The sequence below is a fragment of the Ancylobacter koreensis genome (assembly GCF_023016525.1).
GTDB lineage: Bacteria > Pseudomonadota > Alphaproteobacteria > Rhizobiales > Xanthobacteraceae > Ancylobacter > Ancylobacter koreensis.
On record NZ_JALKCG010000002.1, the window covers coordinates 303380 to 527629 of the forward strand.

The following is a 224250-nucleotide window of genomic DNA, read 5'->3' on the forward strand; positions in this document are numbered from 1 at the left end:
GCCGTGGGCTACAAGGACGGCACGCTGTGGTCGACCGAGGGCTGGTGGAACATCGGGCCGAACAGCTGCGAGACGCTGCTGCGCGGTGATCTGGTGGCGCGGTTCTATTACGTCTACGCCATCGACTACGATCTCGGCGGGGAGTGGGCCGGCAAGGCCTTCATGTGCACCCGCGAGAAGGAGTTCACCATTCGCGGCATCGAGGATTGCCTGGCGCGCGGCTATGACCGCACGGGCTTCTTCGAGGTGGATACGCAGGAACAGAAGAGCTGGACCGTGCAGCTCACCGAGAGCAAGCCGCAGGCGCAGGCGGGTGCTCCCGCCGTGGCGCCGCTGCCGCCCAAGAAGCCTTGAACCAAGGCCTGAAACCCAAGGCCTGAGCCATTCAGGAATAAACCGTCATCCCGGTCCCAAGGGTCCTGCCTTCGGCAAGCCCGAGGACTGGCTCCGGCGAAGCCGCAGAGCCCGGATTGTTTTCACGTCTGACGCTGCCCGCGATCCCGGATACGGTCTGACGACCGTTCCGGGATGACGTTGTCGGGACGACGCGGGTTCGCCGGCCCTCCTATTCGATCGGCAGCGCGGTGAAGCGCACCTGGCCCTGCGGGTCGGAGACCATCAGCAGCGCCGAACGGCGGCCTTCCTTCTTCAGCGCCGCGATGCGGTCCTGCACCTGCTTGGGCGTCTGCGTCGCTTCCTGGTTGACCTCGGCGATGACGCTGCCGGCCGCGATGCCGCGCTCGGCGGCGACCGAGCCGGGCTCCACCGACAGCACGACGACGCCGTTCAACTCGTCCTTGATCTTGAAGCGGGTGCGCAACTCCGGGGTGAGTTCGGTGATCTCGACGCCCAGCAGCTTGACGCCGGCGGTGGGGGCCGGGGCGTCGGGCTTCTTCTCGCCGGCTTCGGCGGCGCGCGGGGCGTCGCCCTCGTCGAGACGGCCGACCGTGAGCTTCAGCTTCTGCTCCTCGCCCTTGCGGACGACGACGACCTCGACCTCCTTGTCGACCGGCGTGTCGGCGACGATGATCGGCAGGGCGCGCATGTCCTTCACTTCCTTGCCGTCGAAGGACACGACGACGTCGCCCGCCTTCAGCCCGCCCTTGGCGGCCGGGCCGTCATCGGTGACGGAGCCGATCAGCGCGCCGCGCGGGCGGCCGAGGGAGAGGCTTTCGGCAATCTCCGGCGTCACCTGCTGGATGCGCACGCCGATCCAGCCGCGCCGCGTTTCGCCGAATTCCTTGAGCTGGGCGATGATCGGCACGGCGGTGTTGGAGGGCACGGCGAAGCCGATGCCGATGGAGCCGCCCGAGGGCGAGATGATGGCGGTATTGATGCCGATCACGTCGCCGTCCATGTTGAACAGCGGGCCGCCGGAATTGCCGCGGTTGATGGCGGCGTCGGTCTGCAGGAAATTGTCGTAGGGCCCGGAATTGATGTCGCGGTTGCGCGCCGAGATGACGCCGACCGTGAGCGTGCCGCCGAGGCCGAACGGGTTGCCGATCGCCATCACCCAGTCGCCGACGCGCAGCATGTCGGAATTGCCGAACTTCACCGAGGTGAGCGTCTTGCCCGCCTCCGGCGTCACCTTGAGCAGGGCGAGGTCGATCTTGGTGTCGCGGCCGATCACCTCGGCCTTGAGCTTCGAGCCGTCGGCGAAATTGGCGAAGATCTCGTCGGCGTCGGCGATGACGTGGTTATTGGTCACGATGAATCCGGCGGGGTCGATGACGAAGCCCGAGCCCAGCGAGGAGACGCGGCGCGGGCCCTGATCGTCGCCCTGCTGCTGGCGGCGCTTGAAGAATTCTTCGAAGAACTCCTCGAAAGGCGAGCCGGGCGGCAGGTCGGGCGTCGGCACGCTGCGCGAGGGCGCCACCGTCTGCGAGGTGGAGATGTTGACCACCGCGTCCATCACCAGCGCGGCGGTGTCGGCCACCGTGTCGGGACCCTTGGTCGCGGCGGCGAGCGCGGCGTGCGGCGCGGCGAGGGCGAGGATGAGCCCGGCGGCGGCAAGGCCGTGCCTGAGGGCTGCGCCGATTCGGAAACGCACGGGGCGCTGATTCATGGAACCTCCTTGGCGACGCCGCGCCGAAACGGACGATGCCTCGCATGCGCCGTCCTTACCTGACCGCCCGACGCTACCCGGCGGAAGGCGCGATGCAAGCCAAAAGCGCGCGAGGAGAATAGCCCCATGGACGCAGCCGCGCGTGCCGGCCCATCCATGGACTCGCTCATGGACGGGAAACGAAAAACCCGCGCGCCGGGGAGCGGCGCGCGGGCTTGAGGCGGCGGGCGGGGCGTCAGCCCCGGATCAGCCAGATCACGATGAGGCCGAGGATCGCGCCGCCGAGGCCGGCGAGGCGCAGCGGGGCGTCGGGCAACTGCCCGATCGACTCGGCGGCGTTGCGCACCGCCCCCGGCAGGGCGGCGAGCATCAGCCCCTCGATCACCAGTACCAGGCCGAGCGCGACGATGAGATCGGACATCGTCGCGCTGCGTCAGTTGGCCGGCGCGGGCGCAGCCGGGGCCGGAGCCACCGGCGCGGCAGCGGGCGCCGCAGCGGGCTCGCCCGCCATCGGCGCGACTGCGGCCGGATTGTTGAAGAAGCGGAAGAACTCCGAATCCGGCGACAGCAGCATCCGCGTATCCGCGCCCTTCAGCGAGGCCTCATAGGCCTGCATGGAGCGGTAGAAGTCGAAGAAGCCCTTATCGCGCCCATAGGCCTGCGCGAAGATCTCGTTGCGCTGGGCCTCGCCTTCGCCGCGCAGCTTGTCGGCGGTGGCGTTGGCCTCGGCGACGATGATCGTCGAGTCGCGGTCGGCGCGCGAGCGGATGGTCTGCGCCGCCTCGCCGCCCTGGGCGCGGATCTCCGACGCCTCGCGCTGGCGTTCGGTCTGCATGCGCTGGAACACCGCCTGGCTGTTCGCCTCCGGCAGGTCGGCGCGGCGGATGCGCACGTCGAGCACGTTGATGCCGAAACCGCCCGCCTCGCGGTTCACCTGATCGCGGATGCGCGCCATCAGGTTCTCGCGCTGGTCGCGCACCACCTCGGTGAAGCTCGATTCGCCGAGCACGCGGCGCAGCGACGAGTTGAGGATGGTGGCAAGGCGCGAATTCGCGCCTTCTACCGAGCCCACCGACTGGTAGAAGCGCAGCGGGTTGGTGATGCGGTAGCGGGCGAAGGCGTCGACGACGAGGCGCTTCTGGTCGGCGGCGATCACTTCCTGCGAGGGGTTCTCGAGGTCGAGGATGCGCTTGTCGACGAAGATCACGCTGTCGACCAGCGGAATCTTCACGTGAAGGCCCGGCTCCTCGATGACGCGCACCGGCTCGCCGAAGCGCAGCACGAGGGCCTGCTGGGTCTGGTAGACGGTGAACAGCGCCGAATAGAGGCCGATGAGAACGGCGGCGGCGACGACCGCGAGGACGAGACCGATGCTGTTCTTCATTTCACGGCTCCCTGGCCGGCCGCCGCGGCGGGCGTGCGTCCGCTGAGCGGGGCGAGCGGCAGGTAGGGCACGACGCCGGAATTCCCGCTCGCCGCCTGATCGATGATCACCTTGTCCATGCCGTCGAACACGCGCTCCATGGTTTCGAGATAGAGGCGCTGGCGCGTGACTTCCGGGGCCTTCTGGTATTCGGCGAGAACGCTGAGGAAGCGGGCCGCCTGACCGCGCGCCTCGATGATGGCGCGCTCCTTGTAGCCTTCGGCGCCCTGGGTGATGCGGGCGGAGTCGCCGCGCGCCTCGGGAACCACGCGGTTGGCATAGGACTGCGCCTCGTTCTGCAGACGCTCGGCGTCGGCGCGGGCGGCCTGCACGTCGCGGAAGGCGTCGATCACCTGCTGCGGCGGGTCGACCTTCTGGAGCTGCACCTGGGTGACGAGAATGCCGGCCTTGTAGCTGTCGAGCGTGCGCTGCATCAGCTCCTGCACCGCCGTCTCGATGTTCTGGCGGGCGCCGGTGAGGATCGGCTGGATGTTGGTGCGGCCCACCACCTCGCGCATGGCGCTCTCGGCCACCGCCTTGATGGTGCCCTCGGGGTTCTGCACGTTGAACAGAAAGTTGGCGGCGCCGACATCCTCGGACGAGCCGGGGGCGGCGGGCTTGACCATCCAGAACACCGCGAAGTCGACGTCGACGATGTTCTCGTCGCCGGTGAGCATCAGGCTCTCCTCGGCGACGTCGCGCGCGGCGGCGCCGCGGCGCGGGTCGTCGCCGGTGCGGATGCCGATATCGATACGGTTGACGCGCGTGACCTGCGGGGTCAGCACGGTCTCGATCGGGTAGGGCATGTGGTAGTTCAAGCCGGGATTGGTGGTGCCGACGAACTTGCCGAAGCGCAGCACGACACCCTGCTCATCGGGCTCAACCCGGTAGAAGCCGGAGAGCAGCCAGGCGAGGATGGCGAGCACCAGCACGATGATGATGCCCTTGCCGGTGCCGAAGCCCCCGGGCATCGCCGTGCGGAGCCGTTCCTGGCCGCGGCGGATGAGTTCCTCGAGATCAGGAGAATTGGGACCCGACGATTGCGGACCAGTGCCCCAGGGGCCGCGTGGACCACCACCCCATGGTCCACCGCTCTGGTTCTTCCACGACATTCCGCGCCCACTCCGTTTGCACGCCCGGCAGAGTCCGGGCCCGCATGCGCAGAACAGCCAGACGCCACCGTGCAGAAAGACCCGCGCCTCTCCGTGCGAAAGACGGGACGAGGCGGTTATAGGTGACGAGGCATCCGGTTACAACGCGCCGCCATTTCCCGATATGGGCGACGCGGGTCGCTTACGCAACGGTAGAGCGCGCGGAAGTGGGGCGGTCCACGACGTCCATAGTGTCGCGCGAGGATGCCTGGCCACGGTAATGGGCCAGCACATAGAGGCGGATGGCGGAAGAGAGATTGCCCTGATTGCGCCCGGAATCGATCGAGGCAACGATTTCAGAGAGGGTGCTGCGCCGGTTGGCGGCGATCTCCTTCAGAGCGTCCCAGAACTGGTCTTCCAGGCTGACGCTCGTCTTGTGCCCAGCAATCACGATGGACCGCTTAACCACGGGGCTCTTCATGTGTCGTCCTCTCGTATGCGCCTATGCCCGTCGAGCGATTTTTCCAACAGCCGCTCGCTTGAGGCTTGCAGCTCGCGCTGAGGCTTCGAACGGCCGAATTCCAAACGTCGTGCGGCGGCGATTTGTTCCGCCTCCTCACGTCGTCTCCGCTTGCGGTAGCGGTTCAAATTAATGATGTCGGGCATCAGCATTCGCTCCCGCAGGCTCCAGCACATCCGGCAATATCGCCGGCTCGCTTAGGCCAAGAAATATGGGTGAGGGGCAATATCGGCAAAAATTTGGAATTCAGGACAAAGGCTTATAGTCAAACTGCTCAGTTCAATATTGGCGACGCCGGCATTTTGAGAAAAGGAATCCAATTTCGATAAAGATGGAGCATGTTACCGGAGCCCGCAAGCCCTTCCCGCAGGTGACGGACGGGCGTATCACGTCCCTGTTGATCACGCGTTCGTGACCGGGGCGGGGGCGCGGATCGGGAACCTTCTCTCCGGGGAGGGCGGATTTTCCCTCCCGCACGCGCGTGCTAAGACCGCCCCGCACGAGCGGCGTCCCGCCTCGTCGGCCCGTGTCGCGGCACGGTTTCCTGGGCGCCCGATCCCGAAAGGTTCTGACGATGAGCAAGACCCGCATCGAAACCGACACGTTCGGTCCAATCGAGGTGGAGGACGACAAGTACTGGGGCGCGCAGGCGCAGCGCTCGCTCGGCAATTTCAAGATCGGCTGGGAGAAGCAGCCCCTCCCGGTGATCCGCGCGCTCGGCGTCATCAAGCGCGCCGCGGCGGAGACCAACCGCGAGCTCGGCCATCTCGACCCCGCCATCGCGGACGCCATCGTCAAGGCGGCGCAGGAGGTGATCGACGGCAAGCTCGACGCGCATTTCCCGCTCGCGGTCTGGCAGACCGGCTCGGGCACGCAGTCGAACATGAACGCCAACGAGGTGATCTCGAACCGCGCCATCGAGATGCTGGGCGGCACCAAGGGCTCCAAGAAGCCGGTGCACCCGAACGACCACGTCAATATGAGCCAGTCGTCCAACGACACCTACCCGACGGCCATGCACATCGCGGCCGCCGAGGAACTGGTGAACGAGCTGATCCCCGCGCTGACAAAGCTGCGCGACGCGCTCGACGCCAAGGCGACGGCGTGGGCGGGCATCATCAAGATCGGCCGCACCCACACGCAGGACGCCACCCCGCTGACCCTCGGCCAGGAATTCTCCGGCTACACCCAGCAGGTGACGAACGGCATCGCCCGCATCGAGCAGACGCTGCCGGCGCTGATGGAGCTGGCGCAGGGCGGCACCGCCGTCGGCACCGGGCTCAACGCGCCGGTCGGCTTTGCCGAGAAGGTGGCCGAGAAGATCGCCGCCATCACCGGCTTGCCCTTCACCTCGGCGCCCAACAAGTTCGAGGCGCTGGCCGCCCATGACGCCATGGTGTTCTCGCACGGCGCGATCAACACGGTGGCGGTGTCGCTGTTCAAGATCGCCAACGACATCCGCCTGCTCGGCTCGGGCCCGCGCTCGGGCCTCGGCGAGCTCTCGCTGCCGGAGAACGAACCAGGCTCGTCCATCATGCCGGGCAAGGTGAATCCGACCCAGTGCGAGGCGCTCACCCAGGTCTGCGTGCAGGTGTTCGGCAACAATGCCGCGCTCAGCTTCGCCGGCAGCCAGGGCCATTTCGAGCTGAACGTCTACAATCCCGTCATGGCCTACAATTTCATCCAGTCGGTGCGCCTGCTCTCCGACGCGGCGGTGAGCTTCACCGACAATTGCGTCGTCGGCATCGAGCCGCGCGAGGACAACATCAAGGGCGCGCTGGAGCGCTCGCTGATGCTGGTGACGGCTCTGGCGCCCAAGATCGGCTACGACAACGCGGCCAAGATCGCCAAGACCGCGCACAAGAACGGCACCACGCTGCGCGAGGAAGCGGTCGGCGGCGGCTATGTCACGAACGAGGAATTCGATGCCGCCGTTCGTCCCGAGAAGATGATCTCGCCCGGTTAATAGCTATTCATCAACCTGAATGACCGTTCATCTTCGTTTCTGAAAGTTGTTCGGATTCATTACCGAAGTTTCATTTGAGTTTCTTCGGTTCGCGCACCACCATCGGCCTCACTTCCAACGGAGATGAGGCCGATGAAGCGTACCATTATCGCCGCCACTGCCGCCGCGCTGCTCGCCAGCGTGACTTTCGGCATCGCCGCGCCGGAACTGCGGTCCAGCGAGCGCCCCCGTCCCACCCCTGAGCAGATCGCCGAATTCGCCGGCGCCATGAGCGACGCGCGCATCGCGGCGCTGAAGGCGGGGCTGCGGCTCGATGCCGAGCAGGAGAAGCTTTGGCCGGCGCTGGAAAGCGCGCTGCGCGAGAGTGCGCAGGAGCGCATCGACCAGCGCGCCGAGCGCCGCGCCGAGAAGGCCGAGCGCAGTAAGGGCGAGCGCCCGGATGTCGTCCAGCGCCTGCAGGCGCGCGCCGACGATCTGCTGGAAAAGGGCGGCAGCCTGAAGAAGCTCGCCGAGGCGGCGGGCCCGCTCTATGTCAGCCTCGACGAGGGGCAGAAGCGCCGCTTCGCCATCCTGTTCAAGCAGGCGGAGCGCCCGCACATGGCGTTCGCCGGCGACCGGCACGAGCGCGGCCCGCACCGCTTCGGCCCGCAGGGCGGCCCGGGCCGTCCCGGTCCGGACGGCCCGATGCATCACCGCCTGCCGCCTCCCGGCGGTCCCGACATGCCCGGCCCGCAGGGCGAGCCGCTCTGATCCCGACCGACCTTGCGCGCCCGGTTCGCCGGGCCCGTTCTCCCGGACCCCTCGGGCGTTTGCCCGCACCTTGCGCCGCCGGCCCGCGCCGGCGGCTTTCCTTCGCGGTGGAGTCGGATCAGCCGGCGGCGAGCCGTTCCAGCGCCTCGCCGTCGACGCGCTGGGTGGTCCAGGCGTCGAGCGGGATGGCGCCGACGGAGCGGTAGAAGCGGATCGCCGGCGCGTTCCAGTCGAGCACGTTCCACTCGAAACGCCCGAGCTTTTCCGTCACGCAGCGCTGCGCCAGAGCACGCATCAGCGCAGTGGCGATGCCGCGGCTGCGGAAGGCCGGGCGCACGAAGATGTCCTCCAGGAAGATCCCGTGCCGGCCTCGGAAGGTCGAGTAATTGTAGAACCACAGGGCGAAGCCGGCCGGCGCGCCGTCCCATTCCGCGATGTCGCAGAACACGCGCGGGTTCGACCCGAACAGGTCGCGCTCGATGTCGGCGAGCTCCGCCTCCACCTCGTGCCGCAGCTTCTCGTAGTCGGCGAGCTCGCGCACGAAGGCGAGGATCAGCGCGGCGTCGTCGCGCCGCGCGGGGCGGAGGGAAAGGGACATGGGCGTTCCGTGGACGTCGGGATCTGTGGCCTAAACCGCCACCGGCGCCTTGATGGCGGGGTGGGGATCGTAGCCTTCCACCGCGATATCCTCGAAGCGGAAGGCGAAGAGGTCGTCCACCTCGGGGTTGAGTTTCAGGGTCGGCAGCGGGCGCGGGGCGCGCGAGAGCTGCTCGTGCACCTGCTCGACATGGTTGGAGTAGATGTGGGCGTCGCCGAGCGTGTGTACGAAATCGCCGGGCTTCAGACCGCTCACCTGCGCCACCATGTGGGTGAGCAGCGCATAGGAGGCGATGTTGAACGGCACGCCGAGGAAGATGTCGGCGGAGCGCTGGTAGAGCTGGCAGGAGAGCTTGCCGTCCAGCACATAGAACTGGAACAGGCAGTGGCAGGGCGGCAGCGCCATCTCCGGCACGTCGGCCGGATTCCACGCCGAGACGATCAGCCGGCGCGAATCCGGGTTGCGGCGGATGTCGGCGAGCACCTGCGCGATCTGGTCGATCACGCCGCCGCGCCCATCCGGCCAGGAGCGCCACTGGTGGCCATAGACCGGGCCGAGATCGCCGTTTGCGTCCGCCCATTCATCCCAGATCGAGACGCCGTTCGCCTTGAGATAGGCGATGTTGGTGTCGCCGGCGAGGAACCACAGCAACTCGTGGATGATCGAGCGCAGGTGCAGCTTCTTCGTGGTGACGAGCGGGAAGCCCTCGGCAAGGTCGAAGCGCATCTGGTGGCCGAAGAGGGAAAGCGTGCCCGTGCCCGTGCGATCGCTCTTGGCGACGCCCTCGCGCAGCACCCGTTCCAGAAGCTCGTGATATTGCCGCATCTCTCGTCCCGCCGGCCTTCCGACCCACTACATATAGCATCGCCCGGTGGGCGGCGCATCCTCCGCGCCGCCCGCCGGGCAGGGGCTATCTACATGAAATGCGGCTGCGGGCGTCAGTCGCAGACCGTGCTCACCGTCACGAGGCCGCTGCGGGTCTGGCGCTCCAAGGTGCGGCAGCCGCCGTCATAGGCGTCGTCATAATAGCCGCCGGGCAGCGGCTCGGGCGGAGCGGGCCGGCGCACATAGACCTCGCGCGCATAGGGGCCGCCCATGGGATCGGTGACGATGACGCGTTGGGGCGCCTCGCGCACCACCACGGGAGGCGTTGCCTCGCGGACGATGACATGGCCGCCCGGCGCCAGATAGCCCGGACCGTAGCCGGGGCCATAGCCGGGCTCCTCGACGATCACCGTTCCCGGCGGCAGCGGAGCGGGGCCGCGCACATAGACCTCCTGCGCCGAGGCGGGGGAGGCGGCGAGCACGGCGGTGCCGAGCAGGGCGGCCGCGCCGAGGCCGAGGAGCCGTTTCGTCCTCGCGGCAGGCATAGTGGCAGCGTTCATGGCGTGTCTCCTTCCAACCTGCGCCCCGCAGCCGGCGGCGGAAGGCCGGACCGGCTGCACCCCTTGCCGCCGGAGCATCAGCGGCCTGACCGAGCCAACGGCGGGCGGCCTCCCGCGTTCCCGTATGGGCAGAGGCAATTCCGGGGTCATTTCGCGGCGGGGCGACGGCAGCGCGCGACGGCTTTCGAAAAGCCCCGGCGCGGCGGTATCATGGGAACCTCGGCGGCGCGGGCCCGTTGTCCCGCGAGGCACGAGGGAGGACATCATGACCGACAGCACCGACGCCCTGCACACCGAGCACCACCGCCTGCGGATGCATCTCAACCTGCTGGAGAAGGACGCGACGCATCCGCTCGACTTCACGGTCGAGCACGCGCACACCGTTCCTTCGCTGGTCCTGCGTTCCGGGCAGGCGCTGAAGAGCGCGCATTCCTCGGTACGGCTCGACTACGAGACGGTGCGCGAACTGATGCTGGAGGCGCTGCGCGCGCGGATCGCCGAGATCGACGAGAAGCTGCACGGCACGGTCGGCGGCAACAAGCCGATCGAGCAGCTCCAGTACGGCGACCAGACGGAGGCCTGACGGAGACCCGGCACAACACGCGCAGCAGATGGGGAAGAGGGAGGCTGCCCCCTTCCAACCGGCGGGCATAACACCTATATTCATCGGTGCCGGCGCAAGCCGGCTATGGCGATAAACGGTTTCCGTAATAAACTCTTCGGACCCGGGGGCAGTACCCGGCGCCTCCACCTGAGCCCATCGGCCTGCCGCGTGCGGTGGTTTCGGGCGGGGGCGAAACAGGATCGACGAGAGCGTAAAGGGTTGTCTTTCGCCCGGCATGGTACCGCCGTCATCGGACCAAACTTATAGTTGCCAACGACAACTATGCTCCGGTTGCTCAGGCCGCGTGAGCGGTTTGATCTACGGAAAATAAGTCCTAGCGGGTAGCACCGTCGGGCGGGGTTCGCAGGCACCTGGCAACAGAAGCCTGCACTTTCCTCTCACGACCGGCTGGCGGCCGGGACCGGAATCGGGTTCATTGCCGGCATGAGCGTCGACCTTATCCGCTATGACCTGCTTGTTCAGGACGCGCTGCGCAGCGTCGTGCGCCGCGTGCTGACCGATGTCGCCCGCGACGGTCTGCCGGGCGATCACCACCTCTATATCTCCTTCGACACCTGCGCGGCCGGCGTGCGGCTCTCGCCGCGCCTGAAGGAGCGCTATCCCGAAGAGATGACCATCGTCCTCCAGCACCAGTTCTGGGACCTGCTGGTCACCGAGCCGTTCTTCGAGGTCGGCCTGTCCTTCAACGGCATTCCCGAGCGGCTGCACATCCCGTTCTCCGCGCTGAAGGGTTTCTTCGACCCCTCGGTGAAGTTCGGCCTGCAGTTCGAGCCGATGCCCGAGGAGGACGAGGAGACGGCGGAGGAGGCGGCGCCGACCCTCTCCGAGGTGCCGCCTACGCCCGCGCCGGTGACGCCCTTCGGCGAGGCACGTCCCACCTCCGTGCCCTCGACCCGCGCCCCGGCGCGGTCGGCCGATCCGAAGCCCGCGCCCGAGGCGAAGCCTGCGCCCACTCCCCGCGCCGTCCGGCCCGAACCTGCCGGCGACGGCAAGCCGGCGCTGAAGGAGGCCGCTCCGAAGGCGGCGCCGGCCAAGGGCGTGCCCGCCAAAGATGTTTCCGCCAAGGATGCGGCGCCGAAGGAGGCGGGCAAGGACGAGGCGGCCAAGGATGGCGGCGCGCAGGTCGTACGCCTCGACGCCTTCCGCAAGAAGTGACACTCCAGAAAAGAAGCGATCCGTGAGCGCCAATCCCGAGGTCATCGTCGTCGGCGCCGGCGCGGCGGGCCTTGCGGCCGGCGCGCGGCTGCGCCGGTCCGGCATCGACGTGCTGGTGGTGGAAGCCGCCGCGCGTACCGGCGGGCGGGCATGGACGGACACCCATACGTTCGGCATCGCCTGGGACCGGGGCTGCCACTGGCTGCATTCGGCCTCTATGAACCCGTTGCGCGCCGCCGCCGACGAGCTGGGCCTCACCTATCTCGTGCGCGGCAACCGGCAGGCGCGGGCGACGCATCTGGGCGACCGCTGGGCCGATGAGGCCGAGCGCGAGGCGATCTGGCAGGCGATACAGGCGGGCTACGGCGTCGTGCACAGGGCGGGCGAGGAAGGCCGCGACGTCGCCGCCAGCGCCGTGCTCGATCCGGCCGCGCCGTGGAGCCGGCTGGTTCGGCACTGGCTGACCCTTATGTCGGCCGCCGAGCCGGAGCGGCTCTCGGCGCTCGACTATGCCGCCTACACCGACACCGGCGAGAACTGCCCGGTGGAGAAGGGCTATGGCGCGCTGATCCAGGCGCTGGCCGCCCGCCGGGCGCCGGACCTGCCGGTCGTCACCGATTGCACGGTCTCGCGCATCGACTGGTCCGGCGAGGGTGTGTCGCTGGAGACCCCACGCGGCACGCTGAAGGCGCAGCTCGCCATCGTGGCGGTGCCGACCACCGTCATCGCGCGCGGCGGCCTCGCCTTCGCGCCGCTGCTGCCCGCCGAACTCGCGGAGGCCTTCGCGACGCTGCCGCTCGGCGCGGCGGAGAAGGTCGCATTCCTGTTTGATCGCGACGTGTTCGGCGTGGCGCCGACGACCTATGTCGACACGATCGACGTGGCGCACCTCGACCGGCGGCCGATCAATTTCGTGGTCAGCCCCTTCGGCGCGCCGATGGCGATCGGCCAGCTCGGCGGCGACAATGCCGCGCGGCTGGTGGCGGCCGGGCCGGAGGCGATGCGCGATTTCGGCCTCGCCGCGCTGAAGGACGCCTTCGGCGCCGACGTCGAGAAGCATGTAGTGGGCCTTGCCACCACCGGCTGGGTGAGCGACCCGCTGATCGGCGGCGCCTATAGCTGCGCGCTGCCCGGCTTCGCGCATGTACGTGCGCGGCTCTCCGCCACCCATGCCGAGCCGCTCGGAGGGCGTATCCTGTTCGCGGGCGAGGCGGTGTCGCCGCACGCCTATTCGACCGCCCATGGCGCGCACGAGACGGGCCTCGCCGCCGCCGAGGCGGCCATCGCGCAGCTGCGAGGGCGGGCGGCGTGAGCGCGGCGGCGCCTCCGGCGCTCGCCCTCGTGGCGGCGGTCGGCGAGAACGGGGTGATCGGGCGCGGCGACGAGCTGCCCTGGCACATCTCCGGCGATCTCAAGCGCTTCCGCGCCATCACCTGGGGCAAGCCGATCCTGATGGGGCGGCGCACCTTCCAGTCCATCGGCCGGCCGCTGCCGGGTCGCACCAGCATCGTCATCAGCCGCGACACCGGCTTCGCTGTCCCCGAGGGCGTGCTGACCGCGCCTTCGCTGGAAGCGGCGCTGGTGCTGGGTGCGCAAGAGGCGGAACGGCTCGGCGTCGACGAGATGGCGGTCATCGGCGGCGCTCAGATTTACGCGCAGGCCTTCCCCCATGCGAGCCGGCTGCGGCTGACCGAGGTGCATGCCCGGCCCGAGGGCGACGTGCATTTCCCGGCCTTCGAACGCTGGGCGTGGCGGGAAGTCGGGCGCGAGGGGCCGATCAAGGGCGAGAAGGACGAATACGCCTTCAGCTTCGTGGATTACGAGCTGGCGTGAGCCCCCGGCGTCATGCCGGCCGTGACGGGAGTCTCGTCAGATCGGCCGGCCCTCGACGCTGATCGACAGCGTCTTCTCCATGTCGTCCATCTCGTCGAGATAGGGATAGATGGCGCGAGCCTGCCGCACCGCCTCCAGCGCCCGCTTCTCGTCGCCGATCTCCTTGCAGATGATGGCGATGCCGGCCCAGGCGCCGTAATGGCGCGGCTCGCGCGCCACCACCTGGCGCAGATCGACCAGCGCGTCGGCGAAGTCCTGCTTGAGATAGAAGACGGTCGCGCGCTTGTTCCAGGCTTCCAGATGGTCGGGCGAGACCTTCAGCACGCCGTCGAGAAGCTGGACGGCGAGATCGAAATCCTTCGCCTCGGTGGCGAGGGCGGCGCGGCTCATCAACAGGTCGGCGGTGTCGCTGCCCGAGGGGGTGAGCGCGATGTCGATGCGCTCGGCGATGCCCTTGGCCGATTCCTTGTCCGGCGCCGCCTTCAGCGCGGCGAACAGCGCGTCGAGCCGCTTGGCGCGGTCGGGCTCGGAGGAGGGTTTGTCGGCCGCACCGGCCGCCTTGGCCTCGGGCGCGGCATCAGGTCTGGCGTCGTCCGCCGCTGCCGGTGGCTGGGCCAGGGGCGGCCCGGCATTCTGGGCAAGGGCAGCCGAAGGCATCCCGGCAAACGGGGCCCCGAGCGAGCCGGCGAGGATGAGAACAGCAAAAAGGGCGCGCATTACTCCAGTCTAGGAGCGATGGCGCCCTCGTCAATGCTGCAGGGCAGCGAGCCGCGAAATCGTGAACGCGGCCGGGCCGGCGAACCGGCCGGAGGCTCAGCCCTGGCGGGCCTTGAAGCGCTTCTGGGTCTTGTTGATGATGTAGACACGGCCCTTGCGGCGCACCAGACGGTTGTCGCGGTGACGGCCGAGCAGCGACTTGAGCGAGTTACGGATCTTCATGACACTTAACCTTCGGATCGACAGCGCCTGCGCATGAGACGGCGCCTCCATGGCCGCGCCCCGATCCGCCAGCTTTAATTCGAGGCCCGGCTGATAGCGGAGGGCAGGGCCGTTTGTCAATCCGCGTGGCGCTTCGCGGCGCCGTCATCCTCATTTCGTCCGATACGGCCGAGATGGGTGTGGGCGAATCCCCGCGCCGATTTGAGGCCGTAGCCCAGCGCCCGGTCGAGCCCGATATGCGCGACCCAGATGACGGCGATGGCACCGGCGAGCGGCGCACCAAGCGCGTAGGCGAGGCCGCCCAACAGGGCCGGCCCGAGATAGGTGTGGGCGACATTGTAGAAGAAGGCGCCCGTTCGCGGCCCTGCCAGATAGCCCAGCATGGACAGGTCCGGCACCAGGATCAGCGCCGCGAACAGCCACCAGCTCGCGCCCAACGCGTGATAGGCGAAAAGGGCGGCGCCGAAGCCGGCGAGCCCCTCGATGCGCAGCAGGATCGTCGGCCCATCAGGTGCGGGGCGCAGGGTGGCGCCGATCTCGTTCGCCATTGCCGGTTCCTTCCAGCGCCGCCCGTCTAGCCCATGCCGCGCGCGGCCTTGTAAGGCGCCATGCCCGCGCGGGCCAGTTCGTCGGCGCGCTCGTTCATCTCGTCGCCGGCGTGGCCCTTGACCCAGTGCCAGCGTATTTCGTGGCGGGCGATGGCCGCTTCCAGCCGCTCCCACAGGTCGACATTCTTCACCGGCTTCTTGTCGGCTGTGCGCCAGCCATTGCGCTTCCAGCCGGCGATCCATTTGGTGATGCCGTTGCGCATATATTCACTGTCGGTGTGCAGGTCGACGGTGCAGGGGCGCTTCAGCGCCTCCAGCGCCGAGATCGCCGCCATCAGCTCCATGCGGTTGTTGGTGGTGGGGCTCTCGCCGCCGCAGAGTTCCTTCTCGGCGCCGGCATAGCGCAGTATCGCGCCCCAGCCGCCGGGACCGGGATTGCCCGAACAGGCGCCGTCGGTCCACACCGCGACGATGCCTTTCGGCATCTCCTTCGGTGCGTCGTCGGCGAAGACGCGGGCGGTGCCGGGCGCGGTCTTCACGCGTCGACGCCTTCGAGGAGGCCGTAGTCGCGCGGGCTCGTCACCGAGCGGTGGAAACGCAGCTTGCGCAGATATTCCAGCGGATCGTGCGGGCGCACCAGCGCGCCGGGCGGCACGTTCAGCCAGTCGACGAGGCGGGTGAGCAGGAAGCGCAGCGCCGCCCCGCGCGCCAGAAGCGGCAGCGCGGCGATCTCCTCCGCCGTGAGCGGGCGCTTGGCCCGGTAGGCGGCGAGCAGGGCGCGGCCCTTGGTCTGGTTGTAGGCGCCGTCCGGCTCGAAGCACCAGGCGTTCAGGCAGATGGCGACGTCATAGGCGAGCTGGTCGTTGCAGGCGAAGTAGAAGTCGATCAGCCCCGACAACCGCCCATCGGTGAAGAACACATTGTCGGGGAACAGGTCCGCATGGATGACGCCGGCAGGCAGGCCGGCGGGCCAGTGCGCCTCCAGCACCGAGAGCTCGTCGGCAATCAGCGCGGAGAGGCCGGGCGCCACCGTGTCGGCGCGCTCGGCCGCCTGATCGTAGAGCGGGCGCCAGCCGGCCACCGAAAGCGCGTTGAGGCGGCTGAACCCGGCGAAGTCGGCGCCGGCCTTGTGCAGCCCCGCCAGCGCGGCGCCGAGCGCGGCGCAGTTGGCGGCGGTCGGCCGGCGCACCGAGGTGCCGACGAGGAAGGTGGCGATCAGCGCCGGGCGTCCGGCCAGCGTGCCGAGCGCGATGCCCGCGCGGTTGCGCACCGGCTGCGGGCAGTCGATGCCGCGTTTGGCCAGATGCTCCATCAGCGCGACGAAGAAGGGCAGGTCGGCCGGGTTCACCCGTTTCTCGTAGAGGGTGAGGATGAAGCCGCCGGCTTCCGTCTGCAGCAGGTAGTTCGAATTCTCCACGCCCTCCGCGATGCCCTTGAAGGCGCGCAGCCGGCCGATCTCATAGGTGGAGAGGAAGGCTTCGAGCTCTTCCGGCGAAACGTCGGTGTAGACGGCCATGGGATCAGTCGGACCTATTCCGCTGCGTCGGGGCGGAGCTGGCGGGGCAGCGGGAAGAACACGTCCTCATGCGCGGTATGCACCGTCTCCACCTTGAGCGTGTAGCGCTCGGCGAAGGCGTCGAGAATCTCCTCGACGAGGATTTCGGGGGCGGAGGCGCCCGCGCTGACGCCGAGCGAGGCGATGGCGCCGAACACGCTCCAGTCGATCTCGCCGGCCCGCTGCACCAGCGCGGCATGGCGGCAGCCCTCGCGCTCGGCGGCTTCGCGCAGGCGCTGCGAGTTCGACGAATTGGGCGCGCCGACCACGATCATCGCGTCCACCTCGGGGGCGACGCGCTTGACCGCCTCCTGCCGGTTGGTGGTGGCGTAGCAGATGTCCTCCTTGTGCGGCGCCACCATCAGGGGGAAGCGCTCGCGCAGGATCGCCACGATCTCGGCGGTGTCGTCGATGGAGAGAGTGGTCTGTGTGGTGAAGGCGAGATTCGAGGGATCGCGCGGGGTGAAGACGCGCGCCTGCGCGGCGGTCTCGACCAGCGCGACGGCGCCCTCGGGAAGCTGGCCCATGGTGCCGATCACCTCGGGGTGGCCGGCATGGCCGATGAGCACGACCTCGCGCCCCCGCTTGAAGTGAACCGTGGCCTCGCGATGCACCTTCGTCACCAGCGGGCAGGTGGCGTCGATGGCGAAGAAATTGCGCCGCGCCGCGTCCTCCGGCACGGATTTGGCGACGCCATGGGCGGAGAAGATCACCGGCGCGGTGCTGCCGGCGGGGACCTCGTCCAGCTCCTCGACGAAGATCGCGCCCTTCGCCTTCAGCCCCTCGACGACATATTTATTGTGCACGATCTCGTGGCGCACATAGACCGGCGGGCCGTACATCTCCAGCGCCCGCTCCACCGCGTCGATGGCGCGCACCACACCGGCGCAGAAGCCGCGCGGGGCACACAGGAGAACGCGCAGGGACGGTTTTTCGGCGGGCGACATCGTCATGTCCATCGGGGCCGGGCGGTAAGGCCCGAGCAGGGCCACGCCACCGTCATGGGTGGCGCGGCCCGCGCTGTCAAGCCGGGCCGGCCGCCCCTGTCTTTGGGTTTGCAGGACGGCGCGCACAAGCCTATATTACGTGCATCCCGGTCATCGCGAGACGGTCCGAGGCTCTGCCCCCGAGGGTGGGCGGAGCGCGTGAAGACTCGTGCGCGGCCGAATGAACCAATCTGGATGGAGACGCGTCCCATGGCGAACGCCCCCCTGATGCCGAAGGCCACCGCCGTGTGGCTGGTCGAGAACACCGCGCTGACCTTCGACCAGATCGCGGATTTCTGTAAGCTCCACGTGCTGGAGGTGAAGAGCATCGCCGACGGCGAGGTCGCGCAGGGCATCAAGGGGCTCGACCCGGTGTCGAGCGGCCAGCTCGCCCGCGAGGAGATCGAGCGCGCCGAGAAGAACCCGAACCACCGGCTGAAGCTGCTGGAATCGAAGGTGCGTCTGCCGGAGCCCAAGCGCCGCCGCGGCCCGCGCTACACCCCGGTGTCGAAGCGCCAGGACCGCCCGAACGCCATTCTCTGGCTGCTGCGCAACCATCCCGAGCTCAAGGACAGCCAGATCATGCGTCTGGTGGGCACCACCAAGACGACCATCGAGTCGATCAAGGAGCGCACCCACTGGAACGCGCAGAACCTGACGCCGATGGACCCGGTGACGCTGGGCCTGTGCTCGCAGATCGACCTCGACATCGAGGTGCAGCGCTCCTCCAAGGACCGCCCGGCGACTGCCCCGGCCGAGCAGGGTGCGACGCTGCTGCCGGTGGACGTGTCGACCGGCGAGGCGCCCGAGCCGTTCAGCCCCGCCCGCAAGCCGCGCGAGGAGGCCATCGACCTCGAAACCGTGTTCGCCAAGCTCGGCGGCTCGCGCAAGAGCGAGGCCGAGGACGAGGAGTGAGGCTCCCGGCCGCCGCAAGGCGTCGGAGCTGAGACGACAAAAGCCCGGAGCGGCCTCCCGCTCCGGGCTTTTTCATTTTCGGGGCGCTGCCCGGCCGCTCAGGCCGCCGTGGCCTTGGCGAGCCCGCGCGCCTGAAGGGCGACGGCGATCTCGTCCAGCGTCGCGGGGTCGTCGATGGTGGCCGGCATGTTCCACGCCTGCGCGTCGGCGATCTTCTTCATCGTGCCGCGCAGGATCTTGCCCGAGCGCGTCTTGGGCAGCCGGTTCACCGTGATGGCGAGACGGAAGGCCGCCACCGGGCCGATGCGCTCGCGCACCAGCGCGACGATCTCCTTCTCGATATCGGCCGGCGAGCGCGACACCCCGGCCTTGAGCACGAGGAAGCCGCAGGGCACTTCACCTTTCAGCTCGTCATGGATGCCGATGACCGCGCATTCCGCCACATCCGCGTGAGCCGCCAGCACTTCCTCCATGCCGCCGGTGGAGAGGCGGTGGCCGGCGACGTTGATGATGTCGTCGGTGCGGCCCATGATGAAGAGTTGCCCCTCGGCATCCCTGAAGCCGGCATCGGCCGTCTTGTAGTAGCCGGGGAATTCCTGGAGGTAGCTCTCGCGGAAGCGCTCGTCCTGCTGCCACAGCGTCGGCAGGCAGCCGGGCGGCAGCGGCAGCTTGATGGCGATGGAGCCCATGCGGTCGGGGCCGATGGGATGGCCGCCCTCGTCGAGAATGTCGACCTGATAGCCGGGCATCGGCACGCCGGTCGAGCCGACGCGGATCGGCAGGGCGCCGAGGCCCACCGGATTGCCGGCGATGGCCCAGCCGGTCTCGGTCTGCCACCAGTGATCGACCACCGGCACGCCGAGCTTGGCCTGCGCCCATTCCACCGTGTCGGGGTCGGCGCGCTCGCCGGCGAGGAAGAGGGTGCGCAGGGATGAGCGGTCATGGGCGCCCATCATCGCCCCCTCCGGGTCCTCCTTCTTGATGGCGCGCAGCGCGGTCGGCGCGGTGAACAGGGCGGCGACCCTGTAGTCCTCGACGACCCGCCAGAAGGCACCGGCATCGGGCGTGCCGACCGGCTTGCCCTCGTAGAGCACGGTGGTGCAGCCGGCGAGCAGCGGCGCATAGACGATGTAGGAATGGCCGACCACCCAGCCGATGTCGGAGGCGGACCAGAACACCTCGCCGGGGGCGACGTGGTACAGTCCCTCCATCGACCAGCGCAGCGCCACCATGTAGCCGCCGGTGTCGCGCACCACGCCCTTCGGCTTTCCGGTCGTGCCCGAGGTGTAGAGGATGTAGAGCGGCTCGGTCGCCTCGACCGGCACGCATTCGCTGGCCATGCCGGCGGCGCGCGCGGCCGCGCGCAGTGTCTCCCAGTCATGGTCGCGGCCGGGCTGGAGCTTCGCCTCCGCCTGCGGGCGCTGGAAGATCAGGCAGGCATCGGGCTGGTGCTTCGCCATGGTCAGGGCGAGGTCGAGCAGCGGCTTGTAGGGGACGACGCGCGAGGGCTCGATGCCGCAGGAGGCGGAGAGGATGACCTTCGGCTGCGCATCCTCGATGCGGCCGGCCAGTTCCGCCGCCGCGAAGCCGCCGAACACCACGGAATGGATGGCGCCGATGCGCGCGCAGGCGAGCATGGCGAACATCGCTTCGGGGATCATAGGCATGTAGACCACCACGCGGTCGCCCTTGCCGACGCCGAGCTCGCGCAGCATGCCGGCGAGCACGCTCACCTCGACCTGCAGCTCGCCATAGGTGACGGTGCGTTTCGCCCCGGCCACCGGGCTGTCGTAGAAGATCGCCGGCTGCTCGCCGCGCCCGGCGGCGACATGGCGGTCCACCGCGTTATGGCAGACGTTGGTGACACCTCCGGGGAACCAGCGGCCATAGACGCCGAGAGCGGGATCGAAGGCGCGCGGCGGCTCCTCGAACCAGTCGATGGCGCGCGCGGCTTCGCGCCAGAACCCCTCGGGGTCGCGAATCGAGCGCGTGTGAACCTCGGCGTAGCGGCTGACCTCGATGGTCATGGCGGCGTCTCCCGGTCGTCGTTCTTGATTGCTTTTCGTTCTTTATTGCCGGCGACTTTCCGGCGTCTTCCGTCCGCTGGCAAGAACGCTCAACTGCTTACGTCCTTCGTCTGATCATGGCACCGCCGCGTGGCTGGTGGGCCGCATCGGGCCCGAACGGTCGGGTTGACGGCGGTGGACAGGCTTTCTAACGTTGGCAAACAAATGTTTTGGGGGCATGCAAGTGACTGAAAAGCGCGCTTACGTGACGCCGCTTCTGCAGAAGCGGGACAAGCTGGCCGGGGTCGTGGCCCAGGTCGTGGTGTCCGGCTTCGTACCGGTGGTGCCCCCGCCGCCGCCTCCCCCGCCGCCATAGTCGGCGGGGCCGGGCTTCCGGCCGTGCGGCATGCCCGATCCGCCGGGCATGGTGTGCCGGCCTCGCGGTCGGCACCGGAGGCACGGCAGCACCAAGCCCGCCGGCGTTCATGTCGACCGTATCGACCTGCAGCGCGAAGCGTGCCTATGAAACTGGTGGCTTACGCGATAGGCGACGGCGTCGAGATCGTGACGGTGTCGCCCGAACGCGCATGGATGGATGGGGCGCGCGATCGCTCGCCCTATAGCTGCCTGCCGCTGGCGATCGCCGACACCCATGGCTGGGAGCTGCGCAATCCGGTGAACTTCTCCGCCATGTGGGGCGGTGGCGCCGGTATAGACGACATTGTGGTGATGCCGGACGGCGAAGGCATCGCCCGCAGCCATTTCGGCGAGGGGGTGCTGACGTTTCTGGTGCCCTTCGTCTTCCGCACGCCGCCGGAAATGGACCTGATCTTCCAGGGCCGATCAACCGGCCGAAGGACGCCATCGCGGCGCCGACCGGCGTGGTCGAGAGCGACTGGATTCCCTACACCTCACCATGAACTGGAAATTCACCCGGGCGCGCACGGCGGTACGCTTCGGCGCAGGGGAGCCGTTCTGCCACATCTTTCCCGTTCGCCGGGGCGATGCGGAGGCAATGCAGCCGGAAATCCGCCCGCTCGCCGACGATGCCGATCTCGAGCGCCGCTAGCGCGAGTGGAGCACATCGCGCGACCGGTTCCAGGCCGACCTCGCCGTGCCGGACTCGGCGGCGGCAAACGCGGGCTGGCAGAAGCACTATCAGCATGGGCGCGATCTCGACGGCCCGGCAGCGCCCGCCTCCCATCGCACGCGGGGACGGCCAAAGCCCTTCCGCAAAGCGTAACCCTCGCAAGGCATAATCCCCGCAAGGCGTGACCCTCCCGGGCGGCAGGCTGCCCGTGTCGTGCCGCCTTGCGGCAGGCGCCGAGATAAACGGGCCGGCCGGGTCGCCCCGACCCGGCCGGCCAGTATCGCTTCAGGGGATATTGTGGCGGGCGGGGCCCGCGGTTCACGCATCTTGCCGGGAGGAGGAATCCCGGTGGGTGGCCTCAGTGAAGGGTCGTACCCTTCAGACGCGTGATCTCGTCCTTGAGAAGAAGCTTGCGCCGCTTGATGTCGGCGATGCGTACATCGTCGGCAGAGGGGCGAGCCACCTCCTCCCTCAGTTGCCTTTCCAGTGCCTGGTGACGCCGTTCCAACTCCGCAACATGCGCCTGCATGGTCATGGACAGTTTCTCCTGTCTTCCGAAGTGAACGTCATCAGTCTGTCACGACCGCTCCCGGCTGTCGACGAAACGATGCGCTGCGGTGCACCATGGTGCCGGGCGGTGGAGCGGCGCGAGCGGCTGTTGCAGGCGCCCGCGCGGGCGGCGATACTCTCTCAAGCCTCCGCACCGGACGGGGGCGAATCGAGATTGGTTCGGGCGTTTTGGCACACATGACGGCGGATGAGGAACGCGAGCTCCAGGCCCTCCTCGAGCGGCTGCGGCAGGAGCATCGCGATCTGGACGTGGCGATCGAGACGCTGCAGGAAATGCCCGGCAGCGACCAGCTCCAGCTCGCGCGCTTCAAGAAGCGCAAGCTGATGCTGAAGGACCGCATCGGCTATATCGAGGACCAGATCTGCCCCGATATCATCGCGTGAGCGCTCCGCGCGGGCGCCCTCGCGCCCCGTTCCGCGTCGGGGGAGTCGAGGCCGGAACGAAAATGGCCGGGACATGCCCGGCCATCGGATCGTGCGCCCTGGTGACGCTTCGAATCAGAACTGCGTGAGCAGCACGTCGGCGTTGGTCTTGTCGGCCTTGCTCGGCACGTCCTCGACATTGAGGATCAGCACCTCGCCATCGTCGACCAGCATCGAGTAGCGCTTCGAGCGCACGCCGAGGCCCGCCGCCGAAGCGTCGAAGTCGAGGCCGAGCGCCTTGGCGAATTCGGCATTGCCGTCCGACAGGAAGACGATCTTGCCACCGGCATTCGACGCCTTTTCCCAGGCCGCCAGCACGAAGGGATCGTTCACCGCCGTCACGGCGATGGTGGTGATGCCCTTGGCGAAGAACTCGTCGGCGCGGGCGATGAAGCTTGGCAGGTGGTTCTTGTGGCAGGTGGGGGTGAAGGCTCCGGGCACCGCGAAGAGAACGACCTTCTTGTTCTTGAAGATCTCGTCCGTCGACTTCGGCACCGGGCCGTCCTCGGTGGCGACGCGGAAGGTGACGCTCGGCAGCTGGTCGCCGACCTTGATCGTCATGATGCAGTCCTTTCAAGCGGGTGGGGGCAGGGACAGCGCGACCCGCCGAGGTCGCGCGGAAAGGCTCCCGCCCGACCGGCGGGTCCGGTCGCGAGGTAGAATAGACATTTCCCGCGTGTCGGGAAGCGGGTTCAGCGGACGGAAAGGGGGGAGTCCACCTCGATCGCACGCGCACCGTCGATCAGGGTGAAGCGCAGCCGGGCGGAGGCGATATCCGCGCCCTTGGGAACGCCGTCGAGCGGCAGTACGAAGGTCGTGCGCCCGTCCGGCCCGGTCTCCCGACTTGGCAACGGCAGCGCCCAGTCCTCGCTCGGTCCCTCGACGAAGAGATCGGCATTGGCGGCGTCGCCGACCTGCGTCTCGACGCGTATGGAGGTGCCGTCCGCCCCCTTGTGCAACTCGGCGACCGCGATGGCCGGACTGCCGGCGGCGCCGAGGCTGGCGGCGCGGGGAACGCTTGCCAGCGCGGCAAGAAGCGCGGGCGGCGAGGGGGCGGCGCCTTCCGCCGGCACGTCGAGCGTCAGCACGGCGGAGGCGGGTTGGCAGATCTTGCCGCAGATGGCGAAATCAAGGGTGAGGCGCAGCTCGACCGGCTGGCCGGCCTCGCGCGGGGTGACGCGGAAGGGAATCACCAAGTCGTTCTTGTAGCCGATGGAGGCGGAGCCGCCGTCGTCGAAGCGCACGGGCGCGGGCCACAGAACCTCGATGGTGCCGACATTGCGCGAGCCGTTCCAGTCGAAATGCGGAGGTATGCCGCTGTCGCCGGGATAGCGCCAATACGTCTTGGACCCCGGCGCGAGGCGGATCTCGACGCCGCCGGTAAGCGCGCCCGCCTCGGCCGCGCCCGCCACCAGCCGTGCCGAGGTGGCGCCGGCCGACGACCACGGCGAAAGCAGTTCCGCCCGCGCGCCGGCGGAAAGGACCGGGGACGCGGCGAGGGCGCAGAGGGCGGCGATGCGGAGGCTCGAAATCATGGACATTGGCGATAGCCGTTCCCGCCCGGATCGGAAAGCGGCCGGAGCCGCACTTTCATGTGAGGGTGCCCGTCGTGCCGGTGCTGTGCGCCGGGGCGGGCTTGAAAATGCGCCCGCGGGGTTTACGCTTTCCCTCATGTGGATCGGACGAGAACGCGGATCGGGAGCAGCGGCCGGCGAGGGCAGCAGCTTCCTTGACGGCCAGTTGCTGGTGGCCATGCCGGGGATGCGCGACGAACGCTTCGCCCGCGCGGTGATCTATCTGTGCGCGCATTCCCCGGAAGGGGCGATGGGCATCATCGTCAACCAGCCCGCCCATCACATCAAATTCACCGACCTGCTGGTCCAACTCGACGTCATCCCGCAGGACGAGCGCATCCGCCTGCCCACCAGCGCCGGCGAGGTGAAGGTGGTGCGTGGCGGACCGGTGGAGACCGGGCGCGGCTTCGTGCTGCACAGCGCCGATTACGTCATCCAGGATTCGACGCTGCCGATCGACGGCGGCATCTGCCTGACGGCAACGCTCGACATATTGAAGGCGATCGCCACCGGCGACGGGCCGGCCGACGCACTGCTGGCGCTCGGCTATGCCGGCTGGGCGCCGGGGCAGCTGGAGAACGAGATCCAGCAGAATGGCTGGCTGCATTGCCCGGCCGACCGTTCGCTCGTGTTTGATACCGAGGCGGCGGCGAAATACGACCTCGCCCTGCGCCGGATCGGCATCGACCCCGGCATGCTGTCGGCCGAGGCGGGCCACGCCTGAGGGCCGGCGGCTCTCTTGGCGGCCCGTCCGCTTCCGTTACGTTACCCTAACGATCAGCGTGAGGACGCGCCGTCCGAGCCGGGAGCGGGAGCGGCGGCCGGGCGCGGGGCGGGATTCTGCACCGGGGCCTGACGGGCGAATTGCTGCGGCTGGGCGGCGGGCTGCGGGCCAGACTGGCGCGCGACCGGCTGTGCCGGGGCGCTGCCACCCGCCGGAGCGCCCGTGCTCGGCTGGCTGGTCGGCGCGCTCGTATTCGGCGCGACGCCACCGGCGGTCGCACCACCGGTCGGAGGAGGGGCGGCCTGGGCCGGGGAAGCAGCCGGGGAGCCTGCGGCCGGCGCGGCGGCGGGTGCCGGGCGGGCGGGCGCGCCTGCCGGCGGGGCCGCTGCGGGAGCCGCCGGCGCCGCCGGCCGCGTGCCGCGCGAGAGCAGGCGGCCGCGTTCCAGCAGCGAGGTCGGCGGCTGGTCGGGCTGCAGGCGCTTGCGCGCGTCGTCGGCGCTCATCGGCTCGCCAAACAGCCGGCCCTGCCCGTAGCGGCAGCCGAGCTTGGCGAGCGCGGCGGCGACCTGATCGTTCTCGATGCCCTCGGCGATGATGTCCATGCCCAGGTCGTGCGCCATGTTGATGATGGTGCGCAGGATGATCGGACGCTGGGCCTTGTTGCCGCTGCGGCCGAGCGCCTTCATGAAGGTGCGGTCCACCTTGATGCTGTCGAAGGGGAAGCGCTGGAGATAGGCGAGGGCGGAATAGCCGGTGCCGAAATCATCCAGCGTCAGCCCGGCGCCCAGCTCGCGCATGCGCAGCAGGATCTGCGAGGCGTATTCCGGATTCTCCATGGCGAGCGACTCGGCCAGCTCCAGCTTGAGCGTGCCGGGCGCCACCACGTTGCGGGCGAGCACCGCTTTCAGGTCCTGCAGCAGGTCGTGCCGCAGCATGTGGCGCGAGGAGATGTTCACCGAGACGAAGATCGGGTCGCCGCGCAGGTTGCGCTGCCAGACGCCGAGCTGGCGGGCGGCGGTGTCGAGCGCGAACAGGCCGAGGTCGACCGCGAGGCCGGTATCCTCGGCAATGCCCATGAAATCGGCCGGCGGCAGCAGGCCGAGATGGGGATGCTGCCAGCGCACCATCGCCTCGAAACCGGCGACGGCGCGGGTCGTGAGGTCGACCACCGGCTGGTAGACGACGCTGATCTCGCCGCGTTCCAGCGCCTGGCGCAGGTCCGCCTCCAGCGTAAGCCGGTCGAGCTTGTGCGTGCGCATGGAGGGCCGGAACACCTCGATGCGGTCGCCGCCGACGCGCTTGGCGAAATACATCGCCAGCTCGGCGTCCTTAAGCATCTCGGTCGGGGTGCGCTTCTGCCCGTCGGCCAGCAGAAGGCCGATGGAGGCGGTGATGAAGATTTCGCGGTCGCCGAAGGTGATCGGCGCGCGCAGCGTGCGGCGCAGCGTGTCGGCGAAGGCGGTGATGCGCTCGGGATCGCGCTCGGAGAGCAGGATCAGCGCGAAATGGTCGCTGCCGAGACGCGCCAGCGTGTCCTGCTGCTTCACCAGCCGCATCAGCCGGCGGGCGACGGTGAGCAGGATGGAATCGCCGGCCGGCATGCCGAGGCTGGCATTGACCTGCTTGAAGCGGTCGAGGTCGATCAGCATCACCGTCGGGCGGATCTGCTCGTCGCTGCGCGCGAGGCCGCCGGCGGCGGAGAGCCGGTCGAGGAAAAGCTCGCGGTTCGGCAGGCCGGTGAGGTTGTCGTGCACGGCGTCGTGGAGCATGCGCTCCTCGGCGGTTCGGCTGTCGGTGACGTCGGACAGCGTGCCGATGCAGCGCACCACCTCGCCATCGGTGCCGACCACCGGGCGGGCGCGCAGGTTGAACCAGAGGTAGTGGCCGTCATGGGCGCGCAGGCGGAAATCCTGGTCGATGCGCCCGCGCCGCTGGTCGAGCAGCCCGTCCAGCGTGGCGCGGAATCGGTCGCGGTCGCCGGGGTGGATGATGTCGAGCCAGCCGGCGGCCTCGGTCTCCAGCGTCCCCTGCTTGAGGCCCAGCATGTGCTCGGCTTCGGGGCTGACATGGATGCGGTCGGTGTCGACGTCCCAGTCCCACACGATGTCGCCCGAGCCCGCCACGGCGAGCGCCCGGCGCTCCAGCTCCTGCGCGCTGCCGGCCACCGAGCCGATGCCGGCGAAGGCGTGCTGCATGACGGTGAAGCCGATCAGCATGACGATGAGCACGAGGCCGCCGAGCAGGGCCGGGGCCACGAGGTCGTTGCCGATGCGGCCGGACACCGCCATTCCGGCGGTGATGACCCACACCACCAGCAGGAACAGGGTTGGGATGATGAGCACGGCGCGGTCATAGCGGTGCAGCGCCAGCCACATCACCACGCCGAAGCCCATGAAGGAGACCACCAGCAGCGAGGGGCGCGCGATGCCCGCCGCCGCCGAGGGATCGAGCAAGGCAAGGCCGACGATGGCGGCGAGGAAGACCAGCCAGCCGGCGGTGACATGCGCATAGCGCACATGCCAGCGGTTGAGGTTGAGATAAGCGAAGAGGAACACCACCAGCGTCGCGGCGAGGATCGCCTCGCCCGCCGCGCGCCAGAACTGCTGGGCCAGCGGCGAGATGCCGAACACCTTCGACCAGAAGCCGAAATCGAGGCCGATATAGCCGAGCACCGCCCAGGCGAGCGCCGCCGCCGCCGGGAACATGGCGCTGCCCTTCACCACGAACAGGATGGTGAGGAACAGCGCCAGCAGGCCGGCGATGCCGATGACGATGCCGTTGTAGAGGGTGAAGGAGTTGACCTTGTCCTTGTAGGCCTCCGGCTCCCACAGATAGAGCTGCGGCAGCCCGCCGTCGCCCAGCTCCGCCACCAGCGTCACCGTGGTGCCGGGGTCGAGGGTGATGAGGAAGACGTCGGCGTCGGGGGCGCTCTGCCGCTCCGGGCGGAAACCCTGGCTGGCAGTGACGTTGAGCAGGCGCCGGTTGCCGAGATCCGGCCAGAACACGCCCGAACCCACCATGCGGTAATGCGGCGCCACGATCAGCCGGTCGACCTGCTCATCCGTGTTGTTGGCGAGGGCGAAGATCGCCCATTTGCTGCCGTCCGGCCCGGGGGCGACCGAGCGCACCTCGATGCGGCGCACGATGCCGTCGGCGCCCGGCACGGTGGACACCTGGATGCGGTCCGTCTCGCTGGTGCGCCGCTCGACCGCCGGGGCAAGGTCGACGACCAGCGCATCGAGACGGATCGCCACCGCCTCCAGCGCCATCGCCGGCGGGGTTCCCAGCACGAGCATCGCCGGCAGCACCGCGAGCAGCAGAGCCACCATCGCCACGAGCCGGCACAGGGCCGGCCGGCGGGGAAGGCGGCCGGCAAAGCCGCGCGGCGAAGCTGGACGGACGGGGGCCAAACGAATTCCTCGGAATACGGCTTCGGATGCCGCGCCGCCGGCTCCGTGCGGTGACGCGCCACGATGAGTAACGGCGCACGGCGGCCGGGGCAAGGCGCCGCGCGAAAGGCAGACACGGCGACGGCCGGCGGATTTCCGCAACTGCCGCCCGCACGCCAAGCTAATCGGCTGGAATTGGGTCGTTATTTGGACCGACGCACCCGCCCGGCGGCAAGGGGCGCCCGCGCCGCACCGACGCCCCGCAAGCCTGGTAATTCCGCCGCGCCATCAGGCATGTGCGGCCTGACGTTGCGGCGCTGATTCCCGGGTATGCCGGGAGGACCGGTCCTTGAAAGCTAGTAGGGCAGGGTGGTGGGAATGTTCGGTGTCCACGACTTCACCCGGGCCTCGGCCTGCGCGCGCTGCTCCGGCGTCAGCTCGGCCACCATCTTGTCGAGCACAGGGTCGTCGAGCTTCTGCGCCTTGGCGTTGAGATGCCAGGCGGCGGCGGCCACGAGGTCCTTGGGCGCGCCGCGCCCGGCCGAGAGGATGCGCGCATAGCGGTTCTGGGCGATGGCGTTGCCGGCCAGCGCCGCCTCGCGGAACATGCCGGCCGCGCGCGCCTCGTCCTTCGGCAGGCCGTTGCCGTTGAAGACGAGGATGGCGAGTTCGGTGGTGGCGACCGCATTGCCCAAGAGGCTGGCGCGCTGGAGCAGGCGGGCGGATTCGATCGGGTCGCGGGCCACGCCGTTGCCGTCGCGATAGAGCGTCGCCAGCGCGTAGAGCGCGTCCGGCTGGTCGCGGTCGGCGGCGCGCTGGAACCACTCGGCGGCGATGGCCGGTTCCTTCGGCGCGACCTCGCCCTGGAGGTAGATGAGGCCGAGATTATAGGCGGCTCGCATGTTGCCGGCCTCGGCCGAGCGGCGGAAATAGTCCACCGCCTGATCGCGCGAGGTCACCGCCTGGCCGTCCATCAACACCGAGCCGAGGGTGAACAGGGCGTCGCCATTGCCCTTCGCCGCAGCGGCTTCGTACCATTTGTGCGCCGCCGCCGCGTCCTGCCGCACGCCGTAGCCCTGCGAGAGGAGCTCGGCCGCCAGCACCATGGAGACCGGATCGTCCTTGGCGTTGGCGCGCTCGATGGCGAGGTCGAGCGCGGTCTTGTAATGGCCGATCTGGTAGGCGGCATAGGCCGGGTCCGCCACCGTCGCCGGCGTCTTGGCGCCTGGCCTGGCGGCGGCCGGTCGGGCAGTCGCGGGCTTGGCCGCGCCCGGTTTGGCGCCGTTCGCCGGCTGTGCAGAAGCAGGCCCGCTCGCCAGCGCGACGACACCCGCCAGCACGAGGGAGAGGACGGGTACCGGGGCGAGACGCACGGCCGGCATCAGTCGGCCCCGAGAGCGGCGAGCCGCGCGGCGAGTGCCTGCGCGCCCTCGACGGGAGAATCGAGCACCAGACCGTCGACGGCGATGAAGTCGGCACCGGCCTCCGCCAGCGCGTCGACCTCTTCCAGCGCGCGGGCATAGGCGACGCAGGGCGGCTCGAAAAGCTGGGCCCACCATTCGGTGCGCTCCAGCGTCGCCTCGAAGGGCGGACGGCGCCCGCCGGCGTCCGGCTCACCGAACATCACATAATCGGCGCCCGTTTCTGCCGCCGTCATGGCGTCGTGCTTGCTGCGCAGCGCGCCGGCGCCGGCAATGCCATGCGGGCGCAGCGCCGGCAAAGCGCCCTTCAGCGCGGTGGGGCCGTCGAGATGGGCGCCGTCGGCACCGACGCTCTCGGCCAGTGCCACATTGTTCTCGACGAGGCAGGCGGCGCCAATGGCGTGGGTGGCCGCGACGATGGGCTGGAGCGCGGCGGCGGCCCCGGGCCGGACCAGCACGGCGGCGATGTCCAGCGCACGGCCGGCGGCCGTCAGCGCCTCGGCCTGCGCGGCGACTTCTTCCGGTGTCCCGGCCGGGGGCAGCAGCAGATAGAGACGGGGCGCCGCGCGTTCGGGTTCGGGAGCGGGTCGGGCCGGTGTGCGAGCCATGGGGGTCCAGCGTTGTGACGTCGAGCGAAGAAAGCCTGCCGCCGGGTGCCTGCGCAATGGCGGGCGGCCGCTTCGCCAAGCCATTCCGCAGGATGGCGGCGAAAGCACGGCGGGCCGAACCTGTCTAGCGCGCCGGAGCGCCGGCGGTCCAGCGCCGCTCTCCATGGGTCCTTGCCGCAATGCGGTAACATTTTAGGGCAAGGATGCGCTGCTCGCCAATTCGCGAACGGGCCGCGGCTTATCGCGGTCATGTCGCGGTGCTATTGGTTCGCCCGGTGCCGCAGGGCGCGGTTCGTCGACGCCCGCCACCGCCTGTTGGGGGAAACATGCGTCTTCGTCCTCATCGCCTCGCCTTCGCCGCCGCCGTGATCGCCGCTCCCGCGCTCATCCCGCCCGCGCTCATCCCGCCCGCGCTCATCCCGCCCGCGCTCGCCCAGCAGCCGGCGGCGCCCGCCGCCACGGCGGGAACGGCCACCGCCGGCACGTCCACCGCCCTGCCGCCGGCGCTGGCCTGGCCGCGCAGCTTCGACCTCGGCGACAAGCTGCTGCAGGTCTACCAGCCGCTGATCGAGCAGTGGAACGGCGACCAGCTCTCCGGCCGCGCCGCCATCGCCATCGGGCCGAAGCCGGCCGACGGCGCTTCCGGCGGCGCGTCGACCACGCCCGCCGCCGGGCCGACCTATGGCCTCGCCCGCTTCACCGCGCGGGTGGCGGTCGACAAGCCTTCCAAACTCGCCCAGCTCAGCAATATCCGCATCACCTCGGTCGACGTGCCGACCGACCCGACGCAGGACACGCTGCTGCTGAGCACGCTGCAGTCGCGCATCTCGCCGCAGGGCATGACCTTCGCGCTCGACCACCTGATGACGAGCTATGCCGCGACCAGGCAGCTCGACAAGGAAATGACCCAGCCGGTGGAGAACACGCCGCCGCGCATCGTCTTCGCCCAGACGCCGACGCTGCTCGTGCTGGTGGCCGGCAAGCCGGCGCCGCGCCCGATCAACGGCGTGCAGGTCTTCCAGCGCGTCGTCAACACGCAGCCGCTGATGCTGGTCGACGCCGCCGGCCTCTATCATGTGCAGGCCGCCGGCACCTGGTATCAGGCCCCCGCCGTCGAAGGGCCGTGGACCGTCACGGCGCAGCCCGACCCGTCGCTGGAGGCGGCCGGCAGCACCGCGACCTATGAGGAGCCGGCACAGACCATGCTGCCGGCCAACGGCCAGAAGCCGGCGACGCCGCCGGCGCTCATTGTCTCGACGACGCCGACCGAGCTCGTCATCACCGCCGGCGCGCCGCAGATGACGCCGGTGGGCGGCACCGCGCTGCTGCGGGTGAGCAATGCCGATCACGCGATCATCCTCGATCCCGACAGCAACCAGTATTACGTGCTGATCTCCGGCCGCTGGTTCCGCGCGGCGGGCTTCGCCGGGCCGTGGAGCTTCGTGCCGGGCACCAGCCTGCCGGCCGGCTTCGCGAAGATCTCGCCGACCGATCCGGCCTCCAACGCGCTGGTGTCGGTACCCGGCACGCCGCAGGCGAAGGAGGCGGCCATCGCCGCCACCGTGCCGCAGACGGCGAGCATCAAGCGCGATACCCAGCTCACCATCCAGTATGACGGGGGCGCGCCCAAGTTCGAGCCGATCAAGGGCACCATCCTGAGTTCCGCCGTGAACACCCGCACGCCGGTGATCCAGCTCGACGCCACGCGCTACTACGCGCTGTTCCAGGGCGCGTGGTTCGTCTCCGGCACGCCGACCGGCCCGTGGATCGTCGCCGACGTGGTGCCGGACGCGATCTACACCATCCCGGTCTCCTCGCCGCTGCATTACGTGACCTATGTGCGCGTCTACGCCTCGACGGCGGACGTCGTCACGGTCGGCTACACGCCGGGCTATATGGGCGTCGTCATCGCGCCGGGCGGCACGGTGGTCTACGGCACCGGCTACAACTGCGTCGGCTATATCGGCGCCTACTGGTATGGCTGCCCGGCCACCTACGGTTATGACGCCGCCTTCGCCTGGACCACGGGCTTCGCCTTCGGCTACGACGCCGCCTTCGGCTGGGGCGCCATGTATCCCTGGTGGGGTCCCTACTGGCGTCCGGGTCCGTGGTACGGCCCGTGGGCCGGCGTCAACATCAACCAGACCAACATCTACGGCGCCTGGGGCGGCGCGGCGACCTGGGACCATGCCTGGGGCGTCGGCCCGTGGGGCACCGCCTGGGGCGCCAATTCGATCCATGGCGTGACCGGCTGGGGCACCGACTTCGCCGGGCGTTCCGCCGCCGCCTTCAACCCGTGGACCGGCAATTACGCCGCCGGCCGCTCGGCGGCGTTCTTCAACCCCTATACGGGGGCCCATGGCGAGGCCCGCGCCGGCATCGAGGGCAACGCCTATACCGGCAATTACGCGGCGGGCCGCGAATCGGCGGGCTACAACCCGACCACCGGCATCGGCCATGCCTCGCAGACCGGCGTGGTCGATAATGACGGCCATATCAGCGCCGACAGCCGTGGCATCGCCGGCAACGCCAAGACCGGCAATGCGGTGGCGTGGAACAACGGCAACGTCTACACGGACCACGACGGCAGCATCCACCAGTACGACGCCAATAATGGCTGGCAGCACCAGTCGACCGACGGATGGAAGGCCGACACCAATGCCGACCAGATCGGCCGGCTGGACCAGCAGCGCCAGTTCCAGGACTGGGGCAACCAGCGCGCCGACAGCTTCGCCCGCGCGGGGGGCTATGGCGGTTTCGGCGGCTATGGCGGCGGCGATCGCTTCGGTGGCTATGGTGGCGGCTTCGGGGGCGACCATTTCGGTGGCGGCTTCGGCGGCGGTGGCTTCCACGGCTTCGGCGGCGGCGGCTTCGGCCGCCGCTGACCCGGCGCCTTTCACCCGTGAAACACGAGCGCCGCCCTTCGGGGCGGCGTTTTCGTGCCAGCCTTCATCCTCGAAAACAAAGACGCCGCCCTCGCGGGCGGCGTTTTGATCCTTGAAAAGAGGCGGGTCGCGTCACGCGGCCTTTTTGGCCTCGATCTCGGGCGTCCACTGACCCAGGGCGGCGAGATAGTTCATCTTTGCGCGGTGGGTGAACGCCGCCTGGCCGGCCGCGATGTTCTCGGTCTTGCCGGACCACGCCTTCTGCGGCGCCGCCTGAAGCGCGCGGCCGTAGGAGAAGGTGAGGTTCCACGGCAGGCCGCCGAGGCGGATCATGGCGTCGAGATGGGCGGTGGCCTCCTCGTCCGACTGGCCGCCGGAGAGGAAGGCGACGCTCGGGATCGCGGCGGGCGCCGTGTTCTTGAGCAGGCGCACGGTCTTCTCGGCGACCTCAGTGACGGACGCCTGCTTCTGCGACTTCTTGCCGGCGATCACCATGTTGGGCTTGAGCACCGTGCTCTCAAGCTTCACGCGGGCGTAGAAGAGCTGCTGGAAGACCTCCTTCAGCACCCACTCCGTGACCTCGTAGCAGCGGTCGATGTCGTGGTCGCCGTCCATCAGCACTTCCGGCTCGACGATCGGCACGATGTTGGCCGCCTGCGCCAGCGCCGCGTAGCGGGCGAGCGCCTGCGCATTGGCGAGGACCGAGGTGTAGCTGGGGATGTGGCTGCCGATGTCGATGACCGCACGCCACTTCGCGAAGCGGGCGCCGAGGTCGTAATATTCCTTGAAGCGCTCGCCGAGGCCGTCGAGGCCCTCGGTGATCGTCTCGCCGGGGCAGCCGGGCTGCGGGCGCGCGCCGAGGTCCACCTTGATGCCGGGGATGGAGCCAGCATCCTCGATCAGCTTGACCAGCGGGGTGCCGTCCTTGGCGTTCTGGCGGATGGTCTCGTCGAAGAGGATGACGCCGGAGATGTACTGCGACATCGCCTCCGAGCGGAACAGCATCTCGCGATAGTCGCGGCGGTTCTCGAAGGTGGATTCGACGCCGATGGCGTCGAAGCGCCTCTTGATCGTGCTGGAACTCTCGTCCGCGGCCAGAATGCCCTTGCCGCCCGCCGCCAGCTTGTACGCTACCTCTTCGAGGCTTGCCGTCATCTCTCTCTCCCGCGCAAAACGAACCGCGCGGCACCGCGGCCGGATCGAACGCGGGGCCGGACGATCAGATGTTAGCACCCGGACGCCGAAATCCCGAGGGTCGGGACCCGCCATCCGGGCGTTCTTGTTAACGCCGCAGCGCCTCGACGCCCGGCAGCGCCTTGCCCTCTAACCATTCGAGGAAGGCACCGCCCGCCGTCGACACATAGGTGAAGCGGCCGGCCACGCCAGCGTGGTTGAGTGCCGCCACCGTGTCGCCGCCGCCCGCCACGGACAGAAGCCCGCCGGCGTCGGTGAGTTCCGCCGCCGCCACCGCCACCGCGACCGTCGCCGTGTCGAAGGGCGGCAGCTCGAAGGCGCCGAACGGGCCGTTCCACACCACCGTCTTCGCGGTCCGCAACCGGGCGATGACATGGGTGATGGTGGCCGGGCCGGCGTCGAGGATCATCTCGTCCGGCTTCACCTCGTCGACCGGGGCGACGCGATGGGGTGCGTGCGCCTTGAACTCGGTGGCGACCAGCGCGTCGGACGGCAGCACGATCTCGCAGCCGACAGCCTTCGCCTTGTCGAGGATCTCCAGAGCGGTGCCCTTCAGATCATGCTCGCACAGCGACTTGCCGACATCCTTGCCCTGGGCGGCGAGGAAGGTGTTGGCCATGCCGCCGCCGATGACGAGAATGTCGACCTTGGCGACGAGATTGCCGAGCAGTTCCAGCTTGGAGGACACCTTGGCGCCGCCGACGACGGCGAGCACCGGGCGCTGCGGCTTTTCCAGCGCCTTTGCCAGCGCCTCGATCTCCTCCTGCATGCAGCGGCCGGCAAACGCGGGCAGCTTGTGCGCGAGGCCTTCGGTCGAGGCATGGGCGCGGTGGGCGGTGGCGAAGGCGTCATTGACATAGAGGTCGCCGAGGCCGGCCAGCGCCGCAACGAAGTCCGGGTCGTTCTTCTCTTCCCGCGTGTCGAAGCGGGTGTTCTCCAGCAGCAGCACGTCGCCGTCGTTCAGCTTCGCGACGGCCGCTTCGGCCACCGGGCCGATGGTGGCGGGCGCGAAGGCGACGGGCTTGCCGAGCCGGCTCGCAACCTCTCCGGCGATGGGGGCCAGCGACAGCGCCGGGTCCTCGCCCTTGGGGCGGCCGAAATGGGCCAGCAGGACGACGCGGCCCCCCTTGTCGGCGATTTCGCGGATGGTCGGCAGCACGGCCTGGATGCGGGTGTCGTCGGTGACCTTGCCGGCGTCCACCGGCACGTTGAGGTCGACGCGCACGAGCACGCGCTTGCCCGCGACATCGGCGTCGTCGAGCGTGCGGAAGGCGGATTCCTCGCCCATGGGTCTTCTCCCTGGTTTGTTGATCTTGATACGAAACGGCCGGACCTTCTTGGCGGAAGGCCCGGCCGGGCCGGAGGTCAGATCAGCTTGCCGAGGGCGACCGCGGTGTCGGACATGCGGTTCGAGAAGCCCCATTCATTGTCGTACCATGACAGCACGCGGACGAAGTTGCCTTCCAGCACCTTGGTCTGGTCGAGGTGGAAGATCGAGGAATGCGGGTCGTGGTTGAAGTCGGTCGAGACGTTGGGCTGGTCGGTGGTGCCGAGGATGCCCTTGAGCGGCCCGCTCGCGGCGGCCTTGATCGCCTCGTTGATCTCGTCCTTCGTCACCTTCTTCCTGGCGACGAACTTGAAGTCGACGACCGAGACGTTCGGCGTCGGCACGCGGATCGATGTGCCGTCGAGCTTGCCGGCGAGTTCCGGCAGCACGAGGCCGACCGCCTTCGCCGCGCCCGTGGTGGTCGGGATCATCGACAGCGCCGCAGCGCGGGCGCGGTAGAGGTCCTTGTGCATGGTGTCCAGCGTGGGCTGGTCGCCGGTGTAGGAGTGGATCGTCGTCATGAAGCCATGGTCGATGCCGACGGCGTCGTTCAGCACCTTGGCCACCGGCGCGAGGCAGTTGGTGGTGCACGAGGCGTTGGAGACGACGAGGTGGTCCTTCGTCAGCTTGTCATGATTCACGCCGTAAACGACCGTCAGGTCGGCGCCTTCGGCCGGAGCCGAGACCAGCACGCGCTTGGCGCCGGCGGTCAGGTGCGCGGCGGCCTTGTCGCGGGCGGTGAAGATGCCGGTGCACTCAAGCGCGATGTCGACCCCGAGCGCGCCATGCGGCAGCTCGGCCGGGTTGCGCACCGCGGTCACCTTGATCGGGCCGCGACCCACATCGATGGTGTCGCCATCGACGGTCACGGTGCCATTGAAGCGGCCGTGCACGCTGTCGAAGCGGAACAGATGCGCATTGGTTTCGACCGGGCCGAGATCGTTGATGGCGACGACCTCGATGTCCGTGCGACCCGATTCCACGATGGCCCGCAGCACGTTGCGGCCGATGCGACCGAAGCCGTTGATGGCAACCTTGAGCGTCATGCGTTTTTTCCCCAGGTGAGCTATCTCATCACGATCCGCGCGTGGGCCTCATAGCGCGGCGGACGTTGCGACACCAGTCGCACTTTTGACGCTGCGACCTTCGGGCAGGGCTGGCGCATTTTGCATGCGCCAGCCGCATGGCTTGCCCGCGAAACGGCTCAGCGCTGCAGTCGGCTGAGGGCCGTCGCGACCACCGCTTCCGGCGTGATGCCGAAATGCGCGAACACTTCCGGCGCCGGGCCGGAGGCGCCGAAGCCGGTCATGCCCACGAAGGCGGCGTCCGAGCCGACAATGGCGTCCCAACCCTGGCGGATCGCCGCTTCGATGGCGATCTTCACCGGCGCCTTGCCGACCACCTGCCGGCGGCTCTCCTCCGGCTGGTTCAGGAACAGCTCGAAGCAGGGCACGGAGACGATGCGGGTCGGCACGCCCTGGGCTTCCAGCGTCTCGCGCGCCTTCACCGCCAGCGAGACCTCCGAGCCGGAAGCGAAGAGCGAGACCTGCGCCTCGTCGGAGGCCGGCACCAGCTCATAGGCGCCGCGCGCGGTCAGGCAGCGCTGGTCGCCGTCGTCGGTGCGCAGCAGCGGCAGGTTCTGGCGGGTCAGCGCCAGCACGCTCGGGCCGGTCTTGTGCTCCAGCGCCAGCTTCCACGCCTCGGCCGTCTCCACCGTGTCGCAGGGGCGGAAGACGAGCAGGTTCGGGATGGCGCGCAGCGCGGCGATCTGCTCGACCGGCTGGTGCGTCGGCCCGTCCTCGCCCACGCCGATGGAATCGTGGGTGAACACGTAGGTGACGCGCACGCCCATCAGCGCCGCGAGGCGGATCGAGGGGCGGCAATAGTCGGAGAACACCAGGAAGGTGCCGCCATAGGGGATGAAGCCGCCATGCAGGGCGATGCCGTTCATGCCGGCCGCCATGCCGTGTTCGCGGATGCCCCAGTTGATGTAGCGCCCGTCATAGGCCGGCGGCTCGACATAGACCGAGGTGGCCTTGGTCTTGGTGTTGTTGGAGTGGGTGAGGTCGGCCGAGCCGCCCACCATCTCCGGCAGCGCCGCCGTCAGCGCTTCCAGCACGATCTCGGAGGACTTGCGGGTGGCGATCGCGCCGCCGTCCGCGCGCGCCTTGGCGATCACGCCGGCGATGGTCTCGCCGAGCTTGGACGGCAGTTCGCCGCGCACGCGGCGGTCGAACTCGGCGCGCTTCTCCATGTCGGTGGCCTTGAAGCGCTCGTTCCAGCTTTTGTGGGCCTGGCGCGAGCGCAGGCCGGCGAGGCGCCAGGCGTCGAGCGCGTCGCTGGGGATGACGAAGGGATCGTATTCCCAGTTCAGGAAGGCGCGGGCGGCGGCGATCTCGGCGGCGCCGAGCGGGGCGCCGTGCACGCCGTTGGTGCCGCCCTTGTTGGGCGCGCCGTAGCCGATGGTGGTGTGGCAGGCGATCAGCGAGGGCTTGTCGCTGGTCTTGGCGCGCTCCAGCGCGGCGAGGATGGCGTCGGGGTCATGGCCGTCGATGCGGGTGGCGTTCCAGCCCGAGGCCTCGAAGCGGGCGAGCTGGTCGGTGGCGACCGAGAGCGCGGTCGAGCCGTCGATGGTGATGTGGTTGTCGTCCCACAGCACGATCAGCTTGTTGAGCTTCTGGCGGCCGGCGATCTCGATCGCCTCCTCCGAGATGCCTTCCATCAGGCAGCCGTCGCCGCAGATGACATAGGTGTGGTGATCGACCAGATCGGCGCCGAACTGGGCCGCCAGCATGCGCTCGCCGAGCGCGAAGCCGACCGAGTTGGCGAGGCCCTGGCCGAGCGGGCCGGTCGTGGTCTCGATGCCGACCGTGTGGCCATATTCCGGGTGGCCGGGGGTCCGCGAGCCGAGCTGGCGGAAATTCTTGATGTCGTCGAGGGTCATGCCCTCGTAGCCGGTGAGATAGAGCAGCGAATAGATCAGCATCGAGCCGTGGCCGGCCGACAGGATGAAGCGGTCGCGGTCCGGCCAGTGCGGGTCGGTGGGATCGTATTTCAGCACCTTGCCGAACAGCACGGTGGCGACGTCGGCCATGCCCATCGGCATGCCGGGATGGCCGGAATTGGCGGCCTCGACGGCATCCATGGCCAGGGCCCGGATGGCATTGGCCATGCGATCATGCTTCTCGCGGTTCGACATGAGGACGAATGTCTCCGAGGGGAATTGCGTTGGTGGCGGTGCGGTCGCGGTGTGTCGTTCGGGGTCGCGTGTGGTGGTCGCGGCAGCGCTCCGGGCGGCGATGCTCCCGGGGCCGGCCTTCTCAGCCTGCGGACAAAGGGCGCGGGAGTGATAGCACCGCCCGCTGTCGTGTCAAAGACAGCCGAATGCACAGCCTGCGGGGCCGGTCGGGTTCGCCGGTTGACGCTCCGTTGCGGCGCAGGCTCAATATTGCCGGAATCGCGATGCCGGAATCACGTCGCCCGAACGGGTTGGCCGAAACGACGCGGCCAGAGTGAGTTGGCGACGGGGCTGCGGTCCTGTCGCGGGGAACGGAGACGCCATGAACCCGCCGGCTGGGGGCGAAGCGAGCACGTTGGAAGGGGCGCTGCGGCGCTTCGAGGGTGCGGTCGAGGCGCTGGAAGCGGCCATCGAGCGGCGGCTGGAGGTCGAGCGGCAGGAGGCCGCCCTCGCGCAGCAACTCCATGTGCTCGGCGCCGACCGCTCGCGCCTCGCCGACGCGCTGGACGGCGCGCAGGCCCGCGCCGAACGGCTGGAGAGCGCCAATGACGAGGTGGCGCGCCGGCTCGGCAGCGCCATGGAAACCATCCGCGCGGTGCTCGCCGCGCATGAGCGCTGACGCGGGAGGGGAGGGGACATGGCCTATGTGACGATCAGCATCGGCGGGCGCGCCTATCGCATGGCCTGCGACGACGGGCAGGAGGAGCATCTGGCCGGGCTGGGCGAGGAGGTCGACGCGCGCATCGACCAGCTGCGCGAAGCCTTCGGCGAGATCGGCGACCAGCGCCTCGGCATCATGGCCGCCATCACCATCGCCGACGAGCTGAGCGAGGCCCGCCGGCGCCTGCGCGCGGCCGAGCAGGAGGCCGCCAGCGAGCGCGCGGCGCGCGGGGCGGCGGTGCAGCGGCTGGAGGAGACGCAGACGCTGGTAGCCGGCGCGGTGGTCTCCGCCGCCGAGCGGCTGGAGCGCCTCGCCCGCGGCCTCGGCACCAGCCCCTCCGGCGGCGTCGGCATGGGCTGAGGCGGGGGTGCCGCAAGGGACGCCTCCGGTAAGCTGCGGACTTGACGCCGCCGGCCTCACGGCGCACAGGAGCGCTTCGCCCGTAAAGCCCGCCTGACGGGCGGCATGTGCCGGCGGGATACGCCCGGCCTGATCCGCGTCGAATCTGGAAGTTGACATGATCCGTTCTCCCCTGATGACCGTCATGGTCCAGGCCGTCCGCAAGGCCGGTCGCTCCCTGGTGCGCGATTTCGGGGAGGTCGAGAACCTGCAGGTCTCGCTGAAGGGCCCGGCCAACTTCGTCTCCAACGCCGACCGCAAGGCCGAGCGCATCCTCCAGGAGGAACTTGCCAAGGCGCGACCGAGCTTTGGCTTCATCATGGAGGAGAGCGGCGAGATCGACGGGGCCGACGAGAGCCACCGCTGGATCATCGACCCGCTCGACGGCACCACGAACTTTCTGCACGGCATTCCGCTGTTCTGCGTCTCGCTCGCGCTGGCGCGCGACGGCGTGCCGGTGGCCGGCGTCATCTACAATCCCGTCACCGACGAGCTGTTCATCGCCGAGAAGGGCGCCGGCGCCTTCATGAACGACCGGCGCATCCGCGTCGCCGCCCGGCGCAGCCTCGCCGACAGCGTGGTATGCTGCGGCATGCCGCATATGGGGCGCGGCGATTTCGGCCAGTTCGGGCGGGAATATGCCGCCGTGGCGCCGAAGGTGGCGGGCCTGCGCCGCACCGGCTCGGCGGCGCTCGATCTCGCCTGGGTGGCGGCCGGCCGCTTCGACGCTTTCTGGGAGCGCGGGCTGAGCCCGTGGGACATGGCGGCGGGCATCGTGCTGGTGCGCGAGGCGGGCGGCTATGTCTGCGATCTCGACGGCGGCGACAAGATGCTGGCCAAGGGCGACATCATCGTCGGCAACGAGACGGTGCGCCGCGACCTTCTGGCGCTGCTGCCCAAGGCCTGAAGGTACCTCGACAGCGGCCCGGCCGCGGGCCGTGATACGTTCCATTTCCGTCGGTCTGTGGCATAGTCCGGCCCGAAGAGCGGTTCCTTGACCCTATTGCCGCCGCTCGCAGGGACCGCCATCGGCATGAGCGCGACGGATTCGATTCATAAATTGTCATCGCCCCGCATCTTTATCGTGCGGATGTTCGTCTTCGTGCTGCTCTGCGTGGCGCTCGCCTCGGTTCTGCACGAGGCGATCTGGCGGGCCTTCCTGAACAATCCCGGTCTCAACGGCGTCATCTTCGGCGTTCTCTTCGTCGGCGTCGTCTTCGCCTTCCGCCAGGTGGTGCGCCTCGTCCCCGAGGTGGAATGGGTGAACGGCTTCCGCGTCGCCGATCCGGGCATCGAGGTGCCGCGCGCGCCCGTGCTGCTGGCGCCGATGGCCTCGCTGCTCGGCGACCGCGTCGGACGCATGGCGATCTCGCAGGCGACGATGCGCGGCATCCTCGAATCGATCGGCACCCGCCTCGACGAGGCCCGCGACCTGCTGCGTTACCTCACCGGCCTGCTCGTCTTCCTCGGCTTGCTCGGCACCTTCTGGGGCCTGCTCGACACGGTGAGTTCGATCGGCCGGGTGATCGGCTCGCTCGATGTCGGGCCGGAATCGGCCTCGGTGCTCGACGCCATGAAGACCGGCCTCGCCGCGCCGCTGGGCGGCATGGGCATCGCCTTCTCCTCCTCGCTGTTCGGCCTTGCCGGCTCGCTGGTGCTCGGCTTCCTCGACCTCCAGGCCGGGCAGGCGCAGAACCGCTTCTACATCGACCTCGAAGACTGGCTGTCGACCACCGTTGAGGATCTCGGCCACGAGGCGGCGCGCCCTCCGGCCCCTGCCCCGGTCCGGCCGGGGCTCAGCGTGCAGGGCCCCGCCGCGCCCTTTGCGCTGCCCACGCCCGGCGTCGACCTCGCCGACCTGACGCAGGCCATCGCCCGGCTCGACCGCACCATGACCGAGGCGGGTTCGCAGCGGGTGACGACGGCGATGGCGCATCTGGCCGAGAGCCTTCAGGGGCTCGTGCAGCACATGCGCAGCGAGCAGCAGATGGTGCGCGACTGGGTGGAGGCGCAGGCCGAGCAGCAGCGTGACATCAAGAAACTGCTCGAACGCATTGCCGAGCAGTCCGACCGCGAGCGCGCCTGATGGCCCTCGGACGCGCCCGGCGCGGCGAACGCACCATCGACTACTGGCCCGGCTTCGTCGACGCGCTGTCGACCCTGCTGCTGGTTTTCGTCTTCCTGCTGTCGGTCTTCGTGCTCGCCCAGTTCGTGCTGACGCAGGAAATCGGCTCGAAGGACGACGCCATGGCGCGGCTGCAGGCGCAGATCCGCGAGCTTACCGACCTCTTGGCGCTGGAGCGCGCCAACGACGCCGAATCCGAGAGCCAGATGGGCGCGCTGCGCGCCAGCCTTCTCCAGCTCGAACAGGAGCGCGACCTGCTGCGCGAGGCGGCGACCTCGACCGCCACGCCCGAGGACATGGCCGAGGCCAAGCAGCGCGCCACCGCGCTCGCTCGCGAGCTTGGCAACGAGCAGGACGCCGCCGCGCAGGCGGCCGCGCAGATCGCCATCCTCAACCAGCAGATCGCCGCCCTGCGCCGACAGATCGCGGCGTTGGAGGAGGCGCTGTCGATCACCGAGCAGAAGGACAAGGAAAGCCAGGCGCGCCTTGCCGATCTCGGGCGCCGGCTCAACGTCGCGCTGGCGCAGCGCGTGCAGGAGCTGACCCGCTACCGCTCGGAATTCTTCGGCCGGCTGCGCGCCATCCTCGGCGACCGCCCCGACGTGCGGGTGGTCGGCGACCGCTTCGTGTTCCAGTCGGAGATCTTCTTCGATCCCGCCTCGGCGGTGATCCGGCCGGACGCCATGTCGGCGCTCGACAAGCTCGCCAGCGCGCTGGTGCAGCTCGAAAAGGAGATACCGACCGATCTCGCCTGGGTGCTGCGCGTCGACGGGCACACCGACAACCGGCCGATCTCGACGCCGCAATTCCCGTCGAACTGGGAGCTGTCGGCGGCGCGCTCCATCGCCGTCGTGACCTATCTCGCGCAGAAGGGCGTATCGCCGCAGCACCTTGTCGCCGCAGGATTCGGGGAGTACCAGCCGATAGACCCGGGCGAGGGTGACGACGCGCGCGCCCGCAACCGCCGCATCGAGCTCAAGCTCACCGAGAGATGACGCAACGGCGATGACCGACCCCCTGCCTGCCGTGCTCGCGCGCTTCGACTGGAGCCGCATGCCGGCCATGACCGACCTGTGGGTCGAGGCATGGCAGGAGACCATTCCCGAGATCGACTTCGAGGCCCGGCGCGGCTGGCTGTGCCACCGCATAGGCACGCTCATCGACGAGGGCGCGGTGATCGAGGTGGCTCTGCCTGAAGTGAGACCAGACGAGGGGGATGCCGCGCCCCGGCTGCTCGGCTTCGTCTCGGTCGACCCGCGCACCGGCTATATCGACCAGCTCGTCGTGCATCCCGACCATTGGGGGGCGGGCGTGGCGCACCGGCTGATCGCCTCCGCCGCCGCCCATTCGCCGGCGCGGCTGGCGCTCGACGTCAACGAGCAGAACGAACGCGCCGTGCGCTTCTACGAGAAGGCCGGCTTCACCGTCACCGGCCACGGCGTCAACCCCACCTCCGGCCGCCCGACGCTCAGGATGGAACGCGCGGGGGGATGATCCGCCCGCCCGCCCGTCATCCCGGACGGCCCGCAGGGCCGGTCAGGGACCGCCTTCCACGCCCTCCCACAGGCACGCGATCCTAGCCGGCCGCTTCGCTCCGATTCGTTTCCCCGAACTGCAGTGCGGCGAGGCGGGCGTAGAGGCCGCCTTGCGCGACAAGGCTGTCATGGGTGCCTTCCTCCACCACATAGCCGCCGTCCATGACGAGGATGCGGTCGGCCGAAAGCACGGTGGCGAGCCGGTGCGCGATGACCAGCGTCGTGCGCCCCTGCATGGAGAGATCGAGCGCCTGCTGCACCAGCGTCTCGCTCTCGGCGTCGAGCGCCGAGGTCGCCTCGTCGAGCAGCAGGATCGGGGCGCGGCGCAGGATCGCGCGGGCGATGGCGATGCGCTGGCGCTGGCCGCCCGAAAGCGTCACGCCGCGCTCGCCCACCGCCGTCTCCCAGCCCTCCGGCAGGCGGGCGACGAACTCGTCGGCGCGCGCGAGCCGGCCGGCCTCCTCGACCTCCGCATCGGTGGCGTCGGGGCGTCCGAGGCGGATATTCTCGCGGATGGTGGCGGCGAAGATGGCGACGTCCTGCGGCACCAGCGCGATGCGCGCGCGCACCGCCTCCGGGTCGGCGCGGGCGATGTCCACCCCGTCCACCGTGACGCGGCCGGAGGCGGGATCGTAGAAGCGCAGCAGGAGCTGGAACAGCGTGCTCTTGCCCGCGCCCGAAGGGCCGACCACGGCCACGCGCTCGCCCGGCGCGACCCGCAGGCTCACCCCTGCCAGCGCTGCCGTGCCGGGGCGGGTGGGATAGGCGAAGACCACATTCTCGAAGGCGACCTCGCCGCGCGGCGGCTCGGGCAGGGCGTCGGGATCGACGGGACGGCCGACGCCCGGCTTTTCCGCGAGCAGTTCGGCGATGCGCTCGGTGGCGCCGGCGGCCTGAGAGATTTCGCCCCACACCTCGCCGAGCTGGCCGAGCCCGCTCGCCGCCAGCACGGCGTAGAGCACGAACTGGCCGAGCGTGCCGGCGCTCATCGTGCCGGCAAGCACCGCATTGGCGCCCGCCCACAGGATGCCGACCACGCTGGCGAAGACGAGGAAGATGCCGAAGCCGGTGAGCCAGGCGCGCGCCCGCACGGCATCGCTCGCCGCATTGAAGGCGTGCTCGACCTCGCCGCCGAAGCGGGCGGAGGCGGCGGCCTCGGCGGTGTTGGCCTGCAGCGTGCGCACCGCACCGATGGCCTCGGCGGCATAGGCGGAGGCTTCCGCCAGCGTGTCCTGCGCGCCGCGCGAGCGCTTGCGCACGCCGCGCCCGGCACCGATCAGCACGGCGACGATGACCGGGATGACGACAAGGAGGGCGGTGGACAGCCAGGGGCTCGTCACCACCATCATCACCGCCGCGCCGAAGAACAGCACGAGGTTGCGCAGCGCGATGGAGGCGGAGGCGCCCACCGCCGACTTGATCTGTGTGGTGTCGGCGGTCAGCCGCGAGATCAGCTCGCCCGACTTGGCGGTGTCGTAGAAGCCGCCGTCCAGGGTGAGCACATGGGCGAAAACCTGCGCGCGCAGATCCGCCACGATGCGCTCGCCCAGCGTCATCACGAGGTAGTAGCGCGCCGAGGAGGCAATGGCGAGCACCGCCACCACGCCGATCATGACGCCGAAATAGCGGTCGATGAAGCCGGCATGGCTTTCGTCGAAGCCGAAATCGATCATCCGGCGCACCGCGACCGGCACGACCAGCGTGGCGATGGCGGCCACCACCAGCGCGACCAGTGCGGCGGCGGCGCGGGCGCGGTAGCGCCGGATGTGCGGCCACAGCGCCATCAGCGGCGACAGGCGCGGGCGGCGGGACGCGACGGTGGGAAGGCTCTCGGAAGGACGGTAGGCGGCTTGTGTCACGTTCATGTCTCGGTTATAGAGCCGCTCGGATTTCCGGCAGGATCGTTTTGTAGATCGCCGCGTGGCTCCCGAAAGGGGCCGGCCGTGCGGCGGCTGAGGATGCTACCCATGAAGAGCAACATCCATCCCGACTACCACTTCGTGAAGGTGGTGATGACGGACGGCACCGAGTACACGACCCGGACGACCTGGGGCAAGGAGGGCGACGTCCTCCAGCTCGATATCGATCCGACCTCGCACCCGGCCTGGACCGGCGGCTCCGGCCAGCTGCTCGACCGCGCGGGCCGCGTGTCCAAGTTCCAGAAGAAGTTCGCGGGCTTCCTCAAGGCCTGACCGGCGGGCCCTGCCGGGCCTGCGCGTCGCGCCTCACGAGGGCCTTGCGGCCTGACGACATCAACCCTCGCGGCGGTTCGTCCGGCGCGAGGGTTTTCGTTTGCGTGCCATCATGTTGCGGTATCGGGATGGGTGGGCGGTGTGAGCGGTCCGGGACGTCAGGGACTCTGCGTGCGGGACTCTGCGTCAGCGACCCTCGAACGCGCGGCGCAGCTGCCCGAGCTGGCCGGCGACGGCATTCGGTCGCACCGCGTCGGGCGCGGGGGCGGCCAGCGTCGCGTCGATCTGGCGGAGCTGCCGCTGCAGCTCATGGCTGCGCAAGACGAGGTCGAGCAGCGGCTCGGGCAGCAGCGATTCATGGTCCATGTCGCGCGGGGCGCCGATGAGGTCGATCTTCTGCGCCTCGCGGCGCGCGGTCGCCTCGTTCATCTCGCCCTCGGCGACGGCGCGGCGCAGCAGCAGCCAGGAGGCGAGCTGCATCAGCCGGGTGGACAGCCGCATGCTCTGCTGGGCATAGGCGTGCAGCGCGCCGCGCGAGAGCGTGCGGCTGGCGGCGCGGCCCTCGCCGTCGAGATAGGCGGCGGCCTCGTCGACGAGGTCCATGCCCTGCCGGAACAGCGCGGCGAAGGCGGGCGAGGCGAGGCGCCGCCCGGCGAGCGGGATCGCCTCGCCGGCCCCGTCCTGCCCCGCCTCGCACCCTTCCCGCACACTGCCCATCGCTCGACCTGACGCCTTCCCGCGCGACAAAGCCGCGCGATGCGAAACCTGTTGTCCCGAAGTCTATCCTCCCCAAGCCTGTCGCGCAGCGCGGGCGTGCTGTCCAGTGGGCAGGCCGCCGCGCGGCACTGGATAGCGGGGATGAAAAAAGAGCCGCCCGGAGGCGGCTCGAAAAGTGTAGACAGGGATGCGTCAAACAGAGTGGACAGAAGCCACTCGCGGTCAAAACTGGACCGACGCCAGTAATAGTTCGGAAAGCTTAATCGGCGGTAAATTCGCGCCGGTTTCAGCGCTTGAAGAAGTCCTCCGCCGCCGCGCGCGAGGCCCGCTTGCGGCTCAGAGCCACCTTGAGCCGCTCGATCTCGGCGGACAGATGCGCGATGCGCTCCTCGATCTCGGTCTCCGACAGCGCCGAGAGGTCGGCGCCGACCTCATGGGCGGGCGCTTTCTTCACGCCGGCCGAGGGGAAGATGTCGTCGTCGATCGCCATGGCACACTCCGTCACTGCCGCGCGCCAAACGCCTGCGCGCCCTTCCAATCTAATGCCCGGCCGGGCCGGTTGCCAGCCGGGGCGGCTTGACCTAGGACGGGCGGGCATTCGACAGGACGAGGACGACGCCATGACCGAGCTTCCCGCCACCATGACCGCCATCGGCCTGCCGACCCCCGGCGGGCCCGAGGCGCTGGTTCCCGAGCAGCGGCCGGTACCGGTGCCGGGCAAAGGCGAAATCCTCGTCAAGGTCGCGGCGGCAGGCGTGAACCGGCCGGACGTGATGCAGCGCAAGGGCTATTACCCCCCGCCGCCCGGCGCCTCCGACATTCCGGGCCTCGAGATCTCCGGCGAGGTCGTCGCGCTCGGCGAGGACGCGGGCTCATGGAAGATCGGCGACAGGGTGTGTGCGCTGGTCTCCGGTGGTGGCTATGCGCAATATTGTCTCGCGGACGCCGGTGCGGCGCTGCCGGTACCGGCGGGGCTCTCGATGATCGAGGCGGCGGCGCTGCCGGAGACCTTCTTCACCGTCTGGACCAATGTGTTCGACCTCGCCGGGCTGAAGGCGGGCGAGAGCTTTCTCGTGCATGGCGGGACTTCGGGCATCGGCACCACGGCGATCCAGCTCGCCAAGGCGTTCGGCGCCAGCGTGTTCACCACCGCCGGCAGCGCGGAGAAATGCGCGGTGTGCCGCGAGCTCGGGGCGGATGTCGCGGTCGACTACAAGAACGAGGATTTCGTCGCGATCATCAAGGAGAAGACCGGCAAGGGGGTGAACGTCATCCTCGACATGGTCGGCGGCTCCTATATCGCGCGCAATTACGAGGCCGCCGCGCCGCAGGGGCGCATCGTGCAGATCGCCTTCATGGAAGGCTCGAAGGTGCAGATCGACTATATGCGCCTGATGCTGAAGCGCCTCTCGCATATGGGCTCGACGCTGCGCTCGCGCCCCAAGGGCGAGAAGGCCCTCATTGCCGCCGCGCTGCGCGAGAAGGTCTGGCCGCTGATCGAGGCCGGCACGGTGAAGCCGGTCATGGATCAGACCTTCCCGCTGGAGAAGGCGAGCGAGGCGCATGCGCGCATGGAGAGCAGCGCGCATATCGGCAAGATCATGCTCAGCGTGGGGTGAGGGGCTTCAGTCGTCGTTCGCCGGTGGTGGGCAGGCGGCTTGAGAGCGCGTGGAGAAAAGCCGAAGAGTTTTTGCTGGGTCCCGGATCGGCGCCGCGCGTGGCGCAGCTTGTCCGGGACACGGAGCCAGCCTCTCGGGCCGGTGCGGTTTGTGCGGGAAGCGCGCTTTCGGTTTCCCGGCCAAGCGACGGCGCAGCCGAAGCGCAGAGCCGGGATCCAGCGAACGACTCCTGGGCCAGCAGGCCGATCGAGAGGCGATCCCGGCTCTCGCTTCGGCCGGGATGACGTCTGAAACGGGGAGGCCTGCCGATCAATTCGGTGGAACCCGCCGTGCCACGCGCGCCGCCCCTCTTTAATTCCGGCCCGCCTCGTCCTAGATTTGTCACGCGGGGCTGCAAGGTTCGTCAGGAGAACATATTCCCCGGGGCCTTATCGATCTCAAAGGGAGCTGTCCCTGACCTTGCCCCTGGGCTTGGACACACGGCGCCCACCTACGTTGTAGGTTCCCGGGATCGATCCTCCAACGGCCATTGTGGCTCCGCACTCATCATCATGCCCCAGTGTCCTCTTCCCCCCACCGACAAGGCCGGATTGCGCGGCGAGGCGCTCGCCCGGCGCAACGCGCTGACGCCCGAGGCGCGGGCAGCGGCGGCCGAGATTGCCGCCGGCCATGCGATGGAATGGCTCGGCGAGGTGTGCGGCGAGGTGGTCTCCGTCTTCGCGCCGATCGGCTCCGAGATCGCCACCGCGCCGCTGGTGGAGCGTCTGCGGGCGGGCGGCGCGCAGGTGGCGCTTCCCGTGGTGCTGGAGCCCGGCAAGCCGCTGATGTTCCGCCTGTGGGAGCCGGGCGTCGCGCTTGAGCCCTCACGCGGGCCGGGCCGCTTCGCCATTCCCGCCCCGCCGGAGGGCGCGCCCGCCGTGACGCCGGACGTGCTGGTGGTGCCGCTCGCCGGCTTCGACGCGCGCGGCCACCGGCTCGGCTACGGCGCCGGCTTCTACGACCGCACGCTGGCCCTGCTGCGCCGGGTGAAGCGCATCGAGGCCGTTGGCTACGCCTTCGCCGTGCAGGAGCTTCCCGCCGTGCCCGACGAGCCCCATGACGAGCGGCTGGACGCCATCGCGACGGATGGGGGTATCATCCGGCCGGCGGAGGAGTGACGTGCGGAGAGTGATAGATGCGCCTGCTTTTTCTTGGTGACGTGGTGGGCCGGCCCGGCCGGCAGGCGGTGGCCCAGCATCTGCCCCGGCTGCGCGGGGCGTGGGCGCTCGATTTCGTCGTGGTGAACGGCGAGAACGCCGCCGGCGGCTTCGGCATCACCGAGGCCATCTACGAGGAATTCCTGGAGGCCGGCGCCGACGCGGTGACGCTCGGCAACCATTCCTTCGACCAGCGCGAGGCGCTGGTGTTCATCGAGCGCGCGCCGCGCCTCGTGCGTCCCGCCAATTACCCGCCCGGCACGCCGGGGCGCGGCGCGGCGCTGGTGGAGGCGCGCGGCGGCGCGCAGGTGCTGGTCGTGAACATGATGGGCCGCATCTTCATGGACCCGCTGGACGATCCCTTCGCCGCCATCGACCGCGAGTTGGACGCCGCCCCGCTGGGGCAGGTGGCCGATGCCGCCATCGTCGATTTCCACGCCGAGACCACCAGCGAGAAGCAGGCCTTCGGCCACTGGTGCGACGGGCGCGCGAGCCTCGTCGTCGGCACCCATACCCATGTGCCGACCGCCGATCACCGCATCCTGCCGGGCGGCACCGCCTATATGACCGATGTCGGCATGTGCGGCAGCTATGACGGGGTGATCGGCATGGACAAGGAGGAGCCGCTACGCCGCTTCACCCGTCGCATCGGCTCGCAGCGTTTCGAGCCGGCGGCGGGCGAGGGCACGCTGTCGGGCCTCGCGGTGGAGACGGACGCTTCCGGCCATGCGGTACGGGTGGCGCCGGTGCGCCTCGGCGGGGCATTGGAAGAGGCGGTGCCGGCCTTCTGGTAGCGCCCGCTTTACGCGCGTGGGGGCTCTCGCCTATAAGCCGCGCATTCTTTGCTTTTCGAGACCGGGATACGCCGGTGCGGCAGCGGCCGCCGGCGCGACGTGGAGGCGGCGATGGCCGGGCATTCGCAGTTCAAGAACATCATGCACCGCAAGGGCAAGCAGGACGCGGTGCGCTCCAAGCTGTTCTCCAAGCTGGCGCGTGAAATCACCGTCGCCGCCAAGCTTGGCCTGCCCGACCCGAACATGAACCCGCGCCTGCGCGCCGCCATCCTCGCGGCCCGCGCCGAGAACATGCCCAAGGACAATATCGACCGCGCCGTCAAGAAGGCGCTGGGCGGCGACGCGGAGAACTATGACGAGATCCGCTACGAGGGCTACGGCCCCGGCGGCGTCGCCGTCATCGTCGAGGCGCTGACCGACAACCGCAACCGCACGGCTTCCGAAGTGCGCTCCTACTTCACCAAGTCGGGCGGCTCGCTGGCCGAGACCGGCGCGGTGTCCTTCATGTTCGACCGCATCGGCACCGTCGAGTTCGACGCCGCCAAGGCCTCGGCCGACGACATGCTGGAAGCCGCCATCGACGCCGGCGCCGACGACGTGTCTTCCGACGAGAACGGCCATGAGGTGGTGTGCTCGGTGGAGAACCTGCACGAGGTCGCCCGCGCGCTGGAAGCCAAGTTCGGCGAGCCGAGGAAGTCCGGCCTCGTCTGGCGCCCGCAGAACAACGTGGCAGTCGACGACGAGGTGGCGGAGAAGCTGGTGCGCCTCGTCGACAACCTGAACGACAATGACGACGTGCAGAACGTCTACGCCAATTTCGAGCTGTCCGACGCCTTCCTCGCCAAGATGGGCGACTGAGGCGAAGGCCTCGGCCGGCGTCAGCGTCCCAGCAGCGCGTCGAACAGCGGCAGGCTGAACAGCGCGGCGCCGGCGATCACCCAGTAGGCGGCAATGCGGTAGGCCTTGTCCGAAGCGCCCTTGAAGGAGCGCGCGCCGGCATAGAGGCCCAGCGCATAGGCCGGGCCGAGCAGCAGCGACAGCCGGCCGACCTCGGCGTCGATCATGCCGTGCGCGGCATAGGCGGTGCCGCTCGCCAGCGTCACCAGCGCGAAGAAGCCGAACAGGTTGGCGCGCACCAGCGCCGAGGGCTGGCCGGCGCCGAGCCAGTAGACCACCACGGCGGGACCGGACATCTGCGCCGCGCCGCCGCAGAAGCCGGCGATGGCGCCCACCCCGAGCGTCGTCGGCAGGCCGTGCCGGCCGGAATGGCGCCAGCCGGACATCAGCAGCGCCAGCAGGCCGAGGCTCAGCACCGCCAGCGCCCAGCGCAGCACGAGCGGCTCCATGTGCTCCAGCACCCAGACGCCGGCCGGCACCGCCACCACGGCGCCGACGGCGAGCGGGGCCACCTGCCGCCACAGGCAGGCGCGCAGCGCCCGCAGCAGGAAGGGCAAAGTGAGCACGGTGTCGATGACGAGGAGCGTGGGCGCGGCGACCTTCGGCCCGAAGGCGGCCGAGACCAGCGGCACGAAGATGAGCGCCCCGCCGAAGCCGGAAAAGCCGCGGGTGACGCCGGCGATGAGCGCGGTGAGGAAGGCCCAGACGAGGGCCGGATCGTAGGACATGGGAAACCGTGGGCGCAGCGAACGTCGCCGCCCGCGACACCTAGGCCCGTGCCGGCACGGCGTCAACGCCGGCAGGGGAGCGCGACGATCGGGTTTGCTGAACGTGGCTATTCGCAAAACTCATTTGCGCCCAAACATCGTGCACGCCACATTCAGGGTAACTCGCGCCGCCGGCTTTGCCGTGAACGGCGCCTTCCTCGTTCGCCGCCCCGCGCGGCCGGAAACCGTCATGGACAAGCCCGTCTCTCCCGCCGCCGGCAAGGCGCGCATCGCGGCCGCCCCGTTCTTCTCCGACCGGGCGGTCGGGATCGCCTGCGCCCTGCTCGCCGTCTCCATCTGGGGCGGCTGGATCGTCTCCACCCGCCATGCCGTGCACGGCCACCTGCCGCCGCAGACGGTGGGCTGGCTGCGCTTCGTCGTCCCCGCGCTCGTCCTGGCGCCCGCCTGGTGGCGCGTGGGATTCTATCCCAGGCGCGCGCTGGTGCCGTTCCTGTTCTCCTTCCTCGGCGCGGGAGCGATCTTCTTCCTCGTGGTCGGCAACGCCATGCGCTTCGTGCCGGCGGCCGATGTCGGGCCGCTGCTGCCGGGCACCATGCCGCTGATCGTGGCGGCGATCTCGGTGCTGTTCCTGCGCGAACGCCTCGGCTGGCTGCGCGGCGCCGGCTTCGCGTGCATCGCGCTCGGCGTGCTCACGCTCGGCGGCCGGGGCATCCTGTTCCCGGAGGACGGCGCGTGGCGCGGCCACCTCCTGCTGGTCACGGGAGCCGCCATGTGGGCGGGCAACACCATCGCCTTCCGCCGCACCGGGATGAGGCCGACGGAGCTGGTCGGGCTGATCGGCCTGTGGTCGATCATCATCCTCACCCCGACCGGCCTGCCCGGCGTGATCCACGCCGTGTCGGACGGCTATGGCCGCGAGGTGCTGCTGCAACTGGTGATGCAGGGCCTGCTGTCGGGCGTCGTCGCGCTGGTCGCCTTCATCATGGCCATCGAGCGCCTCGGCCCCTCGCGGGCGGCGGCCTTCACCGGGCTGGTGCCGGCGCTGGCGGCGCTGATCGCGGTGCCGGTGCTCGGCGAGCACCCCGACATGCCCGCGCTCATCGGCGTCGCCGCCACCGGCATCGGCGTCGCGCTGGCGAGCGGGGCGTTCTCGCCGGCGTCGAAGGCGGGTTAACTCCCCGTTAACCCTGTTCGCCGTCGGGTGCCGCCGGGCGCGGCGGCGGGTGCCGGCGGCACTAGGCGTTCGTCATTTGTTCGGCTACGCACTGTGCCTATGGCGACGCTTCCGATTCGCATAGTCGGGCTCGATCCGGGCCTGCGCCGCACCGGCTGGGGGGTGATCGAGGCTGTGGGCACGCGGCTGAGCTTCATCGCCTGCGGCACGGTGATGCCGCCGGAGGAGGGCGGGCTCGCCGAGCGCCTCGCCTGCCTGCACACCGAGCTTGCCGCCGTGCTGCGCGCCCATGCGCCCGACGAGGCGGCGGTGGAGGAGACTTTCGTCAACGTGAACCCGGCCTCGACGCTCAAGCTCGGCCAGGCGCGCGGCGTGGTGATGCTCACCCCGGCGCTGCTGGGCCTGCCGGTGGCCGAATATGCGGCGCTGCTGGTGAAGAAGACCGTGGTGGGCGCGGGCCGCGCCGACAAGGCGCAGATCCGCATGATGATCAAGGTGCTGCTGCCGCAGGCCGACTTCACCACCGACGACGCCGCCGACGCGCTTGCGGTGGCCGTCACCCACGCGCAGCATCGCGGCATGGCGGCGCTCAGGGCGCGGATGGCGGCGGCGGGATGAGGACCACAGTGACCGGCGGGTTCACATGATCGGAAAGCTCAAGGGCCTGGTCGACAGCTATGGCGACGAGCACGTGATCCTCGACGTGCAGGGCGTCGGCTATCTCGTGCACTGCTCGGGGCGCACGCTGCAGGCGCTGCCTTCGCCGGGCGAGGCGGCGACGCTCTTCATCGAGACCTTCGTGCGCGAGGACATGATCCGCCTCTACGGCTTCGCCTCGCAGGCCGAGAAGAGCTGGTTCCTGCTGTTGCAGAACGTGCAGGGCGTCGGCGCCAAGGTGGCGCTCTCCGTGCTCTCCGTGCTCTCGCCCTCGGAACTCGCCAATGCGGTGGCGCTGGGCGACCGGGCCATGGTGGCGCGGGCGAACGGCGTCGGCCCGAAGGTCGCCGCGCGCATCGTCGCCGAATTGAAGGACAAGGCGCCGGGCTTTGCCGATGTCGATCCGGGTGTGGCGGGGCTCGCTGCCTCGCTGGATGACAAGCGCGCGCCCGCGCCGGTGGCGGATGCGGTCTCCGCGCTGGTCAATCTCGGCTATGCGCAGCTTCAGGCGAGCGCGGCGGTGGCGGCGGCGCTGCGTGAGGCGGGCGAGGGCGCCGACACCGCCCGGCTGATCCGCCTCGGGCTGAAGGAACTGGCGAAGTGAGCGACAAGCGCCTCGTCGCCCCCGACAAGCGCGAGGAGGACCTCGCGGAAGCCTCGCTGCGCCCGCAGAACCTCGCCGAATTCGTCGGGCAGGAGCAGGCGCGGGCCAATCTCGATATCTTCATCCGGGCGGCGAAGACGCGCGGCGAGGCGCTCGACCACGTGCTGTTCGTCGGCCCGCCGGGGCTGGGCAAGACCACGCTGGCGCAGATCGTGGCGCGCGAACTGGGCGTCGGCTTCCGCGCCACTTCCGGCCCCGTGATCGCCAAGGCGGGTGACCTCGCCGCGCTGCTGACCAATCTCGAAGAGCGCGACGTGCTGTTCATCGACGAGATCCACCGGCTCAACCCGGCGGTGGAGGAAATCCTCTATCCCGCCATGGAGGACTACGAGCTGGACCTGATCATCGGCGAGGGGCCGGCGGCGCGCTCGGTGAAGATCTCGCTGTCGAAATTCACGCTGGTCGGCGCCACCACGCGCTCGGGCCTGCTCACCACACCGCTGCGCGACCGCTTCGGCATCCCGATCCGGCTGAACTTCTACACCGTGGACGAGCTGGAGCTGGTGGTGACGCGCGGCGCGCGGGTGATGGGAATCCCCATCGCGAAGGACGGCGCCCGCGAGATCGCCCGGCGCGCGCGCGGCACGCCGCGCATCGCCGGCCGCCTGCTGCGCCGGGTGCGCGACTTCACGCTGGTGGCGGGCAAGGAGATCATCGACCGCGCGGCGGCCGACCACGCGCTGCGCGCGCTGGAGGTGGACGGCCTCGGCCTCGACCAGATGGACCGGCGCTATCTCTCGGTGATCGCGATGAATTACGGCGGCGGGCCGGTGGGGGTGGAGACCATCGCCGCCGCGCTCTCCGAGCCGCGCGACGCCATCGAGGAGATCATCGAGCCCTATCTGGTGCAGCAGGGATTCCTGCAGCGCACGCCGCGCGGGCGGGTGCTGACGGCGCACGCCTTCAAGCATCTGGGCCTTGCCGCGCCGGCGAGCGTCAACCAGATGCCGCTGTTCGACGAAGGCGGCGAGTGAGGCGGGGAGTGAGGCGGCGGCCATCGACGGCGGCGCGCCCGTGATGTAAGTCCCCTTCACATGAGCTGGTCCCGGAACGGCGGAGAATCGCGCGGCTACCATCACGGCAACCTCCGGGAAGCCCTGATGAAGGCGGCGCTCGAACTGATCGCCGAGAAGGGCACCGCGGGGGCCACCTTCGCCGAGGCGGCGCGCCGGGCCGGCGTCTCCCCCGCCGCGCCCTACCGGCATTTCCGCGACCGCGACGAATTGCTGGCGGCGGTGGCGTCGGACGGCTTCGAGCGCTTCACCCTGGCGCTGGAGGCGGGCTGGAACGGCGGGCGGCCGACGCCGGTGGAAGCCTATGAGCGGCTGGGCCGTGCCTATCTCGCCTTCGCCCGCGAGCACCCGGCCGACTATGTCGCCATGTTCGAATCCGGCCTGCCGAGCGAGACCTATCCGGCGCTGGCGCAGGCGAGCGGGCGCGCCTTCGGGGTGCTGCGCGAGGCGGCCGACGCGCTGGTCGCCAGCATGCCGGCGGCGGCACGCCCGCCGGCGCTTATGGTGGCGCTGCACACATGGGCGCTCGCGCACGGCGTCGCTTCGCTGTTTGGCCGGCAGGACGCCTCGCGGCGAAAACTGCCGATGGAGCCGGACGACCTGCTTGAGGCCGCATTTCTGGTCTATCTCAAGGGCCTCGGCGCGCCCTCGGCGTGAGCGCCGCCGCATTCCGGCAGATTCGATGTAACGATCCTTGACATCGTGCCGCAGCGTTCCTACCTATGTAAATGTGATTAACATTCACCCCTGCGGTATCCGCCGCACGGGCGTTTTCAGGAGCGGAGACCCATGGAGCTCGCACAGAAGCTCGACGGTTACGGCAAGCCCGCCTGGATCGCGCTGACGGTACTCGGCTTCATGGCCTGGTGGCCGCTGGGCCTTGCGGTTCTGGCTTTCACGATAGGGAGTGGACGGATGTTCTGTGGTGGCAGGCGCGGTTTCGGCCGCTGGCAGGAGGAGGGCGCCGACGCCGTCCGCAATTTCGGCAGCCGCTTCGGCCGCGGCTTCCAGTCGAGCGGCAACCGTGCTTTCGACGAATATCGCGAGGAGACGCTGCGCCGGCTTGAGGACGAGCAGAAGGACTTCCGCTCCTTCCTCGACCGGCTGCGCCAGGCCAAGGACAAGGCGGAGTTCGACCAGTTCATGTCCGACCGCCGCAACCGCCCGGCGCCCGCGCCGGAGCCGGGTTCCGAGCCCTTCAACGGCCAGCAGGGCTGAGCCCTTCCGCACCCTTCATGACGACAGCGCCGCGCCCCCGACACCGGGGGCGCGGTTCTTTTATTGGCGCGCGGCCTCGTTTATGAGGGGCGCATGAACGAGCGCCCCGATCCCCTTTCGCCCGATGTCCTCAAGGCCGATCCCTTCCTGCACCTCGCCGGGCGGCTGGTGGCGGGCGGGCATGTGCTGCCCGTTCGGGTCTATTACGAGGACACGGATTTCTCCGGCATCGTCTATCACGCCAACTACCTGAAGTTCATGGAGCGGGCGCGCTCGGACCATCTGCGCCTGATCGGCGTGGTGCAGGGCGAACTGTTCGGCGAGGCGCTGGCCGAGGCGCCGGGCTTCGCCTTCGTCGTGCGCTCCATGGAGCTGCAATTCGTGCGCCCGGCGCGCATCGACGACGTTCTGGAAATCCACACCAGCCCGGTCGAGGTTGCCGGTGCCTCGATCACGCTTCAGCAAAAGGTGATGCGCGGCGGCGAACTCATCGTCGAGGGCCGCGTGAAGGTCGCCTTCGTCGCGCAGGGCCGCGCCCGCCGCATTCCCGACGCGCTGCGCACCGCGATGAAGCTGGCGCTGGGCGAGGCGCAGGGGGCGGGGCCGGCATAGGCCCGCTGCGGTGTTGGCGGCAGTTGCCGCTCTAGGAGTTTTGCCGAAGGGTCTTCGCTGGGTCCCGGCTCGGCGCTTCGGCTTCGCCTCCGCTGGTCCGGGACACGTGTTTCCCGGACAAGCTGCGCAAAGCGCAGCGCCGATCCGGGACCCAGCAGAGCCTCTTCGGCCTGCACCTCTTCCGCGCCGACACTCTCCGGCACGGACTTCTCCGGCGTGCACCTCTTCCGCGTCCACCTCGTCAGCGCCCGGCTTGCCTCCGCGCGTCATGCTGTTGCGATGCGGCAACGCTAACCCGGCATTAACCTTAATCCGGTGTTGTATCGGGTGGCTGCGAAGGCGGTTCGACGACGCTCGCCCAAGTTTGGACAGACTCGGTGGGTTGAAGACGGATGCGTCTCCTCGGCAGCCATGCAGGGCATTCGCTGCTGACCCGCAGCCGATGCGCGCCGGCACGCGACCCTTTTGACCTGGCAGGAATGGCCTAATGACGCTGAAAAAGCTTCTCTTCGCGGTGGTGCTGTTGCTCGCGGCATCGGCGTCGTTCGCCTACGCGCAGACCAGCCCGGCGGCCGCGCCCGCCGCGCCGACCGCGCAGGTCGACGCGACCGCCGCCCCGGCGGTGCCGGGCGCGCAGGTGGCGGCGAACGGCGTTGGCATGGCGAGCGCCGACCTCTCGCTCATCGGCCTGTTCCTTCAGGCCCACCTGATCGTGAAGTTCGTGATGGCCGGCCTCGTGCTGGCCTCCGTCTGGGTGTGGGCGATCATCATCGACAAGACCATCCTGTTCCAGCGGATGAAGCGGCAGATGGACCGCTTCGAATCGACCTTCTGGTCCGGCCAGAGCCTGGAAGAGCTGTATCGCTCGCTGTCCTCGCGCCCGAACCACGCCATGGCCGCGATCTTCGTCGCCGCCATGCGCGAGTGGAAGCGCTCCTATGAGGGCGGGGCGCGCTCCTTCGTCGGCCTGACGCAGCGGCTCGACAAGGTGATGAACGTCACCATCTCGCGCGAGGTGGAGCGGCTGGAGAGCCGGCTGCTGGTGCTGGCGACCGTCGGTTCGGCCGGCCCCTTCATCGGCCTGTTCGGCACGGTGTGGGGCATTATGACCTCGTTCCAGTCGATCGCCGCCTCGAAGAACACCAGCCTCGCCGTGGTGGCGCCCGGCATCGCGGAAGCCCTTTTCGCGACGGCAATCGGCCTCATCGCCGCCATTCCCGCGACGATTTTCTATAACAAGTTCATTTCCCAGGTGAACCGCCAGGCGGCGCGGCTCGAAGGCTTCGCCGACGAGTTCTCGGCCATCCTGTCGCGCCAGATCGACGAACGGGGCTGATCGAATGGGGATGTCCGCAGGAGGCGCCGGCGGCGGCTGGCAGTCGCGGCGCTCGCGCAGGCGGGGCGGCGGCGCCGTCATGTCCGAAATCAACGTCACGCCGATGGTCGACGTGATGCTGGTGCTGCTCATCATCTTTATGGTGGCGGCGCCCATGCTCACCGTCGGCGTTCCGCTCGACCTGCCGCAGTCGCAGGCCAAGGCGATTCCGCAGGACAGCGAGCCGCTGGTGATCAACATCGACAAGCAGGGCAAGATCTTCCTGCAGCAGAGCGAGATCCCGCTCGACGAGCTGGTGCCCAAGCTGCAGGCGATCGGCAAGGCCGGCTATGAGGAGCGCATCTTCGTGCGCGCCGACAAGGGGCTCGACTACGGCTCGGTCATGCGGGTGATGGGCCGCCTGTCGGGCGCCGGCTTCACGCGCGTCGCCCTCGTCTCCGAAGTCGAGCAGGGGGGCTGAGCGTCATGCGCGCGGGCCTCGCCTCCTCGTTCGCCCTCCATGCCGGCATCATCGGCTTCATGGTCGTGTCGTTCTCGGCGCCGAACGCGTTCGAGACCACGCCGACCGAAGCCATGCCCATCGACATCATCTCGGACGCCGAGATGACGCAGATGATGGCCGGCAAGAAGGACGCGCCGAAGGAGAACCCCAAGCCCGTCGCCGAGAAGAAGGGCGAGACGCCCAAGCCGCCCGAGAATCTCGACGCCAAGGTCGACGACAAGAAGCCGGAGATCGAGGCCGCCAAGGAGGCCGCCGCGCCTCCTCCGCCGCCGGCCCCGGAAAAGCCCGCCGAGCCCAAGCCCCCGGCCCAGCAGGCCGAGGCCAAGCCGCCGGAGCCGCCGAAGGACGCCGAGGCACTCGCCGCCAAGCCGCCGGAGCCCAAGCAGGAGCCGAAGCCCGAGCAGCAGCAGGCGCAGACGCCCCCGCCGCCGGCTCCGCCGAAGAAGCCGAAGGACATTCCGCCGAAGGTGGCCAACCAGCCGCCGAAGGATCAGCCGTTCAACCCGAACCAGATCGCCGCCCTGCTCAACAAGCAGGACGCGCGCCGTCAGTCCTCCATCGGCGACACGATCAACAACACCGCCTCGCTCGGCGCGTCGAGCGGCATGGCGGCGACGCTGTCGCAGACCGAGCTCGACGCGCTGCGCGCCTATCTCGCGCGCTTCTGGCACCTGCCGACGGGCGCCGCCGACATCACGCGGGTGAAGATCATGGTGGTGGTACGGCTGAGCCCGAACCGCACGCTGGTCTCGCCGCCGGAGGTAGTGGGCGTCGTCGACCAGGGCAATCCCTACGCGCCGCAGATCAAGGAAAGCGTGGTGCGCGCCATCTTCGCCGCCGCGCAGCAGCCCAATCCCTTCCCGATGCTGTCGGCGGGGAAGTACGACGTGTGGCAGGAGATGCAGCTTACCTTCGATCCCTCGTGGATCGAGTGACGTCCGTTTCGTGAAGCCGCCCGGGCGGCGAGATTGAGAACGATATTATGAGCGAGTATTTCCGTTCCGGCCGTTCCGGCCTTCTCATCGGGCGCCGCAGCCTTCTGGCCGGCGCCGGCGCGCTCGCCGGGGCGGGCCTTGCCGCCGGGCCGGCGAACGCCGTGCTCAAGCTCGACGTCACCGGCGGCACCGTGCAGCCGCTGCCCATCGCCATCACCGATTTCGTCGGCGGCGGCACCCCGCAGGATGTCGAGGCGGGCAAGGGCGTCACCCAGATCATCACGGCGGACCTGCGCCGCTCGGGCCTGTTCGCGCCCATCGACCAGGCTGCCTTCGTCGAGAAGATCACCAACCCGGACGCTTCGCCCCGCTTTCAGGACTGGCGCGTGATCAACGCGCAGGCGCTGGTGACGGGCCGCATGACCCGCCAGCCGGACGGGCGCGTGCGCGCCGAGTTCCGCCTGTGGGACGTGTTCGCCGGCCAGCAGCTCATCGGCCAGCAATATTTCACCCAGCCGGAGAACTGGCGCCGCGTCGCCCACATCATCGCCGACGCGATCTATGAGCGCCTGACCGGCGAGAAGGGCTATTTCGACACGCGCATCGTCTTCGTCGACGAGAGCGGGCCGAAGGAGAAGCGCGTCAAGCGCCTCGCCATCATGGACCAGGACGGCGCCAACGTGACCTATCTGACGCGCGGCGACGACCTCGTGCTGACGCCGCGCTTCTCGCCGACCAGCCAGGAAATCACCTATATGAGCTATGGCCGCGGCGAGCCGCGCGTCTATCTGCTCAACATCGAGAACGGCCAGCGCGAGGTGGTCGGCAACTTCCCGAACATGAGCTTCTCACCGCGCTTCGCCCCCGACGGGCAGCGCGTGATCCTGAGCCTGCAGCAGGGCGCCGATTCCAACATCTTCGTCATGGACCTGCGCTCCAAGGCGACGACCCGGCTCACCGACACCGCCGCCATCGACACCGCGCCGTGCTATTCGCCCGACGCCACGCAGATCTGCTTCGAGAGCGACCGCGGCGGCGGCTCGCAGATCTACGTGATGAACCCGGACGGCTCGAACCAGCACCGCATCTCCTTCGGCGACGGGCGCTACTCGACCCCGGTATGGTCGCCGCGCGGCGACGTCATCGCCTTCACCAAGCAGGCGCAGGGGCGCTTCGCCATCGGCCTGATGCGCCCCGACGGCTCGGGCGAGCGCATCCTTACCGAGGGCTACCACAATGAGGGCCCGACCTTCGCGCCGAACGGCCGGGTGATCATGTTCTTCCGCGACGCGGGCGGGGGCGGCGGGCCGCAGCTCTATACGGTGGACGTCACCGGCTATAACGAGCAGCGCGTGCCCACCCCGAGCTACGCCTCCGACCCGGCCTGGTCGCCGCTGCGCTCGTGAGGCGGGCTTAGGGAACGATTAACCATAAAAGTCGGTTTAAGGCTTGGCCTCGAAATCGACGCATTCAGGCAACGTTCCGTAAAGCATGACGGAACATTGAATACGCGAACACAAGAGATCGGAGCGCCCGGTCGGGAATTTCAGGAGTCAGCGGTCATGATCCGTATGTTGCGCCATCTCGGCGGTGCGCGCGCCGCCTTCATCGTCGGTTTCGCGTTGCTCGCGGCCGCCTGCGCCAAGAACCCGATGGATGGTGCCGCCCTCGGCTCCGCCCCTCCGGGCAGCCCGCAGGAATTCATCGTCTCGGTCGGCGACCGCGTCTTCTTCGAGAGCGACCAGACCGACCTCTCCGCGCAGGCGCAGGCAACGCTCGACAAGCAGGCGCAGTGGCTGAACCACTATGCCAAGTACACCTTCACCATCGAGGGCCATGCCGACGAGCGCGGCACCCGCGAATACAACATCGCGCTGGGTGCCCGTCGCGCCGAGAGCGTGCGCAACTATCTCGTGGGCCGCGGCGTCGCCGCCAGCCGCATGCGCACCATCTCCTACGGCAAGGAACGCCCGGTCGCGGTCTGCAACGACATCTCCTGCTGGTCGCAGAACCGCCGCGCCGTCACGGTGCTGAACGCCGCCGGCTCCTGAGGCCCGCCGGGTCCGCCCCGGCCGCTGCAATTCACCGACGCCCGGTCCGCCTCGCGCGGGCCGGGCGTTGCCTTTGCGGCCCGGCGTCGTGACGCTGGGTCAAACTTTGGACGTGATCGGCCCGGTATGTTCATATGAACCCGGCGCACGCGCCGCGCTTTTCCCCTCAGCCCCGTCGCATCATGATCACCGCACGCCTGTCTCGTCCCGCCGCCTCCCGAATCCGCCTCCGTCTCGCCGCCCTGGGTCTGCTGGCCGCTGCCGCGCTGGCGCCCGTGGGGCCGGCTCTGGCGCAGTCCGACAACAATTTCTTCGGCAACCTGTTCAAGCCTCCGGGCCAGGTGCGCTCGGGCAATCAGCAGGCCGAGGCGGACGACAGCGGCGCAATCACCACCCGCCTCGACCGGCTGGAGAATCAGATCCGTCAGCTCACCGGGCAGATCGAGCAACTCCAGTACCGCAACCAGCAGCTTGAGCAGCAGGTGCGCCAGCTCGGCGGCGCCGGCCTGCCGTCGTCCGCCGGCCCGGCCGGCACGGGGCTGCCCGGTGCGGCCATGCCGGGCGCCGACGCGGCCCCGGGCCGCCGCTCCGACGCCTTCGATCCCAATGCGCAGGCCGGCGCCCCCGGCGCGCCGCGCCCGCTCGGCACGACCGCCCCCTCGGGCGCTCCGCCGGCCGGCCCGACCGGCGCGCCGATGGACCTCGGCACGCTTTCCGGCTCGGTCGCCGGCGGGGGCGTGCAGCCGCCGACCAACAGCCCGAAGGACCTGTACGACCTCGCCTATGGCTACATGCTGCGGCAGGACTACGCCCAGTCGGGCCAGAGCTTCGAGCAGTTCCTGCGGAGCTATCCCAACGACCGCGCGGCGCCGGACGCCTATTACTGGCTCGGCGAGACGCAGTTCCAGCGCAAATCCTACAAGGAGGCGGCGCAGAACTTCCTCAAGGTCTCGACCGACTACCCGAATGCGGTGAAGGCGCCGGACGCGCTGCTGCGGCTCGGCCAGTCGCTCGCCGCGATCGGCGAGAAGGACGCCGCCTGCGCCACGCTGAACGCGGTCAACAACAAGTATCCGCGCGCCTCCGCCACCATCAAGCAAGGGGTGGAGCGGGAGCAGAAACGTGCCGGCTGCTGAGCCCGGAACCGCGCCCGACACATCCGGCCCGCACAGGGCCGACCCTTTCGCGCCTTTCGCCCGGCATGCGCGCGTGCTGCTCGCCGTCTCCGGCGGGCCGGATTCGACCGCGCTGCTGCTGCTGGCCCATCGCTGGCGGCAGGCGGGCGGCGCGGCGACGGAACTCTATGTCGCCACCGTCGACCACGGCCTGCGGCCTACCGCGCGGGCGGAGGCCGAGGCGGTCGGTACGCTGGCGCGGGAGCTGGGCCTGCCGCACGCCATACTGACGCTGCCCGCGCCGCTGCCGAAGGCGCGGCTGCAGGAGGCGGCGCGCCATGCCCGCTACGAGGCGCTGGCCGCCCATGCCCGCGCGATCGGTGCCGGCGCCATCGCCACCGCCCACACGCTCGACGACCAGGCCGAGACCGTGCTGTTCCGCCTGCTGCGCGGCTCGGGGATCGCCGGGCTCGCCGGTATTCCCGACGAGCGGGGGTTGGATGAGGGGGGTCCGGGCGGCATCCGCCTCATCCGCCCGCTGCTCGGCTGGCCGAAGGCGGCGCTGATCGAGGAATGCCGGCGTGCCGGCGCTTCCTTCGCCGAGGACCCTTCCAACCGCGATCCGCGCTTCGCCCGCACCCGGCTGCGCGCGTTGTTGCCGTCGCTCGCCGCTGAGGGGCTGGACGCTGGCGCGCTGGCGCGCCTTGCCGCCCGCATGGCGCGCGCCGAGGCGGCGCTGGAGGCGGCGGTGGACGCGGCGCAGGCGCGGCTTCTCGCGGAAGGGCAGGGAATGGCCGGGCGGCTCCGCTTTCCCCGCGCCGGGCTCACTGCCCTGCCGGCGGAGATCGGCCTGCGGCTTCTCGGCCGGGCCGTCGAATCGGTCGGGGAGGGGCCGGTGGAACTCGGCAAGCTGGAGGCGCTGGCCGGCTGGCTCGCCGCGCTGCGGCCGGAGGACACCGGCGCGCGCACGCTGGCCGGGGCGCTGATGCGGGTAAACCGGCATGCCGTAACGGTAGCGCCGGCGCCGGCCCGGCGGGTTGCGGCGCACGACCGCCAGCCTTCGGCGCGTTCACGCTAACGGCAATTTGCGCCCGCGGGCCCGAACGCCTTGGGGCGGCCATCTTGGCAAGGATCAATACCGCACCTAGATTACGGTGCGATAAGGGAGGACCGCCAGCGCCGGCGGTTCCCGCGCGTCGGTATCGACCGGCGCCGAAAGGAACGAGATGAACGCCAATATTCGGAATTTCGCCCTCTGGGTGATCATCGTTCTGCTGCTTCTGGCGCTTTTCTCGCTGTTCCAGAATCCGGCGCAGCGCCAGGCGACGAACGACATCAGCTTCTCGCAGCTGCTCAACGAGGTCGATCAGGGCCGTGTGCGCGACGTGGTGATCCAGGGTCCGGAAATCACCGGCTCCTTCACCGACGGGCGCGCCTTCCAGACCTATTCGCCCAACGATCCCTCGCTGATCCAGCGCCTGTACGGCAAGGGCGTGTCGATCACGGCCAAGCCGATCCAGGACAATGTGCCGTGGTTCGTCAGCCTGCTGATCTCGTGGCTGCCCTTCATCGCGCTGATCGGCGTGTGGATCTTCCTGTCGCGCCAGATGCAGGGCGGCGCCGGCAAGGCGATGGGCTTCGGCAAGAGCCGCGCCAAGCTGCTGACCGAGGCGCATGGCCGCGTGACCTTCGAGGACGTGGCCGGCATCGACGAGGCGAAGAGCGACCTCACCGAGATCGTCGAGTTCCTGCGCGACCCGCAGAAGTTCCAGCGCCTCGGCGGCCGCATCCCGCGCGGCGTGCTGCTCGTCGGCCCGCCCGGCACCGGCAAGACGCTGCTGGCACGCGCCATCGCCGGCGAGGCCAACGTGCCCTTCTTCACCATTTCGGGTTCGGACTTCGTCGAGATGTTCGTCGGCGTCGGCGCGAGCCGCGTGCGCGACATGTTCGAGCAGGCGAAAAAGAACGCGCCCTGCATCATCTTCATCGACGAGATCGATGCCGTCGGCCGCCATCGCGGCGCGGGCCTCGGCGGTGGCAATGACGAGCGCGAGCAGACGCTGAACCAGCTCCTCGTCGAGATGGACGGCTTCGAGGCCAATGAGGGCATCATCCTCATCGCCGCGACCAACCGCCCCGACGTGCTCGACCCCGCGCTGCTGCGTCCCGGCCGCTTCGACCGCCAGGTCATCGTGCCGAACCCCGACGTCGTCGGCCGCGAGCAGATCCTCAAGGTCCACGCCCGCAAGGTGCCGGTGGCGCCCGACGTGAACCTCAAGGTCATCGCCCGCGGCACGCCCGGCTTCTCCGGCGCGGACCTCGCCAACCTGTGCAACGAAGCCGCCCTGATGGCCGCGCGCCGCAACAAGCGCATGGTCACGATGAGCGACTTCGAGGACGCCAAGGACAAGGTGATGATGGGCGCGGAACGCCGCTCGCTCGTCATGACCGAGGACGAGAAGATGCTGACCGCCTATCACGAGGGCGGCCATGCCATCGTGGCGCTGAAGGTGCCGGCGACCGACCCGGTGCACAAGGCGACCATCATCCCGCGCGGGCGTGCCCTCGGCATGGTCATGCAGCTTCCCGAGCGCGACAAGCTCTCGATGAGCTACGAGCAGATGACGTCGCGCCTCGCCATCATGATGGGCGGGCGCGTGGCGGAAGAGCTGGTCTTCGGCCACGACAAGGTGACGTCCGGCGCCGCCTCCGACATCGAGCAGGCCACCCGCCTCGCCCGCATGATGGTCACGCGCTGGGGCTTCTCCGACAAGCTCGGCCAGGTCGCCTATGGCGAGAACAATGACGAGGTGTTCCTCGGCATGTCGATGCAGCGCCAGCAGAACGTCTCCGAGGCGACGGCGCAGACCATCGACAGCGAGGTGCGCCGACTCGTCGACGAAGGCTATGCCGAGGCGACGCGCATCCTGACCGAGAGCAAGGACCAGCTTGAGACGCTGGCGCGCGGGTTGCTGGAGTACGAGACGCTGTCGGGCGACGAGATCATCGGCCTGCTCGACGGCAACGCGCCGGTGCGCGACACCACCATCGAGCCGGCCAACACCCGCTCCTCCGTGGTGCCGACCGCCGGCAAGAACCGCCCGCCGCGCCCGGATGCCGGCATGGAGCCGCAGCCGCAGGCCTGACGGCCAGCCGCGAACCGCACATGGAAAGGGCCCGCCTCGGCGGGCCCTTTTCTTTTGGCGCGCCGGGGAGGCGGGGCTTTCGCCGAGCGGGGCGGTTCAGCCCGGTTTTGGGGCGTAAGACGCGCTTACATTTTGTGAAGTTCCCGCAGGCAGGCTCATGGTACAGAAGTTGCGCGGCAAAGCATCGTGCCGCCGCCGGCGTGGTCTTGCCCGCCGGCCGTCTCGTCAAGGTGAAGGCATGGCACGCAGGTTTTTCGGCACGGACGGCATTCGCGGCCGCGCCAACGCGACGATCACCCCGGAACTCGCGCTCAAGGTCGGCATGGCGGCCGGCCTCACCTTCCACCGGGGCGACCACCGCCACCGCGTCGTCATCGGCAAGGACACCCGCCTGTCCGGCTACATGATCGAGAACGCGCTGGTCGCCGGCTTCACCTCGGTCGGCATGGACGTGCTGCTGCTCGGGCCGATGCCGACGCCGGCGGTGGCCATGCTCACCCACTCCATGCGCGCCGATCTCGGCGTGATGATCTCCGCCTCGCACAACCCGTTCGACGACAACGGCATCAAGCTGTTCGGGCCGGACGGCTACAAGCTGTCCGACGAGGTGGAGCACCAGATCGAGGCGCTGATCGACGGCGACCTGTCGGCCAAGCTCGCCCAGCCGGCCGCCATGGGCCGCGCCAAGCGCATCGAGAGCGTGCACGCCCGCTACATCGAATTCGCCAAGCGGACCCTGCCGCGCAACCAGTCCTTCGACGGGCTGCGCGTGGTGGTCGACTGCGCCAACGGCGCCGCCTACCGCGTGGCGCCGGAGGCGCTGTGGGAACTCGGCTGCGAGGTCATCACCATCGGCGACAAGCCGGACGGCTTCAACATTAACCGCGACGTCGGCTCGACCGCGCCGGAGGCGCTGGCCGCCAAGGTGCGCGAGGTGCGCGCCGATGTCGGCATCGCGCTCGACGGCGACGCCGACCGGGTGCTGGTGGTCGACGAGAAGGGCCATCTGGTCGACGGCGACCAGCTCATGGCGGTGATCGCCGAGAGCTTCAAGGAAGATGGCCGGCTGTCGCGCGACGGCATCGTGGCCACCGTCATGTCCAATCTCGGGCTGGAGCGCCACCTCGCCTCGCTCGGCCTGACGCTGGAGCGCACCCCGGTCGGCGACCGCTACGTGCTGGAGCAGATGCGCGCCGGCGGCTTCAATGTCGGCGGCGAGCAGTCCGGCCACATCATCCTGTCCGACTATTCCACCACCGGCGACGGGCTGGTGGCGGCGCTGCAGCTCCTCGCCGTGGTGAACCGGCGCCAGCGCCCGGTGTCGGAGGTCTGCCACCGCTTCGACGCGCTGCCGCAGATCCTCAAGAACGTGCGCTACAAGAGCGGCCGGCCGCTGGAGAATGACGGCGTGCTGAAGGCCATCGCCGCCGCCGAGCTGAAGCTCAACAGCCATGGCCGCCTGCTGATCCGCCCCTCCGGCACCGAGCCTGTGATCCGCGTGATGGGCGAGGGCGACGACCGCGATCTCGTCGAGGCCGTGGTGAACGACGTGGTCGAGGCGGTCGGCACTGCGGCGGCGTGAGACGGACCGCTCTATTTTAGACGTCATCCCGGCCCCTCGGGTCTTGCCTCCGACAAGCCCAAGGGCAGGCTCCGGCGAAGCGGAGCGCCGGGATCGCTCGCCATACTGCAGGCGATCCCGGATCGGCCTGCGGCCGTCCGGGACGACAGCGTGAGAGCCGCCCTCAGCCGTCCAGACGGCGCAGCAGGCCGCGATAGATTTCGTCATCGTCGCACAGGCCGGCGAGGCGGCCGAGATTGTCGACCAGCAGGATCGGCAGATCGGTGTGGCGCTTGAGTTCGATCGCCGCCTTCAGCCGCAGGTCGACCGGGGCGACGATGCAGTCGGCATCGTGCGCCAGCGCGTCGTCGATCACCCCGGCCTCGCCGTCCGCCTTGGCCAGCAGTCCGGCGCGCCCGTCGAGGTCGATGCTGAGCGGGCGCCCCTCGGAATCGACCTTCACCTTCACCCGGCCGCTCTTGTCGAGCATCACGGCATCGCCCTCGCGCGCGAGGCTGGCGGCCGGGCGCATCACCGCCGTGCCGCGCAGCACGTTGAGCGGGTTCATGTGCTTCACGAATTCGGCGACATAGGCGTTGGCCGGGCGCAGCAAGATGTCCTCGGCGGTGCCGGCCTGCACGATGCGCCCGCCTTCCATGATGGCGATCTTGTTGCCGAGCTTGAGCGCCTCGTCGAGGTCATGGCTGACGAAGACGATGGTCTTCTGGATGCGCCTCTGCAGGTCGAGCAACTCGTCCTGCAGCTTGTCGCGGATCAGCGGGTCGAGCGCCGAGAAGGGCTCGTCCATCAGCAATATGTCGGCGTCGGTGGCGAAGGCGCGGGCGAGGCCCACGCGCTGCTGCATGCCGCCGGAGAGCTCGTTGGTGTATTTCTCCGACCAGTTGGTGAGGCCGACCATGGCGAGCTTCTCGTCCACGATGCGGTTTCGCTCGGCGGCGGAGAGGTCGCCGCGCAGTTCCAGCCCGAAGCCCACATTGTCGCGCACCGTGCGCCAGGGCAGCAGGCCGAACTGCTGGAACACCATGGAGACGGTGTGCATGCGCAGATCGCGCAGCGTGCCCTCGTCGCAGCGGGCGACGTCGACCTTGCTGCCCTTGTGCTCGACCAGCACCTCGCCGCGCGCCACCTCGTTCAGCCGGTTGATGGCGCGCAATATGGTGGACTTGCCCGAGCCCGACAGGCCCATCAGCACGCAGATCTCGCCGCGCTCGATGGCCAGGCTCACCCCCGCCGCGCCGAGCACGGCGCCGGTGGCGGAGAGGATTTCCTCGCGCGAGCGCCCCTCGTCGATCAGCCTGAGCGCGCCTTTCTGGTCAGCGCCGAACACGATGTCGATGTTGCGGAATTCGACGGCGGCCATGGCTCACCCCTTCCGAGAGCGGCGCTCGGGCCGCTTGCACACGCGATCGAGCACGATGGCGAGCACCACGATGGCGAGCCCGGCCTCGAAGCCCATGGCGATGTTGACCGAGTTGAGCGCGCGCACCACCGGCTTGCCGAGCCCGTCGGCGCCGACCAGCGCCGCGATCACCACCATGGAGAGCGAGAGCATGATGCACTGGGTGATGCCGGCCATGATGGTGGGCAGCGCGTAGGGCAGCTCCACCTTGAAGAGCAGTTGCGTCTTGGTGGCGCCGAAGGCCTTGCCCGCCTCGTAGAGTGCCGGCGGCACCGAGGAGATGCCCAGATGGGTGAGGCGGATCGGCGCGGGAATAGAGAAGATCACCGTCGAGATCAGCCCCGGCACGGCGCCCAGCCCGAACAGAACGAGCGTCGGGATCAGGTACACGAAGGTCGGGATGGTCTGCATCAGGTCGAGGATCGGCCGGATGGCGGTGTAGAGCCAGGGCCGGTGCGCGGCGGCGATGCCGATGGGCACGCCGACGACGACGCAGACCAGCGTGGCGCAGATGACGAGGGAGAGCGTCTCCATCGTCGCCGTCCAGTAGCCCAGATTGGTGACGAGCAGCAGCGCGCCGACGATGAACACCACCAGCCCGACCGAGCGGTGGACCAGCCACGCGGCGAGCCCGAACAGGGCGATGAGCAGCAGCGGCGGCACCCACAGCAGGGCGGCGGTGAAGCCGCCGATGAGCGCCCCGAGCACGAGCGAGACGAAATCGAAGAAGCCCTGTCCGTGCGTGGTGAGCAGGTCGACGAAATCGCGCAGCCAGAGGCCCAGCGGGATCTTGTGCTCGGTCAGCCAGTCATACATGGGGCGCTCCCGGCGGGGGTGGCGGCAGGGGATGGGACGGCGCGGCGTTCAGGCGGGGCGGCACGAACCTTCCGTCATCCCGGACGGCGGGAGGCCGATCCGGGATCGCAGGACACTTGCGAGCGATCCCGGCTCCGCGGCTTCGCCTTCGGCCGGGATGACGACCTGGGGGACGGAGGCTGGCGGGGCGGGAAACACACCCCGCCAGCCCGCTCTCAGAGCTTCAGCGCCTTCTTGACCGCCGGGACGGCGGGCTGGCCGTCGATGGTGGTGACGCCGGCGAGCCAGGGCTCCCACACGGTCGGGTTGGCCTCGAGCCACTTCTCGGCCGCCTTGGCGGGCTCCATGCCGTCGAGCAGGATGTAGCCCATCACCACGTTCTCGGTGTCGAGCGAGAACTTCAGGTTCTTGATGAAGGTGCCGACATTCGGGCACTCGCTCACATAGCCGGCGCGGGTGTTGGTGTAGATGGTGGCGCCGCCATAGTTCGGGCCGAACACGTCGTCGCCGCCCTCGAGGTAGCTCATCTTGTACTTGGAGTTCATCGGGTGCGGCTCCCAGCCGAGGAAGACGATGGCTTCCTTGCGCTTGGAGGCGCGTTCGACCTGCGCCAGCATGCCCTGCTCGCTCGACTCGACCAGATCGAAGCCCTTCAGGCCGAACTTGTCGTCCTTGATCATGTCGAGGATCAGACGGTTGCCGTCATTGCCCGGCTCGATGCCGTAGATCTTGCCGCCGAGCTTGTCCTTGAACTTGGCGATGTCGGCGAAGGACTTCAGGCCCTCGTCGTAGAGATAGGTCGGCACCGCCAGCGTATACTTGGCGCCTTCGAGGTTCACCCCGATGACCTCGACGCTCTTGTCGTCCCGATAGGGCTTCAGGTCGGCTTCCATGGTCGGCATCCAGTTGCCGAGGAAGACGTCGATGTCCTTGGTCTGCATGGACTTGTAGGTCACCGGCACGGAAAGCACCTGCGTCTTCGGCGTGTAGCCGAGGGCTTCGAGGATGCTCGACGCGATGGCGGTGGTTGCGGTGATGTCGGTCCAGCCGACATCGGCGAAACGCACGGACTTGCAGGCGGCCGGCTCGGCGGCCTGCGCCACGTCGCGGGGCATCGGGGCGGCGCTGATCGCCAGCCCGAGGGCGGCGGCCATGAGGCTGGCGGCCGTGAATGTGAAGCTGCGCATCTTTTCTGTTCCCGTTGGCATCCTGGCAGGATCATGGAACCGGCGCCGCCTGACGCCAAGTCTGGCGCGGCCGGAATCTGCAAGTCGGAGCCGATGCATGCCCATCCGCGTGCGACGAGGCGCGGATTCCCGATGCCGGACCCGAGGGCGGGTCGGCGGCAGGCGGACGTGATCGACCCTTGCGGCACCTGCGGCGTTTTACGACACCCGATACCGGATGCGGCCCTGGAAGGCTTCTTTTGAATAGTCATTCAATACTCGGCTGGACACTTTGTCACGCGCAATTTTTGTCCAGATGGCGCGATTTTCGGGTCGGATTCCGGGCAGTTTGGCAAAACGCGCCATCGGCGCAGAAGGCATGCGACGTCGAGCTTTGCGCGCGGTAGGTCCGGCGGGAGGGGCTTCCCGCTACTGGATGGACGATGTATTGTATGGTCATTCAATAACTCGTCTTCGGTAATTCGCCCTCGATGCATGGGAGGTGGTGGTGGCCAGGGCCGACGCGCAGGCGCAACTCCCGTCCGAACGCCCCGCTCCCGAGGAGGAGACCCGCCGCCGCGCGCCGGAGGATGTGCGCCGCCGCCAGCTCATCGAGGCCACCATCGATTCGCTGGCCGAGATCGGCTTCAACGCCTCCACCCTCGCGCAGATCGCCCGCCGCGCCGGCGTGTCCCCCGGCCTCGTGGCGCATTATTTCGGCGACAAGGACGGGCTGCTGGAGGCGACGCTGCGCTTCCTCTCGCTGCGGCTCTATCGGGCCACGGCACAGCGGCTGGGCGCGGCGCGCGGTCCCCGGGCGCGCGTGCAGGCGCTGATCGACGCCAATCTGGCGCCGGAGGAGTTCGACCAGCGCACCTCCAGCGTCTGGCTCGCCTTCTGGGGGCAGGTGCTGCATTCCGAGCGGCTGCGCCGGGTGCAGCGCGTCTATCAGGCCCGCATGCTGGCCAATCTGCGCCACGACCTGCGCGGACTGGTGGCGCCCGCCGACGTCCATCGCGTCGCCATCACCATCGCCGCCGTCATCGACGGGCTGTGGCTGCGCTCCTCGCTCTCCGCCGCCGGCGAGACCGATTCGGTCAGCGCCCGGCAGGTCGCCTCCGTCTTCGTCGACGCCCAGATCGCCGCCGCCGCGCCGGCGCTTCCCACCAACGGAACCTTGCCCATGAGTTCGCGTCCCCCGCTCCATGCCAGCCACATAGGCGGCCGCTACCGCCCGACCGGCGGCGCCACCTTCACCAGCGTCAACCCCGCCACCGGCGAGGTGCTGGCCGAGATCGAGATTGCCGGCGAGCCGGAGGTCGAGGCGGCGGTCGAGGCCGCGCGCAAGGGACAGAAGCTCTGGGCGGCGATGACGGGCGCCGAGCGCGGGCGCGTGCTGCGCCGCGCCGCCGATCTGCTGCGTGCGCGCAATGACGAACTGGCCCGGCTGGAGACGCTCGACACCGGCAAGCCGATCCAGGAGACCAGCGTCGTCGATGTGCTCTCGGGCGCCGACTGCCTCGACTATTACGCCGGCGTCGCGCCGACGCTTGCGGGCGAGCATGTCGACCTGGGACCCAGCGCCTTCGGCTATACGAGGCGCGAGCCGCTCGGCATCGTCGCCGGCATCGGGGCGTGGAACTACCCCCTCCAGATCGCCTGCTGGAAGTCCGCCCCCGCGCTCGCCTGCGGCAATGCGATGATCTTCAAGCCGGCCGAGCTGACCCCGCTCAGCGCGCTGAAGCTCGCGGAGATCTACACCGAGGCCGGGCTGCCGGACGGCGTGTTCAGCGTGGTGCAGGGTTTCGCCGACACCGGGCGGCTGCTCACCCGCCATCCGGCCATCGCCAAGGTCTCGCTCACCGGCGAGGTCGGCACCGGCAGGAAGGTGATGGTCGATGCCGCCGGCACGCTGAAATACGTCACGCTGGAGCTGGGCGGGAAATCGCCGCTCATCGTGTTCGAGGACGCCGATCTCGACGACGCGGTGTCGGGCGCCATGCTGGGCAATTTCTACTCGGCCGGCGAGGTGTGCTCGAACGGCACCCGCGTCTTCGTGCATGAGAGCGTGCGCGCCGCCTTCCTCGGAAAGCTCGTCGCGCGGGTGGAGAGGATGGTGGTCGGCGATCCGCTCGACCCGGCGACGCAGGTCGGCGCGCTGATCTCCGCCGACCACATGCAGAAGGTGCTCGGCTATATCGAGAAGGGCCGCGCCGAGGGCGCGAAGCTCCTCGTGGGCGGCGGGCGGGTGACGACGGGCGCGCTGGACAAGGGCGCTTTCGTCGCCCCGACCGTGTTTGACGGCTGCGACGAGGCCATGAGCATCGTGCGCGAGGAGATCTTCGGCCCGGTCATGGCGGTGCTGTCCTTCGCCGACGAGGACGAGGTGATCGCGCGCGCCAACGACACCGATTTCGGCCTCGCAGCCGGCGTGTTCACCAAGGACCTCGCGCGCGGCCACCGGGTGATCGCGCAGCTCGAGGCCGGCACCTGCTGGATCAACGCCTATAATCTGACGCCCGTCGAGCTGCCCTTCGGCGGCGCCAAGCAGTCCGGCCTCGGGCGCGAGAACGGGCGCGCGGCGATCGAGCACTACACCCAGCTCAAGAGCGTCTACGTCAATCTCGGCCGCGTCGAGGCGCCCTACTGATGCTGAACGGCGTTTCCGAGATCTTCGACTATGTGATCGTCGGCGCCGGCTCGGCCGGCTGCGTGCTGGCCGACCGGCTGAGCGCGGACGGGCTGAACCGCGTCCTCGTGCTGGAATATGGCGGCTCGGACCGCTCGGTGTTCATCCAGATGCCGAGCGCGCTCTCCATCCCGATGAACATGAAGAAGTACAACTGGATGTACGAGAGCGAGCCGGAGCCGGGGCTCGGCGGGCGGCGCATGCACTGTCCGCGCGGCAAGGTGCTGGGCGGCTCCTCCTCCATCAACGGCCTCGTCTACATGCGCGGCGCGCCGGCGGATTTCGACCGCTGGGAAGAGGAGGGTGCGCAGGGCTGGTCCTATTCCGATGTGCTGCCCTATTTCCGCCGGGCGGAAAGCCGGCGCGAGGGGGGCGACGAATATCGCGGTGCGGACGGCCCGCTCGCCACGCGCTACGGCACGCTGGAGAATCCGCTCTATCGCGCCTTCATCGAGGCGGCGCAGCAGGCCGGCTATCCCGCCAGCGACGACGTCAACGGCTATGCCCAGGAAGGCTTCGGCCGGATGGACATGACGGTGAAGGACGGCGTGCGCTGGTCGGCGGCGAATGCCTATCTCAAGCCCGCCATGAAGCGGGCGAACCTCAAGGTCGAAACGCATGCCCGCGTCGAGCGCGTGGTCTTCGAGGGGCGCCGCGCCGTCGGCGTCGTGTGGTCGCGCGACGGGCGACGGCACAGCGTGCGCGCCGCGCGCGAGGTGATCCTCTCCGGCGGGCCGATCAACTCGCCGCAACTGCTCAAGCTCTCCGGCATCGGGCCCGCCGACGAGCTACACGCCCACGGCATCGAGGTGGTGGCGCACCGGCCCGGCGTCGGCGAGAATTTGCAGGACCATCTGGAATTCTATTTCCAGCAGGCCTGCACGCAGCCGATCACGCTCTATTCGCAGATGGGCCTCTTTGCCCGCGGCATGATCGGCGCGCGCTGGCTGCTGACGAAGGAAGGCCTCGGCGCGACCAACCATTTCGAGGCCTGCGGCTTCATCCGCTCGCGCCCGGGCATCGCCTCGCCCGATATCCAGTACCATTTCCTGCCCCTCGCCGTGACCTATGACGGGAAGGGGCTGGCGAGCGAGCACGGCTTCCAGGCCCATGTCGGGCCGATGCGTTCCAAGAGCCGGGGCTGGGTGCGGCTGAAATCGGCCGATCCGTTCGAGGCGCCGCGCATCCGCTTCAACTACCTCTCGCACGAGGACGACATGGTGGAGTTCCGCGCCTGCGTGCGGCTCACCCGCGAGATTTTCGCGCAGAAGGCGTTCGATCCCTATCGCGGGCGGGAGATCCAGCCCGGCGCCGATGTCACCGACGACGACGCCATCGACACCTTCGTGCGGGAGAAGGTGGAGAGCGCCTACCATCCCTCCTGCACCTGCCGGATGGGCTCGCCTTCCGACCCGCTCGCCGTGCTCGACCCGCAGATGCGGGTGATCGGGGTGGAGGGGCTGCGGGTGGTGGATTCCTCGGCAATGCCCTCCATCACCAACGCCAACCTGAATGCGCCGACCATCATGATGGCGGAGAAGGCGGCCGACCATATTCTGGGGCGGCCGCTGCTGGCGCCGTCCAACGCGCCCTATTACACCGCGCCGGACTGGCAGCACGCGCAGCGCTGAGGCGCGAGGCGGCGCTCAGTTCGCCGGGGTGGAGGAGCGGCCGGCGAGGCGGCGGCGCAGCGCCGGCCCGATGCCGGCCAGCGTGTCGCCGAGGCGGGTGAGCCGGTAATCCAGCGCCGCGTCCGAGAACAAGTCGGTGCGGGTGACGAACATCAGCCGGTAGAGCAGCGCCGCGAGCACGAGGACGAGGACGATGGAGATCGTCACGTCGGAGAGGAAATGCGCGCCGAAGGCCATGCGGTTGAGCGACACGGCGGCGACGAACAGCCCGATCAGCACGCCGACCGGCCCGCGCCATTCGCGCGGCGTGAACACCACCAGCGGCAGCAGGCAGGCGACGGTCGCCGCCTCGCCGGAGGTGAAGGAGCGGTTCGACCATTGGCTGCCGATCACCCACGCCTCCTGGAACGGCCAGGCGCCGCCGAAGGCCTCGATATTGATCGGGCGCGGCCGGCCCCACAGCACCTTGAGCATGCCGTTCACCAGCAGTCCCGGCCCGAGCAGGAACAGGGTGACGAAATAGAGCGACAGGCGCGGCGAGACGAGCGGGGGCTTGGCGGGGAAGGCGACCTTCAGCACCAGCGTCAGCAGCAGCAGCACCGGGAAGGTGAGCGTCACCTGCGAGGCGAGGTCGCGGAAATCCTGCAATTTGGCGATGCGCGAGGCCGGGAATCCCTCGCCCTCGACATAGAACAGCCCCGCGACGGCGCGGTCGATGCCGGAAAACAGGTAGAAGAAGGCCGAGACGAAGACTGCGAGGGCAATCGTATAAGTTACCGGGCGCCGCTTGAAGTCGTCGCACACATGCTCGCGAAAGGCGCCGAAATCGATCATGTCGGGAACTGGTTCACTCGTCTCGCGGGCACAATAGCACCGGGGATGAAGGCACGGAGATGGCAAGGCGCCCCCGCCGCCTCGCGCCGCTCCATGTCCGTCATTCGGGTGCCCGCCGTCAACCGTCGCCGGCGTCGCGGCTCAGCGTTTCGCCACCACGCCGATGCCGGCGAGATAGGCGAGGATCTCGCGGGCCGCCTCCTCGGGCGGGGGATCGACCAGCAGCCGGCCGCCGCCGCTGGCCGCCTCGGTCGCCGCTTTCAGCCGCTCCGCCGCCGAGGCGCCGGCCGCCGCCTTGGCGATCAGCTTGGGGCGCGGGCGGTAGGGTCGTTCCTCCAGCCCGGTCGACGCGCGGGGAGCGGCAAGGCCGGGCCGCGTCTCAAGGATGCCGCGCCGGGCGCCCGCGAAGGCGAAGGGGCGGGCGGCGGGTGCCGCGGGATGCACGGTGACGAGCACGGGCAGCCGCACGAGGAGCCGGCGGCGGGCGCCGCGCGGCAACGCCTGCTCGACATTGAGCGTGCCGGGCGTCTCGCCCGGTGCCAGCGCGGCAGCATCCGAGACGATGGGCAGGCCGAGGGCGCGGGCGAGCGCATAGGGCAGCAGGCCGCTATCCTCGCCGCCCTGTGCGACACGGCCGGCGAGAATGAGGTCGAAGGCGCCCTCGCGCAGCGCGGCGGCGAGGCTCGGCAACGGATCGTCGTCCGCTCCGGTGACGAGGTGGACGAGGTTCGGGAGGCCGTGGCCGAGCGCGTCGCGCAGCGGTCCGACATCGGGGCCGGCATGCAGGCCGGTGAGATCAGCGCCATGGCGTTCCACGAAATCGGCGGCGAGGCCGACGGCCTGCAACTCGACCGGCACCGGCGCGGGGCGGCCGGAGACGGCATGACGGCCGGCGGAGAGCAGGACGGCGATCCTCATGCGCTGGCCTCCTCGGCGATCAGACGCAGCAGCGCCGGCATCACCTCCTGCGCGTCGGCGACGATGGCGAGGCCGGCGCGCTCGATCATCGCCGCGTGCAAATCGGTGTTCACCGCCACCACATGCTCGCATTTCGCCACGCCCTGCAGATGCTGCGGCGCGCCCGCAATGCCGAGGGCGAAATAGCAGCGCGCGTCCAGCACCGTGCCGGAGGCGCCGACCTGTGCGGCGCGTGGCATCAGCCCGGCGTCGCACACCATGCGGCTGGCGCCCGGCGTGGCCCCGAGCGCGGCGATGAGGGCGCGGAAGGTCTCGAAATCGCTGACGCCATTGCCGGCCGAGGTGACGAAATCGGCCTCGGCCAGCGACACGCGGGCAGGGTCGGCGGCGACGAATTCGGCGGCGAGGATGGCGCCCCCGGTCGTCGCAGGGAAGGCGAATGCGACGGGGAGCGCCTCGTGCAAGGTGCCGGCATGCGGGGCAACCGCGTCGGGGGCGAGGCTTATAAGGGTCGGCGGGGCGCCGCGCTGCTCGGTGCGCCGGCCATGGGCGGCGCGGGTGACGGCTTTTGCCGTGAGGCTTTCGGCGCCGGCGAACAGCGCCTCGCCCGACAGGGCGGCGACGCGGCGGGCGAGGTCGCCGCCCTCCGCGCTCTCCGGGAACAGGAGGTGGCGCAGGCCGAGCGCGGCGAGCGCGGCATCGAGCGCCAGCGCCTTGCCCTCCGGATCGTAGCCGGAGACAGGAAGCGTGAGCACGCGGTCGGCACCCGCCGCAGCGAGGTCGTCGGCGGCGGGATCGACGAGGGCGACCACCGCGCCGCCGCCGGCGTCGGCCAGCAGCCGGGCCGCCCCGAAGAGCTGGCGGTCGTGCGGGGTGAGGCGCCCGCCCGGCGCATCCGGCACCAGGGCGACGAGAAAGGCGGGCTCGGGGATGCGGCGGAGCGCCGGGGCGTCCGGCGCGGGCGTCGCCAGAGGCTGCGGGGCGGGGATCGCGGCCTCGCCGGCGCGGCGCGTGCGGTCGAGCCGGCGGCGCAGCGTGCCGGGCACAAGGGCCAGCCTTTCCTCGGCGCGCGGGTCGCGGCGCGGGCGGCCGGAGGTCGCGGTCTCGGGCGTCCGCGCGAGGTCGAAGCGCGGGCGGGTGGCACCGGCGACGCGCTGCGCGGCGCGTTCCGCACGGGGGTCCTTGCGCGGGCGGCTCATGCGAGCGTCTCCGCGCGGGCCGCGGCGGGCGCCGCCTCGACCGCCATCAGCACCAGCTCGGCGATATCGGCGACGTCGGGCCGCGCGCCGGTGACGCCTTCCAGCATGGCCGAGCATTGCGGGCAGGCCACCGCGACGATGGCGGCGCCGGTGGCGCTCGCCTGGCCCATGCGGATATCGGGGATGCGGCGCTCGCCCTCGATGTCGGAGACCGGCGCGCCGCCGCCGCCGCCGCAGCACATGGAGCGCCGGCCCGAGCGCTCCATCTCCAGCCGCTCCAGCCCCAGCCGGTCGAGCAGGCGGCGCGGGGCGTCGACCTCGCCATTGTAGCGGCCGAGATAGCAGGGGTCGTGATAGGTCACGCGGGCGCCGCCGAGCGCGCCGACAGGGAGCCGCCCGGCCGCCACCAGCTCGTCGAGGAAGGCGCTGTGGTGCACGACCTCGTAGGCGCCGCCGAAGGCGCGGTATTCGTTGCGCAGCGCGTGCAGCGCGTGCGGATCGGCAGTGAGGATGCGCGAGAAGCGATAGCGCGCCAGCGTGGCGATGTTGTCGCGGGCGAGGCGCTGGAAGGTGGCCTCGTCGCCGAGCCGGCGGGCAAGGTCGCCGCAGTCGCGCTCCTCCGCGCCGAGCACGGCGAAGTCGACGCCGGCCTTCTGGAGAAGGGTTATGAGCGCGCGCAGCGTGCGGCCGTAGCGCAGTTCATAGGCGCCCTCGCCGAGCCAGAGCAGCACGTCCGCCTCGCCCTTCGCCGCCATCAGCGGCAGGGTGAGCCCAGCGGCGAAATCGGTGCGCGCGCCGAGCGGGCGCCCGCCCGGCTCGTCGGCATAGCGTAGTTCCATCAAAGGCGGCGCGGCCTTCACGGGGAGCGCGCCGAGCTCCAGCGTCTGGAAGCGGCGCAGATCGACGATGGCGTCGACATGCTCGATCATCATCGGGCATTCCTCGACGCAGGCGCGGCAGGTGGTGCAGGACCACAGCGTGTCCGGGTGGATCATCGCGCCCGTGCCGACGAGCGGCTTGTCCGGCCCGCCGATGCCGGCGACGGGGCGGGCGTTCGGGTAGGGGCTGCCGGCGTAGGCGGCGTTGGTGGCGTTCGGCTGGATGGCGGCGGCGAGGTCCTGGATCAGCCGCTTGGGGTTCAGCGGCTGGCCGGCGGCGAAGGCGGGGCAGGCGGTCTCGCAGCGCCCGCACTGGATGCAGGCGTCGAAGCCGATCAGCCGGTTGAAGGTGAAGTCGGCCGGCGTCGCCACGCCGAGGCGCGGGGCGTCGAGATCGAGCGGGGCGAGGGCGGTGGCCGGCTTCCCCTCGAAGCGGTCGGGGCGGGGATGGGCGACGAGATGGGCGGCGCCGGCGAAGGCGTGGCGCATCGGCCCGCGATCGAGCTGCCGGGCGAGGCCGATGCCGCCGACCGCCGCCAGCGCGAGGCCAACGAAGGCGAACGGGCGCAGCGCCCCGCCGAGCGAAGCGTCGAGCGCGACGAGGAAGCCGCCGGCGGCATAGGCGGCGAGCAGCAGGGGCAGGCGCTGGAACCGCCCGCCCGACAGCCGCGCCGGCTTCACCGGCAGGCGCCGCCGGCCGACCATGAAGCCGCCGGCCAGCGCCGCCGCGAAGGCGAGCGCCACGATCCACCAGTAGAGCCGGGCATTGCCGAGGAGGGGGACGAGCCCGGCGAGCGCCAGCGCCGAGCCGGCCAACAGCCCGCCGGCGGCGAGCGCGTGCATGCGGGCAGCGTAAGGGTCGCGCCCGACCACGTGATGGACGTCGACGAGGTAGCGCTTCGGCAGGGCGGCGAGGCCGTCCAGCCAGTCGACCCTCGCCGCGCGCCCGGCGCGCCACAGCCGCGCGCGACGGGCCGCGAGGGCACCGGCGACGACGGCCATGGCGAGGACGAGAAGCGCGAGGGCGAGCGCGGTGTCCGTCATGGACCGGCCTCGCGGGGGCGGGGAGCCGGCAGAACGCCGTCATGGCCGGGCTTGCCCCGGTCATCCATGCCTTCGCGTGGGCGGCCAAGTCGTGGATCCCCGGGCCAAGCCCGGGGATGACGTCCCTTTCGCGGATCCATCGAGACGATCATGGCCCGCATCGCCCCCTCACAGGTCCTTGCACAGGCGCAGCGAGTCGTAGAGCGCGGCGTGGATGTTGCGGCCGGTCCAGGCGTCGCCGACGCGGTAGAGCGCGAAGCCGGGCTGGCCAGTCCAGCGCTGCGGGCGGCCGGCGACCAGCGCGTCGAGGTCGGTCTCGCCATCGTTGACGGACGCTCCGCGCAGCGCCTCGAACAGCCCGTCGACGGGGCGCGTGCCGTGCTCGACCACCACGCGGTCGATCACCCGCTCCTCCTCGGCGTCGGTCATGGTGTTGCGCAGCACGGCGATGAGCCGGTTGCCTTCCGGGTAGATCTCGGTCAGCTCGGTGTTCGGCGTCATCACCACGCCGAGCTTGTAGAGCTCGCGCAGATGCACCGGCTTGTTGGTGGTGCCGACCTCCTGCGCGATCTGGAGATCGTGCGTCACCAGTTCGACGAGGCAGCCCTTCTTCGCGAGAAATTCGGCGGTGGAGGCGGCGTTGTGGCCGCCGATCTCGTCATAGAGCAGCACCGAGCCGGTGGGCTCCACCTTGCCGGTGAGGATGTCCCAGGTGGAGACGGCGTGCTCGCGGCCCTTCTCGTGGCCGGGATCGGGCATGCCGCCGGTGGCGACGATCACCACGTCCGGCTTTTCCGCCCGCACATCCGCCTCCGTCGCCTCGCGGCCGAGGCGGAGGTCGACGCCCTTCTTCGCGACCTGGCTGTGGAGCCAGCGCGGAATGCCGGACAGCGCCTCGCGCCAGGTCGCCTTGGCCGCGATGTTGATCTGGCCGCCGACGACCGGCTCCTTCTCGAACAGCACCACGGAGTGCCCGCGCTCGGCGGATACGCGCGCGGCTTCCAGTCCGGCCGGGCCGGCACCGACCACCACCACCTTGCGCGCCACCTCCGCCTTCGGGATGATGTGCGGCATGGTCGCCTCGCGCCCGGTGGCGGCGTTCTGCAGGCACAGCGCGTCGCCGCCGACATAGATGCGGTCGATGCAGTAGCCGGCGCCGACGCACTGGCGGATGTCGTCGTCGCGGCCCTCCATCAGCTTCTTGACGAGATGCGGGTCGGCGATGTGGGCGCGGGTCATGGCGATCATGTCGACATGGCCCTCCGCCACCGCGCGCGCGCCGGTCGCGAGATCGGTGACACGCTGGGCGTGGAAGATCGGCACATCCACCTCGCGCTTGATGGCGCTCGGCAGATAGAGGAAGGGCGCAACGGGGAAGGACATGTTGGGCAGCGACACGGCATGGGCCATCTCGTCCCGCGCCTGCCCGCCCATCACGTTGAGGAAGTCGACCAGGCCGCGCCTGGCATATTCCGAGGCGATGGCGACGCAGTCCTCATGGCTGAGCCCGTCGGCGATCATCTCGTCGCCGGACATGCGCATGCCGATCACGTAGTCGCCGCCGGTGGCCTCGCGCATCGCCTCCAGCACCTCGATGCCGAAGCGCATGCGGTTCTCAAGGCTGCCGCCATACTCGTCCGTGCGCTGGTTGACGGAGGGGCTCCAGAACTGGTCGACGAGATGGCCGTGCGCGGCGGAAATCTCGCAGCCGTCGAGCCCGCCCTCCTTGCAGCGCCGGGCCGCCTCGGCGAAGGCCTTCACCACGCGGCGTATGTCGTTCTTGTCCATCGCGCGCGGGATGGTGCGCGAGGTCGGCTCGCGGCGAATGGAGGCGGAGAGGGTGGGCAGCCAGTGCTCGGTGTCCCATTTGGTGCGCCGGCCCATATGGGTGAGCTGGATCATCACCTTGGCGCCGTGGGCGTGCACACGCTCGGCGAACTGCTGGAAATAGGGGATCACGCTGTCGTCGGCGACGGAGATCTGGTTCCACGGCGCGGCGGGGCTGTCGATGGCGACCGAGGAGGAGCCGCCGAACATGGTCAGCCCGATGCCGCCCTTCGCCTTCTCCATATGGTAGAGCTGGTAGCGCTCCTGCGGCTTGCCGTCTTTGCCGTAGCCCGGCGCGTGCGAGGTCGACATCACGCGGTTGCGGATGGTAAGGCCCTTGATGGTCAAGGGTTTGAGGAGTGCCTCGGCATTGGCGATCATGATGGTCGGCGCGCTCCTTCGACCATGGTCTTTTCCCGTGGCAGGCACGATAGGTCGCATGCGCCCCTGGTGCACAGAAGATTTGCGCCATCGCGCCGGTAGCGTTGCGACCCGCCTCAGCGCAGCAGGATGCGCAGCGCGGAAGGCCCGGCCAGCGCGAAGACAAGCAGCGCCAGCGGCACCGAGAAGACGAAGCCGACGGTGCTGAACCCGACCGCCCCGACGATGCCGCCGACGAAGAAGCTCAGCAGGAAATAGGTCAGCAGCCTCAGCTTCTCGCGGTCGGCCAGCACCAGCGGCATGGCGGTGCCGCGCCGGCGGCGGTTGGAATAGAACAGCTTGCCCAGCTCGATGCCGATGTCGGTGACGATGCCGGTCATGTGGGTGGTGCGGATCTTGGCGCCGGACATCTTGGTCACGGTGGCGTTCTGCAGCCCCATGATGAAGCACAGCACCGCCACTTCCATGCCGAGCGCGATCGTGGAATGGCGGGTGTAGGAGCCGAGCAGGCCGAAGGCGAGCAGCAGCAGCGCCTCCAGCGTCAGCGGCAGGGAGTATTCGCGCCCCGCCACATGCAGCCGGCCCCAATTGACCAGCACCGCCGAGGTCGCCGCGCCGAGCACGAAGGCGAGGAGCGCGCCGCCGCCCCCCAGCACGAGGTCCAGGGCGCCGACCACGGCATGGTCGGCCGCCGAGGAGATGATGCCCGACATGTGCGAGGTGTACTGCCCGACCGCCAACAGGCCGCCGGCATTGGTGGCGCCGGCGACGAAGGTCATCGGCAGGCCGAGCCAGGCATCGGCCAGCGGCGTGCGCTCCGGCGCGAGTATGCCGGCGGCGAGGTCGCTGTAGCGGGCCGCCAGCCGGCGGTAGCCGTGCGGCTTGAGGGGCGCGTTCATCGGCGCATTCACGGAGTTCCGTCCGGACGTTGCCCGGACGCTTGCTTTCGGGCCTGCGCGGCGGTGCCGCGCCTGCGGTGTGTAATTAATACCACGGACCGGCCGCCGCCATAGCCGCGATTACCTAGGCGTCCGTCGGACGGCCGGCGCCGCGGCGCTCGCCGCTGGGCGGGCGGCCGAAATGGCGGGCATAGGCGGTGGAGAAATGCGCCGCCGACTGGAAGCCGCAGGCGAGGCCGACATCGGTGACGGCAAGCGGCGAGAGGCGCAGCAATTCGCGCGCCCGCTCCAGCCGCAGGGCGAGGTGATAGGCCGAGGGGCTCACCCCGAGATGGCGGCGGAACAGCCGCTCCAGATGGCGTGGCGAGACGTCGAGCCGGCGGGCGAGAGCGGCGATGCCCGGCGGGCGCTCGATGGCCGCCTGCATCATCTTCACCGCGCGGGCCAGCGTCGGGTCGGGCAGCGCCGGGCGCGGGCGTGCCTCGACCCGCGCGCCGCCGGTGCGGGCGCGATCGAGGATGAACTGCTCGGCAACCTTGTCCGCCAGCGCCCGGCCGCCCTTCGCCGCGATGAGCGCGCGCATCATCTCCAGCGGCGCGACGCCGCCGGTGCAGGTGAGGCGGTCGCGGTCGACGACGAAGGCTTCCTCCACGAAGTCGATATCGGGGAATTCCTCGCGGATGGCGGAGAGGTTCTCCCAGTGCACGGCGCAGCGATAGAAGTCGAGCAGCCCGGCATCGGCGAGCACGAAGGCGCCGGTGCACAGCGCGCCCAGCGCGACGCCGCGCCGCGAGAGCCGGCGCAGCGCGTCTTCGATCGGCGGGGTGGCGGCGTGGCGCACGTCGATGCCGCCGCACACCAGCAGCAGGTCGAGCGGTCCCGCCTCGGCGAGCGGCACGGTGGGGGAGAGGGTGAGCCCGTTCGAGGCGGCGGCGGGCGCGCCGTCCAGCGTGAGGATGCGCCAGGAATAGATGTCCGCCTCGGCGACGTAGTTCGCCATGCGCAGAGCTTCCAGCGCGTTGGCGCAGGCGATCATCGAATGGTTCGGCAGGGTGAGGAAGCCGATGCGCGTCAGCGAGGCGAGGTCTTGCACGGCAAATCCAAAGCGTTTGGTGTGCGAAAGCGTTGCGTTGCCGAATGTTGCGGCGGCTGCGCCGGGAAACGCGCCGCGCAGAAATACCCCGGCTTGGTCATCGGGAGGCGCGAATGGTGCCGCAAAATTGACTCGGGCGCAGCCGGGAATGGCATCACACAATGGGGAAGCTTGTCATGCCGTTCACGCCGAGCCTGTTCGATGCCGTCCGCGACCGCGTGCCCGGCCGGCTGCTGCTGCCGGTCGGCTTCGCGCTCTTCCTCGCCGTCGGCACCTATGTGATCGCCGAGAACTCCGGATATGAGCGGGGCAAGGCGGCGCAGGCGAGCGCGGAGGAGAGCGTGCGCAACCTCGCCCGCCTCGTCGCCCAGCCCATCGAGCTTGACGAGGAGCCGACCGAGAAGGGCGACCGGCTGCTGCCGACCATGGTGCGCGCCATCGAGCCTTCCGCCGTCTATCGTGCCCCGACCGCCCATGCGGCCAAGCCCGCCAAGGCGAGTGTGGCGGCCGGTTCGGCGGGCGTCGCGTCGGCGGAAGAGAGCGCTGCCGCCGCGCTGCCGGCCGGCGTCGAGCGCTTCGACCATTGCCAGGGCGCGTGCGAGACGCGCGACCCCAAGGTCGTGCGCGCCGCCTATCCCGTGCTCGTGGAATCGCCCGAGGCCACCGCCGCCCGCGCCGCGCGGCGCCCGGACGTCCCCTTCGCCGAGGCGCCGCGGCCGGACGCGCCGCCCGCCCTCGTCACCGCCCGCGCGGAAGCGCCGGAGGAGGGCTTTCTCGGCCTGCCGCCGCTGCCGACCGCCGGCGAGATCGTCGACCGCACCGTGCAGGGCACGAGTCAGGCCTATGACAGCATGAAGCAGGCCGTGAGCGGGGCCATCGACTTCCTGCGCTGACGCGTCTCAGCGGTCGACCACCAGATCGCTGGTCGGCTTCGAGCAGCACAGCAGCGCCATGCCGGCGTCGATCTCGCGCTGGCGGATGCCGCCGCCATGCTTCATGTCGACCGTGCCGGAGACCAGCTTCGACTTGCAGGTGCCGCACAGGCCCTTGGCGCAGGAGGAGGGCAGGCGCACGCCGGCGCGGCGCGCCGCGTCCAGCACGAACATGTCCGAGCGGCACTCGATGGTGCGCTTCTGCTTGGCGAACTCGATGGAATAGGTCGTGACCTCGACCGGCGCGGCGGGCGCTTCCGGCGCGGCGTCGGCCACCGCCTGCGCCACCGTCTCCTCGACGGCTTCCTGCACCGCCTGCACGGCCTCGGCGACCGCCACCTCGGCGGCGACCTCCGGCTCGGCGTCGGCCAGCGCGCCGAAATCGAAGCTTTCCTCATGGTGGCGGGACATGTCGAAGCCGGCCGCCTTCAGCATCTCGCGCACCGCCGCCATGAACGGCGCCGGCCCGCAGACGAAGACCTCGCGCTCGCGGAAATCCGGCGCTACGTGATTGAGCAGGCCGCCGTTCAGCCGGCCGCGCAGCCCGTGCCACGGCGCGAAGCGGGCGTCCGCCTCGCAGACCGGGGCGAAGCGGAAGGAGCCGGGCTGGTTGCGCGCCATCAGCTCCAACTCGTCGCGGAAGATGATGTCGGCGGGCGAGCGCGCGGCGTGGACGAACACGATGTCGCGCGGCTCGCCGAGGTCGTGGAAGGTGCGTGCCATCGACATGAGCGGCGTGATGCCGCTGCCGCCGGACAGGAACAGATATTTCGGCGCCGACGCGGGCCGGCCGAGCGCGAAGCAGGAGAAATCGCCCATCGGGCCGATGGCGTGCAGCACCGAGCCGACCGTCACCGTGTCGTGCAGATAGTTCGACACCGGCCCGCCGGGTACGCGCTTGACCGTGATGGAGATGGTGTGCGGGCGGGTGGGAGCGGAGGCGATGGTGTAGCAGCGGTTCACGCTCTCGCCGGCGAGCGGGATGTCGAGGGTCAGGAACTGGCCGGGCTGGTAGCGGAAGACGCACGGGTCCTTCGGCGCCAGCACGAAGGTCTTCACGTCAGCCGTTTCTTCGCGGATCTCGCGCACGACCAGCGCGTCGTCGGCCTCGGGATTCCAGTCCGGCAGGGAGCCGACAAGGCGCAGGGCGGTGGGATCGGACGAGACGGCGGGGGTGGCGGCCATGTGCTTTGATCTCGATCAAACGAGGTGCGGAAGAAACGTTCGCGCCCCCTCGCCGGTGGGAGAGGGGTGGTTCGGGCAGGGCAGGCGCCTCATTCCTCGTCATCCCGGACGGCCGCAGGCCGATCCGGGATCGCGTGCCGAAGGGAGAGCGATCCCGGCTCCAGGCTGCGCCTTCGGCCGGGATGACGGCAACTGCCGGGAAGGCGGGTGCTTACCGGCCCAGATGCTCGCTCATGCGGCCGATGTACCAGTTGCAGAACTTGTCGACGAGCATCTCGGTGTGCGGCGAGTAGGGGCCGGGCTCGTAGGCGGGGCTGCGGGCGCCGTCCTGGCAATAGCCGACGAGGGTCGAATCCTGGTCGTTGGTGGCGTCCCACACGGCGGTGAGGTTCTCGACCGTGTAGTCGACGCCTTCCACCGCATCCTTGTGGACCAGCCATTTGGTGCGCAGCAGCGAGCGTTCGGCGTCGAGCGGCAACACCGAGAACACCACCGCATGGTCGGACATGAAGTGGTGCCAGCTATTGGGCTGGGTCCAGAAATGCAGCGCGCCGTGCCGGGGATCGTTGATGCGCCCGAGCAGCTTCTTGCAGGCTGCCTGCGTGTCGTTGGTGTGGCTCTCGCCGGCGCCGGCCAGCGGCAGGCGCTCGGTGCGGAAGCCCGTCACCATGTCGTCGAGATGCTCCATCATCGTGGAGGGGAAGCCGCAGCTCTCCCATTCGCGGTGCGAGGAAGTGACGAGCTTCGCATATTCCTCGGCCTCCTGCCGGCCGTGCTCGTCGAGCTCTTCCGGCGCGAAGCCGAAGCCATAGGCGAAGAGCGGCACGGTGAGCTCGGGATGGTTGCCCGCGCAGTGGTAGCACTCGCGGTTGTTCTCCATGGTGAGCTTCCAGTTGCCCGGCTCGATGATGTCCTTCTCGAAGGCGACCTTGGCGTTCTTCAGGTCGTGCGGGGCGAGATAGGGCGCCATCTTCGCGGCCATCACGTCGAAATCGGCCGGCGGGTCGTCGGACAGGCACACGAAGATGAGCCCTTCCAGCGAGCGCACATGCACCGGCTTCAGCCCGTGGCAGGAGGGATCGAAATCCTGGCCCATATGCTCGGCGAAGAGCAGCTTGCCGTCGAGGCCGTAGGTCCAGCTGTGGTAGCGGCAGACGAGGTTGCCGACCGTGGTCTTGTAGTCGTGCACGATCGGCGCGCCGCGATGGCGGCACACATTGTGGAAGGCGCGGACCTCGCCGTCGTCGTCGCGCACGGCGAAGATGGCGTACTTGCCGATGTTGAAGGTCATCGCGTCGCCGGGCTCCGGGATATCCGGATCGACGCCGACGAAGATCCAGTGCCGGCCGAAGATGACCTCCATGTCGGCTTCGTAAATCTCGGGGCTGGTGTAGAACGGAGCCTCCAGGCTGTAGCCCGGCTTGCGGCGGCGCAGCAGCGCCTTGAGCGGCGTCTGGGTGGTGTCCAGCATCGGTCTGTTCTCCCTCGCGGGTTCCCGGCCCGCTTGTCGACTGGAATTGTTCGACGGAAGCGGGCCGGTGACTTTCACGCAAGCGACAGGGAGTTTTCTGAATACGACATTTCCGCTGCCGGAAGGGCCTTCGCCCGGTGCGGCCCGGCGGATCGCCGGGCCCCGGCTTCACTCGGGGAACACGACCGGCGTGCCGGGGACCGGCGGCGGCTCGACCCAGTCGATCTGGGCGCCGCCCTCGAGCACAGCGACCAGCAGCGAGCCGGCCTTCACCCAGGCCTGATGCACATGGTGCGGCGGCAGAAAGAAATAGCCCTGCTCCTCGATCCTGAAGATCTTCCCGGCGTCGCAGTCCTCGAAATAATGCGTGCCGGCGAGCAGGAAGGTGGTCTCCGACTTCAGATGCGTGTGCTTGGGAAAATGGAAGTCGGCCGGGAACTTCAGCACGATGACCGCCCCGCCGGTTTGCGCGTCGACGCGCAGGATCGAGAGCAGCGGCGAGCTATCGCCGAAATCGGGGAAAAGAGGCTCCCACGAGCGCTCTTGCGCGCTCTGGCTGAAGGCTTCGAGGCCCGGCGTACCGGGTGACGGGGGTACCTGCATGGGCGTTCCTCCGGAGGTGGGGCGGGCGGCTTCGTTCGCCGCAGCGGTCTATCGGCCGGCGATCAGCGCCAGCGCGGCCTTGAGCCCGGCCATCGATGAGGTATCGCCGACCCAGCCGAGATAGCCGTCGGGCCGCGCCAGCCAGACCGTGCCGGTCTTCGCCTCGAAGGCTTCGGCGAACCCGCCCTCGCCGTCGCGCAGCACCGGAATGTCCTCGCGGTCGCCGAGCGGGGAATCGCCCGCCACGACGGCGAAGGCCGAGACCGCCGGGCCGAGCGCCGCGTGCGCCGCCTGCGAGAGTTCCACGAGGGCGGTCAGGCCCGCTTCGTCGCCGGCATAGCCGAACAGCACGTGGCGCCCGCGTCCCAGCCGCTCATGCAGCCGGAACGGCAGGCGGACATAGGCGCGGCGCAGCCCGCCGGCGTCGGGGATGCGGTCGCCGGCGGCGAGCGCGGTGCCGGCGGCGTCGGCCCGCTCGTCGCGGACGATGGCGCTGCCGCGATAGGAGATCAGGAGCTGCGTCTCGCGCATGCCCGGCAGCGGCGAGCGCTGGGCGAGCGTCTCGTTGAGGGCGCGGCTGGTGTTCTCCACCAGGTCGAGCCCGACCGCACGGCGCTCGGCCGAATAGCTGTCGAGCAGGCCCGGCGCGTCGCGTCCGTCCAGTGCCAGGGCGAGCTTCCAGGCGAGGTTGTAGGCGTCCTGCAGCCCGGTGTTCAGGCCCTGACCGCCGACCGGGGGATGCAGATGCGCGGCATCGCCCGCCAGGAAGGCGCGGCCCTTGCTGTAGCTGGACACCAGACGGTGGTTGACCCGGTAGACCGACGACCAGTGCATCGATTTCAGTACTGTGCCGGCCGGCAGCATCGGCGTCATCATTGCCCGGATCTCGTCGAAGCCCGGCGGCTGCGGGCGCTCTCCCTCGGCGGCGCGCAGCATGGAATCGGGCAGCACGGCCGAGAGACGGTAGCGTTCGACCGAACCGGCCACCGGCACGGCGGCGAGCGCGTTGGCGGCGTGCTCCGCCGTGGCGCTGACATTGAAACGGTAGAAGCGACCGCGCGGCAGGTCCCAGCCGATCTCCAGATCCGCCAGCACGAAGGTCTGCGGGAACTGGCCGCCCTCGAAGTCGAGGCCGAGGCTGGTGCGCACGGTGCTGCGGCCGCCGTCGCAGCCGACGATGAAGCGGCTCTCCACCACATGGGGGCTTCCGTCCGGCCCGGTCAGCTCGGCGCGCACGCCGTCGCCGGTTTCCGCGAAGCCGGCGAGCGTCCAGCCGTAATGCACCTTGCCGCCGTGGCGGACGAGGCAGGCTTCCAGGATCCGCTCGACCTCGAACTGCGCCAGCGACAGGCTGCCGAACGGCAGCACGTCGGGAATATCCATCGTCGGACCGGCCACGCCGTCGGTGAAGTTGGAGATGCCGTGCAGCCAGGTACCGGCGTCCACCGCGTCCTGTGCGATGCCGAAATCGTCGAACAGTTCGAGCGAGCGCGCGGTGATGCCGAGCGCCTTGGTGAAGAAGGTGCGCTCGGCCATGCGGTCGATCAGCAGCACGTCCAGCCCGTCGCGGGACAGGTCGGCGGCGAGGAACAGGCCCACCGGCCCGGCTCCGACGATCAGGACATCAACGCTGGATTTCATCGCCGCTCGCCGCCTTTTCCTCAGATGCCGCCCGAACTGCCGCGTCCGTGCCGACGCCGGCGCGCGTCACCGCCGCGACGGCCTCCGGGATTGCCGGCGGCGCCGGATGAGGACGCGATGCTGAAAACCACGCCGGAGATGACATCCTGTTGACGAAGGCGGATGCCGCCGGGCGCGGAGAAGACCGGCGCTCAGCGTAACATGGCACCGCTCAGTCGAACAGGCGCTGCGCCGCCACGCTCTGGCCCGCCGGGCCGGGCGCGCGGGCGCGGGCGTCGGAGGGGGTGAAGCCGTGCTGCGCCTTGAACTGGCGGGAGAAATGCGCGCAGTCGGAGAAGCCGGCCTCCAGCGCGATATCCGTCACCGACCGGCCGGTGGTGTCGAGCAGGAAGCGGGCATAGCGCAGCCGCAGCCGGCGGTAGAACTCGGCCGGGCGCTGGCCCATCACGGTCTGGAACAGCCGCTCCAGCTGGCGGGTGGAGAGCTGCAGCCGGCGGGCGATGTCGGCAATGGGCAGCGGATCGGCGAGGTGCTGCTCCATCATCAGCAGCGCGCGGCGCACGCGGTCGTCGGCCACGAGATCGGCGATGGGCGGGTGCGGCTGGGATTCGGTGCCCGGCCGCTGGCGGTCGAGCAGCAGCACGTGGCGGCTCTTCTGGGCGATGGAGCGGCCGAGGAATTTCTCCACCAGCGCGGTGGCGAGGTCCGCCGCGCCGCCGCCGCCGGCGCAGGTGATGCGGTCGCCGTCAATCACGTAGAGCCGGTCGGCGACCGGCGTGTGGTGCGGGAATTCCTCGAGGAAGTCCTGATAGTGGTACCACGAGACGCAGCAGCGCCGCCCGGTCATCAGCCCGGCGCGGGCCAGCACGAAGGAACCGGTGCACACGCCGACCAGCGACACGCCCGCCTTCGCGGCGCGCTTGAGATAGGCGACGCTTTCCTCGTCGAGCTGCTGGCCGCCATGCAGCAGGCCGCCGATGACGATGATGTAGTTGAAGGCCGAGGGGTCGGCGAGCGGGCCGGACGGCGCCACCGTGATGCCGCAGCTCGCCCGGATCGGTTCGGGGCGCGACGACATGACCTGCCAGCGCGCGAAGATCGGCCGCGAACGGTCGCCCTCGTCGGCGGCGAGGCGGAGCTGGTCGACCATCAGCGAGAAGGCCGAGAGGGTGAAATTGTCGGCCAGAATGAAGCCGACATTGAGCACCGGCACGGCCGTGCCGGCACTGGCCGAGGCGACAGGAGGGTGCGGGCGCTGCTGGTTCATGGTCTGCTCCGGCGGACAGCATAGCAAACTTGCTGCCCCAGGTAGCAAGGATGATGCCGTCGCGGCAGGGCGGGCGCCAGGCTTCAGCATTCGGGCAGGTTCACGGCGAGGCCTCCCAGCGAGGTTTCCTTGTATTTGGAGGCCATGTCGCGGCCGGTCTCGCGCATGGTGGCGATCACCTTGTCGAGCGAGACGATGTGCGTGCCGTCGCCATAAAGCGCCAGCGAGGCGGCGTTGACGGCGCTGATCGCGCCGAAGGCGTTGCGCTCGATGCAGGGCACCTGCACCAGCCCGCCAATGGGGTCGCAGGTCATGCCGAGATGGTGCTCCATGCCGATCTCGGCGGCGTTCTCGATCTGCGCATTGCTGGCGCCGAGCGCGGCGGCCAGCCCCCCGGCCGCCATGGAGCAGGCGACGCCGACCTCGCCCTGGCAGCCCACCTCGGCGCCGGAGATGGAGGCGTTCATCTTGAACAGCGCACCGATGGCGGTGGCGGTGAGCAGGAAGACATGCATGCCGGCCGCGTTGGCGCCGGGGCAGTGGTCGCGGTAGTAGCGCAGCGTCGCCGGCACCACGCCGGCGGCGCCGTTGGTCGGGGCGGTGACGACGCGCCCGCCGGCGGCGTTCTCCTCGTTCACCGCGATGGCGTAGAGGCTCACCCAGTCCATCACCTCGTGGGGCGAGGGCGCGTTGCGGGCGAGCAGGCTGTCGCGGATTGCCTTGGCGCGGCGGCGCACCTGCAGCCCGCCGGGCAGCTCGCCGGAGGTGGCGATGCCGCGGTCGACGCAGGCCATCATCGCGTCCGCCACGGCGTCGAGATGGGCGCTCACCTGCGTCGCCGGGCGGCGGGCGTGCTCGTTGGCGCTCACCAGCTCGGCGATGGTGAGGCCGGCGCCGTCCGCCATGGCGAGGAGTTCGCGGGCGTTGCGGAAGGGATGCGGCAGCGGCGCCTCGTCGGCGGGAGCCGGCCGGCCGACCTCCGCCTCGGGCACCACGAAGCCGCCGCCGATGGAGCACCAGCGCTCCTCGGCGATCAGCGCGCCGTCTGCGGCGAAGGCGCGGAAGGCGAGGGTGTTGGGATGCTTGGGCGTCTCGGCCACGCCGTCGAACAGGATGTCGCGGGCGGCCTCGAAGCGGATGGCGTGGGTGCCCGCGAGCGGCAGGCGGCCTTCCTGCGCCACCTCGGCGACGAGGGCGTCGGCGCGGTCGGGGTTCACCGTGGCCGGGCGCTGGCCGGCGAGCCCGAGGATGACCGCCTTGTCGGTGCCGTGGCCCTTGCCGGTCCAGGCGAGCGAGCCGTAGAGCGCGGTCTCGACGCGGGCGACGCGGGCGAGAAGGCCGCGCCCCGCCAGCGCGTCGGCGAAGCTCGCCGCCGCCACCATCGGCCCCACCGTGTGCGAGGAGGACGGGCCGATGCCGACCTTGAAGAGCTCGAACGCGCTGATCATGAAGGCACGCTGTTCCCTCGTCCCGGCCGCGCGCGGCGCGGGGGCGACTTCCTCTGGCAAGGCACGCCCGGTCCTCGCCATATCTCGGCGGGCCGGGTCTCGTTGGTGAGGCACGCGGGGGCCGCCGTCCCGGGCGGGCCGGGAGGCGGCAAATGTCAGGCCAGCTCGCGCCGGCCCTCCTCCAGTAGCTCCCAGACATAGGGCGCGAAGGAGCGCCAGACGTCGATGTGGAACACGTCGGGAGCGTGGCGGACCAGCACGATCTCCGCCTTGTGGAACAGGGTGCGGGTGCAGGCACCGACCGGGAAGGCTTCCGGTGACAGGTCCAGCGCGTTGCCCTGGTTCAGCACGAAGGCCGCCTGCGCGCCGGCAAGCTCGATGCCAACGCTGCGCGCGGACACGTCGACAAGGGAATGCGGCAGGCCGGCGGTCGCCGCCTCGATGGCGACGAAGATCGGCGCCGGATCGGCGCCCGGCGCGATGAGCAGCCATTCGTCCGGGCCGAGCCAGAGGGCGAAGCGGCCATTCGCCTCGGCGCGCCGGCAGGCCTCGCGCGGCAGAGGCACGCCGAAGGCGCCGCCGGCTGCCCCGATGGCGGCCTCGCGGCCACGGAACACAAAGCGGGCGGCCGGGCCGAGTGCGACAAGTCGCGCGGCTGCGACATCGCGGCTGCGCGTCGCAAGGGCCGACAGCGGGTTTGCGGAGGCGAGCTCAGGCATTCAGACGCTCTCCCTTGGGATCGTAGAAGACGGGCTCGACCACCTCGACCTCGATGACGCGATCGGCCATCGGCACGGACAGCTTCTGGCCGATGCGGGCGCGGCCGCCCTTGATCACGGCGAGGGCGATGGAATGGCCGAGCACGGCCGAGGCATAAGAGGAGGTGACGAAGCCGAGCATCGGCACCGGGACCGGCGCCTTCGGATCGGCGACGATCTGCGCGCCTTCCTCCAGTACCAGCTTCGGGTCGGCGGTCCGCAGGCCGACGAGCTGCTTGCGGTCGGGTGCCGACATGGCGGCCCGCGCCAGCGAGCGCTTGCCGACGAAATCCTTCTTCGCCTTGCCGACCGCCCAGCCGAGATTGACGTCGTCGGGCGTCGCGGTGCCGTCCGTCTCCTGCCCGACGATGATGTAGCCCTTCTCGGCGCGCAGCACGTGCATGGTCTCGGTGCCGTAGGGCGTGATGCCGAAGCGCTCGCCCGAGGCGTAGATGGCCTCCCACACCGCGCGGCCATATTCGGCCGGCACGTTGACCTCGAAGCCCAGCTCGCCGGTGAAGGAGACGCTGAACAGGCGGGTCGGCACGCCGAGTATGCTGCCCTCGCGCACGCTCATATGCGGGAAGGCGTCCTTCGAGAGGTCGATGTCGGGAAGTAGCGGCCGGAGCACCTCACGCGCCTTCGGCCCCTGCACGGCGATGACCGACCACTGCTCGGTGGTCGAGGTGAGCCACACGTCGAGGTCCGGCCACTCGGTCTGGAGGTAGTCCTCCATATGCGCCAGCACGCGCGGGGCGCCGCCGGTGGTGGTGGTGACGTGGAAGCGGTCGTGCGAGAGGCGCCCGACCACGCCGTCATCCATCACGAAGCCGTCCTCGCGCAGCATCACGCCGTAGCGCAGCCGACCGGGCTCCAACTTGGCCCAGGCGTTGGTGTAGATGCGGTTCATGAACTCGGCGGCGTCCGGGCCGACAACCTCGATCTTGCCCAGCGTCGAGGCGTCGAAGATGCCGACCGAAGCGCGCACCGCCCTGCACTCGCGGGCGACCGCCGCGTGCATATCCTCCATGCGTCCGCCTTCACCCGCGCGCGGGAAGTAGTGCGCGCGCTTCCACAGCGAGACGTCCTCGAAGGCGGCGCCGTGTTCGGCGGCCCAGTCGTGGATCGCGGTCTTGCGCACGGGGTCGAACAGGTCGCCGCGCGCCTCGCCGGCGAAGATGCCGAAGGTGGTCGGGGTGAAGGGCGGGCGGAAGGTGGTGAGGCCGATCTTCGGCACGCTCTCGCCCAGCGCCTCGGACACGATGCCGAGCGCGTTCATGTTCGAGGTCTTGCCCTGGTCGGTGGCCATGCCCGTGGTGGTATAGCGCTTCACATGCTCGATGGAGCGCATGCCCTCGCGGGTGGCGAGCTGGATGTCCTTGGAGGTGACGTCGTTCTGCCAGTCCACGAAGGCCTTGGCGAGCGCCGGGTTGCGCCCGTGCGGGGTGGCGCCGATGAAGCCGTCGGCGCCGAGATCGTCGGCGACCGCCGGGAAGGCGCGCGAGGAAGCCGCCGGGGCCGGCGTGGTGCCGCGCGCGGGGGAAGCGAAATCGCGGGAGGCGAGCGCTGCCGCCTCGCCCTGCGCATAGCCGTCTTCCAGCACGCGCTGGAGACCATAGACGCCGCGCGCCGCGCCGGCCGAGCGCTCGCGCTCCACCGAGGTGCCCGGCAGATAGGCGCCGCTCGCCACGTCCCATGTGAGCTTGCCGCGCGACTGCGAGAACAGGTGGACGCTCGGCGTGAAGCCGCCGGACATCAGCACCACGTCGCAGGCGATCGTCTCGGCCGGGCCGACCTGCCCGTTCTTCACCTTGGCGAGCTGGGCGGAGGCGACGCGCAGCCGGCCCTTGGTGCCCACCACGACGGTGGAGGGGCGCACGTCGATGCCGGCGGCCAGCGCGCGGGCGGGCAGTTCGCCCGACACCTCGGCACGCAGGTCCGCGATGGCGGCGATGGTGACGCCGCCGGCCTTGAGATCCAGCGCGGCGCGGTAGCCGGCGTCGCAGGCGGTGAACACCACCGCGCGCTCGCCGGGCTTGGCGCCGTAGCGGTTGAGATAGGTGCGGCCGGAATCGGCCAGCAGCACGCCGGGCCGGTCATTGTCGGGGAACACCAGCGGGCGTTCCAGGGCGCCGGCGGCGATGACGACTTCCTTGGCGCGCAGCTTCCACAGCCGCTCGCGCGGGAGGTCCGCGCCGGGGGCGGCGAGATGTTCGGTGACGCGCTCGGCCAGCGCGATGAGGTTGTGCGGGAAATAGCCGAAGGCGGTGGTGCGCGGCAGCAGGGTCACATTGTCCCGCGCAGCCAGCGTCGCCAGCGTGGCTTTGAGCCATTCGGCGGCGGGCATACCCTCGATGGTGGCGGAGGTCTCGGACAGCAGCGAGCCGCCGAGCTCGGCCTGCTCGTCCGCCAGCCACACCTTCGCGCCGTTCTCCGACGCGGCCAGCGCGGCGGCGAGGCCGGCCGGGCCGGCGCCGACGACCAGCACATCGCAATAGGCGTAGTTCTGGGTGTAGCGGTCCGGGTCCGGCACGGTGGGCGCGACGCCAAGGCCCGCCATGGCGCGGATCTTCGGCTCGTAGAAGCGCTTCCACGCGCCGGCCGGCCACATGAAAGTCTTGTAGTAGAAGCCGGACGGCAGGAAGGGCGAGGCGAGGTCGTTCACCGCGCCGGCGTCGAAGGCGAGCGAGGGCCAGCGGTTCTGGCTCGACGCCTTCAGCCCCTGATAGATTTCGACCTGCGTGGCGCGCAGGTTCGGCGCCGAACGGGCGGCGTCGCGGGCGACGTTCACCAGCGCGTTCGGCTCATCCGAGCCGGCCGAGAGGAAGCCGCGCGGGCGGTGATACTTGAAGGAGCGGCCGACGAGATGCACGCCGTTGGCGATCAGCGCCGAGGCGAGCGTGTCGCCCTTGAACCCCGAGAAGGTCTGGCCGTCGAAGCGGAAGGAGACCGGTGCGGCACGGTCGATGCGCCCGCCGGAGGGGGTGCGGAAGCGGTTGGTCACTGAATGCCCCCGTCGGATGCCTTGTTGAAGCGGGCGTCGCCAGAATGAGCGGCGTCATCCCCGGGCTTGACCCGGTGATCCATGCCTTCCGGCCGGGCGCCGGGCGGCGCGGCGTGGATGGCCGGATGACGTCCGGCCATGACGATGCATGGGTGGGAAAGAAGAGGGCTCATGTCCCGCTCCCCTCGACATCCGGGCGAGGATGCTCAGGTCTTGCCTCGCCGGCCTTGTAGGTGGTGACGAAGAAGTCGCTCACCGTGTCGCGCAGGGCGTTGAAATAGCGCCCGCAGCCATGGATGTGCCGCCAGCGCTCGGCGTGCAGGCCCTTGGGGTTGGTGCGGTTGTAGAGGAAGTCCGCCCATTCCTCGTCGGAGAGGGCGGACGGATCGGCCGGGCGGGCGATATGCGCCTCGCCGCCATAGCGAAACTCGATCTCGGGCCGCTTGCCGCACCAGGGACAGTCGATGATGAGCATGTCTCGCCCTCCTCAGTGCGCGACGGCGGCGGCGGCCGCCTCGTCGATCAGGAAGCCGTCGCGGAAGCGCTCCAGCGTGAAGGGCGCGTTGATCGCGTGCGGGGCGTCCTTCGCGATGGTGTGGGCGAAGACATGGCCCGAGCCCGGCGTCGCCTTGAAGCCGCCGGTGCCCCAGCCGCAGTTCACATAGAGGCCCGGCACCGGGGTTTTGGCGATGATCGGCGAGCGGTCCGGCGTCACGTCGACGATGCCGCCCCAGTTGCGCAGCATGCGCAGCCGGCGGAACTGGGGAACCAGCTCGCAGATGGCGTCGAGCGTGTGGGTGGTGATGTGCAGCGCGCCGCGCTGGGAATAGGAGGTGTAGGCATCGGTGCCGGCGCCGATCACCATCTCGCCCTTGTCGGACTGCGAGATATAGGCGTGGATGGTGTTGCTCATCACCACGGTGGGGAAGGCGGGCTTCACCGGCTCCGACACCAGCGCCTGCAGCGGGAAGCTCTCCAGCGGCATGCGCAGCCCGGCCATCGCCATGACGACGCTGGTGTGGCCGGCGGCCGAGACGCCGACCTTCTTCGCCTTGATGAAGCCGCGCGAGGTTTCCACCCCTTCCACAGCGCCCGAGGGGCCGCGCCGGATGCCGGTGACTTCGCAGTTCTGGATGATGTCGACGCCGCGCGAATCCGCCGCGCGGGCGAAGCCCCAGGCCACCGCGTCATGGCGGGCGGTGCCGCCGCGCCGCTGAAGCGCGCCGCCGATAATGGGGTAGCGCATGCTCTTGATGTTGAGCGGCGGGCAGAATTCCTTCACCTGCTCGGCGGTCAGCCATTCATTGTCGACGCCGTTGAGGCGGTTCGAATGGACGTGGCGCTTGAAGCTGATCTCGTCATGATGATTGTGCGCCAGCATGAGCACGCCGCGCGCCGAATACATCACGTTGTAGTTGAGATCGGCGGACAGGCCCTCCCACAGCTTCACCGCGTGCTCGTAGAGCGCGGCGCTCTCGTCGAACAGGTAGTTCGAGCGCACGATGGTGGTGTTGCGGCCGGTATTGCCGCCGCCCAGCCAGCCGCGCTCGATCACCGCGACATTGGCGATGCCGTGCTCCTTGGCGAGGTAATAGGCCGCCGCGAGGCCATGCCCGCCCGCGCCGACGATGACGACATCGTATTCGGGCTTGGGCTCGGGGTTGCGCCATTGCGGCTGCCAGCTCTTGTGGCCGCCCAGAGCCCGGCGGAAAAGTTCGAAGCCGGAGAATTTCTGCACATTCGCCTCCGACGGTGACATCGTCCGATCGCTGGCGAGCATGCTCGCGCGGCCCGGTTTCGCAAGCGAGCATTGTTTCGGCGCTGGCGTTGAACAAATCCGACATTGGATGCGACACCGCGACGGGACGCCGCTGTTTCCGCCGGTGAGCGGATGAGGCAAGGAGTCCCGCATCGTCACATGAGTGGGATAAGCTCACGCGGATGACGGGGTGGGCTGAGCTTTCCTTGCGGAAGCCACGATCGGTGCCTACGTGCGGTGAAGCTCTTTCAACGGGACGCGCCATGTTCAACACCGGAAATTTCGATGCCAAGCGGCTTCTCGACCAGTTCCTGACGCCGCAGGCCGGCGGGCAGGGAAATGTGCCCGCGCAGCAGAATCCGCTGGGCGGCCTGCTCGGCGGGCTGTCGGGCGCGCTTTCCGGCGGCGGAAGTCCCGCTCCGGGCGCCGGCGCGCCGGCCGGCGGCGACGTGGTGGGCCGCGCCAAGGATTATCTCAGCAATAATGGCGGCTCGCTCGCCTCGGGGGCGGCGGCCGGGGCGCTGGTCTCGCTCGTGCTCGGCAGCAAGGGCGGGCGCAAGATGGCCAAGAACGCGGTGGCGCTCGGCGGCCTCGCGCTGGTCGGCACGCTCGCCTACAAGGCCTACCAGAACTACCAGCAGGGCGGGCAGCCCCAGCAGGTTGCGACGCCGCCCGAGCCGGCGCAGCTTCCGCCCGCGCACTCGCCCTTCCACCCCGACCAAGCCGACCACACCCATTTCGAGGTGACGCTGCTGCGCACCATGATCGCCGCCTCGCTGGCGGACGGGCATATCGACGAGGTGGAGCGCGCGGCGATTTCCGCCAAGCTCGGCGAGGAGGGCGCCGGGCTCGACGAGGCCGAGCGCTTCCTCACCGCCGAGCTCGCCCGGCCCGCGAGCCCGGAGAGCCTCGCCGCTGCGGTGACGCGCCCGGAGGAGGCGGCGGAGGTCTACATCACCGCGCTGCTCGCCATCGACGCGGACAACAATGCCGAGCGGGTCTTCCTCGCGCGGCTGGCGGTCGCGCTGAAGCTCGATCCCGAACTGGTGCCGCATCTGCAGGCCGCCGCGCGGGCCGCGCGCGCGGCCTGACGCACGCTCCCGATTCCCGGCGCGCGCCGCCGGGAACAGGGGCCGGCGTGGTTAATCGTTAAGGTTAAGCTTGCCTTAAGTCCTTGCCGGCAGAGTGAGACCGTCGAATCGTGCCGGCCCCGTGCCGGCCTGTCGGGATGGTTTCATGCGTGGCGTCGCGTTCTCAGGTCGCAGATCCTTCCGGGGCGGGGCGATGGCCCTTGCCCTGCTGGGCGCGGGCCTGTTCGCGGCCGAGGCGCGGGCGGCCGACGCTGCCGATGACATGGACGCTTCCGACCTTCTCGCCAGGGCGCCGAAGATCGACGAGCCTTCCGGCTGGTATCTGCGCGGCGATATCGGCTACGTCGTCAACCAGACGCCGGATATCTCGCAGCTCGATTTCCTGCCGGCGGCGTCGGGCGGCGCGCTGGCCGATGCGTGGCTGATCGGCGCGGGCATCGGCCTGCGGCTGAACGATCTCGTGCGCGTCGACGTCACCGCCGATTACCGGACCAGGGCGGATTACACCTCGCCGGGCCTCACCGCCGATTTCAATGCGACGACCCTGCTCGCCAATGTCTATGTCGATCTCGGAACCTGGCACGGCTTCACGCCCTATGTCGGCGCGGGCGCCGGCGCGAGCTACGTCTCGGTGACGGACATCGAGGTGCTGGGCACCGATATCGGCCGTTCCGACGGCTGGAGCGTCGCCTGGGCGCTGATGGCGGGTGTCGCGGTGGCGGTGAACGCCAACTGGCAGATCGACGTCGGCTACCGCTATCTCCAGCTCTCCGACGCGGGCGCCAAGCAGGCCGATTTCGAACAGAGCGCCCACGAGGCACGGCTCGGCGTGCGCTATCTGTTCGACTGAACGGGCGCGGGCTGGCGGCGGATCGACGTAGCGCGCAGGAGGCGCCTGGCCCTGGAAAGCGAGCCGGTGTACCAGGCCAGCGCGGCGGCGTGGGCGAGGCGCGCACGCAGGTGGCGCCCCGCATAGAGCATTATGGCGGCGCCGTGCGCATTGGCGAGGATGGAGCGGCGCGCCGCGAGCAGTTCGGCCGGCGTGCCGGGGCGGGCGAGGGCGCGGCGGGCGACCAGCGGCACCTCCCAGGCGAGCCGCCATCCGCGATGTGCCGTAGAGGCCGCCTCGCCATGCACCCGGTGGGTGGCCAGCACTTCCGGGACATGGGCGAACGGACCGGCCAGCGCCATGCGCGCCCACAGGTCGATGTCGCTGGCATAGCGCAGCCGGGGGTCGCGATAGCCCACGCGCTCGAACGCCGCGCGGCGGATCATCACCCCCGGCCCCAGCGCGATCGAATAGGAGGGGTGGAACAGGCTCGTCAGCGTGTAGTCGGGAAGATTGACCGTTTCCAGCAGCTTGCCGGCATCGTCGATGGATTCCCAGTCGGGATAGGCGAGCAGCGCCTCGGGCTGGGCGACCAGAGCGGCGGCCAGCTTGCCGATGGCGCCGGGACGCAGCGGGTCGTCCGCGTTGACGGTCATGACGAAGGCGCCGCGCGCCATGGCGATGCCTTTGTTCACCGTCCGCGTCTCGCCCATATTGGCGTGGCTGACGATGGTCAGCCGGTCGCGGTAGCTTTCGAGGACGGCGCGCGTCTTGTCCCTTGAGCCATCGTCAAGCACGATGAACTCGATCGGCGCGTAGCCATTGGAGAGAATGCTGTCGATCGTCTCCGGCAGGAACTTCGCCTGATTGTAGGCGGGAGTGATGACCGTCACCAGCGGCGCTGCGGGCGCTTCCATGAAGCTCTCTCCACTCCTCCGGCGCATCGGAGCTTCGTGGCGCCATGCCGCCGGCGAGCGTGCGGGAGCGACGATTCGATCCCGTCTTTGTACGGCCAGCCCCCTCGTCTCGGCAATCGGGGAGGGGAGGTATTGCGCGCTGATTGCCGGCCGCCCTTGACGCCGGCCCGCCGCCTCGCGTACACCCCGTTCCGGGCCACCCCTCCCCACCGAGGGGCTCCCATCTGGAAGGATGGCTATCATGACGACTATCGCTCTGCCGGCGGCGAAGCCGGCGAATCCCAATTTTTCTTCCGGCCCTTGTGCCAAGCGTCCCGGCTGGACGCTTGAAGGCCTGAGCGACGCGCCGCTCGGCCGCTCGCACCGCGCCAAGGTCGGCAAGGCGAAGCTGAAGCTCGCCATCGACCTCACCCGTGAAATCCTCGAAATCCCCGCCGACTACCGCATCGGCATCGTTCCCGCGTCCGATACCGGCGCGGTCGAGATGGCGCTGTGGTCGCTGCTCGGCGCCCGCCCGGTCGACCTGCTGGCCTGGGAAAGCTTCGGCGAGGGCTGGGTGACGGACGTCGTCAAGCAGCTCAAGCTCAAGGACGCCCGCGTCCTCAAGGCCGGCTACGGCGAACTCCCCGATCTGACGCAGGTGAATTTCGACCACGACGTGGTGTTCACCTGGAACGGCACCACCTCCGGCGTGCGCGTGCCGAACGGCGACTGGATCGCCGCCGACCGCAAGGGCCTCACCATCTGCGACGCCACCTCGGCCGCCTTCGCGCAGGACCTCGACTGGGCCAAGCTCGATGTCGTGACCTATAGCTGGCAGAAGGTGCTGGGCGGGGAAGCCGCGCACGGCATGCTCATTCTGAGCCCCCGCGCGGTCGAGCGGCTGGAAAGCTATGTCCCGGCCTGGCCGCTGCCGAAGATCTTCCGCCTCACCAAGGGCGGCAAGCTGATCGAAGGCACCTTCGAGGGCGAGACCATCAACACCCCGTCCATGCTCTGCGTCGAGGACTATCTCGATGCGCTGAACTGGGCCAAGGGGCTCGGCGGGCTCAAGGGTCTGCGGGCGCGGTCGGACGCCAATTTCAAGGTGCTCGCCGACTATGTCGCGAAGACGCCCTGGATCGACTTCCTCGCCACCGACCAGGCCACCCGCTCGAACACCAGCGTGTGCCTCGTGGTCGCCGACCCCGAGGTGAAGGCGCTGGCGCCGGACGCGCAGGCGGCCTTTGCCAAGGCGCTGGCCTCCTCGCTGGAGAAGGCGGGCGTCGCCTACGACATCGGCGCCTATCGCGACGCGCCGGCGGGCCTGCGCATCTGGGCGGGCGCCACCGTCGAGGCCTCCGACCTCGAAGCGCTGCTGCCCTGGCTCGACTGGGCCTTCGCCAGCGCCAAGGCCGGCCTGAAGCAGGCGGCCTGAACCCTTCCGTTCGTACCCCGCCGCTGACGCGAGGGGACGGCGAAGGGGCTGGCGCTCCGGCTCGACGGCGGACGGGACGTCTCCTCCCGCTCCCGCCCGGCGTCGACGCCTTTCCGCGACATGTGCCCGACGAACGCTTCGTCGTCCTCTCCCGCCAGTGGCGGGACGCTCTCAACCCTTTCGAACAGGATGAAGCCGATGGCTCCCCGCGTTCTGATTTCCGACGCCCTTTCCCCCGCCGCCGTGCAGATCTTTAAAGATCGCGGCATCGAGGTCGACTTCCAGCCGGCCCTTGGCAAGGACAAGGACAAGCTGGCCGAGATCATCGGCAACTATGACGGCCTCGCCATCCGCTCGGCCACCAAGGTGACGCCGAAGATCCTGGCGAACGCGACCCGGCTGAAGGTGGTCGGCCGCGCCGGCATCGGCGTCGACAATGTCGACATCCCGGCCGCCACCGCCAAGGGCGTGATCGTGATGAACACGCCGTTCGGCAACTCGATCACCACCGCCGAGCATGCCATTGCGATGATGTTCGCGCTGGCCCGCGAGATCCCCGCCGCCGACGCCTCGACCCAGGCCGGCAAGTGGGAGAAGAACCGCTTCATGGGCGTCGAGCTCACCGCCAAGACGCTCGGCATCATCGGCTGCGGCAATATCGGCTCGATCGTCGCCGACCGCGCGCTGGGCCTGAAGATGAAGGTCATCGCCTTCGACCCGTTCCTCAGCCCCGAGCGCGCGCTCGACATCGGCGTGGAGAAGGTGGAGCTGGACGAGCTGCTGGCCCGCGCCGACATCATCACCCTGCACACGCCGCTGACCGACAAGACCCGCAACGTGCTTTCCGCCGAGGCCATCGCCAAGACGAAGAAGGGCGTGCGCATCATCAACTGCGCGCGCGGCGGGCTGGTCGACGAGGCGGCTCTGGCGGCGGCGCTGGAATCCGGCCAGGTCGCGGGCGCGGCCTTCGACGTGTTCGTAACCGAGCCGGCGACCGAGAACCCGCTCTTCGGCCATCCCAACGTGATCTGCACGCCCCATCTTGGCGCCTCCACCACGGAAGCGCAGGAGAACGTCGCCCTGCAGGTCGCCGAGCAGATGAGTGACTACCTGCTGCGCGGCGCCATCTCCAACGCGGTGAACTTCCCCTCGATCACGGCGGAAGAGGCCCCGAAGCTGAAGCCCTTCATCGAGCTCGCGGAGAAGCTGGGCTCCTTCGCCGGACAGCTCACCGACACCGACATCAAGTCGGTGCGCATCACCTATGACGGCGCGGTGGCGGGGCTGAAGATCAAGGCGCTGACCTCGGCGGCGGTGGCCGGCCTGCTGCGCCCGGCGCTCTCCGACATCAACGTCGTCTCGGCCCCGAGCATCGCCAAGGAGCGCGGCATCGTGGTGGAGGAGACCACCCGCGAGGTGGCCGGCGACTATGAAAGCCTCGTCACCCTGACCGTCGTGACCGACAGGATCGAGCGCTCGATCTCCGGCACGGTCTTCGCCGACGGGCGCCCGCGCATCGTCGACATCAAGGGCATCAAGGTGGACGCCGAGTTCGCGCCCTCGATGATCTACGTGACCAACGAGGACAAGCCCGGCTTCGTCGGCCGCTTCGCCAGCCTGCTCGGCGATGCGGGGCTGAACATCGCCACCTTCGCGCTGGGCCGCGACCGGCAGGGGGGTGACGCCATCGCGCTGGTCGAGGTCGACGGCCGCGTGCCGGCCGAGCTGCTCGCCAAGGTGCAGGGCCTGCCCTCGGTCAAGCAGGCCAAGCCGCTGGTGTTCTGAGCGAACCTTCCGCTCGTTCGCGGCTGAATCAGGCGCCCGCCGGTCCTTCCGGCGGGCGTTTTCATGTGCTGATCACATCGGAAACGCCGCGCGGTGCAGCTTGGCGGCGGCCTTGGACAGCGCGACGATCTGCTCCCAGTCGCCCATGGAGATCGCCTCGTTCGGCGCCACCCAGGAGCCGCCGACCGCCAGGATGTTCGGCTGCGACAGGTACTTGCCGACATTGTCCGGACCGATGCCGCCGGTCGGGCAAAAGCGCAGATCGGGCAGCGGGCCGGCCAGCGACTTGATGAGATTGGCGCCGCCCACCGCCTCGGCGGGGAACAGCTTGAGCACCGGGAAGCCCATGGCGTGCAGCGTCATCGCCTCGGTGGCGGTGGCGCAGCCGGGCATGACCGGCACCGGCGCTTCCGCCAGCGCCTCGGCCAGCGCGGTCGGGCAGCCGGGGCTGACGAGGAAGCGCGCGCCGGCGTCGATCGACTTCTGGATCAGCTCGGGCCGCGTCACCGTGCCGGCGCCGACGATGGCGTCCGGCACTTCGGCGGCGATGGCGGCGATGGCCTCCAGCGCGACGGGGGTGCGCAGCGTCACCTCGATCAGCGGCAGGCCGCCCTCGGCCAGCGCCCGCGCCAGCTTCACGCCGGCCGCGACGCTGGTGACGGTGACGACGGGCACCACCGGGGCGCGGGCGAGCAGGAGGCTGGGATCGGGAAGCGACATCGGGCACCTTTCAGATGAGTGGGCTCATGAAGACCGCCGGGCGCCGGCTTGTCGAGAGGCGATGCAAGATTTGTGCGGCGGCGGGCCGGCAGGCGCGCCGAGGTCACGGCAACGAACGCATTGGCTTGGACGCATTCACTTGGACGCATCAGCTTGGAGGCATTAGCCTGACGGGCGCGTGACAGGTCCCGTCCAGCCCCGTGCCGAGCACCCGCCCATGTTCAATATCGATTCCGCCTATCCCCGCGACATGATCGGCTATGGCCGCAACCCGCCGGACCCGAAATGGCCGGGCGGCGCGCGCATCGCCGTGCAGTTCGTGATCAATTACGAGGAGGGCGGCGAGAACAACATTCTTCACGGCGACGCCGCCTCCGAGGCGTTCCTGTCCGAGATCGTCGGCGCCCAGCCCTGGCCCGGCCAGCGCCACATGAACATGGAATCGATCTACGAATATGGCTCGCGCGCCGGCTTCTGGCGGCTGTGGCGGCTGTTCACCCGGCGCGCCATTCCCGTCACCGTCTACGGCGTCGCCACCGCGCTCGCCCGCAACCCGGAGGCAGTCGCCGCCATGAAGGAAGCGGAGTGGGAGATCGCCAGCCACGGGCTGAAATGGATCGACTACCGCGACCACGGCTACGCGGCGGAGAAGGCGGATTTCGAGGCAGCCATGCGCCTGCACGAGCAGGTCGTCGGCGAGCGCCCGCTCGGCTGGTACACCGGGCGCACCTCCGGGCATACGCGGCGCATCGTGATGGAGGAGGGCGGCTTTCTCTACGATTCGGACATCTATTCCGACGACCTGCCCTTCTGGGTGGAGGGGCCGCGCGGGCCGCACCTCTCCATTCCCTATACGCTCGACGCCAACGACATGCGCTTCGCGATCCCCGCCGGCTTCAATTCGGGCGATCCATTCTTCACCTATCTGCGCGACAGCTTCGACGTGCTGTATGCGGAAGGCGCGGAGGCGCCGAAGATGATGAGCGTCGGCCTGCACTGCCGCCTCGTCGGCCGGCCGGGACGGATTCTCGCCCTGCAACGCTTTCTCGACCACATTGCCGCGCATGATCGCGTCTGGCTGCCGCGCCGCATCGACATCGCGCGGCACTGGCACACGCATCACAGGCCGGGAGAAGCGCCATGAAACATGCCGTAAGGACCGCCGCGCTCGCCGCCCTTCTCGCCCTCGCGCCCGCGATTGCCGGGGCCGGCGAGATCGTCATCCCGCTGCCGGGCGGCGCGAGCCCGCAGACCAGCCGCGTCGCGTATGACTGCGGCGGCTACGGCACGGTGGAAGCGCATTACATCAACGCGCCGCCGGTGGCGCTGGCGACGCTCTCGCTGAAGGGCGAGTTCCTCGTGCTCTCCAATGTGCTGTCCGGCTCGGGCGCCCGCTATGCCGGCGGCAAGTACATCTGGTGGAACAAGGGGAACAAATCCGACCTCTACGACCTGACGATGGGCGAGGATTCCCCGCCTGTGGCCTCCTGCACCGCTTCCTCGTGAGCGGGCGCACGGCGGACGCGTTTGGGCCGGCGCACCTCGGGGAGATGGCGCTGGATGACGTAGAACAGCAGCGCCGTCGTCCAGCCGAACATCATGATGCCGCTGCCCGCCGTCATCGGCCCGATCAGCCGGGTGGAGGTTTCCTGCAGCGAATCGCCGTAGCCGAGCGCGGTGTAGTTGACGAAGGCGGAGTAGTAGGCGTCCTCGTGATGCACCACGAGGCCCTTGGCGGCATAGACCACCGCCCAGATGCCGACCTCGACGAGATGGGCGCCGAGCAGCACGACGTTGGCCAGCACCAGCGCCACCATGAGCCGCAGCCGAGGGTGCTGCGACAGCAGCGTTTCATAGGGGTCGGTGTTGTCGATCAGTATATAGGTGGCCATGAGGTGGACGAGCATCACCACAAGCATCACCGTGATGCCGATGATCGTTTCTCCGAAGTACATGGGCGCGTTCCGGTGCGGGCGAGGCGGGATGAATGAGGGCCGATACAAGCATTCGCGCGCTTAATGCGGCGGAAATCCAGCTTGCCGTCGACTGGGCAGCCGCCGAGGGCTGGAATCCCGGCCTCGCCGACGCCGCCTGCTTCGCCACGGTCGATCCGGGCGGCTTTCTCGTCGCCGAAGTCGACGGCGCGCCGGCGGCGGTGATCTCGGTCGTGAACTACGATGTGCGCTTCGCTTTTCTCGGCTTCTACATCGTGCGCCCGGAGCTGCGCGGGCGCGGCATCGGCTTCGCGCTGTGGCAGGCGGGGCTCGCCCATGCCGGCGGGCGCACCGTCGGGCTCGACGGGGTGCTGGCGCAGCAGGCGAACTATGCCGGCCAGGGCTTCCGCCTCGCCTATCGCAACATCCGCTTTTCCGGCACGCCGCCCGAAGGGGACATGGGGGAGACGGTCGATCTCGCCGCGCTGGCCTTCGCCGACGTCGAGGCGAGCGACGCGGCGGTGTTTCCCGCTCCCCGCACGGCCTTCCTGAAGGCATGGCTCGGCGCGCCGGGTCATGTCGGGCGCGCCTTGCTGCGCGATGGCGCGCTTGCCGGCTGGGGTGTCGTCCGGCCCGCCCGCGAGGGCTGGAAGATCGGCCCGCTGGTCGCGCAGGACGAGGCGGCGGCGGACGGCCTGTTCCGCGCGCTGCGGGCGGCGGCGGGCGCGGCGGCGGTGGTGCTCGACGTGCCCGAGCCCAATGGGGCAGCGCTCGCTCTGGCGCGCCGGCACGGGCTCGCCCCGGTGTTCGAGACCGCCCGCATGTATACCGGGCCCATCCGGCCGGTCGACCTCGCCCGGCTCTACGGCGTCACGAGCTTCGAACTCGGCTGACCTCGCGTGGGCGTCCCGTCTTCGGCGCCCACAGCGTGGCGATGACCACGCCGCCGAGCACCAGCGCGTAGCCGGCCGCGTGGTAGAGATGCGGGCGCTCGCCGAGGAAGAGAATCGCGAGCGCCGAGCCGAACACCGGCATCAGGTGGAAGAACGGCGCGGCCCGGTTCGGCCCGACGAGCTGGACGCCCCGATTGAAGAACAGATAGGCCAGCACCGAGGGGAACACCGCGACATAGGCGATGGCGGCCAGCGCCTGCGCATCGAAGACGAGCGGCGGGCTCACCAGGCGCTCGGCGACGAAGAGCGGGGTGAGCAGCAGCGCGCCGAGGCCGAGGGTAAAGCCGAGGAAGCCGAGCTGCGAGAAGGCGGGCCGCCGCGCCAGCAGCGACGAGTAGATGCCGTAGACGATCATCGCCGCGATCATCCACAGGTCGCCCCGGTTGAACTCGATGTTCACCAGCACGGCCGGGTCGCCCCGGCAGATGATGACGAGCACGCCGAGCAGCGACAGGCAGATGCCGCCCGCCTGCCCGGTGGAGAGCCGCTCGCCGTTCAGCACGAAGGACCAGAAGGCGATCAGCAGCGGGCCGATCGACTGGATCAGCAGCACGTTGAGCGCCGGGGTGAACTCCAGCGCGTGGTACTGCATGGTGTTGAACAGGGTGATGCCGGTGAGCGCCAGCACGGCGATCAGCTTCCAGTGCCGGCGCATCAGCGGCCAGTCCGCCCGCATGGCGCGCAAGGCGAAGGGCAGGAGGATCGCCACCGCCAGCACCCAGCGCAGCCAGGCGAGGGTGGCGGGGGGCACATGGCCGGCAATGTGGCGCCCGAGCACAATGTTGCCGGCCCAGAACAGCGGCACCAGCGTGAGCAGGAGATAGGGGGCGTCGAGCAGTCGGCGGAACATAAGCGGCACCGGGCGCAGCCTGTTGGCGTGCGAATGTCTAGAGCATTCGCGCCGCCGGGGCAGCAGCCCGGGCCATGAAATTAACTGATCGGCTGCCGGCGCTAGCCTTCCGCAAGAACATGCAAGCGTATTCCCCAGGGATCGGCCACCGCAAAGCCGCCTTCCACCGGCACCACGCTCTCGCCGGCCGCCGTGAGGCGCGCGCGCAGCGCTTCCACCGCCGCCGCGTCGGGCAGCAGCAGCTCGAAATGCACCAGCCCGATGGAGTCGGCCGACGCCGCGCCGGCGCCCCGGCTCTGCCAGACATTGAGCCCGAGATGGTGATGATAGCCGTCGGCGCTGACGAACAGGGCGCCGGGATAGCGGTCGGTGGTCACGTCGAGGCCGAGCGTGTCGACATAGAAGCGGCGCGCGATGGCGAGGTCGCCGACCTGGAGATGCACATGGCCGACGCGGGTGCCGGCCGGCATGGGCTGCTCGGCCGGGGCACCGGCCGGCAGGTCGGCGAGCACATCGCGAAGGTCCAGCCCGTTCGTCGCCATCTCGACCGTGCCGCCGGCCCATTTCCAGCTCGCGGCAGGCCGGTCGCGGTAGATCTCGATGCCGTTGCCGTCGGGATCGTCGAGATAGAGCGCCTCGCTGACGATATGGTCGGAGGCGCCGAGCCGTATGCCCTGCGCGATCAGGCGGCGCAGCACCACGGCGAGCGCCGGACGGTCCGGCACCAGAATGGCGACATGGAAAAGGCCGGCCGAGCCGCGCGGGCGCGGGCGGGCCTCGCGCGCTTCTTCCAGCTCGACGATGACCCGCTGGCCGACGCCGAGGCGCACGATGCCGTCCGTGCCGCGCTGGAGAAGGCCGAGGCCGATGGTCTGGGTGTAGAAGGCGACCGAGCGCGCCGCATCGCGCACCCGCAGGCGCACCGCACCCATGCCGAGGCCGGTGGGGCGCGGGGGAGCAGGCTGGAGGTCGGAGGCGGCGGGAGGCGGGGCGCTGACGGGCGTGTTCATGAGAGTTCCTCGCGGCGCCGATTGCGCCGCACCGCCAAAGTCGGGCGGTGGCGCGCCCGATGCAACGGCGAGTGGCTTGCGCGCGTGCAATAGCGTGCTGTCGGCTGTGCCCGCGACCCCCGCGACCCCCGCGACCCCCCGCGACGCGGCCCGCGAACCCCTGCGTCGACGCGCGCCTGTGCGCCCGCGCCCGCGTCCCCGTGCGTTCTTGCCTGTCCCGGTGTCATCCCTTAAGACGATGCAGCCCCGGCCGGATTGTTCGCCGGGGTTTTGTCTGTGCGGCGGGCGCGGCGGTTTTCGTGCTGCCGCCCTGCAATCAGGAGCGTGGCTCGTGGCGAATGTGGTCGTCGTCGGTTCCCAGTGGGGCGACGAGGGTAAGGGCAAGATCGTCGATTGGCTCAGCGAGCAGGCGGACGTCGTCGTCCGCTTCCAGGGCGGGCACAATGCCGGCCATACCCTCGTGGTGGGCAACACCACCTACAAGCTCTCGCTGCTGCCGTCCGGCCTCGTGCGCGGCGCGCGCCTTTCCGTGATTGGCAATGGCGTGGTGCTGGACCCGTGGGCGCTGGTCGACGAGATCGGCCGCATCCGCGCGCAGGGCATCGAGGTGACGCCCGAGCGCCTGCGCGTCGCCGAGAACGTCACCCTCATCCTGCCGCTGCACCGCGAGCTCGACGCCATCCGCGAGAACGCCAGCGCCGGCACCAAGATCGGCACCACCAAGCGCGGCATCGGCCCGGCCTATGAGGACAAGGTCGGCCGGCGCGCCATCCGCCTGATGGACCTCGCCTTTCCCGACACGCTCGACGCCAAGATCGAGCGGCTGCTGGCGCACCACAACGCGCTGCGCCGTGGCCTCGGCATCGACGCGGTCGATGCCGGCCAGCTCCGCGCCGAGCTCTTGGAGATCGCGCCGAGGGTGCTGCCCTATATGGACCGCGTCTGGTCGCTGCTCGACGACGAGCGCCGGCACGGCTCGAAGATCCTGTTCGAGGGCGCGCAGGGCGCGCTGCTCGACGTCGATCACGGCACCTATCCCTTCGTCACCTCGTCCAACACGGTGGCGGCGCAGGCGGCGACCGGTTCCGGCCTCGGCCCGGGCGCGGTCGGCTACGTGCTCGGCATCACCAAGGCCTATACGACGCGCGTGGGCGAGGGGCCGTTCCCGACCGAGCTGCATGACGAGATCGGCCGGCGCATCGGCGAGCGCGGCCATGAATTCGGCACCGTCACCGGCCGTCCGCGCCGCTGCGGCTGGTTCGACGCCACGCTGGTGCGGCAGACCGTGCGCACCTCGGGCATCAACGGCATCGCGCTGACCAAGCTCGATGTGCTGGACGGCTTCGACGAACTGAAAGTGTGCACGCGCTACCGCCTCGGCGACAAGGAAATCGACTATCTTCCCGCCGGGCAGGACGCGCAGGCCCATGTCGAGCCGATCTACGAGACCATCGAGGGGTGGAGCGAATCCACCGCCGGTGCGCGCTCCTGGGCCGATCTGCCGGCCGAGGCGGTGAAATATGTGCGCCGGATCGAGGAACTGATCGGCTGCCCCGTCGCGTTGCTCTCCACCAGCCCCGAGCGCGACGATACGATCCTCGTCCAGAACCCTTTCGAATCGTGATAACCCCCTGAACTCCTTCCGCTGACCGGACCCATGGCCGACTATTTCCCGCTCATCGCCCGTGCCGTTGGCAGCCTTCCCGAGAAGACCGGGGAGGCGCGCAAGGCCGTCTATGAGCGGGCGCGGCGCGCGTTGCTGGCGCAGCTGCGGGCAGTGGATCCGCCGCTGGCCGAATCGGAGGTCCAGCGCGAGCGCCAGGCGCTGGAGGACGCGATCATCCGCGTCGAGGCGGATTTCGCCGCGCCGCTGTCGGCCCCCGTGGTGCCGCCGCCCGCGCCTCCGGCTCCTCCTCCGCCACCTCCCGCGCCTCCCGCCGCGCCGGCCGCCGAGCCGGCCGCGCGGCCCGGCGACTTTTCGCCCAGCGAGAGCGAGGCGGTGGCCGCCGGCCTCGACCCCGCGCAGATCGCCGCCAGCGCGCATGACTGGCGCAGCGAGGCCGCCCGCATGGTGCGCGCCCGCGAGAGCGCGCCCGCCCTCGACGAGGGTGGCGCCGAGGTGGCCGACAGCGAGATCGACGAGACCGTGCCCGATCAGGCACCGCCGCCCGCCCGCAGCGGCCGGGGCCGCCTGATCGGCATCCTGTTTTTCCTGCTGCTGCTGATCGCGGCGGCGGCGGTGGGGTATACGCAGCGCGCGACCATCGTGGCGCTGATCGGCGGTGGCGCCTCGTCGCCCGACCAGCCGGCGGCGCCTGCGCCGGCGGGGCCGGTGCGCGCGGATGCGCCCAAATCCACCGACCGCATCGCGCAGGCGCCCGACACCTCGCGGCCGGCCGCGCCCGCGCCGTCGGGCAGCGCCAATGCGCCCAGCGGCGGCATCAATGTCGCCCAGCGCGCGGCGCTGTTCGAAGAAAGCCCCGGCGGCGGCGAGCAGGGCCTGCAGCAATATGTCGGCACGGTGGTTTGGAGCACCGAGACCACGCCCGCCGGCAACGGCCAGGCGCCGGATGTCGGTATCCGCGCCGATATCTCGATCCCCGCGCGCGACATCGGGGCGACGCTGACCATCCGCCGCAACCAGGACGCCAGCGTGCCGGCCTCGCACATCATCGAGGTGCAGTTCAAGCTGCCGCCCAATTTCGACCTCGGCAACGTCTCCAGCGTGCCGGGCATGCGGGCCAAGGCCTCCGAAGCCGCGCAGGGCGCGCCGCTGGTCGGTCTCGCCGTGCGGGTGGCGCCGAGCTATTTCCTGATCGGCCTTTCCTCGCTCGACGCCGATGTGCAGCGCAATCTCGGCTTCCTGATCACCCGCAACTGGCTCGACCTGCCGGTGGTGTTCGAGAATGGCCGCCGCGCCATCCTGGTGCTGGAGAAGGGCGAGGCGGGCGATCAGGTGTTCCGTCAGGCCTATACCGCCTGGGGCCTGCAGCCTCCGCCGCCGCAGCAGTAGCGGCCGGTGGAGTCGCGCGGCGGGCAGTGCCGGCCGGGGCCGCGCATCTTAGCCGGACGATCTCCATTACCTGACAACTCCGCTTGTGGCGGCTGATCGGCGCCGCACCATCCCGCTAGGTCATCCCGGCATGACGCGGGCGGGGCGCGGCGCACCCTCCTGTTCGTTCCATCGCATCTTTGCATCGTCGGCTCTCCGGTCATCGACCGGCGGCGCGTCGTGGCACGGGCTTGGGGGGAGCCGTTTCGCCGCCGGCACGCGGGGTATGCCCATGCGGAGCAGGGGAGGCATTATCATCGGCAGAAGGCGGCGTCTTTGGCCACACGCCCGGTTGACCGGCAGTACCGATCCGTCGGGCGCCCGCTTGACCTTAGGTACGGCATGCGCGGCGTGCAGGGGTGATGTCTGGCATTAGGTATACCACATACCCGATACATTCATTACGCTGCGATGCAGCAAATGAAGGATCGGAGATCCCCATGTTCCAGTCCGTGTTCCCCCTGCTGCCGGTGCTCATCGTCTGCCACGCGTGGATGACGATCCTGATCGCCGAGACGCTCGGCAATGAGGAGGGCGCGGCGCTGCCGCCCGAGTGCTACCCGGTCTGAGTGCTACCCGGTCTGAGCGCCACCCGTTTGATCGCTACCCCGCCCGAAGCGCGTCCCGGCTGTGGCGGCGTCTGGCTCGGCAATCCGGTTGCCGGAGCACCTGCCTGAAATGAAAAACCCCGCGCCGTCGCCGGCGCGGGGTTCGTTCGTTTCGGGGCGGCCGGAGGACCGCCGGACTGTCGATCAGGCCGCGGCGCGCTTGTTGAGCACGTCGATCAGCGTCTTGCCGAGGCGCGCGGGCGAGGGCGAGACCACGATGCCGGCCTCTTCCATCGCCGCGATCTTGTCCTCGGCGCCGCCCTTGCCGCCGGAGATGATGGCGCCGGCATGGCCCATGCGGCGGCCGGGAGGGGCGGTGCGGCCGGCGATGAAGCCCACCATCGGCTTCTTGCGGCCGCGCTTGGCCTCGTCCTTGAGGAACTGCGCCGCTTCTTCCTCGGCCGAGCCGCCGATCTCGCCGATCATGACGATCGACTCGGTGGCGTCGTCGGCCAGGAACAGCTCCAGCACGTCGATGAACTCGGTGCCCTTGACCGGATCGCCGCCGATGCCGACGGCGGTGGTCTGGCCGAGGCCCTCCTGCGAGGTTTGGAACACCGCCTCATAGGTCAGCGTGCCCGAGCGCGAGACGACGCCGACCGAACCCCTCTTGAAGATGTTGGCCGGCATGATGCCGATCTTCGATTCGCCGGCGGTGACGATGCCGGGGCAGTTCGGGCCGACGAGGCGGGACTTCGAGCCGTCCAGCGCGCGGCGCACCTTCACCATGTCGAGCACCGGGATGCCCTCGGTGATGCAGACGATGAGCGGGATTTCCGCCGCGATCGCCTCGCAGATGGCGTCGGCCGCGCCCGGAGGCGGCACATAGATGACCGAGGCGTCGGCGCCGGTCTTCTCCTTGGCCTCGGCCACGGTGTCGAACACCGGCAGGCCGAGATGGGTGGCGCCGCCCTTGCCCGGCGAGGTGCCGCCGACCACCTTCGAGCCATAGGCCAGCGCCTGCTCGGAGTGGAAGGTGCCGTTCTTGCCGGTGAAGCCCTGGGTGATGATCTTGGTGTTGCTGTCGATGAGGATGGACATCAGGCGGCTCCCTGCACAGCCTTGACGATCTTCTGGGCGGCGTCGTCGAGATCGTCCGCCGGGATGACGTTCAGCCCGGAGTCGCGGATGATCTGCTTGCCTTCCTCGACATTGGTGCCTTCGAGGCGCACCACCAGCGGAACCTTGAGGCCGACCGTCTTCACCGCCGCGATCACGCCGCGCGCGATGACGTCGCACTTCATGATGCCGCCGAAGATGTTGACGAGGATGCCCTTCACGCTCGGGTCGGAGGTGATGATCTTGAACGCCGCCGTCACCTTCTCCTCCGTGGCGCCGCCGCCGACGTCGAGGAAGTTGGCCGGGCTTTCGCCATAGAGCTTGATGATGTCGAGCGTGGCCATGGCCAGGCCCGCGCCGTTCACCATGCAGCCGATGGTGCCGTCGAGCGCGATATAGGCGAGATCGTATTTGGACGCCTCGATCTCCTTGGCGTCCTCCTCGGTCTCGTCGCGCAGCGCCAGCACGTCGGGGTGGCGGTAGAGCGAGTTCGAATCGAAGGAGACCTTGGCGTCGAGGCACTTGAGCTCGCCGCCCTTGGTGATGACGAGGGGGTTCACCTCGAGCATCGCCATGTCCTTGCCGACGAAGGCGGCATAGAGCTTCTCGACGAGCGCGCCCGCCTGCTTGGCGAGGTCGCCGGAGAGGTTCAGCGCCTTGGCGACGGTGCGGCCGTGATGGGGCATCACGCCGGTGGCCGGGTCGACGGAGAAGGTAAGGATCTTCTCAGGGGTGGAATGCGCGACTTCCTCGATGTCCATGCCGCCTTCCGTGGAGACCACGAAGGAGACGCGCGAGGTGGCGCGGTCGATCAGCGCGGAGAGGTAGAACTCCTTGTCGATGTCGGAGCCTTCCTCGATGTAGACGCGGTTGACCTGCTTGCCGGCCGGGCCGGTCTGGATCGTCACCAGCGTCTTGCCGAGAATCTGCCTGGCGTTCGCGGCCGCGTCGGCGGCGGACTTGACGACGCGCACGCCGCCCTTCTCGCCCGCATCGGCTTCCTTGAACTTGCCCTTGCCGCGCCCGCCGGCATGGATCTGGCTCTTCACCACCCAGACCGGGCCCGCGACCTTGGCGGCCGCCGCATCGGCCTCGCTGGCGTCGGTGATCGCAACGCCGTTCGGCACCGGGACCCCGTATTCGCGGAGCACTCCCTTGGCCTGATACTCATGGATATTCATTAGATCGGCTCCTCCACAACCGGCCGGCCGGGAGAGCCCGCACGGCTCCCCCGTCGATTGGCGTATCCTATTTCCCTATAGGCGCTACCGCGCCAAGACGCTACTGCACCAAAACGCAGGCGCGTTATGCCGCTACTGCACGAAAGTGTTGGTGAGCGTCCCGATACCCTCGATCACGATTTCCACCGTGTTGGTCGGGGCCTTCATGGTGCCGACGCCGATCGACGTGCCGCAGCAGATCACGTCGCCCGGATTGAGCGTCATGTCGTGCGAGATGCGGCTGACGAGCTGCGGGGCCGAGAACACCATGTCGCTGATCGGGTAGCGCTGGCGCTCGTCGCCGTTGAGCACGGTGCGCACGACCAGAGTGGCGGGGTCGACGTCGGTCGCCACCACCGGGCCGAACGGGCCGAAGCCGTCGAAGCTCTTGGCCCGCACCCACTGCGCGAAGGTGGCGTCCTTGTTGATGATGTCCGCCGCCGTGATGTCGTTCACGCAGGTGTAGCCGAAGATGTAGCCGCTGGCTTCCTCTTCGGAAACACCGGTCGCTTTCTTCCCGATGACGATGCCGAGCTCGCCCTCATAGACCACCTTGCCGTCATAGGAGGGCGGCCGGCGCACGGTGGCGCCGGGGGTGGTGAGGCAGGAGCCGGCCTTGAGCAGATAGAGCGGATCGGCCGGCACCGGCGAGTTGATCTTCGCGGCGAGGGCGTGGAAGTTGTTCCACAGGGCGATGATCTTGGTCGGCTCGGTCGGGGTGCGCAGCGCGACCTCGGAGAGCGCGATGCGCTCCCCGGTCGGCTGGGCCCCGTCGAACATGTCGCCGGTGTGGACGGTGATGATATCGCCCTCAAGCGTGCCGAAGCCGGCAGCGCCCGAGCGCTGGAAACGAACCCAGTGTGCCATGTGTCGTCGGCTCAGTTGTAGCAGCCGGCGATCTGCGCGCGCTGGCGGACCAGGGCGAGCACGATGTCGATGGTCGGGGTCGGGATGCCGGCGAGGCGGCCCATTTCCTGGACCACGGTGACGAGCGGGTCGATCTCCATGGCGCGCGACCGCTCAAGGTCCTGCAGCATGGAGGTCTTGTGCGCGCCCACCGCGCCGGCGCCATCGATGCGGCGCTCGACGCCGACGCGGAAGTTCACGCCGGACTGCACCGCGATTTCCTGCGCCTCCAGCATCATCGCCTTGGCCACGGCACGGGTGCCGGGATCGGAGGCGATGGTGTCGAGGGTGGCGTGGGTCAGCGCGCTGATCGGGTTGAAGCAGAGGTTGCCCCACAGCTTCAGCCACAGCTCGTCGCGGATGTTCGGCAGCACCGGGGCGCGCAGGCCGCCGGCGGCGAAGGCCTCGGATAGCTTGGTGACGCGCTCGGTGATCTCGCCGGAGGGCTCGCCGATGGGGAACTTGTCGCCATAGACGTGCTGGATGACGCCGGGCGCCACGACTTCGGTCGCCGGGTAGACGATGCAGCCGATGGCGCGCTCGGGGCGCAGGCCCTTCCACTGCTTGCCGCCGGGATCGACGCTCTCCAGCGTGCGGCCTTCGAGCTGGTCGCCGTGCTTGTAGTAGTACCAATAGGGCACGCCGTTCACGGCGGTGACGACGGCGGTGTCGTTGCCGAGCAGCGGCTGCATGGCGTCGACGACGCCCGGCACCGAATGGCCCTTCAGCGCGACGATGACGTAATCCTGCGGGCCGAGATCGGCCGGGTTGTCGGAGCACGGAATGTGCTCGACGCGCTCCTCGCCGTCGATGAGCAGCTTGAGGCCATTCTGCTTCATGGCCTCGAGATGGGCGCCGCGAGCGACCAGGCTCACGTCGACGCCCGCCCGCTTGAGCTGAACGCCGACATAACCGCCGATGGCGCCGGCACCATAGATGCAGACCTTCATGGGATTCCCTCCTGCGTCCGGGCTAACCCCCGCGGTGCCCGGTTTGGTATTTTGTATGCCATGATTAGGGACAGTGCGGCCCCAGTCAAGAGCGAAGGCACGGGCGTGATAAAACGTCGCGCATGTTTTGCCGCTTCGCGTTGCCTTGCGGGGCGTGTTTGCGACGTGTCCGATAGATTACTTCGGCAAATGCCGGCTTGTCCACGGTGTATAGGGCAGAACAATTGTCTGCGTGACTGCTCAAAAGACTGCCCCGGCAGCGGGTTTCCACTACCGGGGCAGCAATGCTTACTTAACTCGCCAGAAACAGTTCGGGGGCGCACTGGCGCCCCCGAAGGTCGTTCTGAATTATGAATTCAGTTAATCTCACGCATCCGGCGCGACGGTGTGATTTGCGAGCATTTCCAGCGCCTTGACGAGGGCCGAGTGGTCCCACGCGGCGCCGCCATTGGCCGCGCAGGCCGAGAAAAGCTGCTGCGCCAGCGCGGTAGCCGGCAGCGCCATCTGGAGCTGGCGGGCGCCGTTGAGCGCCAGGTTCAGGTCCTTCTGGTGCAGCTCGATGCGGAAGCCCGGGTTGAAGGTGCGCTTTACCATGCGCTCGCCATGGACTTCGAGGATGCGCGAATTGGCGAAGCCGCCCATCAGCGCCTGGCGCACCTTGGCCGGGTCCGCGCCCGCCTTGGAGGCGAACAGCAGCGCTTCGCCCACCGCCTGGATGGTCAGCGCCACGATGATCTGGTTCGCCACCTTGGTGGTCTGCCCGTCGCCATTGCCGCCGACGAGGGTGATGTTCTTGCCCATCTTCTCGAAGAGCGGCTTCACCGTCTCGAACGCGCCCTCGGGGCCGCCGACCATGATGGTGAGCGAGGCCGCCTTGGCCCCGACCTCGCCGCCGGAGACCGGCGCGTCGAGATAGTCGCAGCCAAGATCATTGATCTTCTTCGCGAACTCCTTGGTCTCCACCGGCGCGATCGACGACATGTCGACGACGATCTTGCCCGCGGAGAGGCCCGCCGCAATCCCGTTCTCGCCGAACAGCGCGGCGTTCACATGCGGGGTGTCCGGCACCATGGTGATGATGATGTCGGCGTTCTTCGCCACTTCCGTGCCGCTCGCGCAGGCGACGCCGCCCTTGCCCGTCAGCTCGGCCGGAACCGGCTTCACGTCGTACAGATAGAGCGTGTGGCCCGCGTCGATGAGATGACCGGCCATGGGCGCGCCCATGATGCCGAGACCGACAAATCCAACCTTCGCCATCGTCTTTTCCTCGTTTTCCCAGACGGAATTTCGTTTCTTGACCGGAGCCGCCTCACGCCGCGCCGGTGAGCGCCTTCATCCAGCCGAGCCCGGCCGCCGTGTCGCCCTTGGGCTTGTACTCGCACCCGACCCAGCCGGCATAGCCGATGGAGTCGAGGTAGCGGAACAGGAACTCGTAGTTGATCTCGCCGGTGCCGGGCTCGTTGCGGCCGGGATTGTCGGCGAGCTGGACATGCGCGATCTGGGCGAGGTTCGCCTCGATGGTGCGGGCGAGATCGCCCTCCATGATCTGCATGTGGTAGATGTCGTACTGGATGAAGAGGTTGTCGGAGCCGACTTCCTCGATGATCGCCTTGGCCTGCTTCGTGTAGTTCAGGAAGAAGCCGGGGATGTCGCGGGTGTTGATCGGCTCGATCAGCAGCTTGAGCCCGGCGTCCTTGATCTTCGGCGCGGCGAACTTCAGGTTGTTGACGAAGGTGTTGTGCAGCACTTCGCGGTCGGCGCCGGCGGGCACGATGCCGGCGAGGATGTTGACCTGCGGGCAGCCGAGCGCGGTCGCGTACTCAATCGCCTTGTCGACGCCGGCGCGGAACTCGTCCACGCGCTCGGGCAGGATGGCGATGCCGCGCTCGCCGCCGCCCCAGTTGCCGGCGGGCAGATTGTGCAAGACCTGGCTGAGGTTGTTGGCCTTCAGCCTGGCGACCAGCTCTTCGACCGGGAAGTCATAGGGGAAGAGGTATTCCACGCCGGTGAAGCCGGCGGCGGCGGCCTTCTCGAAACGATCGAGGAAGGGCACCTCGTTGAACAGCATGGTGAGATTGGCGGCAAAACGGGGCATGGACCGCTCCTAGGCAGGAAGAGTTTCTGGGGCTCCGGCACGCGCCGGGTGGCGGCGTGCCGTTCGCTTTATGGGCGCATTCGCCGTCGATGGCATGAATGCGCGCACGGCGGAAGCACAAGGCGTCCGTCGAAGGCAAGACAGCGCGGGCGGGGCGTCCGCCCGGCGCTGGGCCGGATCACGCCTTGGCGGCGTCTTCCAGCGGAAGGTCGAGCACTTCTTCGAACTCGTTCACCGCGTCGATCTCGGTGCCCATGGCGATGTTGGTGACGCGCTCCAGGATGAACTCCATCACGACCGGGACCTGATGCTCCTTCATCAGCGCCTTGGCCTTGACGAAGGCGTCCTTGAACTCGTTCGGCGAGGAGACGCGCACCGCCTTGCAGCCCAGGCCCTCGGCGACCGCCACATGGTCGACGCCATAGCCGGCATTCTCGTCGGCATTGATGTTGTCGAAGGCCAGCGAGACCTCGAAGTCCATGTTGAAGCCGCGCTGGGCCTGACGGATCAGGCCGAGATAGGAGTTGTTCACGACCACATGGATGTAGGGCAGCTTGTGCTGGGCGCCGACCGCCAGCTCCTCGATGAGGAACTGGAAGTCGTAGTCGCCCGACAGCGCGACGATCTCCGCATCCGGGTCCGCCGCGCGCACGCCGAGCGCCGCCGGCAGGGTCCAGCCGAGCGGGCCGGCCTGGCCGCAATTGATCCAGTTGCGCGGCTTGTAGACGTGCAGCATCTGCGCGCCGGCGATCTGGCTGAGGCCGATGGTCGAGACGTAGCGGGTGTCGCGCCCGAAGGCCTCGTTCATCTCCTCATAGACGCGCTGCGGCTTGAGCGGCACGTTGTCGAAATGCGTCTTGCGCAGCATGGTCTTCTTGCGGTCGAGGCATTCCTTCGCCCAGGCCGAGCGATCCTTGAGCTTGCCGGCCGCCTTGTATTCCTTCGCCACCTCGATGAAGAGGTCGAGGGCGGCGCCGGCGTCCGAGACGATGCCGAGATCCGGGCCGAAGACGCGGCCGATCTGGGTCGGCTCGATGTCGACGTGAACGAACTTGCGGCCTTTGGTGTAGACCTCGACCGAGCCGGTGTGGCGGTTGGCCCAGCGGTTGCCGATGCCGAACACGAAGTCCGAGGCCAGCATGTTCGCATTGCCGTAGCGGTGCGAGGTCTGCAGGCCGCACATGCCGGCCATCAGGTCGTGGTCGTCGGGAATGGTGCCCCAACCCATCAGGGTCGGGATGACCGGCACGCCGGTCAGCTCGGCGAACTCGACCAGCTTGTCGGAGGCGTCGGCGTTGATGATGCCGCCGCCGGAGACGAGGAGCGGGCGCTCGGCCTCGTTCAGCATGGCGATGGCCTTCTCCGCCTGCTTGCGGGTGGCCTTGGGCTTGTAGACTTCGAGCGGGGCGTAGGTGTCCTCGTCGAACTCGATCTCGGCCAGCTGCACGTCGATCGGCAGGTCGATCAGCACCGGGCCGGGGCGGCCCGAGCGCATGACGTGGAACGCCTGCTGGAACACCATCGGCACCAGCGCGGGCTCGCGCACCATGACGGCCCACTTGGCGACCGGCTTGGCGATCGACTCGATGTCCACCGCCTGGAAGTCTTCCTTGTAGAGGCGCGCGCGCGGCGCCTGGCCGGTGATGCACAGGATCGGGATCGAATCGGCGGCGGCCGAATAGAGGCCGGTGATCATGTCGGTGCCGGCCGGGCCGGAGGTACCGATGCACACGCCGATATTGCCGGCCTTGGCGCGGGTGTAGCCCTCGGCCATGTGCGAGGCGGCCTCGACGTGGCGGGCGAGCACATGGCGCGTCTTGCCGTAGGCGCGCATTGCGGAATAGAGCGGATTGATCGCGGCGCCGGGCACGCCGAAGGCGGTGGTGACGCCTTCCTTTTCGAGAACCCGGATCGCCGCATCGACGGCACGCATCTTGGCCATGGGACTTCCTCCTGGCGTCGTTGCCGGCGGGGGCGCTCCCTGCGGTGGCAGGGTGGCGGCGCCCGGCACCGGCCTTCGAACGTGATTCAAAATCTCCGGTTCCGGTGGCCTCTCGCGCCGGCGGCGCCCCGGCATCGAGGCCGGGCGCCATGCTGCAGAGCGGCAATATTCTTTCCGCGATGCGGAATGAATTTCCGAAATCGCGGAAAACATGCCACGTCGCCCGGATTTCCGCAATATGGGATATATTTCTGATTTGCGAAAAAGTGGCGAATGCGCCTTTATGCTCGAACGGCGCGTGGCCGGATGGTGGCCCAGGATCGGACCGTGCCCGCCGCGCGCCCCGCGCGGGGATCGGGCAGGGCCCCGTTGCCGGACTTTCGGAGGTGTTTGCGGATGAACCAGGCCGTTCCGTCGACCGTGCGCCGCCGCGGCCGCCCGTCCTCCACCAGCGGGACGGAGAGCGGGGGCGAGGTGCAGTCGCTCGACCGCGCCATCGCGCTCTTGGAAGTGCTGGCGCAGTCCGACGGGCTGACGCTGAGCGAGGTGGCGCGCGCAGCCGAGCTGCCGACCTCCACCGTGCACCGCCTGCTGACCACGCTGGAGCGGCGTGGGCTCGTCGGCCACGACGCGGCGACCGGCCAGTGGATGGTCGGCATCGGCCTGTTCCGCGTCGGCTCGGCCTATCTGCGCATCCGCAAGCTGCCGGAGATCGCCCGCTCGCTGCTGCGCGAGCTGTCGCACGGGGTCAACGAGACGGTGAACCTCTCGCTGATCGAGGGGCCGCACCTCATCTGCGTCGCGCAGGTGGAAAGCCACGCGGCGGTGCGCGCCTTCTTCCGCATCGGCGGCGACCTGCCGATCCACGCCTCGGGCGGCGGCAAGGCGATCCTTGCGGCGATGAACCCGGAGGCGCGGCGCGCCTGGCTCGGCGGCGACCAGCTCCAGCGCTTCACCGAGCACACCCATGTGAGCCGGCGCGCCTTGCAGGCCGACCTCGCCCAGATCGCCGAGCGCGGCTTCTCCATCGACGACGAGGAACACACGCCCGGCATGCGCTGCGTGGCGGCGGCGGTGCTGGATGAGTGGCGCGAGCCGGTGGGCGCGATCTCGGTCTCGGCGCCGACCGTGCGCATGCCGCCCGAGCGCATCGCCGATCTCGGTGCGCGCGTGCGCGAGGCGGCGCGGCGGCTGACGACGCAGTATTCGGGGCGGTAGGCAGCGCCGAGCCGCCATTCCGGCCATGCGTAGCGCCGAGCCGGGATCGCGCGCAGATAAGGTCACTTGCCGTCACGCGATCCCGGACAGGGCCTGACGGCCATTTCGGGATGACGCCCTTCATGCAGGCAAAAAATTGCCGGCGTCCCGCTCTCCGGGGCGCCGGCGCCAGTCGCCTAGGAGGAACCGAACGTCGGGAAGACCCTTCGTTCCGCTCCGGGAGGCTCGGGGGCCGTCCAGCCGGCCGGCGCAGGGCGCGCGCGGCGGGTGGAGGCCGATTGGTGCGCTCCCCGTTTCCGGGGAGCTTCGGGGCGGCGCGAGGCCGCCCCGCTCGTGTCGGTGATCAGACGGCCGTGATCAGACGGCCTTGGCGTCGTGCAGGGCCGAGATCTCTTCCTGGGAGTAGCCGAGGTCGGCGAGCACTTCGTTGGTGTGCTGGCCGAGCAGCGGCGAGGCGGTGACTTCCACCTGCACGTCCGAGAACTTGATCGGCGAGCCAACGGTCAGGTACTTGCCGAGCTTGGGGTGATCGACCTCGACCACGGTGCCGCTCTTGCGCAGCGACGGGTCGTTGGCGATTTCCTTCATCGACAGCACCGGGGCGCAGGGGATGTCGAACTTGCGCAGGATGTCGATGGCCTCAAACTTCGTCTTGTCGGCGAGCCAGGACTCGATGAAGGCGAAGATGTCGAAGATCTTGTCCTGACGGGCCTCGGCGGTGTTGTAGGCCGGATCGTCGATCCACTCCGGCTTGCCCAGCGCCTTGCAGATCGGCGCCCAGGCGTGGCCCTGGATGGTGAAGTAGATGTAGGCGTTCGGGTCGGTCTCCCAGCCCTTGCACTTCAGCACCCAGCCCGGCTGGCCGCCGCCGCCTGCGTTGCCGCCGCGCGGCACCACGTCCGAGAACTCGCCGTGCGGGTACTGCGGATACTCTTCGAGGTAGCCGAGAGCGTCGAGGCGCTGCTGGTCGCGCAGCTTGACGCGGCAGAGGTTGAGCACCGAGTCCTGCATGGACACGGCGACCTTCTGGCCCTTGCCGGTCTTGATCTTCTGGTGCAGCGCCGTGAGGATGCCGATGGCGAGGTGCATGCCGGTGTTGGAGTCGCCGAGAGCGGCGGCCGACACGGTCGGCGGGCCATCCCAGAAGCCGGTGGTGGAGGCGGCGCCGCCCGCGCACTGCGCGACGTTCTCGTAGACCTTCAGGTCCTCATAGGCGTGGCCTTCCGAGAAGCCCTTCACCGAGGCGAGGATCATGCCCGGGTTGAGCTCCTGGATGTGCTCCCAGGTGAAGCCCATGCGGTCGAGTGCGCCGGGGCCGAAATTCTCGACCATGACGTCCGACTCCTTGATGAGCTTCGTCAGGACTTCCTTGCCCTGCGGAGTCTTGGTGTCGAGCGTGAGAGAGCGCTTGTTGGAGTTCAGCATGGTGAAGTAGAGCGCGTCCGCGTCCTTCACGTGGCGCAGCTGCGAGCGCGTGACGTCGCCCGCGCCGGGGCGCTCGACCTTGATCACGTCGGCGCCGAACCAGGCGAGGAGCTGCGTGCAGGCGGGACCCGCCTGGACGTGCGTGAAGTCGATGATCTTAATACCTTCGAGCGGCTTAGACATCTCGGTCGGTTTCCTTATCAGCGTTGACATCCCGACGGAGGCTCACCCTGCCGCCGGAAAGAGAACCCTCATCCCTCTTGGATGACGGCCTTACTTCTCCCCATGCCCGGCCCCTGTGGGACAGCAGGCAACTCCCAGGTGGTGACTGATTTCGTGTGATCGACTTCGGAAAGCTTCACGACTTCTTTTCGTCCACCCTGGCTTCACACTCCGCAAGGCGTCGGCGCAGATCGCGCTCTTCGGCCCAGCGGACTGTCTCGTCCCGGATCACCGCGACGATCTCCCGCGCGGCGCCCGTCTCGTCCTTCAGGAGGGCGACCGTGAACGCGATCGACAGCGTCCGCCCTTCCTTGTGCAGCGCCGGCACGCGCAGCAATTGCGTGCCGTACTTCGTCTGCCCGGAGCGCATCGTCTCGTCGTAACCTTCCCAGTGACGCCGGCGCTGGCGTTCGGGGATGATCAGGTCGAGCGACTGGCCCAGGGCCTCGTCCTCGGCGAAGCCGAACATGCGTTCGGCGGCCGCGTTCCACAGCGTGATGCGGCCCTTGGTATCGGAGACGACGACCGCCTCGCCGATGGCCGCGACCAGCTCATTGCAATCGACCGTGCTTCGCATGGTCTCACGCTACTCAAACCGCCTCCCGCCGCCGGGAGGCTGCCACCATGCACGGCCGGCAGGGACGCCGGCCGTGAACCCGTCGCGCCGCCGCAGCGGCGAAGATCGTCACTCGGCCGCGAGACGGACCGGCTCGCCGACGGCGCCGGAGGCCTTGATGCGCTCGATCTCGTCGCCATCGAGCCGCAGCACCTCGGCGAGGATCTCCTCGGTGTGCTCGCCCAGCAGCGGCGAGCGCTCGACCTCGACGTCGTTGTCCGACAGCTTGATCGGGTTGCCGACGGTCAGGTACTTGCCGCGCGTGGGGTGATCGAGCTCGACCAGCGTGCCGGTCGCGTAGAGCGACTGGTCCTCGGCGATCTCCTTCATGGAGAGCACCGGGCCGCAGGGAATGTCGACCTCGTTGAGGATCTCCATCGCCTCGAACTTGGTGTGGGCCATGGTCCACGATTCGATGCGGTGGAAGATCTCGTTGAGGTGCGGCAGGCGCGCGGCCGGCGTGGCGTAGTTCGGATCGGTCTTCCACTCGGGCTCGCCGATCACGTCGCAGATCTTCGCCCAGACCGGGGCCTGGGTGATGAAATAGATGTAGGCGTTGGGATCGGTCTCCCAGCCCTTGCACTTGAGGATGCGGCCCGGCTGGCCGCCGCCGGAATCGTTGCCGGCGCGGGGCACGGTGTCGCCGAAGGGGAAGCCCTCGCCGAACTGGCTGTACTCGCGCAGCGGGCCGCGGTCGAGGCGCTGCTGGTCGCGCATCTTCACGCGGCAGAAATTCAGCACCGCGTCCTGCATGGCGCAGAGCACCTTCTGGCCACGGCCGGTCAGCGTGCGCTGGTAGAGCGCGGTGACGATGCCGAGCGCGAGGTGCAGGCCGGTGCCGGAGTCGCCGATCTGCGCGGCGGTGACGAGAGGAAGCCCGTCGCGAAAGCCCGTGGTCGAGGCCGAGCCGCCGGTGCACTGGGCGACGTTCTCATAGACCTTGCAGTCCTCGAATGGGCCGGGGCCGAAGCCCTTGACCGAGGCGAGGATGATGCGGGGATTAAGCTCCTGGATGCGCTCCCAGGTGAAGCCCATGCGATCCAGCGCGCCGGGAGCGAAGTTCTCCACCATCACGTCGCAGATCTTCACCAGCTCCTCGAGGACCTTCTTGCCCTCGGGGTTCTTGGTGTCCAGCGTGATGGAGCGCTTGTTGGAGTTCAGCATGGTGAAGTAGAGGCTGTCGGCGTTGGGCACGTCGCGCAGCTGCGCGCGCGTGACATCGCCCTCGCCGGGACGCTCTACCTTGATCACGTCGGCCCCGAACCACGCGAGAAGCTGCGTGCAGGTGGGGCCGGACTGAACATGGGTGAAATCGAGGACGCGAACGCCGTCCAATGCCTTGCCCATGGGGTTCCTCTCGAGAAGTTAGTTCGGCGTTTTTACGCCGTTATGTTCGTTGACACGGATTGAGACGGGCGGGATGGGGACCCCCGCCCGTCTCGGCTCGACTTACTTCTTCTTCACGACGCTCTGCGGGTTGAGGCTGCCGATGTTGCCGCTCTCGCTGCCGGCCGCCGGGTCGATGACCGCATTGACGAGGGTCGGCTTGCCGCTCTTCATGCCTTCCTCGACGGCCTTCTTCAGCTCGTCGGGGGTGGTGACGTGGAAGCCCACGCCGCCGAAGGCTTCCATCATCTTGTCGTAGCGGGAATCCGGCACGAAGACGGTGGTGGCGGGATCGCGGCCGGTCGGGTCGACGTCGACGCCGCGATAGATGCCGTTATTGTTGAAGATGACGATGGTGACCGGCAGGTTGTAGCGGCAGATCGTCTCCACCTCCATGCCGGAGAAGCCGAAGGCCGAGTCGCCCTCGACCGCCAGCACCGGCTTGCCGGTCTCCACCGCCGCGCCGACGGCGAAGCCCATGCCGATGCCCATCACGCCCCAGGTGCCGACGTCGAGGCGCTTGCGCGGCTCGTACATGTCGATGATGCCGCGGGCGAGGTCGAGGGTGTTGGCGCCCTCATTGACCAGGATGGCGTCGGGACGGTCCTTGATGACCTGCTTCAGCGCGCCGAGCGCCGAGTGGAAGTCCATCGGGGTGGAGTTCTTCAGGAGGCGCTGGCCCATCTTGGCGATGTTGGCTTCCTTGCGGGCGTTGATGGCGCCCGTCCACTCCGCGGAGGGGGCCTGCCAGCCGGTCTTCACCTCGTCGAGCAGGGCGGACACGACCGAGCCGATGTCGCCGACCAGCGGCGCCACGATCTCGACGTTGGAGTCCATTTCCTTGGGCTCGATGTCGATCTGGATGAACTTCTTCGGGGCGTCGCCCCAGGTCTTGCCCTTGCCGTGCGACAGCAGCCAGTTGAGGCGCGCGCCGATCAGCAGCACGACGTCCGAGTCCTTGAGGACGGTCGAACGGGCGGCGCCGGCCGAGAGCGGATGGGTGTCGGGCAGGATGCCCTTGGCCATCGACATCGGCAGGAAGGGGATGCCGGTGGTCTCGATGAAGGAGCGCAGCTCCTCATCGGCCTGCGAATAGGCGGCGCCCTTGCCGAGGATGATCAGCGGCTTCTTGGCCGACTTCAGCACCTCGATGGCGCGCTTGACGGCGGCCGGCGAGGGGAGCTGCTCGGGAGCGGCGTCGATCACCTTGACCAGCGACTGCTCGCCGGCCTTGGCGTCCATCACCTGCGAGAACAGCTTGGCCGGCAGGTCGAGATAGACGCCGCCCGGACGGCCCGAGACCGCCGCGCGGATCGCGCGGGCGACGCCGATGCCGATATCGGCGGCGTGCAGCACGCGGAAGGCCGCCTTGCAGAGCGGCTTGGCGATGGCGAGCTGGTCCATCTCCTCGTAGTCGCCCTGCTGCAGGTCGACGATCTCGCGCTCGGAGGAGCCCGAGATGAGGATCATCGGGAAGCAGTTGGTGGTCGCGTTGGCGAGCGCGGTCAGGCCGTTGAGGAAGCCCGGCGCCGAAACGGTGAGGCAGATGCCCGGCTTCTTGGTGAGGAAGCCGGCGATGGCGGCGGCGTTGCCCGCGTTCTGCTCGTGGCGGAACGAGATGACGCGAATGCCCTCGGCCTGCGCCATGCGGCCCAGATCCGTGATCGGAATGCCGGGCACCCCGTAGATGGTATCGATACCGTTGAGCTTGAGCGCATCGATGACAAGGTGGAAGCCGTCGGTGAGGTCCTGTTCGGCCTCGGTGGCGGCGTTCACGTCAATAACCTGTGCGACTGCGGACATCCCGTATTCCCTCCCAAACGTCCTTCGGCGGGTTTTTGCCGCCCTAATCTAGGTCTACGTGGCTCTCGACATGCCTTGCGAGGCGGAGCGTATGGTCTCGCACCAGACGCTCGGCACGGTCCGCGTCCCGTGCCTCGAGAGCGATTATGATCTCCAGATGGTCCGACGCCGAACGCTGCGCCCTGTCCATCTCGAAGATCGTGCGGTGGCGGATGGCCCGTACATGGAAGAACAGGTTTTCCGTCATCGCCGCGAGCAGCGCGGAGCCGCTCAGCCCGATCAGCGCCTGGTGGAACGCGATATTCGCCGTCGAATATTCGTCGCACCGGTCGCGCTCGATCCGGGACAGATCGAACTCCTTGAACAAAGTCCTGAGCCCGGCGATCGCCTCGTCGCTCGCGCGCTGCGTCGCGAGGCGTGCCGCCATGCTTTCGAGCGCCGCCCAGGCCTCGATCATCTCGATGATCTCGGGCTTGGAACGGCGTACCACCATTATGCCCCGCCGGGGCACGGCGCGAAGCAGGCCTTCCTGCTCCAGCATCGCGACCGCCTCGCGGATGGGCGTCCGGCTCGCGCCAAGACGCTCCGAAATATCCCGCTCGTCGAGCAGCATCGGCTCGCTAGAGCCGTAGATGTTCATGTTGGTGATGGCTTCCTTGAGAGCGGCATACGCCTTGCTCTTGAAGCTCTCCTTGGCCGGCAGACGCTCGATGGCCAGGCCATTGTCGCCGCTCTGCCAGCGCTTGCTCAGAACCGCCTTGCTGCTCACCGAAGCGTCCTCTGCGGAAAGGCCGCCGGGGATTTTCGGGAAAGTGGCATACCAAATACCAACATGTCAATTCGGTTGTCCCCCAAGTCGGGGACCAACGGCGCTCCTCGTTCCCTGTGGCGGCGGGTCTTTTCGCCCGGTCCACACGCGTTCCGCATGGCCTCGACCACGCTTGCGTATGCAATATACCACGACTCGATGCGCGTGGCGAGGGCGACGGAACAGTTTGCTGCGACCTGTGGTCAAAAGTTCGCGGGCCCGTTCCGTATGGGAAGAATCGCGCGTGCGAGGGCCGGCGGGCGGACGGCGCCCAAGGGCTGGGCGGGCCAAGGCGGGCAGGTAACGCCGGCAAGGCGCGGCGCCCGGGAGAGTGAGATTGCGCGGCGCGCCGGTGCGCGCCGCTTCAAGGAATATCTCAGGCAGAGAGGCGGTCAGGAGGGGAAGCGGCCGTGCTTCTCCACATGGGCGGCGAGGCCCAGAGTGTGCTCGCGCACCAGCCGCTCGGCGAGATCGGCATCGCGCGCCACCAGCGCGGCGATGATGCCGCGATGCTCCTGCAGCGAGCGCTCCGAGCGGTTTTCCTGCCGCATCGACACGGCGCGGATGCCGCGGATGTGGATGAACAGGTTCGCCGTCATCTCGCCGATCATCTCGCAGCCGCCGAGCCGGATGATGGTCTGGTGGAAGCGGATATTGGCGTCGGAATATTCGTTCACATGCTCGCCCGGCGCCTCGTCCTCGAAATCGTGGAAGACGTCACGCAGCTCGGCGAGGTCGCGGTCGCTGGCGCGGCTGGCGGCGAGGCGCGCGGCCATGCTCTCCAGCGCGGCCCAGACGATGATCATGTCGATGATCTCGCGCTTGGACTTGCGCACCACGAAGATGCCCCGGCGCGGCACGGAGCGCACGAAGCCTTCCTGCTCCAGCACGGTGAGCGCTTCGCGGATGGGGGTGCGGCTGACGCCGAGATCGTTGGAGAGCTGACGCTCATCGAGCCGGATCTCGTTGTCCTGCCCGTACATGTCCATTTCGGTAATCGCCTTCTTGATGGCGTCGTAGGCCAGCGTGCGAAGGCTTGTATTCGCGGCGAGCGGCGCGATGTTCAGGCGGGCTTGGGTGTCGGCGCTTTCCACGGGCGGCTTCCTCGTCAGTGCGGAACGGCTGTTGTTCTTGTTTGGTGTCCCGTGCGGGCGGCGCGGATGCGCGCCGACGCCGGGCCGATTACGCGACCGTCCCCACGATCATTGGCGATTCTCTTTCGGGAAACAGTCCGGGGGAGGATCGTATATCGAATACAGAATGTCCATCCGGCCATCCGGCGGGGGGCGCCGACGATTCGCAGGACTGTGCCGGCGCCGGCAAGGTCGGGAAAAGCGCTCCCGCGCCGTCCGGCCGGCGCGGGAACGCCGCGTCTTCATCGGCCGCTTTCACCTTTCATCCCGTCCACCTTTCACCCCGTCATAGGCCGACGGCCGGCGTTGAGGCCGGGCGGGGAGCCGTGCGTCCGGCCTTGCGCGGGCGGGCGGCGGAAGGAGTGCTGCGGCGACCTTCCCTAAGGGATGACGTAGCGTAATAAAGCCGTAGTATATCCTTACGTAAACTGACGCTAGGTAAGTCATCTTACTGTTAAATGCACCATTTTCTGGTATGCAAAATTTTGCATAACCGAAAAACCGTAGTATGGTTGCCCTAATGGCTAGTCCGTCCGTCGGCGTGAACGACGATGGAAGCGCGCATTCAACAACAATAAGACAGGTTAAACGCACTCATTACGTTGGGAAACGTTCGAGGATAAAATGACAACTGCCGCAACGTCATCCGTGAACAAGACGCGCTGGCTGCAGCTCGTGTTCGGCGTCATCTGCATGTGCATGATCGCCAACATGCAGTATGGCTGGACCTTCTTCGTGAATCCGATGCAGGAAGCCCATGGCTGGGATCGCGCCGCGATCCAGGTGGCCTTCTCCATCTTCATCGTCACCGAGACCTGGCTGGTGCCGGTCGAGGGCTGGTTCGTCGACAAGTACGGCCCGCGTGTCGTCGTCCTGATCGGCGGCGTCCTGTGCGGCCTCGCCTGGGTGCTGAACTCCTACGCCACCACGCTGACCACGCTCTATATCGGCGCGGCGCTCGGCGGTATCGGCGCGGGCGCGGTGTATGGCACCTGCGTCGGCAACTCGCTCAAGTGGTTCCCGGATCGTCGCGGCCTCGCCGCCGGCATCACCGCCGCCGGCTTCGGCGCGGGCTCGGCGCTGACCGTGATCCCGATCCAGAACATGATCAAGAACCAGGGCTACGACGCCGCCTTCTTCTATTTCGGCATCGGCCAGGGCGTCGTGATCACCTTCCTCGCGCTCTTCCTGATGGCGCCGAAGAAGGAGCAGATCGCCGCCGTCGCCGCGAAGGTCGCCGCCAGCGTCAAGCAGAGCGCGCGCGACTTCTCGCCGAAGGAGATGCTCACCAGCCCGCTGTTCTGGGTGATGTACGCGATGTTCGTCATGATGGCCGCCGGCGGCCTGATGGCGACCGCGCAGCTCGGCCCGATCGCCAAGGATTTCGGCATCGCCGACATCCCGGTCAGCCTGATCGGCATCACCCTGCCGGCGCTCACCTTCGCCGCCGCCATCGACCGCGTGCTCAACGGCCTGACCCGTCCGTTCTTCGGCTGGGTGTCGGACCAGATCGGCCGCGAGAACACCATGTTCGTGGCCTTCGCCATCGAGGGCGTCGGCATCTACGCGCTCTCGGTGTTCGGCTCCAACCCGGTGCTGTTCGTCATCCTTACCGGCCTCGTCTTCTTCGCCTGGGGCGAGATCTACTCGCTGTTCCCGGCGATGTGCGGCGACGCCTTCGGCTCGAAGTTCGCCACCACCAATGCCGGCCTGCTCTACACCGCCAAGGGCACGGCGGCGCTGATCGTGCCGTTCACCTCGATCCTCACCACGATGACGGGGAGCTGGCATGCGGTGTTCATCTCGGCCGCGGCACTCAACATCATCGCCGCCGTGATGGCGCTGCTGGTGCTCAAGCCGCTCGCCGCCGCCCATGGCAAGCGCGCCAAGCAGGCGTCCGCCAAGGTGGTGGCTGCCGAGTAAGGCGCCGCCGCTCTCCACCACCGCCTGATCGGGGGCGCGTCGCAGGACGCGCCCCTTTTTCTTTGCCCGTCGGACGGTGTTGAGGCACCTCCGTCTTCGTCTGTCGGATCAGGCCTTGGCTATAGCAATTCGAATGTAATCGGTCCGGCAGGGCAGGCTACGCAAGGGCAGAGCGTCCCCGCCCCGTCGCCTCGCTCCGTTGTATCGATGGCAAACCTGCAGTTTCCATTCCTCAGCGTTCCTGATTGACATCTGTCATATGAGTTTCATCTGACGTAAGGGAGAGGCTTTGTGGCGAAACGATAACTATTTGCCACAATCGGTATATCGAGCCGAAAAGGAGCGGAGACTTGCACCTTACCGAGAGATGAAAGAGTCATAAAACCCAATTGGCATACATAATATTGTCGATTATGATCCGGGCTCAGCGGGTCGGTTCCGCAACCCTGCGTCAGTGCCGGATCGAACGACACGGAAGGGGCGGAGGGGGCGGGAACCGCACAACCTATTTGGAAGCAAATTGCCGCCTCAGCGGCCGCCGGGGAGCGTGAGCTTCGCGGCCAACCAAAAGCCGGCGCCCGCCCGCAAGGGCCGGAGCGACCGCAACAAAAAGCCGATCCGCGGCGACAATCGATTTGGGAGAGGAGATCGCCCCTTGAATACGTCCAAGACCCTTGCGGCCGCCGGGCCGGGTCAAGATTTCTCGGAAAGCCGCCGCTGGGTGCAGCTGATCGTCGGCGTGGTCTGCATGGTCGCCACGGCGAACATCCAGTACGCCTGGACGCTGTTCGTGCCCGAAATCCAGAAGACCTTCGGCTGGGAGCGCGCCGCGATCCAGGTCGCCTTCACGCTGTTCGTGCTGGTGCAGACCTGGCTGGCGCCGATTGAAGGCTACTTCATCGACAAGTTCGGCCCGCGCATCATGGTCGCCTTCGGCGCCATCTGCATCGCGCTCGCCTGGGTGCTCAACTCGCAGGCCACCACCCTGACCGGCTTCTATGTCGGCGCGGCGGTCGGCGGCGTGGGCGTCGGCTGCATTTACGCCACCTGCATCAACAACGCGCTGAAGTGGTTCCCGGACCGTCGCGGCCTCGCCGTCGGCCTGACCGCGGGCGGCTACGGCGCCGGCTCGGCCGCCACGATCCTGCCGATCGCCTCGATGATCGAGACCTCGGGCTTCCAGGAGACCTTCTTCTTCTTCGGCCTGCTGCAGGGCGGCCTCGCCTTCATCGCGGCGTGGTTCCTGCGTTCGCCCAAGAAGGGCGAGGTGAAGGCTTCCGAGAAGCTCAACCAGACCCGCCGCGACTACACGCTGAAGGAAGCGCTGAACACCAAGCTGTTCTGGCTGATGCTGCTCATGTTCACCTGCGTGGTGACCGGCGGCATGATGGCGGTCGCCCAGCTCGGCGTCATCGCGCAGGACCTCGGCGTCAAGGAGTTCAAGGTCGACCTGCACTTCTTCGTCATGGCCGCCCTGCCGCTCGCCCTGATGCTGGACCGCATCATGAACGGCATCTCCCGCCCGCTGTTCGGCTGGATCTCCGACCATATCGGCCGTGAGAAGACCATGGTGATCGCCTTCTCGCTGGAAGGCATCGGCATCATCGCGCTCGGCTATTTCGGCCACAATCCGTGGGCGTTCCTCATCCTCTCGGGCGTGGTGTTCCTGGCCTGGGGCGAAGTCTACTCGCTGTTCTCGGCGCTGGCGGGCGATGCCTTCGGCACCAAGCACATCGGCAAGATCTATGGCGTGCTCTACACCGCCAAGGGTATCGGCGCGCTGTTCGTCCCGGTCGGCAACCTGCTGATGGAAGCGACCGGCACCTGGTCGACCGTGCTCTACACCGTCGCCGCCATGGACCTGTTCGCCGCCTTCCTGGCGATCACCCTGCTGCCGCGCACCCTCAAGGCGCATGTCGCGCAGTCGTCCATCGCCGGCTCCGCGCCCGACAAGGGCACCGCCTCGGCGCATGCCTGACCGCTCCGGCGGCCTTGCGCCGCCGGCTCACCTTCTCAAGAGGGCCCTTCGGGGCCCTCTTTTCGTTTGGGAACGCTCGACGGGCTACGCTTCCGGCGGCATGGCGAGGGCGAGGTCGGCGAGATAGGCGACCTTGACGCTGGCGCCGGCGCCGAGCCGGGCGATGCCGGCGCGGTCGAACCACGCCGCCTCCAGCGCATCGTCCGCCGCCACCGCCGCGCCGGAGCGCCAGCGGCAGAGCACGGCGATCATCGCGAAATGATGGGCGAGCGTGCCCTCGGCGTCGTGCTGGATGAAGTCGAGCACGGTAATGAGGCGTGGTGCGTCGGCGGTGAGGCCGGTCTCCTCGTTCAGCTCGCGCAGCGCCGCGTCGAGATAGGCCTCACCCGGCTCCACCCGCCCGCCGGGAAAGCCCCAAAGCCCCTGATCGGGCGGGTTGGCGCGGCGCACCAGCAGCACCGAGCCCCCGCGCCGGACGACGGAGAGGACGGCCGGGACGGGACGTACGGGAGAGGGGGACATGTCGGGCGATTCCTTCGGGGCGGGGAGGGCCGGCCGGGAGAGGCTCCCGGCCGGCACCGGCACCACGCTACTCCGCAGCCGTGACGTCGCGATAGAGCTGGCCGCCGCCTTCGCGGAAGCGGGACGCCATGTCCTCCATGCCGCGTTCGGCGTCGCCCTGCCGGGCGGTGTCGCGGATTTCGTCGCGAATATCCTGGCTGATCTTCATCGAGCAGAATTTCGGCCCGCACATGGAGCAGAAATGCGCCAGCTTGTGCGCCTCCTTCGGCAGCGTCGCGTCGTGGAAGGCCATCGCCGTGTCGGGGTCGAGGGCGAGGTTGAACTGGTCCTGCCAGCGGAACTCGAAGCGCGCGCGCGAGAGCGCGTCGTCCCAGCTTCGCGCGAGCGGGTGGCCCTTGGCGAGGTCGGCGGCATGGGCGGCGATCTTGTAGGTGATGACGCCGGTCTTCACGTCGTCGCGGTCGGGCAGGCCCAGATGCTCTTTCGGCGTGACGTAGCAGAGCATGGCGGTGCCGAACCAGCCGATCATCGCCGCCCCGATGGCCGAGGTGATGTGGTCGTAACCGGGCGCGATGTCGGTTGTCAGCGGGCCGAGCGTATAGAAGGGCGCCTCGCCGCAGGCGGCGAGCTGCTTGTCCATGTTGGCCTTGATCTTGTGCATGGGCACATGGCCGGGGCCCTCGATGATGACCTGACAATCGTTCGCCCAGGCGATCTTCGTCAGTTCGCCCAGCGTTTCCAGCTCGGCGAACTGCGCGGCGTCGTTGGCGTCCGCGATGGAGCCGGGCCGCAGCCCGTCGCCGAGCGAGAAGGTGACGTCATAGGCGCGCATGATCTCGCAGATCTCGGCGAAATGCTCGTAGAGGAAGCTCTCGCGGTGATGAGCGAGGCACCACTTCGCCATGATGGAGCCGCCGCGCGAGACGATGCCCGTCACCCGCTTCGCGGTCAGCGGCACATAGGGCAGGCGCACGCCGGCATGGATGGTGAAATAGTCGACGCCCTGCTCGGCCTGCTCGACCAGCGTGTCGCGGAAGACGCCCCAGGAAAGCTCCTCGGCGACGCCGCCGACCTTCTCCAGCGCCTGATAGATCGGCACCGTGCCGATGGGGACGGGCGAATTGCGCACGATCCATTCGCGGATGTTGTGGATGTTGCGCCCGGTGGAAAGGTCCATCACCGTGTCGGCGCCCCAGCGGATCGCCCACACCATCTTGTCGACCTCCTCCGCCACCGAGGAGGTGACGGCGGAATTGCCGATATTGGCGTTGATCTTGACGAGGAAGTTGCGGCCGATCGCCATCGGCTCCAGTTCGCCATGGTTGACGTTGGCCGGGATCACCGCCCGCCCGCGCGCGACCTCGTCGCGCACGAACTCCGGTGTCACGATGTCAGGGATGCACGCACCGAAATCCTCGCCGTCGCGGACGATCTCGCGGATGCGCTCGCGCAGCCCGTTCTCGCGGATGGCGACATATTCCATTTCCGGCGTGACGATGCCGGCGCGGGCATAGGCCATTTGCGTCACCGCCGCCCCGCCCTTGGCGCGCAGCGGCCGGCGGCGCAGCGGGAAGGGCGCGACCAGTTTCTCCGGCGAGACGTGGCCATTATCCTCCGGCTTCACCTGCCGGCCCTCATAGTCCTCGACATCGCCGCGGGCGCGCACCCATTCCTCGCGCGGGCGGGAGAGGCCCGCCTCGATGTCGATGCTCGCCGCCTCGTCCGTGTAGGGGCCGGACGAATCGTAGACGGCGAGGTTCGGCTCGCCGGCCGAGGGGTGGAGCAGGATCTCGCGGAAGGGCACGCGCAGACCGCGCGCCGGGCATTCGGCATAGATGCGCCGCGAGCCGGGAATGGCGCCGGTGGCGACGCGCATGGCGCCGGGGTCTTTCGGGGTTTCGTTCGTCATGATGGATCTCCAGAACCGATGGTTGGGGAGACCCGGGGCTTTTGACGTTGGGGAAGGATGGCGGTGTGCGCCATGTGGGACATGCCCACGCCACGCGACGCCATTCGGTTCCGATCCCTTCGCCGGCATGACCCGGATCAGGTTCGAAGGGTCATCGCGTTGCCCGCCTTGCGGCGCGCCGGCGCTCTCTCAGCCCCCTAGCGGGGCTCCCCTTGGAACGGCGCGATCTTCGGCGAAAGTCGCGCGCCGGTCAAATCGGCCCGCCGCCGTCACCCCGCCGCCGCCGCATTTCCTGTAGATTACCGATTCACGAGGAAACGAACGCTTCGAGACATCGGGGGACCCATGGCCGGCCTGACGCTTCCGCTCTCCATCGCCACCCGCGCCGCGCTGGCCGCCGGGGCGCTCGCTGCCCTCCTGCTGGCCCCGGCCCCGGCCTCGGCGCAGCAGAACTGCGGCAATAACGGCGCCGGCTTCGACCAGTGGCTGGCCGGTTTCAAGCAGGAGGCGGTGACGCAGGGCGTCTCGCCGCGCACCGTCGCGGCGGCGCTGAACGGCATCGCCTACGCCCCCGACATCGTGGCGACGGATCGCGGGCAGAAGGTGTTCGGCCAGAGCTTCTTCCAGTTCTCCGACCGCATGGTGGCGAACTACCGGATCCAGCAGGGCCGCCAGCAGATCCAGAAGAACCCGCAGCTTTTCGCCCGCATCGAGCAGACTTTCGGCGTGCCGGGCGCGGTGCTTGTCGCCTTCTGGGGGTTGGAGACCGATTTCGGCGCCAATATGGGCGACAAGCCCACCCTGCGCTCGGTGGCAACGCTGGCCTGGGACTGCCGGCGCGCCGACGTGTTCCGCGTGCAGCTTCTCGCCGCGCTGAAGATCATCGACCGTGGCGACCTCACCCCGCAGACCATGCGCGGCCCGTGGGCCGGCGAACTTGGCCAGTTCCAGTTCCTGCCCGACCACTACCTGAACTACGGCGTCGACTTCGACGGCGACGGGCACATCAACTTGATCCGCTCGGCGCCCGACGCGCTGGCCTCGGCGGCCAACTATCTGCGGGCGCTCGGCTGGAAGGCCGGCCAGCCCTGGCTGGAGGAGGTGCGCGTGCCGGCCAACATGGCGTGGGAGCAGGCGGACCTGACGATCCGCCACCCGCGCGCGCAATGGGCGAAGGCCGGCGTGGTGCGGGCCGGCGGCGGGCAGCTTCCCGCCGACCAGCTTCCTGCCTCGCTGCTGCTGCCGATGGGCCGTTTCGGCCCGGCCTTCCTCGCCTATCCGAATTTCGACGCCTTCACCGAGTGGAACAACTCGCTGACCTACGCGACCTCGGCCGCCTATCTCGCCACCCGCGTGACGGGGGCCGGGCCGTTCAACCGCGGGCAGGGCGATGCCATCCCCGTTCTGTCGATGGCGCAGGTGCAGGAACTGCAGCGGCTGCTGAACGCGCGCGGCCACCATGTCGGCCGCATCGACGGCATTGTCGGGGCGGCGACCCGCGAGGCGGTGCGGACCGAGCAGATGCGGCTCGGCCTGCCCGCCGATTCCTACCCGACCGCGGAGCTGGTGGCGGCACTGCGCGCGGGCAAGTGAGGGCGGCACCCCTGTCATCCCGGACGGCCGCAGGCCGATCCGGGATCGCGTGCCGTCATCGGATGACGATCCCGGCTCTCGCTTCGCTCGGCCGGGATGACGTGGCTTCTTCCCATCCACGCCTTCTTCCCATCCACGCCTTCTTCCCATCCACGCCTTCTTCCCCGCGCCGAAGGCGTGGATCCCCGGGTCAAGCCCGGGGATGACGGCGCTCTGTGAGCGGCGGCTCGGCGACGAGCGTCACAGCACCGGCACGCCGTGCTGCTTGGCCTTGGCCTCCGGCTCGACATGGATGTTGACCACGGAGTCGGGCACCTGCGCCTCGATGGCGTCCTCGATCCGGTCGCAGATGGCGTGCGCGGCGCTCACCGGCATATCGCCGGGCACGACGAGGTGGAAGTCGACGAAGGTCATGCGCCCGGCCTGCCGGGTGCGCAGATCGTGCGCCTCGATGGCGCCGACCGCCTCGGCGGCGATCAGCGCACGGATCAGCGCCAGCGTGTCGTCCGGCACGGCATGGTCCAGCAGGCCGCCGACGCTCTCCTTCAGCACCTTCCAGCCCGACCACAGGATGTTGAGCGCCACGAGGCCGGCGAGGATGAGGTCCAGCCGCTCCCAACCCGAGAGGGCCGCGACGGTCACGCCGATCAGCACGCCGGCCGAGGAGGCGACGTCGGTCAGCAGGTGCTGGCCGTCCGCCACCAGCGCCGGCGAGCGTGCCCGCCGGCCGGTGCGGATCAGCACCACGCACCAGATGGCGTTGATGACGGCCGCCGCGCCGTTCATGGCGAGGCCCTGCACCGAGGCGACGATCGGGGTGGGCGCCAACCAGCCGAGATAGACCTCGCGGAAGATCGAGATCGCCGCCACCACGATCAGCACGCCGACGATGACGGCGGAGAAATACTCCGCCTTGGCATAGCCATAGGGATGGGCGGCATCGGCTGGCTTGTGGCTGACGCGCAGCGCCAGCACGGCGGCGATGGAGGTCGCGACGTTGACGATGCTCTCCAGCGCGTCGGAATACAGCGCCACGCTGCCCGTCATCAGATAGGCGACGTATTTCAGCCCCAGCACGAGGAAGCTGATGCCGACGTTCAGCAGGGCGATCCGCGAGGTGTTGGTCATCAGCGCCGTGTCCGTTCGGGCGCTGGGCGCCTGTGGGCCGACCGATTAGTGCCTCGCTATCAAAAAATCAAGACAGGTCAATGACTTGCAAGTCATTCGCAGAAGCGTTAGCAGGCTTGCCCGTTCACGCATTAGCCTGCCGGGGCAGGATGGCGCCGCGATGGCGGATCACCCGGCCGGCGAGCGCATGGCCGGCCTCGGCGGCGGCGGCCGGCTCCTCGCCGCCGAGGCGCGCGGCGATATAGGCGGCGTTGAAGCTGTCGCCGGCGGCCGTGGTGTCGATGGGCTCGACCGGCTGCGGGATGGGCACGAACTGGGCCGCGCCGCCGGCGACGACCAGCGCGCCCTCGGCGCCGTTCTTCACCACCACCTCCTGCACGCCGAAGGTAGCGTGGCGCTCGGCGGTGGCGGCGGGCGAGCCGTCGCCCCAGAGTTGCACCTCGTCCTCGAAGGTGGGCAGGGCGAGCGAGGTGCGCTTGAGCGCCTGGGCATAGACCGCGCGGGCGCGGGCGATGTCGCCCTTCCAGTTGCGGGGGCGGAAATTGCCGTCGAACACCACGCGCACGCCGCGCTCGCGGGCGAATTCCAGCGTCGCGAACAGGCGGCCGAGCCCGACATTCGAGTAGATCGAGAGGGTGATGCCGGAGAGGTAGACCATGCTCGCCTCGATGAGGCCCTCGGCGATGGCTTCCCAGCCGGGCAGCTCGAACAGGTCGCGCGCCGGCGCGGTGTCGCGCCAGTAGGTGAAGGCGCGCTCGCCATTGGGGGCATTGTCGATCATGTACAGCCCCGTCGTCCGGCCGGGCACGCGCAGCATGTAGCGCGGATCGATGCCCTCGGCCTGCGCGGAAACGCGGATCGCCTCCGAATAGCGGTCGTCGCCGAGCGCGGTGGCATAGGCGGTCTCCACCCCGGCGCGGGCGAGATAGACGGCGGTGTTGAAGGTGTCGCCGCCGACCGACAGGCCGTAGCGCCCGTCGGCGCCGCGCGCGAGCTCGATCATCACTTCGCCGATCGAGACGATCCTAGCCATGGCGTTTCTCCCGTCGGTGGTCGATTCGCCGGCCAGACTCGCCTCATTCCCCCGCCGGGGCAAGGCCGGGCGGGGGAATGAGGGTGGAGTGGAAGGCTCCGGGCCGCGCTATGGCGGACCGGAGCGCGGGCTCAGAACTGCACGCCCCGGGTGAGCGCGCCGTCGACCACGAGGTTGGTGCCGTAGACGAAGCTCGCCGCCGGGCTGGCGAGGAAGACGGCGGCGTTGGCGATCTCCTGCGGCGTCGCCATGCGGCCGGTCGGGTTCAGCGCCAGCGCCTCGGCGAACAGCGCCGGGTTGCCGTCCTTGATGGTGTTCCAGATGCCGCCGTCGAAATAGGTGTTGCCGGGCGAGACGGTGTTGGCGCGGATCTTCTTCGGGGCGAGCTGGTAGGCGAGGCCCTGCGTGTAATGGATCAGCGCCGCCTTGAAGGTCCCGTAGGGCCCGGCGGCGAAGTCGATCTCGCGGCCGGATACCGAGGAGATGGTGACGATGGACGCCGCCGCGCTCTTCTCCAGCCAGGGCAGGGCGGCGTTGACGAGGCGCACCGTGCCCATCAGGTCGGTGTCGAAGCCCTTCTTCCAGTGCTCCTCGTCATTGCCGACGGCGAGCGCGCTCACATTGGCGACCACGATGTCGAGCCCGCCGAAGGCGTTCGCCGCCTGTTCGACGAAGGCGGCCAGCGCCGGGCCGTCCGACACGTCGACGCCGGCGCCGAGCGTCTTCACGCCGTTGCCGGCGAGGCGGGCGGCGGTGGCCTCGGCCTCGGCGGCGTTGCGGCTCACGAGGGCGACGTCGGCGCCCTCCGCCGCGAGGGTTTCGGCGATGGACAGGCCGATGCCCTTGGTGCCGCCGGTGACGAGCGCGCGCAGTCCTTTCAGTCCGAGGTCCATGATGTCTTCCTCAAGCGGGGGGTGAGGCGTGCATGATCCACCGCCCGGTGCCGCCGGCACAAGCCATTCCTGCGATGATTCAGAGGCTTGTGAGGCGCCGTGGTCACGGGGCGATGATGCGCACCGAGCCGGTCGGCAGGGCGGGCACGGCCTCGTCGGTTGCCTGCGGCGCGTGATCCGCTCCGGTTGCCGGCTTCGCGCCGCCATCTGAGGCCGCTTCCGGCGCGGGAGAGGCCGGGGTGTGCCAGCCGCCCGGCGGGGCATAGCGCGCGGCGAGGTCCTCCGCGCGGGCTTCGTTGTGCTGGATGAGGCAGGTCATCCGCCCTTCCATGACCCCGGCGCCGCCGAGGCGGCCGCCGATGGTGTGCTGCGCCCCGCCGCCCTCGAAGGGGGCGATGCTCTGGCACTCGAAATTACGCCACTGGGCGAAGCGGCCCTGCGCTTCCTCGAACAGCGCGCGCCAGCGCTTGCGCTGCGCGGGCTGCAAATCCTCACGCGAATCGATGGCGTGCTGGGTGCCGTCCACCGCGCGCTCCAGCGCCGCCTCGCTCGCCTTGAGACGTCTGTTGAGGCAGTCGAGGAAGCCGCGCAGGTCCGTGTCGCCTCGGTCGCACGCCGCGGAAACCTCCTGTGCCCGCGCCGAGGGCGCGGCCAGCAGGAGGATGGCGAGGCTCACAATGCCGGCGAGGCGTGCCATGGGCGGGACGGTTTCCTCATGCGGCGCGCACGTCGCGCAGGAAATTGCCCATGCGCTCGAGCGCCCGCCGGATGTTCTCGGCCGAGTTGGCATAGGAAAGCCGGATATAGCCCTCGCCGTAAAGCCCGAAATCCGGCCCGCCGATGGTGGCGACGCCGGCTTCGTCGAGCAGCGCCGCCGCCAGCTTCTTGGCGGACGTCCATCCGGTGCCGGAAATGTTCGGGAAGGCGTAGAAGGCGCCCTTCGGCACGGCGCAGGAAACGCCGGGCAGCGCGTTCAGCCCTTCGACCACCAGATGGCGGCGGCGGTCGAACTCGGCCACCATCTCGGCGACACACTCCTGCGGGCCGGTGAGCGCGGCGAGCGCGCCATACTGCGCCGGGGCGTTGACGCAGGACCAGGCATTGACCGCCAGCTTGCGCACCGGCTCGAACAGCCCCTCCGGCCACAGCGCCCAGCCGAGCCGCCAGCCGGTCATCGCATAGGTCTTCGACCAGCCGTTGAGCAGGATCAGCCGGTCGCGGATTTCGGGATAGGCGAGCAGCGTGGTGTGCGCCTCGCCGTCGAACAGGAACTGGTCGTAGATCTCGTCCGACAGGATGACGACCTGCGGATGCTTCTCCAGCCCCGCTACGAAGGCGTCGATCTCGGCCTTCGGGGTGACGCCGCCGGTCGGGTTGGCCGGCGAGTTGAGGATGACGAGCCGCGTGCGCTCGGTGATCAGCGACAGCGCCTCCTGCGCGGAGAAGCCGAAGCCGTTCTCCTCGCGGATCGGCACCGGCACCGGGGTGGCGCCGGTGAATTCGATCATCGAGCGGTAGATGGGAAAGCCGGGGTCGGGATAGAGGATTTCCGCGCCCGGCTCGCCGAGCATGAGGATGGCGGCGAACATCGTGACCTTGCCGCCCGGCACGATGACCACCCGGCCGGGGTCGATCTCGGTGTCGAAGCGGCGATGGATGTCGGCGGCGACCGCCACGCGCAGCGGCTCGATGCCGGTGGAGGGGGTGTAGCCGTGGTGCCCGTCGCGCAGCGCCTTGATCGCCGCCTCGACGATATGGGCCGGCGTTGCGAAGTCGGGCTGGCCGATGCCCAGATTGATGATGTCGCGGCCCTGCGCCGACAGCGCGGCGGCGCGGGCGAGCACGGCGAAGGCATTCTCCTCGCCGATACGGTCGAAGGCGGCGACGGGGTGGGGACGGAAATGTGCGGTTGTGGACATGAAGGCTCCTGGCGGCGTTTCCCGACCTGATGCGGGTGGCCTGCAACCGGACACCCGCATCAAGGCTCTTGCGTCTTTCTCATTCCTGTCACACGGGAGAGGGGCGAGGTTCAAGTGGCCGGCCTCCCCAACCGGCCCGTGCAAGAGGCGACGTCCCGCCGATGAGCATTGAGCATGTATTGCCGCCCGTCGGCGCGCCGGTCGATGCGGCGCCGGCGCTGTTCCCCGAGCGCGCGCGCCTGACCGGGCGCCATGTCGACATCGTGCCGTTCGATCCCGCGCTTCACGCGCGCGACCTCTATGAGGCCTCGCACGGGCCGGACCGCGAGGCGCTGTGGGCCTATCTCGGCGCCGGACCCTATGAGGACTTTGCCGCCTTCGACGCCGCCTATCGCGCTGCGGCGCCGCGTGAGGACCCGCTGCTCTTCGCCATTCTCGACAAGGAGGGGCGTGCGGTCGGCCACGCCACCTATATGCGCATCGACCCTGCCAACCGGGTGATCGAGGTCGGCAACATCCTCTACACCCCGGCGCTGATGCGCACGCCCGCCGGCACCGAGGCCATGTATCTGATGGCGCGGCACGCCTTCGAGACGCTGGGCTACCGGCGCTACGAGTGGAAGTGCAACGCGCTCAACGCGCCCTCGCGGCGGGCGGCGGAGCGCTACGGCTTCCGCTTCGAGGGGCTGTTCCGCCACCACATGATCGTCAAGGGCCGCAACCGCGACACGGCGTGGTTCTCCATCCTCGCCGAGGAATGGCCGCAGATCGCGGTGGCGATGGAGAGCTGGCTGGCGCCGGAGAATTTCGACGAGGCGGGCCGGCAGATCGTGCCGCTCACCACCTTCAACGCGCAGGAGCTGGAGAGCGAGGGTCGCGTACTGCGCCGCGCCGGGCTCGACGATCTCGCGGGCGTCGAATCGCTGCAGAAAGCCGCCTATGCCCGCAACCGCATCCTGCTCGGCGTCGAGCCGGTGCCGCTGCTGTGGGATTACACCCGCGTCTTCCGCGAGCGCGAGGTGTGGGTGCTCGACGTGCCGGAGGGGATCGGCGGCGTGCTGATCCTGCAGGCGCGGGCGGACGACCTGCTCATCGACAGCGTGGCGGCCTGCCCGAAGGCGCAGGGCTTCGGCTATGGCAACCTGCTGCTGATGGCGGGCGAGGCGCGGGCCCGCGCGCTCAGCCGGCGCACGGCGCGGCTCTATACGGGCGAGCCGCTGGCGGCCAACATCCACTGGTACCGGCGCAAGGGCTACGCCATCGAGCGGGTGGAGCAACTGCCCGACCGCCGTCTCGTCCACATGGCCAAGGCGGTGGGGTAGGCGGGGCTTTCCTTGCACCTGCGGCGGGATGGCTTACATTCGGGCAGGTTTCCTTGCGGCCGGGTTCGGCCGCGCACTTCTCTTCTGGACGTTCGACGATGAGTTATGTGGAGGCGGCCGGCGCGCCGCTGCGCAAGACCGGCCATATCAAGCTGCACGGCCCGGAGGGCTTTGCCGGCATGCGCAAGGCCGGCCAGCTCGCCGCGCAGGCGCTCGACCTCGTGCACGAGATGGTGGAGCCCGGCGTGACCACCGACGCCATCGACCGGCTGGTATTCGACTTCGCGATGGACCATGGCGCGCTGCCGGCGACGCTGATGTATCGCGGCTACCGCAAGTCCACCTGCACCTCGATCAACCATGTCGTCTGCCACGGCATCCCGAACGACAAGCCGCTTCGCGAGGGCGACATCGTCAATGTCGACGTGACGCTGATCGTCGAGGGCTGGCACGGCGATTCGAGCCGCATGTACCCGGTGGGCGAGATCCCGCGCCGGGCCGAGCGGCTGCTCGACGTGACCTATGAATCGATGATGCGCGGCATCGACGCGATCCGGCCGGGCGGCCATGTCGGCGATATCGGCGCGGCGATCCAGGAATTCGTCGAGCCCTTCCACATGAGCGTGGTGCGCGACTTCTGCGGCCATGGCCTGGGTCAACTCTTCCACGACGAGCCGAACATCGTCCATGTCGGCCGTCGCGGCGAGGGACCGGAGCTGCTGCCGGGCATGATCTTCACCGTCGAGCCGATGATCAATCTCGGCCGCCCGCATGTGAAGGTGCTGTCCGACGGCTGGACGGCGGTGACGCGCGACCGCTCGCTCTCGGCGCAGTTCGAGCACGCCGTCGGCGTCACCGAGACCGGCTGCGAGATCTTCACGCTCTCGCCCAAGGGCTATCACAAGCCGATCTTCGCCAACGCCTGAACGAGCCGGGAGCCCTTATGGCGCGCAAAAGGGCGGAGCGTAACGGGGCGGGCGGCACCGAGCCGGCCGGCGCGGGCCTGCCGCCTTCTCTCCCGGATAGCGCCACGCCCGGCTTCGCCGAGGGCGACGGCCCGCGCCCGCCGGGTCTCGACGAGGCCGGCCCGCATTTTCTCGGCCATCGCGAAAGGCTGCGCGAGCGCTTCCGCCAGTCCGGCGGCGAGGGGCTGCCGGATTACGAACTCCTCGAACTCGTGCTGTTCCGTGCTGTTCCCCGCGCGGATGTGAAGCCGCTCGCCAAGGCGCTGATCGCCCGCTTCGGCTCCTTCGCCGAGACGGTCGGCGCCCCGCCGGGCCGGCTGCGCGAGGTGAAGGGGGTCGGCGAAGCTATCGTCACCGAGCTCAAGCTGATCGGCGCGGCGGTGGAGAGGGTGACCCGCGGCAAGGTGCGCGAGCGCCCGGTGCTTTCCTCCTGGAGCGCGGTGATCGCCCATTGCCGCGCCAGCATGGCCTTCGCCGAGCAGGAGCAGTTCCGCGTGCTGTTCCTCGACAAGCGCAACCAGCTCATCCTCGACGAGGTGCAGCAGCGCGGCACGGTGGACCACACGCCGGTCTATCCGCGCGAAGTGGTCAAGCGGGCGCTGGAGGTGGCGGCGAGCGCGGTCATCCTCGTGCACAACCACCCGAGCGGCGACCCGACGCCCTCCAATGCCGACATCCAGATGACGAAGACCATCATCGAGGTGGCGAAGCCGCTGGGCATCGAGGTGCACGACCACATCATCGTCGGCAAGGACGGCCATGCCTCGCTGCGGGGCCTGCGGCTGATCTAGCTAGGCGCTCACCCGGTCGGCAGCTCGTGGCGGCCGACCGGGGGGCCGAGGAACTCGACGCTCCATTTGACGCCGAAGGCGTTGAGCGCCGCGCGGTCCGGCACGCCGTCATGCATCACGCCGGCGAGTTCGGTGAAGAACGCCGCCGCGTCGAGCGCAGGCGTCATCAGTATGTACTGGCGCGCCGGCGCGTCGGTCACGTTGACGAAGCCGTGCTCCGCCCCACCGGGCACGCAGACCACATCGCCCGCCTCGGCATAGAAGCGCCTACCGTCCACCTCGTAGAGATAGCGGCCCTCGATCACGCGGAAGATCTCCGCCTCCCGGTGGCGGTGGCGCGGCGGGCCGAAGCCGGGGGCGTTGATCGTCTCGATGAAGCAGAACTCGTTTGCGCTGGCCGCCGGCGGCATGCGCACGAACAGGTCGAGGCCGATGGCGGGGATGCGGATCGGCGGTTCGGTACCCCGCGAGTGAAGAAACGTCACGCTCATTGCAGCTCTCCTTATCACAGCCCGGCGAGATAGGCCGCCACGGGACCCCACTCGCCATCGGCGACCGACAGGGCAAGATAGCCGTCCGGGCGGACCAGCTCGATGCCGCCCTCCACCGGGTTTGGACGCGGCGCGGCCTCGACGAGCGGACCTGCGACGCCGGCCGGCGGTGCCTCCACGCCCGCGCCGACGCGCAGGGCGAAGCGCGGCATGTCGCCCGCGCCGTAGGGCGCCTCGCCCTCCACCGGCGCCATGCGCTCGCCCGCGCGGGGGCCGGACTGCCAGGACACGCCGTTGAGCGGGCTGTCGGCGTAATGGGTGGCGGTCTCGGTCAATTCGCCTTCCAGCGCGTGCTGCACCATGGGCAGGCCGAGCACGAACTGCATCACCGTGTTGCGCAGGTGGCGCGCCAGCGGGTTCTTCAGCGTCGCGAGGCGCGTCATCCGGCCGGCGGTGGCGATGACCTCGGCGCCCACGGCCCGGCGCTCGGGGTCGTAGCTGTCGAGCAGCAGCGGCGAGGTCGAAAGCCCGCGCAGCACCAGCGCGAGCTTCCAGGCGAGGTTCATCGCGTCCTGCATGCCGGTGTTCATGCCCTGCCCGCCGGCCGGGCTGTGCACATGGGCGGCGTCGCCGGCGAGGAAGACGCGCCCGGCGCGATAGGCGTTCACCTGCCGCTCATTGATGCGGAAGGAGGTCGTCCACACCGTATCGACCAGCCGGATGCCGCTGGGGCCGCGACGGTCGAGAATCGCCTGAAAGGTCTCGAAGGAGGGCGGGGGCGGCACGGCGCCGCTCGACGGGCCGAGGCCCAGGATCAGCCGGTAGCGCGTGCCGCCGAGCGGGAACAGCACGGCCGGCCCTTCCTCGTGCCACCAGGTGGCGAACTCGCTCGGCGGGAACGGCACGCCCTCGATGTGGAAGTCGCCCTGCGCCCAGTCATTGCCGAGCGTGTTGCCCTCGAAGCTCAGGCCGAGCCGGTGGCGGATCGGGCTGTGGGCGCCGTCGCAGGCGATCAGCGCGCCGTAGCGGCCGGTCTCCTCGCGCCCGTCGGCATGGCGCAGCGTCGCGGTGACGCCGGCCTCGTCCGGTTCGAAGCCGGTGAGCTCGACCCCCAGCTCCGCTGCGACGTCGCGTTCTGCGAGATGGCGCACCAGCACGCGTTCGGTCTCGCTCTGGGGCAGCATCAGCACGAACGGGTAGGGGGTGACGACCTCCTTCAGCTCGATGCGCGCGATTTCACTCGCACCGGCGAAGATGTTGGCCACCGTGACGGGATTGCCCAGGCTCACCAGCTCGGCGGAAAGCCCGCCGCCGGCGCGCTCCAGCAGTTCCAGCGTGCGCGGCCAGACCGCCACCGCGCGCGAGGTCTTCGCCCGCGCGGCCATCCGGTCGACGAGCCGCACCGGCACGCCGTAGCGCGCCAGTTCGAGCGCCATGACGAGGCCGACCGGGCCGGCGCCGGAAATGAGGACGGTGTCGGTCATGTCGCGATCCCCCGGATGCGCGTGTGCAAGCCTTCGTCTCGCGCCCATTGCTCAGGGGCGCGAGAGCAGGAGCGGCGTGCCCTCGTCGGGCGGCACCTTCTCCCAGGTGCCGTCCTCCTGCCGGGCGAAGCGGAAGCCCTCGCCCTGCGCGGTGAGCAGCACCAGATCGGAACCGTCGAGCCGCCAGCGGTCGGGCGCCAGCGCCACGATGGCGGCGGCGCAGCCGGGCGCGAGCCGCGCACGGTACACCTCGCTGCCCGCCGGCGCATCGGTCAGCGCGATGCGGCAGAGCGGCTGGCCGGCGGTCAGCGCGATGTCCCAGTCGCCGACGAGATCGGCGGCCTGCAAGGCGGGCTCGGCGAGGCGCGGATTGACGAGGAAATAGACGCCGTCGCCCTCGCGCAGCGCCTCCCAGGTGCCGCCCACGCCCTCGGTGAACTCGGCCACCAGCCGACCGTCCGGACCGTGCAGGCGGATGGATTCGCCCGGCCCCGGCGCCCAGCTCGCAATGTCGACCGCGAACAGTATGGCCGCGCCGCAGACCGCCTTGTCGAGCGTGACGTCGTACAGGCCGGCCGGCGCGCCCTTGCGTCCATGCGGACGGGCGGTGAGCACCAGCGGGCAGATGCGGTCGCCGTCGGCATTGGTGAGCTGGTAGCTGTCGGCCAGCGGCACGCCGCCCTCTGCGCTCGCGCCCGAACCGGCACCCGCGCTGGTGCCTTCCTGCGCCCGTGCCGGCCCGGCCAGCAGAAGCGCGGCGGCGAGCAGCGTGAGCGGGAGGTGGGGCGCGCGTCTCCGCATCGGTGTGCCTCAGCGGCCTTTCACCGGGGTTTCCGGCACCGGCGTCAGCGGCGCCTTGCCCTCGAACCAGGCAGCGAGATTGTCGACCACCAGCTGGCCCATGGCGTTGCGCGTGACATGGGTGGCCGAGGCGACATGGGGCAGCAGCACGGTGTTGTCGAGCCCGATCAGCGCCTCCGGCACGTTGGGCTCGTCGGCGAAGACGTCGAGGCCGGCGGCGGCGATGGTGCCGTCCGCCAGCGCGCGGATGAGCGCCGGCTCGTCGACCACCGAGCCGCGCGCCACGTTGATCAGCACGCCGGTGGGGCCGAGCGCGGCCAGCACCTCGGCGTCGATCATGCGGTCGGTCTCCGGCCCGCCGGGCACGATGACGATCAGCGCGTCGACGTCGCGAGCCAGCGCCTTGAGGTCGGGGTAATGGGCGTAGGGCACGTCCGCCACCGGGCGGCGGCTGTGATAGGCGATGGGACGGCCGAAGCCCTCCAGCCGGCGGGCGATGGCGCGGCCGATGCGGCCCATGCCGACGATACCGATGGTGCGGTCGCGCAGCGTCGGAGAGAGCGGGAAGCCGCCGGTGGGCCACTTGCCGGCGCGCAGGTAGCGCTCGGCCTGCGGAATGCGGCGGAGCGTGGCGAGCAGCAGGCCGATGGTGAGGTCGGCCACCTCGTCGTCGAGCACGCCGGGCGTGTTGGTGACGACGACGCCGCGCTTTCCGGCGGCCTCGGCATCGACCGAATCATAGCCGACGCCGAAATTGGCGACGATCTCCAGCGCCGGCAGGCGGGCCATCAGCGCATCGGTGACGCGGCGCACGCCGCCGCCGGTCGAGCCGACGCCGGTGGCTACCGCGCGGATGCGGGAGCCGACCTCGGCAAGCATTGCCTCGGCGTCCGGCGCGTCGAGGCGGTGGACGGTGAAGAGCTCGCCGAGCTGCGCCTCGATCATGCCCATCATCGGGCCGGTCTGGAGAAGGTCGGGGCGGGACATGGAAAACTCCTCGGCGTACATGCGGGGGCGTGTCAGGGGGCGGTATTCGTCACCAAAGCAACGCCCGTTTCAAGTCCCGTAACGCCCTCCGCGCGTCTCTCAGGCAGTCTCCTCGTCGGCGCCCTCGGCGTCGTCCTCGGGCTCGGCGGCGGTGACGGCACCGAGCTGGGCGGAGAGGTTGCGCTCGATCTTGCGCAGCAGCTTGCGCAGGCGCTTGCGCTCCTTGCCGTCGAGGCCGGCGGTCATGGTCTGCTCCAGCGATTCCCAGATGGCGTCGATGGCGCCGGCACGCTGGCGGCCCTCGTCGGTGAGGTGCACGCGCACGAGCCGGGCATCACCCTCGGCGGCGCGGCGCTCCAGCAGGTTCTGCGCGGAAAGCCGGCCGACCGTCTTCGAGGCGGTGGGGGGGCGCACCTTCAGCGCCGCCGCCAGCTCGGACATGGTACGCCCGTCCGATTCGGCCAGCAGCTTCAGCACTGTTTCCTGTCCGGGAAACAGCCCGATCTCCTGCAGGCGCCGTGCCGCCAGCGCACGCTGGAGGCGCGCGACGTGATGCAATCTGTGGCCGATCTTCTTGTCGAAGTCGTCCTTCATCGGCGCCCCCGCGGACCAACACGCCAAGGCAACAACTATTTGTCGCGATAGAAGCGGGTTGTCGTGACACGAACATGGCTGCAATCGAGATGTTCGTCAAAGCGCCCGCAAATGGAGGCCGGATTCTATATTTTGGCGAACTGCGCCTCGACGCGGGCGAGAAAAGCGCTGCGCTTGGCGGGGCTGGCCGAATCCATGCTGTGAAGGGCGAGCCACAACCGGCGCGCGCGGCGATGGACGATGCCACCCACGCCCGACAGCAGAATGCGGCGCCCCGGCTGGCCGATCCACAGCCACCAGTACCAGGGCGAGCCGAGCGTCGACACCGCCGCCAGCACCCGGATGTTGGTGAGCCGGCGCTCCAGCGGGCGGAAGGGTTTCGGCATGCCGAAGGTCTCGTGCGGCACCAGCACGCGGTCGAGCCACCCCTTCAGCAGGGCGGGCGGGCCGTACCACCAGGTCGGCGCGACGAAGATCAGCGCGTCCGCCTGCTTCACGCGGGCCAGATGGTCCATGACGGGCAGCACGTTGACGCCGGGCTCGTGATAGGCGAGCCGCTCCTGCCGGCTGAGCGCGGGCTCGAAGCCCTCGGCGTAGAGGTCGAGCAGGTCGACCTCGTGGCCGCCGGCGGTCAGGCCGCGGATCACCGCGTCGCGCACCGCCGCGTTGAAGCTCTCCGCCACCGGGTGGCAATAGACGACCAGCGCGCGCATCAGGTTGGGTCTCCCGGCGCGCCGGCCCGCCCGGCATGACGCTCCAGCCCCAGAAAGAGATAGGTACGGCCGGCGCCGAGGTCAAAATCGGGATGTGCCCAGGCGATCATCTTGCCGGGATTAAGCAGGCCCTGCGGGTCCGCCTCGCGCTTGAAGGCGAGCTGGGCGGCGTCGGTCTGCTTCATGCCGCCTTCCTCCAGCGTGTAGCGGTGCGGGTTGAAGACCGGGATGCCGAGGTCCTCGTGCAGGGCGACGATCTCCTCCAGCCGCGCCTCCGAGGTGAAGCGGATGAGCGGCAGGCCGAAGGAGGTAATTTTGCCGTCGAAGCGCACGAATTCGAGATGCGCGGGCGCCTCGTCGCCGAGCCGGGCATGGACCTGTTCCGCCAACGAAAGCTGGTTCGGGAAGGGGTAGAGCGTCTGCAGATAGGTGATGGCGGGATCGACGCGCAGCGCCCGCAGCGTCGTGTGGTTCCAGGCGAGCTCGTAGAGCGGCGGCAGGCCCTTCGCCTCCTCGGGCCCCACCAGATCGGAGCGGTAGAGCGTGCGCCCGTTCCAGCGCTTCGTGAAGCTCTCGAAGGCAGCGCGGGCGACCGGCGCCAGCATGACGAGCACGATGTGCAGCCCGTCCGGCAGATATTTGCGGTGGCGCAGGAAATAGCTCTGCGGCACCGGCGCGGCGATCACCGAGACCAGCTTCTTGAGGATGGCGTCCTGTTCGCCCAGCGCATTGGCATAGGCGGCGGCCTCGCCGAAATCCTCGAACCCGATGATCGCCTCGGTCCACCCATAGGCCGGGGCGAGCGGCATCTCGACCTCCAGTATGATGCCGTTGGTGCCGTAGGCGTGCGAGACGGTCTGCACCTCCTCGCCGGTCAGCTCAAGGATGCGCGGTGTCGCCTCCATGGTGGCGATGCGCAGCGACACGATGTTGCCGAGGTCGCGCAGCCCGCCCCAGCTGATTGAGCCCACGCCGCCCGAACCGCCGGCGACGAAGCCGCCTATGGAGGCGGTGCGGTAGGTGGAGGGGTGAAGGCGCAGCTCCTGCCCGCTCGCCGCGCAGGCGGCATCGATGTCGGCGATGAGGGCGCCCGCCTGCGCGCGCACCCGGCCGGGGACGATCTCCAGCACCTTGTCGAGGCCGGAGAGATCGAGCACCAGCCCGCCGTCCAGCGGCATGGCCTGCCCGTAATTGCCCGTGCCGGCGCCGCGCGGGGTGACCGGAATGGCGAGTGCGTGGCAGGCAGCGAGAATCGCCAGCACCTCCGCCTCGCTGGCCGGGAAGGCGACGATATCGCCGCTCACCGCGTCGAGCTGGCGCTTGAGCGTGGGCGAGTACCAATAGAAATCGCGGCTCTTTTGGCGCACCAGCGCCGGGTTTTCCTCGGTGCGGATGCCGCCGAGCCGCGCCTTCAGCCCGGCGATGTCGTAGCTCTTCGCAGCGGAGGTCATTGCGGGCGCTCCATCAGATCGTCGAGCTCGCCATAGTCGGGCGGCGCTACCTCGATCGCACGGCCCGCGCGCAGCACGAGGCGGTCCGCCTGCGGGCGGGCGTGAAGTTCGTTGAGGCTGCGGGCTGGGAACAGGGAGAGGTCCGCCGGCCGGCCGGGCGCGAGAAGGCCGGCCTCCACACCCATCCATTGCGCCGGCGCGCGGGCGATGAGCGCCGGCCCCTCGCCGGCGGGATGGTCGAGATGGGCGATGCGGGTGGCCTCGCGATAGACCTCGACGAGATCGAGGTCGCCATAGGCGTAGAAGGGATCGCGCGCATTGTCGCTGGCCACCATGACGGGAATGCCGCGCGCGCGCATCTCGTGCAACAGGGTGACGCCGCGCCAGCGCGGGGTGCGGCCGGGCTGGCGGTCCTGGAGGTAGAGGTTGCACATGGGCAGCGAGACGATGCCGATGCCGGCCTGCGCCACCCTGTCCAGCGCGCGGTCGGCTTCCGCCTCGTCCTTCAGCGCCAGCGCGCAGCAATGGCCGGCGAGGATGGGGCCTTGGAAGCGCCGGCGCAGGGCGATTTCGGCGATGTCGACCAGCGCATGGGCGTTCCGGTCGCGTTCGTCGACATGCAGGTCGAGCGCGAGGCCGTGCCGCTCGGCGGCGTCGAACAGGAGTTCGAGCCCGGCGTGCAGGTTCGGCGTCACATAGGTGTAGCTGCCGAGCAGCCCGCCATGCTCGCGCACGAGCCCGACGAGACGGTCGAACAGGGCCGGGTCGAGCACGCTGTCGACGGGAATGAGGCCGACCGCCTGCAGCTCGATGCGCCCGCGCCAGGCCTCGCGCATCTCGGCGAACACCCTCCAGGCGCCGGCGGCGCGCTCGCCTTCCGAATCGAGATGGGTGCGGATGGCGACGGTGCCGTGCGCGTAAGCACAGCGCAGCGCGAAGTCGAAGCGGCGGCGTATGTCCTCTTCGCTCCAGTTCGGCTTGTCGGCGGCGACCGCCGCCATCGCGCCCTCGAAGCTGCCGTCGCGGTTGGGCGCGCGGTTCCAGATGAAGCCCTTGTCGAGATGGGTGTGGATGTCGGCGAGGCCCGGCAGCGCGAGCGTGCCGGCCCGCTCGATGCGCGGCCCGTCCTCGATGAGCGCGCCGGCCGGGGCAAGCCGGGCGATGTGCCCGCCGGCGACGGCGATGTCGAGCGCCACCAGCCCCTCGGCATCGGCCGGGCCGGGCGGGGCGGCGATGAGGCCGGTGGGCGCGCGGACATGGCCGAGCACATAGGCGGCCGGCAGATCGGCCGGAGGAAGGGCGGGCCTCGTCATGCCGGGCCGCCGATCTCGCTCTCGTGCCAGCGGCGCAGGGCGAGCCAGCTCAAGAGGCTGAGCACGGCGTAGATGAGGATGCCGGCGAGCGAGATGAGCAGCAGCGCCGCGAACAGGCGCGGAATGTTGAGCCGGTAGGCGGATTCGACGATGCGGAAGGCGAGGCCCGAGCCCTGGCCCGCCGAGCCGGCGGCGATCTCGCCGACCACCGCGCCGATCAGCGCGAGGCCGCCGGCGATGCGCAGGCCGCCGAGGAAATAGGGCAGGGCGGTGGGCAGGCGCAGCAGCGCCAGCGTCTGCCAGCGCGAGGCACCGGCGAGGCGGAACAGGTCGCGCAGGTTCGGGTCCACCGAGTTGAGCCCGAGCGTGGTGTTCGACAGCACCGGGAAGAAGGCGACGATCCAGGCGCAGAGCAGCACGGCGGAATCGGTCGACATATAGATCAGCATCAGCGGCGCGACGGCGATGACGGGCGTCACCTGCAGGATCACCGCGATGGGGAACAGCGAGAACTCGACGATGCGTGCGCTGGCAAAGATGAGCGCCAGCCCCACCCCGCCGGCCACGGCGAGCAGCAAGGCGAGCGCCGTGGTCTCCAGCGTCACCAGCATGGAGCCGAACAGCACGGCGCGGTCGCGGATCAGAGTCTCCAGCACCGCGCCGGGGGCCGGCAGCACATAGGGCGGCAGGTTGTTCAGCGTGACGATGAAGTGCCAGGCCGCCACCAGCAGGGCGAGCACGCCGATCGGCAGGAGCCAGCGGAAGGGAGACCGTTCCATGCGGCGCTCCCTCAGCGTGGGTCCATCGCCCGGGCCAGCGCCTGCGAGGTCTCGCGGCACAGGCCCGCATATTCCGGCGAGGTGCGGAAGGCCTCGTCGCGCGGCTGGTTGGGGTCGATGGCAAGCTCGGCCACCACGCGGCCCGGCCGGGCGCGGAACACCAGGATGCGCGAGGAGAGATAGACCGACTCGAAGACCGAATGGGTCACGAAGACGATGGTGCAGCCCAGTCGCCGCCAGACGTCCAGAAGATCGTTGTTGAGCTTGAAGCGGGTGATCTCGTCGAGCGCGGCGAAAGGCTCGTCCATCAAAAGCAGGCGCGGCTTCGTCACCAGCGCGCGGGCGATGGAGACGCGCATCTTCATGCCGCCGGACAGTTCGCGCGGATAGGCGTCGCGAAAACCCGACAGGCCGACCAGCTCCAGCGCCTCCGCGATGGCGGGCTCGGCCTCGCGCCGGCCGATGCCGGCGAGCTTGAGCGGCAGGTGGACATTGCCGAACACGCTGGCCCACGGCATCAGCGTCGGCTCCTGGAAGACGAAGCCGATGGACGGCTGCCCGGCGGCGCGGCGGGCCTGTTCCTCGCCGTGCCAGTCGAGCCGGCCCTCGCTCGGCTCGGAGAGGCCGGCGATGAGGCGCAGCGCGGTGGACTTGCCGCAGCCCGAGGGGCCGAGCAGCGAGAGGAACTCGCCCTGCCGCACCTCCATGTCGAGCCCGTCCAGCGCGGTGACGGCGTTGGCGAAACGCTTGCCGACGCCCCGGAGGGCGAGCAGCGGCGCGTCGGTCTGCGGGGCGGGCGCGTTCACGTCGGCGGTCATCTCATCTGTCTGCGGCCGGGGCCGGATCGCCGGGGCAGGCATATCGCAGGCGGCTATTTCGGCGCCAGCTCCTTGCCGACGCCCTTGTTCACGAACTGGGTGGTGTAGGATCTGGCGATCTCGATGCCGGGCTTGAGCACCTTGGCCTGCACCATCTTGTCGTAGAAGCTCTTGATCCGCGCATCCGTCATGGCGCCGATGCCGAGCGTCGTGGTGTCCCCGGAATCGACGATGCCATACTCCTTCATCTTGGCGATGGAGAAGGCGATCATCGCGTCGGTCATCTCCGGATTGTCCTGCTTGATCAGCGCGTTGGCCTTGGTGTTGTCGCCATAGAGATAGTTGTACCAGCCGATGATCGAGGCATCGACGAAGCGCTGCACGAGATCGGGGTTCTGCTTCACCAGCTCGGTGCGGGTCTCGATGGTGGTGGCGTAGGTGTCGAAGCCGTAATCGGCCAGCAGGAAAAGCTTGGGCACGAAGCCGCCCTGCTGCTCCACCGCATAGGGCTCGGAGGTGACGTAGCCCTGCATGGCGCTGTTCTTGTCGACGAGGAAGGGCGCGGCGTTGAAGGTGTAGGGCTTCACCTGGTTCTCGCTGAAGCCGTAATCGGCGACGAGCCACTGGTAGTAGCTGGCGAGCCCCTCCTTGGAGATGAACAGCGTCCGCGTCTTGAGCTGCTCGAACGTCTCGACGTCGGGATGGGCGATCAGGACCTGCGGGTCCTTCTGGAACAGGGCGGCGACGATTTCGGTGGGGATGCCTTCCACTACCGAGGAGAACGCCTGCAGCATGTTGGCGCCCATGTAGAAGTCGATCTTGCCGACCGGCAGCAGCAGCCGGTTGTTGGCCTGCGGGCCGCCGGGCAGGATGGTGACGTTGAGGCCGTACTTCGCGTAGGTGCCGTCCACCACCGCCTGGTAGAAGCCGCCATGCTCGGCCTGCGCCACCCAGTTGGTGCCGAACGTCACCTTGTCGGCGGCCGCAGCCGGCGCGAGCGGAAGGGCGGCGAGGGCGAGTGCGGTAACAGCCGCGAGGGTCGAGAGAAAACGCAAGCGCGGAAGACGCAGGCGCATCGGTGTCTCCATCCGGGTACGAAGGGCGGTGCGTGGCGGTTCGAATGCCGCCATGATAGGCGAGCTTAATCGGGATGCACATATGCCCGCATGACAAGTCTGTGCATCCCGCCGACAAGATCCGCCCGCGAGCCGCCGAGCCCCGCCATGCTGCGTCATCTGATACCGCCCGCCATTCGCCGCCCCTTCGCCCGCTACAGCCACGCCGTCGAGGTGGCGGCCGGCGCGCGACTGCTGCTCGTTTCCGGCCAGCTCGGCATTTCGCCCGAGGACGCCATTCCCGAGAGCGCGGAAGAGCAGGCCGAGCTGTGCTTCCGCGCCATCGCCGCCTGCCTCGCGGAGGCGGGAATGGGGCCGGGCGATCTGGTGCGGATCAACGCCTATGTCACCGAGCGCGCTCATCTCGCCGGCTACATGGCGGCGCGCGACCGCTTCGTCGCCGATCCCCCGCCGGCCTCGACGCTGATGATCGTCTCCGGCTTCACGCGTCCCGAATTCAAGGTCGAGGTCGAGGTGCTGGCGGCGAAGGCCGATTGAGCCTAGAACGCCCGCGTCGAACCCCCCGGACACGCCGCCAATGCCGTCTGCCATGCCCCCCAAACGCTTCTGGACCGAACTCGCCTGGACCGACTTTGCCGCCGGCGATACCGAAAACTGGATCGCCGTGCTGCCGGTGGCGGCGGTGGAACAGCACGGGCCGCATCTGCCCGTGGGCGTCGATACGTTCATCGGCGAGGGCTATCTCAGGGAAGTGGCGCGGCTGCTGCCGGACGATCTGCCGGCGGTGTTCCTGCCGCTGCAGGCCATCGGCAAGTCCAACGAGCACATCCATTTTCCCGGCACGCTGACGCTTTCCGCCGAGACGGTGATCCGCGCCTGGACCGAGATCGGCGAGAGCGTGCACCGCGCCGGCGTGCGCAAGCTCGTCATCGTCAACTCGCATGGCGGTAACGTGCCGATCCTCGACATTGTGGCGCGCGACCTGCGCGCCCGGCTCGGCATGCTGGCGGTGACGCTTTCCTGGCACCGCTTCGGCTATCCCGAGGGGCTGTTCAGCGCGCAGGAGCGCCAGCACGGCATCCATGCCGGCGGCATCGAGACCTCGCTGATGATGGCCTTCCGCCCCGACACGGTGCGCGAGGCCGATCTGCGCGACTTCCCGCCGGCGACACTCGCCATGGAGCAGGAATTCGCCTTTCTGCGCGCCGGCACGCCGGCCGGCTTCGGCTGGATGGCGCAGGACATCAACCCTGACGGCGGCATGGGCGATGCCACGGAAGCCTCACGCGAGAAGGGCGAGGCCTGCGCGCTCTACGGCGCGCGCGCCTTCCTCGCGCTGCTGGACGACGTCAACCGCTTCGAGCTCGCCCGCCTGCCGGCGGGTCCGCTCGGCGGGAGCGCGGAGTGATGGAAGGCTCGGTGATGGAAGGCTCGGTCGCGCGCGAGGCGTTCCACGACATCACGCTCTCGCTCGACGGGGCGCGGGCCTATGCCGCCCGCGTGCTGGAGCGCTTCGGCACGGCGCCGGGCAATGCGACGATCACCGCCGACGCGCTGGTGCGTGCCGAGGCGGACGGGCTCGGCACGCACGGCCTCGCCCGGCTGCCGAGCTATGGCGCCATGGCGGCGGCCGGCAAGATCGACGGCCACGCCGTGCCCAGCCTGCGCCGCGTCTCGCCCTCGGTACTGGCGGTGGATGCGGGCAACGGCTTCGCCTATCCCGCCATCGAGCTTGCCCTTCCCGAACTCGCCGCGCTCGCCCGCGAGACCGGCATCGCCATGATGGCGGTGCGCCGCTCCAGCCATTTCGGCGTCGCCGGCCAGCCGGTGGAGAAGCTGGCCGAGGGCGGGCTGGTCGGGCTCGCCTTCGCCAACGCGTCGGCCTCCATCGCGCCGTGGGGCGGGCGCAAGCCGGTGTTCGGCACCAACCCGCTCGCCTTCGCCACGCCGCTGAAGGGGCGTCCGCCGGCGGTGGTCGACCTCTCGGTCGCCAAGGTGGCGCGCGGCAACATCCTGGCCGCCGTGCAGCGCGGCGACGCCACCATTCCCGAGGGCTGGGCCTTCGACGCCGACGGCAATCCAACCACGGATGCCAAGGCCGGGCTTGCCGGCACGATGGTGCCGATGGGCGAGGCCAAGGGCACGGCGCTCGCCTTCGTCATCGAGGTGATGGCGGCGGCGCTCACCGCCTCGACCTTCGCCTTCGACACGCCGAGCTTCTTCGACGGCAAGGGGCCGCCGGCGGCGGTGGGGCAGGTGGTCATCGCCATCGACCCCGGCCCGGTGGCGGGCGATGCCTATCTCGACCATCTCGAGCGTCTGGCGCTTGCCATCGAGCACGAGCCCGGCGCGCGGCTTCCCGGCACCCGGCGCCTCGTCAACCGCGAGCGGGCGGCGCGCGAGGGCGTCACGCTCGGCGCGCCGCTGCAGCGCGCGCTGGCCGGGATGGGCTTTACGGGCTGATTTTCAGGCTGAAACGCGAAAGGCCCGGGCACGGCCCGGGCCTTCTGTCTCGTCGGTGCGGGCCCTGCGGCCCGCCCGGCTCACTTCCTGGCGGCTTCGATCGACTTGACGATCAGCGCGCGGGCTTCCGCCGGCCCCTGCCAGTCCGCCACAGAGACCTTCTTGCCCTTCTCCAGATCCTTGTAGTGGGTGAAGAAGTGCGCGACCTGCTCGACGATGAGCTGGGGCAGGTCGGCATAGCTCATGATCTTGGAGTGGTAGGGGTAGACCGAGTCCGCCGGCACCGCGAGCACCTTCTCGTCGCCGCCCTTCTCGTCCGTCATCATCAGCACGCCGATCGGGCGGGCCGCGATCACCGAGCCGGCCAGCAGCGGGATGGGCGAGATGACGATGATGTCGAGCGGGTCGCCGTCATCGCCGAGCGTGTTGGGGATGAAGCCGTAATTGCCGGGATAGAACATCGGCGTGTGCAGGAAGCGGTCGACGAAGAGCGCGCCGGATTCCTTGTCGATCTCGTACTTCACCGGCGCGCCGCCGGCCGGGATCTCGATGATGGCGTGAACCTCGTCGGGCGGGTTCGGGCCGATCGAAATGCGCGAAATATCCATGAGAGGACTCCAAGGGCTCCGGATCGAACAGGCCGGCGGCGCCGGCACGCAAAGGCGCCTTCTCTTATGTCGGCGCGGGCGCGGCGTCGAGACGGGTCGCCCCATCAATTCGGCGGGCCGCGCTTTCGCCGGGCTGGTGCTGCGGTCGCCGACGCGGCGCGAGGGTGGATGTGATACAGTGTATCATTCGGGCTGGACGGATGATTTGATATAGAGTATCAAAACGCCATTGGAGTTTGAGCATGTCCGTCGCCCGCCTGCACAATCACGATCACGATCACCTGCACGAGCACGCCCATCACCACCCCGCCCCGACGCAGGAGGATGCGCAGGCCGGGCATCATGGCCATAGCCACGATCGTCACCATCATTCTCACGGCGCCGGCGAGCGGCACCCGGCGGCGCGGCCGGCCTTCTCGCTGCTGCGGCTTTCCGCGCTCCAGCGCCTCGCCATCGCCCTGCCGCTGGCCGGCCTGATCTGGGCCGCCGCGCTCGCCGTGATCGGGGCCGGCAACTGATGGGAACCGTGCTGTCCTTCCGCAATCTCACGCTCGGCTATGACCGTCACCCCGCCGTGCACCATCTCGACGGCGAGGTGGCGGAGGGCGACCTGCTGGCCGTGTGCGGACCGAACGGGGCGGGCAAGTCGACGCTGCTCAAGGGCATCGCCGGCGTACTCTCGCCGCTGACCGGACGCATCGAGGGCCATGTGCCGGCGCGCGAGATCGCCTATCTCCCGCAGGCAGCCGAGGTCGACCGCTCCTTCCCCATCGACGTCTACGACCTCGTGGCGATGGGTCTGTGGCGGCGGGCCGGCCTGTTCGGCGCCATCTCGCGGGCCGACCGCGCGCGGATCGAGGCCGCCATCGCCGCCGTCGGGCTGGAAGGCTTCGAGACCCGCCCCATCGGCACCCTGTCCGGCGGGCAGATGCAGCGCACGCTCTTTGCCCGCCTGCTGCTGCAGGACGCCCGGCTGATCCTGCTCGACGAGCCCTTCACCGCCCTCGACGCCGGCACCATGGCCGACCTGACGGCACTGGTGACACGCTGGAACGGCGAGGGCCGCACCGTCATCGCCGTGCTGCACGATTTCGACCTGGTGCGCGACCATTTCCCCCGCACGCTGCTGCTGGCGCGCGAGGCGGTGGCCTGGGGCGCCACCGGCGAGGTGCTCACCGCTGACAATCTGGCGGCGGCGCGGCGCATGTGCGAGGCGTGGGACGAGGCCGCCCCGACCTGCCCCCCGGTTGCGGGAGCCGCAGCGTGATCTACGATTTCCTCGTCGGTCCCTTCGCCGAATTCGACTTCATGCGCCGCGCGCTGGTCGGTGTGCTGGCGCTCGGCGTCGGCGCCGGGCCCATCGGCGTGCTGATGATGCTGCGCCGCATGAGCCTTGCCGGCGACGCCATGGCCCATGCGATCCTGCCCGGCGCGGCGGTGGGCTTCCTCGCCGCCGGGCTCAACCTGTTCGCCATGACCATAGGCGGGCTGGTCGCCGGCTTCGCGGTGGCGCTGGGCGCGGGCGCGGTGGCGCGCGCCACGCAGATGAAGGAGGACGCGGCGCTCGCCGCCTTCTACCTCATCTCGCTGGCGCTCGGCGTGCTGCTGGTCTCGCTGCGCGGCTCCAATGTCGACCTGCTGCACGTGCTGTTCGGCACGGTGCTGGCGCTCGACGACGCGACGCTGCTGCTGATCGTCTCGATCTCCAGCCTGACGCTGGTGGTGCTGGCGCTGGCCTGGCGCCCGCTGGTGCTGGAGAGCGTCGATCCCGGCTTCCTGCGCTCGGTGAGCCGGGCGGGGGCGCCCTCGCACCTCGTCTTCCTCGCGCTGGTCGTCACGAACCTCGTCGGCGGCTTCCACGCGCTGGGCACGCTGCTCGCGGTCGGGCTCATGATGCTGCCGGCCGCCGCCGCGCGGTTCTGGACGCGGGAACTGACCGCGCTGGTCGGCGTCTCGGTGCTGGTCGCCTGCGCCTCCGGCGTGATCGGCCTGCTGTTTTCCTATCATTCCGGCGTGCCCTCGGGGCCTGCCATCATCCTCGTCGCCGGCGGCGCCTATGCGCTCTCCGTGCTTTTCGGGCCGGTCGGCGGGCTCTTGCCCCGCTTCCTGCCGCAACGTCATCTCGAAGCCTGATGGAGCCCCCCATGCTCACCCGCCGCCTCGCTCTCGCCGGCGCTCTTGCCCTGGCCGTCGCCGCCGCCCCCTTCATTGCCCCCGCCACCGCACAGGAAGCGACGACGAAGATCCCCGTCGTCGCCTCGTTCTCCATCCTCGGAGATTTCGTCAAACAGGTCGGTGGCGACCGGGTGGCGGTGACCACCCTCGTGGGCCCCAATGGCGATGCCCATGTCTTCCAGCCCGCGCCGGCCGACGCCAAGAAGGTGGCGAGCGCGCAGTTCGTCTTCGTCAATGGCCTCGGCTTCGAGGGCTGGATCGACCGGCTGGTGAAGGCCTCCGGCACCAAGGCGGAGATCGTCGTCGCCACCAAGGGCATCACGCCGCGCGCCATGGCCGGGGAAGAGGAAGGCCACGATGACGCGCATGATCACGACAAGCACGCCGAAGAGGGCCATGACCATGGCGGCATCGACCCGCATGCCTGGCAGTCCATCCCCAATGCGGAAATCTACGTCGCCAATATCCGCGACGCTCTGATCGCCGCCGATCCCGCCGGCAAGGCGACCTACGAGGCGAACGCGGCCGCCTATACCGCCAAGCTCCAGGCGCTCGACGCCGATGTGAAGGCGGCGGTGGCAAAGATTCCGGAGCAGAACCGCCGCATCATCACCTCGCACGACGCCTTCGGCTATTTCGGCGCCGCCTATGGCGTCGATTTCATCGCCCCGCAGGGCGTGTCGACCGAGGCGGAAGCCTCCGCCAAGGACGTCGCCAAGATCATCCGCCAGATCAAGGCGTCGAAGATCCCGGCCGTGTTCATGGAGAACATCTCCGATCCGCGCCTCGTCAAGCGCATCGCCAAGGAGACGAATGCGCGCATCGGCGGCGAGCTCTATTCCGACGCGCTCTCCGATGACAAAGGCCCGGCGAGCACCTACATCGACATGATGAACAACAACATCCGCGAGCTCTCCTCGGCGCTGTCGAGCTGAGTTCGCCGTTCACCACACCGTTATGGCCGGGCTCGTCCCGGCCATCCACGACTTTCCGCCGCAAGGCGTGGATGCCCGGGCCAAGCCCGGGCATGACGTCCTGAAAGATCGAGGTTGCCCATGCCCGAGACCCAGTCGCCCCAGTCAAAGATCCCCGTCACCGTGCTCACCGGCTATCTCGGCGCGGGCAAGACAACGCTGCTGAACCGCATCCTCTCCGAGCCGCACGGCAAGAAGTTCGCCGTCGTCGTCAACGAGTTCGGCGAGATCGGCATCGACAACGACCTCGTGGTCGGCGCCGACGAGGAAGTGTTCGAGATGAACAACGGCTGCATCTGCTGCACCGTGCGCGGCGACCTGATCCGCATCATCGACGGGCTGCTGCGCCGCAAGGGCGACTTCGACGGCATCATCGTCGAGACGACCGGCCTTGCCGATCCCGCCCCGGTCGCGCAGACCTTCTTCGTCGACGAGACGGTGGGCGCCAAGACCACGCTCGACGCGGTGGTGACGGTGGCCGACGCCAAATGGCTGAAGGACCGGCTGAAGGACGCCCCCGAGGCGAAGAACCAGATCGCCTTTGCCGACGTCATCCTGCTCAACAAGACCGACCTCGTGTCGGAGACCGAGCTGAAGGACGTCGAGATGCGCATCCGCGCCATCAACCCCTTCGCCCGCATCCACCGCACGCAGAAATCCGACATCGCCATCGACAAGGTGCTGGGCCAGGGCGCCTTCGACCTCGACCGCATCCAGGCGATCGACCCGGATTTCCTTGAGGGCGGCCACAAGCATTTCCACGACGAGGACATGCAGTCCTTCTCCTTCTCCTCGGAGAAGCCGCTGGACCCGGACAAGTTCTTCCCTTGGATCCAGGAGCTGACCCAGCGCGAGGGGCCGAACATCCTGCGCTCCAAGGGCATTCTCGCCTTCAAGGACGACCCGGACCGCTTCGTGTTCCAGGGCGTGCACATGATCCTCGACGGCGACCACCAGCGCCCGTGGCGGGCGGACGAGGCGAAGACGAGCCGCATCGTCTTCATCGGCCGCAAGCTCGACCGCGCCGCGCTGGAGAAGGGTTTTCTCGCCTGCGTGGCGTGAGGCGGCGTCCGGAGTGCAGCCGAAGGGGTTCCCCTGGGTCCCGGATCGGCGCCGCACGATGCGCGGCTTGTCCGGGACACAGCGTCTTCGTTTCCCGGACAAGCGCCGCCGCAGGCGGAGCGCCGATCCGGGACCCGGCAGGAACACTTCGACCATATGTCATTCCGGCCGAGGCGCAGCGTCGAGCCGGGATCGCTCTCCCACGGGATGCGATCCCGGATACGGCCTGACGGCCGTTCCGGGATGACGGGCAGGGAATGGGCCTCCACCCGTGACGCGGGGCGCGAATTGGGCTAACCCGACATTCCCCTTCAAGAAGCCGTCGAGCCCATGGCCGCCCTGTCCTCCTCTCCCTCGTCCCTCACCTCGAAGCTGCGCCCGCTCGAACTCGGCGGCGGCGCGGTCGGCGTGCGCTTTCTCGGCGCCGTGCCCGCTTTCGCCCTCGGCAATGGCGAGGTGGTGCTGGCGGGCGAGGAGACGATGCGCCTGCGCGCGCATGACGGCGCGATCCTTTCGGTCTCCGGCGACGCGCGTCGGCTCGTCACCGGCGGCGATGACGGGCGCGTGGTCGCCACGCTCGGCGACGGCACCCACGAGACGCTGTTCGAGCAGAAGGGCCGCTGGATCGACCAGGTAGCGGCGGGGCCGGACGGCGCGGTCGCCTTCTCGGCCGGCAAGACGGCACATTTTCAGCCGAAGAAGGGCGAGCGAAAGTCGCTCGACCTGCCCTCGACGGTCGGCGGCCTCGCCTTCGCGCCAAAGGGCACGCGGCTCGCCGTCGCCCATTATGGTGGCGCCAGCCTGTGGTTTCCCAATGCGCAGGCCAAGCCGGAGGTGCTGGAATGGAAGGGCTCGCATCGCGGCGTGCTCTGGCACCCCGAGGCCCGCTTCCTCGTCACCACCATGCAGGAGCCGGCGCTGCACGGCTGGCGCCTGCCGGACGGCGCGCATATGCGCATGTCGGGCTATCCCTCGCGCGTGCGCTCCATGGAGTTCACCGTCGGCGGGCGCTATCTCGCCACCTCCGGCTCCGGCGAGGTGATCCTCTGGCCCTTCGCCAGCAAGGAAGGGCCGATGGGCAAGCAGCCGACCATGCTCGCCCCGCGCGACACCCGCGTCAGCGCGGTCGCCGCCCATCCGAAGGAGGAAGTCATCGCCTGCGGCTACGATGACGGGCTGGCGATGATGGTGCGCCTCTCCGACGGCGCGGAGATTCTGCTGCGCGCGCCGGACGGCCAGCCGGTGAGCGCCATCGCCTGGCGGGCGGATGGCGGAGCGGTCGCCATCGGCGGCGAGGGCGGGGCGGGCGGCGTCACCGTCTTCTGACGGTCCTGTAATACCATTATTCATTTCAATGGGTTGGCGGTGACCTGTGGTCGCCGTGCCACGCCGCGCGGAGGATTGCGCGGGCGCGCGGAGTTGCGTTCGCATACCGACGAATTGTCACCCGGCTGTCACCCGCCCTCGTTAGCGGGGGACCATCAGAATAATCGCCCGGGGACCATTGGTCATGCATCGCTATTTCTCGTCCACCAGCCGTCTGGCGCTGGTCGCTGCCGGCGCCGTCTTTGTGGCGCCCCTCGCCCTCACTTCCGGCGCCCGCGCCGATTCCTTCACCGTGCCGTCGGGCACGACCGAGACCGTGGCGCAGAGCGTTTCCGGAACGGATACCGGCCTGATCGCGCCGGGCGGGCTGCTCGACGTCAGCGGCACCGCCATCACCTGGAGCGCCCCGGCGACCGGCGAGGGCATCGTCCTGCGCAATGACGGCACCATCGAGAGCGGCAACCGCGCGCTCGACAGCGCTTCCAATGTCAGCGGCACGCTGACCCTGACCAACACCGGCACCATCACGTCCAGCGACGACACGGTGCGCCTCAACGGCGCCTTCGCCGACGGCCATCTCTCGGTGACCAACACCGGCACGATGATCTCGACCACCGGCCAGGTCTTCGATCTCAACAAGGCGACGGCCGAGAGCGCCCATGTCGAGATCGACAATCGCGGCACCATCACCGCGCTCGGCAACGACGCCATCCGCTTCGGCGGCGGCACCGTCGTGCTCACCAATTCGGGCACCATCCAGACGCTCGAAGGCGAGAGCCGCGCGCTGAAGTTCGACGATGACGGCATCATCGACACGCTGCAGTCCTTCACCCTGCTGAACAAGGCGGGCGGCAAGATCCTCGGCCAGGACGACGCCTTCAAGTTCGCCGCCGATTCCGACACGTCGGATGCGGTCATCAACATCGAGAATCACGGGCTGATCGACGGCGGCATCGGTCAGGCGCTCGACTTCGCCGACCTGACCTCGCCGAGCAACAGCATATCCATCCTCAATTACGGCACGCTCCAGTCCTCCACCGCCGACGGCATCCGTCCCGGCGCCGGCGCCATCGTGACCAATTACGGCCTCATCCAGTCGACCGACCTCACCAGCGACGGCGACGGCGTCGACTTCCAGGGCGCCGGCGGCACGGTCATCAACATGTCGACGGGCCAGATTCTCGGCGCCAAGCACGGCGTGACCGGCGACGGCGCCATCTCGGTGCTCAACAATGCGGGCGGGCAGATCGTCGGCCGCAACGGCTCGGGCATCAACGTCGACAGCACCGGCGCGACCGTCGTCGAGGTGGTCAACTACGGCACGATCCGCGGCGAGGTGACGGGTCTCCTCGACGATGACGGCACGGCCGACGGCACCCCGGACGGCGACGGCGACGGCGTGGATGTCGACGGGAGGGTGCTGCTGCACAATTACGGGCTGATCCAGGGCACCGGCGCGACCGGCACCAAGGACGGCGAGCCGAACACGGCGGACGGCATCGCCGCCGGCGGCGGCATCATCTACAACCACAAGGGCGGCGTGATCGAAGCCTTCGACAACTACCCCAATATCGATTCCGACGATGTCGGCCGCGCCATACTGATCGACGACAGCGCGCAAGGCCCGGCGCCCTTCGCGGCGCAGATCACCAATGAAGGCATCATCCGCTCCGACGGCACGGCGATCACCCTGATCGGCACGCAGGACGACACCATCGTGAATGCCGGCCTGATCCGCAGCGGCAGCGAGGTCGCGGTCGACATGGGCGGCGGCGACGACCGCTTCGTCTATGTCGCGGGCGGCGAGGTGGTCGGCCTCGTGCTCGGCAATGACGGGAACAACACCTTCGAACTCGCGGGCAAGGGCACGTTCGACCTGTCGCTGCTGGGCGACGGCGCGCAGTACCGCGACTTCAACACGCTGTTCGTCGGCGAGGGGGCCGATTTCACCGGCACGGGCGCGTCGGATTTCGACGGCGAAGTGGACGTTGAGGGCGAATTCGTGCTCAACGGCTCGCTCGAACAGGCCGGCGTCAACATCGGCAGCAGCGCGGCGCTCGGCGGCAACGCAACGGTCGGCGAGCTCACCGTCGGCGACGGCGGCGCGGTGACGCCGGGCAACTCCATCGGCACGGTGACGGTTGTCGGCACCGCGACCTTCGACGCGGGCTCGGTCTACGAGGTCGAACTGAACGGGCGGCGCTCCGACCAGATCGTCACCGACACGCTGACCCTCAATGGCGGCACGGTGGTGGTGACGCCGATCGGCCCGATCTATGACGGTGCGGTCTATGAGATCGTCTCGGCCACGTCGACGACCACGCCGGTGGCGCAGTTCGCGCTTCAGGACCCGAACTTCCTGTTCGCCGATGCCACGCTCGGCCGCGACGATGCCTCGGTGACGCTCTCCATCGCGCGCAACGACGTCGCCTTCGCCAGCCTCGCCCGCACCGCCAACCAGGCGGGCGTCGCCAACGCCATCGACCTTGCCAATGGCAGCCTGCTGGAAGGCAGGGTGCTCAGCGCCACGGCGGGGCAGGCGCAGGCGGTCAGCACCGGCTACGACCTGCTGTCGGGCGAGGTGCATGCCTCCATCGGCACCACGCTGTTCTACCAGTCCTCGCTCATCGCCGACACGCTGGCCGGCCGCCTGCGGCAGGCCTCGGCGGCCGGCGGCTCGACCGCTATGGCGGCGCTCGGCGGTGGCGGGCCGGTGACGGCCTATGCCGCCAAGGCGCCGGAGGCGACCAGCCCGTTCCCGGTCAAGGCCGCCCCGGCCGAGCCGGCGGGCCCGGTCTATGCGGCGTGGGCGCAGGGCTTCGGCCAGTGGAACTCGGCGGATGGCAATGGCAATTCCGCCAGCGTCGATTCCTCGCTCGGCGGCTTCCTCGCCGGCGGCGACTTCACCTCCAACAACGTCACCTTCGGTCTGGCGGCCGGCTACGCCTCCGCCAGCGCGGATGTCGACGACCGGCTGAGCAGCGCCGACGCCGACACGGTGATCATCGCCGCCTATGCCGGCGCCAGCTTCGACGCGCTGCGCCTGCGGGCCGGCGCGAGCTATGGCTGGAGCGACATCGACACCTCGCGCACCGTCTCCATGCTGAGCCTCGCGGAGAACCCGCTCGGCTCCTATGACGGCTCGACGGCGAATATCTTCGTCGAGGCCGGCTACGCGCTGGAGTTCGGCGGCTTCGCCTTCGAGCCCTTCGCGCAGATGGCGTGGAGCTGGATCGACACCGACAGCTTCAGCGAGACGGGCGCCTTCGCCAGCGGGCTCGTTTCCTCCGGCCTGTCCTATGACGTGCCCTATTCGACGCTGGGCGTGCGTCTCGCCACCAGCCTCGCCATGGGGAGCGCGACGGTGACGCCGCATGCCAGCCTCGCCTGGCGCCACGCCTATGGCGACGTCACGCCGGAGATCGGCATGAGCTTCGCCTCCACCGGCACCGCCTTCACCGTGGCGGGCGCTCCGGTTGCCGAGGACAGCTTCCTGCTGGGCGCGGGCATCGACATCGGCGTGAGCGAGAACCTGTCGCTGAACGTCGGTTATGAGGGCCAGTTCGCCAGCGACGTCGACACCAACGCGATCAAGGGCGGCCTGACCTACCGCTTCTGATCGGAGCAACGGCATGGGCCGAATCCGCCGCCTGGCGGGTTCGGCCCATCGGCCATGCACGCCGGCTCTACCGCATTGCGGCAGATAGGCTAGGCTGGCGCATCACAGGAGAAGGCCGCCATGAAGATCGAGGACGTTCGCCGCACCGCCTATTCCATGCCGCTGACGAACCCGTCCTATCCCAAGGGACCGTACAAGTTCTTCAACCGCGAGTTCTTCGTCATCACCTACCGCACCGACCCGGCGGCGCTGGAGAAGGTGGTGCCCGAGCCGCTCAAGGTGGTCGAGCCCATCGTGAAGTACGAGTTCATCCGCATGCCCGACTCTACCGGCTTCGGCGACTACACCGAGACCGGGCAGGTGATCCCGGTCGAGCTGAACGGCGTGAAGGGCGGCTACGTCCATTCCATGTATCTCGACGACGAGGCCCCCATCGCCGGCGGCCGCGAGCTGTGGGGCTTCCCCAAGAAGCTCGCCAAGACCCGCTTCGCGGTGGAGAGCGACACGCTGGTCGGCACGCTGCATTACGGCAGCGTGCTCTGCACCAGCGCCACCATGGGCTACAAGTACCAGGAGCTCGACAAGGACGCCCTGCACAAGTCGCTGCTGGGGCCGAACTGGATGATCAAGATCATCCCCCATGTCGACGGCACGGCGCGGGTGTGCGAGCTGGTCGAGTATTATCTCGAAGACCTCGTGGTGAAGGAGGCGTGGACCGGCCCGGCGGCGCTCGGCCTGTTCCCGCATGCTCTGGCGGACGTCGCCAAGCTGCCGGTGCTGGAGGTGATCTCCGCCGCCCATTTCCGCACCGACCTTACCCTCGGCCTCGGCAAGGTGGTCTACGACTATCTCGAGGACTGAGCTTCTTCAGGCCTCATCCCCAAAACGACGTCATCCCCGGGCCTGACCCGGGGATCCACGGCTTCGACGGAAGCGGCATGGCGGCCAAGGACGTGGATGGCCGGGTCAAGCCCGGCCATGACGGAATGCTGTCGGGGCACATTCACCCCAGCGTCAGCCGCTCGCTGACCATGAAGCCGGTCAGCAGCGCCATCCCGAAGGCGACGAGCGCCAGCGCGGCGAGGAATTCCACGCCGCGCAGCACCACTGCCCCGGTGGAGCCCGGCCGGTTGGCGGCGATCCGCACCGCCGTCCGCTTGGCGAAGACGGCGAGGGCGGCGACGGCGCTCACCGTCAGCGCCGTGCCCACGCCCATCAACAGGGCGGAGGCGGCGCCGACCCAGAAGATGCCCTGCGCTAAGGCGAAGACCAGCACGAGGATGGCGCCCGAGCAGGGACGCAGCCCGACCGACATCACCGCGCCCCACCACTCCCGCCAGCCGCCGCCCCTCGGCAAATCCTCCGGTCCCGGCATGTGGGCGTGGCCGTCGCCGCAGCCGCAATCCGGCCCGTGGACATGGGCCGGCACGCCACGCCACGCCGCGAGCAGCGCGCGGCCCTTCACGAAGGCGAGGCGCAGGCCGATCAGCACGATCAGCCCGTAGGCGGCGAGTTCGATGACGTAGACCGCCCGGCTCATCGCGGCGGCGGTGGCGCCGATCAGCGCGGCGAGCAGGCCTGCAACGAGGATGGCGGTGAGCGCTTGCGCGAAGGCGCTGGCGAAGGCGAGGCCGATGCCGCGCTTCAGCGTCGCCTCGTTGGCGAGCAGGTAGGAGGAGATCACCGCCTTGCCGTGGCCGGGTCCGGCGGCGTGGAACACGCCATAGGCAAAGGAGATGCCGCCGAGCAGGAACACGGCGTGGCCGTCCTGCTTCGAGGCACGCACGGCGGCGGTAAGCAGCCGGTAGAATTCCGCCTGCTTGGCGAGGATGAAGCCGGCAATGCCGCCGGTCTCCGCCGCGGCGGGCGGAGCGCCGACGCCGAACGGGCTCTGCGCGAAGGCAGGGTGGAGCGCCAGCGCTGCGGCCAGCAGCGCCAGCGCGCCGACGGCGAGCCGGCGGTTCACGAGCAGGTCACCGTGACGCGGTTGGCGAATTGCGAGCCGAACTCGCTCGCCGTGGTCAGCGCGTTGAAGAAGCTCTCCGACAGGGTGGAGGTCTGGGTGGCGGCGGGGTCGGGCCGGTGCAGGGTGAGCGCGCAGCCCTGCGCCGCGCCGGCCAGCGTCACCGGCGTCTCATCGGCGAGCTGGAAGGCGACGAAATAGGTGGGATCGTAGACGTCGAGGGTGAGCGCGCCCTTCTTCGCCGGCGGGTCGGCGAAGGGCAGGGTGAAGTGCAGCGTCAGCGCCGTGCCGTCATAGGTGAGCGAATAGTCCTTCGGCGGCAGGAAGGGGGAGCTTTGCTTGCCGCGCTTGGCATAGGTGAAATAGTCGAACTCCTTGAGGGAATCGATGTTCACCTGCGCCAGCTCCTTCAGCGTCGCCGCGCTCGGCTTGCCGTCCGGCGTTGTCTCCAGCCCCTGCAGCGCATAGGTCGAGAAGGCCTCGTCGAACTTCCAGTGGTGGCGCACGCCGGCGAGCTTTCCGTCCGGCGCATAGTCGAGTTCGGAGCGCACCTCGACCCAGACATGGGGATGCGCGAGAGCCGGGCCGGTGAGGGCGGCGAGCATGAAGGCCGCCGCCAGAAGGTGCCGAAGCATGGTCCGCCGCATCCTGTCCCTGTCGCGAGTCGCGCCGCGATGTGCGCACGATACGTGGCGTCGCACTTCGGCGGAAAGGTGACGCGCGCCGCGCAAACGACAACGGCCGCCCGAAGGCGGCCGTTTCTGATCTTCATGAAGGCGTGACGCCGGACGCGGTCCCCGCCCGCCGCCGGCTCACGCCGCCTTGGCGGACTTCGGCTGGATCAGCTTGCGGTTCACCAGCACTTCGGCGATCTGCACCGCGTTCAGCGCCGCGCCCTTGCGCAGATTGTCCGACACGCACCAGAAGGACAGGCCGTTCTCCACCGTCGCGTCCTCGCGGATGCGGGAGATGTAGGTGGCGTCCTCGCCGGCGGCCTCGTAGGGCGTGATGTAGCCGCCCGGCTCGCGCTTATCCACCACCAGCACGCCCGGCGCGTTGCGCAGGACCTCGGTGGCCTCCTCGGCGGTGATCGGGTTCTCGAACTCGACGTTCACCGCCTCGGAATGGGAGATAAACACCGGCACGCGCACGGCGGTGCAGGTGAGCTTGATCTTCGGGTCGAGAATCTTCTTCGTCTCGGCCATCACTTTCCACTCTTCCTTCGTGTAGCCGTCTTCCATGAAGACGTCGATGTGAGGAATGACGTTGAAGGCGATGCGCTTGGGGAACTTCTTGGCTTCCACCGGGTCCGACACGAAGACGGCGCGGGTCTGGGCGAACAGCTCGTCCATGGCGTCCTTGCCGGCGCCCGAGACCGACTGGTAGGTCGCCACCACGACGCGCTTGATCGTCGCCTTGTCGTGCAGCGGCTTGAGGGCCACGACGAGCTGGGCGGTCGAGCAGTTCGGGTTGGCGATGATGTTCTTCTTGGTGAAGCCCTTCACCGCGTCGGCGTTCACTTCCGGCACGATCAGCGGCACGTCGGAATCGTAGCGCCACGCCGAGGAATTATCGATCACCACGCAGCCCTGACGGCCGATCCTGGGCGACCATTCCTTGGAAATCTCGCCGCCGGCCGACATGAGACAGATGTCGGTGTCCGAGAAATCGTAGTTTTCCAGGGCTTTGACCTTGAGCGTGCGGTCGCCGAACGAGACCTCCGTCCCGACCGAACGGCGGGAGGCAAGCGCGACCACCTCGTCGGCGGGAAACCCGCGCTCGGAGAGGATGTCGAGCATTTCGCGGCCCACATTGCCCGTGGCACCGACGATGGCGACCTTGTAGCCCATGATCATTCTCCTGAAAGTCCTGCCATTCACAGGCTCGGACGAGCGCGGGCTTTTACGCGATAAGGCGCGCGAGGGCAATGCGGGGGAACATTGGAACTGCCCTGCGCCCTTGACCCTGCTCCCAGCCGTCCTATGTTACATGTAACAATTGAGATGAGGCATGGCCGCGAAAGGGCAGGGTATGGCGACTTCCGTTCGACAGCGCGTTCAGCGCCGCCGCGACACGCTGCGCGCCGCCGGGCTGCGGCCGGTGCAGATCTGGATTCCCGATACCCGACGGCCAGGTTTTGCGGAGGAGTGCCGTCGTCAGGCCAGCGTCGTTGCGGCCGCCGATGCGTCCGACAGGGATTTGCAGTCCTTTATGGACGCGGCGTGGGACGATCTGTTCGGGCCCGACAATGAGGCGCGGTGATCTTGTCGCGGTGTCCCTGCCGGGAGACTTCGGCAAGCCGCGACCGGGGCTGATCGTTCAGGCCGACGAGTTTGCCGATATCGCCAGCGTGACGGTGCTTCCGCTGTCATCGCTGCTGACAGATGCGCCGCTGGTCCGCCTCACAGTGCAGCCAACCTCGCTGAACGGGCTGCGCGAACCCTCCCAAGTCATGATCGACAAGGCGATGACTGTTCGTTGCGAGAAGGTCGGTCAACCGTTCGGCCGGCTCGAAGACGAGGCGATGCTGGCAGTCAACCGTTCGCTAGCGCTGTTTATCGGCTTCGGCTGATATCAAATCACTCCGCCGCATCCACACCGGCCGCCGGCGCCGGCGCTCCGCCCACCCCGAACCGCCGCGCGACATAGTCCTCGACGATCTTCTTGAAATCGTCGCGCAGACTGGGGCCGCGCAGGGTCATCGCCTTCTTGCCGTCGAGATAGACCGGCGCGGTGGGAAACTCGCCGGTGCCGGGCAGCGAGATGCCGATGTCGGCGTGCTTCGACTCGCCCGGCCCGTTCACGATGCAGCCCATCACAGCGACGTTGAGCGTCTCGACGCCGGGATAGCGCTTCTTCCACTCGGGCATGGAGGTGCGAATGAAGTCCTGCACCTCGAAGGCGAGCTCCTGGAAGGTGGTGGAGGTGGTGCGCCCGCAGCCGGGGCAGGCGGCGACCAGCGGCACGAAGGTGCGCAGGCCCATGGTCTGCAGCATCTCCTGCGCCACCGTGACTTCGCGGGTGCGGTCGCCATTCGGCTCGGGGGTGAGCGAGACGCGGATGGTGTCGCCGATGCCCTGCTGGAGCAGCACGCCCATGGCGGTGGACGAGGCGACGATGCCCTTCGAGCCCATGCCGGCTTCGGTCAGGCCCAGATGCAGCGCGTAGTCGGCGCGGCGGGCCAGCTCGGCATAGACGGTGATCAGGTCCTGCACCGCCGAGACCTTGGCGGAGAGGATGATCTTGTCGCGCGGCAGGCCGATCTCCTCGGCCAGCGCCGCCGAGAGCAGGGCCGAGCGCACCAGCGCCTCGCGCGTCACCGAGCGGGCGTCGGCGGGGCGCGGCAGGGCGGCGTTCTCATCCATCAGCCGGGTGAGCAACTCGTCGTCGAGCGAGCCCCAGTTGGCGCCGATGCGCACCGGCTTGCCGTGGCGGATGGCGGCCTCGACGATGGTGGTGAAATGGCGGTCGCGCTTCTGGCCGAAGCCCACATTGCCGGGATTGATACGGTATTTGTCGAGCGCTGCCGCGCAGTCCGGGTATTTCGTCAGCAGCAGGTGGCCGTTGTAGTGGAAGTCGCCGACGATGGGAGTATCGAGCCCCATCTTCGCCAGCCGCTCCTTGATCGCGGGCACCGCAAGGGCGGATTCCTCGCGATCGACCGTGATGCGCACGATCTCCGAGCCAGCGCGGGCGAGCTGGGCGATCTGCCGCGCGGTCGCCTCGGCGTCGGCAGTGTCGGTGTTGGTCATCGACTGCACGACGACCGGGGTGCCGCCGCCGACGATGACGGAGCCGACCCTGACGGCGACGGTCAGCCGGCGCGGCGCGGGGCCGGCGGCCTCCAGCTCGGGCGCGACGATGGGGGCGGGGGCGGAAACGTCCGGGGCGGAAAGGTCCATGGCGATCACAGTCCGGCGGCGAGGGGAGGCGGGCGGCCGGTCCGGTCCGCGTTCGGCTCGGTGCGGGCTTGAAAGGGGTTAAGCCGGTGCCGGGCCGGCGTCAACGGGCCGGCACCGGAGCGGCGGCTCGCGCGGGCTCCGCCGCCTGCGCCGCCCGGCATTTCGCGCAGGTGCCGGCGATCTCGATCACCGGCGTGCGCGGGGTGAAGCCGGCGGCGCGCGTCGCCCAGGCGAGGTCGCGGCCGATGGCGTGCGAGGCGACTTCGTCGGTCAGTCCGCAGCCCTCGCAGATCAGGAACACGATCACGTCATCGCCGGCATGGTCGCGCCCGCAGGCGATGTAGGCGTTGCGGCTCTCGATGCGGTGGGCGAGGCCTTCCGAGACAAGGAAGTCGAGCGCGCGATAGACCGACATCGGCGGCGGCTTGTCGCCGGAGCTGCCGAGGCGCTCCACCAGCTCATAGGCACCCAGCGGCACGTGGCTGTCGGCAAGCCCTTCCAGCACGCGCCGGCGCAGCGGGGTCAGCCGCGCGCCGCGCTCGCCGCAGGACGCTTCCGCCCGCGCCAGCGCACCCGCGACGCAGGCACTGTGGTCGTGGTCGTGAACCCGACCGTGAGCTTGGTCGCTGTCGTGGCTGTGCCCGGCTGTCATGGCGCCATCTTAACCCGAGGCGTAAGGATGGGGAAACCGCCCGGACGCTTCCGTGTGCGGTGCAGCGATAAGTGCTTTGCACGACATAACGGCGTGCTAGCCTAGCCTATGTGGGAAGTCGAACGGCACGGCGCGAGGCCCGCACGGGGGCGCCGGGCACCATCTCAGTCGCAGGAGCCTCCTCGATGCCTAAGGGAAAGAACGCCGTCATCACCGGTTCGACCAGCGGAATCGGCCTCGCCATCGCGCGCGGCCTGGCGGCCGACGGCACCAATGTCACGCTGAACGGCTTCGGCGACGCCGCCGCCATCGAGAAGGAGCGTGCGGCCATCGAGAGCGAATTCGGCGTGAAGGCGATCTATGTCGCCGCAGACCTCACCAAGGCGGCCGACAATGCCGCGCTGATCAAGACTGCCGAGGAGCAGCTCGGTTCGGTCGACATCCTCGTCAACAATGCCGGCGTGCAGTTCGTCTCGCCGATCGAGGATTTCCCGGACGAGAAATGGGACCTCATCATCGCGTTGAATCTCTCCGCCGCCTTCCACGCCACCAAGGCCGCCGTGCCGGGCATGAAGGCGCGCAAATGGGGCCGCATCATCAACACCGCCTCGGCGCATGCGCTGGTCGCCTCGCCCTTCAAGTCGGCCTATGTCGCCGCCAAGCACGGCATTGCCGGCCTGACCAAGACGGTGGCGCTGGAGACGGCGACCTTCGGCATCACCTGCAACGCCATCTGCCCCGGCTATGTCTGGACGCCGCTCGTCGAGAAGCAGATTCCCGACACCGCCAAGGCGCGCGGCATCTCCGAGGACGAGGTGAAGGATTTCCTGCTGGCGGAGCAGCCGACCAAGCAGTTCGTCACCGTCGAGCAGGTGGCGGCGCTCGCCGTGTTCCTCGCCGGCGAGACGCAGAGCTCGATCACCGGCGCCCTGCACCAGATCGATGGCGGCTGGGTCGCCCAGTAAGCCCGCAGCCCGTGTAGAGTTCCGGAGGCGCCGAGTGGCCGAGACCCCGAAGAAGCCGGCGCGGCGCCCCCGCGCCAAGACGAACGAGACCACGACCAGCGAGACCACGACGCGCGCGACGCCGGCGGCGGAGAGTTCCGCGCTGGCGGCCGACGTCGCGCCGAAGCCCGCGCCGGCCGCCGAACCGGCCGAAACGAGCAAGGCCGCAAAGCCGGCGCCGGCCGGAAAGGCTCCGGCCCGCACGGCGTCGGCGAAAGTTGCGCCGGCCGGGGAAGCGTCCGCCAAGGCAACGTCCGCCAAGGCGGCTTCCACCAAGGCAACGGCTTCCACCAAGGCCGCGTCGGCCAAGCCTTCCGCCGAGCCGGTTTCGGCGTCGGATGAGGCGAAGGCGGAAGCGGCGGCCGGCGCGCTCGCCACGCCCACCGGCACCGCGGAGGTCAAGCGCGAGGTGCATCCCGAGCCGCCGCATGCGGGCGCCAAGGCGTCGGGGCCGGTTCTCAAGCCGCTGAACCTTGCCCTCCAGGGCGGCGGCGCGCATGGCGCCTTCACCTGGGGCGTGCTTGACCGGCTGCTGGAAGACGGCCGCATCGCCATCGAAGGCATTTCCGGCACCAGCGCCGGGGCGATGAACGCGGCGGTGCTGGCCACGGGGCTGGCGCGCGGCGGCAACGAGGGCGGGCGCGAGGCGTTGAACCGCTACTGGCGCGCCGTCTCCAAGGACGGGCGCACCAGCCCGCTCCAGCGCACGCTGCTCGACCGGCTGCTCGGCAACTGGTCGCTCAACGCCAATCCGAGCTACATCGCCTTCGACATGATGAGCCGGTTCCTGTCGCCCTACGACTTCAACCCGCTCAACATCAATCCGCTGATGGAGCTGATCGAGGAGCATGTCGACTTCGAGGCGCTGCAGTCCTGCCGCCACGTCCATGTCTTCATTTCGGCCACCAACGTGCACACCGGCAAGGCGCGCGTCTTCGCCAAGCACGAACTGACCGCGCAGGCGATCATGGCTTCGGCCTGCCTGCCCTTCATGTTCCAGGCGGTGGAGATCGACGGCGTGCCCTACTGGGACGGCGGCTATATGGGCAACCCCGCGCTGTACCCGTTCTACAACGCGGTGAAGACCGACGACATCCTGCTGGTGCAGATCAACCCCATCATCCGTCGCGAGACGCCGAAGACGGCGCGCGACATCAACAACCGGATGAACGAGATCACCTTCAACGCCTCGCTGCTGGCGCAGCTGCGCGCCGCCGAATTCGTCACGCGCCTGCTCAGGCACGGCAGCCTGAAGAAGAAGGGCGACGGGATCGACGGCTATCGCGACCTGCGCCTGCACCGCATCGACGGCGCCGACAAGCTGATCGCGCTCGATTCCTCGACCAAGATGAACGCGGAGTGGGAGTTCCTGCTCTATCTCCACGCCATCGGCCGCGAGGCGGCGCAGAGCTTCCTCGACACGCATTTCGATTCCATCGGCGTGCGCTCGACGCTCGACGTGCACGAGGAACTGAGCCGGGGCTGAGCGCGGTCGGCGCGCGGCCGGCTCCTGTAACGCCGTCATGGCCGGGCTTGACCCGGACATCCACGTCTTCGGCCGGGCGCGGGCGGCACGTCGTGGATCCCCGGATCAAGTCCGGGGATGACGGCGGCGGGTGTCAACTGTCATCCCGGATGGCCGGCACGGCCGATCCGGGATCGCGCCCGGAATGGAGAGCGATCCCGGCTCTGCGCTTCGCTCCGGCCGGGATGACAAGGCGGATGGCGGCCTCTTTCGCGCTCACCCTCGACCTTGCCGCCGCTTTATGCTGTGACGGCGGGCATGGACGCTTCTCCCGCCGCCCCCGCCCCCTTCGACATCGCCGCGCGCGTGCTGCACCGCGACGGCATGATGCTCATCATCGACAAGCCGGCGGGCCTTGCCGTGCACAAGGGGCCGAAGGGCGGCGAGACGCTGGCGGACCATCTCGACGCGCTGCGCTTCGGCCTGCCGGCGGCGCCGGAGCTGGCGCACCGGCTCGACAAGGACACGTCCGGCTGCCTCGTGCTCGGCCGCCATCGCAAGGCGCTCGCCGATCTCGGCCGGGCCTTCGCCGACGGCACGGTCGGCAAGACCTATATCGCGGTGGTGCGCGGCGTGCCGGGCGCGGCGCGCGGGCGCATCGAGCTGAAGCTGTCCAAGCGCTCGCCGACGCGCGGCTGGTGGATGGCGGTCGATCCGCGCGGGCAGGAGGCGATCAGCGAGTGGGAGAAGATCGCCGAGGGCGAGGGCTTCGCCGTGCTGGCGCTCTCCCCGCTCACCGGGCGTACGCATCAGCTCCGCGTGCATCTCGACGCCATCGGCCATCCCATCCTCGGCGACAGCATCTATGGCGGCGCCTCGCGCCTGCCGGGCGGGCCGATCCTGCACCTGCATTCGCGCCGGGTGACGATTCCGCAGAAAAAGGGGCACGCGCCGGTCGATGCGCGCGCACCGCTGCCCCCGCACATGCGCGCCACGCTGGAGCGTGCCGGGCTCGACCCGGCGGCGCTGGAGGCGCGGGCGGACGCCGCGATCTTCACACCACGTGCAGGTTCGGCCTGAGGGTTTTGGCCATCCGCCCGCCGAGCTGGCCGCAGCCGATCAGGCCGGGCGTGGCGTGCATGATGATGTGAACCGGTGTCTCGATCAGCCGCGGCTGGTGCGGCGGGTGCTCCTCGAAGGCCTCGCGGAACGGCGAACCGTTGAAGAACGGCGCCAGCCCGGCCGAGACGCCGCCGCCGAGAAAGACGCCGCCGCGCGCGTTGAAGATCAGCGCGAGGTCGCCGGCGATGCGGCCGAACAGGCGCAGGAACATGTCGCAGCTCGCCCGCGCCGCGCTTTCCCCGCGCGTCGCGGCGGCGATCACGTCCTCGGGCGAGAGCGCCGTGCCGGAGAGGATCGTGTGGATGCGCCCGAGCCCCGAGCCGGAGAGCGCGTGCTCGACCACAACGGGGCCGGTCTCTTCCTGCATGTGGGCGACGACGCGCGCCTCTTCCGCCGTGGTGGCGCCGAGGCGCGCGCGCCCGCCCTCGCCGGTGACGACGAGGCGCTGGCGCCCGGCGCTGATCAGCCCCGCCACGCCGAAGCCCGTGCCCGGCCCGCAGATGAGGAGCGGCGCCCCCGGCATCGCCGTGCCGCCGCCGACCGCGACGAGATCGGGCGCGCCGAGCGCCGGCACGCCATGGGCCAGCGCCTCGAAATCGTTCACAGCGGCGAATTTCTGCCAGCCGAAATGCCGGCGCATGTCGCGCTTGGAGAAGGACCAGTCGCGGTTGGTGAGCTTGACCACCTCGCCATCGGCCGGTCCCGCAACGGCGAGCACCGCGCCGCCCACCGTGGCGCGCGCGGCGTCCCCGCGCTGGTCGAGATCGGCCGCGATCATCTCCTTGAAGCCGGCGAAATCATTGTTGCGGTGGATCTGGATGTCGCGCGGGGCGCCGTCGGTGCCGACGAGCGCGAGGCGGGAGGAGGTTCCGCCGATATCGGCGATGAGAATGAGATGCGGCATGATCCAGTCGCTGCGGGCAAGGGGCAATAGGAGGGCGGCGAAGCACCCGATAGCAGCCGATCCGCCCCGCTTCCACAAGTCCCGCGCGGCCGTTTCGGTTCGATGCCCCGCGCGGCTGGCTGTTGCCTTCGCCCTCCGGCGGGCCTATCGGCTTGGCGATGAACGATGCACCCGACGCCTCCCGCCGCCCGTCCCGCGCCCCTCGTCCCAGCGCCGAGGCGCCCGGCCTCGCCGTCCGCCGTGCCGCCGCCGATGCGGTGGACGCGGTGCTGGAGAAGGGCCAGCCGCTGGAGGAAAGCCTCGACCGGCTGACGCGCGATTTGGAGGATCGCGACCGGGCGCTGGCGCGGATGATCGCGGCGACCACGCTGCGGAAATTCGGAAGCCTGAAGGCGCTGCTGCGCACGCTGCTGGAGCGCGGGGTGCCGGCCAAGGCGAGCCGGGTCGAGACGCTGCTCGCCATCGGCGCCGCGCAGATCCTGTTCATGGACGTGCCCGACCATGCGGCGGTGGGCACCAGCGTGGCGCTGGCCGGCGAGAGCCCGGCGACTGCGGGCTTCAAGGGCCTCGTCAACGCCGTGCTGCGCCGCATCGCCCGCGAGGGAAGAGCGATCCTGCCGGACGCGGCGGACCAGCCGAACTGGATGGTCGAGGGCTGGGCGGGCGCCTATGGCGGGGAGGCGGCGCAGGCGATTTCAAAGGCGCTGGCCGCCGAAGCGCCGCTCGACCTGACGGTGAAGTCCGAACCGGAGAATTGGGCGGAGCGGCTTGGCGGAAGGCTGCTGCCGACCGGCTCGATCCGCGTGCTGGACGCCGGCAATGTCACCGCACTGGCCGGCTTCCCGGAGGGCGCCTGGTGGGTGCAGGACGCGGCGGCCGCGCTGCCGGCGCGGCTTCTGCACCCGGCTCCGGGAATGCACATCGCCGATCTGTGCGCCGCTCCCGGCGGCAAGACCGCCCAGCTCGCGGCGGCCGGCGCGCAGGTGACGGCGCTCGACCGCTCCGCCCCGCGCCTCAAGCGGCTGCGGCAGAATCTCGAACGGCTCGGCCTCACGGCGGAGATCGTCGAGGCGGACGCGGCGCGCTGGAAGGGCGGGCCGTTCGACGGCGTGCTGATCGACGCGCCCTGCTCGGCCACCGGCACCATACGCCGCCACCCCGACGTCGCCTGGACCAAGGGGCCGGCCGACATAGCGAGCCTCGCCGGTCTCCAATCCCGCATCCTCGACAACGCCGCCTCGCTGGTGAAGCCGGGCGGCGTGCTGGTCTATTCCACCTGCTCGCTGGAGCCGGAGGAGGGCGAGCGGCAGATCGCCGAACTGTTGGCGCGCCGTTCCGACCTCGTGCGCGATCCCGTCGTGCCGGGCGAGGCGGGCATCGCGGCGGAATGGATCAACGCGGCCGGCGAGGTGCGCACGCTGCCGACCCACATGCCGGTCGGTGAGGGCGAGGACCCGCGCCTCGGCGGGCTCGACGGCTTCTTCGCCGCCCGCCTGCGCCGTCGCTGAACCCTTGCCGCGTATGGGTTTTCACGAGACGAGCCGTGGGCGCTGCCGCACGGAATCCGGGGCGCGGGTGGACGTGCCGGCCCGCTCGGCTAAGATTCGCCGCCGGGGGATCGGGTGATTCCCGGCGGCTTCGGGAGCATTAAGGCGCTGATGGCCCGCGACATCTTTGCGGACCGCGCCCGTCTGGCGCTGTTCGCAACCGAGTTCGGCTGGAGCAGCCTCGTGGCGCGCGCCATGGCGCACCCGTGGTTTCCCTGGCGCGCTGCCGCCGTGCCGGTCCCCTCGCGCCTGCTCTTCGCGCCGCACGACCTGCGCACCGGTGATCCCGCGCGGGCCGGCGAATTCTATGCCGGGCGCTATTCCTTCGCCGGCAAGCTGGTGCTCACCGACGGCGCCTCGCCCTTCGACATGGAGCCGCCCTCGCCGGAATGGGCGCGCGAGCTGTTCGCCTTCGGGTGGCTGCGCCACCTGCAGGCCGCCGCCTCTCCCATCGCCCGTGCCCATGCCCGCGCGCTGGTGAGCGACTGGATCGGCATGCGCGGCCACCGTCTGCCCTTCGCCTCGACGCCGGAGGTGGCGGCGCGGCGTGTGATGAGCTGGCTCACCCAGTCGCCGCTCATCCTGCAGGACGCCGATCCCGGTTTCCACCGCCGCTTCATCCGCAGCCTCACCGCGCAGGTGCGCTACCTCAAGAGCGTGGGACCGAACGCGCCGGACGGCCGGCCGCGCCTCGCCTGCGCGCTGGCGCTCGGCTTCGCCGGCCTGTGCATGGCCGACCAGACCCGGCTGATGCGCTCGGCGCAGAAGCGGCTGATCGAGGAACTGGACCGGCAGGTGCTGGGCGATGGCGGCCATGCCGGGCGCAATCCGGGCACGCTGATCGAACTGCTGCTCGACCTGCTGCCGCTGCGCCAGTGCTACGAGGCGCGCCACGTGCCGCCGCCCCCGGCGCTGCTCAACGCGCTGGACCGGATGATGCCCATGCTGCGCTTCTTCCGGCACGCGGACGGCGCCTTCGCCCTTTTCAACGGCATGGGGCCGACCCCGGCCGACGGGCTCGCCACCGTGCTCGCCTATGATGACGCGCGCGGGCGTCCGGTCTCCAACGCCCCCTATTCGGGCTACCAGCGTCTGGAGGCTGGCGGCACGGTGGTGATCGCCGATACCGGCCGCCCGCCGCCGATCTCGCTGAGCCTCGACGCGCATGCCGGCTGCCTGTCCTTCGAGCTTTCCGCCGGCCGGCACCGGCTGGTGGTGAATTGCGGCCTGCCCGCCACCGGCCGCGAGGAATGGCGCCCGGCGGCGCGGCAGACGGCGGCGCATTCGACCGCCGTGGTGGAGGACACCTCGTCCTGCCGCTTCGTCACCATCGGCGCGCTGACGCGACTGTGCGGTACGCCGGTGCTCGGCGGGCCGAGCGAACTGCATGTGGACCGCGGCCCGCATGGCGGCTCCGACGTGCTGCGCGCCAGCCATGACGGCTATGCCGGCCGCTTCGGCGTCGTCCACCAGCGCTCCTGGCGGCTGTCGCCGGACGGCATGCGGCTCGATGGCGAGGACCTGTTCCGCGTCGCGCAGGGCGAGGAATTCCCCACCGACCAGCCGGGTCGCTACGCCATCCGCTTCCACCTGCACCCTGCCGTCGAGCCCTCGCGCGCCTCCGACGGGCAGACGGTGATCCTCAAGCTTCCCGACGGCGACGACTGGGCCTTTACCGCGCCGGAGGCGAGCGTGACCATCGAGGAGAGCATCTTCCTCGCCGGCGGCGGCGGACCGCGCCGTACCGAACAGCTCGTCATCTCCGGCGTCGCCCGGCAGACACCGCGCGTGGAATGGACCTTCGTTCGGCTGGCGGCACTGCGCGCCTGAGGCGGCGCAGCCCTGCCGTGCCCGCGCACCGGTTCACGCCGGGGCCGGATCGTGATAGGGCGGCGCGCATTCCCCGCCGCAACCATTGGTCCCGCCATGCCCGCCGATATCCGCCCCATTGCCCGTGCCCTGCTTTCGGTCTCCGACAAGACCGGCCTCGTGGCGTTCGCCGAGCGGCTCGCCGCGAAGGGCGTCGAGCTGGTCTCCACCGGCGGCACCCGCAAGGCGCTCGCCGAGGCCGGGCTGAAGGTGCTGGACGTCTCCGACCTCACCGGCTTTCCCGAGATGATGGACGGCCGGGTGAAGACGCTGCACCCCTCGGTGCATGGCGGCATCCTCGCCATTCGCGACGACGCCGGCCACCGCGCCTCGATGGAGGCGCATTCCATCGTGCCGATCGATCTCGTGGTGGTGAATCTCTATCCCTTCGAGGCGACGGTGGCGCGCGGCGCCGGCTATGACGACTGCGTGGAGAACATCGACATCGGCGGCCCGGCGATGATCCGCGCGGCGGCCAAGAACCACGCCGACGTCGCCGTGGTGGTCGATCCCTCGGGCTACGAGACGGTGCTGGCCGAGCTGGAAGCGAAGGGCGGCACGAGCTTCGCCACCCGCCGCAAGCTGGCCCAGCTCGCCTATGCCCGCACCGCCACCTATGACGGCGCCATTGCGAGCTGGTTCGCCGAAGTCGAGGCGCGCGAGGCTGAGTCTGCGGCGGACGCCGCCCCCGCCAGCCGGGTGTTCGGCGGGAAGCTCGCCGAGGCGCTGCGCTATGGCGAGAACCCGCACCAGGGCGCGGCCTTCTATGTCGGCGGCGCGGCGCGGCCGGGCGTCGCCACGGCCCGCCAGCTTCAGGGCAAGGCGCTTTCCTACAACAACCTCAACGACACCGACGCCGCCTTCGAAGCGGTGGCCGAGTTCGACCCCGCCCGTGCGCCGGCGGTGGTCATCGTCAAGCACGCCAATCCCTGCGGCGTGGCCGAGGGCGCGACCCTCGTCGAGGCCTACCGCAAGGCGCTGGCCTGCGACCCGACCTCCGCCTTCGGCGGCATCGTGGCGCTCAACCGCACGCTGGACGCGGAGGCGGCGCGCGCCATCGTCGATATCTTCACCGAGGTGATCGTGGCGCCGGACGCCACGCCCGAGGCCGCCGCCATCGTCGGCGCCAAGAAGAACCTGCGCCTGCTCGTCACCGGCGCGCTGCCCGACCCGAAGGGCGCCGGTCTGGCGGTGAAGTCGCTGGCCGGGGGCTATCTCGTGCAGTCGCGCGACAATGCCGTGGTCGACGACATGGAGCTGAAGGTGGTGACGAAGCGCGCGCCGACCAATGCCGAGCTCGCCGACCTCGCCTTCGCCTTCCGGGTCGTGAAGCATGTGAAGTCGAACGCCATCGTCTATGCGAAGGACCTTGCGACGGTGGGCATCGGCGCCGGCCAGATGAGCCGGGTGGATTCGGCGCGCATCGCCGCCCACAAGGCGCGCGACGCGGCCGAGGCGGCCGGGCTGGCCGAGCCGCTGACGCGCGGCAGTGTGGTGGCGTCCGACGCCTTCTTCCCCTTCGCGGACGGGCTCGTCACCGCCATCGAGGCGGGCGCGACGGCGGTGATCCAGCCGGGCGGCTCGATCCGCGACAATGAGGTTATCGCGGCGGCGGATGCGGCGGGCATCGCCATGGTGTTCACCGGCGTGCGCCATTTCCGCCACTGAGCGGGGTGCGCGAAGGCACTGAAGGGCGGACATGAAAAAGGGCCGGCTCGCGCCGACCCTTCGCCTGCGCTCTCCGGCTCCCCCCAGAGCCGTCGGGCGCATTGCCGCTGCCGTCTCAGAAGCGGTAGGTGACGCCGACGCCGACCAGCCACGGGTTGAGATTGGCCTTGCCCGAGAGCGTGTCGCCGTCCACCGTGACGTTGAAATCCGGCTCCAGGAAGAGCTTCTTCACGTCGACGTTGAAGCCCCAGTGCTCGTCGAACATGTAGTCGAAGCCGGCCTGCAGCGCCCAGCCGAACGTGTCCTTCACGTCGATCGAGTCGGCCGAATAGGCCTTCTGGTCGTAGAAGAAGGTGTAATTGATGCCCGCGCCGACATAGGGCTTGAACGCGCCGAAATCGGTGAAGTGGTATTGCAGGGTCAGGGTCGGGGGCAGCGCCCACACCTCGGCGATCTTGTTGAGGCTGCCGATGGTGCCCTTGCCGTTGATGTCGTGCGGGGTCACGCCGAGGATGAGTTCGGCCGCCCAGTTCTTCGTGAAATAATAGGTGATGTCGAGCTCGGGCACGATCGAGGTCGAGTATTCCAGCCCTGAGCCGGGGATGGCGTAAACCGAGCCGCTGTCCTCCGGAATGACCGCAAGCGCGCGCAGGCGGATCTGCCACGGGCTCTGCTCGACCACCGGCGCCGGCGCCTTGAAGACCGGCGACGAAACGTCGGCCGCCAGGGCGGGCGCCGCGAAAAGGCCCGCCGCGGCGGCGAGGAGGGTGCCCAGCACCGAAAGTTTATTTAAGGTTAATGCGTATCCAGGCATCCCCGAACCCCTTGAATTCCCGGCCCCGGGAAGCGGGGCGCGGCGCCATTGGTGCGCTGCGGGAGAGAGGCCGAGGTTGATCGAGATCAAGAGACGGATAGTCTCCGGCCTCTGTGACCGCTAAGCAACAGAGGGGGATACCGGAGGATTAGCGGTTCCAGCACGTACGGTTTGGTGGTGAGATAAACACGGACGTTACCGGCTGAAGCAGTGCCGCAGACGCCCATCAGGGGGACGACATGGGGGTCGAAGGGTTCTTTGCCAGCGAGGATGAGCGCATCGCGCGCCAGCTCGTTGAGCAGGCGGACCTTATCTTGCAGGCAACCGACGGCGATGCGCCGGCGCGGTTCGCCAGCCGTTTGTTCGGGCGTGCGGTTGCCGAGGATGTGCGCGTCTACACGCCGCACGAACTCGCCAGCCTCGCGCGGCTTGCCTATGCGCATCTGAAATTCCGCCGGCGCGACAATTTCGACATCCGTATCGAGCAGCCGCAGACCCAGGAGGGCGGGGAGCGCCTCGGGCGCGTCTCGATCATCCAGATCGTCAACGACGACATGCCGTTCCTGCTCGATTCCGTCATGGCGGCGCTCAACGCGCAGGGCGTGACGGCGAGCTTCGTGGTGCACCCCATCCTCGCCGTCGACCGTGACAATAACGGGCAGGTGACGTCGATTGCGGTCAGCGAGGCGCCCTCGGGCGGCCGGCTGCGGCGCGAGAGCCTGATCCACATCCACATCCCGCGCATCGAGGACGAGGCCCGCCGCAACGCGCTCGTCGACGACCTGACGGCGGTGCTGAACCAGGTACGCCTCGCGGTGAACGCCTGGCAGCCCATGATGGCGCAGGTGCGCGCGGCGGTGACCAACCTGACGCTGGCCCCCTCCATGGTGCCGCGCGAGGAGCGCGAGGAGGCGGTTGCCTTCCTCGAATGGCTGCTCGCCGGCCGCTTTACCTTCCTCGGCTGCCGGCAATATCAGGCGACCGGGGCGTCGTCCGGCGGCGCCCGCCCGGTGCAGTTCGAACGGCGGATGGAGGACGCGCTCGGCCTGCTCGCCGACGAGGATTTCCGGCTGTTCCGCCGCAACGGCGATTCCCGCAGCGTGAGCGCGGATCTGGGCGAGGCGCTGGCCGAGCCGAGCCCGCTCATCGTCACCAAGTCGCGCACCGTCTCCACCGTGCACCGGCGCGCCTGGATCGATGTGGTGCTGGTGAAGCGCTACGATTCGCAGGGCCGGGTGGTCGGCGGCCTGTGCATCGCCGGCCTGTTCACCGCGACTGCCTATACGAGCTCGGTGCGTACCATTCCGCTGCTGCGCCGCAAGGCGTCGAGCGTGCTCTCGCGCGCCGGCTTCGCGCCGGAAAGCCATTCCGGCCGCGCGCTGGTGAAGGTGCTGGAGACCTATCCGCGCGACGACCTGTTCCAGATCGACGCCAACTCGCTGTTCCAGTTCGCGCTCGCCATCCTCCAGCTCGACGAGCACCCGCGCGTGCGCCTGCTGGCGCTGAACGAGCGCTTCGACCGCTTCGTCTCCGTGCTCGTCTTCGTGCCGCGCGACCGTTACGGCTCCGAGGTGCGCGAGAAGATCGGCAACCTGCTGGCGGCGAGCTTCGGCGGCCAGATCGCCGCCTTCCGCCCGCTCTTCATGGATGGGCCGCTCACCCGCGTGCACTTCATCATCGAGCGCGGGCCGGGCGAGGTGCCGACGGTGAGCCGCGCCAGCCTCGAAGGCGCCATCACCGACATCATCCGCACCTGGGGTGACGGCGTCTCGGAGGCGCTGGCCGCTTCCTTCCCCGCCGCGCGCATCGGCGAGCTGACCGGGCGCTACGCCAACGCCTTTCCGGCCGGCTACCAGTCGAGCTACCCGCCCGAGGAGACGATCGAGGACATCAAGCTGATCGAGGGGCTCGGCGATTCCGCCCCGGTCGCCGCCGCCTTCCGGCCCTCGCCGCTGCGCGAGCGCGACCGCGTGTCGCTCAAGGTGCTGAGCCTCAAGGTGCCGCGCCTGCTCTCCGAGCGCGTGCCGATGCTGGAGGCGATGGGCTTCGTCGTCATCGACGAGCGCACCTTCACGGTGAAGCCGGCCGGGAGCCCGCCGGTCTATGCGCACGACATGCTGCTCTCGCGCCGGGGCGGCGGGGCGATCCCGGTCGACAAGCTGCAGGGCTGGCTGCACGGCACGCTGATGGCGGTGCTGCGCGGGGGCGAGAGCGACGGCTTCAACGGGCTGGCGCTCACCGCCCAGCTCGGCTGGCGCGACATCGCGCTGCTGCGCACGCTCGGCCGCTATCTCCGGCAGGCGGGCATTCCCTTCAGCCAGGACTACCTCTGGCAGACGCTGAACGCGCATCCCGCCATCGTGCAGAAGCTGGTGGCGCTGTTCCACGCCCGCTTCGATCCCGACCAGCCGGACCGCCGGGCCGAGCGGCAGGCGGCGATCCGCAGCGAGATCGAGACCGCGCTGATCGAGGTCGCCAGCCTCGACGAGGACCGCATCCTGCGCCGCTTCGCCAATCTGATCGAGGCGGCGGTGCGCACCAATTTCTACCAGCGCTCGGCCGACGGTACGCCGCGTCCCGCCATCGCCATCAAGTTCCTCAGCCGCGAGGTGGAGGGGCTGCCGCTGCCGCGCCCCCACTTCGAGATCTTCGTCCATTCGCCGCGCGTCGAGGGCGTGCATCTGCGCTTCGGCCGTGTGGCGCGTGGCGGTTTGCGCTGGTCGGACCGGCCGCAGGACTTCCGCACCGAGGTGCTGGGGCTGGTGAAGGCCCAGCAGGTGAAGAACGCGGTGATCGTGCCGGTGGGCGCCAAGGGCGGATTCGTGCCGAGCCAGCTGCCCTCCGGGCCGCGCGAGGCGATCCAGGCCGAGGGGGTGGACGCCTACAAGCTGTTCATCGGCAGCCTGCTCGACGTCACCGACGACATCGAGAACGGCGAGACGGTGCATCCGCCGCGCACCGTGCGCCACGACGAGGACGACCCCTATCTCGTCGTTGCCGCCGACAAGGGCACGGCGACCTTCTCCGACATCGCCAATACGCTCTCCCAGCTGCGCGGCTACTGGCTGGGTGATGCCTTCGCCTCCGGCGGCTCGGTCGGCTATGACCACAAGGCGATGGGCATCACCGCGCGCGGCGCCTGGGAGGCGGTGCGCCGGCATTTTCGCGAGCTGGACACCGACATCCGCGCCACGCCTTTCACCGTGGTGGGCGTGGGCGACATGTCGGGCGACGTGTTCGGCAACGGCATGATCCTGGAGAAGACGATCCGGCTCGTCGCCGCCTTCGACCATCGCGACATCTTCCTCGATCCCAATCCCGACCCTGAAACGTCCTTCCGCGAGCGGCGGCGGCTGTTCGCGCTGCCGCGCTCGAGCTGGCAGGACTACGACAAGTCGCTGATTTCGGCGGGCGGCGGCGTATTTCCGCGCGCGGCCAAGAGCATTCCGCTCTCCTTCGCCATGCGCGAGGCGCTCGGCTTCGACAAGAGTTCCGCCTCGCCGGCCGAGGTGATCAGCGCCATCCTGCGCGCGCCGGTCGACCTTCTGTGGTTCGGCGGCATCGGTACCTATGTGCGCGCCGCCGGCGAGAGCGATGCGCAGGTCGGCGACCGCGCCAATGACGCGGTGCGCGTGACCGGCGGCGAATTGCGGGCGCGGGTGGTGGGCGAGGGCGCCAATCTCGGCGTCACACAGCGCGGGCGCATCGAGGCGGCGCGGCGCGGCGTGCGGCTCAACACCGATGCCATCGACAATTCGGCCGGCGTGAACACCTCGGACATCGAGGTGAACATCAAGATCGCGCTCGGCCCGGCACTGCGCGAGGGCCGGCTCGACGCGCAGGGGCGCGCCCAGCTCCTCGCCTCGATGACCGGCGACGTCGCCCAGCTCGTGCTCCGTAATAACTACCTGCAGACGCTGGCGCTCTCGCTGGCCGAGCGGCGCGGCATCGAGGATTTCGGCTTCCAGCAGCGCCTCGTCCAGCGGCTGGAGGCGCGCGGCCTGCTCGACCGGGCGGTCGAGTTCCTGCCCTCCGACGCCGAGTTCGCCGACCGGCGGGGACGCCGCGAGGGGCTGACGCGCCCGGAGCTGGCGGTGCTGCTCGCCTATGCCAAGCTGACCGCCCATGCCGACCTGCTGGATGGCGAGGTGCCGGACGATCCCTATCTCGCCCGCGAACTCGCCGCCTATTTCCCCTCCGAGCTGCGCGAGCGGTTCCCGGACGGCATCGAGCATCACCGGCTGCGCCGCGAGATCGTCGCCACCCGCCTGTCCAACGCCATGATCAACCATGGCGGCCCGACCTTCGTCACCCGCCTCGCCGACGAGACCGGCGCCGATATCGGCTCCATCGCCAAGGCCTTCGCCGTGGTGCGCGACGGCTTCGGCCTTGCCGCGCTCAATGCCGAAGTCGACGCGCTGGACGGGCAGGTGCACGGCGGCGTGCAGCTCGACCTCTACGGCGTCGTGCAGGACATGCTGATCGACCGCAGCATCTGGTTCCTGCGCAATGTCGACCTCTCCGGCAGCCTCGACGAGCTGGTCGCCCACTACACCGCCGGCATCGCGCCGGTGGAGAAGGTACTCACCGGCCCGGTGCGCGAGCTTCTGCCCGAGGAGACCCGCACCCTGCACGATGCCCGCGTGATGCAGTGGACGCAGGCTGGCGTGCCCGAGCCGCTGGCGCGCCGCATCGCCCGCCTGCCGGCGGTGGAGAGCGCCACCGACATCGTGCTCATCGCCGAGCGCACCAAATCCTCGCTGGCGGACGTCGCCGTCACCTTCTTCGCGGTGGCGGTGCTGTTCCGGCTCGACCGCATCCTCGGCCCGGCGCGGGCGCTGGCCGTGACCGACCATTACGACCGGCTCGCGCTGGAGCGGGCGCTGACCTCCTTCGAGACGGCCGTGCGCCGGCTGACCGCCGAGGTGATCGCCGAGCACGGCGCGGGGGTCGCCGGCGTCTCCGCCTGGACGCGGGCGCGCGGCGACATCGTGGAGCGCGCGCGCGGCGGCATCTACGAGATCGCCGCTTCCGGGCTCAGCGTCTCCAAGCTGTCGGTGGCGGCGAGCCTGCTCGGCGACCTCGTGCGCGGCTGACGGGACTCCTTTCGCTCGCCGTATAAAAAGGGTGGGGATCGCTAATCCAAATCTTCAAGCGTCACCGTTCGGCTGCGCAAAGCGTCCAGATCTTTCCATTCAGACGAGCCGGGCGTCAGTATTTTCCAATATTTCCAACCATTTAGATTGGTTGCCTTTCCGCTCTTCGTCTTCGCTATGGCACTTATTGCGGCTGATGGAGAAGAAAATTTCGAGCCGTTTAAACTCCATTCCCCATCTATGATTGATCCTTCATATTCTTTATTGTTATATATCGTCTTGAATATGGTGCCATGCGGAAGCGAAATTTCATTATTTTTCCATGGCCTTAGAGATTTTGTATTATTTTTCAATTTTAAATCGTCGCTATCAATGTTCAATAACCTTCGCAATATATCGTTTGGTGTTTCAGAAAAAGATAGTTTTGCAGCGACTATCGCTTTGTAGACGTCGATATCAATTTTAATGCTCTCATATCGTGCCATTGCTCAATCATCTCTTTGGATGAGTAATTTGAGTAAATTGAGATTATGTCAAAAAAGTGTCTGTCGTCGCGCCCGGGCGATGACCCAGATGACGCGATTCAGCGACCCGCGTGGTCCAAGCAGCGATGATCGGGGGGGGGCGACGCCGAACCCTCACCCCATGCAGGCATCTTCGGTCTTGCTGTAGCCGGCCGGTTTCGGCTCGTTCTTCTGCGGCTGGCCGCGGCCGAGCGCGCCGTCCGAGCGGGCGCGCAGATAGACGAAGATGGCGTCGATGTAGCACATCACGTTGGGATTGCTGCCGAGCGCCGGCATCACGAGGTCCTGGCTGGCGCTCACGTTCTTCTTGCCGTTGGTGACGGTGTCGAGGAACTGGCTGTAGCTCAGCGTCTGCAGCGCATCGACCAGCGAGGGGCCGAAGCTGGAGCCCAGCCCGTCCGGGCCGTGGCACTGCATGCAGTTGGCGGTGTAGCGGATGTAACCGACCGAGGTGTACCAGTCGACCGTGCCGTCCGGCTCGATCTTGAAGGTGGGGTTGCCATCCTTGTCGGCGTACTCGCCGTCAGACACGCTGGCGACGGCGGGGTCGCCCGTTCCGTCCGCCCCGGCGGGCGCGGCCGAGACGAGGAAAAGGGCGGCCATGGCCGCCCAGGTCTTTATCCGCATGCGATCCTCCCATGCGCCCCGATTATCGTTGTGGCGTCGTGAAGGATGGGGCGGCGGAGTATGGTCATGCCACGGGAAGGGACGGTCAAGCCGCCCGTTCCCGCGGGCCGATGATGTGTCGGTGGCTCAGGCCGCCGCGTGCTTCTTGTTCTGGCGGTGCGAGATCAGGTCCTCGACCACGGTCGGGTCGGCCAGCGTCGAGGTGTCGCCGAGATTGCCGAACTCGTCCTCGGCGATCTTGCGCAGGATGCGGCGCATGATCTTGCCCGAGCGCGTCTTGGGCAGGCCGGGGGCGAACTGGATGAGGTCCGGCGAGGCGATGGGGCCGATCTCCTGCCGCACCCAGACGACGAGCTCCTTGCGCAGCTCCTCGCTCGGCTCGATGCCCGACATGAGCGTGACATAGGCGTAGATGCCCTGGCCCTTGATGTCGTGGGGATAGCCCACTACGGCGGCTTCGGAGACCTTGGGATGGGCGACGAGGGCGCTCTCCACCTCGGCGGTGCCCATGCGGTGGCCGGAGACGTTGATCACGTCGTCGACGCGGCCGGTGATCCAGTAATAGCCGTCCGCGTCGCGCCGGCAGCCGTCGCCGGTGAAGTACTTGCCGGGATAGGTGGCGAAATAGGTCTGCATGAAGCGCTCATGGTCGCCATAGACCGTGCGCATCTGGCCGGGCCAGCTGTCGGCGATCACGAGATTGCCCTCGCAGGCGCCTTCCAGGACGTTGCCCTCGGCGTCCACCACCTGCGGGATGACGCCGAAGAAGGGCGTCGTCGCCGAACCGGGCTTGAGCCGGGTGGCGCCGGGCAGCGGGGTGATGAGGATGCCGCCGGTCTCGGTCTGCCACCAGGTGTCGACGATGGGGCAGCGCTCGTCGCCGACCACGCGGTGATACCACTCCCAGGCCTCCGGGTTGATCGGCTCGCCGACCGAGCCGAGCAGGCGCAGGGACGCGCGCGAGGTCTTCTTCACCGGCGCGTCGCCGCCCTGCATCAGCGCGCGGATGGCGGTGGGCGCGGTGTAGAAGATGTTCACCTGATGCTTGTCGATCACCTCCCAGAAGCGGGAGTTGCTGGGGTAGTTGGGCACGCCCTCGAACATCAGCGTGGTGGCGCCGTTGGCGAGCGGGCCGTAGACGATGTAGCTGTGCCCGGTCACCCAGCCGATATCGGCGGTGCACCAGTAGACGTCGCCGTCGTGGTAGTCGAACACGTACTGGTGGGTCATCGAGGCGTAGACGAGATAGCCGCCCGTGGTGTGCAGCACGCCCTTGGGCAGGCCGGTCGAGCCCGAGGTGTAGAGGATGAACAGCGGGTCCTCGGCGCCCACGGGTATGGCCGGGCACTCGCTGGTCACGAGGTCGGCGGCCTCGTGGTACCAGACGTCGCGGCCGGGCTCCATGTTCACCGTGCCGCCGGTGCGGCGTACCACGATCACATGGTCGACCTCGACGTCGGCGGCCTTGGCGATGGCGGCGTCGACATTGGCCTTCAGCGGCACCTTGCGCCCGCCGCGCAGGCCTTCGTCGGCGGTGATGACGACCTTGGAGCCGCAGTCGCGGATGCGCCCGGCGAGGCTGTCGGGCGAGAAGCCGCCGAACACCACGGAATGCACGGCACCGAGGCGCGCGCAGGCGAGCATGGCATAGGCCGCCTCCGGGATCATCGGCATGTAGATGGTGACGCGGTCGCCTTTCTCGACGTTGCGGTTGCGCAGCACGTTGGCGAAGCGGCACACTTCGTCGTGCAGCTCGCGATAGGTGATCTTGCGGCTCTCCTCCGGGTTGTCGCCTTCCCAGATGATCGCCACCTGGTCTCCGCGCGTCGGCAGGTGCCGGTCGATGCAGTTCCACGCGACGTTGGTCACGCCGTCCTCGAACCATTTGATCGAGACATTGCCGGGGGCGTAAGAGGTGTTCTTGACGATGGTGTAGGGCTCGAACCACTCGATCCGCTTGCCCTCGTCGGCCCAGAAGCCCTCGGGGTCGCGCACCGACGCCTCGTACTTGGCGCGGTAGCCGCGCTCGTCGAGGAAAGCGCGCTTGGCCCAGTCGCCGGGCACGTCGTAAATCTTGTCGGACATGGCGTTTCTTCCCCTTTGGGCAGGCGCTGACGCGCCTCTCTTGCTGCCCCGGATTATGGGGAGCGGGTTCCGACTGGACAAGCCGGAGGGGCGCTGGACTTTGGTCGGTATGTAGTTGCGCGGACGGGAGCCGGCGTCCGGCGGCGGTATCGCGAGCCTCGTGCCCCTTAGCAGCGTGGACGCCAGACGCTGGTGCGCTTGATCTCGGCGTCCTCCAGCTCGCGCGAGACCGGCACGCCGTATTCGGCGATTTTTTCGAGCCTCTCACGCGGCAGGTAGGAGCGGCCGGGATCGCCGATCCATACAGCGGCGCCGCGGGCCGAAAGCGCCTCCAGCCAGCCGAAGACGCGGGCGGCGAGGTCGTGCTCATAGGCGATGTCGCCGGCGAGGATCACCTCCCAGCCGAAGTCCGTACCGACGACGTCGGCCGCGAGCACCTCGACCGGCGCGCCGTTCTCCCATGCGTTAAGGGCGATGGCCGCATGGGCGAAGGGGTCGATGTCGGCGCAGGCGACCGCCGCCGCACCGGCCTTCATGGCGGCGATGCCGACAAGGCCGGAGCCGGCGGCGAAATCCAGCACGCGCCGCCCGCGCACCGTCTCGGGGTGGTCCAGAACATAGCGCGCCAGCGCCTGCCCGCCGGCCCAGGCGAAGGCCCAGAAGGGCGGCGGCAGGCCGATCTCGCCCAGCTCCTCCTCGGTGCGCTGCCAGATCGGCAGCGATTCGGCGGCGAGGTGGAGGCGAATCTCGGGAACCAGCGGCGGTGCCAGAAGATGCGTCTCGGCGCGGATGAAGGCGGCGGGATCAGCGAGGGGCCGCCGCGTCACCGCGTGCCGCCGGCCATGTCGAGCACGATCTCCCATTCCGCGTCGGTGACGGGTTGCACGGAGAGGCGGGAATATTTCAGTAGCGCCATCTCGGCGAGGCGCGGCTCCGCTTTCACGGCGGCCAGCGTCACCGGGTTCTTCAGCGTGGCGACCGCCTTGAGGTCGACCATGACGAACTTGCCCGAGGGGTCGGACGGGTCTGGATAGGCCTCGCGGATCACCTCGACGATGCCGACGATCTCCTTGCCCTCGTTGGAATGATAGAAGAAGCCGTGCTCGCCGGTCTTCATGGCGAGAAGCTGCTGCTTGGCGAGGTGGTTGCGCACGCCGTCCCAATGGGTGCCCTTGGCGCCGGCGGCGAGCTGCATCTCCCACGACCATTTGAACGGTTCGGACTTGTAGAGCCAGTGGGCCATCTCACGCTTCCGCTTTCTGGGGACGGGCCAGCAGCGACCCGATCGCCTGTTCGATATCGCTGCGCCCGGCCAGCACCGCCTCGACCGCGCGGGCGATGGGCATGTCGACACCGCGCGCGTCGGCCATCGCGACGAGAGCGCTCGCCGTCAGCGCCCCCTCGGCCAGCCTTCCGCTGGGGTGCAGCCCGCCGGCGCGGCCGAGATCGAGCCCGAGCGCGTAGTTGCGCGACTGCGCCGTCGAGCAGGTGAGGATGAGGTCGCCGAGGCCGGAAAGGCCGGTGAGCGTCTCGGCGCGGGCGCCATAGGCCTTGCCGAAGCGCATCAGCTCGGCGAAGCCCCGCGCGATCAGCGCCGCTCCCGCGCTCGCGCCGAGCCCGCGCCCGCCGACGATGCCGGCGGCGATGGCGAGCACGTTCTTGGCCGCGCCGCCGATCTCGACGCCGCGCACGTCGTCGGAATGGTAGAGCCGGAACGAGCCCGAGCCGAGCGCCGCCGCCAGCCCCTCGGCGAGATCGAGGTCGCGCGCGGCGAGGGTGACGGCGGTCGGCAGGCCGGCGGCGACATCCGCCGCGAAGCTGGGGCCGGAGAGGATGGCGGGCGTCGCCTCGGGGCACGCCTCGGCCAGCACCTGCGTCATGAACAGCGAGGTGCCGCGCTCGATGCCCTTGGCGCAGGTGACGAGCGGGATGCCGGCGGAGAGGTGCGGGGCGAGTTCGCCCGCCACCGCGCGGCTCGCCTGCGCGGGCACCACCATGAGCACGGCGTCAACGCCGGCGAGGTCGGCGAGGCGCGCCGTCGGCGTCACCGCGGGCGCGAGCTCGACGCCGGGCAAATGCAGGCGGTTTTCGCGCGAGCGCGCCATCGCCGCGATGGCCTCGGCGTCGCGGCCCCAGAGCACCACCTCCCGCCCCGCGCGGGCGCTCGCATTGGCGAGCGCGGTGCCCCAGGCGCCGGCGCCGACCACGCCGATAGAAGCGAAACCTGCGGGCATCAGCCGGCCGCGCCCGGCAGCGGGGCGCCCGGCGCGGAGGAATTGGCGCCCTCGACTTCGCCGAGCGGCCACCGCGCGCGCGGCGCCGTGCCGAGATCGTCGGTCAGCCCGCGCGCCAGCCGCTCGGCACCGGCCCAGGCGATCATCGCGCCATTGTCGGTGCACAGTTCCGGCGGCGGCACGGCGAGGCGCGTGCCGGCATCGGCCGCCACCTTGTGCAGCACCCGGCGCACCGCCTGGTTGGCGCCGACGCCGCCGGCGAGCACCAGCGCGTTCGGCTTGAGGCCCTTCTGCAGCATCAGCCGCAGCGCGCAGCGCGTCCGGTCGGCGAGGATGTCGACGATGGCGGCCTGGAAGGAGGCGCACAGATCGTTCACGTCCTCGTCCGACAGCGGGGCGATCTTCAGCGCTTCCTGCCGCACGGCGGTCTTCAGGCCGGAGAGCGAGAAATCCGGCACCGGCTTGCCGTGCAGCGGGCGAGGCAGGGCGAAGCGCGAGGCATCGCCCTTCAGCGCCGCGCGCTCCACCTCCGGGCCGCCGGGATAGGGCAGGCCGAGCATCTTCGCCGTCTTGTCGAAGGCCTCGCCGATGGCGTCGTCGATGGTGCCGCCGAGCTTGGTGTACTCGCCGATGCCGGTGACGGCCACGAGCTGGGTGTGCCCGCCCGAGACCAGCAGCAGCAGGAAGGGGAAGGGCACCTTGTCGGTGAGCCGCGCGGTGAGCGCGTGCGCTTCCAGATGGTTGACCGCGATCAGCGGCTTGTTCGCCGCCAGCGCCAGCGCCTTGGCCGTGGTGAGCCCGACGATGACGCCGCCGATCAGCCCCGGCCCGGCGGCGGCGGCGATGCCGTCGACCTGCGCCAGCGTGATGCCGGCCGAGCGCAGCGCCAGCGCGATCAGATGGTCGAGGATCTCCACATGGGCGCGGGAGGCGATCTCGGGCACCACGCCGCCATATTCGGCATGCGCCTCGGTCTGCGAGCGCACGACGTTGGACAGGATGGTGCCCGAGCCGTCGCCGCGCCGGCGCACGATGGCGGCGGCGGTCTCGTCGCAGGTGGTCTCGATCCCGAGGAGGAGAAGATCGCTCATTGACTTTATATGGTTGGACAGTGATCTGAACCGGCATCGAACCGCTAGCACCGCAGGACCGCATGACGCAATCGCTTCCCCGACTCCGGCTCGGCACGCGCGGCAGCCCGCTGGCGCTCTGGCAGGCGCATGCGGTGCGCGACGCCCTCCTGAAGGCGCATGGCTGGCCGGCCGAGGCGGTGGAGATCGAGGTGATCCGCACCACCGGCGACGCCATTACCGACCGCGCGCTGTCGGAAGCGGGCGGCAAGGGGCTTTTCACCAAGGAGCTGGAGGAGGCGCTGCTGGAGCGGCGCATCGACCTCGCGGTGCATTCGGCCAAGGATATGGCGACGCGCCTGCCGGACGGGCTGCACCTCGTCGGCTATCTCCCCCGCGCGGATGTGCGCGACGCGCTCATCCTGCGCGAGGGCGCCTCGCTCGCGGACCTGAAGCCGGGCGCCAAGGTCGGCACCGCCTCGCTGCGCCGCGAGGCGCAGCTGCGCCGGCTGCGGCCGGACCTTCAAGTGTCGCTGCTGCGCGGCAATGTGCACACGCGGCTCGCCAAGGTGGAGAGCGGCGAGTTCGACGCCACGCTGCTGGCGCTGGCCGGACTTGCCCGTCTCGGTCTCACCGAGCGGATCAGCGCGCTGCTCGACGTCGCCGATTTCCTGCCCGCCGTCGGGCAGGGGGCGGTCGCCATCGAGACGCGGTTCGGCGACCTCGCGGTGGATTCGCTCGTCGTGCCTGTCGTGTGCCCGGCGACCGGCCTCGCGCTCCGCGTCGAGCGCGCCTATCTCGGCGAGCTTGACGGCTCCTGCCGCACGCCCATCGGCGGACTGGCGGAAGTGACCGGGGACGAGATCCGCTTCCGCGGCGTCGTGCTGTCTGCCGACGGCACGCGCTATTACGAGATCGTGCGTTTCGGGCCGAGAAACCGCGCGCTGGAGCTGGGCGTGACCTCGGGCCGGGAGATGCGGGCGATGGTGCCGCCCGAATTGCTGCCGCACTGAGATGCGCGTGCTGGTGACACGCCCGCAGCCGGACGCGCAGGCGACCGCCGCGCGGCTGGCGGCTGCCGGCCATCAGTCGATCGTCGATCCGATGCTGGCGGTCGAGGCGATCGCGGACGCGCGCCTGCCGGACGGGCGCTTCGACGCGGTGGTGCTGACCAGCGTGAACGGGGCGCGGCTGCTCGGCCGCCGATCCGAATTCGAGGCCATCGGCGCGCTGCCGCTTTACACCGTCGGCCATCGCACGGCGGCGGCGGCGGATCACTCCGGCCCGATGCATATCGCTGGCGGAAACGGCGCGGCACTGGTCGGGCTGCTGCGCGCGACGCTCCCGCGTGGCGCGCGTCTGCTGCATGTCGCGGGCGAGGAGCGGGCGGTCGATCTCGGTGCGGCACTGGCGGGCGATGGCATCCACACCGAACTTTTCGTGATCTACCGCACCGTGCCGGCGCGGGCGCTGGCGGCGGCGACGCTGGCGGCGGCGGCGGCCGGCGCCATCGACGCGGCTTTCCATTTTTCCCCGCGCACCGCCGCCACGCTGGCGGCGCGGGCCAGCGCAGCCGGGGCCTCGGCGCATTTCCGCCACATCCGCCATCTGTGCTTCTCGGCCAATGTCGCCGCGCCGCTGGCGGCCGAGGGATGGCGGACGGAAGTTGCGGCGGCACCGACCGAGGAGGCGCTGTTCGCCCTCATCGCCCGGTAAACCATCCCAGCCTCCCGAGGTTGCGGCGCGGGGACAGGCGGTCTATCCCGGAACCGGGGCCGGTCCGGCGCTTTATCGAGGTAGAGGTAGGGACGTGGCGAACGACGATTCGAACAAGGGCGCTGAGGACAAGCCGGAAGCGGGCGCGAAGGCGCCCCGCCGGAAGCCGCCGACGCTTGATCTTTCCGCGCGCGACGTAACCCCGCCCGAGGATGCCAAGACGGATGCCGCGCCGGCGCCGGATGGCGTTTCCGATGTGCCGCCCCCTGTCACGCCGGTGCCCGACGACGCGGCGACCGCCGCCACCGCGTCCGACACGCCGCCGCTGGTGGACGAGACCCCGCCCGATGCCGCCGCCCCCGCCACCGAGCCGACCGGCGAGCCGCCGGTGCCGCCGGCGAAGCGCCCGGCGCGCCAGCTCGGCGTGTTCGGCGTCATCGTCGCGGCGCTGGTCTCCGGCGTGCTGGGCGGGGCGGTGGCGCTCGCCGTGGTCTCCACCTTCTACAGCGCCGAGGACAATATCGACGCCATCACCGAGCTGGAGGCGCGCGCGGTGGATCTGCGCCAGCGCGTCGAGACGCTGGAGGCGCGGGGCGAGGCGTCGCCGGCCGGCGAGGCGACGGCCGCCGCGAGCGGCCCCACGGCGCCGGACGAACTCGCCGTGCGGCTCGATGCGCTGGAAAGCGGGCTCGACGCGCTCGGCCGCAAGGTCGACACGCTGCCGGCCCCCGCCGCTCCGGCCTCTGACGGCGCCCCTGCGGCCGAGGTGACGGCGCTGGCCGGCCGCCTCGACGCGCTGGAGCAGAAGGCCGCCTCCGCGCCGGCTCCCGCGCCTGCCGCCTCGCCCGAAGACGTTGCCGCCGTCGCCGCGCGTATCGGCGCGCTGGAACAGCGCGTCGCGTCCATTCCCGCCCCCTCCCCGGCGGCGTCCCCGGCCGATGTCGAGGCGGCGCAGGCGCGCATCGCCGCGCTGGAAGGCAAGCTCGCCGCCATGGCCGAAAGCCAGCGCGCCAGCGGGCAGGGCGCCGCCCAGCTCGTCGCGCTCGCCTCGCTGCGCGATGCCGTGGCTGCCGGCCGGCCTTTCGCCACCGAACTGAAGGCGGCCCGCGTGCTGCTTGGCGAGGAAGCCGCCCCGCTGGCGGCGCTCGATCCGGTCGCCAATGCCGGCTTCGGCGACGGCCCGGCGCTCGCCGCGCGCCTCAAGGCCGCGACCGCCCCGGCCGCTGTCGCCGCGTCGCCCGCTCCCGCTGCCGGTACCTCGACCGTCGAGGGTGTCGTCGAACGGCTGTGGAACAGCGCGCAGAATCTCGTCGTCATCCGCCGCGCCTCCGGCACCTCGGGCGATCCGCGCCTCAGTGAGGCCGAGGCGGCGCTGGCGCGTGGCGACTATGCCGGCGCGCGCACCGCACTCGCCGGCGCGCCGGAAGCCGACCGCGCCGCCGTCCAGCCGGTGATCGCGGCCCTCGATGCGCGGCAGGCGGCGCTCGACGCCATTGCCGGCCTCAATCAGCGCGTGCTCGCCACGCTCGCGGGAGGTGCCCAGTGATCCGCCTCGTCGTCTATCTCCTCGTCCTCTCCCTCGTCGCCTTCGGCATCGCCTGGCTCGCCGACCGGCCCGGCTCGGTGGTGATCGACTGGCAGGGCTGGCAGATCGAGACCAGCATCCTCGTCGCGGCGAGCGCGCTGCTGGCGCTGCTGGCGGCAACCATCCTGCTGTGGACGCTGGTGCGCCTCATCGTCCGCTCGCCGGACATCATCGCCTTCTCCTGGCGGGCGCGCCGGCGCAACCGGGGCTGGAGCGCGGTGACGCGCGGCCTCGTCGCGGTCGGCTCGGGCGACGCCATCGGCGCGCGCCGCGCCGCCAACGATGCCGAACGCTTCCTCGGCCGCGAGCCGCTGGCCCAGCTTCTCGCCGCGCAAGCGGCCCAGCTTTCCGGCGACGCCGCCGGTGCCGAGGCGGCCTTCCGCGAGATGACCCAGACGCCCGCGACGCGCCTGCTCGGCCTGCGCGGGCTGCATGTCGAGGCGCGCAGGCGCGGCGATGCCACCGCGGCCCTGCTCGCCGCCGACGAGGCCGCCCGCCACGAGCCGGGCCTCGCCTGGGCGGCGGATGCGGTGATCGAGGCGCGCTGCCTTGCCGGCGACTTCGCCGGGGCGCTCGCCGTGCTGGAACGCGAGGCGGCCCATGGCGGGCTGGAGCGCGCCACCCACCGCCGCCGCCGCGCCGTGCTGCTGGCGGCGCAGGCGCAGGCGCTGGAACTCTCCGAGCCGGCGACGGCGCGCGAGCGGGCGCTGGAGGCCACCCGCCTCGCGCCGACGCTGGTGCCGGCCGCCGATATCGCCGGGCGCCTGCTCGGCGCGGCGGGCGACGCGCGCAAGGCCGCCAAGATCCTGGAGACCGCCTATGCGAGCACGCCGCACCCCGATCTCGCCGACACCTATCTGCACCTGCGGCCGGGCGATTCCTCGCGCGAGCGGCTCAAGCGCATTCGCACCCTGACCTCGCGCATGCCGGCGCACCCAGAGAGCGCCATGGTGCTGGCGCGCGCGGCCATCGACGCGCAGGAGTTCGATGTCGCCCGCACCGCGCTGGCGCCGCTTCTCGGCGATCCGACGCAGCGGGCCTGCCTGCTGATGGCGGAGCTGGAAGCCGGCGAGAGCGGCGATGTCGGCAAGGCGCGCGAATGGACCGCCCGCGCCGTGCGCGCCCAGCGCGATCCTGCCTGGGTGGCGGACGGCGTAGTGGCCGAGGCGTGGGGGCCGGTGTCGCCGGTCACCGGCAAGCTCGACGCCTTTGAATGGAAGCTGCCGCCGGGCGTCGCTACGACGCCGATGCTGGAGAACGAGGCCGAGCGCGTGAAGGCGGCCATCGCCGCCGCCATCGAGGCGCGGCCGGAGCCCGTGGCGCCGGTGGTGGACCTTACCCCCGACGAGCCATCGCCGAGCCTTGCCCCCGATAGCGAGGCGCGGGACCTTCCGGCGAAGGAGACGCCGGTCGAGATCGAGCCTTCGCGGCCGGTGAGTATTCCGGTGGCGAAGCCCGCGCCGGCAGCACCTGCGGCGGCGCCGGTGGTGGCGATGCCGCATCTGCCGGACGATCCCGGCCCCGAGGGCCCGTTCGCCGACGAGGCCGGCAGCCGGCCGCGTCCGCCCTTCGGGGTGTGATCCGCGCCGGCCTCCGCCCGCGCGGCGGCGGGACAAGCGCAAAAAAAAGCGCGCCATGCGGCGCGCTTTTCGACCCGTTCAGGGGTCCCCGCCAGAGGCCGACCGCTCGTCAGGCGGCCGGAGGGTATGAGACGGCCGGAGTACATCCGTCCTGACCGTCGTCCATCCGGCGAGGCGCTGACGAAGCGCCAGCTTGCCGGAAGCCCTGTTCTGGCTGGGTTGAAACCTATATGGGGGCCGCCCGGCGGGTTTCAAGGGCGAAGACGCGACGATTGCCGGCAACGCTATGTGCCGCCGTCATCCTGGACGGCCGCAGGCCGATCCGGGAACGCGGGCAAGGGTGGGAGCGGGCTGGAGGACGATCCCGGCTCCCGCTTGGCTCGGCCGGGATGACGACCTTTTCAGCCTTCGGCCGGGATGACGTCTTTTCTCAATGCACCTTCATGGTCGGCAGCGCGACGGCGCCCGTGCGCGGCGCCCGCGCTGCGGGGCGTGCGGGCTGCGGCGCCGCGCGCGAGGCGCGCTCGCTGAACAGCTCGGCGAGCTTGTCGGTCATTGCCCCGCCGAGTTCCTCGGCATCGACGATGGTGACGGCGCGCTTGTAGTAGCGCGTCACGTCATGGCCGATGCCGATGGCGATCAGCTCGACCGGGGACTTGTCCTCGATCTGCTGGATCACCCAGCGCAGGTGCCGCTCCAGATAATTGCCCGGGTTCACCGAGAGGGTGGAATCGTCCACCGGCGCGCCGTCCGAGATCATCATCAGGATGCGGCGCGATTCATTGCGCGCCAGCAGGCGGTTATGCGCCCAGTCGAGCGCCTCGCCGTCGATGTTCTCCTTCAGGAGCCCCTCGCGCATCATCAGGCCGAGATTGCGCCGGGCGCGGCGCCAGGGGGCGTCGGCGGACTTGTAGATGATGTGGCGCAGGTCGTTCAGCCGGCCGGGCGCGCCCGGCTTGCCGGCGGAGAGCCAGGCTTCCCGCGCCTGTCCGCCCTTCCACGCCTTGGTGGTGAAGCCGAGGATCTCGACCTTCACGCCGCAGCGCTCCAGCGTACGTGCCAGAATGTCCGCACAGGCGGCGGCGACGGTGATCGGGCGCCCGCGCATCGAGCCGGAATTGTCGAGCAGCAGCGTCACCACCGTGTCGCGGAAGTCGGTGTCGCGCTCGCGCTTGAAGGACAGCGCCTGCATCGGGTCGGTGATGATGCGGTGCAGGCGCGCCGGATCGAGCAGGCCCTCTTCGAGGTCGAACTCCCAGCCCCGGTTCTGCTGCGCCATCAGCTTGCGCTGAAGCCGGTTGGCGAGGCGCGCGACGATGCCGGAGAGGTGCACGAGCTGCTTGTCGAGATAGGCGCGCAGCCGCGCCAGTTCCTCGGGATCGCACAGCTCATCGGCGTTCACCGTCTCGTCGAAGCGCGGCGTGAAGGGGTGGTACTCCGGCGGGCGCGGCTCGGCCGGCGTAGCGTTCTGCGGCCGCCAGGGCTCGGACGAATCGTCGGATTCGCCCAGCTCCGCGTCGTCGGACAGCTCGGAGTTCGGCTGGTCCTGCTGCTCCTCGGATTCTTCCGGATTCTGGTCGGAGGCGAGATCGGTGTCGACCTCGGTCTGGCCCTCGGCGTTCTCGTCCTCCTCGGAATCCGCGCTCTTGCCGGAATCCTCCTCGCGGGTGTCGTCCGCCTCGGTGGAGGGGTCGTTGTTCTCGTCGAAGGGGGCGATGTCCTCGCCCATGCCGAGTGAGGACAGCAGGTCGCGCATCGCCTCGGCGAAGCGGGTCTGGTTGTCGGCCGAGCCGGCCAGTTCGTCGAGCGCGGCGGCGCCGTGCTCCTCGATGAAGCCGCGCCACAGATTGACCATCTCGCGCGCCGCCGCCGGCGGGGCCATGCCGGTCATGCGCTCGCGCAGCATCAGCGAGAGCGCATGCTCCATCGGTGCGTCCGAGCGGTCGGCGAGGTTGGCGAAATTGGCCTTCTGGTAGCGGTCCTCCAGCATGGCCGAGAGGTTCAGCGCCACGCCGTCCATGCGCAGGGCGCCGAGCGATTCGCAGCGGGTCTGCTCGGCCGCCTCGAAGGCGGCGCGCGCCTGCTGGCCCATCGGCACGAGCCGCTGGTGCACCTTGGGGTCGTGGCAGGCCATGCGCAGCGCCATGGAATCGGCATGGCCGCGCATGATGGCGGCGTCCTGCTTCGACATGCGGCGCGCCGGCTCGGGCAGGCGGGCACGGCCATCCGCATAGCCCGGCTTCTCCGAGCCGAAGGTCACGTCGATCTCGCGATTGCCCGCGATGGCGCGCAGGCAGCCGGTGACGGCGCGCTTGAGCGGCTCGGTCGGGGCTTCCTTGGGCGGCGTGCGGGTGGTGCGGTTCGAGGTGGTGGACATGGCAAGCCTTGAATGTTGGGCATCGCCCGCCCCGCAGGGACCGGTGTGTGCCGGTCGGCGGGGCGAGAGGAGACGTCGCTCAGGACATGACGACGTTGACGGCCGACTCGGTCAGTTCCTTGCCGAAGCAGCGCTGGTAGAACTCGGCCACCAGCGGACGCTCCAGCTCGTCGCACTTGTTGAGGAAGGTCACGCGGAACGAGAAGGCGAGGTCCTTGAAGATCTCGGCGTTCTCGGCCCAGGTGATCACCGTGCGCGGGCTCATCACGGTCGACAGGTCGCCATTGATGAAGGCCTGACGGGTGAGGTCGGCGAGGCGCACCATGCGGGCGGCGACGTCGCGGCCTTCCGGCGTTTGCAGGTTCTTGGCCTTGGAGACGACGATGTCGACCTCCTTGTCGTGCGCCAGATAGTTCAGCGTGGTGACGATCGACCAGCGGTCCATCTGCGCCTGGTTGATCTGCTGGGTGCCGTGATAGAGGCCGGTCGTGTCGCCGAGGCCGATCGTGTTGGCGGTGGCGAACAGGCGGAAGGCGCCGTGCGGGCGGATGACGCGGTTCTGGTCGAGCAGGGTCAGGCGGCCGGCGCTTTCCAGCACGCGCTGGATCACGAACATCACGTCCGGGCGCCCGGCGTCGTATTCGTCGAACACCAGCGCGACGTTGTTCTGGTAGGCCCAGGGCAGGATGCCGTCGCGGAACTCCGTGACCTGCAGCCCGTCCTTCACCACGATGGCGTCCTTGCCGATCAGGTCGATGCGGCTGATGTGGCTGTCGAGATTGACGCGCACGCAGGGCCAGTTGAGGCGGGCGGCGACCTGCTCGATATGGCTCGACTTGCCCGTGCCGTGATAGCCGGTGACCATGACGCGGCGGTTATGGGCGAAGCCGGCGAGGATGGCGAGCGTGGTCGGACGGTCGAACAGATAGTCGGGATCGACCTCCGGCACGTAGGCGTCCGGCTCGGCATAGGCCGGAACCTCGAGATCGACGTCGATGCCGAAAACCTGGCGGACCGAGACCTTCATGTCCGGCAACGCGGGCGCTTGCGTGGGGGCAGTCATTCTTCCTCCGTTGCCGCGAAGACGAACCGCGGGCTTGTCTGCGATGCGGGCCTAGCAGAAGCCCGCGCTCTTGAGATGATTATAGGCCTGGATCACGTCGCGCAGGCGGTCCTCGGTCGAATTGTCGCCGCCATTGGCGTCCGGGTGGTATTTCTTCACCAGAAGCTTGAAGCGGGCCTTGATCTCCTCGGCGGTGGCCGAGGCCTCGACGCCGAGGGATTCGAAGGCGCGGCGCTCCGCGTTGCGGATCATCCGGCTCTCGCGCTCGGGCTCCGGCTCGGGGCGCGCGCGCCCGCCCATCTCTCCGAACATGCCGAAGGGATCGCCCATATCCTCGGTCGAATGGCGCCGGGCGTGCTCGGAGGCGCGGCCCGAACCGCCGCGCGAGCCCATCTTCCAGGTTGGGCGATGGCCGGTCAGCGCGTCCCTCTGGTAGGCCGCGACGGCGTCGTCGCCCATGCCGGAGAAGTAGTTGTAGGACTGATTGTACTCGCGCACGTGGTCGAAGCAGAAGCGCCAGAACTGGCCCTCATGCTGCCGGCCCTTCGGCGCGCGATGCGTCGCGGCGTTGGCGCAGCCCGCCCATTCGCAGGACGGGCCTTCCACCTTCACGCGGCGATCACGGTCCGGCTTGACGCGGATGCGATCGAATATGGGGGAGTCGAGCTTCATGACCGGACGATTATGCTGATGCGGGCACAGGTATACAAGAAACCGGTGGGCGTCACCGCCCCGGCCGACGATATTGACGGGCCCGCGCCCGCGGCGTACCGCAACGGGCATGAGCGCAAACCCCATTGCCGAGAACGATGACGCCCCCGACGCCGTGACCGCCGCGCTGGCCCGTATCCGGACCGCGCTCGGCGAATTGTCCCCCTCCCGTCTTGAGCTTGAGGACGAGAGCCACCGGCACGAAGGCCATGGCGGGCACCGTCCCGGTCAGCTCACCCATCTGCGCGTGCGCATCGAGGCCGAGGCGTTCCGCGGCCAGTCGCGCCTCGCCCGCCACCGCGCGGTCAATGCGCTGCTCGCGGGCGAGATCGCGCGCGGCCTGCACGCCCTCGCGATCGAGGCGAAGGCGCCGGGCGAGTAAGCCGTCCGTCAGGACGGGAACGGCAGGTTCAGGAAGACATGTCGCCAATATGGGCGCGGCGGGCGGAAATTCCAGCCGGTCGGCGCATCGCGGCACCGCGCCGCAAGCATGGCGCAGGTCGAGGCCGGCCACTGACGGAGATGCACGCAGAAATAGAAATGTAGATAGACTAAATCTAAAAGGGTATTACTCTGTGCCTGCAATCATGGCTAGCGGGCTCGGACGGGCTGCCGCCCGCCGCCCGCCGAAGGGGGCAGGGCGATGGCACATCACGGCGTGAAGGCGACCTTCACTATTGAAGGCGAGACACAGATCGTTCAGGGCAAGGAACTGGGCACGCCGGAGGCGGGATTTCGCTTCGGGCGGCTGTTTCCCCAGCTTCCGGCGTTCCGCCCGATGGACGGCGCTCTGGCCAAGCTGGGCGAGCGCATCACCTTCGAGCCGGCCGAGGGCGAGCCGCCCCTGCCGCGCGCCAATTCGCAGATTCCGGCCGGCTACACCTATTTCGGCCAGTTCATCGACCATGACATCACCCGCGACGGCACGCAGGGCCGCGTGGAGGACACGCCCGAGCAGCCCGACGACAGCGTGCTGCAGGTCCGCTCGCCGCGCCTGGATCTCGACAGTCTCTACGGCCACCCGGAAGGGCGGCTGGAGGTGCTCTACGATGTCGACGATCCCACCCTGTTCCGCATCGGCACGACGACGCCGCTGCCGGGGTTCGGGCAGACGGCGGCCGGCGACCCGGTGGGCGCCGGGCACCCCAATGACCTGCCGCGCGTCGCCTTCGGCGCGGAGGCCGGCAAGCCGCTGATCGGCGACGACCGCAACGACGAGAATCTCGTCGTCGCACAGCTCCACCTCGCCTTTCTCAAGTTCCACAACAAGACCGTCGCCGCGCTGCGCACCCTGTCGCCGGACGACAGCGCGGAAGAGATTTTCAAAAGGGCGCGCATTCTCGTCACCTGCCACTACCAGTGGCTGGTGCTCGACGACTTCGTGCGCCGCATCGTCGATCCGCGCATCTTCGAGGCGGTGCTCGGCGTGCCGGCGCTGCCGCTGGCCGGCGGCACGCTGAAGCTCGATCCGCTGTTCTTCCGCGTCACCGGCTACGAGACCCCGGCCATGCCGCTGGAATTCTCGGTCGCCGCCTATCGGCTCGGCCATTCCATGGTGCGCGCCGGCTACGCATGGAACCGCTTCTTCCAGGGCCCGGGCGACGGCCAGACCACTTTCGGCGCCGCAACGCTGCGCCAGCTCTTCCACTTCACCAACACGTCCGGCGGGCTGGGCAAACCCGACAATACCGCCGCCGCGCCGGCGAACGGCTTCGTCACGCTGCCCAGCAACTGGATCGTCGACTGGCACCGCTTCTTCGACTTCTCGGACGCCATCGCCGATCCGCCGGCGCCGCGCTTCGCGGTGGCGAACAGCATCGACACCCGCATCGCCGGCGAATTGGGCCGGCTGCAGGGAGGCGGCGGCAATCTCGCCGTGCGCAACCTGATCCGCGGATCGCGGCGCGGATTGCCGGCCGGCCAGGACGTCGCCGCGCTGATGGACCAGGCCGGCGGCCTGGCGGGCGACGCGCCGCTCACGCCGGCGCAGGTCCTCAAGGCCGTGCCGCCGGCCGGCGACCCGGTGCTGCTCGGCGACAACAAGGCGCTGCGCGAGCACGAGTTCGATGTGAAGACGCCGCTCTGGTACTACATTTTGCGCGAGGCCGAGCTGGCCGGCGGCGAACATCTGGGGCCGGTGGGCAGCCGCATCGTGGTGGAGACCTTCGTCGGCTTCATCCGCGCCTCGGTGACCTCGATCTTCAACGCCGACGTGGCGCCCGCCGCGCTCGCCAACCCGCACAAGGCGGGCACGCTGGAGGTGTTCTCACCGGTCACGGGCTCGCCGCTGCGCACGCCGGCCGGCGAGCCGATCACCACGGTGGCGCACCTGCTGGCCTTCGTCGACGACCTCAACCCGCTCGGCTAGGTGCCATCGGCCGGCAGGCTTCGCCGCGCGGGCCGAACGTCTAGCGCGCCTCCGGCGTCTGCCGGGGGCGGGTCGCGCGCAGCGGCACGACGCGCAGCAGGGTGACGCGGTTGCGCTGCTTGCGCATCACCTGAAAGCGGAAGCCGTGGAAGATGAAGGCCTGTCCCGGCTCGGGGATGATGCGCGCCTCGTGGATGACGAGGCCGGCAACGGTGGTCGCCTCCTCGTCCGGCAGGCCCCAGCCCATGGCGCGGTTGAGGTCGCGGATCGGCACCGAGCCCTCGACGCTGACCGAGCCGTCCGGATGCCGGCGGGCGCCGGTGAAGGCCTTGTCGTGCTCGTCGGAGATGTCGCCGACGATCTCCTCGAGGATGTCCTCCAGCGTCACGAGGCCCATCACCTCGCCATACTCGTCGACGACGAGGGCGAAATGCTGCTTGCGGCGGCGGAAGGCCTTGAGCTGGTCGGTGAGCAGGGTGACGTCGGGCACGAACCAGGGCGGCCGGGCGATGGTGCCGACGTCGAGCCGGTCGATCTCGTTGCCGAGCGCCTGAAGCTCGCGCAGCAGGTCCTTGGCGTGCAGCACGCCGACAATGTTGTCCGGCGTGTCGCGCCACAGCGGCAGGCGGGTGTGCGGGGAAGCCAGCACCTCGCGCACGATGTCGGCGGGCGGCTGGCCGGCGTCGAGCGTCGCCATCTTGGTGCGATGGACCATGATGTCGGAGACTTCGAGCTCGCGCAGGTTCAGCAGGCCCTCGATCATGGCGAGGTCGTCGCCCGCGATGCCGGCGGCGCGGCGCAGCGCGTCGAGCGCGAGGCGCAACTCGTCGGCGGGCTCGTCCGCCGGCGCGGGCTGCGGCGGGCGTGCCGGCGGACGCGGCTTCAGCCAGCGGCCGAGGCCATGGAGCGCCGGCGCCCGGCTCATCGGCGCCTCACGGGTGGGGAGCCCCGGCGCGCTCGGAATCGAGGAAGGTCCGCACGGCGGCGGGCTCCACGTCGCGGGCGATGAAGCTCTCGCCGATACCGCGGGCGAGGAGGAAGGTGAGCGCGCCGCGCGAGACCTTCTTGTCCTGCGCGATCAGCTCCATCAGCCCGTCCGTGTCCGGCAGCTCGCCGGGAATGTCGGCGATGCGGGTCGGCAGGCCGACGGTGCGCAGATGCGCGGTGACCCGCTCGGCGTCGGCCGCTGCGCACAGGCCCTGCCGGGCGGAGAAGCGGAAGGCCTGGGCCATGCCGATGGCGACCGCCTCGCCATGCAGAAGGCGCTGCGAGAAGCCCGCGCCCGCCTCCAGCGCATGGCCGAAGGTGTGGCCGAGATTGAGCAAGGCGCGGTCGCCGGTCTCCTTCTCGTCGCGGGCGACCACGGCGGCCTTGGAGGCGCAGCTTGTGGCGATGGCCTCGATGCGGGCCGGGCCGCCGCCGAACACGTCCTGCCAGCGGCGCTCCAGCCAGCCGAAGAAGGGGGCGTTGTCGATCAGCCCGTATTTCGCGACCTCGGCATAGCCGGCGCGGAACTCGCGCAGCGGCAGCGTGTCGAGCGCGAGGCTGTCGGCCAGCACGAGGATCGGCTGGTGGAAGGCGCCGACGAGATTCTTGCCGTGGCGCGAATTGATGCCGGTCTTGCCGCCGACCGAGGAATCGACCTGCGCCAGCAGGCTGGTCGGCGCCTGCACGAAGTCGACGCCGCGCCGCAGCGCCGCCGCCGCGAAGCCGGCGAGATCGCCGACCACGCCGCCGCCCAGCGCCAGCACGAGGTCGCGCCGCTCGATGCGGGCGGCCAGCAGCTCGTCGACCACCTGCTCGAAGACGTGGAAGCTCTTCGACTTCTCGCCCGGCTCGATGACGATGGCGGTGGGAGACAGCCCCGCCTGCCTCAGCGACGCCTCGACCGGGCCGAGATGGCGCTCGGCCACGTTGCGGTCGGTGACGATGCCCACGCGCGCGCCGGCGCGAAGCGCCGCGATGCGTGCCCCGGCCTCTTCCAGCAGGCCGGGGCCGATCACGATGTCGTAGGAGCGCTCGCCAAGCCCGACGCGGAGCTGGGTGACGTCACTGGTGAGTGTGGCGGCGGGCGGTTTGGCGGCGGCTTCGGTCACGTCTCGTCTCCCGACTGCGGCGGGGCGAGATGGCGCGTCAGCGCCTCGATCACCTCGTCGACCATGATGTCCTGCGGCACATCGTGCGACGTCACGGTGACGTCGGCGAGCGCGTAGACGGGGTAGCGCAGGTCGATCAGCCGGGCGAGCGTCGCCTCGGGATCGCCGTTCTTCAGCAGCGGGCGGTCGTCGCGCCGGCGCACGCGGCGCAGCAGCACGTCGAGCTCGGCCTTCAGCCAGACGGACAGGGCGTTGCGCGAGATGGCATCGCGGGTCTCGCCGTTCATATAGGCGCCGCCGCCGGTGGCGAGCACCATGGGGCCGGTCTCCAGCAGGCGGGCGATCACCTTCTTCTCGCCGTCGCGGAAGGCGGGCTCGCCGCGATGCTCGAAGATCTCGGGAATGCTCATGCCGGCCGCCTGCTCGATCTCGATGTCGGCATCGGCGAAGGGTAGGGCGAGGCGGCGGGCGAGGCGCTTGCCGACTGAGGACTTGCCGGCGCCCATCATGCCGACGAGCACGATGGAACGCGTGCTCAAAAGCGCGCGCAGCCCCGCCGCCTTCTCGTCCTGTTCGATGTCCGCCGTCATCTCGCCGGTCACGGCCCCAGCTCCCGCTCCGTCGCGGACTAGCACCCGCGCGAGGCCGACGCAATGCAAGCGCGTGCCGCGAAATACCGGCGGGGACGGGCGATTGCTTCCGTCCGGCCGCCCAAAGGCCTTAGGATCGCGCAGACCGGATTTTCCCGAATCGCGCAGGGCCGCCTCTTCATGCCGAGCCTCATCCGCCTTCTCGTCATTCTCGCCGTGCTCGGCGGCATCGGCTATGGCACGCTGTGGGCCTTCGCCAATCTCGTGCAGCCGCATGCGCGCGAGATGAGCGTCGTCGTGCCGGCGGACCGTTTCGCCAAATGAGCGCGCCGCCATGAGCGCGCCGGCGCGCGCCTTCCTCGACATGATGGCCGCCGAGCGCGGGGCGGGCGCCAACACGCTCGGTGCCTATGGCCGCGATATCGAGGATTATGAGGGCTTTCTTGTAGGGCAGGGCGTCGACCCGCTGGCGGCCGGCACCGAGCACATCCGCGCCTATCTCGCGGAACTGTCGGTGCGTGGGCTCGCCGGCGCCAGCGTGGCGCGCCGGCTCTCGGCGCTGCGCCAGTTCCACCGCTTCCTCTATGTGGAGGGCCATCGCGGCGACGACCCCGCCGCCGTGCTGGAAGGCCCGCGCCGCACGCGGCCGCTGCCCAAGGTGCTCTCGGTCGAGGAGGTCTCCACGCTGATCGCAACCGCGCATGCGCGCACCGCCGAGGCGGTTCCGAGCTTCGGGGAGGCGGCGCGGCGGGCGCGTGTCGCCTGCTTCATCGAGCTGCTCTACGCCACGGGGCTGCGCGTCTCCGAGCTCGCCGCGCTGCCGGCCTCGGCGGCGAGCGCGAAGGGCGAGGCGATCATCGTGCGCGGCAAGGGCGGGAAGGAGCGGCTGGTGCCGCTCGGCGAGGCGGCGAAAGCGGCGATGCGCGCCTATCGCGCGGCGCGCGAGCGCGAGGCGGCGGCGCGCGCCGCCGCGAAGGCCGGAAAGGCGGCGATGACGAGCCGGGGCGGCACAGGGGAGGCGCGCTGGCTGTTCCCTTCCGCTGCGGCGAGCGGCCACATCACCCGCCAGCAGGTCGCGCTCGACCTGAAGGACCTCGCCCTAGCCGCCGGGCTCGATCCGGCCCGGCTCTCCCCGCATGTGCTGCGGCACGCCTTCGCCAGTCATCTCTTGGCGCATGGCGCGGACCTGCGCATCGTGCAGACTCTGCTCGGCCACTCCGACATCTCGACCACGCAGATCTACACCCACGTGCTCGACGAACGGCTCAAGAGCCTCGTGCGCGACCTGCATCCGCTCGGCGAAGGGGGCGAGGATTAAGCGCGTTTGCGCGCTTGCCTTGACGTCGCCACCCTCTCGGGGCAGCTTCCGCCCGATTTCGCGGGCCGCCCGTCCGGGCCGGTCCCCCTCCCAGTGAGCCGGTTCACCGATTTACGATGCGCAGTTACCTCGATTTTGAGAAGCCCGTTGCCGAGCTCGAAGCCAAGCTCGAAGAACTGCGCGCCATGGCGGCGCAGGGCGATGCGGTCGCCATCGGCGACGATATCGCCCGCCTCGAAGCCAAGGCGCAGGATGCCCTCGTCCAGCTCTACGCCAATCTCTCACCCTGGCAGAAGACGCAGGTCGCGCGCCACCCCTCGCGCCCGCACTTCAACGATTATTCCCGCGAGCTGTTCGACGAGTTCGACCCGTTGGCCGGCGACCGCAAGTTCGGCGACGACCACGCGATTCTCGGCGGCCTCGCGCGCTTTCGCGGCCGGCCGGTCTGCGTGATCGGGCAGGAGAAGGGCTCGACCACCGAGACCCGCATCAAGCACAATTTCGGCATGGCGCGTCCCGAGGGCTACCGCAAGGCGGTGCGCCTGATGGAACTCGCCGACCGTTTCGCCCTGCCGGTGATCTCGCTGGTCGACACCGCCGGCGCCTTCCCCGGCCTCGACGCCGAGGAGCGCGGGCAGGCCGAGGCGATCGCCCGCTCGACCGATGCGTGCCTGTCGCTCGGCGTCCCGAATGTTGCCGTCATTATCGGCGAGGGTGGTTCGGGTGGCGCCATCGCCATCGCGACGGCGAACCGGGTCCTCATGCTCGAACATTCGATCTACAGCGTGATCTCGCCCGAAGGCGCGGCCTCGATCCTCTGGCGCGACACCGCCAAGGCGCAGGAAGCCGCCGTCAACATGAAGATCACCGCGCAGGATTTGCTTCGCTTTCATGTGATCGACGGCGTGATCGCCGAGCCGGCGGGCGGCGCGCATCGCGACCCGCGGGCGGCGATCACGGCGACCGGCGACGCCATCGAGGCGGCGCTGGGCGAACTGGAAGGGCTCGACGCGGCGGCGCTGCGCAAGGCGCGCCGCGAGAAGTTCCTCGCCATCGGCCGGAACCTGTGACCGGCTGACGCGAGGCTCACGACCCGCCGCCTCCGGGCGTCGGCGCAGGAGCGTGCCGGGCAGGAGACGGACAGAACGGGCATTGCTGGTATGCGGGCACGGGATTGCCGCCCGCTCCGGTGATGTATAACGCTTGCGTCGTGAGCCGCCCGGGGCGGGCGTCGTTGGGGAGTGTCGGGTGAAGGGTCCGGGGTTTTCGAACCTTTGGCGCGCTTGGGCCGGAACCGGCACCGTGGCCGGCTGGCGCGGCGTCCTGCTGGCCGGCGCCACGGCGCTGGTGCTCGCCGGCTGCAACGCCAATGACGGCGTCTCGCCCATGTCCAAGGCGAACAAGAGCCTCTCGCCGCAGACGCTGGCCCTGATCCAGCAGAAGGGCATGGAGAAATCCAGCCCCATCGTCGTGCGCATCTTCAAGGAAGAATCCGAGCTGGAGGTCTGGAAGGAGACCACCGGCGGCGAATACGCGCTGCTGAAGACCTACCCGATCTGCCGCTGGTCCGGCGAACTGGGGCCGAAGGTGAAGGAAGGCGACCGGCAGGCGCCGGAAGGCTTCTACACCATCACCCCGGGCCAGATGAACCCGAACTCCAGCTACTACCTGTCGTTCGATCTCGGCTTTCCCAACGCCTATGACCGCGCATGGGGCCGCTCCGGCAGCAATCTGATGGTGCATGGCGACTGCTCCTCGCGCGGCTGCTACGCCATGACCGACGAGCAGGTGCAGGAGATCTTCGCGCTCGGCCGCGAGAGCTTCTTCGGCGGGCAGCGCTCCTTCCAGGTGCAGGCCTATCCGTTCCGCATGACGGCGGACAACATGGTGCGCCACCGCAACAACCCGAACCTCGCCTTCTGGAAGATGCTGAAGGAAGGCAGCGACGTGTTCGAGCTGACCAAGGCGCCGCCGCAGGTCGGCTATTGCGGCAAGCGCTACGTGTTCAACGCCACGCCGGTCGACCCCAGCCAGAAGCTGCAGGCTTCCGCGCCGTGCCCCGACTACACCCAGCCGGAAGGGCTGGCCGAGGCGCTCGCCGCCCGCCAGCGCGAGACCGACACGCGCATCGCCAGCGCCGGCGCGCTGCAGCCCGCCGCCCCGATCAAGACCGGCAAGGACGGCGGCATGCACAAGGTGTTCATCGCCAAGCTGGAGAATCCCGAGCTTTCCGCGCCGGGCTCGCTGCCGGCGGTGGTGAAGCCGCCGGGCAGCGACTACGGCGTCGCCACCAACGAGCCGGCCCCGGCCGAGAGCATCGCGCTCGCCACGGCCGACACGGTGACGGAGGCGAGCGCCGCCACCGGCGTGCCGCTGCCGGCCCCGCGTCCGGCCGACGCACCGGGCGGCCCGCGTACCGCCGTGGCGGCGGCCACGCCCGCGCCCGCCGCGCCGAGCCTGTTCAGCTTCTTCGGCGGCGGCTCCTCCACGCCGCCGACCACGGCACCGGCTGCGACGGCACCGGGAGCCGCGCCCGCCACCCCGCCGCCGGCACCCGCGACGCAGGTCGCCTCGCTGGATTCCGGCGGCTTCTTCGACGGGCTGAAGAACCTGTTCGGCGGCAGCACGCCGCCGGCCCCGACGCCCACCACTCAAGCCACGGCACCGGGCGCCGATGCCGCCGCCGAGGTGCCGGTTCCACCGGTCCGGCAGGCGCCCGCTCCCGCGCCTTCGGCCCGCCCGGCTGCCTCGGCCGCGACGGCGCCCGCCCCGCGCGCCAATCCCGCGCCGGCGCCGCAGGCCTCCACTGCCCGCCCGGCGGCCCCGACCTCCGCTTCCGCGCCGCCCCCGTCCGCCGGCGTCGTGCCGCGCCAGACCCATCCCGGCTATGGCACCAGCACCAGCACGGCTGCCACCCCGCCGGCAGCGGCGACCGGTACGAACGGCGCCGGCCCGGCGCTGCGCCCCTCCGTCACCTCGCAGAACGAGGCGATCTACGGCACGCAGGCGCTGCCCGGCGCCACCATCCTGACGCCCGGCAGCTTCTCCTCCAGCGTGCAGTAGGCGCGAGTATGGACCACGCCGGAAGGCGATCGGGCATGCGCGGCCCCGTAAGGGGCTCATGAAGCACGCACTTGCGATGTGGCGTCAGGATCGCCATTATCCCGACAGGGCTAGTGTTTCTGTCGCTTCGAGGTGTTCATCATGAAGCCGCTTCCACCGCTTACGGTCTGATCGCGTCGTATCGTCCGACTACCATCTGAGGCTCAGCCCGGTCAGGTGCCAGAGCACGCTTCGCGATGTCAGGCGTCTGTGCTCGTTCTCCAGAATGTCCAGCAACGCCGGCATTTGTGAGAATAACTCTTCGAAAACGTCCGAGATATTACGGAGTGCGTTGAGTTTTCTCTCGGCGCTCAGTTCCTTGAACGCACTGTTGTGCATCCCTTTCAGCGACGCAATGAGAAGCGCATAAGTGTCGTAGAATTCGACGACCTTATTGAAGGCGTCAGGATTCAGGAAGAATGGAAGCCGTTCTGCATTGCCGTCGAAGACGATATTCTTGCCGTCGCCAATAGAGATGTAGGGATAATATGTGGCGGATTCTTCAATCCGCTTTGCGAATAAATTCGTCGAAACGGCGTTTGAAAACGTAACGCGATGAGAGCTGTTGGTCTTCTGGATGCTCTTGATCTCGTCAATGAGGCCGGTGACAAGTACGCTTCGTTCACGCAGGGCGCCGCGTAGCTTGAAAAACCCGGTAAAGAGCTGCTGAAGGACGTAGATGGCCGCAGGATAGATCAGGAAGCGGGTGGTGTCATCGATCCCGCTTCGTGCCACCTCGTTCACATCAGACACAACAGCCTCCGCGCGCGATACACGCGGAGGCTATCAATTCTAGGATTAGATGCAACCCTGAGGAGGCGTGACGCCTGCCGCCGGCCGCTCAGACGAAGCGGCCGTGGCAGTGCTTGTATTTGAGGCCGGAGCCGCAGGGGCAGGTCTCGTTGCGGCCGACGCGGCCCCAGGTCGAGGGATCGTTGGGGTCGCGGCGCGGCGCGCCGGCATCCTCGGACGGAGCCAGCGTCGCCTCGGCGGTGAGCTCGGCATCGGCGAGCGCGAACTCGTCCTCGCCGGTGGCGGCGTCGATGTGGTGGGCGACCATCGGAGGGACCTCCTCCGGCGGCGGCGCCGTCATCACCTCGACGCGCATGAGCTGCGCCGTGACCGCCTCGCGCAGGTTCGAGAGCATCGCCTCGAAGAGCTGGAAGGCCTCGGACTTGTACTCGTTCAGCGGGTCGCGCTGGGCGTAGCCGCGCAGGCCGATGACCTGGCGCAGATGGTCGAGCGTGACCAGATGCTCGCGCCAGAGGTGGTCGAGCGTCTGCAGCAGGATCGACTTCTCGACATAGCGCATGATCTCCGGGCCGTATTTGGCAGCCTTGGCGGCCATCGCCTCGTCGGCCCGGCGCTGGATGCGCTCGCGCATCTCCTCGTCGGCGATGCCTTCTTCGGCGGCCCATTCCTTGACCGGCAGGTCGAGCCCGATGACGCGGCGCAGTTCCTCGGCGAGGCCTTCGGTGTTCCACTGCTCGGGATAGGCGTTGGGCGGCACGTATTTGACGACGAGATCCTCGATGACGCCATGGCGCATCTCGACGACGGTCTCGGCGACGTCCTCGTCCTGCATCAGCTCGACGCGCTGCTCGAAGACCACCTTGCGCTGGTCGTTCATCACATCGTCGTATTTCAGCAGGTTCTTGCGGATGTCGTAATTGCGCGCCTCGACCTTCTGCTGCGCCTTTTCCAGCGCGCGGTTGATCCAGGGATGGACGATCGCCTCGCCCTCCTTGAGGCCGAGCTTCTGCAGCATGCCGTCGAGCCGGTCCGACCCGAAGATGCGCATCAGGTCGTCTTCCAGCGACAGGAAGAAATGTGAGTGGCCGGGGTCGCCCTGACGGCCGGAGCGGCCGCGCAGCTGGTTGTCGATGCGCCGGCTCTCGTGGCGCTCGGTGCCGATGACGTAGAGGCCGCCGGCTTCCAGCGCCTTGGCCTTCAGCGCCACGACCTCGTCGCGGATGCGCTTCTCGGCGGCGGCGCGCTGCTCGCCCTCGGGCAGGCCGTCGAGCTCGTGGGAGATGCGCATGTCGGCGTTGCCGCCGAGCTGGATGTCGGTGCCGCGGCCGGCCATGTTGGTGGCGATGGTGATGGCGCCGGGAACGCCGGCCTGCGCGACGATGTAGGATTCCTGCTCGTGGTGGCGGGCGTTGAGCACCGCGAACACCTTGTCGTCCGCCTTGCCCTGGTCGCCGTCATACAGGCCCCGGAAGGCGTCCGGGTCGGAGAAGTCCTTCTGCTTGAAGCCGCGCTTCTTCAGCAGTTCGGCGAGCAGCTCGGACTTCTCGATCGAGGTGGTGCCGACCAGCACGGGCTGGCCGCGCGTCTTGCACTCGTCGATCAGCTCGATGATGGCGTTGTATTTCTCGGTGGCCGTCCGGTAGACCTCGTCGTCGTCGTCGATGCGCTTGACCGGCAGATTGGTCGGGATCTCGATGACTTCGAGATTGTAGATGTCCTGGAACTCCGCCGCCTCGGTGTTGGCCGTGCCGGTCATGCCGGCCAGCTTCTCGTACATGCGGAAATAGTTCTGGAAGGTGATCGAGGCCAGCGTCTGGTTCTCGGGCTGGACCTGCACCCGCTCCTTGGCCTCCAGCGCCTGATGCAGGCCCTCGGAATAGCGCCGGCCCGGCATCATGCGGCCGGTGAACTCGTCGATGATGACGACCTCGCCGTTGCGCACGATGTAGTCCTTGTCGCGCTGGAACAGCGTGTGGGCGCGCAGCGCCTGGTTGACGTGATGGACGACCGAGACGTTCTCGATGTCGTACAGGCTCTCGCCCTTGAGCAGGCCGGCGTCGCGCAGCAGGGTCTCGATCTTCTCCATGCCCGCTTCGGTCATGGCGACGGAACGCTGCTTCTCGTCGACCTCGTAATCTTCCTTCGACAGCTTGGGGATATAGGTGTCGATGGTGTTGTAGAAGTCCGAGCGGTCGTCGAGCGGGCCGGAGATGATGAGCGGCGTGCGCGCCTCGTCGACCAGGATCGAGTCCACCTCGTCGACCACGGCGAAGAAGTGCGGGCGCTGCACCATCTGGTTCAGCTCGTACTTCATGTTGTCGCGCAGATAGTCGAAGCCGAGCTCGTTGTTGGTGGCATAGGTCACGTCGCAGGCATAGGCCGCGCGGCGCTCATTGTCGTCGAGCCCGTGATGGATGATGCCGACGGTGAGGCCGAGGAAGCGGTAGACCCGGCCCATCCATTCGGCGTCGCGCTTGGCGAGGTAGTCGTTGACGGTGACGACGTGCACGCCCTTGCCGGTGAGCGCGTTGAGATAGACCGGCGAGGTGGCGACCAGCGTCTTGCCTTCGCCCGTGCGCATCTCGGCGATGCCGCGCTCGTGCAGCACCATGCCGCCGATGAGCTGGACGTCGAAATGGCGCTGGCCGAGTGCGCGTCGGGCAGCCTCGCGCACCGTGGCGAAGGCCGGTACCAGCAGGTCGTCGAGCGTGGCGCCGTTGGCGAGTTGCTCGCGGAAGGCGACGGTGCGGGCGCGCAACTCGTCGTCGCTGAGCTTCAGAAGCTCGGGTTCGAGCGCATTGATGGCCGCGACCTTGGGCTGGTAGCCGCGCACGCGGCGGTCGTTGGCCGATCCGAAGAGCTTTCGCGCGAGAGCGCCGAGCATGAGGCTTCCAATCCGTGTCCGCCAGGAGCAGGTATCGGACGGACGGTGACGGGCCGCCGCGTCCTCGTGTGCAAGGCCCGGCGCGGTCGCGCGGTCGCCAGCCTCATCGAGACGCCATTTGCGGCCGAAATGGGTCTGCCGGGCCGCGCCGCCGCGAACCGCTTGCGGGTTCTTGCGTCACATAAATGCGAGTACCGGGGAGGTCTCGCACCGCGTGCCACACTTATGAACGGGTTTGGGGGTTGTCAATCGCGTGCCGGACGACAGTTTCGCCCCGTAGCGGGGGCGCACGCGCCGGTCGTCGACGCGCCCGTCGGCGCCTGCCATCGCCGCGGCTGTAATAATACGCATCGGCGGTGCTACGCGCTTGCAACCTGAACCCGGCTGGGCCAGCTTTCGCCGCCCACAGCGGACAACCGCCATTTGAGGAACGACCCAATGAACCGTCATCGCCCGCACGCCGCGACCAAGGCTTCCGTTCGCCCCGCCGCCGGCCTGCTGCGCGCCGGCCTTCTCGCCGCCCTGCTTGGCACGGCTCTCGTCCCGGCCCTGCCGGCGCTGGCGCAGGACGCCGCTGCTCCCGCCGCCCCCGCCGCGGCGCAGGGCGACGACCCGGTGCTCGCCACGGTGAACGGCACGCCGATCCGCCGCAGCGATGTCGCCGCCGCCGCCGAGGAACTGGCGCCGAACCTGCCGCCGCAGATCCAGGGCCCTGCTCGCGACGAATATGTGCTCGGCTTCCTCATCGACCTCACCGCGATGGCGCAGTCCGCCGAGGCCGACAAGCTCGACCAGACCCCGGCCTTCCAGCAGCAGCTCGCTTTCATCCGCAAGCGCGTGCTGATGCAGGCGGCGCTGGAGAAGGCGACCAAGGCCGCCATGACCGACGCCGCCCTCAAGCAGACCTATGAGGAGGCGGTGAAGCAGCAGAAGCCGGAGGAGGAGGTGCACGCCCGCCACATCCTGTTCCGCGCCGAGGCCGGCGACAAGGCGGCGTCCGACGCCGCCGAGAAGAAGGCCAAGGACGTGCTGGCGCGCATCAAGAAGGGCGAGGACTTCGCCAAGCTGGCCGGCGAGCTGACCGAGGACCCCTCGGGCAAGCAGGACGGCGGCGATCTCGGCTTCTTCGTGAAGGACCAGATGGTGCCGGAATTCGCCGATGTCGCCTTCGCGATGAAGCCGGGCGAGGTTTCCCAGCCGGTGAAGACCCAGTTCGGCTGGCACATCATCAAGCTGGAGGAGAAGCGCGAGAAGCCGGTGCCGACCTTCGACGAGGTGAAGCCGCAGATCGAGCAGTTCCTCGCCCAGAAGGCGCAGGCCGAAGCGGTGCAGAAGGCCCGCGAGGCGGCGAAGGTCGAGAAGACCGCCGCCGCTCCCAGCCCGAGCGACCTGACCACCAAGCCGGCCGAGGCGCCCAAGCCAGCGCAGTGATCCCCGCGCAGTGATCGCCCGCGCGGTGATCGCCGCGCCCGTCCGTTGAGCATGGAGAGGCCCCGGAACGAAGGCTCCGGGGCCTTTTCACGTGCATCGTCCCGCTTCATCGGCCGTCTTGCGGATGTCGCCCATCTCGGGCACATCGGTTCGGCCGTTTCCCGCCGAAGAATCCCGCCAAGAATTCCGCCAAGAATCCCTCGCGCAGCCGAGTTCCCGCCATGGCCCACGACGCTCCCGTCTCCCCCCTCGCGCCGAAGAAGGTGCCTGACGTCGGCCCCGTCGCCGGCGTGCGCTTCGCCACCGCCGAGGCGGGCATCCGCTATCGTGACCGTACCGACGTGCTGCTGCTGGCGCTCGATGCCGGCACCACGGCGGCGGGCGTGTTCACCAGGTCGAAGTGCCCCTCCGCGCCGGTCGAATGGTGCCGGGCGGTCCTGCCGCACGGTCTGGCGCGCGGCCTCGTGGTGAATTCGGGCAACGCCAACGCCTTTACCGGCAAGAAAGGCCGCGAGGCGACGGCGCTGACCGCGAAGATCGCGGCGAAGGCGCTGGGCTGCCGCGAGGACGAGATCTATCTCGCCTCCACCGGCGTGATCGGCGAGCCGCTCGACGCCACCAAATATGAGGGCGTGCTCGACGCGACCGCGACGCGCCTCGCGCCGCTGCCGTGGATCGACCCGGCGAAGGCGATCATGACCACGGACACCTTCCCCAAGCTCGCCACCGCCAAGGTGAAGATCGAGGGCGTCGAGGTGACCATTGCCGGCATCGCCAAGGGCGCCGGCATGATCGCGCCCGACATGGCGACGATGCTGTCCTTCGTCTTCACTGACGCCGCCATCGAGGCGCCGGCATTGCAGGCGTTGCTCTCCAAGGGCGTGACTGACAGCTTCAACGCCGTGACCATCGACGGCGACACTTCGACCTCCGACACGCTGCTGCTGTTCGCCACCGGCGCTTCCGGTGCGCCGCGCATCGCCGACGCGAAGGACCCGCGCCTCGCCCGCTTCCGCCGCGCGCTGACCGGCGTGCTGGCGGACCTTGCCGAGCAGGTGGCCCGCGACGGCGAGGGCGCCCGCAAGCTGGTGCGTGTCAACGTCACCGGCGCGGTGTCGAAGAAGTCCGCCCGGCGCATCGCCATGTCGATCGCCAACTCGCCGCTGGTGAAGACGGCGGTGGCCGGCGAGGACGCCAACTGGGGCCGCGTCGTCATGGCAGTGGGCAAGGCGGGCGAGCCGGCCGAGCGCGACCGGCTGACCATCTCCTTCGGCCCGATCCGCGTGGCGCACGAAGGCGCGCGCGATCCCGCCTATGACGAAGCTGAGACCTCCGCCTACATGAAGAATGAGGTGATCGACATCACCGTCGACATCGGGCTCGGGCGCGGCAGCGACCGCGTGCTGACCTGCGACCTCACCAAGGAGTATGTCGCCATCAACGGCGATTACAGGTCGTGAGGGCGGGGTCGTGAAGCTCGTCCTCGTCGCCGCCGCCGCGCTTGTCGACGCCGACGGGCGCGTGCTGCTGACCGAGCGGCCCGAGGGCAAGTCGTTGGCCGGCCTCTGGGAGTTTCCCGGCGGCAAGGTCGAGCCGGGCGAGCGGCCGGAGGACTGCCTGATCCGCGAACTCGCCGAGGAGCTCGGCATCGAGGTCAAGGAGCCGTGCCTCGCCCCGCTTACCTTCGCCAGCCACACCTATGAGAGCTTCCAGCTCCTCATGCCGCTGTGGATCTGCCGGCGCTGGGAAGGCACGCCCACCGGTCGCGAAGGCCAGCGGCTCGCCTGGGTGAAGCCGGGCAAGCTGCGCGACTATCCGATGCCGCCGGCCGACGAGCCGATCATCCCCGTCCTGCTCGACCTGCTGGGTCCCGGCCGGTAGGCACGTCCCGGCCTGCGCGCGCTTTCGTGATGAGGCTTGTCTTGCGTGTCTACCTACCAGAAGGTAGACACAGGAATGACCAGCGCACGCACCACGTCCGACGCCATTCTCGACTGCGCCCAGTCACTGATCGTGGCGGGCGGCTATAACGGCTTCAGCTATGCGGACATCGCCGAGGTCGTCGGTATCCGCAAGGCGAGCATCCATCACCATTTTCCGGCCAAGGCCGATCTCGTGCGCGCGCTCGTCGCCCGCTACCGGCGCGAGGCCGAAGAGGGGCTCGCCGCGCTCGAACAGCACGTCGGCGACCCGGCCGCGCGGCTCGCCGCCTATCTCGGCTACTGGGAAGCGTGCATCGCCGAGGCGCGCGCGCCAATCTGCCTCTGCGCGCTGCTCGCCAGCGAATTGCCCGTCCTGCCCGATGTAGTGGCGAGCGAGGTGCGGGGCCATTTTCGCACGCTGGCAGCGTGGCTGGCGGCAACGATGGAGCGCGGCGCGGCCGAAGGCGGCCTGCACCTGAGCGATCCTGGCCCTGTCGAGGCGGAGTTGTTCATGGCGAGCGTGCACGGCGCCATGCTGTCGGCCCGCGCCTATGGCGATCCCGCCATGTTCGGCACCATCACCCGCCCCCTGCTGCACCGTCTGGCCGGCTGAAAAGGCCTCGGAAGAGCCCGCCCGACGTCAAACGTCGTCCTTGTCGCCTACCGATCAGTAGGTAGTTACGCATCCACAAAGGAAAATCCCATGTTCGGCATCTCCCCCCTCGGCTGGCTGCACACACTCGGCAGCCTGCCGGCCATTCCTGCCATGCTCTACATGTTCGCCCGCTACGGCCGGATCGTGCCGCGCTCCGTAGCGGGGACGATCTATCTGGTGGCGATGCTGATCGGCGCGGCCAGCGTCTTCCTCGTCACCCACCAGCCGGCCGGCTTCGTCATCGGGGCGGTGACGCTCCTGCTCCTGCTCGTCGGCTACACGGCCGGAGGTATCGGCGCGCTCGGGCGCGCGGCGCGCTATGTCGAGACGGTGAGCCTGAGCCTCACCGCCTTCCTGCTGATGCTGCCCACCGTCACCGAG

At 69.4% G+C, this 224250-nt stretch carries 203 protein-coding genes, 2 other RNA genes, 1 pseudogene and 1 riboswitch (2 of these 207 only partly in view); of the genes and pseudogenes, 96 read left to right on the forward strand and 110 right to left on the reverse strand.

All coding sequences use genetic code 11. The features are described 5' to 3' along the window. Window positions 1-354, forward strand: partial view of a DUF1036 domain-containing protein gene (locus tag MWN33_RS08495; protein ID WP_247200053.1) — the 3' portion only. 183 nt of this gene lie to the left of the window's left edge; only the last 354 of its 537 coding nucleotides appear in the window; the start codon falls outside the window, past its left edge; it ends in the stop codon at window positions 352-354. 211 nt (window positions 355-565) lie between these two features. Here MWN33_RS08495 and MWN33_RS08500 read toward each other — a convergent pair whose 3' ends face one another. The 6 genes from MWN33_RS08500 to MWN33_RS08525 form a co-directional block, all read right to left on the reverse strand. After that, a complete protein-coding gene (locus MWN33_RS08500) occupies window positions 566-2065 on the reverse strand; it encodes a Do family serine endopeptidase (RefSeq protein ID WP_247200054.1) in 1500 nt (499 codons plus the stop codon). 235 nt (window positions 2066-2300) lie between these two features. Continuing rightward, the gene (locus MWN33_RS08505; protein ID WP_247200055.1) at window positions 2301-2486 is read right to left on the reverse strand and encodes a DUF2065 domain-containing protein; all 186 of its coding nucleotides are present in this window, start codon (window positions 2484-2486) and stop codon (window positions 2301-2303) included. A gap of 12 nt (window positions 2487-2498) precedes the next feature. Beyond that, window positions 2499-3449 carry a protease modulator HflC gene (gene hflC, locus MWN33_RS08510; RefSeq protein ID WP_247200056.1) on the reverse strand — a complete coding sequence of 317 codons (951 nt, stop codon included), beginning with the start codon at window positions 3447-3449 and terminating at the stop codon, window positions 2499-2501. Then, on the reverse strand, window positions 3446-4600 hold the full coding sequence (hflK, locus tag MWN33_RS08515) for an FtsH protease activity modulator HflK (protein WP_247200057.1): 1155 nt from the start codon (window positions 4598-4600) through the stop codon (window positions 3446-3448). Before hflK ends, hflC begins: the two co-directional genes overlap by 4 nt. A 181-nt stretch (window positions 4601-4781) precedes the next feature. Further along, on the reverse strand, window positions 4782-5060 hold the full coding sequence (locus tag MWN33_RS08520) for a ribbon-helix-helix domain-containing protein (protein ID WP_247200058.1): 279 nt from the start codon (window positions 5058-5060) through the stop codon (window positions 4782-4784). Continuing rightward, on the reverse strand, window positions 5057-5245 hold the full coding sequence (locus tag MWN33_RS08525; RefSeq protein ID WP_247200059.1) for a DUF4169 family protein: 189 nt from the start codon (window positions 5243-5245) through the stop codon (window positions 5057-5059). The genes MWN33_RS08520 and MWN33_RS08525 overlap by 4 nt, the downstream gene beginning before the upstream one ends. Before the next feature lie 428 nt (window positions 5246-5673). On the opposite strand from MWN33_RS08525, the gene fumC reads away from it, so the two are divergent. Both fumC and MWN33_RS08535 read left to right on the forward strand, forming a co-directional pair. Beyond that, complete coding sequence (fumC, locus tag MWN33_RS08530; protein WP_247200060.1) at window positions 5674-7065, forward strand: class II fumarate hydratase; 1392 nt, start codon at window positions 5674-5676, stop codon at window positions 7063-7065. Between the two features lie 132 nt (window positions 7066-7197). Next, a complete protein-coding gene (locus MWN33_RS08535) occupies window positions 7198-7815 on the forward strand; it encodes a Spy/CpxP family protein refolding chaperone (protein ID WP_247200061.1) in 618 nt (205 codons plus the stop codon). Window positions 7816-7933: 118 nt separating this feature from the next. Here the strand turns inward: MWN33_RS08535 and MWN33_RS08540 are convergent, their stop codons facing one another. From MWN33_RS08540 to MWN33_RS08550, 3 genes are all read right to left on the reverse strand, one after another. Next, window positions 7934-8413, reverse strand: a complete 480-nt coding sequence (locus tag MWN33_RS08540) for a GNAT family N-acetyltransferase (protein ID WP_247200062.1) — start codon at window positions 8411-8413, stop codon at window positions 7934-7936. 30 nt (window positions 8414-8443) lie between these two features. After that, window positions 8444-9238, reverse strand: a complete 795-nt coding sequence (locus MWN33_RS08545) for a thymidylate synthase (RefSeq protein WP_247200063.1) — start codon at window positions 9236-9238, stop codon at window positions 8444-8446. 113 nt (window positions 9239-9351) lie between these two features. Further along, window positions 9352-9798 (reverse strand): hypothetical protein, encoded by a 447-nt coding sequence (locus MWN33_RS08550; RefSeq protein WP_247200064.1) that lies wholly within the window; start codon window positions 9796-9798, stop codon window positions 9352-9354. Between the two features lie 265 nt (window positions 9799-10063). On the opposite strand from MWN33_RS08550, the gene MWN33_RS08555 reads away from it, so the two are divergent. From MWN33_RS08555 to MWN33_RS08575, 5 genes are all read left to right on the forward strand, one after another. Further along, window positions 10064-10381: a hypothetical protein gene (locus MWN33_RS08555; protein ID WP_247200065.1), complete on the forward strand. Its 318-nt coding sequence runs from the start codon at window positions 10064-10066 to the stop codon at window positions 10379-10381. 48 nt (window positions 10382-10429) lie between these two features. Then, window positions 10430-10794, forward strand: a transfer-messenger RNA (tmRNA) gene (ssrA, locus tag MWN33_RS08560). A 52-nt stretch (window positions 10795-10846) separates the two neighbouring features. Then, window positions 10847-11578, forward strand: coding sequence for an SspB family protein (locus MWN33_RS08565; RefSeq protein WP_247200066.1), 732 nt, complete (start codon window positions 10847-10849; stop codon window positions 11576-11578). 22 nt (window positions 11579-11600) lie between these two features. Further along, window positions 11601-12890, forward strand: coding sequence for a flavin monoamine oxidase family protein (locus MWN33_RS08570; protein WP_247200067.1), 1290 nt, complete (start codon window positions 11601-11603; stop codon window positions 12888-12890). Continuing rightward, window positions 12887-13411: a dihydrofolate reductase gene (locus tag MWN33_RS08575; protein WP_247200068.1), complete on the forward strand. Its 525-nt coding sequence runs from the start codon at window positions 12887-12889 to the stop codon at window positions 13409-13411. Before MWN33_RS08570 ends, MWN33_RS08575 begins: the two co-directional genes overlap by 4 nt. Before the next feature lie 36 nt (window positions 13412-13447). On the opposite strand, the gene MWN33_RS08580 is transcribed toward MWN33_RS08575, so the two are convergent. The 6 genes from MWN33_RS08580 to ispH all read right to left on the reverse strand — a co-directional run bounded on the left by MWN33_RS08580 (window position 13448) and on the right by ispH (window position 17400). Then, window positions 13448-14128 (reverse strand): tetratricopeptide repeat protein, encoded by a 681-nt coding sequence (locus MWN33_RS08580; RefSeq protein WP_425531979.1) that lies wholly within the window; start codon window positions 14126-14128, stop codon window positions 13448-13450. Window positions 14129-14224: 96 nt separating this feature from the next. Further along, window positions 14225-14350: a type B 50S ribosomal protein L36 gene (gene ykgO / locus MWN33_RS08585; protein ID WP_013167868.1), complete on the reverse strand. Its 126-nt coding sequence runs from the start codon at window positions 14348-14350 to the stop codon at window positions 14225-14227. Between the two features lie 116 nt (window positions 14351-14466). Then, window positions 14467-14898: a DUF4260 domain-containing protein gene (locus tag MWN33_RS08590; protein WP_247200070.1), complete on the reverse strand. Its 432-nt coding sequence runs from the start codon at window positions 14896-14898 to the stop codon at window positions 14467-14469. A gap of 26 nt (window positions 14899-14924) precedes the next feature. Beyond that, window positions 14925-15437, reverse strand: a complete 513-nt coding sequence (gene rnhA, locus MWN33_RS08595; protein WP_425531980.1) for a ribonuclease HI — start codon at window positions 15435-15437, stop codon at window positions 14925-14927. Next, on the reverse strand, window positions 15434-16414 hold the full coding sequence (locus MWN33_RS08600) for a homoserine kinase (RefSeq protein ID WP_247200071.1): 981 nt from the start codon (window positions 16412-16414) through the stop codon (window positions 15434-15436). Before MWN33_RS08600 ends, rnhA begins: the two co-directional genes overlap by 4 nt. Window positions 16415-16428: 14 nt before the next feature. Beyond that, window positions 16429-17400 (reverse strand): 4-hydroxy-3-methylbut-2-enyl diphosphate reductase, encoded by a 972-nt coding sequence (ispH, locus tag MWN33_RS08605; RefSeq protein ID WP_247200072.1) that lies wholly within the window; start codon window positions 17398-17400, stop codon window positions 16429-16431. A 249-nt stretch (window positions 17401-17649) separates the two neighbouring features. Here ispH and MWN33_RS08610 point away from each other — a divergent pair, with 249 nt between their 5' ends. Next, complete coding sequence (locus MWN33_RS08610; protein ID WP_247200073.1) at window positions 17650-18354, forward strand: DUF1013 domain-containing protein; 705 nt, start codon at window positions 17650-17652, stop codon at window positions 18352-18354. 98 nt (window positions 18355-18452) lie between these two features. On the opposite strand, the gene MWN33_RS08615 is transcribed toward MWN33_RS08610, so the two are convergent. Next, window positions 18453-20381 carry a propionyl-CoA synthetase gene (locus MWN33_RS08615; protein ID WP_247200074.1) on the reverse strand — a complete coding sequence of 643 codons (1929 nt, stop codon included), beginning with the start codon at window positions 20379-20381 and terminating at the stop codon, window positions 18453-18455. A gap of 501 nt (window positions 20382-20882) precedes the next feature. On the opposite strand from MWN33_RS08615, the gene MWN33_RS19200 reads away from it, so the two are divergent. Next, window positions 20883-21635, forward strand: a complete 753-nt coding sequence (locus MWN33_RS19200; RefSeq protein ID WP_247200075.1) for a DUF6065 family protein — start codon at window positions 20883-20885, stop codon at window positions 21633-21635. 173 nt (window positions 21636-21808) lie between these two features. On the opposite strand, the gene MWN33_RS08625 is transcribed toward MWN33_RS19200, so the two are convergent. Further along, on the reverse strand, window positions 21809-21985 hold the full coding sequence (locus tag MWN33_RS08625; protein WP_247200076.1) for a YdcH family protein: 177 nt from the start codon (window positions 21983-21985) through the stop codon (window positions 21809-21811). Between the two features lie 212 nt (window positions 21986-22197). On the opposite strand from MWN33_RS08625, the gene MWN33_RS08630 reads away from it, so the two are divergent. Next, complete coding sequence (locus MWN33_RS08630) at window positions 22198-22404, forward strand: YdcH family protein (RefSeq protein WP_247200077.1); 207 nt, start codon at window positions 22198-22200, stop codon at window positions 22402-22404. Between the two features lie 114 nt (window positions 22405-22518). On the opposite strand, the gene MWN33_RS08635 is transcribed toward MWN33_RS08630, so the two are convergent. Together MWN33_RS08635 and MWN33_RS08640 are read right to left on the reverse strand one after the other, a co-directional pair. Beyond that, on the reverse strand, window positions 22519-23004 hold the full coding sequence (locus tag MWN33_RS08635) for a peroxiredoxin (RefSeq protein ID WP_247200078.1): 486 nt from the start codon (window positions 23002-23004) through the stop codon (window positions 22519-22521). 131 nt (window positions 23005-23135) lie between these two features. Then, entirely contained in the window at window positions 23136-23984 is an 849-nt protein-coding gene (locus tag MWN33_RS08640; protein WP_247200079.1) for a protein-disulfide reductase DsbD domain-containing protein, read from the reverse strand. Between the two features lie 130 nt (window positions 23985-24114). On the opposite strand from MWN33_RS08640, the gene MWN33_RS08645 reads away from it, so the two are divergent. Further along, window positions 24115-24741 (forward strand): YqgE/AlgH family protein, encoded by a 627-nt coding sequence (locus tag MWN33_RS08645; RefSeq protein WP_247200080.1) that lies wholly within the window; start codon window positions 24115-24117, stop codon window positions 24739-24741. A gap of 53 nt (window positions 24742-24794) precedes the next feature. Here MWN33_RS08645 and MWN33_RS08650 read toward each other — a convergent pair whose 3' ends face one another. From MWN33_RS08650 to MWN33_RS08660, 3 genes are all read right to left on the reverse strand, one after another. After that, a complete protein-coding gene (locus MWN33_RS08650; RefSeq protein WP_247200340.1) occupies window positions 24795-28070 on the reverse strand; it encodes an EAL domain-containing protein in 3276 nt (1091 codons plus the stop codon). 416 nt (window positions 28071-28486) lie between these two features. After that, the gene (locus MWN33_RS08655; protein WP_247200081.1) at window positions 28487-29512 is read right to left on the reverse strand and encodes a tetratricopeptide repeat protein; all 1026 of its coding nucleotides are present in this window, start codon (window positions 29510-29512) and stop codon (window positions 28487-28489) included. Beyond that, the gene (locus MWN33_RS08660; protein WP_247200082.1) at window positions 29512-30159 is read right to left on the reverse strand and encodes a thiamine phosphate synthase; all 648 of its coding nucleotides are present in this window, start codon (window positions 30157-30159) and stop codon (window positions 29512-29514) included. Before MWN33_RS08660 ends, MWN33_RS08655 begins: the two co-directional genes overlap by 1 nt. 326 nt (window positions 30160-30485) lie before the next feature. On the opposite strand from MWN33_RS08660, the gene MWN33_RS08665 reads away from it, so the two are divergent. Further along, window positions 30486-33044 carry a cytidine deaminase gene (locus MWN33_RS08665; RefSeq protein WP_247200083.1) on the forward strand — a complete coding sequence of 853 codons (2559 nt, stop codon included), beginning with the start codon at window positions 30486-30488 and terminating at the stop codon, window positions 33042-33044. 132 nt (window positions 33045-33176) lie between these two features. Here MWN33_RS08665 and MWN33_RS08670 read toward each other — a convergent pair whose 3' ends face one another. From MWN33_RS08670 to tkt, 4 genes are all read right to left on the reverse strand, one after another. Then, entirely contained in the window at window positions 33177-34199 is a 1023-nt protein-coding gene (locus MWN33_RS08670; protein ID WP_247200084.1) for a class I fructose-bisphosphate aldolase, read from the reverse strand. Window positions 34200-34326: 127 nt separating this feature from the next. Beyond that, window positions 34327-35526, reverse strand: coding sequence for a phosphoglycerate kinase (locus MWN33_RS08675; RefSeq protein WP_247200085.1), 1200 nt, complete (start codon window positions 35524-35526; stop codon window positions 34327-34329). A 77-nt stretch (window positions 35527-35603) separates the two neighbouring features. After that, window positions 35604-36611, reverse strand: a complete 1008-nt coding sequence (gene gap, locus MWN33_RS08680; protein ID WP_247200086.1) for a type I glyceraldehyde-3-phosphate dehydrogenase — start codon at window positions 36609-36611, stop codon at window positions 35604-35606. A 158-nt stretch (window positions 36612-36769) separates the two neighbouring features. Further along, on the reverse strand, window positions 36770-38764 hold the full coding sequence (tkt, locus tag MWN33_RS08685; protein WP_247200087.1) for a transketolase: 1995 nt from the start codon (window positions 38762-38764) through the stop codon (window positions 36770-36772). Window positions 38765-39125: 361 nt separating this feature from the next. On the opposite strand from tkt, the gene MWN33_RS08690 reads away from it, so the two are divergent. From MWN33_RS08690 to MWN33_RS08715, 6 genes are all read left to right on the forward strand, one after another. Continuing rightward, entirely contained in the window at window positions 39126-39422 is a 297-nt protein-coding gene (locus tag MWN33_RS08690; RefSeq protein WP_247200088.1) for a DUF4164 domain-containing protein, read from the forward strand. A gap of 18 nt (window positions 39423-39440) precedes the next feature. Beyond that, the gene (locus MWN33_RS08695) at window positions 39441-39824 is read left to right on the forward strand and encodes a cell division protein ZapA (protein WP_247200089.1); all 384 of its coding nucleotides are present in this window, start codon (window positions 39441-39443) and stop codon (window positions 39822-39824) included. Window positions 39825-39981: 157 nt separating this feature from the next. Further along, complete coding sequence (locus MWN33_RS08700) at window positions 39982-40770, forward strand: inositol monophosphatase family protein (protein WP_247200090.1); 789 nt, start codon at window positions 39982-39984, stop codon at window positions 40768-40770. 126 nt (window positions 40771-40896) lie between these two features. Continuing rightward, window positions 40897-41949, forward strand: a complete 1053-nt coding sequence (locus MWN33_RS08705) for a flagellar motor protein MotA (RefSeq protein WP_247200091.1) — start codon at window positions 40897-40899, stop codon at window positions 41947-41949. Next, window positions 41949-42983: a peptidoglycan -binding protein gene (locus MWN33_RS08710; RefSeq protein WP_247200092.1), complete on the forward strand. Its 1035-nt coding sequence runs from the start codon at window positions 41949-41951 to the stop codon at window positions 42981-42983. The genes MWN33_RS08705 and MWN33_RS08710 overlap by 1 nt, the downstream gene beginning before the upstream one ends. A gap of 10 nt (window positions 42984-42993) precedes the next feature. Next, window positions 42994-43482: a GNAT family N-acetyltransferase gene (locus tag MWN33_RS08715; protein WP_247200093.1), complete on the forward strand. Its 489-nt coding sequence runs from the start codon at window positions 42994-42996 to the stop codon at window positions 43480-43482. 82 nt (window positions 43483-43564) lie between these two features. On the opposite strand, the gene MWN33_RS08720 is transcribed toward MWN33_RS08715, so the two are convergent. After that, window positions 43565-45388 carry an ABC transporter transmembrane domain-containing protein gene (locus MWN33_RS08720; RefSeq protein ID WP_247200094.1) on the reverse strand — a complete coding sequence of 608 codons (1824 nt, stop codon included), beginning with the start codon at window positions 45386-45388 and terminating at the stop codon, window positions 43565-43567. 102 nt (window positions 45389-45490) lie between these two features. On the opposite strand from MWN33_RS08720, the gene rpmE reads away from it, so the two are divergent. Further along, a complete protein-coding gene (gene rpmE, locus MWN33_RS08725) occupies window positions 45491-45715 on the forward strand; it encodes a 50S ribosomal protein L31 (protein ID WP_247200095.1) in 225 nt (74 codons plus the stop codon). Window positions 45716-45901: 186 nt separating this feature from the next. On the opposite strand, the gene MWN33_RS08730 is transcribed toward rpmE, so the two are convergent. Continuing rightward, a complete protein-coding gene (locus tag MWN33_RS08730; RefSeq protein ID WP_247200096.1) occupies window positions 45902-46432 on the reverse strand; it encodes a DUF1465 family protein in 531 nt (176 codons plus the stop codon). 286 nt (window positions 46433-46718) lie between these two features. After that, the gene (locus tag MWN33_RS08735; RefSeq protein WP_247200097.1) at window positions 46719-46922 is read right to left on the reverse strand and encodes a DUF1192 domain-containing protein; all 204 of its coding nucleotides are present in this window, start codon (window positions 46920-46922) and stop codon (window positions 46719-46721) included. Window positions 46923-47052: 130 nt separating this feature from the next. Between MWN33_RS08735 and MWN33_RS08740 the strand changes: the two genes are divergently transcribed. From MWN33_RS08740 to MWN33_RS08760, 5 genes are all read left to right on the forward strand, one after another. After that, on the forward strand, window positions 47053-48051 hold the full coding sequence (locus MWN33_RS08740; protein WP_247200098.1) for an NAD(P)H-quinone oxidoreductase: 999 nt from the start codon (window positions 47053-47055) through the stop codon (window positions 48049-48051). 385 nt (window positions 48052-48436) lie between these two features. Continuing rightward, a non-coding RNA gene (gene ssrS / locus MWN33_RS08745) (6S RNA) lies at window positions 48437-48593 on the forward strand. Window positions 48594-48602: 9 nt separating this feature from the next. Next, window positions 48603-49208 carry a 5-formyltetrahydrofolate cyclo-ligase gene (locus MWN33_RS08750; protein ID WP_247200099.1) on the forward strand — a complete coding sequence of 202 codons (606 nt, stop codon included), beginning with the start codon at window positions 48603-48605 and terminating at the stop codon, window positions 49206-49208. Window positions 49209-49225: 17 nt separating this feature from the next. After that, window positions 49226-50041, forward strand: a complete 816-nt coding sequence (locus MWN33_RS08755; RefSeq protein ID WP_247200100.1) for a TIGR00282 family metallophosphoesterase — start codon at window positions 49226-49228, stop codon at window positions 50039-50041. 111 nt (window positions 50042-50152) lie between these two features. After that, window positions 50153-50899 (forward strand): YebC/PmpR family DNA-binding transcriptional regulator, encoded by a 747-nt coding sequence (locus MWN33_RS08760; RefSeq protein WP_247200101.1) that lies wholly within the window; start codon window positions 50153-50155, stop codon window positions 50897-50899. Between the two features lie 20 nt (window positions 50900-50919). On the opposite strand, the gene MWN33_RS08765 is transcribed toward MWN33_RS08760, so the two are convergent. Continuing rightward, on the reverse strand, window positions 50920-51666 hold the full coding sequence (locus tag MWN33_RS08765; RefSeq protein WP_247200102.1) for a sulfite exporter TauE/SafE family protein: 747 nt from the start codon (window positions 51664-51666) through the stop codon (window positions 50920-50922). A 229-nt stretch (window positions 51667-51895) separates the two neighbouring features. On the opposite strand from MWN33_RS08765, the gene MWN33_RS08770 reads away from it, so the two are divergent. The 16 genes from MWN33_RS08770 (at window position 51896) to glmM (ending at window position 67671) form a co-directional block, all read left to right on the forward strand. After that, window positions 51896-52840: a DMT family transporter gene (locus tag MWN33_RS08770; RefSeq protein WP_247200103.1), complete on the forward strand. Its 945-nt coding sequence runs from the start codon at window positions 51896-51898 to the stop codon at window positions 52838-52840. Window positions 52841-52939: 99 nt separating this feature from the next. After that, entirely contained in the window at window positions 52940-53458 is a 519-nt protein-coding gene (ruvC, locus tag MWN33_RS08775; RefSeq protein WP_247200104.1) for a crossover junction endodeoxyribonuclease RuvC, read from the forward strand. 25 nt (window positions 53459-53483) lie between these two features. Next, window positions 53484-54101 (forward strand): Holliday junction branch migration protein RuvA, encoded by a 618-nt coding sequence (gene ruvA / locus MWN33_RS08780; protein ID WP_247200105.1) that lies wholly within the window; start codon window positions 53484-53486, stop codon window positions 54099-54101. Then, window positions 54098-55135, forward strand: coding sequence for a Holliday junction branch migration DNA helicase RuvB (gene ruvB / locus MWN33_RS08785; RefSeq protein ID WP_247200106.1), 1038 nt, complete (start codon window positions 54098-54100; stop codon window positions 55133-55135). The genes ruvA and ruvB overlap by 4 nt, the downstream gene beginning before the upstream one ends. Window positions 55136-55195: 60 nt before the next feature. Then, window positions 55196-55831: a TetR/AcrR family transcriptional regulator gene (locus MWN33_RS08790; protein WP_247200107.1), complete on the forward strand. Its 636-nt coding sequence runs from the start codon at window positions 55196-55198 to the stop codon at window positions 55829-55831. A gap of 132 nt (window positions 55832-55963) precedes the next feature. Beyond that, window positions 55964-56392, forward strand: a complete 429-nt coding sequence (locus MWN33_RS08795) for a DUF2852 domain-containing protein (protein WP_247200108.1) — start codon at window positions 55964-55966, stop codon at window positions 56390-56392. Window positions 56393-56485: 93 nt separating this feature from the next. Beyond that, on the forward strand, window positions 56486-57004 hold the full coding sequence (gene ybgC / locus MWN33_RS08800; protein WP_247200109.1) for a tol-pal system-associated acyl-CoA thioesterase: 519 nt from the start codon (window positions 56486-56488) through the stop codon (window positions 57002-57004). 622 nt (window positions 57005-57626) lie between these two features. Continuing rightward, window positions 57627-58340 carry a protein TolQ gene (gene tolQ / locus MWN33_RS08805; protein ID WP_247200341.1) on the forward strand — a complete coding sequence of 238 codons (714 nt, stop codon included), beginning with the start codon at window positions 57627-57629 and terminating at the stop codon, window positions 58338-58340. A gap of 4 nt (window positions 58341-58344) precedes the next feature. Continuing rightward, entirely contained in the window at window positions 58345-58800 is a 456-nt protein-coding gene (tolR, locus tag MWN33_RS08810) for a protein TolR (protein ID WP_247200110.1), read from the forward strand. 5 nt (window positions 58801-58805) lie between these two features. Then, on the forward strand, window positions 58806-59777 hold the full coding sequence (locus tag MWN33_RS08815) for a cell envelope biogenesis protein TolA (protein WP_247200111.1): 972 nt from the start codon (window positions 58806-58808) through the stop codon (window positions 59775-59777). A gap of 47 nt (window positions 59778-59824) precedes the next feature. Then, window positions 59825-61183: a Tol-Pal system beta propeller repeat protein TolB gene (gene tolB, locus MWN33_RS08820; protein ID WP_247200112.1), complete on the forward strand. Its 1359-nt coding sequence runs from the start codon at window positions 59825-59827 to the stop codon at window positions 61181-61183. Window positions 61184-61339: 156 nt separating this feature from the next. After that, window positions 61340-61828 carry a peptidoglycan-associated lipoprotein Pal gene (pal, locus tag MWN33_RS08825; protein WP_247200113.1) on the forward strand — a complete coding sequence of 163 codons (489 nt, stop codon included), beginning with the start codon at window positions 61340-61342 and terminating at the stop codon, window positions 61826-61828. A gap of 182 nt (window positions 61829-62010) precedes the next feature. Then, window positions 62011-62964, forward strand: coding sequence for a tol-pal system protein YbgF (gene ybgF / locus MWN33_RS08830; RefSeq protein WP_247200114.1), 954 nt, complete (start codon window positions 62011-62013; stop codon window positions 62962-62964). Further along, a complete protein-coding gene (tilS, locus tag MWN33_RS08835) occupies window positions 62951-64021 on the forward strand; it encodes a tRNA lysidine(34) synthetase TilS (protein WP_247200115.1) in 1071 nt (356 codons plus the stop codon). Before ybgF ends, tilS begins: the two co-directional genes overlap by 14 nt. Before the next feature lie 148 nt (window positions 64022-64169). Next, window positions 64170-66089, forward strand: coding sequence for an ATP-dependent zinc metalloprotease FtsH (gene ftsH, locus MWN33_RS08840; protein WP_247200116.1), 1920 nt, complete (start codon window positions 64170-64172; stop codon window positions 66087-66089). A 238-nt stretch (window positions 66090-66327) separates the two neighbouring features. Further along, window positions 66328-67671: a phosphoglucosamine mutase gene (glmM, locus tag MWN33_RS08845; protein WP_247200117.1), complete on the forward strand. Its 1344-nt coding sequence runs from the start codon at window positions 66328-66330 to the stop codon at window positions 67669-67671. Window positions 67672-67834: 163 nt separating this feature from the next. Here the strand turns inward: glmM and choV are convergent, their stop codons facing one another. The 3 genes from choV to MWN33_RS08860 all read right to left on the reverse strand — a co-directional run bounded on the left by choV (window position 67835) and on the right by MWN33_RS08860 (window position 71073). Beyond that, the gene (gene choV / locus MWN33_RS08850) at window positions 67835-69031 is read right to left on the reverse strand and encodes a choline ABC transporter ATP-binding protein (RefSeq protein ID WP_247200118.1); all 1197 of its coding nucleotides are present in this window, start codon (window positions 69029-69031) and stop codon (window positions 67835-67837) included. A gap of 3 nt (window positions 69032-69034) precedes the next feature. Beyond that, on the reverse strand, window positions 69035-69886 hold the full coding sequence (choW, locus tag MWN33_RS08855; RefSeq protein WP_247200119.1) for a choline ABC transporter permease subunit: 852 nt from the start codon (window positions 69884-69886) through the stop codon (window positions 69035-69037). Between the two features lie 215 nt (window positions 69887-70101). After that, window positions 70102-71073: a choline ABC transporter substrate-binding protein gene (locus MWN33_RS08860; RefSeq protein ID WP_425531981.1), complete on the reverse strand. Its 972-nt coding sequence runs from the start codon at window positions 71071-71073 to the stop codon at window positions 70102-70104. Window positions 71074-71560: 487 nt separating this feature from the next. On the opposite strand from MWN33_RS08860, the gene betB reads away from it, so the two are divergent. Together betB and betA are read left to right on the forward strand one after the other, a co-directional pair. Next, complete coding sequence (gene betB / locus MWN33_RS08865; RefSeq protein WP_247200120.1) at window positions 71561-73702, forward strand: betaine-aldehyde dehydrogenase; 2142 nt, start codon at window positions 71561-71563, stop codon at window positions 73700-73702. Continuing rightward, entirely contained in the window at window positions 73702-75372 is a 1671-nt protein-coding gene (gene betA, locus MWN33_RS08870) for a choline dehydrogenase (protein ID WP_247200121.1), read from the forward strand. The genes betB and betA overlap by 1 nt, the downstream gene beginning before the upstream one ends. A gap of 15 nt (window positions 75373-75387) precedes the next feature. Here betA and MWN33_RS08875 read toward each other — a convergent pair whose 3' ends face one another. From MWN33_RS08875 to MWN33_RS08905, 7 genes are all read right to left on the reverse strand, one after another. Further along, window positions 75388-76206, reverse strand: a complete 819-nt coding sequence (locus MWN33_RS08875; protein ID WP_247200122.1) for a phosphatase PAP2 family protein — start codon at window positions 76204-76206, stop codon at window positions 75388-75390. A gap of 141 nt (window positions 76207-76347) precedes the next feature. Continuing rightward, window positions 76348-77124: an electron transfer flavoprotein subunit beta gene (locus MWN33_RS08880; protein WP_247200123.1), complete on the reverse strand. Its 777-nt coding sequence runs from the start codon at window positions 77122-77124 to the stop codon at window positions 76348-76350. Further along, window positions 77121-78323, reverse strand: a complete 1203-nt coding sequence (locus MWN33_RS08885; RefSeq protein ID WP_247200124.1) for an electron transfer flavoprotein subunit alpha/FixB family protein — start codon at window positions 78321-78323, stop codon at window positions 77121-77123. Before MWN33_RS08885 ends, MWN33_RS08880 begins: the two co-directional genes overlap by 4 nt. Next, complete coding sequence (locus tag MWN33_RS08890) at window positions 78320-80245, reverse strand: DUF3483 domain-containing protein (protein WP_247200125.1); 1926 nt, start codon at window positions 80243-80245, stop codon at window positions 78320-78322. Before MWN33_RS08890 ends, MWN33_RS08885 begins: the two co-directional genes overlap by 4 nt. A 168-nt stretch (window positions 80246-80413) precedes the next feature. Then, entirely contained in the window at window positions 80414-82453 is a 2040-nt protein-coding gene (locus tag MWN33_RS08895) for an NADH:flavin oxidoreductase (protein WP_247200126.1), read from the reverse strand. A gap of 116 nt (window positions 82454-82569) precedes the next feature. Beyond that, complete coding sequence (locus tag MWN33_RS08900) at window positions 82570-83352, reverse strand: YoaK family protein (RefSeq protein WP_247200127.1); 783 nt, start codon at window positions 83350-83352, stop codon at window positions 82570-82572. Window positions 83353-83476: 124 nt separating this feature from the next. Beyond that, window positions 83477-84445, reverse strand: coding sequence for a GlxA family transcriptional regulator (locus tag MWN33_RS08905; protein WP_247200128.1), 969 nt, complete (start codon window positions 84443-84445; stop codon window positions 83477-83479). A gap of 176 nt (window positions 84446-84621) precedes the next feature. Here MWN33_RS08905 and MWN33_RS08910 point away from each other — a divergent pair, with 176 nt between their 5' ends. Continuing rightward, entirely contained in the window at window positions 84622-85338 is a 717-nt protein-coding gene (locus MWN33_RS08910) for a hypothetical protein (protein ID WP_247200129.1), read from the forward strand. Between the two features lie 6 nt (window positions 85339-85344). Here MWN33_RS08910 and MWN33_RS08915 read toward each other — a convergent pair whose 3' ends face one another. From MWN33_RS08915 to MWN33_RS08965, 11 genes are all read right to left on the reverse strand, one after another. Continuing rightward, window positions 85345-86562 carry an FAD-binding oxidoreductase gene (locus MWN33_RS08915; protein WP_247200130.1) on the reverse strand — a complete coding sequence of 406 codons (1218 nt, stop codon included), beginning with the start codon at window positions 86560-86562 and terminating at the stop codon, window positions 85345-85347. A gap of 211 nt (window positions 86563-86773) precedes the next feature. After that, complete coding sequence (locus MWN33_RS08920; protein WP_247200131.1) at window positions 86774-88033, reverse strand: aromatic ring-hydroxylating oxygenase subunit alpha; 1260 nt, start codon at window positions 88031-88033, stop codon at window positions 86774-86776. 168 nt (window positions 88034-88201) lie between these two features. Next, window positions 88202-88636 carry a cupin domain-containing protein gene (locus tag MWN33_RS08925; protein WP_247200132.1) on the reverse strand — a complete coding sequence of 145 codons (435 nt, stop codon included), beginning with the start codon at window positions 88634-88636 and terminating at the stop codon, window positions 88202-88204. A 48-nt stretch (window positions 88637-88684) separates the two neighbouring features. After that, complete coding sequence (locus MWN33_RS08930) at window positions 88685-90277, reverse strand: FAD-dependent monooxygenase (RefSeq protein WP_247200133.1); 1593 nt, start codon at window positions 90275-90277, stop codon at window positions 88685-88687. 211 nt (window positions 90278-90488) lie between these two features. Then, window positions 90489-91544, reverse strand: coding sequence for a GlxA family transcriptional regulator (locus MWN33_RS08935; protein WP_247200134.1), 1056 nt, complete (start codon window positions 91542-91544; stop codon window positions 90489-90491). Window positions 91545-91627: 83 nt separating this feature from the next. Beyond that, window positions 91628-92992, reverse strand: coding sequence for an L-serine ammonia-lyase (locus MWN33_RS08940; RefSeq protein WP_247200135.1), 1365 nt, complete (start codon window positions 92990-92992; stop codon window positions 91628-91630). A gap of 155 nt (window positions 92993-93147) precedes the next feature. Then, on the reverse strand, window positions 93148-93711 hold the full coding sequence (locus MWN33_RS08945; protein WP_247200136.1) for a sarcosine oxidase subunit gamma: 564 nt from the start codon (window positions 93709-93711) through the stop codon (window positions 93148-93150). After that, the gene (locus MWN33_RS08950; RefSeq protein ID WP_247200137.1) at window positions 93704-96754 is read right to left on the reverse strand and encodes a sarcosine oxidase subunit alpha family protein; all 3051 of its coding nucleotides are present in this window, start codon (window positions 96752-96754) and stop codon (window positions 93704-93706) included. Before MWN33_RS08950 ends, MWN33_RS08945 begins: the two co-directional genes overlap by 8 nt. Beyond that, complete coding sequence (locus MWN33_RS08955) at window positions 96751-96927, reverse strand: hypothetical protein (protein WP_247200138.1); 177 nt, start codon at window positions 96925-96927, stop codon at window positions 96751-96753. The genes MWN33_RS08950 and MWN33_RS08955 overlap by 4 nt, the downstream gene beginning before the upstream one ends. Next, a complete protein-coding gene (locus tag MWN33_RS08960) occupies window positions 96924-97229 on the reverse strand; it encodes a sarcosine oxidase subunit delta (RefSeq protein WP_247200139.1) in 306 nt (101 codons plus the stop codon). The genes MWN33_RS08955 and MWN33_RS08960 overlap by 4 nt, the downstream gene beginning before the upstream one ends. Window positions 97230-97241: 12 nt before the next feature. Next, the gene (locus MWN33_RS08965; protein ID WP_425531982.1) at window positions 97242-98513 is read right to left on the reverse strand and encodes a sarcosine oxidase subunit beta family protein; all 1272 of its coding nucleotides are present in this window, start codon (window positions 98511-98513) and stop codon (window positions 97242-97244) included. Window positions 98514-98776: 263 nt separating this feature from the next. Between MWN33_RS08965 and MWN33_RS08970 the strand changes: the two genes are divergently transcribed. Next, entirely contained in the window at window positions 98777-99604 is an 828-nt protein-coding gene (locus MWN33_RS08970; protein ID WP_247200141.1) for a tellurite resistance TerB family protein, read from the forward strand. A 193-nt stretch (window positions 99605-99797) separates the two neighbouring features. Further along, window positions 99798-100454, forward strand: a complete 657-nt coding sequence (locus tag MWN33_RS08975; protein WP_247200142.1) for an outer membrane protein — start codon at window positions 99798-99800, stop codon at window positions 100452-100454. Here MWN33_RS08975 and MWN33_RS08980 read toward each other — a convergent pair. Beyond that, on the reverse strand, window positions 100439-101350 hold the full coding sequence (locus MWN33_RS08980) for a glycosyltransferase (RefSeq protein ID WP_247200143.1): 912 nt from the start codon (window positions 101348-101350) through the stop codon (window positions 100439-100441). The two genes, MWN33_RS08975 and MWN33_RS08980, sit on opposite strands and share 16 nt — an antisense overlap. Window positions 101351-101591: 241 nt before the next feature. Between MWN33_RS08980 and MWN33_RS08985 the strand changes: the two genes are divergently transcribed. Continuing rightward, the gene (locus MWN33_RS08985; RefSeq protein ID WP_247200144.1) at window positions 101592-102767 is read left to right on the forward strand and encodes a phosphoserine transaminase; all 1176 of its coding nucleotides are present in this window, start codon (window positions 101592-101594) and stop codon (window positions 102765-102767) included. 198 nt (window positions 102768-102965) lie between these two features. After that, a complete protein-coding gene (serA, locus tag MWN33_RS08990) occupies window positions 102966-104552 on the forward strand; it encodes a phosphoglycerate dehydrogenase (protein ID WP_247200145.1) in 1587 nt (528 codons plus the stop codon). A 72-nt stretch (window positions 104553-104624) separates the two neighbouring features. On the opposite strand, the gene eda is transcribed toward serA, so the two are convergent. Then, window positions 104625-105272 carry a bifunctional 4-hydroxy-2-oxoglutarate aldolase/2-dehydro-3-deoxy-phosphogluconate aldolase gene (gene eda / locus MWN33_RS08995; RefSeq protein WP_247200146.1) on the reverse strand — a complete coding sequence of 216 codons (648 nt, stop codon included), beginning with the start codon at window positions 105270-105272 and terminating at the stop codon, window positions 104625-104627. Window positions 105273-105489: 217 nt separating this feature from the next. Between eda and puuE the strand changes: the two genes are divergently transcribed. Then, window positions 105490-106416 carry an allantoinase PuuE gene (puuE, locus tag MWN33_RS09000; RefSeq protein WP_247200147.1) on the forward strand — a complete coding sequence of 309 codons (927 nt, stop codon included), beginning with the start codon at window positions 105490-105492 and terminating at the stop codon, window positions 106414-106416. Continuing rightward, window positions 106413-106778: an MliC family protein gene (locus MWN33_RS09005; RefSeq protein WP_247200148.1), complete on the forward strand. Its 366-nt coding sequence runs from the start codon at window positions 106413-106415 to the stop codon at window positions 106776-106778. The genes puuE and MWN33_RS09005 overlap by 4 nt, the downstream gene beginning before the upstream one ends. On the opposite strand, the gene MWN33_RS09010 is transcribed toward MWN33_RS09005, so the two are convergent. Continuing rightward, a complete protein-coding gene (locus MWN33_RS09010) occupies window positions 106718-107227 on the reverse strand; it encodes an ion channel (RefSeq protein ID WP_247200149.1) in 510 nt (169 codons plus the stop codon). The genes MWN33_RS09005 and MWN33_RS09010 overlap by 61 nt on opposite strands. 32 nt (window positions 107228-107259) lie before the next feature. Here MWN33_RS09010 and MWN33_RS09015 point away from each other — a divergent pair, with 32 nt between their 5' ends. Then, window positions 107260-108099 (forward strand): GNAT family N-acetyltransferase, encoded by an 840-nt coding sequence (locus MWN33_RS09015; RefSeq protein ID WP_247200150.1) that lies wholly within the window; start codon window positions 107260-107262, stop codon window positions 108097-108099. Here MWN33_RS09015 and MWN33_RS09020 read toward each other — a convergent pair. Beyond that, window positions 108077-109009: a DMT family transporter gene (locus tag MWN33_RS09020; protein WP_247200151.1), complete on the reverse strand. Its 933-nt coding sequence runs from the start codon at window positions 109007-109009 to the stop codon at window positions 108077-108079. The two genes, MWN33_RS09015 and MWN33_RS09020, sit on opposite strands and share 23 nt — an antisense overlap. 101 nt (window positions 109010-109110) lie before the next feature. Beyond that, window positions 109111-110019, reverse strand: coding sequence for a VOC family protein (locus MWN33_RS09025; protein ID WP_247200152.1), 909 nt, complete (start codon window positions 110017-110019; stop codon window positions 109111-109113). Between the two features lie 331 nt (window positions 110020-110350). On the opposite strand from MWN33_RS09025, the gene MWN33_RS09030 reads away from it, so the two are divergent. From MWN33_RS09030 to MWN33_RS19060, 3 genes are all read left to right on the forward strand, one after another. Next, window positions 110351-111643 (forward strand): adenylosuccinate synthase, encoded by a 1293-nt coding sequence (locus MWN33_RS09030; RefSeq protein ID WP_247200153.1) that lies wholly within the window; start codon window positions 110351-110353, stop codon window positions 111641-111643. 33 nt (window positions 111644-111676) lie between these two features. Further along, window positions 111677-113032 (forward strand): hypothetical protein, encoded by a 1356-nt coding sequence (locus tag MWN33_RS09035; protein WP_247200154.1) that lies wholly within the window; start codon window positions 111677-111679, stop codon window positions 113030-113032. 479 nt (window positions 113033-113511) lie between these two features. After that, window positions 113512-113640, forward strand: coding sequence for a hypothetical protein (locus tag MWN33_RS19060; RefSeq protein ID WP_281493692.1), 129 nt, complete (start codon window positions 113512-113514; stop codon window positions 113638-113640). Between the two features lie 183 nt (window positions 113641-113823). On the opposite strand, the gene sucD is transcribed toward MWN33_RS19060, so the two are convergent. The 7 genes from sucD to gcl form a co-directional block, all read right to left on the reverse strand. Further along, window positions 113824-114720 carry a succinate--CoA ligase subunit alpha gene (gene sucD, locus MWN33_RS09040; protein ID WP_247200155.1) on the reverse strand — a complete coding sequence of 299 codons (897 nt, stop codon included), beginning with the start codon at window positions 114718-114720 and terminating at the stop codon, window positions 113824-113826. Further along, window positions 114720-115919, reverse strand: a complete 1200-nt coding sequence (sucC, locus tag MWN33_RS09045; RefSeq protein ID WP_247200156.1) for an ADP-forming succinate--CoA ligase subunit beta — start codon at window positions 115917-115919, stop codon at window positions 114720-114722. The genes sucD and sucC overlap by 1 nt, the downstream gene beginning before the upstream one ends. Window positions 115920-116051: 132 nt before the next feature. Next, entirely contained in the window at window positions 116052-116825 is a 774-nt protein-coding gene (locus MWN33_RS09050) for a fumarylacetoacetate hydrolase family protein (RefSeq protein ID WP_247200157.1), read from the reverse strand. Window positions 116826-116836: 11 nt separating this feature from the next. Then, window positions 116837-117814, reverse strand: a complete 978-nt coding sequence (locus MWN33_RS09055) for a 2-dehydropantoate 2-reductase (protein ID WP_247200158.1) — start codon at window positions 117812-117814, stop codon at window positions 116837-116839. A gap of 366 nt (window positions 117815-118180) precedes the next feature. After that, entirely contained in the window at window positions 118181-119071 is an 891-nt protein-coding gene (locus tag MWN33_RS09060; RefSeq protein WP_247200159.1) for a 2-hydroxy-3-oxopropionate reductase, read from the reverse strand. Between the two features lie 52 nt (window positions 119072-119123). Beyond that, window positions 119124-119909, reverse strand: coding sequence for a hydroxypyruvate isomerase (gene hyi, locus MWN33_RS09065; RefSeq protein WP_247200160.1), 786 nt, complete (start codon window positions 119907-119909; stop codon window positions 119124-119126). A gap of 178 nt (window positions 119910-120087) precedes the next feature. Continuing rightward, window positions 120088-121851: a glyoxylate carboligase gene (gcl, locus tag MWN33_RS09070; protein ID WP_247200161.1), complete on the reverse strand. Its 1764-nt coding sequence runs from the start codon at window positions 121849-121851 to the stop codon at window positions 120088-120090. 396 nt (window positions 121852-122247) lie between these two features. Here gcl and MWN33_RS09075 point away from each other — a divergent pair, with 396 nt between their 5' ends. After that, window positions 122248-123069 (forward strand): IclR family transcriptional regulator, encoded by an 822-nt coding sequence (locus MWN33_RS09075; RefSeq protein WP_247200162.1) that lies wholly within the window; start codon window positions 122248-122250, stop codon window positions 123067-123069. A 357-nt stretch (window positions 123070-123426) separates the two neighbouring features. On the opposite strand, the gene frc (MWN33_RS09080) is transcribed toward MWN33_RS09075, so the two are convergent. The 6 genes from frc (MWN33_RS09080) to MWN33_RS09105 all read right to left on the reverse strand — a co-directional run bounded on the left by frc (MWN33_RS09080) (window position 123427) and on the right by MWN33_RS09105 (window position 130423). Next, window positions 123427-124677, reverse strand: a complete 1251-nt coding sequence (gene frc, locus MWN33_RS09080; protein ID WP_247200163.1) for a formyl-CoA transferase — start codon at window positions 124675-124677, stop codon at window positions 123427-123429. 175 nt (window positions 124678-124852) lie between these two features. Beyond that, window positions 124853-125293 (reverse strand): PAS domain S-box protein, encoded by a 441-nt coding sequence (locus MWN33_RS09085; RefSeq protein ID WP_247200164.1) that lies wholly within the window; start codon window positions 125291-125293, stop codon window positions 124853-124855. A 108-nt stretch (window positions 125294-125401) separates the two neighbouring features. Next, complete coding sequence (gene frc / locus MWN33_RS09090) at window positions 125402-126679, reverse strand: formyl-CoA transferase (protein ID WP_247200165.1); 1278 nt, start codon at window positions 126677-126679, stop codon at window positions 125402-125404. 102 nt (window positions 126680-126781) lie between these two features. After that, window positions 126782-128521 (reverse strand): oxalyl-CoA decarboxylase, encoded by a 1740-nt coding sequence (gene oxc, locus MWN33_RS09095; RefSeq protein ID WP_247200166.1) that lies wholly within the window; start codon window positions 128519-128521, stop codon window positions 126782-126784. 43 nt (window positions 128522-128564) lie between these two features. Beyond that, window positions 128565-129290 carry a GntR family transcriptional regulator gene (locus MWN33_RS09100; protein WP_247200167.1) on the reverse strand — a complete coding sequence of 242 codons (726 nt, stop codon included), beginning with the start codon at window positions 129288-129290 and terminating at the stop codon, window positions 128565-128567. A gap of 431 nt (window positions 129291-129721) precedes the next feature. Continuing rightward, the gene (locus MWN33_RS09105) at window positions 129722-130423 is read right to left on the reverse strand and encodes a GntR family transcriptional regulator (protein ID WP_247200168.1); all 702 of its coding nucleotides are present in this window, start codon (window positions 130421-130423) and stop codon (window positions 129722-129724) included. A gap of 663 nt (window positions 130424-131086) precedes the next feature. Between MWN33_RS09105 and oxlT (MWN33_RS09110) the strand changes: the two genes are divergently transcribed. Then, window positions 131087-132385 (forward strand): oxalate/formate MFS antiporter, encoded by a 1299-nt coding sequence (oxlT, locus tag MWN33_RS09110; RefSeq protein WP_247200169.1) that lies wholly within the window; start codon window positions 131087-131089, stop codon window positions 132383-132385. Window positions 132386-133040: 655 nt separating this feature from the next. Further along, window positions 133041-134363: an oxalate/formate MFS antiporter gene (gene oxlT, locus MWN33_RS09115; protein WP_281493693.1), complete on the forward strand. Its 1323-nt coding sequence runs from the start codon at window positions 133041-133043 to the stop codon at window positions 134361-134363. An 84-nt stretch (window positions 134364-134447) separates the two neighbouring features. On the opposite strand, the gene MWN33_RS09120 is transcribed toward oxlT (MWN33_RS09115), so the two are convergent. Continuing rightward, window positions 134448-134885 (reverse strand): NUDIX hydrolase, encoded by a 438-nt coding sequence (locus MWN33_RS09120; RefSeq protein ID WP_247200170.1) that lies wholly within the window; start codon window positions 134883-134885, stop codon window positions 134448-134450. A gap of 67 nt (window positions 134886-134952) precedes the next feature. Further along, the gene (gene thiC / locus MWN33_RS09125) at window positions 134953-136794 is read right to left on the reverse strand and encodes a phosphomethylpyrimidine synthase ThiC (protein WP_281493694.1); all 1842 of its coding nucleotides are present in this window, start codon (window positions 136792-136794) and stop codon (window positions 134953-134955) included. Window positions 136795-136891: 97 nt separating this feature from the next. Continuing rightward, a riboswitch (TPP riboswitch) is annotated at window positions 136892-137017 on the reverse strand. 122 nt (window positions 137018-137139) lie between these two features. On the opposite strand from thiC, the gene MWN33_RS09130 reads away from it, so the two are divergent. Further along, window positions 137140-138387: a lytic murein transglycosylase gene (locus tag MWN33_RS09130; RefSeq protein ID WP_247200171.1), complete on the forward strand. Its 1248-nt coding sequence runs from the start codon at window positions 137140-137142 to the stop codon at window positions 138385-138387. A 240-nt stretch (window positions 138388-138627) separates the two neighbouring features. On the opposite strand, the gene MWN33_RS09135 is transcribed toward MWN33_RS09130, so the two are convergent. From MWN33_RS09135 to MWN33_RS09155, 5 genes are all read right to left on the reverse strand, one after another. Beyond that, a complete protein-coding gene (locus MWN33_RS09135; protein ID WP_247200172.1) occupies window positions 138628-139515 on the reverse strand; it encodes a cation diffusion facilitator family transporter in 888 nt (295 codons plus the stop codon). A 124-nt stretch (window positions 139516-139639) separates the two neighbouring features. Further along, entirely contained in the window at window positions 139640-140548 is a 909-nt protein-coding gene (locus tag MWN33_RS09140) for a sugar kinase (RefSeq protein WP_247200173.1), read from the reverse strand. Window positions 140549-140679: 131 nt separating this feature from the next. Next, window positions 140680-141441 carry an SDR family NAD(P)-dependent oxidoreductase gene (locus MWN33_RS09145; RefSeq protein ID WP_247200174.1) on the reverse strand — a complete coding sequence of 254 codons (762 nt, stop codon included), beginning with the start codon at window positions 141439-141441 and terminating at the stop codon, window positions 140680-140682. Window positions 141442-141544: 103 nt separating this feature from the next. Continuing rightward, window positions 141545-142138 carry a lysozyme inhibitor LprI family protein gene (locus tag MWN33_RS09150; RefSeq protein ID WP_247200175.1) on the reverse strand — a complete coding sequence of 198 codons (594 nt, stop codon included), beginning with the start codon at window positions 142136-142138 and terminating at the stop codon, window positions 141545-141547. 16 nt (window positions 142139-142154) lie between these two features. Continuing rightward, window positions 142155-143360: a pyridoxal phosphate-dependent aminotransferase gene (locus MWN33_RS09155; RefSeq protein WP_247200176.1), complete on the reverse strand. Its 1206-nt coding sequence runs from the start codon at window positions 143358-143360 to the stop codon at window positions 142155-142157. Between the two features lie 161 nt (window positions 143361-143521). Between MWN33_RS09155 and MWN33_RS09160 the strand changes: the two genes are divergently transcribed. The 3 genes from MWN33_RS09160 (at window position 143522) to radC (ending at window position 146438) form a co-directional block, all read left to right on the forward strand. Continuing rightward, a complete protein-coding gene (locus tag MWN33_RS09160; protein ID WP_247200177.1) occupies window positions 143522-144682 on the forward strand; it encodes a GNAT family N-acetyltransferase in 1161 nt (386 codons plus the stop codon). A 98-nt stretch (window positions 144683-144780) separates the two neighbouring features. After that, window positions 144781-145608, forward strand: coding sequence for a type I methionyl aminopeptidase (gene map, locus MWN33_RS09165; protein WP_247200178.1), 828 nt, complete (start codon window positions 144781-144783; stop codon window positions 145606-145608). Window positions 145609-145625: 17 nt separating this feature from the next. Next, window positions 145626-146438 (forward strand): RadC family protein, encoded by an 813-nt coding sequence (gene radC / locus MWN33_RS09170; RefSeq protein WP_247200179.1) that lies wholly within the window; start codon window positions 145626-145628, stop codon window positions 146436-146438. Window positions 146439-146446: 8 nt separating this feature from the next. Here the strand turns inward: radC and MWN33_RS09175 are convergent, their stop codons facing one another. The 11 genes from MWN33_RS09175 to MWN33_RS09225 all read right to left on the reverse strand — a co-directional run bounded on the left by MWN33_RS09175 (window position 146447) and on the right by MWN33_RS09225 (window position 156945). Then, on the reverse strand, window positions 146447-146929 hold the full coding sequence (locus MWN33_RS09175; RefSeq protein ID WP_247200180.1) for a cupin domain-containing protein: 483 nt from the start codon (window positions 146927-146929) through the stop codon (window positions 146447-146449). 14 nt (window positions 146930-146943) lie between these two features. Then, window positions 146944-148413: an FAD-dependent monooxygenase gene (locus MWN33_RS09180; RefSeq protein ID WP_247200181.1), complete on the reverse strand. Its 1470-nt coding sequence runs from the start codon at window positions 148411-148413 to the stop codon at window positions 146944-146946. Between the two features lie 51 nt (window positions 148414-148464). Further along, window positions 148465-149214 (reverse strand): protease inhibitor Inh/omp19 family protein, encoded by a 750-nt coding sequence (locus MWN33_RS09185; protein ID WP_247200182.1) that lies wholly within the window; start codon window positions 149212-149214, stop codon window positions 148465-148467. Window positions 149215-149223: 9 nt separating this feature from the next. Beyond that, entirely contained in the window at window positions 149224-150201 is a 978-nt protein-coding gene (locus MWN33_RS09190; protein WP_247200183.1) for a 2-hydroxyacid dehydrogenase, read from the reverse strand. Between the two features lie 99 nt (window positions 150202-150300). Next, window positions 150301-150795 (reverse strand): MarR family winged helix-turn-helix transcriptional regulator, encoded by a 495-nt coding sequence (locus tag MWN33_RS09195; RefSeq protein ID WP_247200184.1) that lies wholly within the window; start codon window positions 150793-150795, stop codon window positions 150301-150303. A gap of 125 nt (window positions 150796-150920) precedes the next feature. Next, window positions 150921-151508 carry an NAD(P)H-dependent oxidoreductase gene (locus tag MWN33_RS09200; protein WP_247200185.1) on the reverse strand — a complete coding sequence of 196 codons (588 nt, stop codon included), beginning with the start codon at window positions 151506-151508 and terminating at the stop codon, window positions 150921-150923. After that, window positions 151508-152959, reverse strand: a complete 1452-nt coding sequence (locus tag MWN33_RS09205; RefSeq protein ID WP_247200186.1) for an FAD-binding oxidoreductase — start codon at window positions 152957-152959, stop codon at window positions 151508-151510. Before MWN33_RS09205 ends, MWN33_RS09200 begins: the two co-directional genes overlap by 1 nt. Then, the gene (locus MWN33_RS09210; protein WP_247200187.1) at window positions 152956-154272 is read right to left on the reverse strand and encodes a cytosine deaminase; all 1317 of its coding nucleotides are present in this window, start codon (window positions 154270-154272) and stop codon (window positions 152956-152958) included. The genes MWN33_RS09205 and MWN33_RS09210 overlap by 4 nt, the downstream gene beginning before the upstream one ends. Further along, on the reverse strand, window positions 154269-155051 hold the full coding sequence (locus tag MWN33_RS09215; protein WP_247200188.1) for an ABC transporter permease: 783 nt from the start codon (window positions 155049-155051) through the stop codon (window positions 154269-154271). The genes MWN33_RS09210 and MWN33_RS09215 overlap by 4 nt, the downstream gene beginning before the upstream one ends. 11 nt (window positions 155052-155062) lie before the next feature. Beyond that, complete coding sequence (locus tag MWN33_RS09220; protein ID WP_247200189.1) at window positions 155063-155869, reverse strand: ABC transporter ATP-binding protein; 807 nt, start codon at window positions 155867-155869, stop codon at window positions 155063-155065. Between the two features lie 53 nt (window positions 155870-155922). Next, entirely contained in the window at window positions 155923-156945 is a 1023-nt protein-coding gene (locus MWN33_RS09225) for an ABC transporter substrate-binding protein (RefSeq protein ID WP_247200190.1), read from the reverse strand. Between the two features lie 147 nt (window positions 156946-157092). On the opposite strand from MWN33_RS09225, the gene MWN33_RS09230 reads away from it, so the two are divergent. The 3 genes from MWN33_RS09230 to MWN33_RS09240 are packed head-to-tail and all read left to right on the forward strand — an operon-like array spanning window position 157093 to window position 159408. After that, entirely contained in the window at window positions 157093-157482 is a 390-nt protein-coding gene (locus MWN33_RS09230; protein ID WP_247200191.1) for a RidA family protein, read from the forward strand. 52 nt (window positions 157483-157534) lie between these two features. Then, window positions 157535-158353 carry a creatininase family protein gene (locus MWN33_RS09235; protein WP_247200192.1) on the forward strand — a complete coding sequence of 273 codons (819 nt, stop codon included), beginning with the start codon at window positions 157535-157537 and terminating at the stop codon, window positions 158351-158353. Window positions 158354-158367: 14 nt separating this feature from the next. Further along, a complete protein-coding gene (locus MWN33_RS09240) occupies window positions 158368-159408 on the forward strand; it encodes an Ldh family oxidoreductase (protein WP_425531989.1) in 1041 nt (346 codons plus the stop codon). 80 nt (window positions 159409-159488) lie between these two features. Here the strand turns inward: MWN33_RS09240 and ppa are convergent, their stop codons facing one another. Continuing rightward, complete coding sequence (gene ppa, locus MWN33_RS09245; protein ID WP_247200194.1) at window positions 159489-160016, reverse strand: inorganic diphosphatase; 528 nt, start codon at window positions 160014-160016, stop codon at window positions 159489-159491. Window positions 160017-160258: 242 nt separating this feature from the next. Here ppa and MWN33_RS09250 point away from each other — a divergent pair, with 242 nt between their 5' ends. The 8 genes from MWN33_RS09250 (at window position 160259) to MWN33_RS09285 (ending at window position 170033) form a co-directional block, all read left to right on the forward strand. Further along, window positions 160259-160534 carry a hypothetical protein gene (locus MWN33_RS09250; RefSeq protein ID WP_247200195.1) on the forward strand — a complete coding sequence of 92 codons (276 nt, stop codon included), beginning with the start codon at window positions 160259-160261 and terminating at the stop codon, window positions 160532-160534. After that, window positions 160534-161283, forward strand: coding sequence for a zinc ABC transporter ATP-binding protein AztA (gene aztA / locus MWN33_RS09255; RefSeq protein WP_247200196.1), 750 nt, complete (start codon window positions 160534-160536; stop codon window positions 161281-161283). The genes MWN33_RS09250 and aztA overlap by 1 nt, the downstream gene beginning before the upstream one ends. Beyond that, entirely contained in the window at window positions 161283-162149 is an 867-nt protein-coding gene (locus MWN33_RS09260) for a metal ABC transporter permease (RefSeq protein WP_247200345.1), read from the forward strand. The genes aztA and MWN33_RS09260 overlap by 1 nt, the downstream gene beginning before the upstream one ends. Before the next feature lie 11 nt (window positions 162150-162160). Next, window positions 162161-163126 carry a metal ABC transporter substrate-binding protein gene (locus tag MWN33_RS09265; protein ID WP_247200197.1) on the forward strand — a complete coding sequence of 322 codons (966 nt, stop codon included), beginning with the start codon at window positions 162161-162163 and terminating at the stop codon, window positions 163124-163126. Window positions 163127-163246: 120 nt separating this feature from the next. Continuing rightward, entirely contained in the window at window positions 163247-164227 is a 981-nt protein-coding gene (locus tag MWN33_RS09270) for a CobW family GTP-binding protein (RefSeq protein WP_247200198.1), read from the forward strand. A gap of 330 nt (window positions 164228-164557) precedes the next feature. After that, a complete protein-coding gene (locus MWN33_RS09275) occupies window positions 164558-165553 on the forward strand; it encodes a WD40 repeat domain-containing protein (protein WP_247200199.1) in 996 nt (331 codons plus the stop codon). Between the two features lie 184 nt (window positions 165554-165737). Next, window positions 165738-169172: an autotransporter family protein gene (locus MWN33_RS09280; protein ID WP_247200200.1), complete on the forward strand. Its 3435-nt coding sequence runs from the start codon at window positions 165738-165740 to the stop codon at window positions 169170-169172. Between the two features lie 120 nt (window positions 169173-169292). Continuing rightward, window positions 169293-170033 carry an acetoacetate decarboxylase gene (locus MWN33_RS09285; protein WP_247200201.1) on the forward strand — a complete coding sequence of 247 codons (741 nt, stop codon included), beginning with the start codon at window positions 169293-169295 and terminating at the stop codon, window positions 170031-170033. 142 nt (window positions 170034-170175) lie between these two features. Here MWN33_RS09285 and MWN33_RS09290 read toward each other — a convergent pair whose 3' ends face one another. The 3 genes from MWN33_RS09290 to MWN33_RS09300 all read right to left on the reverse strand — a co-directional run bounded on the left by MWN33_RS09290 (window position 170176) and on the right by MWN33_RS09300 (window position 172985). After that, entirely contained in the window at window positions 170176-171138 is a 963-nt protein-coding gene (locus MWN33_RS09290; protein WP_247200202.1) for a nickel/cobalt transporter, read from the reverse strand. After that, a complete protein-coding gene (locus tag MWN33_RS09295) occupies window positions 171135-171770 on the reverse strand; it encodes a DUF1007 family protein (RefSeq protein WP_247200203.1) in 636 nt (211 codons plus the stop codon). Before MWN33_RS09295 ends, MWN33_RS09290 begins: the two co-directional genes overlap by 4 nt. A gap of 177 nt (window positions 171771-171947) precedes the next feature. Then, window positions 171948-172985 (reverse strand): aspartate-semialdehyde dehydrogenase, encoded by a 1038-nt coding sequence (locus MWN33_RS09300; RefSeq protein ID WP_247200204.1) that lies wholly within the window; start codon window positions 172983-172985, stop codon window positions 171948-171950. A 181-nt stretch (window positions 172986-173166) separates the two neighbouring features. Here MWN33_RS09300 and MWN33_RS09305 point away from each other — a divergent pair, with 181 nt between their 5' ends. Both MWN33_RS09305 and MWN33_RS09310 read left to right on the forward strand, forming a co-directional pair. After that, window positions 173167-173397, forward strand: coding sequence for an antitoxin MazE family protein (locus MWN33_RS09305; protein WP_247200346.1), 231 nt, complete (start codon window positions 173167-173169; stop codon window positions 173395-173397). After that, window positions 173384-173707 (forward strand): type II toxin-antitoxin system PemK/MazF family toxin, encoded by a 324-nt coding sequence (locus MWN33_RS09310; RefSeq protein WP_247200205.1) that lies wholly within the window; start codon window positions 173384-173386, stop codon window positions 173705-173707. Before MWN33_RS09305 ends, MWN33_RS09310 begins: the two co-directional genes overlap by 14 nt. Window positions 173708-173714: 7 nt before the next feature. On the opposite strand, the gene ispG is transcribed toward MWN33_RS09310, so the two are convergent. Continuing rightward, the gene (gene ispG / locus MWN33_RS09315) at window positions 173715-175037 is read right to left on the reverse strand and encodes a flavodoxin-dependent (E)-4-hydroxy-3-methylbut-2-enyl-diphosphate synthase (protein ID WP_247200206.1); all 1323 of its coding nucleotides are present in this window, start codon (window positions 175035-175037) and stop codon (window positions 173715-173717) included. Window positions 175038-175137: 100 nt separating this feature from the next. Then, the gene (locus tag MWN33_RS09320) at window positions 175138-175689 is read right to left on the reverse strand and encodes a Fur family transcriptional regulator (protein WP_247200207.1); all 552 of its coding nucleotides are present in this window, start codon (window positions 175687-175689) and stop codon (window positions 175138-175140) included. Window positions 175690-175874: 185 nt separating this feature from the next. Here MWN33_RS09320 and MWN33_RS09325 point away from each other — a divergent pair, with 185 nt between their 5' ends. The 3 genes from MWN33_RS09325 to MWN33_RS09335 all read left to right on the forward strand — a co-directional run bounded on the left by MWN33_RS09325 (window position 175875) and on the right by MWN33_RS09335 (window position 179238). Further along, window positions 175875-176654 (forward strand): 3-hydroxybutyrate dehydrogenase, encoded by a 780-nt coding sequence (locus MWN33_RS09325; protein WP_247200208.1) that lies wholly within the window; start codon window positions 175875-175877, stop codon window positions 176652-176654. Window positions 176655-176688: 34 nt separating this feature from the next. Continuing rightward, complete coding sequence (locus MWN33_RS09330) at window positions 176689-178179, forward strand: patatin-like phospholipase family protein (protein ID WP_343312845.1); 1491 nt, start codon at window positions 176689-176691, stop codon at window positions 178177-178179. A 297-nt stretch (window positions 178180-178476) separates the two neighbouring features. After that, window positions 178477-179238 carry an RluA family pseudouridine synthase gene (locus MWN33_RS09335; RefSeq protein ID WP_247200209.1) on the forward strand — a complete coding sequence of 254 codons (762 nt, stop codon included), beginning with the start codon at window positions 178477-178479 and terminating at the stop codon, window positions 179236-179238. Here the strand turns inward: MWN33_RS09335 and MWN33_RS09340 are convergent. Continuing rightward, window positions 179213-180184, reverse strand: coding sequence for a glucokinase (locus MWN33_RS09340; RefSeq protein WP_247200210.1), 972 nt, complete (start codon window positions 180182-180184; stop codon window positions 179213-179215). The two genes, MWN33_RS09335 and MWN33_RS09340, sit on opposite strands and share 26 nt — an antisense overlap. A 158-nt stretch (window positions 180185-180342) precedes the next feature. Here MWN33_RS09340 and rsmB point away from each other — a divergent pair, with 158 nt between their 5' ends. The 3 genes from rsmB (at window position 180343) to purH (ending at window position 185268) form a co-directional block, all read left to right on the forward strand. Continuing rightward, window positions 180343-181692, forward strand: a complete 1350-nt coding sequence (gene rsmB, locus MWN33_RS09345; RefSeq protein WP_247200211.1) for a 16S rRNA (cytosine(967)-C(5))-methyltransferase RsmB — start codon at window positions 180343-180345, stop codon at window positions 181690-181692. 150 nt (window positions 181693-181842) lie between these two features. After that, window positions 181843-183561, forward strand: a complete 1719-nt coding sequence (locus MWN33_RS09350) for a heparinase II/III family protein (RefSeq protein ID WP_247200212.1) — start codon at window positions 181843-181845, stop codon at window positions 183559-183561. A gap of 96 nt (window positions 183562-183657) precedes the next feature. After that, window positions 183658-185268, forward strand: a complete 1611-nt coding sequence (gene purH / locus MWN33_RS09355) for a bifunctional phosphoribosylaminoimidazolecarboxamide formyltransferase/IMP cyclohydrolase (RefSeq protein ID WP_247200213.1) — start codon at window positions 183658-183660, stop codon at window positions 185266-185268. Window positions 185269-185383: 115 nt separating this feature from the next. Here purH and MWN33_RS09360 read toward each other — a convergent pair whose 3' ends face one another. Then, a complete protein-coding gene (locus MWN33_RS09360; protein ID WP_247200214.1) occupies window positions 185384-186082 on the reverse strand; it encodes an OmpW/AlkL family protein in 699 nt (232 codons plus the stop codon). A gap of 239 nt (window positions 186083-186321) precedes the next feature. Here MWN33_RS09360 and MWN33_RS09365 point away from each other — a divergent pair, with 239 nt between their 5' ends. Continuing rightward, entirely contained in the window at window positions 186322-191178 is a 4857-nt protein-coding gene (locus MWN33_RS09365) for an NAD-glutamate dehydrogenase (RefSeq protein WP_247200215.1), read from the forward strand. Window positions 191179-191219: 41 nt separating this feature from the next. Here MWN33_RS09365 and MWN33_RS09370 read toward each other — a convergent pair whose 3' ends face one another. From MWN33_RS09370 to tsaD, 7 genes are all read right to left on the reverse strand, one after another. Further along, a complete protein-coding gene (locus MWN33_RS09370) occupies window positions 191220-191663 on the reverse strand; it encodes a hypothetical protein (RefSeq protein ID WP_247200216.1) in 444 nt (147 codons plus the stop codon). A 153-nt stretch (window positions 191664-191816) separates the two neighbouring features. After that, window positions 191817-192329: a c-type cytochrome, methanol metabolism-related gene (locus tag MWN33_RS09375; protein WP_247200217.1), complete on the reverse strand. Its 513-nt coding sequence runs from the start codon at window positions 192327-192329 to the stop codon at window positions 191817-191819. Between the two features lie 126 nt (window positions 192330-192455). Continuing rightward, window positions 192456-194414, reverse strand: coding sequence for an acetate--CoA ligase (acs, locus tag MWN33_RS09380; RefSeq protein ID WP_247200218.1), 1959 nt, complete (start codon window positions 194412-194414; stop codon window positions 192456-192458). Window positions 194415-194581: 167 nt separating this feature from the next. Continuing rightward, window positions 194582-195241, reverse strand: coding sequence for a class I SAM-dependent methyltransferase (locus tag MWN33_RS09385; RefSeq protein ID WP_425531983.1), 660 nt, complete (start codon window positions 195239-195241; stop codon window positions 194582-194584). Next, a complete protein-coding gene (locus tag MWN33_RS09390) occupies window positions 195238-195657 on the reverse strand; it encodes an EVE domain-containing protein (protein ID WP_247200220.1) in 420 nt (139 codons plus the stop codon). The genes MWN33_RS09385 and MWN33_RS09390 overlap by 4 nt, the downstream gene beginning before the upstream one ends. Window position 195658: 1 nt before the next feature. Then, on the reverse strand, window positions 195659-196648 hold the full coding sequence (locus MWN33_RS09395; RefSeq protein ID WP_247200221.1) for an NAD(P)H-dependent glycerol-3-phosphate dehydrogenase: 990 nt from the start codon (window positions 196646-196648) through the stop codon (window positions 195659-195661). Then, window positions 196648-197739: a tRNA (adenosine(37)-N6)-threonylcarbamoyltransferase complex transferase subunit TsaD gene (gene tsaD, locus MWN33_RS09400; protein WP_247200222.1), complete on the reverse strand. Its 1092-nt coding sequence runs from the start codon at window positions 197737-197739 to the stop codon at window positions 196648-196650. The genes MWN33_RS09395 and tsaD overlap by 1 nt, the downstream gene beginning before the upstream one ends. Before the next feature lie 62 nt (window positions 197740-197801). On the opposite strand from tsaD, the gene hemC reads away from it, so the two are divergent. From hemC to MWN33_RS09420, 4 genes are all read left to right on the forward strand, one after another. After that, window positions 197802-198731 (forward strand): hydroxymethylbilane synthase, encoded by a 930-nt coding sequence (gene hemC, locus MWN33_RS09405; protein WP_247200223.1) that lies wholly within the window; start codon window positions 197802-197804, stop codon window positions 198729-198731. A gap of 1 nt (window position 198732) precedes the next feature. Further along, on the forward strand, window positions 198733-199434 hold the full coding sequence (locus MWN33_RS09410) for a uroporphyrinogen-III synthase (protein ID WP_247200224.1): 702 nt from the start codon (window positions 198733-198735) through the stop codon (window positions 199432-199434). A 94-nt stretch (window positions 199435-199528) separates the two neighbouring features. Next, on the forward strand, window positions 199529-200980 hold the full coding sequence (locus MWN33_RS09415; protein WP_247200225.1) for a COG4223 family protein: 1452 nt from the start codon (window positions 199529-199531) through the stop codon (window positions 200978-200980). Further along, on the forward strand, window positions 200977-202599 hold the full coding sequence (locus MWN33_RS09420; RefSeq protein WP_247200226.1) for a heme biosynthesis protein HemY: 1623 nt from the start codon (window positions 200977-200979) through the stop codon (window positions 202597-202599). Before MWN33_RS09415 ends, MWN33_RS09420 begins: the two co-directional genes overlap by 4 nt. Window positions 202600-203029: 430 nt before the next feature. Here MWN33_RS09420 and cobT read toward each other — a convergent pair whose 3' ends face one another. The 3 genes from cobT to MWN33_RS09435 form a co-directional block, all read right to left on the reverse strand. Further along, complete coding sequence (gene cobT / locus MWN33_RS09425) at window positions 203030-204976, reverse strand: cobaltochelatase subunit CobT (RefSeq protein WP_247200227.1); 1947 nt, start codon at window positions 204974-204976, stop codon at window positions 203030-203032. A gap of 79 nt (window positions 204977-205055) precedes the next feature. Further along, a complete protein-coding gene (cobS, locus tag MWN33_RS09430; RefSeq protein ID WP_247200228.1) occupies window positions 205056-206039 on the reverse strand; it encodes a cobaltochelatase subunit CobS in 984 nt (327 codons plus the stop codon). Between the two features lie 51 nt (window positions 206040-206090). Then, window positions 206091-206711: a J domain-containing protein gene (locus MWN33_RS09435; RefSeq protein WP_247200229.1), complete on the reverse strand. Its 621-nt coding sequence runs from the start codon at window positions 206709-206711 to the stop codon at window positions 206091-206093. Window positions 206712-206820: 109 nt separating this feature from the next. Between MWN33_RS09435 and MWN33_RS09440 the strand changes: the two genes are divergently transcribed. Next, a complete protein-coding gene (locus MWN33_RS09440) occupies window positions 206821-207132 on the forward strand; it encodes a BolA family protein (protein ID WP_247200230.1) in 312 nt (103 codons plus the stop codon). Window positions 207133-207393: 261 nt separating this feature from the next. Next, window positions 207394-209118 carry a peroxidase family protein gene (locus tag MWN33_RS09445; RefSeq protein WP_247200231.1) on the forward strand — a complete coding sequence of 575 codons (1725 nt, stop codon included), beginning with the start codon at window positions 207394-207396 and terminating at the stop codon, window positions 209116-209118. A 40-nt stretch (window positions 209119-209158) separates the two neighbouring features. Here MWN33_RS09445 and MWN33_RS09450 read toward each other — a convergent pair. From MWN33_RS09450 to MWN33_RS09460, 3 genes and pseudogenes are all read right to left on the reverse strand, one after another. Further along, window positions 209159-209953: pseudogene (locus MWN33_RS09450) on the reverse strand (transporter associated domain-containing protein); the annotation flags it as partial. 97 nt (window positions 209954-210050) lie between these two features. Further along, complete coding sequence (gene aroB / locus MWN33_RS09455) at window positions 210051-211214, reverse strand: 3-dehydroquinate synthase (RefSeq protein WP_247200232.1); 1164 nt, start codon at window positions 211212-211214, stop codon at window positions 210051-210053. Beyond that, on the reverse strand, window positions 211211-211804 hold the full coding sequence (locus MWN33_RS09460) for a shikimate kinase (protein ID WP_247200348.1): 594 nt from the start codon (window positions 211802-211804) through the stop codon (window positions 211211-211213). Before MWN33_RS09460 ends, aroB begins: the two co-directional genes overlap by 4 nt. Before the next feature lie 180 nt (window positions 211805-211984). Here MWN33_RS09460 and MWN33_RS09465 point away from each other — a divergent pair, with 180 nt between their 5' ends. The 4 genes from MWN33_RS09465 (at window position 211985) to MWN33_RS09480 (ending at window position 216185) form a co-directional block, all read left to right on the forward strand. Beyond that, window positions 211985-212128, forward strand: coding sequence for a hypothetical protein (locus MWN33_RS09465; RefSeq protein ID WP_247200233.1), 144 nt, complete (start codon window positions 211985-211987; stop codon window positions 212126-212128). A gap of 10 nt (window positions 212129-212138) precedes the next feature. Next, complete coding sequence (locus MWN33_RS09470; protein ID WP_247200234.1) at window positions 212139-213122, forward strand: tyrosine recombinase; 984 nt, start codon at window positions 212139-212141, stop codon at window positions 213120-213122. A gap of 116 nt (window positions 213123-213238) precedes the next feature. Further along, the gene (locus MWN33_RS09475; RefSeq protein ID WP_247200235.1) at window positions 213239-214192 is read left to right on the forward strand and encodes an acetyl-CoA carboxylase carboxyltransferase subunit alpha; all 954 of its coding nucleotides are present in this window, start codon (window positions 213239-213241) and stop codon (window positions 214190-214192) included. 232 nt (window positions 214193-214424) lie between these two features. Further along, the gene (locus MWN33_RS09480; RefSeq protein WP_247200236.1) at window positions 214425-216185 is read left to right on the forward strand and encodes a L,D-transpeptidase family protein; all 1761 of its coding nucleotides are present in this window, start codon (window positions 214425-214427) and stop codon (window positions 216183-216185) included. 189 nt (window positions 216186-216374) lie between these two features. Here MWN33_RS09480 and MWN33_RS09485 read toward each other — a convergent pair whose 3' ends face one another. Both MWN33_RS09485 and secA read right to left on the reverse strand, forming a co-directional pair. Next, window positions 216375-216977, reverse strand: coding sequence for a hypothetical protein (locus MWN33_RS09485; protein WP_247200237.1), 603 nt, complete (start codon window positions 216975-216977; stop codon window positions 216375-216377). Window positions 216978-217065: 88 nt separating this feature from the next. Continuing rightward, window positions 217066-219861, reverse strand: a complete 2796-nt coding sequence (secA, locus tag MWN33_RS09490) for a preprotein translocase subunit SecA (RefSeq protein ID WP_247200238.1) — start codon at window positions 219859-219861, stop codon at window positions 217066-217068. A 438-nt stretch (window positions 219862-220299) separates the two neighbouring features. Here secA and MWN33_RS09495 point away from each other — a divergent pair, with 438 nt between their 5' ends. The 5 genes from MWN33_RS09495 to MWN33_RS09515 form a co-directional block, all read left to right on the forward strand. Next, window positions 220300-221292 carry a peptidylprolyl isomerase gene (locus MWN33_RS09495; protein WP_247200239.1) on the forward strand — a complete coding sequence of 331 codons (993 nt, stop codon included), beginning with the start codon at window positions 220300-220302 and terminating at the stop codon, window positions 221290-221292. 221 nt (window positions 221293-221513) lie between these two features. Then, window positions 221514-222752: a bifunctional glutamate N-acetyltransferase/amino-acid acetyltransferase ArgJ gene (gene argJ / locus MWN33_RS09500; protein ID WP_247200240.1), complete on the forward strand. Its 1239-nt coding sequence runs from the start codon at window positions 221514-221516 to the stop codon at window positions 222750-222752. Further along, complete coding sequence (gene mutT, locus MWN33_RS09505; protein ID WP_247200241.1) at window positions 222721-223173, forward strand: 8-oxo-dGTP diphosphatase MutT; 453 nt, start codon at window positions 222721-222723, stop codon at window positions 223171-223173. The genes argJ and mutT overlap by 32 nt, the downstream gene beginning before the upstream one ends. 75 nt (window positions 223174-223248) lie before the next feature. Continuing rightward, window positions 223249-223827, forward strand: coding sequence for a TetR/AcrR family transcriptional regulator (locus MWN33_RS09510; protein WP_247200242.1), 579 nt, complete (start codon window positions 223249-223251; stop codon window positions 223825-223827). A 90-nt stretch (window positions 223828-223917) separates the two neighbouring features. Then, window positions 223918-224250, forward strand: the 5' portion of a protein-coding gene (locus tag MWN33_RS09515; protein WP_247200243.1) for a hypothetical protein. Its footprint extends 147 nt past the window's final position; the window shows 333 of its 480 coding nt (coding positions 1-333); its start codon is at window positions 223918-223920; the stop codon falls past the right edge of the window.

Coding starts and splice junctions, on each gene's coding strand:
- MWN33_RS08500 (WP_247200054.1), bottom strand. CDS start 2,065: ATGAATCAGCGCCCCGTGCGTTTCCGAATCGGCGCAGCCCTCAGGCAC.
- MWN33_RS08505 (WP_247200055.1), bottom strand. CDS start 2,486: ATGTCCGATCTCATCGTCGCGCTCGGCCTGGTACTGGTGATCGAGGGG.
- hflC (WP_247200056.1), bottom strand. CDS start 3,449: ATGAAGAACAGCATCGGTCTCGTCCTCGCGGTCGTCGCCGCCGCCGTT.
- hflK (WP_247200057.1), bottom strand. CDS start 4,600: ATGTCGTGGAAGAACCAGAGCGGTGGACCATGGGGTGGTGGTCCACGC.
- MWN33_RS08520 (WP_247200058.1), bottom strand. CDS start 5,060: ATGAAGAGCCCCGTGGTTAAGCGGTCCATCGTGATTGCTGGGCACAAG.
- MWN33_RS08525 (WP_247200059.1), bottom strand. CDS start 5,245: ATGCCCGACATCATTAATTTGAACCGCTACCGCAAGCGGAGACGACGT.
- fumC (WP_247200060.1), top strand. CDS start 5,674: ATGAGCAAGACCCGCATCGAAACCGACACGTTCGGTCCAATCGAGGTG.
- MWN33_RS08535 (WP_247200061.1), top strand. CDS start 7,198: ATGAAGCGTACCATTATCGCCGCCACTGCCGCCGCGCTGCTCGCCAGC.
- MWN33_RS08540 (WP_247200062.1), bottom strand. CDS start 8,413: ATGTCCCTTTCCCTCCGCCCCGCGCGGCGCGACGACGCCGCGCTGATC.
- MWN33_RS08545 (WP_247200063.1), bottom strand. CDS start 9,238: ATGCGGCAATATCACGAGCTTCTGGAACGGGTGCTGCGCGAGGGCGTC.
- MWN33_RS08550 (WP_247200064.1), bottom strand. CDS start 9,798: ATGAACGCTGCCACTATGCCTGCCGCGAGGACGAAACGGCTCCTCGGC.
- MWN33_RS08555 (WP_247200065.1), top strand. CDS start 10,064: ATGACCGACAGCACCGACGCCCTGCACACCGAGCACCACCGCCTGCGG.
- MWN33_RS08565 (WP_247200066.1), top strand. CDS start 10,847: ATGAGCGTCGACCTTATCCGCTATGACCTGCTTGTTCAGGACGCGCTG.
- MWN33_RS08580 (WP_425531979.1), bottom strand. CDS start 14,128: ATGCGCGCCCTTTTTGCTGTTCTCATCCTCGCCGGCTCGCTCGGGGCC.
- ykgO (WP_013167868.1), bottom strand. CDS start 14,350: ATGAAGATCCGTAACTCGCTCAAGTCGCTGCTCGGCCGTCACCGCGAC.
- MWN33_RS08590 (WP_247200070.1), bottom strand. CDS start 14,898: ATGGCGAACGAGATCGGCGCCACCCTGCGCCCCGCACCTGATGGGCCG.
- MWN33_RS08600 (WP_247200071.1), bottom strand. CDS start 16,414: ATGGCCGTCTACACCGACGTTTCGCCGGAAGAGCTCGAAGCCTTCCTC.
- ispH (WP_247200072.1), bottom strand. CDS start 17,400: ATGTCGCCCGCCGAAAAACCGTCCCTGCGCGTTCTCCTGTGTGCCCCG.
- MWN33_RS08610 (WP_247200073.1), top strand. CDS start 17,650: ATGGCGAACGCCCCCCTGATGCCGAAGGCCACCGCCGTGTGGCTGGTC.
- MWN33_RS08615 (WP_247200074.1), bottom strand. CDS start 20,381: ATGACCATCGAGGTCAGCCGCTACGCCGAGGTTCACACGCGCTCGATT.
- MWN33_RS19200 (WP_247200075.1), top strand. CDS start 20,883: ATGAAACTGGTGGCTTACGCGATAGGCGACGGCGTCGAGATCGTGACG.
- MWN33_RS08625 (WP_247200076.1), bottom strand. CDS start 21,985: ATGACCATGCAGGCGCATGTTGCGGAGTTGGAACGGCGTCACCAGGCA.
- MWN33_RS08630 (WP_247200077.1), top strand. CDS start 22,198: ATGACGGCGGATGAGGAACGCGAGCTCCAGGCCCTCCTCGAGCGGCTG.
- MWN33_RS08635 (WP_247200078.1), bottom strand. CDS start 23,004: ATGACGATCAAGGTCGGCGACCAGCTGCCGAGCGTCACCTTCCGCGTC.
- MWN33_RS08640 (WP_247200079.1), bottom strand. CDS start 23,984: ATGTCCATGATTTCGAGCCTCCGCATCGCCGCCCTCTGCGCCCTCGCC.
- MWN33_RS08645 (WP_247200080.1), top strand. CDS start 24,115: ATGTGGATCGGACGAGAACGCGGATCGGGAGCAGCGGCCGGCGAGGGC.
- MWN33_RS08650 (WP_247200340.1), bottom strand. CDS start 28,070: ATGGTGGCTCTGCTGCTCGCGGTGCTGCCGGCGATGCTCGTGCTGGGA.
- MWN33_RS08655 (WP_247200081.1), bottom strand. CDS start 29,512: ATGCCGGCCGTGCGTCTCGCCCCGGTACCCGTCCTCTCCCTCGTGCTG.
- MWN33_RS08660 (WP_247200082.1), bottom strand. CDS start 30,159: ATGGCTCGCACACCGGCCCGACCCGCTCCCGAACCCGAACGCGCGGCG.
- MWN33_RS08665 (WP_247200083.1), top strand. CDS start 30,486: ATGCGTCTTCGTCCTCATCGCCTCGCCTTCGCCGCCGCCGTGATCGCC.
- MWN33_RS08670 (WP_247200084.1), bottom strand. CDS start 34,199: ATGACGGCAAGCCTCGAAGAGGTAGCGTACAAGCTGGCGGCGGGCGGC.
- MWN33_RS08675 (WP_247200085.1), bottom strand. CDS start 35,526: ATGGGCGAGGAATCCGCCTTCCGCACGCTCGACGACGCCGATGTCGCG.
- gap (WP_247200086.1), bottom strand. CDS start 36,611: ATGACGCTCAAGGTTGCCATCAACGGCTTCGGTCGCATCGGCCGCAAC.
- tkt (WP_247200087.1), bottom strand. CDS start 38,764: ATGTCGAACCGCGAGAAGCATGATCGCATGGCCAATGCCATCCGGGCC.
- MWN33_RS08690 (WP_247200088.1), top strand. CDS start 39,126: ATGAACCCGCCGGCTGGGGGCGAAGCGAGCACGTTGGAAGGGGCGCTG.
- MWN33_RS08695 (WP_247200089.1), top strand. CDS start 39,441: ATGGCCTATGTGACGATCAGCATCGGCGGGCGCGCCTATCGCATGGCC.
- MWN33_RS08700 (WP_247200090.1), top strand. CDS start 39,982: ATGATCCGTTCTCCCCTGATGACCGTCATGGTCCAGGCCGTCCGCAAG.
- MWN33_RS08705 (WP_247200091.1), top strand. CDS start 40,897: ATGAGCGCGACGGATTCGATTCATAAATTGTCATCGCCCCGCATCTTT.
- MWN33_RS08710 (WP_247200092.1), top strand. CDS start 41,949: ATGGCCCTCGGACGCGCCCGGCGCGGCGAACGCACCATCGACTACTGG.
- MWN33_RS08715 (WP_247200093.1), top strand. CDS start 42,994: ATGACCGACCCCCTGCCTGCCGTGCTCGCGCGCTTCGACTGGAGCCGC.
- MWN33_RS08720 (WP_247200094.1), bottom strand. CDS start 45,388: ATGAACGTGACACAAGCCGCCTACCGTCCTTCCGAGAGCCTTCCCACC.
- rpmE (WP_247200095.1), top strand. CDS start 45,491: ATGAAGAGCAACATCCATCCCGACTACCACTTCGTGAAGGTGGTGATG.
- MWN33_RS08730 (WP_247200096.1), bottom strand. CDS start 46,432: ATGGGCAGTGTGCGGGAAGGGTGCGAGGCGGGGCAGGACGGGGCCGGC.
- MWN33_RS08735 (WP_247200097.1), bottom strand. CDS start 46,922: ATGGCGATCGACGACGACATCTTCCCCTCGGCCGGCGTGAAGAAAGCG.
- MWN33_RS08740 (WP_247200098.1), top strand. CDS start 47,053: ATGACCGAGCTTCCCGCCACCATGACCGCCATCGGCCTGCCGACCCCC.
- MWN33_RS08750 (WP_247200099.1), top strand. CDS start 48,603: ATGCCCCAGTGTCCTCTTCCCCCCACCGACAAGGCCGGATTGCGCGGC.
- MWN33_RS08755 (WP_247200100.1), top strand. CDS start 49,226: ATGCGCCTGCTTTTTCTTGGTGACGTGGTGGGCCGGCCCGGCCGGCAG.
- MWN33_RS08760 (WP_247200101.1), top strand. CDS start 50,153: ATGGCCGGGCATTCGCAGTTCAAGAACATCATGCACCGCAAGGGCAAG.
- MWN33_RS08765 (WP_247200102.1), bottom strand. CDS start 51,666: ATGTCCTACGATCCGGCCCTCGTCTGGGCCTTCCTCACCGCGCTCATC.
- MWN33_RS08770 (WP_247200103.1), top strand. CDS start 51,896: ATGGACAAGCCCGTCTCTCCCGCCGCCGGCAAGGCGCGCATCGCGGCC.
- ruvC (WP_247200104.1), top strand. CDS start 52,940: ATGGCGACGCTTCCGATTCGCATAGTCGGGCTCGATCCGGGCCTGCGC.
- ruvA (WP_247200105.1), top strand. CDS start 53,484: ATGATCGGAAAGCTCAAGGGCCTGGTCGACAGCTATGGCGACGAGCAC.
- MWN33_RS08790 (WP_247200107.1), top strand. CDS start 55,196: ATGAGCTGGTCCCGGAACGGCGGAGAATCGCGCGGCTACCATCACGGC.
- MWN33_RS08795 (WP_247200108.1), top strand. CDS start 55,964: ATGGAGCTCGCACAGAAGCTCGACGGTTACGGCAAGCCCGCCTGGATC.
- ybgC (WP_247200109.1), top strand. CDS start 56,486: ATGAACGAGCGCCCCGATCCCCTTTCGCCCGATGTCCTCAAGGCCGAT.
- tolR (WP_247200110.1), top strand. CDS start 58,345: ATGGGGATGTCCGCAGGAGGCGCCGGCGGCGGCTGGCAGTCGCGGCGC.
- MWN33_RS08815 (WP_247200111.1), top strand. CDS start 58,806: ATGCGCGCGGGCCTCGCCTCCTCGTTCGCCCTCCATGCCGGCATCATC.
- tolB (WP_247200112.1), top strand. CDS start 59,825: ATGAGCGAGTATTTCCGTTCCGGCCGTTCCGGCCTTCTCATCGGGCGC.
- pal (WP_247200113.1), top strand. CDS start 61,340: ATGATCCGTATGTTGCGCCATCTCGGCGGTGCGCGCGCCGCCTTCATC.
- ybgF (WP_247200114.1), top strand. CDS start 62,011: ATGATCACCGCACGCCTGTCTCGTCCCGCCGCCTCCCGAATCCGCCTC.
- ftsH (WP_247200116.1), top strand. CDS start 64,170: ATGAACGCCAATATTCGGAATTTCGCCCTCTGGGTGATCATCGTTCTG.
- glmM (WP_247200117.1), top strand. CDS start 66,328: ATGGCACGCAGGTTTTTCGGCACGGACGGCATTCGCGGCCGCGCCAAC.
- choV (WP_247200118.1), bottom strand. CDS start 69,031: ATGGCCGCCGTCGAATTCCGCAACATCGACATCGTGTTCGGCGCTGAC.
- choW (WP_247200119.1), bottom strand. CDS start 69,886: ATGTATGACTGGCTGACCGAGCACAAGATCCCGCTGGGCCTCTGGCTG.
- MWN33_RS08860 (WP_425531981.1), bottom strand. CDS start 71,073: ATGCGCAGCTTCACATTCACGGCCGCCAGCCTCATGGCCGCCGCCCTC.
- betA (WP_247200121.1), top strand. CDS start 73,702: ATGCTGAACGGCGTTTCCGAGATCTTCGACTATGTGATCGTCGGCGCC.
- MWN33_RS08875 (WP_247200122.1), bottom strand. CDS start 76,206: ATGATCGATTTCGGCGCCTTTCGCGAGCATGTGTGCGACGACTTCAAG.
- MWN33_RS08880 (WP_247200123.1), bottom strand. CDS start 77,124: ATGAGGATCGCCGTCCTGCTCTCCGCCGGCCGTCATGCCGTCTCCGGC.
- MWN33_RS08885 (WP_247200124.1), bottom strand. CDS start 78,323: ATGAGCCGCCCGCGCAAGGACCCCCGTGCGGAACGCGCCGCGCAGCGC.
- MWN33_RS08890 (WP_247200125.1), bottom strand. CDS start 80,245: ATGACGGACACCGCGCTCGCCCTCGCGCTTCTCGTCCTCGCCATGGCC.
- MWN33_RS08895 (WP_247200126.1), bottom strand. CDS start 82,453: ATGATCGCCAATGCCGAGGCACTCCTCAAACCCTTGACCATCAAGGGC.
- MWN33_RS08900 (WP_247200127.1), bottom strand. CDS start 83,352: ATGAACGCGCCCCTCAAGCCGCACGGCTACCGCCGGCTGGCGGCCCGC.
- MWN33_RS08910 (WP_247200129.1), top strand. CDS start 84,622: ATGCCGTTCACGCCGAGCCTGTTCGATGCCGTCCGCGACCGCGTGCCC.
- MWN33_RS08915 (WP_247200130.1), bottom strand. CDS start 86,562: ATGGCCGCCACCCCCGCCGTCTCGTCCGATCCCACCGCCCTGCGCCTT.
- MWN33_RS08920 (WP_247200131.1), bottom strand. CDS start 88,033: ATGCTGGACACCACCCAGACGCCGCTCAAGGCGCTGCTGCGCCGCCGC.
- MWN33_RS08925 (WP_247200132.1), bottom strand. CDS start 88,636: ATGCAGGTACCCCCGTCACCCGGTACGCCGGGCCTCGAAGCCTTCAGC.
- MWN33_RS08930 (WP_247200133.1), bottom strand. CDS start 90,277: ATGAAATCCAGCGTTGATGTCCTGATCGTCGGAGCCGGGCCGGTGGGC.
- MWN33_RS08935 (WP_247200134.1), bottom strand. CDS start 91,544: ATGAACCAGCAGCGCCCGCACCCTCCTGTCGCCTCGGCCAGTGCCGGC.
- MWN33_RS08940 (WP_247200135.1), bottom strand. CDS start 92,992: ATGATCAGCGCGTTCGAGCTCTTCAAGGTCGGCATCGGCCCGTCCTCC.
- MWN33_RS08945 (WP_247200136.1), bottom strand. CDS start 93,711: ATGCCTGAGCTCGCCTCCGCAAACCCGCTGTCGGCCCTTGCGACGCGC.
- MWN33_RS08955 (WP_247200138.1), bottom strand. CDS start 96,927: ATGAGCCCTCTTCTTTCCCACCCATGCATCGTCATGGCCGGACGTCAT.
- MWN33_RS08960 (WP_247200139.1), bottom strand. CDS start 97,229: ATGCTCATCATCGACTGTCCCTGGTGCGGCAAGCGGCCCGAGATCGAG.
- MWN33_RS08965 (WP_425531982.1), bottom strand. CDS start 98,513: ATGTCACCGTCGGAGGCGAATGTGCAGAAATTCTCCGGCTTCGAACTT.
- MWN33_RS08970 (WP_247200141.1), top strand. CDS start 98,777: ATGTTCAACACCGGAAATTTCGATGCCAAGCGGCTTCTCGACCAGTTC.
- MWN33_RS08975 (WP_247200142.1), top strand. CDS start 99,798: ATGGCCCTTGCCCTGCTGGGCGCGGGCCTGTTCGCGGCCGAGGCGCGG.
- MWN33_RS08980 (WP_247200143.1), bottom strand. CDS start 101,350: ATGGAAGCGCCCGCAGCGCCGCTGGTGACGGTCATCACTCCCGCCTAC.
- MWN33_RS08985 (WP_247200144.1), top strand. CDS start 101,592: ATGACGACTATCGCTCTGCCGGCGGCGAAGCCGGCGAATCCCAATTTT.
- serA (WP_247200145.1), top strand. CDS start 102,966: ATGGCTCCCCGCGTTCTGATTTCCGACGCCCTTTCCCCCGCCGCCGTG.
- eda (WP_247200146.1), bottom strand. CDS start 105,272: ATGTCGCTTCCCGATCCCAGCCTCCTGCTCGCCCGCGCCCCGGTGGTG.
- puuE (WP_247200147.1), top strand. CDS start 105,490: ATGTTCAATATCGATTCCGCCTATCCCCGCGACATGATCGGCTATGGC.
- MWN33_RS09005 (WP_247200148.1), top strand. CDS start 106,413: ATGAAACATGCCGTAAGGACCGCCGCGCTCGCCGCCCTTCTCGCCCTC.
- MWN33_RS09010 (WP_247200149.1), bottom strand. CDS start 107,227: ATGTACTTCGGAGAAACGATCATCGGCATCACGGTGATGCTTGTGGTG.
- MWN33_RS09015 (WP_247200150.1), top strand. CDS start 107,260: ATGAGGGCCGATACAAGCATTCGCGCGCTTAATGCGGCGGAAATCCAG.
- MWN33_RS09020 (WP_247200151.1), bottom strand. CDS start 109,009: ATGTTCCGCCGACTGCTCGACGCCCCCTATCTCCTGCTCACGCTGGTG.
- MWN33_RS09025 (WP_247200152.1), bottom strand. CDS start 110,019: ATGAACACGCCCGTCAGCGCCCCGCCTCCCGCCGCCTCCGACCTCCAG.
- MWN33_RS09035 (WP_247200154.1), top strand. CDS start 111,677: ATGGCCGACTATTTCCCGCTCATCGCCCGTGCCGTTGGCAGCCTTCCC.
- MWN33_RS19060 (WP_281493692.1), top strand. CDS start 113,512: ATGTTCCAGTCCGTGTTCCCCCTGCTGCCGGTGCTCATCGTCTGCCAC.
- sucD (WP_247200155.1), bottom strand. CDS start 114,720: ATGTCCATCCTCATCGACAGCAACACCAAGATCATCACCCAGGGCTTC.
- sucC (WP_247200156.1), bottom strand. CDS start 115,919: ATGAATATCCATGAGTATCAGGCCAAGGGAGTGCTCCGCGAATACGGG.
- MWN33_RS09050 (WP_247200157.1), bottom strand. CDS start 116,825: ATGGCACACTGGGTTCGTTTCCAGCGCTCGGGCGCTGCCGGCTTCGGC.
- MWN33_RS09055 (WP_247200158.1), bottom strand. CDS start 117,814: ATGAAGGTCTGCATCTATGGTGCCGGCGCCATCGGCGGTTATGTCGGC.
- MWN33_RS09060 (WP_247200159.1), bottom strand. CDS start 119,071: ATGGCGAAGGTTGGATTTGTCGGTCTCGGCATCATGGGCGCGCCCATG.
- hyi (WP_247200160.1), bottom strand. CDS start 119,909: ATGCCCCGTTTTGCCGCCAATCTCACCATGCTGTTCAACGAGGTGCCC.
- gcl (WP_247200161.1), bottom strand. CDS start 121,851: ATGGCCAAGATGCGTGCCGTCGATGCGGCGATCCGGGTTCTCGAAAAG.
- MWN33_RS09075 (WP_247200162.1), top strand. CDS start 122,248: ATGAACCAGGCCGTTCCGTCGACCGTGCGCCGCCGCGGCCGCCCGTCC.
- frc (WP_247200163.1), bottom strand. CDS start 124,677: ATGTCTAAGCCGCTCGAAGGTATTAAGATCATCGACTTCACGCACGTC.
- MWN33_RS09085 (WP_247200164.1), bottom strand. CDS start 125,293: ATGCGAAGCACGGTCGATTGCAATGAGCTGGTCGCGGCCATCGGCGAG.
- frc (WP_247200165.1), bottom strand. CDS start 126,679: ATGGGCAAGGCATTGGACGGCGTTCGCGTCCTCGATTTCACCCATGTT.
- oxc (WP_247200166.1), bottom strand. CDS start 128,521: ATGTCCGCAGTCGCACAGGTTATTGACGTGAACGCCGCCACCGAGGCC.
- oxlT (WP_247200169.1), top strand. CDS start 131,087: ATGACAACTGCCGCAACGTCATCCGTGAACAAGACGCGCTGGCTGCAG.
- MWN33_RS09120 (WP_247200170.1), bottom strand. CDS start 134,885: ATGTCCCCCTCTCCCGTACGTCCCGTCCCGGCCGTCCTCTCCGTCGTC.
- thiC (WP_281493694.1), bottom strand. CDS start 136,794: ATGACGAACGAAACCCCGAAAGACCCCGGCGCCATGCGCGTCGCCACC.
- MWN33_RS09130 (WP_247200171.1), top strand. CDS start 137,140: ATGGCCGGCCTGACGCTTCCGCTCTCCATCGCCACCCGCGCCGCGCTG.
- MWN33_RS09135 (WP_247200172.1), bottom strand. CDS start 139,515: ATGACCAACACCTCGCGGATCGCCCTGCTGAACGTCGGCATCAGCTTC.
- MWN33_RS09140 (WP_247200173.1), bottom strand. CDS start 140,548: ATGGCTAGGATCGTCTCGATCGGCGAAGTGATGATCGAGCTCGCGCGC.
- MWN33_RS09145 (WP_247200174.1), bottom strand. CDS start 141,441: ATGGACCTCGGACTGAAAGGACTGCGCGCGCTCGTCACCGGCGGCACC.
- MWN33_RS09150 (WP_247200175.1), bottom strand. CDS start 142,138: ATGGCACGCCTCGCCGGCATTGTGAGCCTCGCCATCCTCCTGCTGGCC.
- MWN33_RS09155 (WP_247200176.1), bottom strand. CDS start 143,360: ATGTCCACAACCGCACATTTCCGTCCCCACCCCGTCGCCGCCTTCGAC.
- MWN33_RS09160 (WP_247200177.1), top strand. CDS start 143,522: ATGAGCATTGAGCATGTATTGCCGCCCGTCGGCGCGCCGGTCGATGCG.
- map (WP_247200178.1), top strand. CDS start 144,781: ATGAGTTATGTGGAGGCGGCCGGCGCGCCGCTGCGCAAGACCGGCCAT.
- radC (WP_247200179.1), top strand. CDS start 145,626: ATGGCGCGCAAAAGGGCGGAGCGTAACGGGGCGGGCGGCACCGAGCCG.
- MWN33_RS09175 (WP_247200180.1), bottom strand. CDS start 146,929: ATGAGCGTGACGTTTCTTCACTCGCGGGGTACCGAACCGCCGATCCGC.
- MWN33_RS09180 (WP_247200181.1), bottom strand. CDS start 148,413: ATGACCGACACCGTCCTCATTTCCGGCGCCGGCCCGGTCGGCCTCGTC.
- MWN33_RS09185 (WP_247200182.1), bottom strand. CDS start 149,214: ATGCGGAGACGCGCGCCCCACCTCCCGCTCACGCTGCTCGCCGCCGCG.
- MWN33_RS09190 (WP_247200183.1), bottom strand. CDS start 150,201: ATGTCCCGCCCCGACCTTCTCCAGACCGGCCCGATGATGGGCATGATC.
- MWN33_RS09195 (WP_247200184.1), bottom strand. CDS start 150,795: ATGAAGGACGACTTCGACAAGAAGATCGGCCACAGATTGCATCACGTC.
- MWN33_RS09200 (WP_247200185.1), bottom strand. CDS start 151,508: ATGCGCGCGCTGGTCGTCTATTGCCACCCGGTGGCGGAGAGCTTCAAC.
- MWN33_RS09205 (WP_247200186.1), bottom strand. CDS start 152,959: ATGACCTCCGCTGCGAAGAGCTACGACATCGCCGGGCTGAAGGCGCGG.
- MWN33_RS09210 (WP_247200187.1), bottom strand. CDS start 154,272: ATGACGAGGCCCGCCCTTCCTCCGGCCGATCTGCCGGCCGCCTATGTG.
- MWN33_RS09215 (WP_247200188.1), bottom strand. CDS start 155,051: ATGGAACGGTCTCCCTTCCGCTGGCTCCTGCCGATCGGCGTGCTCGCC.
- MWN33_RS09220 (WP_247200189.1), bottom strand. CDS start 155,869: ATGACCGCCGACGTGAACGCGCCCGCCCCGCAGACCGACGCGCCGCTG.
- MWN33_RS09225 (WP_247200190.1), bottom strand. CDS start 156,945: ATGCGCCTGCGTCTTCCGCGCTTGCGTTTTCTCTCGACCCTCGCGGCT.
- MWN33_RS09230 (WP_247200191.1), top strand. CDS start 157,093: ATGCTGCGTCATCTGATACCGCCCGCCATTCGCCGCCCCTTCGCCCGC.
- MWN33_RS09235 (WP_247200192.1), top strand. CDS start 157,535: ATGCCCCCCAAACGCTTCTGGACCGAACTCGCCTGGACCGACTTTGCC.
- MWN33_RS09240 (WP_425531989.1), top strand. CDS start 158,368: ATGGAAGGCTCGGTCGCGCGCGAGGCGTTCCACGACATCACGCTCTCG.
- ppa (WP_247200194.1), bottom strand. CDS start 160,016: ATGGATATTTCGCGCATTTCGATCGGCCCGAACCCGCCCGACGAGGTT.
- MWN33_RS09250 (WP_247200195.1), top strand. CDS start 160,259: ATGTCCGTCGCCCGCCTGCACAATCACGATCACGATCACCTGCACGAG.
- aztA (WP_247200196.1), top strand. CDS start 160,534: ATGGGAACCGTGCTGTCCTTCCGCAATCTCACGCTCGGCTATGACCGT.
- MWN33_RS09265 (WP_247200197.1), top strand. CDS start 162,161: ATGCTCACCCGCCGCCTCGCTCTCGCCGGCGCTCTTGCCCTGGCCGTC.
- MWN33_RS09270 (WP_247200198.1), top strand. CDS start 163,247: ATGCCCGAGACCCAGTCGCCCCAGTCAAAGATCCCCGTCACCGTGCTC.
- MWN33_RS09275 (WP_247200199.1), top strand. CDS start 164,558: ATGGCCGCCCTGTCCTCCTCTCCCTCGTCCCTCACCTCGAAGCTGCGC.
- MWN33_RS09280 (WP_247200200.1), top strand. CDS start 165,738: ATGCATCGCTATTTCTCGTCCACCAGCCGTCTGGCGCTGGTCGCTGCC.
- MWN33_RS09285 (WP_247200201.1), top strand. CDS start 169,293: ATGAAGATCGAGGACGTTCGCCGCACCGCCTATTCCATGCCGCTGACG.
- MWN33_RS09295 (WP_247200203.1), bottom strand. CDS start 171,770: ATGCTTCGGCACCTTCTGGCGGCGGCCTTCATGCTCGCCGCCCTCACC.
- MWN33_RS09300 (WP_247200204.1), bottom strand. CDS start 172,985: ATGGGCTACAAGGTCGCCATCGTCGGTGCCACGGGCAATGTGGGCCGC.
- MWN33_RS09305 (WP_247200346.1), top strand. CDS start 173,167: ATGGCGACTTCCGTTCGACAGCGCGTTCAGCGCCGCCGCGACACGCTG.
- MWN33_RS09310 (WP_247200205.1), top strand. CDS start 173,384: ATGAGGCGCGGTGATCTTGTCGCGGTGTCCCTGCCGGGAGACTTCGGC.
- ispG (WP_247200206.1), bottom strand. CDS start 175,037: ATGGACCTTTCCGCCCCGGACGTTTCCGCCCCCGCCCCCATCGTCGCG.
- MWN33_RS09320 (WP_247200207.1), bottom strand. CDS start 175,689: ATGACAGCCGGGCACAGCCACGACAGCGACCAAGCTCACGGTCGGGTT.
- MWN33_RS09325 (WP_247200208.1), top strand. CDS start 175,875: ATGCCTAAGGGAAAGAACGCCGTCATCACCGGTTCGACCAGCGGAATC.
- MWN33_RS09335 (WP_247200209.1), top strand. CDS start 178,477: ATGGACGCTTCTCCCGCCGCCCCCGCCCCCTTCGACATCGCCGCGCGC.
- MWN33_RS09340 (WP_247200210.1), bottom strand. CDS start 180,184: ATGCCGCATCTCATTCTCATCGCCGATATCGGCGGAACCTCCTCCCGC.
- rsmB (WP_247200211.1), top strand. CDS start 180,343: ATGAACGATGCACCCGACGCCTCCCGCCGCCCGTCCCGCGCCCCTCGT.
- MWN33_RS09350 (WP_247200212.1), top strand. CDS start 181,843: ATGGCCCGCGACATCTTTGCGGACCGCGCCCGTCTGGCGCTGTTCGCA.
- purH (WP_247200213.1), top strand. CDS start 183,658: ATGCCCGCCGATATCCGCCCCATTGCCCGTGCCCTGCTTTCGGTCTCC.
- MWN33_RS09360 (WP_247200214.1), bottom strand. CDS start 186,082: ATGCCTGGATACGCATTAACCTTAAATAAACTTTCGGTGCTGGGCACC.
- MWN33_RS09365 (WP_247200215.1), top strand. CDS start 186,322: ATGGGGGTCGAAGGGTTCTTTGCCAGCGAGGATGAGCGCATCGCGCGC.
- MWN33_RS09370 (WP_247200216.1), bottom strand. CDS start 191,663: ATGGCACGATATGAGAGCATTAAAATTGATATCGACGTCTACAAAGCG.
- MWN33_RS09375 (WP_247200217.1), bottom strand. CDS start 192,329: ATGCGGATAAAGACCTGGGCGGCCATGGCCGCCCTTTTCCTCGTCTCG.
- acs (WP_247200218.1), bottom strand. CDS start 194,414: ATGTCCGACAAGATTTACGACGTGCCCGGCGACTGGGCCAAGCGCGCT.
- MWN33_RS09390 (WP_247200220.1), bottom strand. CDS start 195,657: ATGGCCCACTGGCTCTACAAGTCCGAACCGTTCAAATGGTCGTGGGAG.
- MWN33_RS09395 (WP_247200221.1), bottom strand. CDS start 196,648: ATGCCCGCAGGTTTCGCTTCTATCGGCGTGGTCGGCGCCGGCGCCTGG.
- tsaD (WP_247200222.1), bottom strand. CDS start 197,739: ATGAGCGATCTTCTCCTCCTCGGGATCGAGACCACCTGCGACGAGACC.
- hemC (WP_247200223.1), top strand. CDS start 197,802: ATGACGCAATCGCTTCCCCGACTCCGGCTCGGCACGCGCGGCAGCCCG.
- MWN33_RS09410 (WP_247200224.1), top strand. CDS start 198,733: ATGCGCGTGCTGGTGACACGCCCGCAGCCGGACGCGCAGGCGACCGCC.
- cobT (WP_247200227.1), bottom strand. CDS start 204,976: ATGTCCACCACCTCGAACCGCACCACCCGCACGCCGCCCAAGGAAGCC.
- cobS (WP_247200228.1), bottom strand. CDS start 206,039: ATGACTGCCCCCACGCAAGCGCCCGCGTTGCCGGACATGAAGGTCTCG.
- MWN33_RS09435 (WP_247200229.1), bottom strand. CDS start 206,711: ATGAAGCTCGACTCCCCCATATTCGATCGCATCCGCGTCAAGCCGGAC.
- MWN33_RS09440 (WP_247200230.1), top strand. CDS start 206,821: ATGAGCGCAAACCCCATTGCCGAGAACGATGACGCCCCCGACGCCGTG.
- MWN33_RS09445 (WP_247200231.1), top strand. CDS start 207,394: ATGGCACATCACGGCGTGAAGGCGACCTTCACTATTGAAGGCGAGACA.
- MWN33_RS09460 (WP_247200348.1), bottom strand. CDS start 211,804: ATGACGGCGGACATCGAACAGGACGAGAAGGCGGCGGGGCTGCGCGCG.
- MWN33_RS09465 (WP_247200233.1), top strand. CDS start 211,985: ATGCCGAGCCTCATCCGCCTTCTCGTCATTCTCGCCGTGCTCGGCGGC.
- MWN33_RS09470 (WP_247200234.1), top strand. CDS start 212,139: ATGAGCGCGCCGGCGCGCGCCTTCCTCGACATGATGGCCGCCGAGCGC.
- MWN33_RS09475 (WP_247200235.1), top strand. CDS start 213,239: ATGCGCAGTTACCTCGATTTTGAGAAGCCCGTTGCCGAGCTCGAAGCC.
- secA (WP_247200238.1), bottom strand. CDS start 219,861: ATGCTCGGCGCTCTCGCGCGAAAGCTCTTCGGATCGGCCAACGACCGC.
- MWN33_RS09495 (WP_247200239.1), top strand. CDS start 220,300: ATGAACCGTCATCGCCCGCACGCCGCGACCAAGGCTTCCGTTCGCCCC.
- argJ (WP_247200240.1), top strand. CDS start 221,514: ATGGCCCACGACGCTCCCGTCTCCCCCCTCGCGCCGAAGAAGGTGCCT.
- mutT (WP_247200241.1), top strand. CDS start 222,721: ATGTCGCCATCAACGGCGATTACAGGTCGTGAGGGCGGGGTCGTGAAG.
- MWN33_RS09510 (WP_247200242.1), top strand. CDS start 223,249: ATGACCAGCGCACGCACCACGTCCGACGCCATTCTCGACTGCGCCCAG.